Source organism: Sinorhizobium fredii (assembly GCF_002944405.1).
In the GTDB taxonomy this organism is placed as follows: domain Bacteria; phylum Pseudomonadota; class Alphaproteobacteria; order Rhizobiales; family Rhizobiaceae; genus Sinorhizobium; species Sinorhizobium fredii_C.
Map to the genome: position 1 here is coordinate 1 of NZ_CP024309.1, position 230,686 is coordinate 230,686.

Annotated in this window: 179 protein-coding genes and 23 pseudogenes (1 of these 202 cut by a window edge); 116 read left to right on the forward strand and 86 right to left on the reverse strand. The window is 59.1% G+C overall.

Annotated elements, in window-relative coordinates; all coding sequences use genetic code 11:
* Positions 1–99 precede the first annotated feature (99 nt).
* The 6 genes and pseudogenes from NXT3_RS33305 to NXT3_RS21245 all read left to right on the forward strand — a co-directional run.
* A pseudogene (locus NXT3_RS33305) lies at positions 100–589 on the forward strand (transposase); the annotation flags it as partial.
* 258 nt (positions 590–847) lie between these two features.
* Positions 848–955: pseudogene (locus NXT3_RS33310) on the forward strand (IS5/IS1182 family transposase); the annotation flags it as partial.
* A 5-nt stretch (positions 956–960) separates the two neighbouring features.
* Complete coding sequence (locus NXT3_RS33315) at positions 961–1,299, forward strand: hypothetical protein (RefSeq protein WP_104840351.1); 339 nt, start codon at positions 961–963, stop codon at positions 1,297–1,299.
* A 932-nt stretch (positions 1,300–2,231) separates the two neighbouring features.
* Positions 2,232–2,312 (forward strand): annotated as a pseudogene (locus NXT3_RS33320) (type II toxin-antitoxin system Phd/YefM family antitoxin); the annotation flags it as partial.
* A 59-nt stretch (positions 2,313–2,371) separates the two neighbouring features.
* Positions 2,372–2,495: pseudogene (locus tag NXT3_RS33325) on the forward strand (type II toxin-antitoxin system Phd/YefM family antitoxin); the annotation flags it as partial.
* 9 nt (positions 2,496–2,504) lie between these two features.
* Positions 2,505–2,931 (forward strand): annotated as a pseudogene (locus NXT3_RS21245) (hypothetical protein); the annotation flags it as partial.
* A 678-nt stretch (positions 2,932–3,609) separates the two neighbouring features.
* Here NXT3_RS21245 and NXT3_RS21250 read toward each other — a convergent pair.
* Positions 3,610–4,527, reverse strand: coding sequence for a recombinase family protein (locus NXT3_RS21250; protein WP_104840352.1), 918 nt, complete (start codon positions 4,525–4,527; stop codon positions 3,610–3,612).
* A gap of 422 nt (positions 4,528–4,949) precedes the next feature.
* Here NXT3_RS21250 and NXT3_RS31755 point away from each other — a divergent pair, with 422 nt between their 5' ends.
* Positions 4,950–5,306: a DUF6283 family protein gene (locus tag NXT3_RS31755; protein ID WP_158665382.1), complete on the forward strand. Its 357-nt coding sequence runs from the start codon at positions 4,950–4,952 to the stop codon at positions 5,304–5,306.
* Positions 5,307–5,379: 73 nt separating this feature from the next.
* On the opposite strand, the gene NXT3_RS32085 is transcribed toward NXT3_RS31755, so the two are convergent.
* Entirely contained in the window at positions 5,380–6,528 is a 1,149-nt protein-coding gene (locus tag NXT3_RS32085) for a site-specific integrase (protein ID WP_199773384.1), read from the reverse strand.
* Positions 6,529–6,653: 125 nt separating this feature from the next.
* Between NXT3_RS32085 and NXT3_RS21260 the strand changes: the two genes are divergently transcribed.
* The 4 genes from NXT3_RS21260 (at position 6,654) to NXT3_RS21275 (ending at position 10,527) form a co-directional block, all read left to right on the forward strand.
* Positions 6,654–7,607 carry a DUF1403 family protein gene (locus tag NXT3_RS21260; protein WP_104840353.1) on the forward strand — a complete coding sequence of 318 codons (954 nt, stop codon included), beginning with the start codon at positions 6,654–6,656 and terminating at the stop codon, positions 7,605–7,607.
* Positions 7,608–7,609: 2 nt separating this feature from the next.
* The gene (gene scpB / locus NXT3_RS21265; protein WP_104840354.1) at positions 7,610–8,302 is read left to right on the forward strand and encodes an SMC-Scp complex subunit ScpB; all 693 of its coding nucleotides are present in this window, start codon (positions 7,610–7,612) and stop codon (positions 8,300–8,302) included.
* Positions 8,303–8,629: 327 nt separating this feature from the next.
* Positions 8,630–9,766: an RHE_PE00001 family protein gene (locus NXT3_RS21270; protein ID WP_199773390.1), complete on the forward strand. Its 1,137-nt coding sequence runs from the start codon at positions 8,630–8,632 to the stop codon at positions 9,764–9,766.
* Between the two features lie 188 nt (positions 9,767–9,954).
* Entirely contained in the window at positions 9,955–10,527 is a 573-nt protein-coding gene (locus tag NXT3_RS21275) for a sce7726 family protein (protein ID WP_158665383.1), read from the forward strand.
* Here the strand turns inward: NXT3_RS21275 and NXT3_RS21280 are convergent.
* The 9 genes from NXT3_RS21280 to NXT3_RS21325 form a co-directional block, all read right to left on the reverse strand.
* Entirely contained in the window at positions 10,524–11,657 is a 1,134-nt protein-coding gene (locus NXT3_RS21280) for a beta family protein (RefSeq protein WP_158665384.1), read from the reverse strand. The two genes, NXT3_RS21275 and NXT3_RS21280, sit on opposite strands and share 4 nt — an antisense overlap.
* Before the next feature lie 130 nt (positions 11,658–11,787).
* Positions 11,788–12,813 (reverse strand): hypothetical protein, encoded by a 1,026-nt coding sequence (locus tag NXT3_RS21285; protein WP_158665385.1) that lies wholly within the window; start codon positions 12,811–12,813, stop codon positions 11,788–11,790.
* Between the two features lie 176 nt (positions 12,814–12,989).
* A complete protein-coding gene (locus NXT3_RS21295) occupies positions 12,990–13,469 on the reverse strand; it encodes a hypothetical protein (RefSeq protein WP_158665386.1) in 480 nt (159 codons plus the stop codon).
* 302 nt (positions 13,470–13,771) lie between these two features.
* A complete protein-coding gene (locus NXT3_RS21300) occupies positions 13,772–14,743 on the reverse strand; it encodes an aminotransferase (RefSeq protein WP_104840361.1) in 972 nt (323 codons plus the stop codon).
* A 124-nt stretch (positions 14,744–14,867) separates the two neighbouring features.
* Positions 14,868–16,076, reverse strand: coding sequence for a helix-turn-helix domain-containing protein (locus NXT3_RS21305; RefSeq protein ID WP_104840362.1), 1,209 nt, complete (start codon positions 16,074–16,076; stop codon positions 14,868–14,870).
* Between the two features lie 77 nt (positions 16,077–16,153).
* On the reverse strand, positions 16,154–16,864 hold the full coding sequence (locus NXT3_RS21310) for a hypothetical protein (RefSeq protein WP_158665387.1): 711 nt from the start codon (positions 16,862–16,864) through the stop codon (positions 16,154–16,156).
* Between the two features lie 241 nt (positions 16,865–17,105).
* Entirely contained in the window at positions 17,106–18,527 is a 1,422-nt protein-coding gene (locus NXT3_RS21315) for a hypothetical protein (protein WP_104840364.1), read from the reverse strand.
* 27 nt (positions 18,528–18,554) lie between these two features.
* The gene (locus NXT3_RS21320; protein ID WP_104840365.1) at positions 18,555–20,108 is read right to left on the reverse strand and encodes an amidohydrolase family protein; all 1,554 of its coding nucleotides are present in this window, start codon (positions 20,106–20,108) and stop codon (positions 18,555–18,557) included.
* 32 nt (positions 20,109–20,140) lie between these two features.
* Positions 20,141–20,923: a DUF5677 domain-containing protein gene (locus NXT3_RS21325; protein WP_104840366.1), complete on the reverse strand. Its 783-nt coding sequence runs from the start codon at positions 20,921–20,923 to the stop codon at positions 20,141–20,143.
* Between the two features lie 184 nt (positions 20,924–21,107).
* On the opposite strand from NXT3_RS21325, the gene NXT3_RS21330 reads away from it, so the two are divergent.
* The 3 genes from NXT3_RS21330 to NXT3_RS21340 all read left to right on the forward strand — a co-directional run bounded on the left by NXT3_RS21330 (position 21,108) and on the right by NXT3_RS21340 (position 23,261).
* Positions 21,108–21,635, forward strand: a complete 528-nt coding sequence (locus tag NXT3_RS21330; RefSeq protein WP_234828187.1) for a hypothetical protein — start codon at positions 21,108–21,110, stop codon at positions 21,633–21,635.
* Positions 21,636–21,789: 154 nt separating this feature from the next.
* Positions 21,790–22,305 carry a hypothetical protein gene (locus NXT3_RS21335; RefSeq protein ID WP_234828188.1) on the forward strand — a complete coding sequence of 172 codons (516 nt, stop codon included), beginning with the start codon at positions 21,790–21,792 and terminating at the stop codon, positions 22,303–22,305.
* A gap of 56 nt (positions 22,306–22,361) precedes the next feature.
* The gene (locus NXT3_RS21340) at positions 22,362–23,261 is read left to right on the forward strand and encodes a bacteriophage abortive infection AbiH family protein (RefSeq protein ID WP_104840369.1); all 900 of its coding nucleotides are present in this window, start codon (positions 22,362–22,364) and stop codon (positions 23,259–23,261) included.
* 275 nt (positions 23,262–23,536) lie between these two features.
* Here the strand turns inward: NXT3_RS21340 and NXT3_RS21345 are convergent, their stop codons facing one another.
* The 4 genes and pseudogenes from NXT3_RS21345 to dinB all read right to left on the reverse strand — a co-directional run bounded on the left by NXT3_RS21345 (position 23,537) and on the right by dinB (position 28,123).
* A complete protein-coding gene (locus tag NXT3_RS21345) occupies positions 23,537–24,433 on the reverse strand; it encodes a restriction endonuclease (RefSeq protein ID WP_104840370.1) in 897 nt (298 codons plus the stop codon).
* Between the two features lie 164 nt (positions 24,434–24,597).
* Positions 24,598–24,801, reverse strand: coding sequence for a cold-shock protein (locus tag NXT3_RS21350; RefSeq protein WP_104840661.1), 204 nt, complete (start codon positions 24,799–24,801; stop codon positions 24,598–24,600).
* A 359-nt stretch (positions 24,802–25,160) separates the two neighbouring features.
* Entirely contained in the window at positions 25,161–26,918 is a 1,758-nt protein-coding gene (locus NXT3_RS21360) for a phospholipase D-like domain-containing protein (protein ID WP_104840371.1), read from the reverse strand.
* A gap of 121 nt (positions 26,919–27,039) precedes the next feature.
* Positions 27,040–28,123 (reverse strand): annotated as a pseudogene (gene dinB, locus NXT3_RS21365) (DNA polymerase IV).
* 226 nt (positions 28,124–28,349) lie between these two features.
* Here dinB and ligD (NXT3_RS21370) point away from each other — a divergent pair.
* From ligD (NXT3_RS21370) to NXT3_RS21385, 4 genes are all read left to right on the forward strand, one after another.
* A complete protein-coding gene (gene ligD / locus NXT3_RS21370; RefSeq protein ID WP_104840372.1) occupies positions 28,350–30,986 on the forward strand; it encodes a DNA ligase D in 2,637 nt (878 codons plus the stop codon).
* A gap of 25 nt (positions 30,987–31,011) precedes the next feature.
* Positions 31,012–31,863, forward strand: a complete 852-nt coding sequence (locus NXT3_RS21375; RefSeq protein WP_104840662.1) for a hypothetical protein — start codon at positions 31,012–31,014, stop codon at positions 31,861–31,863.
* Entirely contained in the window at positions 31,829–32,347 is a 519-nt protein-coding gene (locus tag NXT3_RS21380; protein WP_104840373.1) for a DUF4334 domain-containing protein, read from the forward strand. The genes NXT3_RS21375 and NXT3_RS21380 overlap by 35 nt, the downstream gene beginning before the upstream one ends.
* Positions 32,348–32,567: 220 nt before the next feature.
* Positions 32,568–32,780 (forward strand): DUF768 domain-containing protein, encoded by a 213-nt coding sequence (locus NXT3_RS21385; RefSeq protein ID WP_037418696.1) that lies wholly within the window; start codon positions 32,568–32,570, stop codon positions 32,778–32,780.
* 34 nt (positions 32,781–32,814) lie between these two features.
* Here NXT3_RS21385 and ligD (NXT3_RS21390) read toward each other — a convergent pair whose 3' ends face one another.
* Genes ligD (NXT3_RS21390) through NXT3_RS21400 form a run of 3 tightly spaced genes read right to left on the reverse strand, consistent with a single transcriptional unit; the run spans position 32,815 to position 35,570 of the window.
* Entirely contained in the window at positions 32,815–33,858 is a 1,044-nt protein-coding gene (ligD, locus tag NXT3_RS21390; protein ID WP_104840374.1) for a non-homologous end-joining DNA ligase, read from the reverse strand.
* Positions 33,855–34,661 carry a non-homologous end joining protein Ku gene (locus tag NXT3_RS21395; RefSeq protein ID WP_104840375.1) on the reverse strand — a complete coding sequence of 269 codons (807 nt, stop codon included), beginning with the start codon at positions 34,659–34,661 and terminating at the stop codon, positions 33,855–33,857. The genes ligD (NXT3_RS21390) and NXT3_RS21395 overlap by 4 nt, the downstream gene beginning before the upstream one ends.
* Positions 34,662–34,673: 12 nt before the next feature.
* Entirely contained in the window at positions 34,674–35,570 is an 897-nt protein-coding gene (locus NXT3_RS21400) for a non-homologous end joining protein Ku (protein ID WP_104840663.1), read from the reverse strand.
* Between the two features lie 198 nt (positions 35,571–35,768).
* Here NXT3_RS21400 and NXT3_RS21405 point away from each other — a divergent pair, with 198 nt between their 5' ends.
* On the forward strand, positions 35,769–35,945 hold the full coding sequence (locus NXT3_RS21405) for a hypothetical protein (protein WP_104840376.1): 177 nt from the start codon (positions 35,769–35,771) through the stop codon (positions 35,943–35,945).
* Positions 35,946–35,976: 31 nt separating this feature from the next.
* On the opposite strand, the pseudogene NXT3_RS21410 reads toward NXT3_RS21405, so the two are convergent.
* A pseudogene (locus NXT3_RS21410) lies at positions 35,977–36,231 on the reverse strand (nucleotidyl transferase AbiEii/AbiGii toxin family protein); the annotation flags it as partial.
* Between the two features lie 78 nt (positions 36,232–36,309).
* Between NXT3_RS21410 and tnpA the strand changes: the two are divergent.
* Genes tnpA through NXT3_RS21430 form a run of 4 tightly spaced genes read left to right on the forward strand, consistent with a single transcriptional unit; the run spans position 36,310 to position 39,602 of the window.
* Positions 36,310–36,699: an IS66-like element accessory protein TnpA gene (tnpA, locus tag NXT3_RS21415; RefSeq protein WP_104840377.1), complete on the forward strand. Its 390-nt coding sequence runs from the start codon at positions 36,310–36,312 to the stop codon at positions 36,697–36,699.
* Positions 36,696–37,043 carry an IS66 family insertion sequence element accessory protein TnpB gene (gene tnpB / locus NXT3_RS21420; protein ID WP_104840378.1) on the forward strand — a complete coding sequence of 116 codons (348 nt, stop codon included), beginning with the start codon at positions 36,696–36,698 and terminating at the stop codon, positions 37,041–37,043. Before tnpA ends, tnpB begins: the two co-directional genes overlap by 4 nt.
* Before the next feature lie 44 nt (positions 37,044–37,087).
* Positions 37,088–38,731 carry an IS66 family transposase gene (gene tnpC / locus NXT3_RS21425; protein ID WP_104840379.1) on the forward strand — a complete coding sequence of 548 codons (1,644 nt, stop codon included), beginning with the start codon at positions 37,088–37,090 and terminating at the stop codon, positions 38,729–38,731.
* 19 nt (positions 38,732–38,750) lie between these two features.
* Positions 38,751–39,602, forward strand: coding sequence for a PhzF family protein (locus NXT3_RS21430; RefSeq protein ID WP_104840380.1), 852 nt, complete (start codon positions 38,751–38,753; stop codon positions 39,600–39,602).
* Between the two features lie 184 nt (positions 39,603–39,786).
* Here the strand turns inward: NXT3_RS21430 and NXT3_RS32090 are convergent.
* The 7 genes and pseudogenes from NXT3_RS32090 to NXT3_RS21460 all read right to left on the reverse strand — a co-directional run.
* Positions 39,787–39,958 (reverse strand): annotated as a pseudogene (locus tag NXT3_RS32090) (SOS response-associated peptidase); the annotation flags it as partial.
* Positions 39,959–40,211: 253 nt separating this feature from the next.
* Complete coding sequence (locus NXT3_RS21435; protein ID WP_104840381.1) at positions 40,212–41,891, reverse strand: caspase family protein; 1,680 nt, start codon at positions 41,889–41,891, stop codon at positions 40,212–40,214.
* Between the two features lie 21 nt (positions 41,892–41,912).
* Positions 41,913–42,476, reverse strand: coding sequence for a DUF1353 domain-containing protein (locus NXT3_RS21440; protein WP_104840382.1), 564 nt, complete (start codon positions 42,474–42,476; stop codon positions 41,913–41,915).
* Positions 42,477–42,761: 285 nt separating this feature from the next.
* Positions 42,762–44,492, reverse strand: coding sequence for a lysozyme (locus tag NXT3_RS21445; RefSeq protein WP_234828189.1), 1,731 nt, complete (start codon positions 44,490–44,492; stop codon positions 42,762–42,764).
* Positions 44,493–44,574: 82 nt separating this feature from the next.
* Complete coding sequence (locus NXT3_RS21450) at positions 44,575–46,707, reverse strand: hypothetical protein (protein WP_104840384.1); 2,133 nt, start codon at positions 46,705–46,707, stop codon at positions 44,575–44,577.
* 121 nt (positions 46,708–46,828) lie between these two features.
* A complete protein-coding gene (locus tag NXT3_RS21455) occupies positions 46,829–49,318 on the reverse strand; it encodes a T6SS phospholipase effector Tle1-like catalytic domain-containing protein (protein WP_104840385.1) in 2,490 nt (829 codons plus the stop codon).
* 624 nt (positions 49,319–49,942) lie between these two features.
* Complete coding sequence (locus NXT3_RS21460; protein ID WP_423828005.1) at positions 49,943–50,242, reverse strand: hypothetical protein; 300 nt, start codon at positions 50,240–50,242, stop codon at positions 49,943–49,945.
* Between the two features lie 410 nt (positions 50,243–50,652).
* Between NXT3_RS21460 and NXT3_RS32610 the strand changes: the two genes are divergently transcribed.
* Entirely contained in the window at positions 50,653–50,697 is a 45-nt protein-coding gene (locus tag NXT3_RS32610; protein ID WP_234828196.1) for a hypothetical protein, read from the forward strand.
* Between the two features lie 284 nt (positions 50,698–50,981).
* Here NXT3_RS32610 and NXT3_RS21470 read toward each other — a convergent pair whose 3' ends face one another.
* From NXT3_RS21470 to NXT3_RS21510, 8 genes are all read right to left on the reverse strand, one after another.
* Positions 50,982–51,197, reverse strand: coding sequence for a hypothetical protein (locus NXT3_RS21470; protein ID WP_104840386.1), 216 nt, complete (start codon positions 51,195–51,197; stop codon positions 50,982–50,984).
* Positions 51,197–53,212, reverse strand: a complete 2,016-nt coding sequence (locus tag NXT3_RS21475; RefSeq protein WP_104840387.1) for a HAMP domain-containing methyl-accepting chemotaxis protein — start codon at positions 53,210–53,212, stop codon at positions 51,197–51,199. The genes NXT3_RS21470 and NXT3_RS21475 overlap by 1 nt, the downstream gene beginning before the upstream one ends.
* A gap of 784 nt (positions 53,213–53,996) precedes the next feature.
* Entirely contained in the window at positions 53,997–54,509 is a 513-nt protein-coding gene (locus NXT3_RS21485) for a flavin reductase (protein WP_037381191.1), read from the reverse strand.
* Positions 54,510–54,781: 272 nt separating this feature from the next.
* Positions 54,782–55,639, reverse strand: a complete 858-nt coding sequence (locus tag NXT3_RS21490) for a sterol desaturase family protein (protein WP_104840388.1) — start codon at positions 55,637–55,639, stop codon at positions 54,782–54,784.
* Positions 55,640–56,291: 652 nt separating this feature from the next.
* The gene (locus NXT3_RS21495) at positions 56,292–57,689 is read right to left on the reverse strand and encodes a radical SAM family RiPP maturation amino acid epimerase (protein WP_234828197.1); all 1,398 of its coding nucleotides are present in this window, start codon (positions 57,687–57,689) and stop codon (positions 56,292–56,294) included.
* 205 nt (positions 57,690–57,894) lie between these two features.
* Positions 57,895–58,170 carry a hypothetical protein gene (locus NXT3_RS21500; protein ID WP_104840390.1) on the reverse strand — a complete coding sequence of 92 codons (276 nt, stop codon included), beginning with the start codon at positions 58,168–58,170 and terminating at the stop codon, positions 57,895–57,897.
* A gap of 663 nt (positions 58,171–58,833) precedes the next feature.
* Positions 58,834–59,037 carry a cold-shock protein gene (locus NXT3_RS21505; protein WP_018097662.1) on the reverse strand — a complete coding sequence of 68 codons (204 nt, stop codon included), beginning with the start codon at positions 59,035–59,037 and terminating at the stop codon, positions 58,834–58,836.
* A gap of 644 nt (positions 59,038–59,681) precedes the next feature.
* Positions 59,682–60,932, reverse strand: coding sequence for an ROK family transcriptional regulator (locus NXT3_RS21510; protein WP_104840391.1), 1,251 nt, complete (start codon positions 60,930–60,932; stop codon positions 59,682–59,684).
* Between the two features lie 272 nt (positions 60,933–61,204).
* Between NXT3_RS21510 and NXT3_RS21515 the strand changes: the two genes are divergently transcribed.
* The 6 genes from NXT3_RS21515 to NXT3_RS21540 all read left to right on the forward strand — a co-directional run bounded on the left by NXT3_RS21515 (position 61,205) and on the right by NXT3_RS21540 (position 67,293).
* Positions 61,205–62,665 (forward strand): ABC transporter substrate-binding protein, encoded by a 1,461-nt coding sequence (locus tag NXT3_RS21515; protein WP_104840392.1) that lies wholly within the window; start codon positions 61,205–61,207, stop codon positions 62,663–62,665.
* Positions 62,666–62,737: 72 nt separating this feature from the next.
* Positions 62,738–63,667 (forward strand): carbohydrate ABC transporter permease, encoded by a 930-nt coding sequence (locus NXT3_RS21520; protein ID WP_104840393.1) that lies wholly within the window; start codon positions 62,738–62,740, stop codon positions 63,665–63,667.
* Between the two features lies 1 nt (position 63,668).
* Positions 63,669–64,499: a carbohydrate ABC transporter permease gene (locus tag NXT3_RS21525; protein ID WP_104840394.1), complete on the forward strand. Its 831-nt coding sequence runs from the start codon at positions 63,669–63,671 to the stop codon at positions 64,497–64,499.
* 29 nt (positions 64,500–64,528) lie between these two features.
* On the forward strand, positions 64,529–65,554 hold the full coding sequence (locus NXT3_RS21530; RefSeq protein ID WP_104840395.1) for a Gfo/Idh/MocA family protein: 1,026 nt from the start codon (positions 64,529–64,531) through the stop codon (positions 65,552–65,554).
* 77 nt (positions 65,555–65,631) lie between these two features.
* Entirely contained in the window at positions 65,632–66,798 is a 1,167-nt protein-coding gene (locus NXT3_RS21535; RefSeq protein WP_104840396.1) for an ABC transporter ATP-binding protein, read from the forward strand.
* Between the two features lie 165 nt (positions 66,799–66,963).
* Complete coding sequence (locus NXT3_RS21540) at positions 66,964–67,293, forward strand: hypothetical protein (protein WP_158665388.1); 330 nt, start codon at positions 66,964–66,966, stop codon at positions 67,291–67,293.
* Between the two features lie 553 nt (positions 67,294–67,846).
* Here NXT3_RS21540 and NXT3_RS21550 read toward each other — a convergent pair.
* Positions 67,847–68,560: a GntR family transcriptional regulator gene (locus tag NXT3_RS21550; RefSeq protein WP_104840398.1), complete on the reverse strand. Its 714-nt coding sequence runs from the start codon at positions 68,558–68,560 to the stop codon at positions 67,847–67,849.
* A 646-nt stretch (positions 68,561–69,206) separates the two neighbouring features.
* Between NXT3_RS21550 and NXT3_RS21555 the strand changes: the two genes are divergently transcribed.
* From NXT3_RS21555 to NXT3_RS21565, 3 genes are all read left to right on the forward strand, one after another.
* A complete protein-coding gene (locus NXT3_RS21555) occupies positions 69,207–69,878 on the forward strand; it encodes an HAD family hydrolase (protein WP_104840664.1) in 672 nt (223 codons plus the stop codon).
* Between the two features lie 213 nt (positions 69,879–70,091).
* Positions 70,092–70,592, forward strand: a complete 501-nt coding sequence (locus tag NXT3_RS21560; RefSeq protein WP_037381219.1) for a GNAT family N-acetyltransferase — start codon at positions 70,092–70,094, stop codon at positions 70,590–70,592.
* A gap of 165 nt (positions 70,593–70,757) precedes the next feature.
* Entirely contained in the window at positions 70,758–71,141 is a 384-nt protein-coding gene (locus NXT3_RS21565) for an SDR family oxidoreductase (RefSeq protein ID WP_272939868.1), read from the forward strand.
* A gap of 73 nt (positions 71,142–71,214) precedes the next feature.
* Here NXT3_RS21565 and NXT3_RS21570 read toward each other — a convergent pair whose 3' ends face one another.
* Positions 71,215–72,492, reverse strand: a complete 1,278-nt coding sequence (locus NXT3_RS21570) for a DegT/DnrJ/EryC1/StrS family aminotransferase (RefSeq protein ID WP_104840399.1) — start codon at positions 72,490–72,492, stop codon at positions 71,215–71,217.
* Positions 72,493–73,091: 599 nt separating this feature from the next.
* On the opposite strand from NXT3_RS21570, the gene NXT3_RS21575 reads away from it, so the two are divergent.
* From NXT3_RS21575 to NXT3_RS32615, 4 genes and pseudogenes are all read left to right on the forward strand, one after another.
* On the forward strand, positions 73,092–74,396 hold the full coding sequence (locus NXT3_RS21575) for an ROK family protein (RefSeq protein ID WP_199773385.1): 1,305 nt from the start codon (positions 73,092–73,094) through the stop codon (positions 74,394–74,396).
* 159 nt (positions 74,397–74,555) lie between these two features.
* On the forward strand, positions 74,556–75,158 hold the full coding sequence (locus tag NXT3_RS21580) for a hypothetical protein (protein ID WP_104840401.1): 603 nt from the start codon (positions 74,556–74,558) through the stop codon (positions 75,156–75,158).
* Between the two features lie 436 nt (positions 75,159–75,594).
* A pseudogene (locus NXT3_RS33125) lies at positions 75,595–75,772 on the forward strand (IS66-like element accessory protein TnpA); the annotation flags it as partial.
* 585 nt (positions 75,773–76,357) lie between these two features.
* A pseudogene (locus NXT3_RS32615) lies at positions 76,358–76,498 on the forward strand (IS30 family transposase); the annotation flags it as partial.
* A 133-nt stretch (positions 76,499–76,631) separates the two neighbouring features.
* Here NXT3_RS32615 and NXT3_RS21605 read toward each other — a convergent pair.
* From NXT3_RS21605 to NXT3_RS31760, 6 genes and pseudogenes are all read right to left on the reverse strand, one after another.
* A pseudogene (locus tag NXT3_RS21605) lies at positions 76,632–76,922 on the reverse strand (ISNCY family transposase); the annotation flags it as partial.
* Between the two features lie 130 nt (positions 76,923–77,052).
* Positions 77,053–77,880: a calcium-binding protein gene (locus tag NXT3_RS21610; protein ID WP_104840403.1), complete on the reverse strand. Its 828-nt coding sequence runs from the start codon at positions 77,878–77,880 to the stop codon at positions 77,053–77,055.
* Between the two features lie 317 nt (positions 77,881–78,197).
* Entirely contained in the window at positions 78,198–80,357 is a 2,160-nt protein-coding gene (locus tag NXT3_RS21615) for a peptidase domain-containing ABC transporter (protein ID WP_104840404.1), read from the reverse strand.
* Between the two features lie 30 nt (positions 80,358–80,387).
* Positions 80,388–81,473 carry an HlyD family secretion protein gene (locus tag NXT3_RS21620; RefSeq protein WP_104840665.1) on the reverse strand — a complete coding sequence of 362 codons (1,086 nt, stop codon included), beginning with the start codon at positions 81,471–81,473 and terminating at the stop codon, positions 80,388–80,390.
* A 117-nt stretch (positions 81,474–81,590) separates the two neighbouring features.
* Positions 81,591–81,755, reverse strand: coding sequence for a class IIb bacteriocin, lactobin A/cerein 7B family (locus tag NXT3_RS21625; RefSeq protein ID WP_082912367.1), 165 nt, complete (start codon positions 81,753–81,755; stop codon positions 81,591–81,593).
* Between the two features lie 33 nt (positions 81,756–81,788).
* Positions 81,789–81,956, reverse strand: coding sequence for a hypothetical protein (locus NXT3_RS31760; RefSeq protein WP_156877995.1), 168 nt, complete (start codon positions 81,954–81,956; stop codon positions 81,789–81,791).
* Positions 81,957–82,624: 668 nt separating this feature from the next.
* On the opposite strand from NXT3_RS31760, the gene NXT3_RS21630 reads away from it, so the two are divergent.
* From NXT3_RS21630 to NXT3_RS21655, 5 genes are all read left to right on the forward strand, one after another.
* Positions 82,625–82,918 carry a DUF982 domain-containing protein gene (locus NXT3_RS21630; RefSeq protein ID WP_104840405.1) on the forward strand — a complete coding sequence of 98 codons (294 nt, stop codon included), beginning with the start codon at positions 82,625–82,627 and terminating at the stop codon, positions 82,916–82,918.
* 820 nt (positions 82,919–83,738) lie between these two features.
* Positions 83,739–84,764, forward strand: coding sequence for an L-histidine N(alpha)-methyltransferase (locus NXT3_RS21635; RefSeq protein WP_234828191.1), 1,026 nt, complete (start codon positions 83,739–83,741; stop codon positions 84,762–84,764).
* A gap of 843 nt (positions 84,765–85,607) precedes the next feature.
* The gene (locus tag NXT3_RS21640) at positions 85,608–87,944 is read left to right on the forward strand and encodes a S9 family peptidase (RefSeq protein WP_104840666.1); all 2,337 of its coding nucleotides are present in this window, start codon (positions 85,608–85,610) and stop codon (positions 87,942–87,944) included.
* A gap of 543 nt (positions 87,945–88,487) precedes the next feature.
* Positions 88,488–89,366: an aldose epimerase family protein gene (locus NXT3_RS21645; RefSeq protein ID WP_104840407.1), complete on the forward strand. Its 879-nt coding sequence runs from the start codon at positions 88,488–88,490 to the stop codon at positions 89,364–89,366.
* A 626-nt stretch (positions 89,367–89,992) separates the two neighbouring features.
* A complete protein-coding gene (locus NXT3_RS21655; RefSeq protein ID WP_104840409.1) occupies positions 89,993–91,963 on the forward strand; it encodes a flavin-containing monooxygenase in 1,971 nt (656 codons plus the stop codon).
* Between the two features lie 237 nt (positions 91,964–92,200).
* Here the strand turns inward: NXT3_RS21655 and NXT3_RS21660 are convergent, their stop codons facing one another.
* The 9 genes from NXT3_RS21660 to NXT3_RS21700 all read right to left on the reverse strand — a co-directional run bounded on the left by NXT3_RS21660 (position 92,201) and on the right by NXT3_RS21700 (position 106,356).
* Positions 92,201–95,338: an efflux RND transporter permease subunit gene (locus NXT3_RS21660; protein WP_104840410.1), complete on the reverse strand. Its 3,138-nt coding sequence runs from the start codon at positions 95,336–95,338 to the stop codon at positions 92,201–92,203.
* Between the two features lie 4 nt (positions 95,339–95,342).
* Positions 95,343–96,401, reverse strand: coding sequence for an efflux RND transporter periplasmic adaptor subunit (locus NXT3_RS21665; RefSeq protein WP_104840411.1), 1,059 nt, complete (start codon positions 96,399–96,401; stop codon positions 95,343–95,345).
* 897 nt (positions 96,402–97,298) lie between these two features.
* Positions 97,299–98,297, reverse strand: a complete 999-nt coding sequence (locus tag NXT3_RS21670) for a helix-turn-helix transcriptional regulator (protein WP_104840667.1) — start codon at positions 98,295–98,297, stop codon at positions 97,299–97,301.
* Between the two features lie 320 nt (positions 98,298–98,617).
* On the reverse strand, positions 98,618–100,030 hold the full coding sequence (locus NXT3_RS21675; RefSeq protein ID WP_104840412.1) for a glycosyltransferase: 1,413 nt from the start codon (positions 100,028–100,030) through the stop codon (positions 98,618–98,620).
* A gap of 33 nt (positions 100,031–100,063) precedes the next feature.
* On the reverse strand, positions 100,064–100,753 hold the full coding sequence (locus tag NXT3_RS21680; RefSeq protein WP_234828192.1) for an HAD-IA family hydrolase: 690 nt from the start codon (positions 100,751–100,753) through the stop codon (positions 100,064–100,066).
* Between the two features lie 16 nt (positions 100,754–100,769).
* On the reverse strand, positions 100,770–102,017 hold the full coding sequence (locus tag NXT3_RS21685; RefSeq protein WP_104840413.1) for an aminotransferase class III-fold pyridoxal phosphate-dependent enzyme: 1,248 nt from the start codon (positions 102,015–102,017) through the stop codon (positions 100,770–100,772).
* A 5-nt stretch (positions 102,018–102,022) separates the two neighbouring features.
* Positions 102,023–103,516 (reverse strand): GMC oxidoreductase, encoded by a 1,494-nt coding sequence (locus tag NXT3_RS21690; RefSeq protein WP_104840414.1) that lies wholly within the window; start codon positions 103,514–103,516, stop codon positions 102,023–102,025.
* Between the two features lie 2 nt (positions 103,517–103,518).
* A complete protein-coding gene (locus NXT3_RS21695) occupies positions 103,519–104,955 on the reverse strand; it encodes a condensation domain-containing protein (RefSeq protein WP_199773387.1) in 1,437 nt (478 codons plus the stop codon).
* Positions 104,956–105,399: 444 nt separating this feature from the next.
* The gene (locus NXT3_RS21700; RefSeq protein ID WP_104840415.1) at positions 105,400–106,356 is read right to left on the reverse strand and encodes a sulfotransferase family protein; all 957 of its coding nucleotides are present in this window, start codon (positions 106,354–106,356) and stop codon (positions 105,400–105,402) included.
* Positions 106,357–106,981: 625 nt separating this feature from the next.
* Here NXT3_RS21700 and NXT3_RS21705 point away from each other — a divergent pair.
* Both NXT3_RS21705 and NXT3_RS21710 read left to right on the forward strand, forming a co-directional pair.
* Positions 106,982–108,376, forward strand: coding sequence for a M16 family metallopeptidase (locus NXT3_RS21705; protein ID WP_104840416.1), 1,395 nt, complete (start codon positions 106,982–106,984; stop codon positions 108,374–108,376).
* Positions 108,373–109,716 (forward strand): M16 family metallopeptidase, encoded by a 1,344-nt coding sequence (locus tag NXT3_RS21710; RefSeq protein WP_104840417.1) that lies wholly within the window; start codon positions 108,373–108,375, stop codon positions 109,714–109,716. The genes NXT3_RS21705 and NXT3_RS21710 overlap by 4 nt, the downstream gene beginning before the upstream one ends.
* Before the next feature lie 248 nt (positions 109,717–109,964).
* On the opposite strand, the gene chrA is transcribed toward NXT3_RS21710, so the two are convergent.
* Positions 109,965–111,188, reverse strand: a complete 1,224-nt coding sequence (gene chrA, locus NXT3_RS21715; protein ID WP_104840418.1) for a chromate efflux transporter — start codon at positions 111,186–111,188, stop codon at positions 109,965–109,967.
* A gap of 144 nt (positions 111,189–111,332) precedes the next feature.
* Entirely contained in the window at positions 111,333–112,778 is a 1,446-nt protein-coding gene (gene hemN, locus NXT3_RS21720) for an oxygen-independent coproporphyrinogen III oxidase (protein ID WP_234828193.1), read from the reverse strand.
* Between the two features lie 565 nt (positions 112,779–113,343).
* On the opposite strand from hemN (NXT3_RS21720), the gene NXT3_RS21725 reads away from it, so the two are divergent.
* The 16 genes from NXT3_RS21725 (at position 113,344) to glmS (ending at position 129,533) form a co-directional block, all read left to right on the forward strand.
* The gene (locus NXT3_RS21725) at positions 113,344–114,450 is read left to right on the forward strand and encodes a hydrogenase small subunit (protein ID WP_104840419.1); all 1,107 of its coding nucleotides are present in this window, start codon (positions 113,344–113,346) and stop codon (positions 114,448–114,450) included.
* Complete coding sequence (locus tag NXT3_RS21730) at positions 114,447–116,237, forward strand: nickel-dependent hydrogenase large subunit (RefSeq protein ID WP_104840420.1); 1,791 nt, start codon at positions 114,447–114,449, stop codon at positions 116,235–116,237. Before NXT3_RS21725 ends, NXT3_RS21730 begins: the two co-directional genes overlap by 4 nt.
* A 12-nt stretch (positions 116,238–116,249) precedes the next feature.
* Positions 116,250–116,945 carry a Ni/Fe-hydrogenase, b-type cytochrome subunit gene (gene cybH / locus NXT3_RS21735; protein ID WP_104840421.1) on the forward strand — a complete coding sequence of 232 codons (696 nt, stop codon included), beginning with the start codon at positions 116,250–116,252 and terminating at the stop codon, positions 116,943–116,945.
* 25 nt (positions 116,946–116,970) lie between these two features.
* Positions 116,971–117,546 (forward strand): hydrogenase maturation protease HybD family protein, encoded by a 576-nt coding sequence (locus NXT3_RS21740; RefSeq protein WP_104840422.1) that lies wholly within the window; start codon positions 116,971–116,973, stop codon positions 117,544–117,546.
* 298 nt (positions 117,547–117,844) lie between these two features.
* Positions 117,845–118,141 carry a HypC/HybG/HupF family hydrogenase formation chaperone gene (hypC, locus tag NXT3_RS21745; RefSeq protein WP_104840423.1) on the forward strand — a complete coding sequence of 99 codons (297 nt, stop codon included), beginning with the start codon at positions 117,845–117,847 and terminating at the stop codon, positions 118,139–118,141.
* Between the two features lie 571 nt (positions 118,142–118,712).
* Complete coding sequence (locus NXT3_RS21755) at positions 118,713–119,549, forward strand: hydrogenase expression/formation protein (protein ID WP_104840424.1); 837 nt, start codon at positions 118,713–118,715, stop codon at positions 119,547–119,549.
* 51 nt (positions 119,550–119,600) lie between these two features.
* Complete coding sequence (locus NXT3_RS33135) at positions 119,601–119,876, forward strand: rubredoxin (RefSeq protein WP_337442181.1); 276 nt, start codon at positions 119,601–119,603, stop codon at positions 119,874–119,876.
* Positions 119,794–120,270: a [NiFe]-hydrogenase assembly chaperone HybE gene (hybE, locus tag NXT3_RS21765; RefSeq protein WP_337442185.1), complete on the forward strand. Its 477-nt coding sequence runs from the start codon at positions 119,794–119,796 to the stop codon at positions 120,268–120,270. The genes NXT3_RS33135 and hybE overlap by 83 nt, the downstream gene beginning before the upstream one ends.
* Positions 120,267–121,379, forward strand: coding sequence for a nickel-dependent hydrogenase large subunit (locus NXT3_RS21770; RefSeq protein ID WP_104840426.1), 1,113 nt, complete (start codon positions 120,267–120,269; stop codon positions 121,377–121,379). Before hybE ends, NXT3_RS21770 begins: the two co-directional genes overlap by 4 nt.
* Positions 121,372–121,713, forward strand: a complete 342-nt coding sequence (hypA, locus tag NXT3_RS21775) for a hydrogenase maturation nickel metallochaperone HypA (RefSeq protein ID WP_104840427.1) — start codon at positions 121,372–121,374, stop codon at positions 121,711–121,713. Before NXT3_RS21770 ends, hypA begins: the two co-directional genes overlap by 8 nt.
* Positions 121,713–122,597 carry a hydrogenase nickel incorporation protein HypB gene (gene hypB / locus NXT3_RS21780; RefSeq protein ID WP_104840428.1) on the forward strand — a complete coding sequence of 295 codons (885 nt, stop codon included), beginning with the start codon at positions 121,713–121,715 and terminating at the stop codon, positions 122,595–122,597. Before hypA ends, hypB begins: the two co-directional genes overlap by 1 nt.
* Positions 122,598–122,600: 3 nt before the next feature.
* Positions 122,601–124,880, forward strand: coding sequence for a carbamoyltransferase HypF (hypF, locus tag NXT3_RS21785; protein WP_104840429.1), 2,280 nt, complete (start codon positions 122,601–122,603; stop codon positions 124,878–124,880).
* Positions 124,871–125,098 carry a HypC/HybG/HupF family hydrogenase formation chaperone gene (locus NXT3_RS21790; RefSeq protein ID WP_104840430.1) on the forward strand — a complete coding sequence of 76 codons (228 nt, stop codon included), beginning with the start codon at positions 124,871–124,873 and terminating at the stop codon, positions 125,096–125,098. Before hypF ends, NXT3_RS21790 begins: the two co-directional genes overlap by 10 nt.
* Positions 125,095–126,252, forward strand: a complete 1,158-nt coding sequence (hypD, locus tag NXT3_RS21795) for a hydrogenase formation protein HypD (protein ID WP_104840431.1) — start codon at positions 125,095–125,097, stop codon at positions 126,250–126,252. Before NXT3_RS21790 ends, hypD begins: the two co-directional genes overlap by 4 nt.
* A complete protein-coding gene (gene hypE, locus NXT3_RS21800; protein ID WP_104840432.1) occupies positions 126,249–127,301 on the forward strand; it encodes a hydrogenase expression/formation protein HypE in 1,053 nt (350 codons plus the stop codon). The genes hypD and hypE overlap by 4 nt, the downstream gene beginning before the upstream one ends.
* A gap of 405 nt (positions 127,302–127,706) precedes the next feature.
* Positions 127,707–129,533, forward strand: a complete 1,827-nt coding sequence (gene glmS / locus NXT3_RS21805; RefSeq protein ID WP_104840433.1) for a glutamine--fructose-6-phosphate transaminase (isomerizing) — start codon at positions 127,707–127,709, stop codon at positions 129,531–129,533.
* A gap of 187 nt (positions 129,534–129,720) precedes the next feature.
* On the opposite strand, the pseudogene NXT3_RS33330 reads toward glmS, so the two are convergent.
* Positions 129,721–129,838 (reverse strand): annotated as a pseudogene (locus NXT3_RS33330) (NAD(P)-dependent alcohol dehydrogenase); the annotation flags it as partial.
* Positions 129,839–129,881: 43 nt separating this feature from the next.
* On the opposite strand from NXT3_RS33330, the pseudogene NXT3_RS32620 reads away from it, so the two are divergent.
* Positions 129,882–130,104 (forward strand): annotated as a pseudogene (locus tag NXT3_RS32620) (DUF2188 domain-containing protein); the annotation flags it as partial.
* A gap of 218 nt (positions 130,105–130,322) precedes the next feature.
* On the opposite strand, the gene NXT3_RS21815 reads toward NXT3_RS32620, so the two are convergent.
* Together NXT3_RS21815 and NXT3_RS21820 are read right to left on the reverse strand one after the other, a co-directional pair.
* Positions 130,323–131,636 carry a type I glutamate--ammonia ligase gene (locus tag NXT3_RS21815; RefSeq protein WP_104840434.1) on the reverse strand — a complete coding sequence of 438 codons (1,314 nt, stop codon included), beginning with the start codon at positions 131,634–131,636 and terminating at the stop codon, positions 130,323–130,325.
* The gene (locus NXT3_RS21820) at positions 131,626–132,531 is read right to left on the reverse strand and encodes a MurR/RpiR family transcriptional regulator (protein ID WP_104840435.1); all 906 of its coding nucleotides are present in this window, start codon (positions 132,529–132,531) and stop codon (positions 131,626–131,628) included. The genes NXT3_RS21815 and NXT3_RS21820 overlap by 11 nt, the downstream gene beginning before the upstream one ends.
* Positions 132,532–133,112: 581 nt before the next feature.
* On the opposite strand from NXT3_RS21820, the gene NXT3_RS21825 reads away from it, so the two are divergent.
* The 9 genes from NXT3_RS21825 (at position 133,113) to NXT3_RS21865 (ending at position 141,057) form a co-directional block, all read left to right on the forward strand.
* Positions 133,113–133,457, forward strand: coding sequence for a zinc-binding metallopeptidase family protein (locus tag NXT3_RS21825; RefSeq protein WP_158665389.1), 345 nt, complete (start codon positions 133,113–133,115; stop codon positions 133,455–133,457).
* 126 nt (positions 133,458–133,583) lie between these two features.
* Positions 133,584–134,387, forward strand: coding sequence for an N-formylglutamate amidohydrolase (locus NXT3_RS21830; RefSeq protein ID WP_104840437.1), 804 nt, complete (start codon positions 133,584–133,586; stop codon positions 134,385–134,387).
* On the forward strand, positions 134,377–135,042 hold the full coding sequence (locus NXT3_RS21835) for a cysteine hydrolase family protein (RefSeq protein WP_104840438.1): 666 nt from the start codon (positions 134,377–134,379) through the stop codon (positions 135,040–135,042). The genes NXT3_RS21830 and NXT3_RS21835 overlap by 11 nt, the downstream gene beginning before the upstream one ends.
* Positions 135,043–135,105: 63 nt before the next feature.
* Entirely contained in the window at positions 135,106–136,278 is a 1,173-nt protein-coding gene (locus NXT3_RS21840) for an ABC transporter substrate-binding protein (RefSeq protein ID WP_104840439.1), read from the forward strand.
* A gap of 52 nt (positions 136,279–136,330) precedes the next feature.
* Positions 136,331–137,074, forward strand: a complete 744-nt coding sequence (locus NXT3_RS21845; RefSeq protein WP_104840440.1) for an ABC transporter ATP-binding protein — start codon at positions 136,331–136,333, stop codon at positions 137,072–137,074.
* Entirely contained in the window at positions 137,061–137,768 is a 708-nt protein-coding gene (locus tag NXT3_RS21850) for an ABC transporter ATP-binding protein (protein ID WP_104840441.1), read from the forward strand. The genes NXT3_RS21845 and NXT3_RS21850 overlap by 14 nt, the downstream gene beginning before the upstream one ends.
* A 3-nt stretch (positions 137,769–137,771) precedes the next feature.
* Positions 137,772–138,662, forward strand: a complete 891-nt coding sequence (locus NXT3_RS21855; protein WP_104840442.1) for a branched-chain amino acid ABC transporter permease — start codon at positions 137,772–137,774, stop codon at positions 138,660–138,662.
* Between the two features lie 11 nt (positions 138,663–138,673).
* Positions 138,674–139,729 (forward strand): branched-chain amino acid ABC transporter permease, encoded by a 1,056-nt coding sequence (locus NXT3_RS21860; RefSeq protein WP_104840443.1) that lies wholly within the window; start codon positions 138,674–138,676, stop codon positions 139,727–139,729.
* A 14-nt stretch (positions 139,730–139,743) separates the two neighbouring features.
* Entirely contained in the window at positions 139,744–141,057 is a 1,314-nt protein-coding gene (locus NXT3_RS21865) for an aminotransferase class III-fold pyridoxal phosphate-dependent enzyme (protein WP_104840671.1), read from the forward strand.
* 345 nt (positions 141,058–141,402) lie between these two features.
* Here the strand turns inward: NXT3_RS21865 and NXT3_RS32095 are convergent, their stop codons facing one another.
* Positions 141,403–141,801 (reverse strand): hypothetical protein, encoded by a 399-nt coding sequence (locus tag NXT3_RS32095; protein ID WP_199773407.1) that lies wholly within the window; start codon positions 141,799–141,801, stop codon positions 141,403–141,405.
* On the opposite strand from NXT3_RS32095, the gene NXT3_RS21870 reads away from it, so the two are divergent.
* Positions 141,728–143,167 (forward strand): amidase, encoded by a 1,440-nt coding sequence (locus NXT3_RS21870; RefSeq protein ID WP_104840672.1) that lies wholly within the window; start codon positions 141,728–141,730, stop codon positions 143,165–143,167. The genes NXT3_RS32095 and NXT3_RS21870 overlap by 74 nt on opposite strands.
* A gap of 270 nt (positions 143,168–143,437) precedes the next feature.
* On the opposite strand, the gene NXT3_RS21875 is transcribed toward NXT3_RS21870, so the two are convergent.
* Positions 143,438–143,908: an Lrp/AsnC family transcriptional regulator gene (locus NXT3_RS21875; protein WP_037381455.1), complete on the reverse strand. Its 471-nt coding sequence runs from the start codon at positions 143,906–143,908 to the stop codon at positions 143,438–143,440.
* 177 nt (positions 143,909–144,085) lie between these two features.
* On the opposite strand from NXT3_RS21875, the gene NXT3_RS21880 reads away from it, so the two are divergent.
* The 3 genes from NXT3_RS21880 (at position 144,086) to NXT3_RS21890 (ending at position 148,452) form a co-directional block, all read left to right on the forward strand.
* A complete protein-coding gene (locus NXT3_RS21880; RefSeq protein WP_104840445.1) occupies positions 144,086–145,489 on the forward strand; it encodes an aspartate aminotransferase family protein in 1,404 nt (467 codons plus the stop codon).
* A gap of 148 nt (positions 145,490–145,637) precedes the next feature.
* A complete protein-coding gene (locus tag NXT3_RS21885) occupies positions 145,638–147,047 on the forward strand; it encodes an aldehyde dehydrogenase family protein (protein WP_104840446.1) in 1,410 nt (469 codons plus the stop codon).
* Positions 147,048–147,150: 103 nt separating this feature from the next.
* Positions 147,151–148,452: an aspartate ammonia-lyase gene (locus tag NXT3_RS21890; RefSeq protein ID WP_104840447.1), complete on the forward strand. Its 1,302-nt coding sequence runs from the start codon at positions 147,151–147,153 to the stop codon at positions 148,450–148,452.
* Positions 148,453–148,817: 365 nt separating this feature from the next.
* Here NXT3_RS21890 and NXT3_RS31765 read toward each other — a convergent pair.
* Both NXT3_RS31765 and NXT3_RS21895 read right to left on the reverse strand, forming a co-directional pair.
* A pseudogene (locus NXT3_RS31765) lies at positions 148,818–148,925 on the reverse strand (aldehyde dehydrogenase family protein); the annotation flags it as partial.
* Positions 148,926–149,137: 212 nt separating this feature from the next.
* A complete protein-coding gene (locus NXT3_RS21895; protein ID WP_234782321.1) occupies positions 149,138–149,554 on the reverse strand; it encodes an Lrp/AsnC family transcriptional regulator in 417 nt (138 codons plus the stop codon).
* A gap of 147 nt (positions 149,555–149,701) precedes the next feature.
* Between NXT3_RS21895 and NXT3_RS21900 the strand changes: the two genes are divergently transcribed.
* From NXT3_RS21900 to NXT3_RS32630, 6 genes and pseudogenes are all read left to right on the forward strand, one after another.
* Complete coding sequence (locus NXT3_RS21900) at positions 149,702–151,048, forward strand: ArgE/DapE family deacylase (protein ID WP_104840448.1); 1,347 nt, start codon at positions 149,702–149,704, stop codon at positions 151,046–151,048.
* 188 nt (positions 151,049–151,236) lie between these two features.
* Entirely contained in the window at positions 151,237–151,968 is a 732-nt protein-coding gene (gene glnH, locus NXT3_RS21905; protein ID WP_104840449.1) for a glutamine ABC transporter substrate-binding protein GlnH, read from the forward strand.
* 90 nt (positions 151,969–152,058) lie between these two features.
* A complete protein-coding gene (gene glnP / locus NXT3_RS21910) occupies positions 152,059–152,715 on the forward strand; it encodes a glutamine ABC transporter permease GlnP (protein ID WP_104840450.1) in 657 nt (218 codons plus the stop codon).
* Positions 152,712–153,440: a glutamine ABC transporter ATP-binding protein GlnQ gene (gene glnQ / locus NXT3_RS21915; RefSeq protein ID WP_104840451.1), complete on the forward strand. Its 729-nt coding sequence runs from the start codon at positions 152,712–152,714 to the stop codon at positions 153,438–153,440. Before glnP ends, glnQ begins: the two co-directional genes overlap by 4 nt.
* A 51-nt stretch (positions 153,441–153,491) precedes the next feature.
* Positions 153,492–155,441: an acetate--CoA ligase gene (acs, locus tag NXT3_RS21920; RefSeq protein ID WP_104840452.1), complete on the forward strand. Its 1,950-nt coding sequence runs from the start codon at positions 153,492–153,494 to the stop codon at positions 155,439–155,441.
* Positions 155,442–156,202: 761 nt separating this feature from the next.
* A pseudogene (locus NXT3_RS32630) lies at positions 156,203–156,500 on the forward strand (pyridoxal-phosphate dependent enzyme); the annotation flags it as partial.
* A gap of 113 nt (positions 156,501–156,613) precedes the next feature.
* On the opposite strand, the gene NXT3_RS21930 reads toward NXT3_RS32630, so the two are convergent.
* Together NXT3_RS21930 and NXT3_RS21935 are read right to left on the reverse strand one after the other, a co-directional pair.
* Positions 156,614–157,039: a Ros/MucR family transcriptional regulator gene (locus NXT3_RS21930; RefSeq protein ID WP_104840453.1), complete on the reverse strand. Its 426-nt coding sequence runs from the start codon at positions 157,037–157,039 to the stop codon at positions 156,614–156,616.
* A gap of 347 nt (positions 157,040–157,386) precedes the next feature.
* A complete protein-coding gene (locus NXT3_RS21935) occupies positions 157,387–157,596 on the reverse strand; it encodes a hypothetical protein (RefSeq protein WP_037381343.1) in 210 nt (69 codons plus the stop codon).
* 652 nt (positions 157,597–158,248) lie between these two features.
* Here NXT3_RS21935 and NXT3_RS21940 point away from each other — a divergent pair.
* Both NXT3_RS21940 and NXT3_RS21945 read left to right on the forward strand, forming a co-directional pair.
* A complete protein-coding gene (locus tag NXT3_RS21940) occupies positions 158,249–158,704 on the forward strand; it encodes a transposase (protein WP_104840454.1) in 456 nt (151 codons plus the stop codon).
* A gap of 194 nt (positions 158,705–158,898) precedes the next feature.
* Positions 158,899–159,498, forward strand: a complete 600-nt coding sequence (locus NXT3_RS21945) for a hypothetical protein (protein ID WP_104840455.1) — start codon at positions 158,899–158,901, stop codon at positions 159,496–159,498.
* Positions 159,499–159,739: 241 nt separating this feature from the next.
* Here the strand turns inward: NXT3_RS21945 and NXT3_RS32635 are convergent.
* The 4 genes and pseudogenes from NXT3_RS32635 to hemN (NXT3_RS21965) form a co-directional block, all read right to left on the reverse strand.
* Positions 159,740–159,943, reverse strand: a pseudogene (locus NXT3_RS32635) (ATP-binding protein); the annotation flags it as partial.
* An 84-nt stretch (positions 159,944–160,027) separates the two neighbouring features.
* Positions 160,028–160,471: pseudogene (locus NXT3_RS21955) on the reverse strand (EAL domain-containing protein); the annotation flags it as partial.
* Between the two features lie 345 nt (positions 160,472–160,816).
* Positions 160,817–161,110, reverse strand: a complete 294-nt coding sequence (locus tag NXT3_RS21960; protein WP_104840456.1) for a hypothetical protein — start codon at positions 161,108–161,110, stop codon at positions 160,817–160,819.
* Between the two features lie 531 nt (positions 161,111–161,641).
* Complete coding sequence (gene hemN / locus NXT3_RS21965; RefSeq protein ID WP_104840457.1) at positions 161,642–162,994, reverse strand: oxygen-independent coproporphyrinogen III oxidase; 1,353 nt, start codon at positions 162,992–162,994, stop codon at positions 161,642–161,644.
* 298 nt (positions 162,995–163,292) lie between these two features.
* Between hemN (NXT3_RS21965) and fixL the strand changes: the two genes are divergently transcribed.
* The 13 genes from fixL (at position 163,293) to NXT3_RS22030 (ending at position 175,799) form a co-directional block, all read left to right on the forward strand.
* Positions 163,293–164,765, forward strand: coding sequence for an oxygen sensor histidine kinase FixL (gene fixL, locus NXT3_RS21970; RefSeq protein WP_423828007.1), 1,473 nt, complete (start codon positions 163,293–163,295; stop codon positions 164,763–164,765).
* A complete protein-coding gene (gene fixJ / locus NXT3_RS21975; RefSeq protein WP_104840674.1) occupies positions 164,758–165,369 on the forward strand; it encodes a response regulator FixJ in 612 nt (203 codons plus the stop codon). The genes fixL and fixJ overlap by 8 nt, the downstream gene beginning before the upstream one ends.
* Before the next feature lie 189 nt (positions 165,370–165,558).
* Complete coding sequence (locus NXT3_RS21980; protein ID WP_272939867.1) at positions 165,559–165,831, forward strand: transcriptional regulator; 273 nt, start codon at positions 165,559–165,561, stop codon at positions 165,829–165,831.
* Between the two features lie 101 nt (positions 165,832–165,932).
* Positions 165,933–166,571: a helix-turn-helix domain-containing protein gene (locus NXT3_RS21985; RefSeq protein ID WP_104840458.1), complete on the forward strand. Its 639-nt coding sequence runs from the start codon at positions 165,933–165,935 to the stop codon at positions 166,569–166,571.
* Positions 166,572–166,876: 305 nt separating this feature from the next.
* Positions 166,877–168,502 carry a cytochrome-c oxidase, cbb3-type subunit I gene (gene ccoN, locus NXT3_RS21990; RefSeq protein WP_104840459.1) on the forward strand — a complete coding sequence of 542 codons (1,626 nt, stop codon included), beginning with the start codon at positions 166,877–166,879 and terminating at the stop codon, positions 168,500–168,502.
* Positions 168,499–169,230 (forward strand): cytochrome-c oxidase, cbb3-type subunit II, encoded by a 732-nt coding sequence (gene ccoO / locus NXT3_RS21995; protein WP_104840460.1) that lies wholly within the window; start codon positions 168,499–168,501, stop codon positions 169,228–169,230. Before ccoN ends, ccoO begins: the two co-directional genes overlap by 4 nt.
* Positions 169,231–169,243: 13 nt before the next feature.
* On the forward strand, positions 169,244–169,396 hold the full coding sequence (locus tag NXT3_RS22000; protein WP_104840461.1) for a cbb3-type cytochrome c oxidase subunit 3: 153 nt from the start codon (positions 169,244–169,246) through the stop codon (positions 169,394–169,396).
* 3 nt (positions 169,397–169,399) lie between these two features.
* Positions 169,400–170,269 carry a cytochrome-c oxidase, cbb3-type subunit III gene (ccoP, locus tag NXT3_RS22005; RefSeq protein ID WP_104840462.1) on the forward strand — a complete coding sequence of 290 codons (870 nt, stop codon included), beginning with the start codon at positions 169,400–169,402 and terminating at the stop codon, positions 170,267–170,269.
* A 217-nt stretch (positions 170,270–170,486) separates the two neighbouring features.
* Positions 170,487–172,058, forward strand: coding sequence for a cytochrome c oxidase accessory protein CcoG (gene ccoG, locus NXT3_RS22010; protein ID WP_104840463.1), 1,572 nt, complete (start codon positions 170,487–170,489; stop codon positions 172,056–172,058).
* Positions 172,055–172,561 (forward strand): FixH family protein, encoded by a 507-nt coding sequence (locus NXT3_RS22015; protein ID WP_104840464.1) that lies wholly within the window; start codon positions 172,055–172,057, stop codon positions 172,559–172,561. The genes ccoG and NXT3_RS22015 overlap by 4 nt, the downstream gene beginning before the upstream one ends.
* Entirely contained in the window at positions 172,558–174,828 is a 2,271-nt protein-coding gene (locus tag NXT3_RS22020) for a cation-translocating P-type ATPase (protein WP_104840465.1), read from the forward strand. Before NXT3_RS22015 ends, NXT3_RS22020 begins: the two co-directional genes overlap by 4 nt.
* Positions 174,825–175,025: a cbb3-type cytochrome oxidase assembly protein CcoS gene (gene ccoS, locus NXT3_RS22025; protein ID WP_104840466.1), complete on the forward strand. Its 201-nt coding sequence runs from the start codon at positions 174,825–174,827 to the stop codon at positions 175,023–175,025. Before NXT3_RS22020 ends, ccoS begins: the two co-directional genes overlap by 4 nt.
* Before the next feature lie 81 nt (positions 175,026–175,106).
* The gene (locus tag NXT3_RS22030; RefSeq protein WP_104840676.1) at positions 175,107–175,799 is read left to right on the forward strand and encodes a Crp/Fnr family transcriptional regulator; all 693 of its coding nucleotides are present in this window, start codon (positions 175,107–175,109) and stop codon (positions 175,797–175,799) included.
* Between the two features lie 503 nt (positions 175,800–176,302).
* On the opposite strand, the gene NXT3_RS22035 is transcribed toward NXT3_RS22030, so the two are convergent.
* On the reverse strand, positions 176,303–177,337 hold the full coding sequence (locus tag NXT3_RS22035; protein ID WP_199773388.1) for a leucine-rich repeat domain-containing protein: 1,035 nt from the start codon (positions 177,335–177,337) through the stop codon (positions 176,303–176,305).
* Positions 177,338–177,605: 268 nt separating this feature from the next.
* Here NXT3_RS22035 and NXT3_RS31775 point away from each other — a divergent pair, with 268 nt between their 5' ends.
* Positions 177,606–177,827 carry a hypothetical protein gene (locus NXT3_RS31775; protein WP_158665390.1) on the forward strand — a complete coding sequence of 74 codons (222 nt, stop codon included), beginning with the start codon at positions 177,606–177,608 and terminating at the stop codon, positions 177,825–177,827.
* A 14-nt stretch (positions 177,828–177,841) separates the two neighbouring features.
* Here NXT3_RS31775 and NXT3_RS22040 read toward each other — a convergent pair whose 3' ends face one another.
* The 5 genes from NXT3_RS22040 to NXT3_RS22060 form a co-directional block, all read right to left on the reverse strand.
* Positions 177,842–178,639: an AraC family transcriptional regulator gene (locus NXT3_RS22040; RefSeq protein ID WP_104840468.1), complete on the reverse strand. Its 798-nt coding sequence runs from the start codon at positions 178,637–178,639 to the stop codon at positions 177,842–177,844.
* A 141-nt stretch (positions 178,640–178,780) separates the two neighbouring features.
* Positions 178,781–179,029 carry a hypothetical protein gene (locus NXT3_RS22045; protein WP_104840469.1) on the reverse strand — a complete coding sequence of 83 codons (249 nt, stop codon included), beginning with the start codon at positions 179,027–179,029 and terminating at the stop codon, positions 178,781–178,783.
* A gap of 14 nt (positions 179,030–179,043) precedes the next feature.
* On the reverse strand, positions 179,044–180,363 hold the full coding sequence (locus NXT3_RS22050) for a tetratricopeptide repeat protein (RefSeq protein WP_104840470.1): 1,320 nt from the start codon (positions 180,361–180,363) through the stop codon (positions 179,044–179,046).
* Between the two features lie 134 nt (positions 180,364–180,497).
* A complete protein-coding gene (locus NXT3_RS22055; protein ID WP_064253538.1) occupies positions 180,498–180,944 on the reverse strand; it encodes a helix-turn-helix domain-containing protein in 447 nt (148 codons plus the stop codon).
* A gap of 218 nt (positions 180,945–181,162) precedes the next feature.
* Complete coding sequence (locus NXT3_RS22060; RefSeq protein WP_104840471.1) at positions 181,163–182,128, reverse strand: phytanoyl-CoA dioxygenase family protein; 966 nt, start codon at positions 182,126–182,128, stop codon at positions 181,163–181,165.
* 730 nt (positions 182,129–182,858) lie between these two features.
* On the opposite strand from NXT3_RS22060, the gene nodD2 reads away from it, so the two are divergent.
* Complete coding sequence (gene nodD2 / locus NXT3_RS22065; RefSeq protein ID WP_104840472.1) at positions 182,859–183,863, forward strand: transcriptional regulator NodD2; 1,005 nt, start codon at positions 182,859–182,861, stop codon at positions 183,861–183,863.
* A 931-nt stretch (positions 183,864–184,794) separates the two neighbouring features.
* Here the strand turns inward: nodD2 and NXT3_RS22075 are convergent.
* The 3 genes from NXT3_RS22075 to NXT3_RS31780 all read right to left on the reverse strand — a co-directional run bounded on the left by NXT3_RS22075 (position 184,795) and on the right by NXT3_RS31780 (position 187,047).
* A complete protein-coding gene (locus NXT3_RS22075; protein ID WP_037381379.1) occupies positions 184,795–185,184 on the reverse strand; it encodes a type II toxin-antitoxin system VapC family toxin in 390 nt (129 codons plus the stop codon).
* On the reverse strand, positions 185,181–185,414 hold the full coding sequence (locus tag NXT3_RS22080; RefSeq protein ID WP_104840474.1) for a type II toxin-antitoxin system Phd/YefM family antitoxin: 234 nt from the start codon (positions 185,412–185,414) through the stop codon (positions 185,181–185,183). The genes NXT3_RS22075 and NXT3_RS22080 overlap by 4 nt, the downstream gene beginning before the upstream one ends.
* 1,216 nt (positions 185,415–186,630) lie before the next feature.
* On the reverse strand, positions 186,631–187,047 hold the full coding sequence (locus NXT3_RS31780; protein WP_158665391.1) for a hypothetical protein: 417 nt from the start codon (positions 187,045–187,047) through the stop codon (positions 186,631–186,633).
* Positions 187,048–187,113: 66 nt separating this feature from the next.
* Here NXT3_RS31780 and NXT3_RS22090 point away from each other — a divergent pair, with 66 nt between their 5' ends.
* From NXT3_RS22090 to NXT3_RS22150, 13 genes and pseudogenes are all read left to right on the forward strand, one after another.
* The gene (locus NXT3_RS22090) at positions 187,114–189,042 is read left to right on the forward strand and encodes an acyltransferase family protein (RefSeq protein ID WP_104840475.1); all 1,929 of its coding nucleotides are present in this window, start codon (positions 187,114–187,116) and stop codon (positions 189,040–189,042) included.
* Between the two features lie 403 nt (positions 189,043–189,445).
* On the forward strand, positions 189,446–191,386 hold the full coding sequence (locus NXT3_RS22095) for an acyltransferase family protein (RefSeq protein ID WP_104840476.1): 1,941 nt from the start codon (positions 189,446–189,448) through the stop codon (positions 191,384–191,386).
* 1,507 nt (positions 191,387–192,893) lie between these two features.
* Positions 192,894–192,980, forward strand: a pseudogene (locus tag NXT3_RS32640) (cytochrome P450); the annotation flags it as partial.
* Positions 192,981–192,996: 16 nt separating this feature from the next.
* Complete coding sequence (locus NXT3_RS22105) at positions 192,997–194,199, forward strand: cytochrome P450 (RefSeq protein WP_104840477.1); 1,203 nt, start codon at positions 192,997–192,999, stop codon at positions 194,197–194,199.
* Between the two features lie 91 nt (positions 194,200–194,290).
* Positions 194,291–195,583 (forward strand): cytochrome P450, encoded by a 1,293-nt coding sequence (locus NXT3_RS22110; RefSeq protein WP_104840478.1) that lies wholly within the window; start codon positions 194,291–194,293, stop codon positions 195,581–195,583.
* Position 195,584: 1 nt separating this feature from the next.
* A pseudogene (locus NXT3_RS22115) lies at positions 195,585–195,891 on the forward strand (ferredoxin).
* Entirely contained in the window at positions 195,878–196,729 is an 852-nt protein-coding gene (locus NXT3_RS22120; protein ID WP_104840479.1) for an SDR family oxidoreductase, read from the forward strand. Before NXT3_RS22115 ends, NXT3_RS22120 begins: the two are co-directional and overlap by 14 nt.
* Complete coding sequence (locus NXT3_RS22125) at positions 196,729–198,072, forward strand: cytochrome P450 (RefSeq protein ID WP_104840480.1); 1,344 nt, start codon at positions 196,729–196,731, stop codon at positions 198,070–198,072. Before NXT3_RS22120 ends, NXT3_RS22125 begins: the two co-directional genes overlap by 1 nt.
* Before the next feature lie 142 nt (positions 198,073–198,214).
* Complete coding sequence (locus NXT3_RS22130) at positions 198,215–199,213, forward strand: polyprenyl synthetase family protein (RefSeq protein ID WP_104840481.1); 999 nt, start codon at positions 198,215–198,217, stop codon at positions 199,211–199,213.
* Between the two features lie 149 nt (positions 199,214–199,362).
* Positions 199,363–200,913, forward strand: a complete 1,551-nt coding sequence (locus tag NXT3_RS22135; protein WP_104840482.1) for a hypothetical protein — start codon at positions 199,363–199,365, stop codon at positions 200,911–200,913.
* The gene (locus NXT3_RS22140) at positions 200,910–201,812 is read left to right on the forward strand and encodes a terpene synthase family protein (RefSeq protein ID WP_104840483.1); all 903 of its coding nucleotides are present in this window, start codon (positions 200,910–200,912) and stop codon (positions 201,810–201,812) included. The genes NXT3_RS22135 and NXT3_RS22140 overlap by 4 nt, the downstream gene beginning before the upstream one ends.
* A gap of 86 nt (positions 201,813–201,898) precedes the next feature.
* A pseudogene (locus NXT3_RS22145) lies at positions 201,899–202,347 on the forward strand (type 2 isopentenyl-diphosphate Delta-isomerase); the annotation flags it as partial.
* Positions 202,271–202,794: pseudogene (locus tag NXT3_RS22150) on the forward strand (recombinase family protein). The pseudogenes NXT3_RS22145 and NXT3_RS22150, both read left to right, overlap by 77 nt.
* An 82-nt stretch (positions 202,795–202,876) precedes the next feature.
* Here NXT3_RS22150 and NXT3_RS22155 read toward each other — a convergent pair.
* The 6 genes from NXT3_RS22155 to NXT3_RS22180 form a co-directional block, all read right to left on the reverse strand.
* Positions 202,877–203,374 (reverse strand): Mov34/MPN/PAD-1 family protein, encoded by a 498-nt coding sequence (locus NXT3_RS22155; protein ID WP_337442182.1) that lies wholly within the window; start codon positions 203,372–203,374, stop codon positions 202,877–202,879.
* Positions 203,356–205,053: a ThiF family adenylyltransferase gene (locus NXT3_RS22160; protein WP_158665392.1), complete on the reverse strand. Its 1,698-nt coding sequence runs from the start codon at positions 205,051–205,053 to the stop codon at positions 203,356–203,358. Before NXT3_RS22160 ends, NXT3_RS22155 begins: the two co-directional genes overlap by 19 nt.
* An 838-nt stretch (positions 205,054–205,891) precedes the next feature.
* Complete coding sequence (locus tag NXT3_RS22165; RefSeq protein WP_104840678.1) at positions 205,892–206,605, reverse strand: 4'-phosphopantetheinyl transferase family protein; 714 nt, start codon at positions 206,603–206,605, stop codon at positions 205,892–205,894.
* A 188-nt stretch (positions 206,606–206,793) separates the two neighbouring features.
* Positions 206,794–208,185, reverse strand: a complete 1,392-nt coding sequence (locus NXT3_RS22170; RefSeq protein WP_104840485.1) for an MATE family efflux transporter — start codon at positions 208,183–208,185, stop codon at positions 206,794–206,796.
* Positions 208,186–208,202: 17 nt separating this feature from the next.
* Positions 208,203–214,667: a non-ribosomal peptide synthetase gene (locus NXT3_RS22175; protein ID WP_104840486.1), complete on the reverse strand. Its 6,465-nt coding sequence runs from the start codon at positions 214,665–214,667 to the stop codon at positions 208,203–208,205.
* Between the two features lie 458 nt (positions 214,668–215,125).
* Positions 215,126–216,451: a dicarboxylate/amino acid:cation symporter gene (locus NXT3_RS22180; protein WP_072597293.1), complete on the reverse strand. Its 1,326-nt coding sequence runs from the start codon at positions 216,449–216,451 to the stop codon at positions 215,126–215,128.
* A 339-nt stretch (positions 216,452–216,790) separates the two neighbouring features.
* Here NXT3_RS22180 and NXT3_RS31790 point away from each other — a divergent pair, with 339 nt between their 5' ends.
* On the forward strand, positions 216,791–217,042 hold the full coding sequence (locus NXT3_RS31790) for a hypothetical protein (protein ID WP_132078339.1): 252 nt from the start codon (positions 216,791–216,793) through the stop codon (positions 217,040–217,042).
* Positions 217,043–217,322: 280 nt separating this feature from the next.
* Positions 217,323–218,003 carry an OmpW/AlkL family protein gene (locus NXT3_RS22185; protein ID WP_104840487.1) on the forward strand — a complete coding sequence of 227 codons (681 nt, stop codon included), beginning with the start codon at positions 217,323–217,325 and terminating at the stop codon, positions 218,001–218,003.
* Positions 218,004–218,337: 334 nt separating this feature from the next.
* Here NXT3_RS22185 and NXT3_RS22190 read toward each other — a convergent pair.
* From NXT3_RS22190 to NXT3_RS22205, 4 genes and pseudogenes are all read right to left on the reverse strand, one after another.
* Positions 218,338–218,902, reverse strand: a pseudogene (locus NXT3_RS22190) (transposase); the annotation flags it as partial.
* A gap of 439 nt (positions 218,903–219,341) precedes the next feature.
* A pseudogene (locus NXT3_RS22195) lies at positions 219,342–220,075 on the reverse strand (SDR family NAD(P)-dependent oxidoreductase).
* A 920-nt stretch (positions 220,076–220,995) separates the two neighbouring features.
* Positions 220,996–222,195 (reverse strand): MFS transporter, encoded by a 1,200-nt coding sequence (locus tag NXT3_RS22200; protein ID WP_104840488.1) that lies wholly within the window; start codon positions 222,193–222,195, stop codon positions 220,996–220,998.
* A 1,110-nt stretch (positions 222,196–223,305) separates the two neighbouring features.
* Positions 223,306–224,415 (reverse strand): FAD-dependent monooxygenase, encoded by a 1,110-nt coding sequence (locus NXT3_RS22205; RefSeq protein ID WP_104840489.1) that lies wholly within the window; start codon positions 224,413–224,415, stop codon positions 223,306–223,308.
* 568 nt (positions 224,416–224,983) lie between these two features.
* Between NXT3_RS22205 and NXT3_RS22210 the strand changes: the two genes are divergently transcribed.
* Positions 224,984–225,331: a hypothetical protein gene (locus NXT3_RS22210; RefSeq protein ID WP_104840490.1), complete on the forward strand. Its 348-nt coding sequence runs from the start codon at positions 224,984–224,986 to the stop codon at positions 225,329–225,331.
* Between the two features lie 532 nt (positions 225,332–225,863).
* Entirely contained in the window at positions 225,864–227,798 is a 1,935-nt protein-coding gene (locus NXT3_RS22215) for a cytochrome P450 (RefSeq protein WP_104840491.1), read from the forward strand.
* Between the two features lie 253 nt (positions 227,799–228,051).
* Here NXT3_RS22215 and NXT3_RS22220 read toward each other — a convergent pair whose 3' ends face one another.
* Entirely contained in the window at positions 228,052–228,348 is a 297-nt protein-coding gene (locus NXT3_RS22220) for a hypothetical protein (RefSeq protein ID WP_104840492.1), read from the reverse strand.
* A gap of 968 nt (positions 228,349–229,316) precedes the next feature.
* Between NXT3_RS22220 and NXT3_RS22225 the strand changes: the two genes are divergently transcribed.
* Both NXT3_RS22225 and NXT3_RS31795 read left to right on the forward strand, forming a co-directional pair.
* Positions 229,317–230,117: an EAL domain-containing protein gene (locus NXT3_RS22225; protein WP_104840493.1), complete on the forward strand. Its 801-nt coding sequence runs from the start codon at positions 229,317–229,319 to the stop codon at positions 230,115–230,117.
* Positions 230,118–230,382: 265 nt separating this feature from the next.
* Positions 230,383–230,686: the 5' portion of a hypothetical protein gene (locus NXT3_RS31795; RefSeq protein ID WP_158665393.1), read on the forward strand. Its footprint extends 161 nt past the window's final position; only the first 304 of its 465 coding nucleotides appear in the window; it begins with the start codon at positions 230,383–230,385; its stop codon lies beyond the right edge, outside the window.

Here is a 230,686-nt window from a genome sequence, read left to right on the forward strand (position 1 = left end):
GCGCGAGCGGTAAGCCTGTTTGCGTCGCAAGAGTTACAGCTGTAACTTGAGGCCTCTAGCATGCTGTTGATAAAGGTCCCTGGTTGTTTGGAGTCGTGGATGCGCGGCGGCGACGTGAGGACGGGTCAACTCTTCAGCTATGTCGATCTGGAGGATCGTAGTCGACGTGATCATCCGCTGCGAGATCGGGCGGTCGTCGATCGCGCCTGAGAAGCTTATGCGCGCAATGCTTTTGCAAGCCTTCTTTTCGATCCGTTCTGAGCGCCTTTTCATGAAACGGCTGGAAAATGACCTTCAGTTCCGCGGGTTGTCGACACCGGCGTTGACGATCCGGCTTCGGACCGTTTTGTGTTTTCGAAGAACCGTGACCGTGGCTGGAAGGCGAAATTCTGAAAAGTTCCAGGGCGCGATCCTGGCGCAGCCCGAGGTTAAAGCACTGCAGTCAACGGACCACTTCTCTGCCGATGGCACGTTGATCAAAGCCTGCGCATTGATGAAGAGCTTCGATGCTGATGCGCCTTGGGCGAACTCCCGTCGGAACGCCGGTCGGAATGCGGGAAGCAGACTTCACGGCACAAGGCATTCCAACCCTAAACGACTGATCAACGTGCAAGTCTTTACTGGAAGGCACTGAAGGAAAACCGCCACAGTTGGCTGATCGAAGCGTCCCTGACGGAGCGCTAGCGGGTATGCCGCGCGGCTGCGGCGCTGCAGATGATCGAATCCTTTGCTGACCGGTCACAAGCGATCGCTGGGTGACGACAAGGCCCCCGACATAAGTCACTTCGTTTGAAAATTTGCGGTCGAGGAAAGGCGACGCCCCCAGGTGGCGCAGAACCTCCATGGTCGCCACTCGGCCGTTGACGAGTGCACGAGACGCCATGCCGGCTATAGGTTCACCTTGCGCGTCCGTAAGCGCATCGACGAGGCGTTCGGCTGGATCAGTCGGGGCGGGGCAAGATGAAGCTCCGTGTCCGCGACAGCGGCGGATGGGCCCTCACTTTGGTGACCGCCGCTTATAGTCCGTTGCGGGTACCGAAACTGATGGCGGTGCCGTCATGGGCGGGGCTTAAAACTCGACCGATTGGCCGCTGGCGGGTCGCGGAGGCCGACCATTGGGATCGGGACTATCTCTACCTGGTTGAGCCTGCCGCAATAGCTTTCGGCGGCGATGCAAGCGACTCGATCTCGGATCACAATGGTCTGGGTTTGACGAAATGGACGAGCTTCCGCGCGACGTTCATGCCGATTTGCTTCGACGATGACTCGATTGAGATGCTTCGCGTACGGCAATGGTAACGAGGCCGTGCGGCTAGACCAGCCTGCTGGGTCGCGCTGGAGAATATAGGAAGCTGCAGGAGTTACAGCTGTAACTCCGAAAGTCTCGTCTCCTCTGCCTAAAATAGGCTCGAGTACCTGCTCCCAGCAGCACGATGCGCTTTTGTAGTGCTTGCGATAACGACGGCAAACAGTTCACCGAGCTGTCGAAAGAATCGACGTCTGGCGTCGTGAATAGCCCATCGACAACTGACCCCAGAACCTGGGTGAAGCCCGCGGTAAGGAACGAAAAGGACATTACAGCAGCGGTCATATAACCTTCTATGCAGACCCCGACGGGGAGACGATGTTCGGGGCCAGATCGCCAGCAAAGGTCTGACGCCAAAGCTGCTAAAGTTCTTCTTTGCGCACCATATCAGCGGATCGCACTAGCTCTGACAATGGGATCCATCGCTCGAATGGCGATTACGACATGTGCAGGACGCCTGCTTCGAGGCGTAGCGTCAACGTGATTGCTTCATGACTTCGGGGACGGAAGATCTCAGAAATCGGCCATCCCGCAATGCTTCTATCTGGGCTGGCATGACGTGTTCCGGATCGGCTTCCCACCGGCGCGGGTCCCTGATGGACGACTAAGCGAACAGCAGCGGCCTTCGCACCAAGCCTCAAGATAGCTGAGGCCCGAGGCGAGCGCCCCAGCGTGTTTTCTCCCATGCCGCCCCCTAGGTGCTTGAGCGTCGCGACGTCACCGTCGACCGGCAGCGCGGCCAGCTAATCTAGTCGCCCCGTGCGAACGGCAGGATGTCGTCGAGCCGTCGAACTCTTCGGCGCGGCAATGCACCGCTTGGCTGTTCGGATCAACCGCCTTAAGGCTATTGATCCTCTCGTCCAGTTTCCGGTGTTCCTTCCGAGTTGCGGAAAATCCGTATATTCCGGACAATAGGAGTGTTGATATGACGTCGACTGTGACCGCTGCGGCTGTTTCCGAGAAATTCGGGGCTATCAGAATGCCGCCGTGCGCGAGCCGGTATTACCAAGAACGGCCGGCCACGGACCCTGCTGCCTCCGAGGACTATCTGCCGGCTGTCGCAGCGCGCCCGTCGAAGCGACCACGGAGCTGAGCGACGCCGAACTTGCCGCGGTCGAGAAGTCCGAAATGGAGTCGGGTCTCGATCATCAATGCCGAACTGTTGACGGGCAAGCATGCTGCCGACTGAAATCAAGATCTCTGGCACTGGCAACATCTCGAAGGTCGTGAGGAGGGAGATAAAACGGCCCTGCCTTGTGCTGGCGCTGCTCACGCCCCTCGAGGATGGCATGCCGATCGTGCGCGTGCTGCCGATTACCCATACGCCGCCGGCCCGATCCGACGAGCCGATCAGATTCCCGCAGGCCATCGAGCGCTGTCACGGCCTTGACGGCGAGCGCTCCCGGATTGTGCTTTCGGAAAGCAGTCGCTTTGCCTAGCCGGGACGGGACATCTGGCCGGCCGACAGCGGCTATTTCGGGCCGCGTCCCGCAGCGCTTGAAGCGGGCGAGGGCCTGCGGGGCGACAAAGAGATATTCGGTTATCTTGGGTTTTCCATAAATACGCTAATGTCCTGGGCGAACTCGTGGGACCCTTCGGCTTTTGGAATGAAGTTTGCGTGGTGAAAAAAGTTACGCCCGAGATGATCGAAGCGGCCTTGGGGCAACGGACTTTGCGGTCAACGCGACTTCGAGGCGCTGGATGAAGGCAGCACTTGTCGCTGCATTGAGCGCTTTGAAAGTCGAGCCGTTTGCTCGGGACTCGAAGCACGCGGACGACGACGAACAACCCTCTACCGGTTTTCGCAAGGTGAGCTGAAAGTAAGGTGACGAGCAAACCGCTATTTCGCCTGAGCCAGATCCGCAGTTGCGCGGCACCAGTCAATGTGACGATGCACCACGAAGGCGCGGGCTGGAGAGAAGTCGTCGCAGCGAACGGCGAGAGCAGGGTGTCCAAGGAACAGATCAAGCCACGCAATGACCGGTTTACCATGTGCATGCGACGACGCCATGGAGGGCCGAAAGGGCAGCTGAGACGCTGGAATGACGGCTGCGGTCCAAGTTGGGAGGTTTCGACCGCAGTCTCCACCAAGAATTTCCATTGAGGGTCGCTGCAAAGATGCCCTAGGTGCCATCGCCGCGTTTAAAAAAGCGGTTCATTTCCGCTAGGTGCCTCCCATCGAATTCCGGAAGAGGCGAGCTGCCCGTTTCCAAGCGCAGGCTTCTGCCGGGCGCGGAGGACCACCGTTTGGCCGGACGAAGGCCACACTCGGACGACAGCTTGGTCGCCTCATGACCAGGCACTCAGGACCGAACCAGCCCGAAGCGGCGCGCCTCGTCCAATAGCGCCCTGACGGAAGACGGCTGCCATTTCCTGCCGCCGCCTGGCGGCCGCTCCTGCATCCGGTCCAATTGGGCGGCAATGTCGCGCAGCGACAGATCGGGATCGGCGATCGCGATGCCAGCAACCAGCCGCATCAGATAATGCTCGGGTGGCCGACGCGGGGATCGGCTGAGTAGTTCCGGGTCCGCGAGCTTTTCGCGCACCATCCGATGAACCGCCCGACGCAAGCGCTCGACCGTCCAGTCGTGACCTCGACGATTGAGAATACGCACGACATCGTCCCAGCCGTGCCGCGGCCGCAGCTGCCGTACGATCGGCAACCATGTCTGTGCCGACGCAATCAGTTCATCGAGGTAGGCGCGCTCGCGCGCTGCGGAAACCGCGCGGATTGCCTCCGGTCGGCGTTCCCGAAGCCCCGGATTGCCGGCAAGCCTGCCGCGAGCCTTTGCGGCCTGCATGCCGGACTTGGTTCTCTCCGCAATCAACGCACGTTCGAACTGGGCGACAGCGCCGAGCACCTGCAGAGAAAACATGCCTTCCGGTGTCGAGGTATCAATCGGATCGTGCAGCGAGCGGAAATGCACCCCTCGCGTCACGAGGTCCTCGATGACCTCGAGCAAGTGGCTGACCGAAGGCGCCAGCCGGTGCAGACGAACGACGACGAGCATGTCGCCGGCGGCAAGATCCTTCAGCAGCTTCGCAAGAACCGGCCTTGCCCGCCAAGCGCCCGACCGGTGCTCCTGGTAAATCCGATCGCAGCCGGCGGCGCGCAGCTCGTCGACCTGGGCGTCGTTGAGCTGGTCGGCCTTCGAAACGCGGGCGTAACCGATAAGCCTTTTTGGCGGGGAAGGGGGAGCGAGATGCGAAACTTTCGTCATCGGTCTTTAGCGGCCGTTTCAAGGTCTGCCTGTACAGAAATGAATGCGTCAGAAAACGTACCTTTGCAAGCGTGTTTTATGACCTAAATGGAAGCCCGCCTGACTCGAAATGCCCGTGCGGATGACCCATGGACCATAAGCGGTCGCAAAATCGCGTCAGCGGGCGTCTGTGGCGGAAACGGCGCGAAATCAGCTGTTTTGGAGGGATCGGCCTTCCGCTCTGCCGTTTTGGATGGCCCATGTGGCTTTTACTTCCCGATCTCAATTGTAGCGCTAAGCTGAAAAACTGGCGCCGAACTTTGACCTAACGGATTCACACGGAGCAGGGGAGGGGAGTTCGAAATCGTTAGGCCCGATAGATGCGTGTTGGACGAATGCGCTCACAGTTATAAAACTGGCTGCCTACAACGATAGGATTCGGGATGAGCTGGAAGCTGAGGCGGGTTAGGCAGTGTGCCAAGTGCCCTTGGAAGGTGTCGACGAACCCTCATGATATTCCGGGTGGCTATAGCGAGGAACTGCATCAGGCTCTTGTCCGCACCATCGCCGAGCCGGGATCGCTAGACAGCAGAGGTCATGTCATGGCTTGCCATGAGCATCCCCCAGGGGAGGAAGCCCACTGTGTCGGCTGGCTGATGAATCAGATCGGGCCCGGGAACAACATCCCTTTGCGTCTTCAAGTTATGTCTTGCGAGAACATTGAAGCGGTTATGTTGGAAGGCCCGCAGCACGAACGGTTTGAAGATACGCTGCCGAAAGGCGACGCGGCAGTTGGATAGGTGTCACCTGCTGCGATCGCCGAAAGGCTAGATTGGCGGCCGCTGCACCTTGGCACAGCTCTGATTTTCGCCATTAGAGTCCCGACGCCTTGGTGAGGTTGACGCGAAAGCGGTCGCGCCGGCGCTGGTATTTGCGGGTCATCTCGGCGCTGGCATGGCCGAGCTGCTTCTGGACATAACGCTCGTCGACCTCGGCCGAGGAGGCAAGACCGGCGCGCAGCGAATGGCCGGAGAATTTTTCGGCTCGCTCACCCTCGCTGAGGTCGCCACGAATGCCGGCGGCCAATGCCGCCCTCTTGACGAGCCGCGCGACCTCGCGGTCATTCAATCGATCCGGTCCAACATCCCTCCCTTGGTCGCGGACGCGGCGGAAGAGAGGACCCTTTGCAACCCGGGCAAACTTGATCCAGCTTTCAACGGCGACGACCGGGCAGGTCGCATCCGATGAGCCGCGGCCAATCTCGACCTCGCGCCAGCCGGTCTTGCCGCGCAGGGTGACGAGCAGGCCCTTGTCGAGAATCTCGACCCAGCCGCGGCCGTCTTCGGTCTGGTCGCGACCGCAATCCAGTCCGACGATCTCCGAGCGGCGCAGGCCGCCCGCGAAACCGACCAACAACATTGCCCGATCCCGCATACCGCGCAGGGTTCCCCGGTCAAGCGTTTCGAGCATGGCGATCAGGTGCTCGGGCAGCACCGCCTCCTTCTGACGGGGAGGGGCGGCATGGGTGTTGCGAATGCCGGCCAGAACGGTGGCGATGTGGCGGTCCTTGCGGTCGAGTTTTTGGTCGCCGCGCTGGGCGCAGTTCCACGACAGTGATGAAAGGCGGCGTTCGATGGTCGAGACGGAATTGGCCTTGGCGCCGCGCTCCGCTGTCCCGGACGCGAGAGCCGTGATGTAAAGCCCGACAATCTGCGGATCCGGGGGGAGCGGCGAAAGGTTCTGCCGCCTGCACCAGGCTGCGAAGTGCTTCCAGTCGGAGGCATAGGCCTTGCGGGTGTTGGCGGAGCTGGAGGCCTCGACATAACCGCGGGCCCGATCGGCGAGGCGCCGGAGATGCGCCGGCAGCGCTGCGGTCGCCTCCGCAACAGGGGAGGGGAGTGACGCGCTGTTCTCGGCCGACGGCTCGGCCACGGAAACATCGTTGTCGCCGGCCGCGCTGTCAGACGGAGCAGAACTCTTCTCGACGTGCTTTTCGCTGTTTTGCTCGATGATTTGGCCCATTTCTCATATAGTGAGCAAAACGTCCGATAATGCAACATTATCAGACGTAAATCTTTGCCGACGAGCTGTGCGGTTATGGGCTAATTTTATGGCATAAACCGCACGCTTGCGATAAGGTTGCTGACATGGATTCGCTCGCTCCACAGCCGATATCGTCGTCCCTTCCACCCGCCCAGCTACCGTTCTGGGCCATGCCACGCGGCCGAGAGCCGAACGAGCTCGACGCCGCCTTCACCGCCGGCATCGCCCTGAAATCGCTCGACGATCTCGTCCGAAGCGAACCCGTCTGGGCCGGCTGCTGGCGCGCCAGGCAGGCGCTGAAATGCGCTGCGGCCGCCGTTCGGCTGATGGGTCGAAACGAGGACGAGGCGGCGCTTCGCGACGCCGTGCTTCTCACCGCGCCGGGAGGCGATCCCGGCCCCGCCGGAAGGGTGCTTTTGGCCTTCGAAAGGTTGTCCACACGCAAGGCCGCCATTTCCTCGAAGGCCGTGGCCGAGCTGGCTGATCTGCTCGCTCTCGCCTGGGACGACCGGCTGGCGGCGGCCGTCGATCATGTCGACAATGCCCTGCAGTCCGGCCGCGCCGGGCCGTTTGCCGCGGCGGACCTGGTGAGCGCCATCCACGCCGCCCGTCCGGATGCCGAGCCGCTCGCCTGGGCACTGGCCGATGCCCTGGTAGCCTCCATGCTGAAATGGCCGTTGCCCGTACCGCTGCTGATGGGCGAACGCTATGGATCGGCTTTCCGGACGCTTGGAGGCAGGGGTCGCGTGCGGCCGGGCGAGACGGCCTTCCCCCGCGCCGTATGCCTGGCCCTGGTCGAAGGTACAGGTGCTGCGCTGCGTGCGGCCGGCGAAATTGCCCGTCGCGCGGAAAAACTTCTTGCCATCACACCGAAGGTCCGCACCAAGGGCGCCGAGACCGTGATCCGCAAACTGCTCGACGAGGATGCCGCGCCGGGCGTCGCGCCCGGCGCCAATCTCTCCCGTTGGGCCAGCACACGGCTGTTCGAGCGGCTGGAAGGTTTCGGCGCGGTTCACGAACTGTCCGGGCGCTCATCCTTCCGGATTTATGGATTGTGAGCATGGCCGGAACCAGACCCGCAAACACATCCCGCAGCGAAAGAAGGAAGGCCGCGGATGAACGTCTGATTGATCGGGAGCTGGAGGACCTGCCGGCGGAGCTTCGCTGGCGTGAATGGATGTTGCGGGTCGAGGCCGTTATCTTCGCCTCGGCCGAACCAGTCGCCCGTGAGACCTTGGTGCGTGTGGTCGGTCGGTCCTGCAGCATCGATCTCTTGATTGAGGACCTGCGTGAGGAAATACGAACACGACCCTACGATATCGTCGCGGTCGCCGGCGGCTGGCAGCATCGCACCCGCGCCGCTTATGGACCGGTAATCCGAGCTTCCGCCGCCCCGACCCGTTCAGGGGCGGCAAGCCTCTCCGAATACGAGGCGGCCGTTCTGATGGCAATCGCCTATCTGCAGCCGGTAACGCGCGGGGAGTTGTTGAAAGTCTTCGGTAAGGACGTAAGCCGCGACACGATCGGATCGCTTCGCGACGCCGGGTTCATCGGCTCAGGGCCACGGAGCCCCACGCCTGGGGCGCCCTACACGTATGTGACGACTAAGCAATTTTTGTCGGTGTTCGGCCTCGAGACGCTGCGCGACCTGCCGGATCTCGAGCGGTTGGAAGATGCGGGGCTGCTCAGCCGGCAGGCGCTTGTACAGGACACCATCGCTGAGCCAGAGAGCCAAGCGTTGGAGGGTGAGTGAGTTTCCAGCTCTGGCAGCTTTCTCTAGGTCCCGATCGTCTTGCGTTGGTCGACCGATGTCGAGGACAACCATGGCTGTCATAGACTCTGAGCAGGTCGTGGAAGCATCTCAAAGTACGTTATAGGACTGCACTCGTTTAAGTCGGCCATAGAAGTAATAGAAGTAATAGAAGTATGTGTAATACGTTTCATGGTTCAGTGATATACCCATAGAATTACGATGACTATCGATACGAGGTACTTATCGCAAGTGAGACGCCGAACTAGCGGCCATATCCAGTGAGGAACACTAACTTTTAAATAGAGTTCGTGTAAGAAATCATTTACCATAATTTCAATGGCTTACGATTTTGCGAGATTGCCCATATCGAGCTTGATGGACCCGGCTTTTCGAGCCGGCATAGAGTTGACGCGTCTCGACGAGCGCATCGCCCGCTCGCCGGTCGGACAGGGGTGGATCGAACGATCGCACTTTGCCGACGCCTGCGCCTCGCTGTGGATCGACGGCGAACTTGTTCACCTCGAAGACCTCGTCCTCCACGACGACACCCGCGATATTCGCACACCCACCCATGAACTGACAATCGCCCGCGACGCGCTGCGCACCCGGCGGCGCATTGCGGCGCAACCACCGGTCTGGGCACTGTCGCCCGACGGCATTCGCACGCTCAGGCAAACCTCGGATGTGACATCGGTCAGCGCCGATGATGCTGCGCGGGGCGCCGCCGCCAAGCGGCCTGTCGCTGTCGAGCCGATAGGGGAGGGGGACGATGCTGACAGTGGCGAAGGCGTCCCCGGTGTCGACTATGCGGAAATCGATGCTGTACTGGCCCGGTCGGAAGCGGCGATCGAGAACGCACGGTCCGGACGGGCCGGCGCGCAAGAAAAAGATCCCGTGATCTACGATCTTGACTGGGACGAGGACGAGCGGCTCGACGAATGGCGCGGCGTCCTGCGTCAGGCTACTGATCTGCCGGCGGTGCTGCAGGCCATTGTCGCCCTCGATGCCTGGAACGAGATTGCGGTCCTGCAGCATGCGCCCTGGCTAGGCCGGCTGTTTGCCGCCGCAATCCTGCGCGAGGCCAGCATCACGTCAGGCGCCCATCTCGCCGCCATCAATCTCGGCCTGAAAACCATTCCCGTCGATCGGCGCCGGCATCGCGACCGGGAGACCCGGCTGCTCGCCATCGCCCACGGATTTTTGGCAGCCGCCGAGATCGGATTGAAAGAGCATGACCGGCTGGCGTTGGCGCGCACGATGTTTCAGCGAAAACTGGAGAAGCGTCGGACGTCGTCAAAGCTGCCGGAGCTGGTTGAGCTCGTCATGGCAAAGCCGCTGGTGTCGGCCGGGATGGTGTCCAAGACCCTCGAGGTGACGCCGCAGGCGGCGCGGCGGATTGTTTTGGAACTGGGCTTGCGGGAGATGACCGAGAGGGGGAGGTTTCGGGCATGGAGTATTCTTTAAGCACGTGCGGGCGGAATAGCTGTGGGGTCTCAGGTTCGGCTTTGCCACATCGAAGCCCTCAATGAGAGGGGCCAAAAAAGGCCAGTGTCGATAGTCCGAGGCGCGGAAGCCTCAGGTCTCAATCTTTTTTTCGTCCTTTCGGTGGTCGTTGAAGGTTTCTTTAAGGATTGATAACACGCTCATCGATGATGAAACAGGTTAAGATACTCACCAGTACGGACGCCAGCATACGGACGCCACTGCTTTCGTGGTTGCGGCAGCAGCACCCTGACCATTTGACAGCAAAGATGCTCGAAGAGTTTAAGATGCCGCGGCCGTCGGCCCGCATCGACGTCGCGCTTGTCAACGGTGAAATGGCTGGCTTCGAAATTAAAAGTGACCGAGATACCCTGAACCGGCTGACTGTCCAGATTCCAGCGTTCTCCAAATTCTTTGATAGAGTGTCACTCGTTACCACACCCCGGCATTTGAAAGATGCAAAATCCAAAATTCCGGCTTGGTGGGGGATTGTAGTGTTTGGTGACGACGGCCGATTTAGGGTCGTCCGTACATCAAGGCGCAACAAGAACGTCGATGTCCGAGCGCTACTCTTTGCTCTTTCAAAAAAGGAGCTGATTCAGGTGGCGCGAATGGCCGATGCGATTCTTGCGACGACTCTGAGAAAAGAGACGATGGTGGAAGTTCTCACCTCGACCATTGCGTCATCGGTAATCTGCAACCTCGCCCGAGAGGTGATTAAGATCAGAACGACGTGTTGCTAAAATTCGTCTGCGCTAATTGCCACGTCTCGCGCATACCGAATTTGCCGATGAATGTGCATGTTGATTTTCGCTCCATGCCAAAACCGCGCAGAGCCCGAAGCGTCCAGATTCCCGACGGCAGCGGACTTCATTATTGAGCTTCCCCAGCACGCAATCCCGTCATCAAAATAGGCGTGTGCCATGACCGCCTTTGAGCCGTCAATCCAGCCTTGTGTATCTTGAGCGTTTGCGTGCCGATATACGATCCAAGACTCGGGCAAGGCATATACTACCTGAGCTTTCCAATCGCCCGGCATGTACGTCGATTGCTTCTTAAGTCGTCGGTTGGCGGCATAGTCGCCGTATGAAAAAGGAAACCCGGTGCTGGCTTCTCTCCATAGTTCCCAAGAGTAGGACTCGTAAATTTTCGTTTCTGTCTGGCTGGGAAACGTGTCGTTCAAACATACGGCCGACAAGCTTAGTACCTGCGAAGCATCCAACTCTTCGACTACACGAGCGACGGCCTTCTTGGCGAATTCAGCTCGCTCCGCAATCTGCGTCCGACCCTGACCGCAATCGACGATAAGGAGCAGCTGATCCGCTGAGTCCAAGAATGCGATAATTTGTCCGATGATCGGAAAGATGTCGTCGCTACACTCCTGTGTGACGCGAATGGCTAGCCTTTCAAATCCGGCCTTCCACAGTTGGGCGGCTTGGCGAAGGATGCTTTTCCCCTGGGTTGCCGGGTCGGTGAACTGGAGAACAGGCACTGCGTGCGGGAAGGCGCTAACGCATGTCCTCCATGCCGCAAATCCATCGACGGGCGAGAGCAAGGCAAGGAGCTCGGAATTGTAGCTGTCTTGAGCGTCTTGAAGCTTTTTTATTTTGGCGTGATCCGCGTTCTGTTTCGGCACAAACGCAGTAGGAGCGCGGTCTTTCGACAAATCTAGGATGAATGGTCGCGAAGCGAGAAGTCCTTTGACCGCTTGAATCGTGTCTCCAAAAGACGCCTCATTTTTTGTCTGGCTGAGTTCGATAATAGGGAGGATTGCATCCTTGTCTTCGTCTGATAGTTCCCGATAACCGATATGCTCCGGCTCGGAGCACTGAAGGCAGGGGTAATACTGATACTGACTGAATTCGATTGTCACCATCAGCCTCATCGATTGCGAATCATCTTCCCGCACGAAGTTTACGCCGAAGTTCCATCATCGCGAGCCGAGGCATACGCAAGCACAACTAATAAATCCAACTCGGCTTGGGTGCGTAACGGTTAACGGTTCAGAACTGGTGCACAACAGATACATTTCGACCCTCGATGACGAGGTCGTAGTCGTCTGATTGCCGGGGAGACCGCGGATAGCCTTCCGGTGTCTCCGATACGGCAAGACGAAAACCGGAAGCGTCGAGCCAGCGGATCCGCTCTCCGGATCGCACCGGAATGACGGCATACCGTCCCGCTCTCCCGTCGGTTCCTGACAGAGCCGCCGCGATCGGAGCACGCCTGGGCGCATCAGCCTGTTGTATCGTTAGCGTTCTCGACCAAGCGAGAAGGTTGCTGGGGTCAATTTGATCCTCGCCGTCCCAAAGGATCAATTCGTCATTGAGCCATGCGATGTACCGGCCGCGCATCACCTCGGCCTCGGGGCGGGATTTTGCTATGCCGAGAGAAAGGGCAAAGGCCACAAACGGATCGAGCGTTCCCCATCGCAGAAGTTCCTTTGCCCAGAAGGCAAACCACGGCAGACCTGTCGTCGCTTTCCAAGTGTCGATCGTCGGGGTCGCGAGAGCATCACCGGCACCTTGCGTCCATGCTCGAGCAACAACTGCGCCTATGGCGACACCGAGTCGGAATTCGAAATTGTCCGATGTGAATATCTGCCAGGCGCGAAGGTCGCGCGGCTCAGGACCCTCAGCCCCCGGGACACCCATCCACCAGCGCAGGACCGCATGCCAATTGCCGTACAGGGTTCGGCCCATCTCGGTGTCGCGGACAGAAAATCCGTAACCGCCGTCGTCCGCAACCATCTCGCCAAGCGCGACGAACACGCCGAGCCGTTCTTCCGGTTGCATTGTACCGTAGCCTGCGGCCTCCTGGAGGAGGAGCAGCATGGCCGCTGCGATCTCTTCGAAGCGGCGGCCGACGTGCGGCGAATAGCCGTAGTCATAGAGGCGTTTGCGCTCCTCAGGATCGGGATAGATGGTCTCAACCATGCCCCGGCCGCGTTTCACGAAAGCCTGCTCCATCCAGTCTTCGGTTGCTTGCGCGACCACCGTGAAGGTTCGCTGCCACAGCTCGACGAGCATCGCCTCGGCACCCGCGGGCGTGGTCTCGGTCGCAGCGATCGCCGCGGTCTCTTCAATTGCCGCCAGGATCGTTGCATCGAGCTCATCAAGGCGGTCGGCCAGACGCGCAGGCGCCGACGCGTTTGCCTGACCGGCATAATCGGAAACATCCCCGGGCGCAGTCGCGGCGATCCAGTCTAGGAATCGTCGTTATCGATGATCCCGGGCAGGCGCATCACCTGTTCCTTTATCGCATTTAGCAAGACGGACAGCGGGCTTACTGTGTCGCCATCACCGACGGCGTCCGCTCGGAGCCTGGTCAAGAGGTCGTCATAGTCCTGGCGCCGGTCCCGCACCTGCCTCTGCTGCGTGGCTATTTGCTTGGGGGCTGTCGTTGAATGCGCGACCGGCAGGGCGATCAGGGTGAAACCTTCCATCCCCTTCGCCGCGCCTGGTCGACCAGCGCGGCCGGACAGATTACGGAATTCGGCGGCTGACATCGGGTATTCTTCCTGCCTTTCCGTCGCCACGTTGAAAATCGTGCGCTTCAAGAGGGGCAGGAAGATCATGTCGAACGGAAGATTCACCCCTTCGGTCAGCGTCGCGGTCGCGACCGTGATCGGGCAGATTGACCGATCGATCAACGCGACCATCAGCCGGCGAAGGCGCTGCGGCATCTGGCCATGCGACCTTGTCGCGTGCTCTTGATAGCCATTCGAGAAGCTCGCCTGCCCTTCGGAATGCAAAGGAAGCCTCCTCCGGATGTCCCTCTCCCACCGTCGACAAGACTTTGCCAGCACGGATCAGGTACCGTGCCTGCTGGAGGATTGTATCGGAGTCACGGTCGACCCACTGGATCGTCTCGACATTCCAGTCCGTTTGCAGGCAACGCACGAATGAACGTGCCTGCAGGGCGCTCAACGTCGTTTCCTGAGCGAGGTCGCTCTGTATGGCGCGAGCGAGGTCGACGCGTTCCTGGTCAAACTCCGGCAAGAACCTGCTCCCTCGCCCACAGACCTGCATAAATTGCGTTTATCAGGTCGTCACCATTCGAGAAAAGCAGCTCCACGATCTGCAAATCCCGGCCGGCCGTATATTCCTCCGGCACAGCTTCCCACGGTATGAGCGAATGTTTCGCCTTACGAGTGGGTGCGGAGCCACCCGCCAGAAGGATCAAATCTGTGCGCTCAACGGGATCCGGGTTGCGCCGTGCCAGGATGCGATCGAGCGAAGCGATCACCCGCGCGTACTTGTTCGGCTCACATTCTTCGAGGATCGCGTGCAGCTGCTCCAAGCCCAGCGGGACGGCAAGCGCTCGATTGACTTCGTACCAAACACCCCGGCCATTATGGATACGATTGTTTGGATCGGCCGGGTCGACGATTTTTTCCCCGAGCATGACGCTATCCACGACCGACTGTCGCCAGATGCTCCGCCATTTCGCCTCGCCGGCGATGAAGCGTGTGACCCTTCCCTCCTCATCGACCACGATCGCGATGAAGTCATCACCTTTGCGCCCGAGGACCTCGCGCGTGCGCGTGGGATCCCGGCTGAGGGTGTAGATGTATTGGCCGGCGTCCTCGTGATTGCGAAAGAGAGAGACGGGGATCAGGTATTCGTGTTTACCGATAAACTCATAGTTTTCCGAGACCATCCCTGACATCACTTCGCCAAAGAGACCCTTTCTGGCGATGAGAGGAAGTGATCCGGGATAGTGCGCGTCGCAGCCAGCATCACCTTCGTCCGGATGAATACTGATGCGAGCGAGCTTGTGGAAACACTGCCGCGCGTCAAGATGCGCGGATTCAAAATAGGGAACAAGATCAGCCCCGATCGCAGGATCGGTTTCCGCCTTCTCTTCAAGAAGCAAATGGCCAAAATTTTCGACCTCGCTCGGGTAGCCCGTTAACCAGTTGTCCAGCGCGTCTTTCGGAGGAGGGGCGGTATGCATTATGTCCGTTTCAGTTGCTCGTTGTGCAACTCTAGCGAAAGTCATGCTCGTGCGCTAGCGCGAGACCGCGTCGAGCAGACCCATTAACCCCGCGCATTTTGCGCCTTAGAATTAGAGGAACGTATCAGCGCCTTCTATACGGGAATGGAACGACTTCCCCCGGGCCGATCGAGCTTCGTGGCGAGTGATCACCACTAGCCTTCAGAGTGACAACTTCAGCAGCTTCCCTATCGAACCAGCCCCGGGGTAAGCCACACAATGTCTCAATATCTGTCGCTGAAACAGTAAATTCGGTGGCCAAGAGATCGGTTTTGCCTCTGACACCATTCTCGACGATCAGAGTTAAACTGTCCCGTAGCGCCTTTGGAGCTGTGACATGCCAATGCTGATCAAGGGGTTCGCCTTTTGCCCAGCCTTTTGCCGAATAGAGTTTATACAGTTGGCGAGAATAGTCATCGGGTATGATCTCGAGATCGGAGAGCCTCTTAATCTGAGCCTTAATAGATACTCTCCAACGCTCCTTAAGCCTGGTCAACATGGCAAGTGACGGATGCTTCACTTCATGAGGGTAAGTCGTCGATGGCAAAAGCAGAGCGCTCGCTAACCGGAAAGCCTGCTGCTCGATAATGCGAAGGTTCTCCTCGAACTCGGATTCAGAAACATTCTTGTGAAGGACCGCATGAGCCAGCTCATGGGCAGCATCCATTTGACGGCGAGGGAACGACATCTTGTCGGTGGCGAGCAAAACATGAGGACGATCATCGACCGGGGACCAGCTACACAGACCGTCGAGCTTCGTCGTATTCATAGGGATAGTCGCAACCACAATGCCCACGCGTTCCATCAATGCCACGACATCACCGCAGGGCCCTTCCCCCAAGTTCCAATGACGCCGGAGCTGCAGCGCAATGTTCTCAATGTCGTCATCGCGGAGGTCGGTATACCGACTGCCCGAAAGCACGTCAGGAATATCAACGTTAGGAAGATCGACGTAGTGACTTAAGACGTAGCTGACTTCTTGAAGCCAATGCATTTGGGCCTTTTGGTAGTTGAGATCCCGAACAAGGGTACTCGCTAGTGATCGCAAAAAAGTCGGCCGCTCGCTGGCGAACGGTGGGCGCAGAAAAAACTCCGGCCGCACGTCAAGCTCGTCGGCAAGGCGGATGAGAGTCGAGTAGTCTGGGCTCTGATCGGCAGTCTCGTCTTCCCAGCGCGAAACAGAGGTAGGACTTACGCCCAGGCGCCGTGCAAGAGCCGATTTGGTTGTGACGCGTCTTGCATCGCGAGCTTCCGTCAAACGGGCGGGAATAAACCCTGGTGTGCCAATTCTCATTTCCTTGAATCCAACAAGCTCCGTACTTGTTGGTACGGAGCATCACTCTTGTCGCAGGTTTTAACTAACAGGCGACTTTATTCACCTGTGCCGTCACCGGAGTCTTTATCTTTTCGGGTCTCCGGCGGAACGAACAGCTTCCGGGCCGGCCGGAGTTTGACCACGCTCCCACCGCCCGGCGAGTCTTGGGGATCGGCGGGAGGCATTTCCGGCTGCGACCCATACCCACCCAAAAACTTCTCCAGCGATTCATAAAATACGAAGTCCTTATAGTCCGAACCAATGACGCCGATTGCGATCTCCTCGATCATTCCGGCGCGTTCGCGATCACGAGCTGTTAGGAACAATGCGAAGATATCCGTCGGCTGTGGACTTTTGTCGTCCATGAAAAGGCTGGACTGAAGGCTGACATTCAGAGTTACGCCGGCCGCGCGTGACATATTTTTCGGGGGGATCTTTTTGCGTTCCGGCATGGAAGCGAACCCCAAAATAACGCCGGTCTGAGGTCCAACAAATCTGGCGAAAGGCTGAAAGACCTTGAGATTTGTTCCGACCATTACGCCGTCAGTAAGATACCCGCCGTGAAGCTGCACCACCTCTTCGTAGCCCTGCTCCTGCAAACGAAAGCGGATCTGCCCCTCGGCTTCCCGGCTGCGTTTCGGATTCAAAGCGAATTCTCGTTGCACGACGTTATTGGCCTTCAATGCTTCAGCGCGAAGCCGATCTTCAAGATCCAGCAAAAGATCTTTCGGCAACGCATCGAGAATGGTTTGGCGAACGTCGATCATGCGAATCCCTTTCGTGATGAGGGAAACGATATCCAAATTTTCGCGTTTTGCAAGACTGGGCAGAAATTTATCGCGGAAAGCAGGTTTTGCTTAATCCTGCACCGCGTGCTGCGCGAGATTGGACGGTTCGGGAGATGCAGGGCGTTTGCTCGGATGATCGATGACGCAGTGGTGAGGTTTTCTAAAGATTGCGACATTTCGAACTCCGCCCGGCAACTTCAGGGCATCACCACGCACGGTATCAGCTTTTTCCGAATGAAGACGCGTCAGTGCGATGCTTCTTCGCGTCTATAAAATCTTCCAGCGTTGGGGCCGGCTTTTCAGCGTCGGTGATCAATGTCTGCGACCACAAGATCGAAGCTTCGTAAACGGAAGTGCACTGCCACTCGCCATCTGCCTCAAACCAGTGTTGCCCTTCCGGCAGCAATTCGAACGGCACAGGATGGTGGGCAAAGGGGTTGTGAATCACCTCGATTTCGGCGGTCCAGGCTTCATACCGATGCGGCCAAAGGTTGCGATACTCGTCGCTCGTGATGTCGAGGCAGAAGGGGATGCCTTTCAGTGCGCCGGGGGCCCGGTCGAAGAATTCTCCCATCCTGGTATAACGGTAGCCGGCTGGCGCCCCCGCGGCGGAGATCGGAACCCGGTTGAGCTTGGCTATTGAGCAGGCGTTGGAAAAAATGACTGCTGAGAGTTCTGCATGCCGATCATTTGCGAACAGACCGGTCGGAAATCGGGCTGGGCCAAGAAGCGTTTCAGCTGGCATCGGCACAGCTTCCAGCCGGCCGCCGATCTCGGCCACGGTCGCGCCAGATCCCTGGAGATAGCCGATCAACCCTTCACGGCTCCACATCATCGATCCAGACGCGTGGAAATCGGCGACCGCCAGGATTAAGGGTTTTCCAATAACATGGGGAAGCTGATCATACCGTCTCGCGAGCTTATTGCCGATTGTCTTCGCAAAGCGCAAAGCGGCGCTGCCAAAGAAAATCTCCTCCCTGTCCGTCGGTATCTCCGCGAAAGGCGCATTGACGTGATTGTAGGGCAACGGCGCATTTGCCGTGACTGCCTCGACCCAAGCTTCGCCGCCAAGGCGGCTCTCGATGCGAAAATCGGGCGACTCGAACGGCTGCTCGACCAGCAGCCCTTGTTCTCGAAATGAGGCGAGGAGCTGAGCCTCCCAAATGCGCGTGTGAAAATTGGTGGTCTGGCAGTCGCTGACCCAATTGCGGTCGGGCCTTGGCAGGGCGAGATAGAGTTGGTTCAGCGCCCATGCGGCTGGCCGACGCGCGGCAGTTGCCAGCAGTCGAAATGAATCGCTTGGCTCACGATCCTTGAGATCAAAGAGTGGCGGGTGTGCGACGACGCCGGAGGGGACAGGTTCCGGCGGTATCCCCTCTGCCAGGGAGGGCTCTAAAGCTTCGACTGCCGCATCCATTGAGCCGAAGCCGCTCCCTCGCTCGGTGATCGTCCAGACCGAGTCCACGCGCCGGCGCATCACAATCGTGCCAAACGTCTTGGTGGCGACGTTCCGGGTGACAATCCCGCAGGCGAGGCCGTCCGACCCACCCCACGCTCCGACGGGAGACTCGTCGCCGAAACCGTGGCCGCGGGGGAGCGACAATGCGTTGAAATCGAACTCCCACTGCGGGATTTTGCGCATTACGTCGCCTTCGGCTGTTCGGGCCGGCTAGAGGGCTTGCTTCACATAGGTCGGGAGGTTGATGTTAGCTTTCAAAGCGGTGATGAAACCAGGATCGTCAACGGCCGTGATCGGCGACATAGGCAATGGTTTCAACACTGGCGCCGCCGCCTTCATAATGTCCTGCAATGTCGAGAATTGCTGATCGTCTTCCAATTCGAAATCGATTGTGATCGCATCTCGCTCGATCGCCTGAAATCCCATGATAGTAGGCGAGGGAGCGCTTGCGGCGAGCTCAGGCAGGTGCGCCAGGCCGAACGTCAACTTGGCGATTGCGGTACCAAGTGAAAGCCCGGCAAGCGGATCGTCGCCGGCTTCGGTCAAATCGAGGACGTAGTCCTTCCCGCCGATAACGATCCGTTCCTGTTCCTTGGCGTTGAAGTCAAGGAATCCAAGGCGACCGTGCCGGGGCGTTCCATTGATCAGAACGGCCAGGACCTCATTTTCTCGTGCGCCGATGAGCTGCGCGTAGGCATCGCCCGCGTCACCGTCCAGGATCAAGAGGTCGGCTTTCAGTCCGCGTTCTATGCTACCAACCTGGCCCTGCCAGCCAAGCATTTTCGCGGGCGTTGATGTCACCATCCGTGACAGATCTTCCAGAGAGAATAGGCCTCCCAGATGGTCGCTGACGATGCGTGCAATCTTGAGCTCGCCCAGGAGGTTCTTGCTTCCGCTTGGTGACCAGTCGGAGCCGAGCGCGATCGGGACGCCCGCAGCCTTTGCGGATGCGACGTCGGCTGTCTTTCCATAAAGGAGGAGGTTGGAAAGCGGTGACCAGACCATCCCGGCAGCAGCAGCGATGCGTTGAAAGTCCGCGGCCTGCAGCCCGGTGCAATGGATGGGGATCAGATCCGGATCGATGGCCCATGTGTTGGGAATGTATTCGAGATCGAGGAAGCGCTGGCGTGCGTCCTGATCGGTTCCTTCGCTGAGGTGATAGAAGAAGGGGCGATCCTTCTGAAGCGCCGGGACGAGGTCCGACGCGATCTGGGCTGCCGTATAGTCTAGTGTCTGGCCGCCGGCGGCTGGGAAGGCAGGGTCGCGCGGTGCTTCGACATTGCGGGTGAGACCCTGGTACCATTTCGAGCCGCCGCCTCGGCTTAGTCCTTGCGTTGTCGTCGTCCCGCCAAGCAGCGACCGGCATTCAACGAAGCGCGCGATACTGCGCGGGTAATCGACATCAACGTTGCCGCCGATGACATTAGCGGGGAGGGAGATCGAAACCTTGTAATCGGGTTCGTGCTCGCGCCACTGATTTCGGTTGGTGTAGGTCTTCGGGACGTTCCAGAGGGGCAGGAAATTGTAGCTCAAGTGGTTGTGGAGCTCGATGAGGCCTGGGTAGATCGTCCCGTGGGTGTCGATCGGCGTAATGCCAGCGAATTCATTGGGAACATGACCAGGGTCGGCGACGACGGCGGCAATGCGGTCGGCTTCGATGCAGATCGCGCCATGGGGGTAGATCGTGCCGTTCCCATCCATCGTGACGATGCGGCCGACGAGAATCTGTCGAACGCCGTGAACTGCTGCAATGAAATTTCCCATCTAAACTCCCCCCAGAGACTGAATTGAAATTTTTAGGCGTTCTCATCCTGCTGCGACGGTTGGTCGGCGCGGTGCCGTTCACTTGCCAAGGCCCGGTAGCGTCGAAGTAGCGTCTGAAATTCGACCCAAACGCCAGTTTTTGCTTTGATCTTCATGATGAGCAGAGTGGCGATTGTCATAGAAATGCCGAGCTCGGTCATCGTGCGGTGAAACTCGTCGTCATCGAGCGCCGGATGAAGGGTCAATGTTGCCGATCCGGTTTCGGGATGCTCGATATAGTGCCGGTTGAGGGCGGTGACACTCACGTGAGCCGCGTCCCCGGAAATATCGCGATAGCTGCGATAAAGCCGATCGAAGTCGCTGCCCTCCAGGAGCGTACCGAGTTGGATTGCCTTCGCGCCCTGAAGCCCTTGATCGACAAATTCCTGCAGCTGTTGCCTGACGTCGTCGGTGCCGCTGAACGTGTTCGCATCGAGATGAAGAGCAGCCCGCGAATGCCGGCTCTTGAAGTCATCGTCCTTCATTTTTGCGACGAAAGCGGGATTTCGGTCTAGCGCGATGAGGTACATCGTCGCCTCAAGGACGCCGCGGGAATGGATGCGAAAATCAAGCTGTCGGTCGTTTTCGAGCAGGAGCAAGGCGCCCTCGAACAGCGTCAGCGCTCGGGCGTACAGCGCCATTTTGAGCGCAATTAGCTCCCGCTCCTCGTCTGAGGCAACGTCGACTGGGTCTTCCGAAGTAAAGCGTCTGGCAGCGTCGACATAGTCATTCATCCAGGCAAGCCATTGCGATGAGCGCGATCGCTGTTCGGTCACGGATGATAGCTCCGAAAAAATTGGTATGGCTGAAGATTCCTGGCAGAATTTCGCGGGAGCGCGATGCCATCGGCAGGCATATAGGAAAGGCAAAGAGTGTTGGATTTCGTCTTCTTGTGGGCGAATTCAGTTTTCACGTCGCGGCCCCGATTCTCATTGAGGTATTTCATGGTAGATGAATGTTATGAGGGATGATTTGCAAGAAATACTTTCAGTATTAGCGGTGGCGGTGCGTGCACTTCTGCAGGACAAGGATCTTGCCTATGCGGATCCTGCCGAGCGCGCGCTTGTCGCGCGAATTCGGGATCTCCTGCATGGGGAATATGCCGGGTGGTCGATCGATTTGGAATGGAATCGCCGCGAGGACGTGATCAAACGCCTTCGCTATGACCTGAGCGATGATGAGTTGATTGGGAAGGACGCGATCGTCCCCGACCTGATCGTACATCGGGTCGGGAAGCGTGAAAATTTGCTCGTCGTTGAGGTCAAGAAGTCGACCAACAAGGACTTCGATGGGGACATCTGGAAACTCAAGGGAATGACGGAGCAGGCCGGGGCTTACGGGTATATGGTTGGGCTTCATCTGGTGATCGACGTAAAGGCAGGGATCGCGCCGCGTTGCGACGTCTATGTCGACGCTGCGTTGGACGAAGAGTTGACGGAGTGGATGCGCGCCGAGTTGGGGGAGCAGATTGACTGCAGATCCTGTTGAGATCGTAAGACTGCTCGGCCGCTTTACCGGGCCGGATTTGACGCGGACATTATCGCGCATCGAGGGTGCGGTGCGAGGCGTGTCAGCCGGCGACTGCAGGGGCTTCCTCGCAAATGCCGGGGCTGGCCGTGAGGTGCTGGCGGCCGCGGCCGGCATGAAGCGGCTTGCCGGACAGATCAATGTCACAATTCATGCGCTCGGCATCCTCATGTGCCTGCCACATATTCTCGAGCCGGACGAGCGCGTCGAATCTGTGTCTCTCGGTGCCGGAAATACGGGCCGCGATTTCGATCTGGAGACGAATGTTCGGGTTGCCGAGTTCAAATTTATTCAGTGGAGAGGCGGGCCGGAGACGATCCGCCAGAATTCGGTTTTCAAGGACTACCTGCTGCTTGCGGAACATCCGACGGCGAAGCGTAAGCACCTCTATTTGCTCGGAACGGAGCATGCGATCAGGTTTTTGCGAGGTGGTCGCGCCATGTCGAGCGTCTTGAGCAGAAACACCAAGCTGCAGAGGATGTTTACGGAGCGGTTCGGGAAGCGCTTCCGGACGGTCGGCGATTATTACGCGGCCCACGCTAGCGCGGTTCAGATCGATGATGTTTCGCCCTGGCTTTCTGAATTGGCGGAGGAGTTGATCGCGGAGCCGGATATGGATGTGAGTGATTGAAGAGCAGCGTAGATGAGCGAATGGGTTGGCGAACGGGAAAACGCTGAAGGGCTGGGATGGGGAAAACGCTTTACATCATCGGAAACGGCTTCGATCTCCACCACGGAATTCCGTCATCCTATAAGGCGTTCGGAGAGTATCTCCGGCGGTCGGATGCCAAGACCTATGAGGTCGTCGAGAAATACTTCGCGATGGATGCTCAGTTCTGGGCCGAATTCGAGGATCGGTTGGCCTATTTCGACAGCGATTCGCTGATCGAGGACGCGTCCAACTTTCTGGTCGGATACGGCGCCGACGATTGGAGCGACGCATACCACCACGATTACCAGTACGAGATTCAGCAGGCGGTCGAGGCGATCTCGACGACGTTGCAGTTGCGCTTTGCCGAATGGATACGCCAGCTTCCCGTTCCATCGGCTGCTGAGTTCAGCGGGCAGCGCGTTCCGGTGGATCCGTCGGCGGTCTTCCTGAACTTCAACTACACGCCGTCGCTACAACGCCTGTACGGGGTTCCCGGCATAAACGTGTTGCACATCCATGGAGCGGCGGCGAACCCAACGGAGACGTTGGTGCTGGGCCATGGATGGGAGCCCGATCCAAACCCGGATCCCTACCGTTTCGAGCAGGATCCGGAGGGTGCGGATATGCGTGTCGTCGAAGGGCAGGGGATTGTCGACGACTACTTCAGGGACACGTTCAAACCCACCGCCAAAGTCATTGAGAAAAACGCAGCCTTCTTCGCCGGGCTGTCGGATGTGGATCGGATTGTTGTGATGGGACATTCGGTGTCGGAGGTCGATCACCCGTATTTTGAGGAGGTCATCGCGAATATCGACGTCAACCGGGTGCGCTGGACGGTCAGCTATTACGGGGATCTTGCTGGGCTGCGCCAGCGCATGGAGTCGCTGGGCGTGCCAGATCATCTGACTGAGTATGCATTACTGAATGAGTTTTGAGCCAATTGAAATGATCCGAGAGGTCGGAGAGGAGAGAGATGGGAGAGCGATAAGTTTGGTGATGACCCCTTTAATACAAAAGCTGTTTGAGCTTCTCAGAGCGGAAGGTTCTATTTGAGAAACGGGACCCAACGGTGACGTATCCGACCGCGTCGAAACGGTGGTAGGGCAGTATCACCGTTCGCACGGACTCGACCTGGGCTTTCATCGCGAAGTTTGCAATAGGAATGCCCTCGGAGCTCAAACCCAGTGGTAAGCAATTTCATGTGTCAACGTTAAGCAGAGAACAGGTCCGTCACGCGGGCGAAGGGCTGGCGCCGCTCCGAGTGATGGCGGACTTTTTTCCGCACGACCTCTCCAAGATCGAGCCGGCGGTTCAGGGCGTGGTAGATGTCGGCACCATCCATCATGATCAAGCGGCGGGCGGTGAAAGCGTCAAAGCTTTCGCCGGAAAAGCTGCCGTACGAAACGTAAAGCCCTCGGGTCCAATCCGGGCGTTCTAGCAATTTTCCCTGGAAACTGTGAAGCATTGCGGCGTCAGTGGGCCGCGAATGCCACTTGGCTTCAACAAGGTAAGTGCTTCCTTCGTGCTGAAATGAACCGTCGATCTGTTCGCCTGAAGTACGGAACGACGCGTGTGCATCTAGGCCCCATACGTCGAACCAGCGCTTCAAGAAGCGTTCGAACGCGTATCCTCGCTGTTGGGGGGCTTCGTCCATCGCCGTTAGAGCAAGGAACTCCTGCTCCAGCGCAAGAAGGACGCCCTCACTCGGTCCTTTCGGTTCGGGTGCCGGCGGTGGCGGCGCAGGTGCGTCGTTGGGATCGGACGGAAGTGGCTTTCCGCCTAGCTTCTGTAGCATACTGCTAAGGCGCTGTCGTGCGTTGGGCACCGTTTCTTCTTCCCCACGATCAAGCATTCCGGTTTCGCGATATTCCCACAACGCAGTGAGCGTGCGAACTACGTCTGCGTTCGGTGAGATCTCAAGGAACGCACGGAAATGCTTCCCTTTGGAGGTGCCGTATATCGCATAGCGGTCGTGATAGATGTCGATCTTGAGATCGCGGTTGAAAAATGCCGCGAAACGGTCGTTGCTGAAGTCCAGGACATATCCGCCGTACATCCCGAAGATCTTGTCAATCAACGCCATGTCGGTAGTCGTTAGTTCCGCCATCGATTTGCTCGCGAAATTTCTTATGCTAGCCAATTTGGCGCAACACCGGACCGGTATGCAATCACGGAAACGGGAATCCCGGGCTTTTCGTTTTGAACCACAATGTCTATTGCCCGCCTTTCGGCGATGCACATTGCCGGAAGGCGAGCCGTGGCGACGCTACTTCAAAGAACGCTGACGTTCTCGGCCTTCGACTTGCCGGTCTTGCGGTCCTGTCCCATGTCGTAGCTGACCTTCTGACCATCCTGAAGAGAGCCGCCGAAACCGACCGCTGAGATGTGAACGAATACGTCTGGGCCGCCATTGTCAGGAGTAATGAAGCCAAAGCCTTTGTCTTGAGCGAAGAATTTTACAGTGCCAGTTGCCATCTTGTCCTCGTCGGTTGCTGAGCGTCCCTCAACGCAATACCGGTCAACGATCGGTACGGCAAGGATCTCCATGGCGAGCAAATCCGCCGCTTCGGACGATTTTACGCTAAGTATTTGTATATCATATCAATCGGCTACCGAAATGACCGGCCGATAGTTCGTATCCCTTCAAGGCGACGAGAGATCGCACGTCGGCTTTTGGCCTCACGAAGCTGTCACCGCTACGCTAAGCTTCGATGACCTGTTGGCACTACAGAAGCGGGTCTTTCCTGCCGAACTGATCGAGATCGACAGGACGAGCGAGCACTGGGTCAAGTCGGCAGAGCCGCAAAATGCCACTTTAAGGCTCGCCGGTTCGATCAGTCAGCCCGCGCAAAGAGCTGGCGATCGCGAGCGCGCACCGGATCGGTCCAGTCGCGCTCGAACCACGCCGCTTCGCCCGCCTCCGGTGGCAATTTCAATTCAAGAGGAGCGCCGGTTTCTTCTCCGTCTTCTGCCGCGACACGGAAACGATAATGGTCGTACATCCTGAGCGCCTCGATCATATAGCTGGTCGCAACTGTGCGGTCGCGGACGAGGACCAGATTTTCACCGTTCTCAAGGTCGGCCGGCTCCGAGAAATTATACGAGCCGAGATAGACCCGCGCCGTCGGCTTGTCGAAATCCAGGACCACGAATTTGTGGTGCATCCGCGTGCCGCGGTGATTGCCGTCGACACCGGCCAGGCCGGATGGTTCCGTCAGGAACGGAGGTGGGACGTTGCCCGTCAGGGCAGCGGCCCGGACAACGCGCCGACGATTGTCGGGACTAAATACGGTCAGTCCGAGATTCTCGGCCTGGACCCGCCCGTCAGCAATGCCCATGACATGCACGTCCGGCTTTCGCAGCGCTCGTCCCAACGCCGGTCCGATTGGTCCCCTGGTCGTCTGGCCAAGGAAAGCGAGCGAGAAGAAAACGCTCGAACCAGCTGCGTCAATGTCGGCGCCGATTTCATTTAGAAGACCATTGGCTTCGCTGTGAGGTGAAAAAGCAACCTTGGCGTCGACGCCGTCGAGTCCCAGGTCGTGCCAGCCTGCGGAACTACCAGTGGCTTTGAAAGCCGGCGCGCCAGCGGCAGAGAAGTAGTCCTCGAAGGCAGTAAAATAATCGCCGACCGCACTGGCGCTTTGAACAACGAGGCTGTTGTTCGACTGGACGTAGAAGCCTCGCCAACTGTGGTTCGTTGAACCATAGACGACTGTGTCGACGCCTCCTCCGCGGACCGCTATCGACTTGTGATGCTGGAGGTTCGCCATGTTCTGGCGCTTGACGTTTTCCGCACCGGCCGAGGCGATCAGCCGTTCGGCCGCACGGCTCTCCGGTGAGTGCGGGCGTCCATGTCCCTTGGTTCGCGCGCTGTCGTCAATGATGACCTTCAGGTTGGGTCCGAGTGCCTCCAATCGCTCCACCACTTCCGGAAGGTTGAGATCGTACGCAATGACGCGGACCTCTGCGCCTGTGTCGCGGGCGCGTTCGAGAAGCGAAAGCGTTTCCTTGCGCGCTTCGAACCCCATCCAGGCATAGGCGCGGTCAGCATCGGCATGAGTGGGCACGAAGTCCAGCCCCTGATCGCCATCCGGCGGGACAAGCGCGATCAAGGGCCCGCCCTCTGCGAAGTTGCGCACGAAGGATTGCGACGAGACATAACCGCGAGTGAAGGCGACGTTGAGCTTTCCGGGAATGGTCTCGCGCATCAGCGCGAGTTCCGCTTCTTGTGCCTCGCCAGGGCTGAGCGCGCGATCAGCACCCATGAACATCGGAATCACTCGATAAAGGAAGGCGCCCGGAAGATCGGCGTTGAAGGGAAAATGCACCCAGCGGAATTTCTGGATCGGGGCCTCGATTGTGCGAATGCCCTCACCCGGGACCTCCTGGCCAGGAAAGCCGATGCGATTGCGTACGTTCTTGAAGACGTCGGTTCCTGGCTCGCGGTATCGAATCGCAAAGCCAACGAAATTCTCCGGCGGCCGGCCATTCTTCCAGTCCATTGCGAGAAGCAGCATGCCGTCGCCGCGATGGATTGTGAGAGAAAACGGTGCCGCCGCGTTCTTTCCTGTGACCCGATAGTTCGTATCCATTAGCGTCCCCCCAGTTGACTGGCGGAAAACTATCACGGTTGTGCGACAGTATGGAGATGCCCGATAAAGTTTAAACGTAAAATCCGCACATAGGCGCGTAAGTGAGTTCGGGCAATATTTATCAGAGAGCAAGTACGAGCTGAGGTTTGTCTTCATCGTCTGCTTGATCAAGCGAGGAAAGCGTGACGCCCAGCAGCCGGATCCCCTTCGGAACAGGGAAGATCGGCGTGAGCAACTGCTCGATGATGCCGGAGATTTCAGCCGCGTTTGCTATGGGGTGTGCAGTGGTCTTGCTCCGAGTTATCTGCGTAAAATCCGCCCACTTCACTTTGAGTGTCACGGTCTTGCCGCGAATGCTGTTGGCTTCGCAATACCGCCAGACCTTGTCGACGAGCGGCCGCAGGCCGGTGCGGGCAGCCTCAAGCTCATGGAGATCTTCGCCGAATGTGTCCTCGGCGCCGATCGATTTGCGAATGCGATCAGGCTTCACCTGCCGCTCATCAATGCCGCGGGCGATCCAGTAGAACCACGGTCCCGATTTCCCGAAATGCTGCTGCAGGAAGGGGAGAGTCTTTTCTTTGAGGTCGGCGCCTGTTTCGATGCCAAGCCGGTGCATCTTTTCGGCCGTCGCAGGCCCGACGCCATGGAATTTCTTGACAGGGAGGGCCTCGACGAAGGCCGGTCCGTTCTTCGGCGTGATCACCGCCTGTCCATTGGGCTTGTTGAGGTCGCTTGCCATCTTGGCGAGAAACTTGTTGTAGGAAATTCCGGCGGACGCGTTAAGGCCAGTCACCTGCTTGATCTTCGCCTTCCAGCGCGATCTCAGTGGCGATCTCCATGCCCTTGAGGTTCTCGGTGACATCGAGATAGGCTTCATCGAGCGACAGCGGCTCGATCAGCGGCGTGTATTCGGCAAAGATCTCGCGGATTTGCTGGGACACCGCCTTGTAGACATCGAAGCGCGGCGGCACGAAAATCAGGTCCGGGCACTTTCGCTTGGCGGTGACCGACGGCATAGCCGAATGAACGCCGTAGGCGCGCGCCTCGTAACTCGCGGCCGCGACGACGCCCCGCGCGGCGGAGCCGCCAACCGCAACTGGTTTGCCGCGCAGGTCTGGATTGTCGCGCTGCTCCACCGACGCATAAAACGCATCCATGTCCACATGGATGATTTTGCGAATGGGGATCGAGCTCATGTCGTTCATGGCGGCTTTAGCGATGGCAAGGGAATCGGCGCATCACCGGAGGACCCGCGCCAAAACAAATAGGGAACATACCAGCCTTTACCGCGATATCAACTGTTCGACCGACCCGGACCCACCCGCCCCGCGAAACTACGGACCGCCGGCGGCGTTGTCATCCTGCGAGCATCGACGATCGGAAGGGACGCCGGCGCCGCTCCTCGTACGACTGGAAGGGTCCGCGAAACCAATGGCCGATAATCTCTCGAAATACCGTGCCAAGCGCGATTTCAAGAAGACCAGCGAACCGAGCGGTGAGGCGCAGGTCAAGCCATCGAACCGCCGGCGGTTCGTGATCCAGAAGCACGACGCCACACGGCTCCATTATGATCTGCGGCTTGAACTCGACGGCGTGTTCAAGTCATGGGCGGTGACCAAGGGACCCTCGCTCGATCCGCATGACAAGCATCTCGCGGTCGAGGTCGAAGATCACCCGCTCGACTATGGCGACTTCGAAGGCACGATTCCAAAGGGTCAATATGGCGGCGGCACGGTCATGCTGTGGGACCGCGGCTACTGGGAGCCGGAGGGTAGGAAATCACCGGAAGAGGCCCTGAAGAAGGGCGACTTCAAGTTCACGCTTCATGGCAAGCGGCTGCACGGCAGCTTCGTCCTGGTCCGGATGCGCAACGACCGCGATGGCGGCAAGCGGACGAATTGGCTGCTGATCAAACATCATGACGAACATTCGGTTGAGGAAAACGGTGCGGCGGTGCTGGAGGAGAACGCGACCTCGATCGCTTCCGGCCGCAGCATGGATGAGATCGCCGAAGGCAAGGGCCGCAAGCCGAGACCGTTCATGATGGCGAAGGCGGATGTCGAGGCGGACGCCGTCTGGGACAGTAAGCATGGTCTGGCGGCTGACGAGCGCAAGAAGAGATCACGCAAGGATATCGCGACTTCCACCACAGTCGACCTGCCGGATTTCATCGATCCGCAGCTTTGCGAGACGCTTTCGCGGCCGCCGGCTGGTGACGACTGGCTGCATGAGATCAAGTTCGACGGCTATCGGATCCAGATGCGGGTTGCCGACGGTAAGGTGACGCTGAAGACGCGCAAGGGGCTCGACTGGACCGCGAAATATCCAGAGATCGCCGACGCTGCATCCGAACTGCCCGATTGCATCATCGATGGCGAAATCTGCGCACTCGACGACAATGGCGCACCCGATTTCGCAGCACTCCAGGCCGCGCTCTCGGAAGGCAAGACGGGAAACCTTGTCTACTTCGCCTTCGACCTGCTCTTCGATGGCGGCGAGGACCTGCGGTCGATGCGATTGGTCGAGCGGAAGAAGCAGCTGCAAAAACTGCTTTCCGACGCGAGCGACGATCCCCGCATCCGCTACGTCGATCACTTCGAATCCGGCGGTGACGCGGTGCTCCGCTCCGCCTGCAAGCTGTCGCTCGAAGGTATCGTCTCCAAGCAGATGGATGCGCCCTACCAGTCGGGCCGCACCGATACCTGGGCAAAGTCGAAATGCCGGGCCGGCCACGAAGTGGTGATCGGTGGCTATGCCAGGACCAACGGTAAATTTCGATCGCTCCTTGCCGGCGTGCACCGCGGCGATCACTTCGTCTATGTCGGCCGTGTCGGAACCGGCTACGGCGCGAAAAAAGTCGAGACGCTGCTGCCGAGACTGAAGGCGCTGGAGACGGCCAGATCGCCGTTCACCGGTATTGGCGCTCCGAAGAAGCAGGCCGAGGTTGTCTGGGTGAAGCCCGAGCTTGTCGCCGAAATCGAATTCGAAGGTTGGACTGCTGACGGCCTTGTCCGTCAGGCCGCTTTCAAGGGGCTGCGCGAGGACAAGCCTGCGAAAGAGGTCGACGCTGAGAAGCCGGCGTCGCCCGCCAAGACAGATACCGCTGAACCTGTCGCAGCCGCCAGATACAAGCCTATCCGCAACAAAGGCGCGAAGGCAGAGGTCATGGGCGTCCTGATCTCCAGTCCCGACAAGCCACTCTGGCCGGACGCCGGCGATGGCGAGCCGGTCACAAAGGAGGACCTTGCCCGCTATCATGAATCTGTCGGCACCTGGCTCATCGATCATATCAGGGGTCGGCCCTGCTCGATCATTCGAGCGCCCGACGGTATTGGCGGCGAGCAGTTTTTCCAGCGCCATGCGATGCCCGGCACGTCGAACCTGCTCGACCTGGTGAAAGTTTTTGGCGACAAGAAGCCCTACCTTCAGATCGATCGGATCGAGGGGCTAGCGGCGATCGCCCAGATCGGCGGTATCGAATTGCATCCCTGGAACTGCGAACCCGGCAAGCCGGAAGTACCCGGCCGTCTGGTGTTCGACCTTGATCCTGGCCCCGACGTGCCTTTTGCTGCTGTGGTTTCGGCTGCCCGCGAGATGCGCGATCGGCTCGATGAGCTTGGCCTCGTCAGCTTCTGCAAGACAACCGGTGGCAAGGGCTTGCATGTCGTCACCCCGCTGGCCGTCAACAAGCGCAAGCCTCTTGCCTGGGCGGAGGCCAAGGGTTTCGCGCATGATGTTTGCCAGCAGATGGCGCGCGACAATCCCGACCTCTATTTGATCAAGATGAGCAAGAGCCTTCGCGGTGGCCGCATTTTCCTCGACTATCTCCGCAACGATCGGATGGCGACGGCGGTGGCGCCATTGTCGCCGCGCGCGCGGCCCGGCGCCACAGTCTCGATGCCGCTCAACTGGACACAGGTGAAATCCGATCTCGATCCGAAGCGATTTACCATCCGCACCGTGCCGGCCCTGCTTGCGAAAACCACTGCCTGGCAGGACTATTGTGACGGCGAGCGTCCGCTCGAACAGGCGATCAAGCGCCTCGGAAAATCAAGACGGGCCGCATGATCGCGACAAGGTGCTGGCTCGGACCATGACCGATGGACGAAGAAAGAAAGACGAACCTGCTTCTGCCGCGCGCGTGGGCGCGACGACCGACCTGCCGCATGACCGCATAACGCTCGCACGGTTTCGGGAGGCATTTCCACGGGCGCGCTGGAGCGACAGGCTGAATGCCGATAGATTCGCTGATGAGAAGGGCAGGGACGCGTTCGCCTTCGATCCGATCCAAAGCCGCTACCTCACGGCGGCACCGACGGGCTTTCAGATCCGGACGCCCTATTCCCGCACAGTCGTCAACCAGATCCGGGAAATTTCGCACGCACGCTGGGGCGCCGATCGCCGGCTATGGACCGTCCCTTACCGCTCGTTCGATGAACTCCGGAAGCGATGGCTCAGGATCGAGGCGGCGGTCGAGCGCAGTGAGCCGGAAGCACGGCGGGCCCGGCGCGAAGCGATCAAGGAGACGGACGAAGACGAGGCATCCAAGGCGAGGATGAGGGAGCGCCGTCGGAAACGCTATCCCATTCCTGCCGATGATGCTCCGCCCTCCGAGCGCGCCATCGGCACGCATGTCGGCGTCGTCTTCTTCATCGACACCGACGGCGAGCTGGCCGACCCGGCGACGGTCACCGCGTTCTACTTCCCCGCCGCGGATGGCGAGGAATATGTCTGGGCGTCCTGGCGACCGGGTTCACTGGAAGAATTGGTGACAACCTGGCCCGCACGCGGGCAACCGGAACAACGCGAGCGCGAGCGGGGCTGGTGGATGCCTGATCTGGAGGAGTTGCGGCTTGCGCGGCGCGACGCCAAGTCCAGGCGGCTGGCAAAAGAACGCAAGGACAAGAAGGATGTTTCCGGTGAAAGGCCAGCAGACAGCGCTTGAGGAGTTCCGCAGCCTGCCGCCGATCGCGCCGCGCGAAATGATCGGGCTTTGGAAAGGACACGGCATCCCGACGGGGCATCCGTTTGACGGTGTGCTCGAAAATCTTGGCTGGTTCGGCAAACGGTTCACGCCGGACATGCGCGCCGATGCCTTGCTGTTTCGATCGGGAAACCGGCGACTGGTCGCGATTGATCCGAAATGGATCCCGCTTCGGCTGGCTTTGCGTTTTCACGAGGTTGGCAGAATGCGCGTCGCGCGAAACCTGTTTTCCTATCTCCAGCGCCGGCTGCGGGCGAAGGGTCCGGTCGCTTCCTTGAAGACAATGGTGTTTGGCGGCGTCGAGAGTGCGGCCATGGTCTATGACCACCAGCCGATCGTCGACCACTTCCGGCGGATCGATGCGGACAGGATCATGGGCGCGATGACCATCAGGAATGACGACCGGATCTACTTCTTCGAACTCCAGCGCGTCGACGGACCTTGAAAACCGGGTAGCCGGTCATCATCTATCGGTGACCACCCGTATCGATGATCGCCTTGCCGAGCAGCTTGTCTGCCGCGCGGTCGTCCGGGTCCGACAGGGCGCTCCCCGCAAGGGTCGAGCGCCCTGTTTTTTTTGTCGGCCGGGTTCCCCAAATCTCGGTGGCGTCATACTGAGAACCATTTCCGTTCCTAAGGGTTCGCCACGTCAGGAGGTCCAAGCTATGAAGCCTGAACAATTCCTTGAACGCTGGAAATCGGAACATATCGACAGCGGCACGCAGCAGAGCGACGCATCAAGGCTGGTCGAGGATCTTCTCGCCGACGCGGAGAAGGAGGGCATCAGTCGCGACATGCTGGTGGAAGCGGCCGGCGGCGGGCTCGTCAACTATATCGTCGGCGCTATCAAAGAGGCGGTCGAGGAGGAGCTCTGGTAGCGGTCATTCGCGGCGCGGCTCGCCACCCTGCCTTTCAGAGGGTCGCCCGTTCGCTCATGTCAAACACCGCGGCGTTGTCCTGAACCTCGCGAAGGCCCTTGTAGGAGGCGGGGCGCAGGCTCCCGTCATGGGTCCAGCCGCGAAACTCGATCTCGGCGATCAAGGTCGGCTGGGCGAACACCAGGTTCTTGCCCTTGAGCGGCACGGCCGGCCGTTTGGTCTTGAGCTTGTCGAGAGTGGCGCGCAGGTATGCTGCGTCCTTCGTATTAAACCCGGTTCCGACCGAGCCGACGTATACCCAGTCATGACCTTTGCGGCCGGCGAGAAGCAGGCTGCCAAGCCCGCCGCGGGCAGTCAGCGACTGCTCGTAGCCGACGATCATGAAGCTTTCGCTCTGGACGCATTTGATCTTCAGCCAGTCGCCGGTGCGGCCGGAGCGATAGGGCCGATCCCGATGCTTGGCAATGATCCCCTCGAGCCCCATGGAGCAAGCCTTCTCGAGAAGTGCCGCGCCATCGCCATAGACTTCCTCGGACAACTGGATTGCGCCGGGGGCGCCATCGAGAAAGTCCTCGAGCAGGTGCCGGCGGACCGAAAGTTCGGTTTCCGTCAGGTCATGGCCGTCGAAATAAAGTAGGTCGAACGCGAAAAACACGGACTCCGTCGACGAACGCTTGCCGCCGCGTCCGCCGAGCGAGCGCTGCAGCGCCCCGAAATCAGAGCGCCCCTCTTCGTCGAGCACGACGGCCTCGCCATCGAGGATGGCAGTCCCGACGCCGAGCTCGCTGGCGGCCTCGGCGATTGCCGGGAAACGATGCGTCCAGTCGTGGCCGCCGCGGGTGATGATCCTGACACCCTTCGGCTCGATATGAATGGCCAGGCGATAGCCGTCCCACTTCACTTCGAACGCCCAATCTGGCCCATTCGGCGGGACCGGCTTCAGGAGCGCCAGGCACGGCTCGATGCGCTCGGGCATCGGGTCGAACGGAAGGTTGGGTTGTGCCGGATCGCGCGGCCGGGCCGGTTTGGACTTGGCGACGGAATCGTCCTGCAGCAAAGGTTTGGCACGACGGCTCATTTGGTCGCCCGTTTCTCAGCCGCTACTGACTTCCGCAAGGCGTCCATGATGTTGACGACATTGCTCGGCGACGACGAAGATGCTGTCTTGCCCTTGGCCTTCTGCGGCTTCAACGCCTTCTTCTTGGCCGCGATGATTTCGAGCAGGCGCTCCTGGACCGGGTCGGCGACCATTTTCGGGCTCCAGTCCTTCGTCTGCTTTTTGATCAGCTGCTGGACCAGCGGCATCATTTCGGAATCCGCCTTTTCGTCGCCGATCGACTCGAAATAGCTGTCTTCATCGCGGACTTCGTCCCCATAGCGCAGGGTCCAGAGGACGATACCTTTGCCGCGTGGCTCGAGCATGACGGCGCGCTCGCGTCGCGAGATCACCAGCCGGGATATGCCCACCATGCTCTGCGCCGCCATCGCATCGCGGATGACAGAAAATGCTTCCTGCCCGACAGGATCGTTCGGGGAAAGATAATAGGGCGTGTCGAGCCAGATCCATTCGATGCTGTCGCGGGGCGTGAACGTCGAAATATCGATTGTCCTGGTGCTTTCGAGCGCCACGTTCTCAAGCTCCTCGTCCTCAAGGATGACGTATTCGTTCTCACCGCGCTGATAGCCTTTGACCTCATCCTCTTCCTTGACCTCTTTCCCGGTCACGGAGTCGACATAGCGGCTGACGACGCGGTTCTGGGTCTGGCGATTGAGCGTGTGGAAGCGGACCTTCTCGCGCTCGGAGATCGCCGGCATCATCTGCACCGGACAGGTGACCAGCGAGAGTTTGAGATAGCCTTTCCAATAGGGACGCAGGGCCATGGCGACCTCCGATTAGCCGGCTCGCCGCGCCGGCGTCTGAGACTGCTTTGCTTTCGCCGCGGGCTTGGCTGCCTTCTGGCGGCCGGCGCCGCGGTTGGCATTGGCGGCAGTGCGCTTTGGTTTCGTCTCTTTCGCACCTATGCCGGCGCTCTCGCGCAGGGCCTGCAGGAGATCGCTGGGTTTGGAAGCGACCGGAGCCTTCTTCTTCGGCAGCGCGCGGCCTTCGATCTTGGCTTTCACCAATTCGGCGACGGCGGCCTCATAGCGGTCGTCGAAGGTACTGGCATCGAAACTGCCCTTCTTGGTGCCGATGATGTGCTCGGCGAGCTCAAGCATTTCCCCTTCAATCTTCATGTCCGGCATGTCGTCGAAAGCCTTCTCCGACGAGCGCACCTCGTAGTCGAAGTTCAGCGTCGAGGCGATCAGGCCCTTGCCGTGGGCGCGGATGAGCACGGTGCGCATCCGGCGGAACAGCACCGTCCGGGCAATGGCTGCGACACCTTGCTTTTTCATGCCGTCGCGCAGGAGCAGGAACGCGTCCCGGCCCATCTTGTCGGGCGCCAGGTAATAAGGCTTGTCGAAATATGTTGTGTCGATCTGCGAGCAGGGGATGAAGGCGTCGATGACAAGGGTCTTGTCGCTGTCGGGTATGGCGGCGGCGACCTCGTCGGCTTCGAGCACGACATATTGGCCGTTCTCGACCTCGTAGCCTTTGACCTGGTCCTCGCGCTCGACCGGATCACCGGTTTCGCTGTCGATGAACTCCCGCTTGACCCGATTGCCTGTCTTGCGATTGAGCGTATTGAAGGCGATGCGCTCTGAGGATGATGCGGCCGTATAAAGCGCCACCGGACAGGTCACTTCTTCGAACTTGATATAGCCTTTCCAATTCGCTCTTGGCCCAGCCATGACCCTGTACTCCCGACGCAACTCAAGCGATTCAAGCGAATCAGCGGCGAATCGTTCCGAGTCGAAACGAATCATTTTTCAATAACTTAGCTGCGATCGCGTGCTCGTTTTGCGAGTCCCTGCTAGAGTCCTGATTCGGTGCATCTTTTCGGGGCCGCGCGCGTTTTCTTGGAGGAACAACTGCAAGGGAGTCTCGTCATGAGCAAGCGCGAACTGATCGATACCGGGACCGACAAACGCTATGTCCGTCGCGACAAGGAGGGCAAGTTCAAGGAGAGCGACGACGTCTCGCGGTCGCTGTCGGCCGACGTCCGCCGCGACGCCAAACATGAAGCCAAACCCGGCCAGGGTGACAAAGGCGATCGCAAGCATTGAGAGCGGGTAAAGCCTGTCAGCTGGCCATCGGCTACTTTGTCGTGCCGTACTTGTTCGCGCGCTCCTGAATGAGCGCGCATCGCTCGATCAGTTGCTCAAACGGTTCAGAGTCTCCAAGCAGAAGGCCGTCATCGACCATTTTTGCATAGTCCTCACTGAGCGCGCGGAGACCATCTCCGGACGGTGTCAGAACCAGATTGCCATTGACGGCGGCCGCATAGTCGATCGGTGACCGGTCGGCCGCCTTTTCCGCAAAGAACATGGATTTGTGTTTCGCCACCGCATCGTACCCATCCGGTGACGGCCGCCTTGCTGAGGCAGGCTGAAGGCTGCAAGTCCTAGTGCAAACACTAGGAGTAGTCCTATGACAAAGCACCAGATTGAGGTGATCACATCGGTCGAGCGGCGTCGGCGCTGGTCTCGGGAGGAGAAGGAGCGGTTGGTCGCGGCGACATTTGAGCCAGGAGCCCGGGTTTCCGAGATCGCGCGATCGGCCGGTATTCATGTGAGCCAGCTTTTCCGCTGGCGCAAGGAGCTCTGCCAGGTATCCGCACCGTCCGTCCCGCAACTCGTTCCCGTGGAGATCGTCGAGACGCTGCCCGCGCCGGCATCACCGGAGCCGCCGGTCGCTCGATCACGCAAGAAAGCCAGCATGGTGACGATCGAGCTCGGCGGTGGCCGTCGCCTGCGAGTCGAGAGCGACGTCGATACCGAAGCCTTGGCCCGCATCCTCGATGTTCTGGAGCGACGATGATCCCGGTTCCGAGCGGTGTGAAGGTCTGGCTCGCCACGGGCTATACGGACATGCGGAGAGGCTTCCCCGGCCTGTCGCTGCTGGTGCAGGAGACGTTGAAGCGCGATCCAATGAGCGGCCATCTCTTCGTCTTCCGGGGGCGGAGCGGCGGCCTGATCAAGGTGATCTGGCACGACGGCCAGGGTGCCTGCCTGTTCACGAAGAAGCTCGAGCGCGGTCGCTTCATCTGGCCGTCGGCGGCCGATGGCACGGTGGTGATCACCCCGGCGCAGCTCGGCTATTTGCTCGAAGGCATCGACTGGCGAATGCCGCAAAAAACCTGGCGTCCGACGTCGGCGGGATGAGCAAAACGCTGGCGTGGCAGGGGCGAATATGATTCCATCCCGCCATGACCGATGCGGCCGATCAGCTTCCCGACGACCTCGCCAGTGCGCATGCGATGATCCTCGCAGAGCGTGCAGCCCGCCGCGAAGCCGAAGCGCTCGCCGCCCGCGCCCAGGCGGTGAACTCGCATTCGGATGCACTGATCGCCCGGCTCCGACTCGAGATTGAGAAGCTGAAGCGCGATATCCACGGCAGCCGCTCGGAGCGCAAGGCGCGGCTTCTCGAACAGATGGAGCTGCAGCTCGAGGAGCTAGAGGCCGACGCCGGCGAAGACGAACTGGCGGCGGAGATGGCGGCTCGCTCCTCGACGGCCGGGGCCTTCGAGCGCAGGCGTCCGTCGCGCAAGCCGTTTCCCGAGCATCTGCCGCGCGAGCGCGTTGTCGTCGCCGCACCATCAAACTGCCCGTGCTGCGGTTCAGCCAAGCTGGCAAAGCTTGGCGAGGACATCACCGAGACGCTGGAGGTGATCCCGCGCCAGTGGAAGGTGATCCAGACGGTGCGCGAGAAGTTCTCCTGCCGCGAATGCGAGAAGATCACACAGCCGCCGGCCCCCTTCCATGTGACGCCGCGCGGCTTTGCCGGGCCGAACCTCTTGGCAATGATCCTGTTCGAGAAGTTCGGTCAACATCAGCCGCTGAACCGGCAGAGCGAGCGCTATGCCCGCGAGGGCATTGATCTCAGCCTGTCGACGCTTGCCGACCAAGTGGGGGCCTGCGTCGCGGCGCTGAAGCCGGTGCATGGACTGATCGAGGCGCATGTGCTGGCCGCCGGGCGGCTGCATGGCGACGACACCACCGTGCCGATCCTGGCGAAGGGTAAGACCGACACCGGGCGCATCTGGACCTATGTCCGGGACGACCGGCCATTCGGTGGGCAATCGCCGCCGGCGGCGCTCTATTATGCCTCGCGCGACCGGCGGCAGGAGCATCCCGAGCGCCACTTGAAGAGCTTCACCGGCATCCTGCAGGCCGACGCCTATGGCGGCTATAACCCGCTGTTCAAGGTCGATCGCGATCCCGGTCCGCTGACCCAAGCGCTGTGCTGGGCACATTCACGTCGCAAGTTCTTCGTGCTTGCCGACATCGCCACCCACGCCAAGCGCGGAAGGAACGCCACGCCGATCTCGCCTGTCGCGCTCGAGGCGGTCAAGCGCATCGATGCGCTGTTCGACATCGAGCGCGAGATCAACGGACTTGCCGCCGACGAACGCCGGCAACGCCGCCAGCAGGAAAGCCAGTCGATCGTCGATGCGCTCGAGGAATGGCTGCGCGCCGAGCGGGCGAAGCTATCGCGCAGTTCCCCGGTCGCCGAGCCAATCGATTACATGCTGAAGCGCTGGGACGGCTTCACATCCTTCCTTGGCGACGGCCGGATATGCTTGACCAACAACGCCGCCGAACGGGCGCTGCGTGGCTTTGCCCTCGGCAGGCGGTCATGGCTCTTCGCCGGTTCCGATCGTGGTGCCGATCGCGCCGCCTTCATGGCGACGCTGATCATGACCGCCAAGCTCAACGACATCGATCCGCAGTCCTGGCTTGCCGACGTTCTCGCCCACATCGCCGACACGCCGATCACCAGGCTCGAGCAATTGCTCCCGTGGAACTGGGCCGTCAACCAAAACTGCACCGAATGCGGCAAAGCCGCGTAAATTGAGAACGTAGGACATCATGGTGAGACGCGGAAACACGAAATTTTCATTCCAGCAGGTTGACGTTTTCTCCTCCAAAGCTTTGTTAGGTAACCCGCTGGCGGTTGTCATCGGAGCAGATTCCTTGGCCGCATCTGAGATGGCTGCTTTCGCGCGCTGGACGAACCTTAGCGAAACGACTTTCCTTCTCCAGCCGAGGTCGGGGGATGCCGACTACCGCGTTCGCATCTTTACGCCTGTTGCTGAGTTGCCCTTCGCGGGCCACCCCACTTTGGGGAGTTGCCATGTATGGCTGTCTTCCGGCGGAAGTCCAAAGAGTGGCGACATTGTCCAGGAGTGCGAGGCAGGACTAATCCACATTCGGCGCGACAATGAACGACTTTGCTTCGAAGCCCCCGAACTGCGCCGCTCGGGCCCGGTGGAACTCGACATACTGACGCGAGCCATCAAAGGTCTGCGATTGACCTTTGATGACATCATCGACGCCAACTGGGTGGACAATGGCCCCGGCTGGCTCGCCGTTCTGCTACGCTCCAGGGCTGACGTCCTGGCGTTGCGCCCGGATTTCGCCGTTCTGGCCGGATTGCGGGTCGGTGTCGTTGCTCCCTGGGATCCTACGAATGATGGGCGGGATGCGGATTTCGAGGTGCGTGCCTTTACCGCGGCCGGTTTTGAAGATCCGGTAACCGGCAGCTTAAACGCTGGCATCGCTCAATGGTTAATTGGCAACGGCATCGCGCCTCCGTCATACATTGCCAGCCAGGGTACCGTCCTTGGACGGGAAGGACGTGTTCATGTGGAGCTGGTCGAAGATCAGATTTGGATCGGTGGCGACGTTACGACATGTATCGAGGGCGTTGCAGCTCTTTAATTTGAACGCCCCCTAGCGAAATCGAAGCCACCGCGGCCTCGGCCGTATGGTTACGAAAGGGGAGATCCTTCCGGCATTTGTTGGGCATGGCCCAGGATCTGAGACGTCAGGTTTTGCATGGCGGCGCCGGAAGGACCACGTCTATCCTGCAAGCATCTGATGACTGGGATTGATCAAAGACGCGTCAAAACAGCATCGGCTGGGTAACCGGCTCGCCTGCTTTGGTGACGATCGTGGCGCCATAGGGCTCACGCGACGTCACGATGATCGCATCGCCGGGAAGCGGCCGGGCGAGCGCCCTCGCTTCGTCCCCGCATCCAGACATCGGTCTCCTCCCTGGTTAGTCTAGAAGCAGGACCGGCATTGCTTAATGGGCGGGTCGGCGGTTCTAATCCTCTCAAGGCGGTTACAATGTTACAACGATCAGCGGCTTACGATTTGTCGTCTCCAAAGCAGTTTGCACCTGATCTTCTCAAGGCATGCGGCCTGGTCCAAAACTCCGTCAGTCCTTTGAACAAAGGACTGATTGCTGCCGCCCGCATGTGAGGAGGGCATCTGATCGCAATTTCGCCCCGCATCGCCCGGCTGCGACAACTGTTTGGGACGTGATCACGAGGCAACCATTTTTCCGGACAGTCGCTCCGTCAGGACGATGGCGCTTCCTATGACCGCTCCGAGGACCAAACCTGTCGGAAGCCCGTAAATGAATCCGCCTTTCATCATCCCCCAAGGATCGTTTACGCGCGCTTCAAGATACGCAATTACAGCGTGAACGATCCCCATAAGGTAGAGCGGCGCAAAAACGACTACTGCCATTGCCGCACCAAGTGCGATCGCAAGGAACGCACTGGCTATCGATGCCCAAACACGCCGGCGAGTTAGCCGTTCGAAATCGAAGTTGACTATCGAAAGAACGATGAACGCTGCACCCAATATGCTACCTGGTAAGAGTCGTTCAGGTGTCATCTGTGGGCGGTTCTCCATAATTCCGAAGTAGTAGGTCAGGAAAGGCGCAGTAAGGCCTCCTGCGACAGCTCCGCCAACGCAACTGCCCAGAAAAACGCGTGTTGCAACAGCAAACTTGGAAAACCGCAACTGCCTCCCGACGCCGGCGCAAAAAATAGTAGTGCCCCCCAACGGACACGCTGCAAATGCTGTTCCGTAGGTTATTTCAACCATCAGCTGCCCAAGTGAAATGTGAGGAAAATCCCACTCGTAGTAATATAACGCGCTCAATGTGGGGGCGGCGAGAAGCGACCCTAAGTAACCGCCTAACAGCCCCTTTTGAAGTGATCTGAGACTAAGCGCCCACCGTTCTGATGTGATTCGAGGCGCGTTACTGACATTTCCGCGGAGTCTTGAATAGACGCTCTGTACGCCGAAAAGGAGGATGCACAGCGCGACTAGGGGAAGCATAGTCGCGCCAACAACATAGATCATCTCGCGTGGGAAGAAACTCTCAGCGATCAGGCATGAATAAATGGCAAGCGAGAGAAATAGCCCTACGAGTGCCATGAAATTCCCGGCGAATAGGAGCAGTGAGCCCGGATTGAAATAGAATGGTGCCATCAGCGAGGACTGGTCCCAAGTTCGCTGCCTCCCTTCTGTGGACCTCAGAACGTCTGATCGAATTCTGCTCGTCAGATTCGAAATGGGCAAATCAACCGCATCAAGATTCTTCACAAACGAACTCGTGAAGGGACTGAGCTCTCCAGTCAGTTCGCCTTCGTAGGCGACATCGCCTGGTGCAGCGGCGAACGCAATAAACGTATTGCTCGTGGCTTTAATCTCGGCAAGCCCTGTTCCTATGACCGTGTTTCCACCGATTTTGAATTCTTTCTTTGAACTATGTAGGGACAGATCTTTTCCGCCAATGAACTGTCGAGCAGTGGCATTGCTTCGGCAAGCATCGAGGAGGACTATCCGTACAGCCGAGTCGCAGGTCATTCGATCCAAGATTTTCTGGACACTGATGAGGCGCGCGAGGTTTCCATCGGTGATTTGATCGAAATCCACCGGAATGATGTAATTCTCGCCATCGATTTGAATTCCATGGCCCGAGTAGTACAAAATGGACACAAGCGTCGAGGGTCGTGAAACCCGCTCCAGGAACGCATCGATCGTAGCTGTGATCTGTTCAAAATTGGCGTCGATCAGCAGGTCGACATCAATCTTCAGACTCCTAAAGCTCTTGGCCACTTCATCGGCATCTCTGCCAGGGCTATTGAGGCGAAGAGGCCCCGAATAGTTGCCGTTGCCAATCACCAGAGCCTGACTTTTGCTGGACATGCCACCCTCCCATGGCCATACCTATTGGAAAACGTTCGGATCCGCTTGAAACTTGTTTGGATCTGCCTTCCAAATCGCCCAAGTAATCTTGGGGTCGGGGGGGAAATCTACCAAAATCCGCCGTTCACCAGCCGCCCTTCTTTCTGCGTTTTCCCGCCACGAGGCAGCCCCACCCATTCGAACAGCACCATATATTGTAGATGAGGTGGCCGCCGGCACGTCAAGTTCTTCCATTGCCAGCCGGAGCACGTCGTCAGCTTCTTCACGCTCGCATGGTTGGAACCAATATAGAAAATCGTGAAGCACTGCGGGATACGTGTACCGAGCCTGTCGGGGTAGAATCGACCAAAGCGGCCGGGGTATGCTTGCCAGATCTGTGACGAATCCTCTCGGCACCTTCACATCTTTCACAGTCATCAGGGTTCTTGAAGTTGGCGTCCACTCAAGTAAACGTTCCACGTAGTAGTAGTCCCAATCAGCAAATGGAACGATTGGAACAGGCGGCCCAAAATACTTGGTCGGCTTCAAAACGAATTTCATATACGATACTAATTCGTCGGCGATATCCGCATTTGACTTCTTCATGTTTTTGCCCCTCGAAGGATTTATACTATGTTCAGTTCCCTGTCGTTCGTCAACTCCATCCCCCGAGATCCCGATATTAAAAAGTGCAGGCTTGTAGACGCTGGAGGTAGTTCGACTGGTTTGGCTCCCCAACGTGATCTTCAGTATCGAACGGCGTTGCGAGAAGCGGGCTAAGCAAAGGTCCCGGAAGTGACACCTAATTTTTACGGATGCGAACGAGGTGGACTTCTCCTCACCTCCAGTACACAGTCCGCCGCGCTTGAGATCTGGCTGGGAACGGCCACGCTAGTTCGTAGCGGTCGGAGCTACGAACCCATTTCTCAGTGCTCGGACCCACTTTTCTATCTTGCCCATTGCGCCCCAGCCAGTCATCGCAGCAAATACTGGGAAGGAAGCTGCCACAAGCTCTCGGCCAAGCCCACCTCCGGCCTGCGTTGCCGCGGCTGCGGCATTGCCGGCGTTGGCAGCGCCGTCTATGAGCGGCGCGGCAATCGCTGCTACCGGCGCCAGCTGCGGGAGGAAAATCGGCAAAATGGTTGTCGCGAGCATGCCGACCACACCGATTGCAGTTTTGCGACCGTCGAGAGCATGCCCAATCGCCTTGCCGAGCGCGCCGTTGACCGGAGTCAGTTCGGGGTCGCTCGTCGAAGCAAGGATATCCTGTTTCTTGCCATTCAAAATCTCACCATTGAATGTGGTCGGCTCGGCCATAATCATCCGCAGAAGGTCCTGTAGCCAGATCATGTCAGCCTGGTTCGGCGTCGTTCGTCCGCGCAATGTAGCGGCGAGCGTCAAAATCTGTTGCGCCAGTTGTGCGAGGTTGACCTCGGTCGTCATAGGCGTGGGCTGCGGAATGGCGGGCACGGTCGTTTCCTCCTGTGGAATATCTTCCTGATCGACGAGCAAGTAATAGAAAGTCTCCTGGCTGTGCTTTTTCAGCAGGCCATCCACTAGCGTCTTGAATTCATTCCATTGGTGCGGCGGAACTGTCTGGCAGCCGAGGCTGGAGGTCGTTGTGATGCCGCCGCGGTGGAGATTGATCCAGAAGCGGCCGCTAGGCGAATCCGTGTCCTCACCGGTCTCGTCGCGGATAACAGTACAGTTGCTATCCTGTCGAAAAGCGGGATAGGGTCCGTTCTTGCGCGAAAAACCGTGTGGGCCAGGGCGGTATCGGATAGCTTGGCGCGATTTCAACCTTGCAATGCCACGACCGAACCGTCCAGGGTCGGTATTGCTGTTAAAGTTGTGTACGCCTTCAGGCTCAACGACGAACATGGCATCGTCATAGACCCCGCGATCGTTGGCACCTTCCTTGCCCAACGTGTTCAGGTAATAGCCCCGAACAGCCACCACTGCCACCGAGTCGTTGTGCCCATCCGCGGGCATGAGGTCGTGGAATTTCTGGAGCACGGCCCGTGTGATCGCAGCCGTCTGTTTCGGGCGTTGGAGCGGCAGAAGCTGCGAGATCGGATTAGCCAGCAGTTCTTCGGTGGACTGCTCGTCCTCCGAGCTCACCGCACCGCCAAGGAGCGCTTCGATCTGGTCGGCGGTGAAGATCTCCTCCGGGCCGCCCTTGGTCTCCAGGACACGAACTTTTGGATTGCCATAATCGCCCTTTGAAAACATCGCCGTCTCACGCTCGCGGCGGGCGATAAGGCCCTCAAGGACCTTTCCCTTGCTCTTGTTCCAGCGTGCGAACTCGGCTGCAGCGCCAGCCACGTCTCCGGTGTTCAGCTTCCGCGTCAACGTGGCGCTTGAAATCGCACCTGTGTTGAAGTGCCAGGAGACGAGAGCATCGAACTGGTGTTGTGAGAGCACGGCTCTGACCGCAGACTGGACCTGACTTTCTGTCTTGGCGAGGTCGTTGCGGTATATATTTATGGCCTCGGTGAGCGAGATCGTCATTCCGGAGCGGGGGACCGGTGGACCGGCAGCCGCGGTGTGGCCGGCGCCGATCGTCATGGTGCCCGTACCGTCGTTGTAACCCGCCAAGACGATCGCCTCTTCGGCAAGCATTGCGCAAATGCCGCGTAGACTTGTCCTCACTTCAGCCTCCCATTACTTGAATGGCCTCTTCAAAGCTAAAAAAGCGACGCATTTACTTTTGGACCATGCTTTCCGCCACGACCTGCTCGGGCAAGAAAATCCCGTCTTTGCTGACCCGCGCCATCATCCTTGCGTTCGGAGGGCTACCCGCGCCGGGAAAGACCACTTCGAGCGTGTTGTCTCCATCCAAATCGTCAACAAGTGTCGGGGTCCGCCGTATGAGTTCGAGGCGCTTCTGCTTCAGGATTGGTTGCGGTGTGTTCTGGTCATCCTTGGTCGCGTTCGGTATCAGCGTCACCGCAGGGATCATCGGCCCGGTGAAAAGACTTTCGGAACAGCGTCCATCGGTTCTGATCTTGAGTGTGGCCAATTCCAACCCGTAGCCTCCGTTTTCGTCCTTCGTGCCGACGATGCGCGACAAAAGGACGATCGCTTCGTCCGATCCGACGGAAAAAACAATCGGTGGCCTGGCCAGCCATGTGCCTTCGAATTTCGGCTGGCACGCCGCGGTGTTCGCTTCGATCAACGGCGCCTCACCCGTGTCGTCGTCCCGTAGCCCCGGCAGGCGCCATTGGCGGATCTCCACGCGGCTCACGCCCGTATCGTCGGACTTCCGTATTGCAACCAAGGATTGGCGCTCGCCTGTCCGACCCAAGGCGAAAAGGGGTTCATCGCTTTCCTGTATGTCGGCGAGCCACACGGAACCGCGCGACCGACCGGTATCATTCTTGGGCCTTGCGGTCTTGCGCGCGATACCGATGCGTCGAACGAGGGCCTTCGATTCATAGTCCTTGTCCCGCCGCGCCCAGGTCATGAGAGGATCGCGTTCCATGGGTGACTGGAAGACCAGTGGAGCAGCGACGTAGTTGCGATAGACGTCGCTTTCTTCCTGTTCCTTTCCGGGGGTTTCTTTCGCAAGCTGGTCCGTCACCCGCAGGGGTTCTTGCACCTGGTGCTTGCGGCGTAGCGCCGTACTGATGAGAATGTCGCGAAAACAGGGAGCGTTGGCACCGTTTCCGAGGCAGCTGTTCGTTTGCAACGCCATTAAGTGAAGCGTATCTGGCGCAGGCTGCGCGCCGTGGGCCGCGACAACCTGGGAAAACCCGCCATCGTCGGGACTCCCGGCATTGCCCACTTCGACTACTGCTATGGTACTGCGCGCGCCGCACGGATCGTGGTCACCGAGCATCTCATCGGTCATGCCGGCGAGGTAGAGGCAGTTCCAATCCTCGTTGGTCGCCCGCCCCGGAGCAATCGCCAGGATGCGGCCGCCGGTTTCGCTGAGGCCGCGTCGCTGCCACCATACGAACCAGTCTTCCTTCTTGCCGCCATGTGTCGTGGCGACGACAACCGGGGCATTGACGATGTAGGACGGATCACCTGGCAGCTTTACGTGGAGCTTAAGCGCGCCAAACTTCGCATGTTTGCTTATTGGAGCTACGGAGACGAACATGCCGGAAGGCCGCATCGAGAACTTGTAAAGCGCCTTCAGTCCCTGGTGCTTCCTCTCCGGGTCGTAGGCATCCGCAATTCGGTAGACGGCGTAGGAAAGAGATCGAACGGGATAGGGATCGAACTCGAAATAGGTCGATGCTCTGCCATCAAGTCCTGCCTTGTTTTCGAGGCCCTGCGACAATGCATCGACACTCGGGTTCAGCGGCCGGAATGAATCACTCCCGCCGGCGCGAACGCCGAGGGTCACGAGCCTGGCATCACGAATGCATTTGCTTTGTTTGGCCTCCATGTCACTTCCCGGTTCCCGCCTCTCGATGAAATAGCAAAGCCGAAATGCGTGCTCCTGGAGCAGGAAGTCGCAATCGGCTTGGGTGTAGCCATAGGTGGCCGCACCGTGCCTGTAGCAGTAATCGTGCGTGGCACAGGCCTGCCGCATCTGGAGGCCGATTGCGTCGCGACCTTCTTTTTGGGGAAAGGCGAGGTCGGCCAAAAGTCTGGGCAGGCTGCAACTCAACCCTTCTCCCCGTCCGCCGATGATCTGGATATCCGCAGAGGAAAAGGGGATCTGCCCGGAAGTGGGTGGCATCTCCTTTTCCGTCGGCATGGCGGCGTTCGCCAGCACCTTGTCAGCCAGCAAGCGCCCGAAAAAGTCCATTCGTATGAAGACGGCCGAAACGGCGACGCAGACCAGAAATCCGATGGTTGCCATGAGCAGATAGACGCGGCGCATTGACCCGTACCTCCTCGATCGTTCTACCTACCATGACGTCGTCTCGTGCGCTGTTTCATTAGGAACAACTGAAAATTGCGAGCGAGCCGCAAGACGAGTTGCGCTGCCGATGATGCGACGCTCAATAGCCGCTGACATTCTCCACAGTGACCCGGGCGGCGCCGCTGTTGTTCCGATAGAAGAGATCGTAAAATCCCGGTAGGCCAACTGCAGCGTCGTTCAGGTAGAGGTAAAGCCGTCCGGTTTCGCGTGGCGTAAACAGGAAAGCGGCACGCGAAATGTCCTCTGGCTTGGGGGCTCGCAGCCTGATAGGCACTACCGCCTGCTCATCGGCGCCGCGGCTGCCGATACGGGCGATCAATTGAAAATAAGGCTGTCCCCACCACCTTCTGAGCGGAACTCCAACGGCTTGTCTGAAGGACCGGATTTTCATTCCCGCTGCGCCAGACCGGATGCTGTCGTCTTTCAACGACGATCCGGGCGGAATGTCGAGTGTGATCCGGTAGCGCTCTCCTTTAAGGAGAACCATCTGCGTGTCCCAGCACATTGAGGCCGGGTTGAAATCCCCCTGGTCCTTACCCAATATTTCGACTTTTTCATCAGACGGATTGTTGTCCCCGCAGAAGGCGCCGGCGGCGCTGGCCACATCGACCGACGCCTTGTTGATCAGGAATAGGGCAGCAAGGCCTGCAAGGCCGAGAGACAGTGCCGGGAAGATATGTTCACGAAGGGCGTTGTAGAGCGCGATCATTTTCGGGTTGGTCCGCACCGACCGCGCAAACCTCAGAAAAAGCGAACTCGTCAGTCTTTGGCGCTCCCTTTTCATACCGATCATGCCGAGGAAGCACAAAAGCCCAGCCGTCGCGAAAAATGCAGCCGCGATCTGCGTACCCGTTGCGGCAGCCGCTATCGCAGCAATGAGGGAGATCAGGGTGCCAGAGGCAGCAAGGCGCTTGTGGTGTTCGGCCCGCTCCTTTGCGAAATATGACTGGTCGCGCCGCCACCTGCCACTGCACCAAGCAATTCGGGCCCGATCGGCTATACGCGTACGAAGAAATGCGCTCAGCCACATCGTGGCCGCCACCAGGGCGGCAAGTATGGCAGCCGCGGCCGGATTGCGGGCGATTGCATTCAGCCATGGCATGGCAAAACCGGGTGTAAAGAACTCGATAATGCCCGTCAGGCGCCCGACGATAGGTACTGCCCCATCTTCCAGCCGGTCCAGCGGACCGGATGATACATATTCGGCGAATAGCGGGTAGCAGGCGACGAGCAGGACGAGGAACAGGAGCACGTAATAGACGGCGCGGCGCCACCAGATCGTATCGTGCATAACGGCGAAGCGTTCAAGCTGATCTGCCCCGTCTGCCGCTTGACGCTCCCGCAGCTCGGCGAGCACCATTTGGGCACGAGCCTGGAGAGCGGAGCAGTTTGGCGAAGGTGCATCCCCAGTCCGCGGCGTTAGGAAAGGCACGACAGTGCCGTTCGGCATTCGAATCCGAAAATCGAGCGGCAGGGCGAGAGGCGCGTAGCCGTCGGAACCGTCTGCCATGCGAAACAGAACGCTCCAATCTACCAGCGGGGCGAATTGGCCCAATAGAGTTTTGCTGTCACGCGGATGGTAGCGATAGAAAAAGCCGAGCTTCGCGCGGCTATCGTAGATCCGGCCGTTCTCCGAGGCGAGATCGGCGTATCTCGCGACCGTATCGGCCTTGAATCTCAGCCCGGTAATTTGAGCTTCCTCTATGAGCCAGCACAAAGGCACATAGGCCAGGCGGTCATCCGGATAGCCGCCGCCGATATTCGAGTGCACACCGGCGAACCATAGCTGGCATAGGCGGTCCGGACCTATTTCGTTGCCATCGGCACCCGTCGGGCTCCATGGAATGGGGAAAAACGTCCGACGCTCGTCATCGAGGCTGAGTGCTTGACGGGCCCGCTCGACACACGGCAGCAGGTGAGATTTCTCGAACGTCATCGGCCAGATCCACCGGTTGACCGCCCGGGTCAACTCATCGATCGGCAAACCATATGCCCCAACCGTGTCCCACACGCCGACAAACGCGATCTTCACCTCTTCGGCCGAGCGAGGGCCGGAGCGGGGCCGGACCTCATCGTACGAGCGGCTCCCCGTCAACCAGTTCCAGCGCTTGACGGCTGCGTCCCGCAAGCTCCGCCCCCATTGCGTCCAGGGCAGTCGTGACGGAAATGCTTTCTTGCGATACGCCCGGTAGGCCGCAAGCGCGTTGCGGTCAAGTTCCTCGTGCGATTGGAAATCGACCAGTCCCTCGCGAGCGACCAGCCCGACCAGCAGACGGATCGTGAAGGCGCCGCGGCTAAAACCGAAGACATGTATCCTGTCGCCAGGCTGGAAATTCAAGCAGAGGAACCTGTAGAGAGCGATGACACGTCGCTTCACCCCGAAGCCAAGCGCCAGGCCGATCACCTCGAAGGGTTTGAACGAGGAGGTTCCGACCCCGTCGCTGAAGCTTGCGATCTGATCCTGCTCACCGAGATCGAGCGCTTCGTAGAGCCGCCACACATTCGTCTTGAACAGTTTCGCAGCGCTATTGCCCGTTCCGTCTGCAAGAAGCACGATGTTCTTCTGCATGGCATGATGTCCCCAACGAAATGACCGATGCGACCATGTCTATGCGGCCCACTGTGCGCCGGATGTCCGATCTTGGTCTGAGGGCCTACTTGTTTGTTATCCATGCACCCCACACTTCGGCCGCCGCGGGCGTTGAAGTCACAAACCTCCCTTGGCGATTTTGCCGCGACAAAGCGGCTCCTATTGCGCGTCAACATCAGCTGCGCGCGTTGGCATTCGCTTGTTCAGATATGTCCTGCGATATCGGGTCTCGCGCCTGTAGCCTTCGCTGGAACGCAGAAACTGACGCATCTCTGTCTGCGCATTAGACTAGAAATTTCAGTATAAAATGAACTAGAAATATATACGCCTGAGATTGCGATATGGCAAGCTACGAAACTTTAAAGAGTGCAACGGGCGATAGCGGGCAGGCAACACCTCGCGGTACCGAACCGGAGGTGCGAAACATAATTGATTGCGTGGTTTTGCAGAGCCGCCTCCAAGAGGTCTGAAGAGAAGAGACGTCGGGCTTGCCTATGGTATGGTCATGTTCTGTGCTTCAAAAGTCGCATAATGTATCGACCGGAACCGGATGCGGTGCATGTAGCAGGGCCATTGGGGCGTGAAGCGATCCGCTGTGTTCTGCTAGCCGGTGGCGACGGCGGTTTCTGAGTGCCGAGATGAGACCGTCGTGATTTTTTGGCCGACCCACGCAGAAAGGTCGGCCCAAAGCTGCTGATCCAGGCCCACTTGGCGAGCAATGTCGATGATCTCCTGATAGGAGATCGGCGTGATTGCGGCCTGGCCGCCCAACCTGGCATCGAACAGGTCCAGTTTTGCCTTCCGAGCCGTCGGAAAACTTGGATGGTCGGCAAAGGTGGCAACCGCAGCGGCGTGGAGGTTGCGGTGCTTGCCAATTACGGCCGCCAAAACCGCTTTACGCATCCATTGATAGGCGTCGCCGGCGAAAGTGCAGGGTGCATGCTCAGCGGCCGGTTTAGCCGCGCATTGTCAAGCTTGGGGATCACGGTGAGGACGAGGCATTGTTCGCCGACTACCAGAGGGAAAACATGCTGCTCTGGTCAGGAGTTTGAGAAGGGTATGGTCCGAAAGGAGATTTTGAGATCGAGCGATTTCGGCGAGTTTTCGAGCAGCACGGCGTCGACGCCGATCCCGAAGCCGCAAGCGCACGCTATCTGCAGTTCCTACCGGAAACTGTCTTGCTGGTGGAGGGCGCGGCCGAAATCTGCGAGAGGTTAGCTGGCGTAGGCGAGGTCAGGATCATCACCAACGGGATTGAGGCGGTCCAGGCGAAGCGCCTTGAAATAATAGTCGGTGACCGACTGGATGCGGACATTCTTGGGGCAAACCAGTTCGGGCATCGAGAGCTGTTGGTTTAACCCGCTGCGCGCGGAGAACTGGAGCTCGGCGGTGCCAACGATTCAAGTAGCGCGGCTCAGCGAAATTGCTGTTCGACTTGCGGGCGGATGGCATCGTCAGCTGTCGCAAACTGATATTTGCGAAGCGTGTCGGCGAATGATTTCAACTCAGCCCGTTTCCGACGGAAAGTCAGGCTTGTCGCGATGAATGTCCTGAAAGAAATGCTGCCACCCTGTGGTGTACGTCCACCGCATGGTCGCGTATGCGATGGACAAAGGATGTTTCGGCTCCTGACGGTCTCGGCCTAGCTTTCAGATCCGAGAACGAATGAGATCGGTGTCGTGCCAAACCGGGCACGATAGAGTTCGGCGAAGCTTGCTTTCAGTTGATTGGTCACGTGCAGGGTGTTGTCGCGCATTTGTTTCAGACGGATCACCTCTTCGCGGCCGAGACCGGCTGCCGCTTCAAGGCTGTCGACCAGAGCGCCGGAACCGAATGGAAATTGCAACGGGTGTCCCATCAGAACTCCTCCCAGTTGGCTGTGGCTGCGACCGCCGCCGTGGCCGCGCGTCCGCCCAAGGCGCCGGCGAGCTTACGCGTGAGCGCGCGGGCTGGCGAGGTGACGGGACGGGTGTCCGCGGCGGCCGCCCGTGGGGCAGTGCCGACCTCAATCTTGAAGCGAGCGATGAGCCGGGCGAGGTTCGCCGCCTCGTCGGCGAGCCGGTTCGTGGCCGCCGTCGATTCCTCGACCATCGCCGCGTTCTGCTGCGTCACCTGGTCCATCTGGTTGACCGCCGTCGAGACCTCCGACAGGCCGGTCGACTGCTCGCGGGCGGCGGTCGCGATCGAATGGACATGCTCGTTGACTTTGATCACATGGCCCTCGATCAGGGTGAGCGCCGCGCCGGTCGCCGTCACCAGCTTCACCCCGGCCTCGACCTCGGTGCCCGAGCGCGAGATCAGCGCCTTGATGTCCTTGGCCGCATTGGCGGAGCGCTGCGCCAGCTCGCGCACCTCTTGCGCCACGACGGCGAAGCCCTTGCCGGCCTCGCCGGCGCGTGCCGCCTCGACGCCGGCATTGAGCGCCAGGAGGTTCGTCTGGAAAGCGATCTCGTCGATGACGTTGATGATCTGGCCGATCTCGCCGGAAGCCTCTTCGATCCGGCCCATCGCCGAGACCGCATCCTTGACGACGGCGCTCGACTGCTCCGTGCTTTTCCTCGCCTCGTCGACCATGTGGCTGGCCTCCGTCGCCCGCTCCGTAGAGCTCTTCACCGCGGCGGTGATTTCTTCCAGCGCCGAGGAGGTCTCTTCGAGCGAGGCGGCCTGCTGCTCGGTGCGCTTTGACAGGTCGCCCGAGGCAATCCGCATCTCGCCTGCGCCGCCATTGATCGTGTCGATCGCCGAACGCACCTCGCCGAGCACGGAGCGCAGGTTCGCCATAGTTTGATTGACGTTGGACTGAAGCTCGCCGAAGACGCCCTGGAACTCGCCGCGCATGGTTTCCGTGAGGTCGCCCTCCGCCAGTGCCGAGATCACCCGGCGGGTCTCGGCGACACCGCGCGCGACGGAAGTAACCAGTTCGTTCACCTGGGCGGCGAAGCGGTCGAGATCGGCATTGTCATAAGTCTTGGTGATGCGTTGCGTGAAATCGCCGGCAACCGCCGCCGACACCACCTCGCCGATGCTCGACTGAAGATCGGTGCTTTTCGCCTGCAGCGCCGCTTCCTGTGCGTTCAATTCGCGCACCTTGATGCCGTTCTGCTTGAACACCTCGACGGCCCGCGCCATCGCGCCGATCTCGTTCGCCCTGTCGGTAAAGGGAATTTCGAGCGACAGATCGCCATCCGCGAGGGTGCGCATGACCGCGGTCGTCCGATTGATCGGGCGCGAAATGCCGACGATCGCAAAGGTCATGGCGCCGAGACCGGCAAGGCAGGCGATAGCGAGCAGCATGAAGTTGGCGATGCGGGCGCTGGCGAAGCCGGCCGAGCTGTCCGCGTAGCTCTGCTTCGCGCCGGCAAGATTGATGTCACGGAACCCGTCAGCCAGCTTCTCCAGTTCGGTGTAGCTCTGACGCATGGCGCTTGTCAGGAAATCCCCCGCCTCGTCCTTCTTACCGGCGCGCGACATCGCGATCAGCTCGTCATGCTGCTTCAGATAGGTGGCGAGTACATCCTTGAATTGGGCGTAGAGCTCGCGCTCCTCCGGGGCGTAAACCAGCCCGTCATAGATTCTCATCCGCTCTTCCAGTTTCTTGAGATCGGCGGCGAGCGCGTCGTCGGCACGCTTCATGCCGGCTTCGGTGCGGTTCACGATATGCCGATTTTCCGAGCCACGGAGGTCGGAAATCGCAGTGTTGATCTTGTTGGTGATGTCGATGCTTGGAACCCATTTGGCCGCCATCGTTTCGACGTCGCCGAAGACCCGCCCGATTGACGAGAGCGCGAAGAGACCTTGGCCAGAGAGCAACAGAAGCAGCAGCGAAATCGCACCAATCAATGATGTTTTGAGAGAAAGCGACGATAGTTTCATTCGGGTTTTCCTGCAATTCGGACAGGGAGACCTCATGCTTCCGAGTCTAGGTACTAAGGAAATCAGCCGTTCGAATCATTCGATTAGCAAAGGGGCGCCCATCTACTCGCTTGGGCAATCGTAACTCGCCGCCGGGGTCTTGCGCCAACTCCATACGGTTATTGAGTCAGTGGCAATCCAGGGACTGGTTCCGTTATCCAGTTGTAAAGCTTAACAACACCTAAGCCTCGCAAGCCACGATGCTTAACAATGCGCAAATTGAACACTGCTTCTGAAAATGCATACGAGGCGAACTGGCTAAGTTAGTGCCGCTCGCCTTTTCGTATCGGACGGTTCTCTCCCTAGGCCTTCCGATAGACGGCGGAGAAGTGGCCGAAGTGAAGGAAGCCTTATTTCAGGTATATGTCTCTCACGGATTGGCGATTCGAGGGATCGAGAGGATCGGCGAGGCGGCGAGGCGAGCCCGCCGGCCATGTTGCTCGCTCGGCTTTCGGGTGCCTTTGAGATCAGCATATTTACGCTGATGGTTCGAGCGGAGTTGCAGGAGGGAATGCTGCTGCGGAAATGCCACCGGCTAATCTGCGGATCCGGTCACCGGTTAGCTGAGGTGACGGCTCTTGCTGCTTCATATTCGCGATCCCTGCGCTGGAAGAAAACCAGACGCTCATCGCCGACACCTTGGCGGGCGGGCAAGGATCAGTGTGCGAAGGAACGCCATTTGACATTGGCCAAATGCCTTCCATGGAGCGGCAAGCGAACGCAAATCATCCTCTTGCCATCTTCTTCAGGCCCGGATCTCGGCAAGACGCGCAGCACTGACGCCAACGCGGTGGAAGTCTCGCCCGAAATAGATGAGCCCATCGCAACCGGCCTCGTATCGAACGGCCGTCACTCCGCAATAGAAAACGGTGTGGGTGCCCACTTCCGAAGCAGAATCGACCTGACAATCGAAAGCACAGACAGCCCCATCGAGCACCGGAGCGCCCGTTTCAAGAGCACCCCATTTAGCACAGGCGAGCCGTTCGCGGACTGACAGCCCCTTCGTAGCAAACTGCATCGCCACGTCACGCTGATCGGCTGACAGAACGTTGACACAAAGATTTCCATTCTTGCGAATGATTTCGTTGGTGGCGCTCGAGCGATTGATGCAGACGAGGAGCGTCGGCGGCTCGTCCGTCACTGAGCAGGCTGCGGTGACTGTGCATCCTGCAAGGCCTGCGGCCCCGTTCGACGTAACGATATTAACTGCCGCAGCAAGACCTGCCATTGCGTCTCGGTACTGGGACCTATCAATCATGTGAAATCCTGCATCTCACAAGTGAAATCACTTTGGCAGCCGCATCGCCGCGACACTTCGCGGCCGAATGCGTTTCTTTGCTGCGCGACCCACCCAGATGATGGTAATCCGCCTACTTGATTCGGAGGCGAATATCAGTACACGTCCTGGTCACACTGCCGGTAGCATCTTCGCCAGAAATCGTTGACGCGAACATCCGTGCCCGCTTCAAGTCGATGCACATTCTTTATGGTTTTTGGGATCTCGACAGCCAGATTCGCGTAGATTTCCATTCAATCCCCAGCCCCTACATCACTTCCGACTTTAGCTCTACGCCAGCGACGTCGATCGAATGGGAACATAATGTAATCGCGCACGGTGAGCGGCTCGGGCTGGTCTCGGAGGCCAACTTCTGGCCACTCATTCTTTTTTGGCCAGTATGCCGTCAGAAAAATCGTGTCCCAGAGGGTTGTAAAGAACCCATAGTTTCGGTGCCGGTGATGCGGTTCCATCGAGTGGTGAATGCGGTGGAACTTATTGTCGCCAATGATGTACCGAAGCGGCCCAAGATTGATGCGGGTGCTAGAGTGTGAAAGATGGGCCTGGAACGTAATCAGGGTCATGGCAACAACGGGCACTACGCCAGATTCGAAGTGGATAAGCGCGAGAGGTAGGGCCACTAACGCTGCGTAAATGAGGGGCTCGGTAACGTGATGATTGCAATTCCATGCCGTCAATTCGCGGATCGAGTGGTGAGTAGCGTGCAGACGCCAGAGGAATGGAACAGCATGCTGAGCGCGGTGCATCCAGTAGTAAAAGAAGTCGCCGGCAATCGCGACCAAAACCCCTGAAAGGACGGCCAATCCAGTGTTAATGATTGCGTTTTCGGAGTGAAGCAACGTACCGAAGTCGATTGTTACGAGCGGCTTTACCCCTAACCAGTCCAAGCTCACGGCGTAGAGGTGCCAAACCAACGCACCCCATCCGAGGCGAATAATCCAATTCCGCACGCCGCGAACGTATGAGGCAAAACTGTAGCGATAAGCCGGAAGGGTTAGCTCCAGCGCGGCGCAAAAGGTAGCGAAAATCACAACCAGCTCTAGCGATTTCACAAAGGACTGGATCATCTGATCAACATCGAGAATGTGCATTTGTTTTGCTCCGGCGAATCTTTCTGATCAGCGCGGTCGCCTTCGTCACGAGGGCGAGTCCAACCGGATCGGTATCGGCGCAGAAAGAACGATGGCCACGTCATGCAAATTTCCTCGCACGAATCCAAACGGTGATCATGCCGCCGTACGGCGGGGCACCGCGAGGACGCTATGCGCTATTCTCGGTCATCGGTAAAATCCATTGTTTGGATAATACCCATCCGTGGCCCAAATGGTTGGAGGAGCCCAGCAGAGAAGGCTTACGGGAGACGTTTGGATTGGTAAGACTACGAATACTACCAGAGCGACGCAAGCCATCCCGGTCACGGCAGTACTCGTTCGTGTCTCCTGCGCGACTTTGCTAAGTATCGGCGACGGGACGCCCTCCGACTGATTACGGGGTCTACCGCAGACAGAGGTCGCGAACATCGCGATGCTGGTACCTTTGATGGTAGTTCGGCGGGTTGCAGGCGTAGCCAGCGATGCGGTGCTTGCGCTGAAACTGACTGCGATGGTGGTGGAAGCGCAAGGACACGACCATCACCACGAATCTCGCCGTGAAACGACGACTCTTTCACCTGGTCGGTGCGCATGCTCGGCCCCCCGGCAAATGAGGGACGCAATATACATCCCCGTCCCGAAGGCCTTCGCATCAGGCCCCTTCGACGCGGCTCGTCATCCCGTCGCCGTTCTGCCAAGCAAAGCGGTCATCGAGGTCCTCTTCGATCACCCCGGCCGCGTATAACTGTTCGAGCAGGTCCGCGACCGCAAGTATGCTCGACCCGTCCGTCGCGACCCGCCTGACGAGCTCCGAGGCTGTGCAGTTGCCGCACGCGATTAGTTGGCCAACGGAAATCGGAGCGACATCGTCAAGCACCCTGTGTTCCATGTTGCGTGAGCGGAGCTTGAAGTACCCGTTTCCTGGCCTGTATTGCAGGTCGCTGCGGAAGCGAATTGGCAGGCCTGGGGCTGGGCTCTCGAGCATATGCTGATCCATCATGCTCTGCAGCCCCTCCCGAAACTCGTCAGGCGTCCTGAAGCAACGTTGATCCACAATGCGATACCCGAGAGGCCACCGTTCGCTGCCCGGTACCGGCGTCACCAATTGTGAACGTCCCTGCGGCATATTTACGAGGAAGCCGGAAACACAGGCGATTGTCGTGTGATAGCCCTCCGGCAAGGCGATTGCATCACATTCGTTGGCCACTCTGAGCTTCTGCTTCCGCGCGCGTGCGCGCCCGGTGAAAGCCTTCGCGGTCGGTGCTTCCTTCCCCTGCAGGATGAGTTCGACCCCGAGCAGCTCCTCGGGCGAAAACGCCATGTGAATCTTATTGAGATGTGCTGTGCTCAGCACGGAGAAACGATTGGTAGTAGTGCCGTAACGGTCGAAGAGTCCGAGCACGCGCCTGGTGAGTGCCTCATCCTTGAGCGGGGCGGCTGTCGATGTTTGCGGCAATGCTCCCGTGATTTGGTAGTAGTCGTACAGAAACTGATCGTAGTGCGGGTTGTCCATAGGATCTGTGGCCCAGTAGCAGAAACCAGTGCGGGCTGCCGAACCAAACATGTCGCTTGCGACACCAACCACACCGCGCCAAAGCTCTGCATGCTCTTCGCTGTGGTCATAATAGCCTTTAAAGCGATCGGCCGAGAGGCCACAGAACCAGCAGCCGACGGTGCAGCCTTCGCTCAGCTCAAAGGCGATAATGGGGTGCGTGATCGAGGGCGCCGATCCGCCCAATTCGTCGTTGCAGCGCCGCATCTGGCGCTCACGCCAGGCATGAAATCGGGGGTTGGTCTTCGACATATCGCCTTCGACGCGCAGGCGGTCGCGATGGCGCAACATGTCGCGGATATGGTCATCCCACATCATCGCCAATGGCCAGGGGGCAGACTCCGGCTTGAAGCGGTAATTCAGGTGGTCACTGCGCCAGAGCGGCAGCATTTGCATTGGGTCAACTTCGATGCCGTAGCGCTCTGTTACCGCTCCAGGCGCGTCTACGTTCTCCGAAAGCGCCCTGCGGAACTTTACATCACCAGACAGCCGTTCCATGAAGCGCTTGACGTGTGACAACGTGCGCAGTTGCTCTGGTGTGCGCCGGTCAACATTCGGTCGGCAGTGTTCGCCCCGAGGGCACAGGTCGGCCCCTGAAGCCATACCTTGCAGGCTTGATGACATGTTTCTCTCTCAATTGGATGGCTTCCATGTTCTCTTGGCACGGCTCGGCCAAGTCGATGCCGGCAGAGCCAGAATCACGTCAAGTCGCCACCGCAACAACAACTACAATAAGTACAACGACCGCGGCGAAGCCAGGGAACTTTTCCTCGGCGTCGAGCCTCTTACTACTAGTCACCCTCTGTGGGTTGGCCAGCCGTACGTAACTTTTCACCTCGTCAGGCGTGATGTTGTAGTCGAGGCTCTTTCCGACCGCTGCGATCGTTGCAAGGCCTGTAGCAGTTGGTTTGACGTTTTCAAGCAGGCTCGCTTTTCCCCCTAAGTCGTTGACGAAGCGCTCTACATCAGTTTGCGGCATAGCTGATTTCCGCCTTTTCTCAATGTTGCCAAACTACCCATCTCGCTCTCGCAAACGCTCAAGTGATGATGCCGTGAACGAGGCAAGCGGCGTACCAATCTGAGATTTCTGGCCTTGCGCCTTGTCTGACCGTATACATTGTCAACTTGCCGACATTTGGCTCCCGAAACCGACAATTGGCCTGCTCCAAAATGTCGCCAACCGCGCATTCTTTCAGTCAGCGCTCTGCGGCCGCCAGCTCAGTTGTGGAGACGCCTGGTGGATCCCCCCGCGCGGCATCGATCGGGTGGCGGGGGCGACATTCATCTGACGCGCTCATTCCTTTGCGATGCTTGCCGTTCTGTCGACAAGCGTCACGACATCGCGAGATACTCTTGGAGTAGCGATTTCAAACTAGAGGCCACATTCAAGCCTCGAGGATTTCGAGCGCCTATGGGCAAGCCCTACACTGAATAAGTGGCTATCGAGCCGAGCGCCGTATGAGAAGCAAAAGGCAGAGCGGCGACTAAAAGAGGGCGCCGCCGCCCCCGCTATGGGTCGTCATCCCAACGGTCGTCGCGAAGGCTTCCACGGTTCGACGGTTCGATCACATCGCGGTCGAGATCTCGGCCTACCAGAACAGGATCGGCCTCCGCGGCCGATCCACGAATTGAACGATCTCAGTTAAAGTACGCGAACGTTTTCTGCCTTCGATTTTCCGGTCTTGCGATCCTGACCTAGGTCGTAGCTCACTTTCTGTCCTTCGCTCAGGGAACTGCCACCTTGCAAGGCAGACACATGCACAAACACGTCAGCCCCTCCATTTTCGGGTGTAATAAAGCCAAATCCCTTGTCTCCATTGAAAAACTTAATCGTGCCAGTGGCCATGAACAAATCCTCGACGCTTTCACGGCTGATTGCCGCTTGAAGGGCTTTAAGCCGGCAATTTGTCGCCCGCAATCTATTTGATCCTCATCTTGTCCCGAGCATCGGACCACTCACGCAAATGGAGGCGTCCAGAGGTTCATCATGTGTTGGCCGAAAGGATCAGTGGTCAAGCGGTTGCCGGTGACGACGCGGGGGCCATCGCTTGGTTTAGGAGCGACCAGGTTCCAACAGTGTCATCGGCACCTATTTGCTGCGATACCATGGCCGATATGGTGTTCATCCGTGTCGTGGTCTCGCCCGACAGTAACGACGCATAACGATAGTGCAGTGGCACGGTCCTCAACTTCCTTGTCCATCCGGATGAGCGCTTAAATGACCACCGGCCGATAAACCTGTTGAAGGCCGGCGACGTGAGGCCGGTCGAGGACGCAACAGGTGCGTGACGGCACCGCTCCCGCCGGCTGACCCCGCTGCGGTCGAGTCCCGAAGGGGCGCTCCTTCACTGGTGATCTCGTTGGAAGGGGAGGGTGGTTACCCAAGTCGACGGCGCGCCATTAAACCGGTGCCGCCTATCCGTGGAGCGGTGGGCCTGCTTGCTACTGCCCGTTCACGATGGCAACGCGGCCGTCGCCATCTTCTCCTGCCTAGATTACCAACTTGAGATGGCTGGACAAGACCAGGCCGGCGGCCCCGCGTAACGCGGTGTGACCTTCTCCGATCCCGTTCACCGTAATGGAAATCTCCTGGTTTGGCCGCTTCCTGACCAGGTGTTCGACATGCTGCTTGACGCGTTCCGCGGCGTCTGCACCGCCTCCTGCGATGTCGCCGTGGAGGACATAGGAGTTGAGCGACAGGGTCTGTTGCAGGTTCAGGATCCCGAATGCGACATTGCGGGTATAGCGATCGAGCAGAACATCGGCGGCCTCCGATCCTTCGGCGGCCTCTTTGACGAGGCGAGCGGAGGTGACACCTACGGGGTTCGCCAAACCGAGCCGAGCCGCTTCTCGCCGTAGCCAGGGCAGGGCCGCGACTGTCTCCCAACATCCATGTTTGCCGCAGTTGCAGAGCTCGCCATCAATTTGAACCACCGTATGGCCAAGTTCGCCTCCGGAGCCGGCAAGCCCCCGATAAACCCGTCCGTCGATGTAGAAGGCTCCGCCCAACACTTCACCGGTGTAGATGGCCGCGAACGTCTGCTGGCCTCTTCCCGGTCCAAACCACCGGTCGCCGACGAGGAGTGCGCGGGGGTGGTGATCGATGACCACGGGAAGCGAAAAATGCGTCTGCAGGATGTCGACCAGGGGAAGGCCGCTCAGAACCGGCGCGAGATTGACCGCAAGGATCACGCCGTTATCGCTGTCGATCATGCCGCCAGAGGCAATGCCGATCCCGAAGGGCGCCTGTTGGGCCTGGGAGAGCGTTGCAGACAAGGTGTCCTTGATGATCGCCAGGAACGCATCCCTGTCTCCATGCGGATCGAATTCTGCCTTGGTGAGTGCCTTGATCTCGCCGCTTAGCGTCACGAGACATGTCTGGGTTCTGCCCGGCAAGAGAAGCACGGCGCCGAGCATCGGGGCTTCCGGATTGAAATAGATCGGACGCGCCGGCTTGCCGCCCTTGAAGTCGGAGGGGACCGCTTCGCCTTCGACGAGCAGGCCCTCTTCGATCATCGGCTGGACGATGCCGGTTATCGTCGTACGGTTCACGCCTGCCAGACGGGCAAGCTCCGCGCGGCTCTTGGGGCCGTGGTCGTACAGGGCCTGCAGCACGCGGCCACGATTGATCTCGCCCAGCGTCGACTGTGAAACAAGCGTCACGTTGCCACCGTCGCCAGCGTCCTTTTGGGAAGGACTGCGCTGCCCGAGCGAATAAGGTGGTTGATTCTCGAATTTCAACTTGCATCTCCGATTTGGCAGCTGGTCTTTCTAGCCTGTGAACGCTTGCTCGACCAGACGGGGTCCGCGCGCACATCCAGGACCGGTCGCGAGCGGGTGAGGCCGCACCGCTGGAAACTCTGTGGCGACTTCTTGACAGTAGCATAAGTTTGTGCGAAGTACAAACAAACTGCTGCAAACGGCGGACGAGGGGTAACAACTAAGTCGAGCACGGCGCCAACCGGGGTCCGAATTCGATCGAGGTTGGATTACAGACAACTGAGGAGGCATTCATGACATTTGATATCGGAAACATGTCGCGCCGGAACATGCTGAAGTCGGCGTCCGCCGCAGCGCTCCTGGCGTCAGGGGTCAGCTCGCTGGTGGCGCCACGGCGTGCAGCCGCCGCCGACACGGTACGGGTACTATCCGTCGAAGACCCGTTCTTCTTCGCGATGAAAGCGATGATCCCGGAATACGAGAAGGAGACCGGCATCAAGGTCGAGTTGGAAAGCCTCTCCTATGATGCGCTGCAGACCCGCCTTGTTTCCGCCTTCGTCGCCAAGACCTCCGATGCCGATGTCATAGCCGTCGACCAGATGTGGCTGGGGCAGTATCTAGACAACGGCTGGATCATTTCGCTGAACGACTTCATTGCTGAGGACAGCGACATCGATCTCTCGGATTTTATTCCCGAGGTTCTCTATTCTTCGAACATGTGGCGCGGCCAGATCGGTACGCTGCCGGTCGCGGCCTATGCGCAGGGCGTCATGTACCGCAAGGACATCTTCGATGAGTTCGGCATCGCCGCACCGCCCTCCGAAAGCTCGGAAGACTGGACCTGGACGAAATACCTTGAGACGCTGAAGGCGCTCGAAGGCAAGTCGTTCGGCGGCAATCCGCTGTTCCCGACGGTGGTCTGCGGCTCGCAACCCTCGCCGATCACCCATATGTTCACGCAGCTTTCCGTCAGCCATGGCGCCAGCTGGTTCAAGTCCTTCCCTGGTGCTCCCTGGGATTTCTCGCCGGAACTGACCGGCCCTGCCTGGGTAAAGTCGGTCGAGATCTACCGCCAGCTCTACAAGCTCTCGCCGCCCGAGGCGATCAATTATGTCTGGTTCGATGCCGGCACCCGCTTTGCCAAGGGCGATATCGGCATGTTCTACTGGTGGACGCCGTATTTCTACCTGGTCAAGAATTCCGGCTACATGACCGGCAAGAAGTCGGATGTCATGGACAAATACGCAACCGCTGCCCTGCCCAAGGCCGAAGGCCTGCCGCAGACCGTCAGCCTCGGCGGCTACAGTCTCGGCGTTCCCTCGAGCTCCGATCGGCAGGAAGCGGGTTACGCCTTCATCAAATGGGCGACGTCGAAGGCGACCCAGAAGAAGATGGCGCTCTGGCCGGACCTCAATTACCAGTTCTCCGACTTCGCCCGCGCATCGCTCTACGAGGACGCGGAGGTGAAGGCGGCCTATCCTTACCTCGACGTCCAATACGCGATGATGAAGCAGGGCAACGGCAAGATCACCCGCCCGCCGGTCCCTGGCTATACGGCCGTCGAGAGCGTGCTCGGCCTCACATTGAACCAGCTCCTCACCGGCAGTGAGGATCCGAAGACTGCGCTCGAGCGCACCAACGGCCTGTTCGAAAGCATCCTCAAGGGCAATCTGATGATTCCTTATCAGAAGGAAAGCTTCGCGGACACGCTCGACGGGGCGAAGGCCCTGATCGGCACGCTCGGCAAGGCGTAATAGAGTTCTCCTCGTGCCGGCGCGGTACGCCCGCGCCGGCGGTCACGCGCGAAGAAGAACTGGACCCCCACCATGCACGCTACAACCATTCGCTCGCCGCAGGCGCTTGCGCCTGTCCGCAAGAGCTTTGTCAGGCGAAACCTGCCCTACCTGTTGATCGCGCCTTCGGTCGTCATGCTGCTGGCGCTGATCGCCTACCCGCTGCTCTTTGCGCTCAAATCGAGCTTCTATTTCTGGAACCTGCAGGTCGGGCCGCAGCCCTTGGCCTTCGTCGGCTTGGACAACTACGTTCAGGCGATCAATGCCTTCGATTTTCGCGCGGCACTGACCAATACGCTGATCCTCTCGGTCGTCGGCACCGCGACCGAGTTCTCGCTCGGCCTGGCGATTGCGCTCGTCCTGCTCAAGGCGCTGCCCGGCATGAATGTCGTGCGGGCGCTTCTGATCCTGCCGACCACGATTGCACCGATCGTCGTCGGCTTCCTGTTTCGCTATCTCTATGACCCCGGCGGCGGGTTGGTGACCTGGGTCCTGCAGTCTCTCTGGCTGCCCGTGCCGGCAGAAGGCATTCTCGGCTCGCCGTCGACGGCGCTTGCCGCCATCCTGTTCGTCGACATCTGGCAATGGACGCCATTCTTCGCCATCGTCCTCTATGCAAGCCTGCTCGCCGTCCCCGACGAGATCATTGAAGCAGCAAGGCTGGATCGCGCCTCGGCTTGGACGATCCTGATGCGCATCAAGCTGCCGCTCATCCGGCGCACCGCCATCATCATCGTCATGCTGCGCTTCATGCAGATATTCAACACCTTCGACACGGTGCTGGTGCTGACGCGCGGCGGACCGGGCACCTCGACGCGCACGCTCGGCTATTCGCTCTACGAGCAGGGCCTCGTCAACTTCAATGTCGGCCTTGTCAGCGCTCAGACGTGGATAGCGGTGCTGATCGTCAACATCATCGTCGCCCTCTACGTCTTCTTCGCCTTCCGGAATGAGGAGTGGTGATATGAAAAGCCGCACGACCTTCTACACGGCGCTCACCTATGCCGCCGGCCTGCTGTTCCTGGCCGTCTTCATTGGTCCGATCCTGTGGTTCCTGGCACTCGCTATCCGTTCGGCCGAAACGGCGTTCGAGATGCCGCCGCAGCTCACCTTCGAACCGACGCTCGACGCCTTTCGCCATATCCTTGTCGATCCCGGCACCAATGCGCCGCAGCTGGTGAACTCGCTCATCGTCGCGATCGGCGCGGTGCTTCTCAATCTGCCTTTCTCGGTGCCTGCGGCATACGCGCTCTCGCGCTTCAAGCTGCGCGGTAAGAAGAACATCATGCTCTGGTATCTCGGCTTGCTGATGGCGCCGCCGATCGCCTTCCTGATCCCGTATTTCGTGCTGATCACGCGGGTCGGCCTGCAAGGGTCATACTTGTCGATGGTGCTGGTTCTGCAGACCCTGACGATCCCGTTCTCCGTCTGGCTGATGAAGAGCTTTATCGATGAGGTGCCGGCGGAGCTCGAAGAGGCCGCCCGTGTCGATGGTGCGCGCTGGCATACGATCATGTGGCGGATCACGCTGCCGATCGTTCGCCCCGGCATCATCGTCACCTCGATGTTCGCCTTCGTCTTTGCCTGGAACAACGCGGCCTTTCCGCTGGTGCTGAGCTCGCGCTCGACCGCCACGCTTCCGATCGGGACGCTCGGATATTTCGCAACCAGCGGAGTGACCTGGAACTACATCGCCGCAGCCGCGGTGCTCGCGATGATCCCGCCGATGATCATCTTTTTGGTGTTCGACCGCTACGTCGTCAGAGGCCTCACCTTCGGTTCGGTGAAAGGCTGATCGCCCCCTTTTGAATGGAGTAGAATTGAATGAGCAAACTTCGCATGGGCGTTATCGGCGCCGGCCTTTGGGGCAACAACCACGCCCACACCTTCAATGTCCTGCCGGAAACTGAGCTTGTCGGCGTCTGTGACCTTGATGAGGGCAGGGCGGTGAAGATGAAGGAGAGTTTTGGAGCGGCTGAGGCGTTCACCGACTATCACAAGCTGATCGCCAGCGAGAACATCGACGCCGTATCGGTGGCGACGCCGGACTTCACCCACACGCCGATCATCCTGGCGGCGCTGAAGGCCGACAAGCATGTGCTCAGCGAAAAGCCTCTGGCGACGACAGTGAAAGAAGCTGAGGACATCGCCGAAGCTGCGGCGACGTCCAAAGGCAAGCTGATGATCGACTTCCACAACCGTGTGAACCCCATCCTGGCTCAGCTTCGCGACATGATTCAGGACGGTCAGATCGGCTTGGCAAAGCATGGCACCGCGCGGCTTTCGAACACGACGTTCGTGCCGTTCCAGATGCTGAGTTGGGCTGCGAAGTCTTCAGCGCTCTGGTTCCTGGGCAGTCATCTCGTCGACGTCCTGCGCTTCATCCTCGCAGACGAGGTTACCCGCGTCTACGCTGTTGCCCGTTCCGGCACATTGTCGGCCGGCGGCGTCGATACAAAAGACTTCCACGTGTCGATCCTGGAGTTTTCAAAGGGTACGGTGGTGACCATGGAGAACAGCTGGATCCTTGCGCGCGACAATCCGTCTCTCGTCGATTTCAAGGTCGAGTTCGTCGGCGAGAAGGGACAGATCCAGGCCGATCCTACCCATAGCGGTGGCCTTCGCCGCATCGTCGATGGCGGCATGAGGTTCAACGACTACATCGGCATGACCCCGACGGGCGCCACCCGCATCGGCGGCTTCGTGCAGGAGTCGATTGCTCGCTTCGTCGACAGCGTGGTGCGCGACGTGCCCCTGCTTGCCGACGCCAACGACGGCCTCGCCAATACCAGGGTCCTGGCAGCGATCGAGGAGTCCGTCGCGAGTGGTCAACCTGTGACCATCGGCTGACGTCGTGATTAATTCCCGAGGCAATCCGTCCATCGGGCGGCTTGCCTCGCCTCTTCATACTGGGAGTAGAACAAAATATGGCGTCCATGACCTTTGACGGGATCGGAAAAACCTTTCCGGACGGGACCGTCGCCGTCGGCAATGTGAGCTTGACCGTCGCCGACGGCGAGTTCGTCGTGCTGGTCGGACCGTCGGGTTGCGGCAAATCCACGCTTCTGCGGATGGCGGCCGGGCTCGAGCTGCTCAACAGCGGCCGGCTTCTGATGGACGATCAGGATGTCACCAATACCGAGCCGCAGGATCGCGACATCGCCATGGTGTTCCAGAACTACGCGCTCTATCCGCACATGACCGTCTACGAAAACATGGCCTTCGGCCTGCAGCAGCGCAAAATGCCGAAGGACAAGATCGAGAAACTTGTGCGCGATGCAGCCGAGATGCTCGATCTCACAAAATATCTGCATCGCAAGCCGGGTGCGCTCTCCGGCGGCCAGCGCCAGCGCGTGGCGATGGGGCGCGCCATCGTCCGCCATCCCATGGCCTTCCTGATGGACGAGCCGCTCTCCAATCTCGACGCCAAGCTCAGGGTCCAGATGCGCGCCGAGCTCAAGCTCCTGAACCAGCGCCTCGGGGTCACTACGCTCTATGTCACCCACGACCAGGTCGAGGCAATGACGATGGGTGACCGGGTCGCGGTGCTCAAACCCGTCGGCAACGCCGGCGAAAGCAATCTGCAGCAGATCGACACGCCGCAGCGGCTCTACGACAGGCCGGCAAATATCTTTGTCGCCGGCTTTATCGGTTCGCCGGCAATGAATTTCGTGCGGGCCGACCTTCGGGCGGACGGGGCAGGCCTGCGCGCGGCGATCGCGGGGACCGGGATCAGTTTTCCGGTTCCCGCGAGCGCTGCCTTGTCCGCCTATGCCGGACGCCAGGTCGTCGTCGGAATACGACCGGAGATGTTCTTAGTGTGTCCCGAAGCCGAGGCGCTGTTCAACGAGCCGGTCCCGGTCGCCGAGGCGCTCGGGGCCGACACCTATGTCTTCTTCGACATCGCGTCCCCGCCCGTCCACGTCAACGACGCCGAGGAGCCGGAGGAGTTCAAGCGCAAGGGCACCAATCGCCTGGTGGCGCGGATCCCGCCGGCAGCGACGCCGGCGCCCAATCAGCGACTGCCGCTGACAGTGGACCTGCAAAAGCTGCACTGGTTCGACCCATTGACAGGAACTGCTATTCGCGATTGATCCGGATGGAAGATCAAGCACCGACTCGCCTGTACAATCGTTTCCCGACCCTCCCAGGGCGCCTTGGCTGCCGTCGAACAGGTCCCGACGGCAGCCCTTTTTTTGGCTCAGCGATCGGGGACGAGCGGTTCCGGACCTCATCAGCAACATCATCGGGAGTAGCCTGTGAAACACGTGTCGATCTTCGGGAAGTTCTTCCTGCTTATGGCTACCTTCGGCCTGACGGCGCTTGCCCTCACGCTTTATCAGAGCAGACAGACGTTCGAGATCAGCAGGAGCTATGAGGCGCTGCTCGATAGAGACGCGTTTGCAGCACTCAATCTGAGCCAGTCCAATCGAAGCCTCGAGGCCGCGCGGGCAAGCATGGGGGACTTGTCGAATGATGCCGGCCCGCACACGTCTGGCACTGACAGCCCGCAAGGGTCGCCAGTCCGGCGTATAATGGCGAAGGTTGTAAATGCTTTTGGGATGCCCAACAACGTTGCTGAGTCTTGAGAATGAAAACCTGTTCTGAATCGGCGTGACGCGTCCTTTCAGCGCTTCTGTGCGCCGAGCGCTCGGCGGGAACCAAAAATTCGTTGGATCTCGAATTTTGAGCTTTCGTCGAAAAAGCCGAGAACCAGATTCCGATGACGAGGTAACAGACTGAATTTCTGCTAGGTGTTCATGACGACGTGGAAACTTTCGCCCTTTGAAAGATCGTGCCTTAGGTGGATATCGCTGGGCAGGAGCGTCTCCGAGATCGCCTTGCTCGAGGGCAAAAGCGAAGCAGAGATCAATCTGTGCTTGGAACGAGCCCTTGTCTTGCTTGGGGCGATCTCGATGGAGGATGCGCTCAAGAAGGCGGATCTCATCTAGATAGATCGCATCTGGCTCTACGCTGCCGTAATTGGCATGCGACGGATCGATTTTTTCTTCGGGTTAACTCACGTGCACACCTTTGCAGGTGCAATTACCACCTCGCGCGGAATCATCATCATACCCAATGCTGGCCAAACGTCTGCTGCCCAGGCAAAGGCATGGCATTTCGGCATAGCTCTGGCAAAAGTCATCGCTGCACGCTCATGAACTGCTCGCTATAGACGGATGCATTTAATGATCGACCGTTCACGACGTCCAAAACGTGTGTCAGGGCGCGTTGTTCGAAATCAAGGTGGCTCATCAATGCGGATTGCACGACGCTCGTTGCTTTGCCGAGTTGGGGCATCGCATTCGTCAGCGTTGCGAGGCTTTTCCTGAAAGATCGGGAATGCTCTGACGCAGTTATTTCCACGCGTAAGGGGTGCGTGCAAAAACAAAATTTGTCGATAATCTTGCACATCTCACAATTCGATGCCCTCTGGCCGATTTCGGTGAAGATCGCTTCCGCTCGACGCGCGGGTTCGGACCTTGATGATGCTTCACAAGGTGCCGGTTTGTAGTGAGCCTGAGGCTCTGCGCGGGCGAGTGCGAAGGCTAGGACTTCCCGTGCCACAGCATACGAGTCCGCTATGGCCCAATCGGTGAGGGGCCTCGTGAAGTAGCCCTTTTGGGGGATGGAAATGACCTTACCCTCAGCTGCAAGTCGGATAAGTGCTTCGCGTACCGGAGTTCTCCCAATGTTGAGTTTGGCCGACAACTCGACGTCACTCAGCTGTTGCCCCGGCATAAGCCCGTGACTGTAAAGCAAGTGAACGACTGCATCATAGGCCGCATCCGTTTTTCCGCGCGTTTTTGGTGGCTCAATTCCACGACATTGGGCGGCTTTATCACAGACCCACATCTTCCCACTCTCCTTTGTCGGATGTCGTTTGACCATCTCCTGCAGGATGCCAGAAACAAGTTTGTTGGGGGCACATTTCACATAATGGCGGGGAGAGCAACCGTGCCGTTGGCGCGAGTTGACTAGGTGTCGCGTGCTTTCAGATGTTCTGCGGCCACCAACGGCATTGTACTGCTTCGCTGGACCAGTGCATCGAGATCCGAGAGCGTGTTCCTCCAATCGCTGAGCCACGCGAGCTTATAGATGCCGGAAAAAATATATGGAGTGCAGATCGAGAGGACTGCGGTTGAGGCGAGACTAAATATCAGGTGGCTTAGCCGAGCAAAAGACCGCAGTCTGAGGAAATATACTGGAAAATATATTTTACATGTTACTTGATTATCGTGGCCTATGCCTTCACTTTCCGCCGCGGTAGTCTTGGGATGAGCAGAGCGAAACAGCGCCAAGGGTCTAATGGATGTGAACGATTTCGTGCACTAAATCCGTGTCGGCGTGATGTCATTTTGGACAAAAATAGGTGCCGATGGCCCTGGCGAAGCCAATAAGACTTCCAAAGTTCAAGCGGCTCTCCCCCGCTGGCCGGGAGGATCCGTAAATTTGTGGATTAGCTTGAATCGTGAGGAAAGCTTAACGGATGACTCAATGCATGCCCGCCTGCGAATCCCCAGGAGTTCTCATTTTCGATTGCGATGGGGTCCTCATCGACAGCGAAAGCATCGCCACCGAGGTACATGTCGAGGCTCTCGCAAAATCAGGGTACGCCATAACTGCAGAGGCTTATAATGGTCGTTTCATAGGCATGAGCGATCAGCAAAGCTACTCTATCATCGAAGCCGAGGCGGGCCTGCGCCTGCCAAATGACCACCATCAACGTGTGATGAAAGAGATCGCCAAGCGATATGCGTGCGAACTCAAGGCCATCGCGGGTATTCGACAGGCGTTGGACGCCATCAGCCTGGCAAAATGCGTGGCATCGAGCAGCGATCCGGAAAAGCTGCGTTTTGGACTTCAGATTACACATCTCTACGACTGTTTTTCGCCTCACGTCTTCAGCGCGTCCGAGGTTCCGCGCGGCAAGCCCGCACCCGATCTCTTTCTGTTCGCAGCGGAGAACATGAAAACACAGCCCGCCAACTGCCTGGTCATCGAAGACAGTGTTGCTGGAGTTCAAGCGGCGGTGGCAGCCCGGATGCGGGTGATAGGCTTTGTCGGCGGTTCTCATTGTGTCTCGGGCCTAGCAGAGAAATTGTTGGAAGCAGGTGCCACCAGAACCTTCAACCACATGGCAGTTTTACCGGAGATTCTTAGGCACCTCTAATCGGACAGTTTGTACGGTGGGGAGTTGCTCACGCAGTCTACCGGTGTATCAGGTGCGAAGACTCTGTCGGGCACTTCGGGCATTGTCTGGCAAGCAGAGCCCGCAGTTACCGTGACGTTTCTCAATCGGCGACCCCGACGCTAATTTGCCGCTCCGTGAGCTTTCCTTTCGCGCTGGACGCCGAAACACCTGAAAGAAAAAGAGGATTAGACGATGCACGGCGGTAGCAGAATCATAGTCGAGTACTTGGCGACATATCCGAATTTCATTCCTGTGTGTGCAAGCTGGGCTTTCGGGCAATGGGGTTGCCATTCGGATGGCTCATTCGCGCAGGCAGAACGTGAGTTCTTCGAAGGAGCACAGACACAATCAATTCCGTTAACTTTGATTGCGATCGAGGCTGGCAAACCTGCAGGAATGGTCAGTCTGTGGGAAAGCGACTTTCGAGGAAGGTTAGATCTGACTCCCTGGCTTAAGTCGCTGTACGTCCATCCATTCCACCGCAGAAAAGGAATAGCATTGTTGCTAATCAAGAGGCTGGAACAAGAGGCTCAGCGGCTCGGCTATCGAAGCCTTTACCTTACAACCGAGGACGCAAAAGACCTCTACGCAAAGGCCGATTGGCAGGAGATAGAGTATGTACGAACACCATATGGCGAAGCGGCATTAATGACCAAGGCGTTGACGCAGGCCGACGAAGACTGTGTAAAGTGATCACGGATGCAAATTGCGAGCTGCGTCACGCTTCGCGCTTCAAAGCCGTGAGAACGGCGGCCAAAAACCGGTTCCATACCCCCGGCGTTACGGCAGCGGACGAACCAGTCTTAGTCGTACGACGACCACAGTGCTCGGGAAACTCGGCCAGCGCGAGCCAGTCTCCTGCCGCTCATGACTTCCGGCGGCTCCGTAATCCTGAACACCTCGACGCTCAGCACACAAGGCCGTCCATATGTGAGCGTGTATTCGGCGACGAAGGCGGCCATTCGCTCGCTGGCGCGGTCGCTCACCGTGGAGCTGGCCGAGAAGGGAATCCGCGTGAATGCCATGGCACCTGGCTACATCGATACGGATCTCGCGCGCAAAGGGGGAATGAGCGAGGAGATGATCGAACAGACGAAGACGCAGGTGCACGCTCAAATCCCGATGCACCGCAGCGGCACAGTCGATGAGATCGCAAAGGCTGTGCTGTTTCTCGCCTCTGATGATTCGGCCTACGTGACAGGCTCCGAATTGTGCGTCGACGGTGGTTGGGCGCAGATCTGACAGCAAGCCGGCGCTCTTCGCGAGCGCCGGCTTGCATGCTGCAGATTTAGGAGTTTACGAGGGGCAGACATTACTAGACGGCTGTCGCAAGCCCTTTTCCGACCAGTCTCGGGAGAGCTTTCCAGACCTTGTGAAAGGCTGCAGCGTAAAGTTCCATCACCTCGGCATCGTTCGGCGGAGCGATCTCGGATATGTAGAACATCGTGTCCAAGAGTTTCATCGTATTTGGAAAATCGGCAGCCCTCCAACTGTCGTTAATGCCGGGGAGATATTCGAACACAGGTTTCCGAAGCCAGACCCAAACAGGCACACCTTCAGCCTTGAGCAAGTTGACGATGAAATCCCTTGCTGCGGGGCCCGAGCCGAAACCGAGGAAGTCCGGTTCGATGCGAAGAGGAAAGTTGAGCATCGATTGATGCTGATCCGACGGATTGAAGAGCGGAAAAAGTCCAGGAAGTTCCCCAATCATGCTCCATAGCAGCTGCCCGTTATTCCTTCGCTTCTGTAGTTGCGTGTCCAGATTAGTTATTCGCATGTTTGCTATAGATGAGGAGAAAACGTTAGGACGATAATTATACCCTTGTGCGCAAGGCGAGAATATGCGCTCACCGTTTCGAGCTGAGCTCGCCAGTGACACGCGATCAACATGCTCGATCAGATTATTGTTTTCCGTAAGGATGAATCCGAGCTCGCCTGCCCCCAAATGCTTGGCCCCGTTTCCAGATAAGGCGAGTACGTCGCTGTCGAGATGCGTTCCGTTGAAGATCGCTTTGGCGGCCGCGATTGTCTGGCAGACATCGTCGATCAGCGCGACGCCTTGAGTACGCGCAGCCGATCTTGCGTCGGGGACAAGAATGTTATTGCCAAAGAGATGAGTGGTGAGGAGTGCGGCGACGTTCGGTGCGAGCTTTTCGGCGGCGGACTTTTGATCGATACCAGCCAAATCCATGTCGACATCCACGAAGATCGGCCGCAGACCACAAATTGCTATCGGCCCCACCGCTCCCGGCCAATTCAGGGCTGCGGTAACCACGTGCTCGCCACGGCTTTTGAAATAGTCGAGTGCAACGTGGATCGCCGCCGTACCACTGCCGACGGCGCGCACCATCCACTTCCCGGTCCACCTGGAGAGATTCTGCTCCAACTCTGTCACAATCGGATGATTGACGCGATGATATTTCCCACTCTCCACTACTTCGCGGAGAGCATCTAAGTGCTTCTTCTGTGCGGCTGGCCAGGCAGTGATGCGCCCAGGGGGGAACACAGGATCGCCGCCAAAGAAAGCCAGCTTCATTTCCGGGTAGGCCATGGCCTGGTTGGCGTCGGTATCAATCTTAGCACGTCTATTCATCCATTTCTCCGGTAAATAAGGGAATGTATAAGTCGTTCTGTGGGCGACATAAAGTACGATAAAACACGTTCGGCTCATTTCAACAGAATGTGTAAAATATATTCTGGAATATATTTTGCATTTTATGCGGATGTTCCATAACTTGCCGTGGCGTAAGAGAAGAAATATGAAGATCCGGTGATCGGCTCGCAAAAGCCTCAGAGATGTCCTTCCGCAATGAAACCTGAACTGAACCATGGGCGGCAGATGCTGCAGCAATTTTCCGCTCCGCTCGTCGGTCGAGCGGCACTTTCCTCGATGGGCATCCGAGCGACCCTTGGTTACGGATCAACCGTCATCACGTCATGGAATTTGAACAAGGCTGTCCAATGGCGGGGAAACGGTCAAAGAGCTTGCTTGGTGTGTCTGGCGGGTAGAGCAGGCACAAAAACCTTAGACCGCGAAGGCAGTGGGCGACCTCGTTATGCACAGCACCATTATTCAGGCGCCACCGTGCTCTCGGCCAGCAATGATCCAGCAAACCGTTGCCTAAGTTGTCTTTTGTTTCGCGAATGACCTGAAATGCGGGCAACAAACTTTTGGCGCAAGAGGACTACGCGATGGATCTTCTGATAAGGCGACTAAGGCAACAAGACTTAGGCGAACATGCGACGGTTCCTGCTGATCGTGACAGGACCGGTTCCGTAGGGCTAGTTGAGGGAGGCCAAAATAGTCATCGATTAACGCCGGCTCAATCCCTGATTTCAGCAGGTACGTTAGGGCCCGCAAATCGGGGGCGTCTACTACAAGCTTTATATGACATGGGACCGTCTAGCAGAGCGGATCTCGCGCGCTCTACCGGCGTCAGTCGAGGAACCATCGGCGGGATTGTTCAACCTCTGCTCGATCAGCGTATTCTCGCAGAAGGAGAAGCGATTCCGCCTAACCAAGCCGGGGGAAAGCCGGCCACTAAATTGTGGTTCTCCAAAGAGGCCAAGCCTATATGTGCGGTTCTTCTGATGCATGATCGTGTGCATACGTGCTTGGTTTCGCTGGAGGGTGAGATCTATGCCAAGAATGTCGCGGACGTGCCGCAAGCCCTAACGAGCGCTTCCGACGTGTTCCAGATTGTCAGCGGCTGTGTCGAAAGAACCATCACATCCAGCAGTTATCCAATCTTGGGGATCGGCGCTGCAGTTGCAGGAATGATCGATACGGAAACCGGTTCGATGCTACGCACCGGCCCTGTGCCGTATCTCGACGGGTTTCCAATAAGAGCGGAGTTGACCAAAAAATTTGGGGTTCCGGTCGTCGTCGACGAAGATACTAGGGCCTTAATTGTTGGCGACCGATGGTTTGGGCAAGGGCGTGGCCGGAGAAACTTCGCTGTGGTTTACATCGGTGAAACTCTAAGAGGGGCACTGTTCCTGAACGGACATGTTCATCGGGGAGCCGCGGGGGCAGGCGGCGAAATCGGTCATACAATTGTGCAGCTCAATGGTCGGGCATGCCACTGTGGGCGACGCGGATGTTGGGAAACAGTCGCAACGCTGAAGTGGATAAGGGAAAAAGCGCGATCAAAAGGGCTGCCGCAGCCTCACGCGCTCAATGCTCGCCGTTTGGTGATGCTAGCGGACCAAGGCGTTAAAGAGGCCGTGGACCTACTGGACGAGTACGCGTTCAATGTTTCGGTCGGGTTGGCTAATCTTCAGCATTTGATAGCACCAAACTGCATTATTCTTCATGGAGATGTCGTGCATGGGGGAAGGCGGATGCTCAGTCTGATCGAAAGAAGCTTTCGGGATCAGCTACTCGACCGTCCTGGTGACGAGATTATGCTAGCCCTTGGGGACAGCGAAAATGTGGCTGCCCTGCGAGGTGCAGCTGGACTCATTCTCTCAGAACTGCTTAATTTCGTTATCTGACCAACGAGCAAAGGCATTGTCACGTCCTCGGGACCGGAGCCCGCCTTATCTTATTGGAACCGTCGGAACGTGCACTGCCCGATCCTCCTCTAGTCTCCCCGCTTAACCTCACATCCGCCTCTCAAACCGTTGTCCTCCCGAGCCGAAGCCTTTAATGCTATGAAAACACCATGGAAATTCCTTGTTAAGTTGACGTCGCGGCGATCCTCGGCGAAAGCGCTAGACAGTTCGGATGGCTATGACACCGATCCCGAGGCTCTCGAGCGCAATGTGGAGCACACGTCCACACTTCCGACCAATTCGACGCAAGCTGTCAGCCAACCTGGTCACGCTGAGGACGTATCGGTCGATCAAGTGTCGGTCGCATCGGACGAGGCGAAAGTCGATGATGATATCGAGGAGGCAGAAAAGCCGCCGTTAGATCTTGAAGAGGCGCAACCGGCAGCGCGTCTCGAAGCAGATCATTCGGGGGGCAAAACGAATTCGACCGCGCCAACAAGCACGGCGGGCACAAAGTTGCGAAGGAAACCGGCAACGAAGGGTCGAGAAGGTAGGAAGAAAGCCAGGGCCCACATGGCTGCGCGGAACACCGCTTCAAAGAATGATAAAAGTGTGAAACCCCCATCCTCAAGAGATTTGTTCTTCCATGATGTGGAAACACTCGACGAGGAAATCAAAATGCTTAGAACCCAGCTGGCTCGGAAGCTTTATCTGCAGAATGTTCAGCTTAAGAAGATGCTTGAGCGATTCGAAACTTCGTGAGCGTGTGTCATGCCCCACATACTTGCGTCATCTTTTGCCCGGCCGTTCGCCGCCTCATTGAATGATCTCCAGCCTGCTGGACACGATCCACTCCGGTCCAAACGCTACGACGCCGCCGTCACGCCAGGCTTACTCCTTCCCAATCGGGCAAGGACGCTCGAATAAGGGCACGATGGGCCTTGTGATGTTTGGTCAACCCATAAAGGCCAGTGAGGACAGTTGCGCTCGATTGTCGTCTTTCTGACACCGTCGGACATGATAGCACTGGTCCACAGAGTGGTCCCATCGTTTCAAAAGGCTTTATGGGTTGGCACGGCATTTGCTCGACTAAGCACAACTCCCCACGGAATGATCGTGAGCGCGACGAACAGCCCACCTTTCCTTTTGTAATTGAGGCCGCGAGATAAGCGCCTTCATCGATAGGAGCGGAAGGGGAATGGTTGGAGATCGCGCTGATCCCATCCTTGAAGTCATGGATGAAGCCAGGACATGAGGGAAAGTATCGTCGGATCGAGGTGATGACCGGTCGACGCCAGCGGCGGAATTGGACTGACGAGGAGAACGCGCGGAACCTTGCGGAAAGGGCGGAACCTGACGTGAACATCTCGGCCGTTATCGGGTGAGGTATGCCGGCGGGAAATCAAGAATGGCGACCTGATCGTACTCTTGGACATCTCGGTTCTCGCGGAGGGGAGCTACTTCCTCATCTGCAAGGCTTCGCGACAGGAGGGAGTAGCTGCCTTCTACGAGTGGTTCCAACAGGTCGTCGATCCTACGCCGGACTACCGCCACATTGTTCGGTGGTGCGGAGAGTAGCACTACTTTTCCTCAACCGAACACCGCAAACCGGTATGATGATCACGTCAAGCCCCCGTAAGCGCATCCATGAGCTGCTACCTGCCGCTGCAGCAGCGGCAGGCGCTGCCGTAGTGAGATCCGTCGCTTCCGCGGTGCAGGCTGCAACCAGTGCTGCGGCGGTGATGATGGCGCGGATGATGTTGCTGAACATCATTTTTCCCCTTCGATCCGAGATTAGTGACGGGCGAGGGATAGCACCGCTTGGCGCCTGGCGGTTTGATCCAGATCAAATGGAAAAACTTGACTGCTTGTCGCAGCCGCGGATTTGGCGTCGCCAGTGAGATCAGCGGCCGCAATGCTCTTGCGGTGCTGCTTGGCACTGTGCGATTCCGGTATGGACATCGTCCGAGCGGATCGCCGGCCGCCTGCTTGCTGACGTGTTGCGCCTTCGTGTCTGTACCGAGACGATCTACCGCTTCATCTCGCAGGGGAGATTATGCGCTGAGCTCTATCGGCACCTCACGGAAGGTCGTCGCAAGCGCTGCCGCCGCGGCTAGGATTGGCTTCGATTGCCGGTCGTTGTTGCGCAGGAAGACCGCAAAGCGGCTGACTGACAGTATTTACAGTACGCTGACGCAAGCCGCCGATCGGCTGGAGCTGGTCAGGGTTGCGCAGGCCGGTCGGCGTGTAACCATTCTTTTCGCTGTTGGTCCTGACCTTCGGCGACGGTAACTGATCCTGCCGCTCCTTGATATAGGCCAGCACATCGGAAAGCCGCTTGTTCTCAGTGATCGCCGCGTGGGTCACGCGCTGATCCTTGTCGAACGTCTTGTAGGGCATGGAGTGCCCCTTCCTGCGCACATCCAGCCTGCCGTCGGCGATAGCGTAGGTCTCGACATTGCGGCCGACCAGTCCGCGCGTCACCTCGTTCTCCTCGATCATGATCCGCTGGCGCTCGTAGGAGAAGAAGCCGCGGTTCCCCTCTCTAACTTGGACAGCCGGCGACGCTTGGCAAGATGTCCGAATTCGTAGATTGAGCGTGCGTTGCGAATCTGGAGCGTCCCGCCAAGGCGGCGCGCTTCCGTGGGGTTTCCGATCAGACGAATGTGAAGTCCGACGGGGTCAGGTGCAGATTGGCAAGGTTGGACACACTGTACACGCCAGACAGGTGAGCGAACACATCCACGTGATTTGCCGAGGTGACATAGGCAAGATCCGCAGTGTGGTTCTTGTAGTCGTGATAGACAATGATGTCGCCGGCGCTCTCGCCGGAAATCGCGCTCGCGGCGGCAGAGCCATCGGCGAAACTCCTGTCGGTGATAACCACGACGTGCTCGCCGTTCGCACCCGAGGCCTTGCCGCTATAGAAGGTGTCCACCGGGTAACCTGACTGCACGCTGGCGTGGTTGATGAAGTTTGCGCCAAAGCCATCGTTGTGGAGCCCCGCCGCATCGAAGGCGAAAGTGTCTTGCGCCGGGTCGAAATCCAGGATGGTGGATACGTCCGGTTCCGGCCCCTGTTTTGGGAAGACACCGGGCATCGGGTTGTGGAGCCCGGGCATTGGGTTGTAGAACTGGAACACGAACGTGTCGGAGCCTTCGCCTCCCTTCAGCCAATCCCTACCGTCACCGAGGAACAGAACATCATCGCCGGCTCCACCGGAGAGATAGTCATTGTCCTCACCAACGATTCGGGGCTTGTCGCGGCCGTCGTCGCCGGAGAGTTTGTCGCTGCCCTCTTCGCCATAGACCTGGTCATTGCCCGCGCCCCCTAAGACCCGGTCGTTTCCCGCGCCACCGAATGCCCGGTCAGTGCCTGAACGAGAGTCGATCCAATCATTGCCAGAAAAATCGATGATCACATCGTCACCATTGCTGCCTAAGATGCTGTCGGCAGCCTCGCTTCCCCGAAAAAACTTTTCCATCGCAAACGCTCCTTGTGATGCAGTGCCCTACCGCTGCGGGACGCCTTGATATCCTTCATCGAATAAGCCGAGTAATTCATTGTTTTGATCGAACGCATCGACGCTACGGATGGATGTGCGCCTTGGTGAAGGAGGCCCGCGGCAGGCGACGCTGGTCGCTACTAAACCGTCGTTGTCGGTAACGAGTTGCTGCCCTGTCGCCCTGGGTTTCACGATGGCGAAAGCGCGTCTATTGATCAGTAAAAAGCATCAAGGATGCCAGTTTGATGCCATTGGCAGCGCTGCAAGTCGCCAGCTAGGGCTTTGTCGGGGTCCCACTAGATGGAGGAAGACCTCTGAGCCCGCCACAGTCGAGCGTAAGGGCCATCAGTTTTCAGCAAGTCAGCGTGCCTTCCTTCCGTAACGACCCGCCCCTTGTCGAGGACCACGATCTTGTCGGCCCCACGAATGGTGCTCAGTCGATGAGCGATGACGATGATCGTCTTACCGGCCCGACGTAGATCCTCAACCACCCGCAAGACAAATGCCTCGGCGGCCGAGTCGAGAGAGGAGGTCGCTTCATCGAGGATCAGAATATCTGGATTCCGGTACAGGGCTCGAGCCAGTGCAAGGCGCTGTTTCTCGCCGCCGGAGAGGCGTACGCCGTTCTCGCCCAGATAGGCCTGGAAGCCGCCTGGCCAGCGCTCGATCAACTCCCGTAGCCCAATTTGATCGCATATCTGCAGGATCTTCTCGAACTCCGGTTCGAACTCCCCCAGGGCGATGTTATCGATCACCGAGCCGGAGAACACGTCGATCGATTGCGGTACTGCAGCCACGACCTTGTGCAGCGATGCGGTCGAGAGGTCCTGGAGGGCATAGGGGCCGATCCGTATGCATCCACCCTCAAGCGGGTAGACATTCTGCAGCAACGCCGCAAGGGTGCTCTTGCCCGAGCCGCTCTCCCCCACCACTGCCGTCACCTCGCCCCGACGAAAGGAGACGCTGAGATCCTGGAAAAGCTCCGGCTGCGCACCATGGCGGAACGTGACGTTCTCCAGGCGAATATCGCCGAGATCAGCCTTTGTCGCATCGATGCCGCCGCTGCTTACCGGCTCCAGGTCGAAGATTTCGAACAGGCGATCCGACGCGATAAGCGCGTCCTGAACGATCCGGTTAGTTTGGATCAGGCGAGCAATCGGCCGGGTGACATAGCCGAGCAACGTACAGCAGGACAGTAATTCGCCGGGGGTGATGGCCTGTTCGAGCGCAAGCGTCGTTCCGAACCACATCAGCACGATGGTGAAGAGGGTCGACACGAACGTCGAGGCGTTGTCGCCGAAGATGGAGATCAGGCCGGAGCTGTAGACGGAATGCAGCATCTTCACAAAGCGGGTCTCGATCTTGACGTTCGCGAAGCTCTCCACGCCGGAGGTCTTGATGGTGGAGATGGCTCCGAGTGATTCCACCAGCTGCGCCTCGAGATCGGCGGCATTCTCCATGATGGCACGCTGACGCTTTCCATTCATCCGATTGATGGTCCAATATACGAGGAGGTACAGAGGGATGGAGAGCGCCACGAGCAAGGCGATCTTCCAAGAATAGATGAACATCAGCCCGAACGAGAACAGTATCATGAGCACGTCAACGAACATGTTGATCGAGACGTCGTTTAGGAAGCTCCTGATCTTCACCGCGTCGTTCATGCGTGAGACGATTTCGCCCATGCGCATGTCGTCGAAGAACTTCTGCGGCAGTCCTAGAATGTGATTGTAGTAGCCGAGGATCAAGTAGACGTCTATCTTCTGCCCCGTCTGCAGGACGAGTCGGTTTCTAAGGAGATTGATGAGGATCTGCGCCACCAGGATCAGCAGCATTGCGATGCTCATCAAGTTGAGCAGGTTGCGGTTGCCCGCTGGGATCACATGATCGACGATCTTCTGAACGTAGATCGCTGTCGAGAGGCCGAGGATCGTCGTCACAAGCGCGCCGGCGAGAGCCTGCGCCATCACCCTTCTGTGTGGCGCAAGCAGACGGGCGAAGCGGGCGAGGGGCGAGGTGGTCTCGTCGCGGCGCTTGAAGGTGTCTGCGGGAACCAGCAGAACCAGGACGCCAGTCCATTGCGCCATGAATTCCTCATGCGACAGCTTGCGGATTTCACCGTAGGCGGGGTCCATTACGATGACGCACTTGGCGTCGATCGCCTGGATTACGACGAAGTGATGCAGGGCCTCCTTGACGATGACGTGCGCGATAGCGGGCTTGGGGATCTTGTACAGGCTGTCGAAGCCGCCCTTCACTCCCTTGGCAACGAAGCCCAGCTTCTGCGCCGCTTCCGTGAGGCCCAGCACGTTCGTGCCGGAGCGATCGGTCGAGGCATACTGGCGGATCCGCGACAATGGCAGCCTGTAGCCATAGAAGGCTGCGACAGAGGCGAGGCTGGCGGCTGCGCAATCTGTGATGTCGCGCTGCTTGAACTTAATGGCCTTGCTCGACATGGCGGCTCGATGGTTGTTTGAAAATGAAGATTAGTGGCTCGCCAGCAGCGGATTGAGCCACTCGTCGGCCTCATTGTAGAGGAGTTGCAGGAGAGTGCGATTGGCCAACAGGAAGCGGGCCCGCACAGTCATGCCTTTCTTCAAGTGACCGATGGCCCCGCTCTTGAGCGCGAGATGACTGCGAGAGAGCGCGCAGCGGACCTTGAAGATCGGCTTCCTGTCATGGAGCGTGAAGTCCTGCGCCACGTCGAGCACTGTCGCGTCGATAACTCCCCATTGATTGTAGTTGAAGGCATCCACTTGCAGCCGCACCGACTGGCCAGGCCATACAAAGCCGATGTCGGCGGGGGAGACGTAGATTTCCGCCACCAGTTTGCCGTTTGGCGAGATCCAGGCAACGGTTTGACCAGCCTGAACGTAGCTGCCGGGAGTAAGGCCGGAGAATTGCTCGAGAGCGCCTGACACCGGGGCACGAATGCGGTTCAGGTCTCGTTCGGTCTCGAGCTGATGCAAGGTGGCCGTGAGTTCCTTGAGGCGTAGGTTAGTGTCAAAGAGCTGCTGGTTCCACTCGGCGGTTTTGCGCCGCGTGAGGATTTCGCCCTCGACCTCGATGCTTTGGAGAGCGAAAGCCTTTTCGTCAACCGCCTTCGCCGGCGCTGCAGCAGCCGAGGCCAGTCGCTTTGCGCGGCCGAGTTCCGCTGCGGCGTTTCTGCGGGCATATTGGTTCTCCCGCAGCAGGTTGAGAAAATGCGCCCGTTCAGCCGTGGCGAATTTGGTTAGGAGGCGGGTCGGCTCCTTGGCCGGTGTGCCGGACGAGATCAGCGTTTCGAAGTCATGGGCAAGATCGCTTTTAGCGTTAAGGTCGGCTAAAACCGCGCTGAGCTTTTCTTCAACGACTTCATCATCGAGGGCGAGGACTTCCTGCCCCTTGATAACCTCATCGTTCTCAACGGCAAGGACGCGAGAGATGCGTCCGGAGACGGGCGCGACCAGGGGCGTCTTTTCGACGCTTGGGCGAATGGCACCGGCACTTTGGACCGAGACCGGTATGGTGATCAGTGGCAACGAGACTAATGCCGCAGCCACAGAGAGCAGAATCGCCTTATAGATGACCAGAGATCGTCCTGATCGTCGGGAGAGAATGCTCTCTGCGGTGTAGTTGGCCGTCTCAGGAGAAATGGGAACTGCTAGTCTGTATTCACTGTGAAGCATGGATAACAGCGCCACTCTGTTTTAATCGTGGTTCTTAGAGCGTATGGCCCCCTCCGCTATGGTTGCAGCTGCAAGAGCTATTAGCGCAGCAATTCCGAACACTATCGGCCAGAATCCTCCCGAAGTTACAGATGCTTCTTCGGGGGTTAATTCGGCTACACGATAAGCTGCCATGTCGCTCTTCATTGTTGTCTCCTTTCCAAGAGCTCAAAGAGAAGATCAGTAACCGAGGGCATCGTCGGCGGCCTTTCCTGCTATGGTTGCAGCTACAAAGCCTACGAACCCAATAACTACGAAAGCTATTGCCCAAAACATCCCTCCCGAAGTCCCGGATGCTTCTTCGGGCGTCAATTCGGTTACGCAATAGGCTGCCATGTCGCTCTTCATCGCTGTCTCCTTTCCGAGGACGCAAATGAGAAGATCAGTCAGGGTGCCAGTCGGCAGCTCCGGCCGGTACGCAATGAGAGATGCAAGAGCCGTGCCAACGCACCAAAAGCCAAAGAGCCTCAGAAAAACTGTTCTGCAGATTTTCAATGGCTCCCCAAGAGCGCCGGACCGAAGCTCACCGTGTCGCAAGCTCGACAAACCCGCCCGTGGACTCTGAATGAACGCCCTGCCCAAGACTCGACAGGTCCGCGGTTCGGCGAGGACGGTAGAGTCCCAAGAACCTCTGCGACTACCGAGCGGACCCGTCCGCGTAGCTAAGGTCACGCTGCTGGTTTTTGTTGCCCATGCAGCCTGACCTGGTGATGCTTATTTTATATGCCGCTGCCAGTATGCCCTTGGTCAACGAACCACGGAAAAGCCCCACGATAGCGGAGCCGAATGGCTGAAAAAAACCGGCAATTTGCCAGCGTTCGACTCCTGCGCATGGCTCGGTCTTTCTCGTAGAGGAGAGTGGGCACACCCGCTCACAGTACCGGTTAAACTTTGCCCTGCTGCGAGCAATCTGGCGTCTTGCGTGCGTGGTGACGAAGAGCCAAGAATCATTGTAGAGTTGGGAACGGATAAGGGGGGTTGTCTGTTCTCAATACGGCCTTTGAGGAGGTCCCAACATGAGAGAAGTGCCATGGCATACCCCGCTTTGGGTGACACTGCAAAATGGAATGAAGCGCCAGTTTTGCGGGCCGTACGACGCCCTTGATTTCCTGGAGAATGAATGGCCGAACCAGCGAGTGCAGCACGCACGGGCGGTACAAGCCTGCCGTGAAGCGTTGCATCACCCATCATACGCGAATTCCGCAAGAAACTGTTTCAAGGCCGCATGCATCGAAGCGGCATTCGCATGCAGTGAAGCTTTAGATCTGATCTCACGAACTGAAGCGAAGCCGGTGACCCGGCATAGATAAATTACTCGGAGTGGCTCATCCGCGCAGGTCAATGCGGCGCAGAAGAACGTCTAGCTTGGAGCATGGTTCGGACCTACTAGAGTGTCCGTTGCAAAGGGCAGGGCGTCGCTATAGTGCAGCACGTTTTGGGTCGACTTGATTGAGTAGCCCTGACGGACGAAAATAGGTCGTGGGTGTGATAGCCGCGATGATTTTTCCGCGTCAGGCGAGCCCGCTGCGGCATCAGGCGGCGTCTCCGATTTCTCGATCTCCTCATTGCTTATCCGTTCGCTCCCGGTTTTGATGGCCTAATGGCGCTGGGATGATGTGACGCCGTCGATGAGCTGTAGCGTCTACCGCAGCGATTTCGACGTTCAGCGCGGGGGCTGGCCGATGACGTGCTCCGTTGCGGCAAACACGGGACAAGTTTGCTGAACTCGTGGGTCGATTGTCGCCAACGACACATCTGTACATCATCGAGCAACCTCGGCATGCCGAAGCTCTCGCCAATCAGCGCCCGCCCATGAGGATTTCACAGCCCGGCCGGCGACCTCTTCAGGTGGCGGGTTGCCTGTCCTTGATCGACGTCAAGGATTGATCCTTCCGATCCTGTAGCCTCTCCTGCAGGTGCATGGGCATACGGTCGTGAACCCACAGACCGCGCTCGTCGGCGATGGGGCCGCACTTCTGGTCGCAGGCGCGGCCGCGGCTGTGTGGCGAAAGTCCGCGAAATGATGGCGGCTTACGCGTACTAGGTCTTCCAGCTTGGTTGAACGATAAGTGGAGCCATTTCAGCTGGAATACTTCGACGGGTGCTAAGAGTTGAGAGGAGAGAGCAGCGGTGAGCTTTCTTGAAACGAGTTTGGAGCTGTTTCGGCAACGATATTCGCCAGACCTAGGTCCTGAACAATACGCTAAACACACCGGAGTTGATCGAAACGGTAATTCGATGAGTGGCGCGTTGCTATGGGCTATGGCTGAAACTCAGAGGATCAGGAATGCGCTCGACACCGGGACCACCAATATGGTGGACGCTGAGATCAAGTTGGCACAAGACCTACGACAGAGAGTGCGAGACTATGTACAATGGTATCATCGAGACGAGCGATCCCGTAATGGCGTATCGGTTCTGGAATACGGTCCCGGAACAGTGCGAGCATTCCAACAAAAGACGCTTCCCCTTGTGATAGACTTGCGCGGCGAGGCCTCACGTTGCGTACTGGTCGATCGGTCGAACGAGTTCCTTGGTGACATCGCGGAATCAGCGTCAGCTTTCGGGTCAAGAATGGACTTTATACGCGATGATATATTCTCGGGGAGACGCTATTTTTTCGATGATGAAGCGGCCTTTGTTGTCATGTTTGGCCGGACATTTGGGAATCTTGCTGCTTGCATATGTGATACACCCCCGACCGAAGTGGTCGTCCAGGCGCTGAAGAAAATATCGAACTGCGCCAAGCGGTGCTGGGTTGCGATCTCAATTGGCTCAGATCTGAGAAAGGATGCTGCCAAAGCATATTATGAAGCGCATCCGGAATTTCAGCTCAACGTTTTCTACAGAATGAAAGCAGAGTTGCCTGTCGACGGCAACTTCGATCCAGAGGTCTTTGAGTATGAAGCGGATATTAGAGGTGATGATGAATTCATGCAGGTAGTACACACCGCCGTCGTAAAAAGGAATTTATCATTTTGCCTCAAGGGCGGCAACATCGGGTTATTACGCGGTGATCGGTTGCATCTAAAGAACTCGTTTTCGTTTTCCAGGGCATTTTTTGAACAATGTGCGCACCTGGCAGGGCTCGCGTCGATCGACGTGATCTCGGATAATGCCGGCTCAGACATTCACGTGCTCAATAAGGCGACCTGAAGCATCACAGAGGAGACCAGAGCGGACAGTTGTCGAGAGAAAATGTGACGCAGTTGGAACGGCGCCGTTAAATAGGAAACCAGCCCGCCTAATCATCTAATTAGGTTGATGGCATGCTGTTTGGCACGGCAGTAAACCAAGCTTGGGAGTAAGCACTCGTTGGTGGCTTGGGTAGTCCGCGGTCAGGGCAAGTGCGACGAGAAAGCAGGATGTCTTTGCGGACGTCACGGGGGAAAGAAGCGGCGCTCTCCCGAGAGGACCTGTCATCCCTGTCCGCCGGGTTCGTGAGGTGAAAGCGACCACTCCTGTGAATCATAGGGTGGAATGGACGTCCTCCTCCAGCCAAGCAATGTCCAGCGCGCTGCGAGAAGCTCCTTTATACACGCGTCCACCTGACGCGGTTGTGTTTATGTAGAACATGTTCGATGCCCGACGAATGTTAGGTATGCGACATATCGAATTCGACCAACCGCGTTGTATTTATAAGAGGTTCTTCATTGGCACGAAGAATGCTCGGCTCATGCAGAACCCCCCGTCAACCCGTCAATGACGCCGAATGAAAGTGATAGTTCAATCTTCCCCACTGATCATCGCCATGCCGGTTGAGATAACAATGCCCGGTCAGGCTGCGGCTGGGCCGGGAGGTCCATTCCAACTCCGCAATCGATGCAACCCCGTCAGGTTCTGGAGTGTCCGCAGACTTGTCAAGGCATTCCGGCGCCGCGGTCGCGCAACAAGGCGGCCGAAGCCTCCCCTGGGCCTGAACGCTGCTGCAAATCGGCTTTTGAGAGGCGTCGATCCAAGAAAGCGGTAAATGACAAAACTGAAGGAAGGCGAATGACCATGTGGAAGATCGGGGCTTTAATGCTCGTGCTGATCGTTGAAACCGGAGCAGCCGGCGCGCAGGCGCTGCCGAACGGTCCGGCTCCTGGGGATCCGCCGCTGGCGGTGACCGACTTCGAGCGGGCGCTCACGATCAACGACCGCTATCGCCGACTCTCCGTCGATCTCCCCAAGGTGCCTTTCTGGGTGAGCGAAGACAGTTTCGCCTACCGCCGCAGCAGTCACGGCGAGCACCAGTTCATATTGGTCAACGCCGCCACCGGTGAGAAGCGGCCGGCCTTCGATCAGGTCCGCCTCGCGGCGGCGCTGAACGAGGCGACCCACCAGAGCTTCAAGCCCGAAAACTTACCGTTTGACCGCTTCGAACTGACTGACAATGGTGGCAGGCTCAACTTCCCCAGCGGGAATGAACTGTGGAGCTGTGACCTTGCGAACGATGCCTGCACGCGCACCGCGCTGCATCCGAGCGACCCGGACTATCAGGAATTAAGATACGACTACACGCCGCCAGCAACGAATGATCCCGATAAGAGGAGCGTGTCCCCGGACGGTAAATGGAGCGCCTATATCAAGAACTACAATGTCTTCCTGCGGAGCAAGGACGGTGCGCCGGATGTCGCGCTGAGCTGGGACGGATCAGAAGGCAACTACTACGCCTTCTCGACGCTGAGCTGGTCCCCGGACTCGCGCCACCTCGCGGCCTACCGCGCCCGCCCCGGCTACGAGCGCACGGTGCACTATCTCAAATCGTCGCCGAAGGAGCAGCTTCAACCCGAATTTTCTTCCATCGCTTATCTCAAGGCGGGCGACGTGCTTCCGCTTCCCCAGCCCGTGCTGTTCGACATTGCCGGCCGGCACGAGATAACGATCGACAACGCCTTGTTTTCGAACCCCTTCCAGTTGTCGCCCATCCGGTGGTGGAAGGACTCGCGCGGGTTCACCTTCGAATACAACCAACGCGGCCATCAGCTCTATCGCCTGCTCGAGGTGGATGCCGCCACCGGCCGCACGCGCGCGCTGATCGATGAGGCCAGTAGGACCTTCGTTGATTACGTACCGCTGGCGAGGGACCAAAGCTGGACAGGGAAAACCTACCGGTATGATGTCGATGACGGCAAGGAGATCATCTGGGCTTCGGAACGCGACGGGCACGAGCATCTGTACCTGTTCGATGGCCGGACCGGCGCGCTCAAGAACCAGATCACCCGTGGCGATTGGGTGGTGCGGGCGGTCGACTATGTCGATCCGATAAAGCGTCAGATCTGGTTCGAGGCAAGCGGTATGAACCCGGACGAGGATCCCTATTTCGTCCATGCCTACCGCATCGGCTTCGATGGGACGGGGCTGACCGCGCTCACGCCCGAGCCGGCAAACCACCACATCGAGTTTTCGCCCGATGGCCGCTACTATGTCGATCTGTGGTCGCGCACCGATCTGCCCCCGCGCCTGGTGCTCTACCGCGCCAGTGACAATGCCAAACTGATGGACGTCGAGACGGCCGAGATTTGCGAGCTCACCGCCGCGGGCTGGCAACCGCCGCAAAGCTTTCGTGCCAAGGGGCGGGACGGCAGGACCGATATCTGGGGCGTCATTCACCTGCCAGCCAATTTCGACCCAAAGAAGAGATACCCGGTGGTGGAGGACATCTATGCCGGGCCGCAGGGCTCGTTCGTGCCGAAATCATTCTCGACCGACACTGAGCCGCTCACGCAATTAGGCTTCATCGTCGTGCAGATCGATGGCATGGGCACGAACAACCGCTCGCGCGCCTTTCATGACGTTATCTGGAAAAACCTGAAGGACGCGGGCTTTGCCGATCGCATCCTCTGGCACCAGGCGGCGGCTGCGAAGTTCCCTTGGTACGACATCTCCAATGTCGGGATTTTCGGCGGGTCAGCCGGCGGCCAAAATGCGGTAGGCGCGCTGCTCTTTCATCCCGAATTCTACAAGGTCGCGGCCGCCAACAGCGGTTCCTATGATAACCGGCTAAACGAGATCTGGTGGAACGAACAGTGGATGGGGTGGCCGGTCGGCATCGAATATTCGCAGTCCTCCGACATCGACAATGCCTATCGGTTGCAGGGCAAGCTGATGCTCATCGTCGGCGAAATGGACCGCAATGTCGATCCGTCCTCCACTTTTCAGCTTGCCGATCGGCTCATCAAGGCGGGAAAAGATTTCGAAATGGTCTATGTACCCGGTGCGGATCATGATGCGCCCGGCCCTTTCACGGAGCGCAAGCTCCTGGACTTCTTCGTTCGCAACATTCTCGGGCAGAACCCGCCGAACTGGAACGCCATGCCGTTCGAGTCGCTGAAGGGCAAAGAGAGGGGATGACGGGCCGGGGAGAGCGCTTTGTCACGTTCAGATGCGATGATTGCCGTCCTTTGCACCCGCGGCAGTGGAGGACACGCCCGTCGGCGCATGCCTGAAACAGCTTTGTGAAATGTCCGCCGCACTGACTGTGTGCTCTTTCGCTAGGACAGCAGCTATTTTCGGCTGCCACCTCCAAACCCGCACGCCATTGACGAATAATTTCCTCACCGTTATTTGCAAGTCGGCTCAAATCAAATCGCGCCGTCCATTAACGCAGCTGACATGAGGCGGTGAGCTTCAAGACCCTTCTGGAATTTCGCAAAGCTCTTCCCCCTCCAAATCGGGCGTGATACTCATCCCTTGAATGCGATGTCCATGCCGACAAGCAGCCAGTGCAAGTGCTCACTCGTCAGCGTCATCTCCGTAGCCTGACGCCGGGGCTAGTGGAACCTGTCGTGACCCAATCGATTCGACCGTCAAAGTAAAAACAGCAGACTCTGATCCGACCACGACGATTGTAGAAGAAAAAGACCACCTCACGAAGGTTCTAAGGTAACCACATTCATGTACGATACTGTCGTTATCCGCTCCGGTGCTGCACAGGCAGTTGTCAACCGCAAAGGAGCAGAGCTGATCGGGTGGCAGGTCGGTGCAAACGACCTCCTTTGGCCACGAGGCTCCCAGGGCTGGAACCGAACTTGTCCCCTGATGTTCCCTTCGTGCGGATCGAGTGAGTCGTCGCTTGTCGAAATAAAAGGGCAGTATTATCCGATGCCGGTTCACGGCTTCATCGGGATGCAGGAATTTGACGTGGTCTCCAGCTCAGAAGGTGAGGTGATATTAGAAGCATCTGACGATGAGTTCACGAAAACAATGTTTCCTTTTCATTTCCGTTGCACAGTTAAGTTCAAAGTTGTGGATAGCCAACTGAGCATTGATGTATCCGTGAAGAACACGTCACATACTGCACTCCTGCCCTATTCCATCGGAATACATCCCGGGTTTAGATGGCCATTGATGTCTTCGCGCAAGGATAGCTGGCAGCTGGAGTTCGAGAAATCGGAATCTCCCCTTGTTCCGTGCATATCTTCTCAAGGGCTAATTCGAGGTGAACAACGGAAAATTTCATTCCACGGGCGTTGCCTTCATCTAAATGAGAGCCTTTTCCAGAATGATGCCCTTTGTTTTTTGAATGCGAACAGTAGGAGGCTGTCGCTTGTTGGAGAGAAGGCCACAATCAGAGTTGACGCGCTAGATGCACGGCACTGGGTTGTATGGTCTCTTCCACAGCAGGATTTTCTGGCGTTAGAACCATGTACGGGGCACGGTGACATGGAGGGCAGACGCATTCCATTTGACGAGCGAGAATACAATGTCAATCTCGCCCCAGGAGATGAGCAACAATTCCGAGTACGATTCGAGTTCTTACAGCATGAAGATTAGTCCTGCACTATAGGGCAGGTCACAGGTCTAGCTGACTGACGTTGCCAGTCGTTATGTTCCAGCAGACAAATTCCTGCCCGGCAAGACCGGATTTCGCCGAAACCGCCGATGTTCCCTTGTCGAAGGAAGATGGGCCGTTCCTCCGACAACGAACCATGGCGGCGACAATAGCGAAGTGACAACACCGCCTTGAAGATGGCGCGCTTTGCAGGTTCTGGCTTTTTCATTTGGTAGTGTGGAGACTTAATTTTCCCCGCTGACGATGGCTGCGGGTCGGCTGGCTAGCTTGCCAGTGGCGCCGATATCGGGACGCTTTTGAGGATACGGGAGCACTGCGGGCTCGGCCGCAGATGCGGTAGTCCGATATGCGACAATCTTGAACATTTTGATTAGCCGGTTCGGTCGATCGTGTTGCATCCGAAGGAGTTTTTTCTTTGGCATGCATATTGCTCTCAGGCATTTGCACAAGTCACGGACCAACGATGATTGGGCGGAGATGTCGAATGCCAGCACAATGCTTTCCGCCGGGAGCTGGGTCGATCGTGCTGGGCGCATGTGCCCGCGCCGTCGGCAGAGCTATCGTTCGCCAGTTGGGTCGGATTCTTGCGGCTGTAGGAGCCTGAATTATGGCGGACTCTAGGGACCTTGAACTGTTCCGCCAACGCATCGCCGAGGCACTCCCTTCGGCCAACATTCCCACCCTGCTGCTCCTTCTGTACCAGTTCACAGGGCAAGAGCGTTGGCTGAGCCCTCCGTTTATTCCCGTGAAGAGTCGGTGGGATGAGAACGATTCCGGCGGCCTGGCAGTCGAATTGCAGATGGAGATTCGCGATGCAGCCCTGCCCGCCATCATGGCTTGGCGCCACGGCGCACACATCGCCAAGCCGGAGCTGTCGGCAAATGAGTTGACACGCATGCTCTCTATTTCAGAGGCCGAGCCTATTCCACCGGAATACGCTGACATGATGATCCACAAGCTGTGGAGGTATTCAGGCGCGGTTCCCGATCCAGTGTGCTTGCCGGATGGCTTTCGCGTGCTCATCATCGGGGCTGGCATGTCCGGTCTAGCGGCAGCAATTCGGCTGCGACAACTCGGCATTTCCTATATCCAGATCGAAAAGCAGGATCACACCGGCGGCGTATGGCACTCACATCACTACCCGGGCTGCGGGGTGGACACGCCCGGACATCTCTACGCCTACACTTTTGCCGGTGGCAACTGGAGCAAGTTCTTCCCGTTGCAGCGGGAAATCGACGACTATTTCAACCGCGTTGCTCGTGAATTCGGCATTGAGAGCTCTATCCGCTACTGCACCGAGTGCATTGTCTCTCGCTATGACGAAGAGAGCCGGTCCTGGCATTCCCGTTTACGCCTGCCCGACGGTACGCAAGAAACCCTCGTAACCAATGTGGTCATTTCCGCCGTGGGAGGCTTCACCACGCCGAAATGGCCGAACATCCCGGGCCTACGCGACTTCGAAGGTCCGGTGGTACACACCTCCGAATGGGACCCCGAGGTTGCCCTCGACGGCAAACGGGTGGCAGTGATTGGCAATGGGGCCTCGGCAATGCAGGTTGTTCCCGCCATTGCCGATAGGGTGGGCGCCCTGGCAATCTTCCAGCGTTCACGCCAATGGGCGGCGCCCTTCGCGAAATTTCGGATGCCGGTTCCGGAGCCGGTGCAGTTCTTGCTTCGCGAGGTGCCACACTATGAATGGCTGTACAGGCTGCGGTTGAGTTGGATTTTCGACAGTCAAGTGCATGAGGCCTTGCAGAAGGATCCGGCCTGGCCGCATCCAGATCGGTCTGTGAATGCGGTGAACGACGGCCAGCGCGAGACCTATACCCGGTATATCGAAGAACAGCTGGCCGGGCGCCCGGACCTTTTAGCAAAGGTCATCCCGCCCTACCCGCCATTTGGCAAGCGGATGCTCCTAGACAACGGCTGGTACAAGACCCTTCTCAAGCCGCATGTGACGCTCATAGACGCCGCCGCTGAGCGCGTGGAGGGCAGTTCAATCCATGGGATCAATGGTGAAAAGCACGAGGCAGACGTTCTCATCGTCGCTTCGGGCTACGATACCACACGCTTTTTACTTCCGGTTCAAGTGGTCGGACGCAAAGGCCTGACAGTACGTGAGGTCTGGAACGACGACGACTGCCAAGCTTATCTTGGCACCGTCGTGGCGGGCTTCCCGAACTTTTTCATGCTGTATGGCCCCAATACGGCGCTCGGCCATCGCGGCAACTTCATGTTCACGATCGAAAGTCAGATAGATTACGTGCTGAGTGTTCTGCGCCAGATGGGCGAGGAGAAGCTCGATGAAGTCGAGTGCCGTCACGAAGTGTATCAACGCTACAACGAGACGATCCAAGAGATGCACCAGCGGATGATCTGGAGCCATCCCGGGATGTCCACATATTTTCGCAATGACAGAGGGCGAATTGTAACGAACAGCCCGTGGCGCCTGATCGATTATTGGAACCTGACGAAGGAAGCGAATCTCGCCGACTACCATACGGTGCGCCACCTCGGCTCCCAACCAGATGTCCCGGCTGAGCCGGTTCGAGAGGGCGGTCAGCCCGCTCATCAGTAATACAATGTAACTCCTCGCCTAACAAAGGCCGTGTTGACGACGAGCGCTGGCTCTCTTTGCGACCAGGTTGAATTCGCGATTTGCGGCAGTCCACGAACTTCCCCGAGAATTGGCGCGTTCGTCTCCATGTTCAGGCACTCTGATGCGTCAGCAAGACCCCGCACAATCGCGCGTTCGAAATGGAATGGGCAACTTGCGCGGCTCGTTGATCTCCCAGGGTGTTATGGCCGAGCAATGTCATCTCTGGCCATGTCCCCGAGTGACAGGGCTACGATCAAACGCGATGGGCTCGCAATTGGGCGCATCCGTTTCCTGCTCAGATGTTTCGTGGCATAGCCCGGTACGGCATGCGAGCCGCGTCAGTGCCTCACGCAGGTCATCGAAGTACGTGAATATGACGGGGATAACAATAAGGCAAAGTAGCGTTGACGTGATCACACCGCCTATCACCACAATGGCCATAGGCTGTCGGAAACTTGAATCGCCTCCCGTCAGGCTAAGAGCAACCGGGAGCATGCCCGACGCCATGGCGATGGTCGTCATGACAATGGGACGCCCGCGCTTATGGCAGGCATCCGCGAGAGCATCGAACCGCTCCATTCCCTGGCGGCGCGACACGATCGCGTATTCGACGAGGAGAATCGAGTTCTTCGTCACGACGCCCATGAGCATCAGCAGACCGATGACGACTGGCGCGGAGAAGCTGGTCCCGGTTGCCACCAGCGGCAGCAGAGCCCCTCCGAGCGATAGGGGCAAGGCCATCAGGATAGTGAACGGTTGCAGGAAATCGTGAAATAGCAGAACGAGCACGGCATATATGCAAATTACACCGATTGCCATCGCAAAAGCGAAGCTTTGGAACAGTTCCGAGCTGCGCTGAAGTTCGCCTTGCTTCACGATCGTGACGCCCAGCGGCAGGTGCTCAAGAGCTGGCAGCGCCATTGCCTCGCGATAAACGTCGCCCAGAATGCGGCCGTTGAGCTCGACGGAAACAGTCGTATTGCGCATCCGATCGATCCGCTTGATCTCGGACGGACTTCCGCCAATACGGATGTCGGCGATTGATCCGAGATCGACACTGCCATGGGCTCCTGCCACCCTTATGTTCCGGATGTCGTCGAGGTTTGTGCGCGCCTCTGGCTTGAACCGGACGACGATGGGGATTTGCCGCTGAGGCAGATCGAGCTTTGGCAGGGCGGAAGTGTAATCGCCGTGTGTGGCAACCCGCACCGCTTCTGCGATGGCGCTTGAGGTTACTCCCAGTGCGGCTGCGCGTGAAAAGTCCGGCGTGATCTGAACCTCGGGCGCCTGCCTCGAGGCGGTCGAAGTCACCGCTCCAATACCGTTCAGCGTACGGAGTTGCTCCTCAAGCGCCTCGCTCGCCTGTTCAAGAACATCGGAGTCATCGCTGGCAAGGCTGAGGACGAGCTGCGTACCGTTGCCGCCGCTACCGACCGCAACCCGCACTCCGGGGAGCATGGAGAGGGCCGAGCGGATATCGTTTTCGATCTCTGACTGCCTACGGTCGCGCTCGTTCAGCGGCGTCAGCATGACGTCAAGCGTAGCCGTCTCGATACTGGCTCCGGGGCTATCACCCGACGATGCCGAGCCGACAGATGAGAAGACATGTGTCACATCGCGAAGCTTGCTCACGATGTCTGCAGCCTTCTTGGTTGTCCTGTCCATTTGGTCGATGGTCGCGCCGGGCTGTTGGACCAGCGTCACCTGGGTCCGCGAATCGTCGGCAGCAGGCAGAAAGCCTGATTTCAGGAAGGGGATGGTGGAAAGCGAGAGCGCTACAAAGATCGCGGTCACGAGAAGCGTTTTGTTTCTGTGGTACAAGGACGCCTTCACAACCGCCAAGTAGGCTCCCATGATTCGTCCATCCTTTACCTCGGTGGAATGCGGCTTCATGAAATAGGCAGCCATCATGGGTGTCAGCAGGCGCGCAACGACGAGAGAGGCGAGTACGGCGACTGCGGCGGTGATGCCGAACTGGCGGAAGAGCAGCCCTGGTATGCCGCCCATGAATGCCGTCGGAAGAAACACCGCCACGAGCGCGAGCGTAGTCGCAATAACGGCTAACCAGATCTCATTGGCGGCTTCGAGGGCGGCATCAATCGGCCGTTTGCCCATCTGGAGATGGCGAGCGATGTTCTCGATCTCCACGATGGCATCGTCGACAAGTATGCCGACCACCAGCGACAGTGCAAGCAAGGTAATGATATTAAGACTGAAGTTGGCGAAGTACATGGCGAGGAAGGTTGGTATGACGGACAACGGCAGTGCGACGGCCGATACGAGCGTCGCGCGCCAGTCCCGTAGGAAGAACCAGACGACCACGACGGCCAAGATCCCCCCCTCAAACAACATGTGCATCGAACCTTGATAGCTATCGAGGATCGCTACGTCTCTACTGTAGATTTCATCGATCTGCACGCCGGGATGTTCGGCGGCGAACTGCTGCATCGCCTTCGCGACGTCGGCGGCAACGCCCGTGTCCGAAAACCCGTTTGAGCGCTTGACCGCGACAGCGATCACGGGCTGTCCGTCGAGATAGGCCAGCGAGGATCGGTCCGCGAAGCTGTCATTGACGGATGCGACATCGTCGAGACGGACCTGTTGTCCGTTGGCTAACGGAATTTGCAATCCCTTCAGATTTTCGACGGATGCAACGGCACCGAGCGTCCGCAACGTCTGGCGTGTGCCGCCAATTTCGCCAATTCCACCCGACGTATCTGCCTGGACCGATTTCAACTGTTCTGAAACGGCGGCTGCCGTGACCCCGAGGGAAGCCATGGTCCCTGGATCGAGGTCGACATGAACCTCGCGATCAATACCGCCGAACCGGCTCACCTGTCCCACCCCCGCTACCGACAGAAGTGCCTTCGTCATATTGTTGTCGACGAACCAGGAAAGCTCAGTTTCGTTGAGACTGGACGAACGGACCGCGTAGGTGACCAGCGGGGCGCTCTGCATGGAGATTTTGGTGACGCTCGGCGTCTGCATCTGCGCCGGCAGCTCTGGCTTTACACTGTCAACGGCATTGCGGACTTCGTTCAAAACCTCGTCACTGTTCCTTTCCAGCTCGAAAGTGACATCGATCGATACCGTGCCATCGGCGATCGTCGTTGCGATGTGGTCGAGATTGCTCAGCGACGCGAGCCGGTCCTCGATAACGCGGGCCACCTCCGTCTCGAGCTGCGTCGGGGCCGTGCCCTCGAGTGTAGCGCTGATGCTGATCCTCGGAAGGTCCATATCGGGGAAGTATTGGACCGGCAACCGCTCGAAGGCCAAAAGCCCACCGAAGGTGAGCATTGCGAAGAGCAGTATCGCCGGTATGGGATTGAGAATCGACCAAGCAGAGAAATTCATCACCTTACTCAGCGATGTTCACGAGGTTGTTGTCCGACAGAAATGCACCGCCCGATGCCACGATCCTCGAGGACTGATCTATGCCGGAGACAATCTCGACCTGGCCATCCTTGCGTCGGCCAGTCTCCGCCCGGACCCGTTGCACCCGCCGGTCGGCGCCGACCGTAAAGACGTAGCTTATCCCGTCGCGGAACACGATCGCCGTCTCCGGAACGGTAAGGGCCGAAGTCGTCTTCAGCTCAATGCTGCCGGTGACATAAAGGCCGACACGCGGATGAACGTCGGCAGGAAGCGTGACATAGACCATCGCTCGGCCGGTTTCCGTGCTGACAGACGGTCCGACAAGCCTAACCCTGCCCTGGATGGGGCGCTCATCCGGCCCGTTGACCTCAACGCTCAGTCCCTCTGAAATGCGCGGCAGGTAGCGCGCGGAAACTTCAGCCTGCCACTCGACGCGCTGCTGACGGATCAGGCGGAATAGCTCGGTGCCAGTCGAAACGACTGCACCTAGATCGGCAGTGCGTGACGTTATCAGTCCGTCGTCAACGGCAGTGACGGTCGTCTGAGCGAGCTTGATCTTCTGGCTGTCGAGCGCGGCCTTTTGCGATTCAAGGCTTGCTACAGCCATCTGCTCGTCGGTTAATCGCTCGGCGATCTTCTCGTCTGAAATTGCTCCCGAGGGGCGAAGCTGTCGGGCTCTGTCCGCGTTCGCCTTGGCCTTTGCGAGATTTGCCTTTGCGGTCTCGACCGCAGCGGCTTGCTTTCGAAGGTCCGCCAGCACGCTCTCCTGCGAAAGCCGGACCAGTGTCTGCCCTTTGGTCACAACCGATCCGACATCGACCAGAACGTCGGTTACGCGCAGGCCGCTTGTCTCGGAGGCGATAACAGCTTCCTGCCAAGGTCTGAGCCATCCGCTTGCAGGAACTGTTTCCGGCCAGTCCCGTCGCGCCGGAACGGCCACTGAAACCGTGAGGGCGGGTGCTGCAGACTGATCCGCCATGGAACTCCCGAAGGGAAGCAGTGCCGAGCAAGCAATGGCGAGTGGTATAAACAGCCTTCTCAACTAAAATCCTCGTCGGTCACGGCAGCAGCACATTTCCAAGTCCGCATCAGCGCCATGGAGTTGTTCTTTCGATTGCTCGCACTCACTTGGGGCCGGGCCTCCATCCGATGACCGCCGTGTTCGGTAGCCGCCAAACATATCAGAGCGTGGCAGGATGGTTGTTCCGGGCAGGCTGGTCCGCTGGATGGATCTGGCTTCCCAGGAAGAGAAGGCGTTGGGCAGGTTGGACAGCCGGTTGGATCTGGCGTTGCGCGTCCGAAGCTCGACCGGAAGACCATCTGTCAGGGTTGGTAACGAGTCGTTGGCAGCGTCGTGCCACGGAAGCTTGGCCGGGTCGGTCTCGGGCAGTTGCGTCGGTGGCTTCATCGCGGCATCGAGCCACCGAAGCGAAATATTATCTTCACCAGACCGGACCTGACCTGTATTCACCGTTGCCGTCTCTTCGGTATAATCAGGAGAGTGCATGCTAGTGCCCGTTGACCGCTCCTCTCATGCATGCTGCTCCGCCCTCAGATCACGTCTATCTTCATGCAACACGCCGCGGCATAATCACAATCGATTGTTTGGATGGAAGTCATCGATCTTATGGATACATCGTAGTGAGATGCCCGCCAGCCGCCAGGCGCCCGTGCAGCTACAAGGGCCGGGGCAGGGCAGATCCGATGTCGCAAATGACGAGGCCTGGGATCGAAGGCATCTATCCGCTGTTCTCCACAGTGCATCCAAGGTTTTTTGGCGGACTGCGGCATGAAGGCCATTCCGGCCGAACTTTCCCGTTTCCGGCGGTTCACCTATAAAATACCCTGAGATGGCAACGCGCCCGCGCTGCGATCCATGCTGACTGCGCGTCTGGAGCTGCGCTAGACCAGGATGCGGCTCGACCCGCATCGCCTCGTCTTAAAATGGGGATCGGTTCACGCGCTTCCTAGTGTCAGATGGCTTTTCTCCGTAAGTTGCTTTGTACGCTATTGCAAACCTTCCAAAATGAGAGAAACCCCATTTCAGGCAAACTTTCCTCACAGATTGATTGCTGTCGGGATCGAGCAGGTCCTGCCGCGCCGCCCGCAAACGAAGCATCATTAGATAAGCAACAGGTGTTGTTTCCCTGAAAGCGCGGAAGCCCAGTTGTAACGCTCGACCGCTCACACCAGCCGCTTCTGCCACCATCGGCATCGTGATCGGCTGATCTATATTGGCCTGCATGTATTCGATCGCGCGACGGACATGCCGCGGGGCGATCGAGCAAGGAGTCTTGTCGAGCAAATGCGATAACCTGTGGGGAATTTGGCGCACCACCAGATCGGCCAGCGCCTGCGTCAGATATGTCATTGCGATTGGAGAGCGCAGCAGCGCACCGTTGTCCCGCAGGCCGCTCATCATCGTTGAAACCAGATCGCCGATCATCTGACCAGTTGGTGTGGCCAGCTCCAACTCAGGCAATAGATCCAGAGAGCCGCTGAGCGGCACCTCAAATGTTTGGCTGACAGCTTGCAGGATAACGGACCAATTCAGCAACAACTCGTCTATTACATTTGATTGACCATGCATGATAACTCTGTCCGGCTCAAAATTATTGTAGAGGAGTAGCTTCCCACCTCCGGCCTCGGCCGTGCGGTCCCCATATGTCACCGCCATGCCGCCACTTCGAGGGATGACAATCGACAAATACTGGGCTGTTTCGGAAGTCGGCTCGATGCTGAACTGGAATTCGTTCTGGTGATAACCACTGATTAAAACTGCATTGTCGCACGCAGCAAGATCGATTTCCCAATCAAAATCGCCAATCCTCCCGATTGGCTCGGCACGAAATGTACCGAAAGCCCCGCCGAGAGCTTCAATCATGCCGTCGAAGGACGAACCGCGAAATGAAAACTGTGAAGGGCTATTTTCCGGCATCATCGATTCCATTGCTTTTTTGCTTCACGCCGGATCAGGAGGTTGCGATCGGCCAACGTCCGGCGTCATAAATCTAAGGCTGGCCCTGATGGCCAGGGCTTATCGCCTCCGCTCCGCCCCTAAGCCTGGCGCGCGCATATACCAGCATGCTGTCGCCGTCGACTGTGACGGCTGTCAGCGGTGTACCGATCCGTCGACGAGCAGCCGAGTGTCACCTCCGCCCGTTGTAAACGGCATGGTTTCGCGGGAATGGGAGCCGATACATCCTCTGCGGCCTGGCCGCCTGGCTCGGCTGACGTTTGACTTGAACGGTCCCGGTCTTAAGGCGGTGAGCTGGATAGAGCCGATCGAATCGAGTCATACCATTTTGGAATTTGCGAAATTTGCGTACTGGAGCGCAGGCAGTTTTCGCGTGCCGTTCTCGCCATCTCCTCGAAATCACTACGATCGGCGGCTACAAGGCGATGCATCACGTCTGCAGCTTTGACCTCGATGTCCGGCTCGTCGAGGACAACTCCATTCAGCCCATTTACAACCTGCCTCTTCAGACCAAAGGCGGAAGACACTACGACGGGTTTGCCACGGAAAAGAGCCTCAGTTACTGTCAGGCCGAAGCCCTCCTCGCGAGAGAGCTGAAATATCCCATGAGCGTTCTGTTGCAGCCGACCGACAATTTCGGCATTTGCGTTGCTGTCCTTCATCGAGATACAGGTGAGATATACGCGCCGCCGCACTTCCTCGGATAATTGAGAGCATAGTCCTACGCATTTCTCGAAATACTCGCGTCCTTCAGGATCGTCAGACACACCTGAAGGATCCGGTCCCGCAATCACCAGGCAGGTATTATCGGAGACCTCGGCGCGGGCCGTTCCAACAAAGCGATCGAACGCAGCGATGATGCGGTCGATGCCCTTCAGTCCATCCCACCTCGAGACGTGCAGGAAATACTGCGAGCCGAGAATGTCCTGAAGGGTCGCGTTTGGCTCGAATTCATGACCCTTGAACGATACCAAATTCTCCAGTGCCTGGCTCGGTGGCCCTTCATGGTTGCAGTTCTTGGTCGAGAAAGGGCTGATCGATGGCTGGATGAAATCGATGGGGCGACCGGCATCAAAGGCATATGCCTCGTCACTTAGAACAACGCGCTGGAAGGGACGAAGGTATTCCTTCAGGAGGTCCCATGTTTTCTCGACTGTCGGAGTGCGCTTCGGATAGCCGATGTGGCATCGCCAGATAGCCGGGTGTGGGTGAGAATCCAGGAACTGTGCGGCTGCACAAAGTGGCTGCGGATCATGAATGACAAGGAAGTCATCCGGTCCGATGATCCTTTCCAGCTCCGAGGCGCCTTGCTGCGACGTCTGAAGATAATGCGGCAGCAGCTCATCCATTCCTGCTGCGATAGTGTCGTGAAGAGAATTGTGGAGCCCTTTGGTGAACTCAAAGAAGTGTTCGTCCTTCGGCTTGAAGATAAGCCAGCGAACATCGAAACCAAGTTCCCGAAGGAGGCGTATGTGATGGGGAAGCATTTCAGCCACCCCACCGCCGAATGCGGTGGAATTGATATGCCAGATACAACGGGCGCCAATCTTGTCACGAGTTGCGTTGGACGAACGAAAGAGTTCATCGAGAAGTTCCCCGTAGTCCGCCCGTTCCTCGGCGTAGCGCTCAAGGACCGACCCTTCCACCAGCACCTCGTCAAATAGAGGTGTGCACTGTTTCGTTGTTACCTTCAAATTCTGGTCCTCCTTTTGGTCTGGGAAGCAGGTTCAGTCCGGCCGGTAAGCAAGGAGCTCGCGAAAACTCTCGATCCAGCCCTTGGTGTCAGCGTGACCTTTGGCACCAGGGCCGACACCCACGCAGTCGCAGCCTGCAGCGGTTGCCGCTTCAATTCCGGTTTGGGTATCTTCAAACACCAAGCATCTTTCCGGGGCCATGCGCAGCATCAGCAATAGTCTTTGATAGGGTTGCGGATGCGGTTTTCCGTGACTGACGTCCTCAGCTGCAATCATGATTCTCGGGTAGGAGATTCCGGCCGCCTCGAGTCTGGCAATGGCCGAAGCCCTTGTCGAAGAGGTGACGATGGATCTCCTTTCGTCAGGGATCGAGCTATAGAACTCCGCGGCCCCCTGGATTGGCCGCAACAGGCTCATTGCTTGGATCTCGTAATCCGCAATGCGAGCTGCTTCGCGTTCCGGCGAGAGACCGGGCGCAATAGCCTTCACCAGCTCGATATCCCTGCGAGCGGCCGACATCCTCATTGCGTGATCTGGACAAATCCGTTCCTCCAGCGCCCACCGACGGAGTGCGCTTTCGACGACAGCCCGGGAATCTACAAGGGTTCCGTCCAGGTCGAAGGCCACGTGATCATAACCTTCAAGCTGAATTTCGATCGTGACTCCGTCCAGAGGATTCGAGTCATTGTGCGAATGGATTGTAGCTCTCGTTTGTTCGTTCACGGTTTGCCTCCGTGCATCAGGCCCAATGATGCCTATTGGAAAGACATGCCTTCTCGGTGGCGTGAAAGGCCTCGGCGCAGTAGTCGACCATCGATGCGTCGGTGACCTGAGCAGTCATGTCCTCGTCCTTGCGATAGTCTGCGAGTGCGAGCTCCAGTGCTGCCTGCAGAGCTCTGAAAAATGCGGCATTCATGAAAGCATTGCTCATGTATGTTCCCGGGTAGCCGGTGTAGATACCGTGTTGCAGGCACCTGTGAGCGAAGGCCCTTCCATGCTTTTGCGAAGGCAGAAGGATATCGAACATGGTATCGCTTCCGAGAACGCGCGCAGGTATTCCGCTGCGCTCGAAGGAGGTTTGGAATTGCCTCTTGAGCGCTGAGCCCCTTTCGGCGAGGCGCTCGACAATTTTTGCTTCCTCAAATATCTCCTGTGTCAGGTTGCCGGCCACAAAGGCGCGGTTCTCGCGCAGATACGTGTTGCCGAGATAAGCCCTGTCTGCTCCCGCCATGGCATCCGCGGTGCCGGCGACCGCGGAAAGGCCGACGCCTTGTGCGACTCCCTTGGCCAATGTGATGATGTCAGGTTTCACACCATGTTTTCGGCAGTAGCCACCCTTGGCATAACGAAGTCCGCACAGGACCTCATCCACAACCAGTAGGACCCCATGCAGTCTTGCCAAGCTGGAGATTTCTTGGAGCAATTCCGGGGGAAAGACCGAGGGCTCGGGCGTGAAGAAAATGCCTGCGACGCGGCCCTGGTTCCCGGCCAGTTGCTGTTTCAGAATACCGAGATCGTATTGATAATCCTGGATGTGTTGATCCTTAGCCGGAGGATTGTCCGACCAGGGAGGCTGTTGAAAGATGTCGTGCCAGCCGTGGAAGCCAGCCGTCAGGATAACCGGCCGACCAGTTCGGTAGCGAGCGATCCGAACGGCCGCTTCCGTTGCACAAGATCCGGTTCTCAGAAAGAACACTCTAGGAGTGTCTGGGAACATTACCGACATTTTCCCGGCAAGTAGCTGGCGTTGCTCGCTTACCGGCGATGGCAGAACGTCAGTTTCTTGCGCCATCGCCTGCGCAAGCCGGGTCGTGAATACCGGGTTATTGCTGCCCAACGGGGAAGCCCCGCTGCATGACGTCATATCCAGGTAGGTCTTGCCATGGATGTCCTCCGCTATTGCGCCATTTGCGGAGCGGAAGATGATGGAGGACGGAGTTTCACCCTCCCATTCAGCTAAATGTCCGGTAGGCCCAGGATTGAGCATCTAAATTACCCCTCTACTGTCAGTGACAGAGCCATTCTCCTCGCGTTGGCCATGATTGTGTGTGTCGGATTGCTGTTCCCCGCGAAATTCATAACGGAGCCGTCCATGACATGGATGTTGGTGAACCCATGGACCTTGCCGCACCTGTCTACGACGGAGCTCCTGGGGTCACATCCGGCGCGCATGGTTCCGTGCAGGTGGGAACTGCCTCTTGCATGCGAGGAAGGTTCTCGTTCGATGCGGAATGCGCCCAGGTGGAGCAGAATGTCGTCTGCGCGGTCGGCGAGAAAGTCCATTCGGGCTCGGTCGTTTTCCGAGTTCCTGTATACGAAACGGATGTAGGGGATACCATGCCGGTCAGCGACGTCGTCAAGCACTAGGCGATTGTGCGACCATGGCTCCTCCCCGGCTATATAGTGCAGGCGCACCCGGCCGATGTTCTCCCTCGGCAAGAGGAAATTCGCTTCATAAATGAGGCCACCAAATCTGCACGGTACGTCATTATGTTCATAGAACTCGTCTGTATAAACGGTCGCATGCGGTCCCCAGTGCGAAGCCAATGCATCGGAGCCGCAATCAGCCGCATCCACGTAGCCGACGGAGTAGCCGCTGATCTTGAAGGAGAGGCCTCGCCCAACAAGGTCCGATTCGTTTCCTATTCCCTGCGGGGCATGCCCACTCTTCGACCGAAGCATCAATGCGGCCGACTGTATCGCGTTTGCGCACACGACGACCGTTCCAACCGGGATCCGGATCAGTTCCGATGAGAGCGGCACATAGCACTCCAGGACTTCGGCCCGGCCGTCGCGGCCAATCTCGATCCGGTTGACGAAACAGCCGTAGAAAACCGAAATCGCTCCCGGCAGTCCGGAGTCATCCAAAATGTTCCTTGCAAGCACTGATGCCCTCGCATCCGTAGGGCATACCAGCTCATCGCAAGCTGAACACTTGATGCATCCACTGCTGTCGCCGGGCGCCCGGAGTGCCAGGGGGATCTTCTTTGGCCTTATGCCGAGTTCCTGCATCGCATCGGATAACATCACTCCACGGGGGCTGGCTGGGTACGATGCGTTCCCGTTTGTGCCACCGATCTCCAGCAGATGCTCGATCTCAGAATAGCAGGGTTCGAGATCCTGAAGGGTAATGGGCCAATCGATATCCATGTCGGTCGAAAGATATTGGGAAGCTGACAGATCCGATTGACGATATCTGAACGTGATTGCATTGTAGAATTGCATTCCGCCGCCGACGCAACACGCTGTCCACGGGTTACCGTCGGCGGCGCCAGTGGACGTGAACGCCTTGCTGTATGCCGCTTGATGGGGCTCGTGCATGGCACCAGGAGAAACCATGCCTCCATATTCCAGGACGGCCACGCGGCAGCCTTTTTCCGCAAGCGTTCGCGCGACTATCGATCCAGACGGCCCGGAGCCCACGATAACCGCGTCGAAGGTGGTGTAATCACAAGAGGCCGCGGCAATGTGTCTGATGTCCGTCACTATCAATGGTCTCCTGTCCGATGTGAAGTGGCGGGCCAGCAAGCGGTGGTCGCGACGGAGGCCAGGATGTGCTTTGTGCGGGTCACATAGTCGGGGACCGCGATGCCTGCGGGGCCGGTGGCGGGGTGGCGGTAGTTGGCGACGAGGCCGTCGAAGGTCCGCACGAACCAGAGGCATACCTCGTCCGGATCGGTGCTGCGGCTACGCAGGGTGACAACGTGCCAACTGTTCCAGTCCCGGGCGCCGGGGGTACGGCGAAGGTCCATGTACGAGACCATGAAGGGATCGCGGAGGGGCTGCCCGAGGAGATCCGCCACTCGCGGAAGAGGTATCCTGGCCAGGTTCTTCGACCATTCCAGGTTGGAGGCCGCCCGACGCACCGCCTCGCAAAAGGAGTCGGTTGCGTCGAGCGGGAAAGCAAGCGGGCCCATTCCTACGTACCAGCCAATGGAGGACCGGAAGGGAGCTGTCCGGGTATGAAAGGGGACCATGGTGCGAAATTCACCCGAACCGGTGATTTCATGGCCAGCTTTGGCGAGGCAGGCGAGCAGGCCGGAGAATGAGTCTCCCCCGGCCTTGCGGCAGACGGTGTCGAAGACGCGCGCCGCGGATGCGTCGAGAAGCTCGGTGTATCCGCTAGGCTGGGCGGCCGAGCTGCTTCTCATGTCGCCAACTGATACAGGGAACTCCGGTAGGCGACCGCCCGCCTCGGCGAGGAACTGCCGCCAATGGGCGATGGATTCGTCGTCCGGGGTCAGCGTGTCGGCCGCGGTTCGTTCGGCCTCCGCGAAATCGAGATAGCTGGATGTGGGGGGAAGAGGAGCCGGGACGGTCTTGCCGTCGCGAACCCTAAGTGCTTCGACGTAAAGAGTGCGAATCTCATGCGCCGTTGCGAGAATGGAGAAACCGTCCATCAGGATGTGGTCGGCGGCAAGACAGACGGTCGTGGCTTCCGGGCGGCTGATGGTGGCACAGATATATGCGGGCCACTCGAGTGGGCCGACTTCGGCGTCGAAGAGTTCCTCCAGGTACCGCGCCAGCTGCTGCCCGTCGCTGAAGTCCCCCGCCGCACTGTGGTGGATACTCACGGCTCCGGCCGGTAGCGTCCTGCGGCGGAGACGACTGCCTGGCGTGGAGCGAGGGGGGAGGCTGAGATGGCTCCGCAGGGTTTCGTGGCGGTCTGTCCACTCGCAAAGCGCCTTGGCAAAGACATTCGCATCGAGTTCGGCGGGCAGATTGAAGACAGAGCCCAGCCATGACGGTGGCTGGGAGGCCTCGTCGGCCGCCTCGAGTGCATATCCGATGTGTGCTTCCTGAACGTGAGACGCCCGCCGCTTATCTTCCGCCCAAATGGCCTCGGACATGCACGGTGCGCAAGCCCGCCAGACGGTGAGGCGGCCCGGAGAGAGACCGAGGGATGACATGTCAGTGAACTTCATGAAATGGCCGCCTGCCTGCGAGGAACGGAGATGGTGCTGAGGACGAGGGTCTCGGGCGTCGGTTGACCAAGCTCAACGCCCGCGCTGCCGCGCGTGAGAGGAACGCGCCGACGGTACATCTCATTAAAGCGCAGTCCCTAGCGGCGGCGGTCAGACTCAGCCTCTCGATCAGCTCCGAAAGGACAACCCGGAGCAGGCGCTGTAGCAAAAAACCAGCTTTCTGGTGGCGACGAGGATCCGGCAAGCAGACCCCTGTAGGAAGTGGGATCCCTCCGCGGACGCGCAGTGCCCAGTCTCGTTCGTGCTCGGGTAGAGAGGTTCGATTGCGGTCATGCGGGACGACGAGCATCACGCTGTACTCGAGGAGGGTGACCGTCTGCCCCGCGGGAAGAAGGTGGAAGCTTCGGGGCAGGCGGCGGCGGGGCGTTTCGTGTGGCTCTTGCGTCACCCCGCGCTCCCAGGATCCGGCGTCGACAGGTCATAGCCCAGGTGTTGCAGCTCCTTCCCGGCTATCCGCTCGAACTCCTCGATTTCCGCGGGCGTGAGGTCGTGTCGGTACCGTCCCCGACGCCCGGTATCGAGCGGTTTGGCCGCGGCTTCCGCTGCGGGATGCCCCCAGGGTTTGTCGAACAGCGCGTGCTTGTGCTCCGCGTGGTGCAGGACTGCCTCGTCCCATGGCAAGCCGAGGTGTTCCAGCATCCGCTCGATGGTCTGGCGGGGGCGGGCGACCAGATCCTCATACCTGACTTCCAGGTAACGGCCGTCAGGAGCAGTCTCGCGGGGCCGGGTGACGATCTCCAGCCAGCCGTTCGCGGCCTCCGCTATAGTCCGGTAGCCCCAGTCGGGGACGGTCTTGAGGTGTGAGGCAGCCAGGTCGCGGCCGTCGCGGATTATGTGAATGAAATGAGCTTGAGGCCAGATCGCCGCGTACGTGCCGATGTCCCGGATCCTCCGCTGAAGCTTCAGGCCCCATCGTCCGGCTCCCGTCTGTTCACGTCGCAATTCGCCAATGGAATCTATGAGCCGGCAACGGTCGTCGAGGGAAGAAAGATCGGTACCACGCTCCGCCATCAAGCCGATCACCAGGTTCCGCACGTCGTCACGATCGAGACCGAAACGCTCGCACTGCACAACAAAGTGCGCGCCGTCGAACCACTCAGGATCAACGGTCTCCTTCGTGGCACCGGCGAGTCGCGGGTCGCGGCGGTCGATCATGTCGCACGCCGCGAGAATGTGCGGGCCGAGGTTGACCGGATCAGTGAAATCGATCTCCGGACCGACGACCAAACCGGGGTACGAGTCAAGTACGATACTCAGCACAGTGGTGCCGGAGCGGTTCTCCCCGCCGAGCAGGACTGGATTGGAAGGCAGGATGAGAGGAGAAGAAACGAGACCGGACATGACTTTCCTGAGGGGCATGTGGCGTTCGGTCAAAGCTGTACTGGCAAAAATCAATTGTTGCTATTAATACAAATGCGCCTTGTAAGTTTATTTCGAAACGTGGATAGGTTTTTCGTCAAACGTACAGCTATTGCTTCTTTGCCGACGCAGTTGTTCGGTAGCGGCGACCGTTTAGTCGGTGAAAGATGATCGCGAATTGTTGAAAGAAGCGCACTATCGCGGCACTGTTCACTGGCGCGTTCAACAGTGCAGCTGCACATTACTCCGGCACTGGACCTGGGCAGCTGCCAGAGCATTTCTGCTGCACACATAAACGCCGGCACCCGAACAGCACTTGGACGGGGCAGTCCAGGGTTCGGAGCCCCCGGGCGTGCAACACGGGCAGATGTATATCGGAATTGTCCGATGTACGACGATTATCGAACATGCCTCATCGCTGGTTCGCCCGGCCCCGTTGCTTTTACAAGAATTTCCTCTTTGGCACGCTTCGTGCTTCATGTTTGTGGATGTGGTCACAGGCGTGAAGCGGTCGATCTTCGATCAGGGCGTACCTCGCTGCGGCTGCTAAACAAGACAAGTCAAACCAGCTCATAGGCCGACGATCGTGCCTTTGTGGGGGCAGATGATGTATGCTCGAATAGATCCGCGTATCCGTGCAATCGCCCTGAGCATGGTTGTGCTGCTAGCGTTTACGACCTCGGAAGCGGCGGCTGCCGAGATCCCGCGAGGCAACCCCGAGATCGGATATTTCGTACTGAGCAACGGCATGGAGGTGGTCGTCATACCCGATCACCGGACGCCGACGGTCACTCAGATGGTCTGGTACAAGGCCGGAAACGCCGATGAGCCACCCGGTAAATCCGGCATCGCGCACTTCCTGGAGCATCTCATGTTCAAGGGCACGAAGAAGCATCCGGCCGGCGAGTATAACGCAAGGATCGCCGAGATCGGCGGGGAGGAGAACGCCTTCACGTCGTCCGACTACACTGCCTACTACCAGACGGTCACGTCGGAGGCGCTCGGGACGATGATGGAATTCGAAGCTGACCGGATGCGCCATCTCGAACTTACCGACGCGGTCATCGTGCCCGAACGCGATGTCATTCTCCAGGAGCGGCGCTCGCGCGTAGAGGGCGACCCGGAGGCGCTTCTCGAGGAGGAGATGCGGGCGACCCTCTATCAGAACCATCCTTACCGCATCCCGGTCATCGGCTGGATGCACGAGATGAAAGAGCTCAATCGTTCTGACGCCATAGCGTTCTACAATCGCTACTATGCCCCGAACAACGCCATACTGGTCGTGGCAGGAGACGTGGACGTCGGGGAGGTGTGGTGGCTAGCGGACAAGACCTATGGGGCCGTGCCGCGTGGTCCGGATTTGCCGCAGCGCGTAAGGCCCCAGGAGCCGGAGCAGAACACCAAGCGAACCGTGGCGCTCACCGACGCGCGCGTGACCGTGCCGATCGTGCGAAAAGCGTGGGTCACGCCGTCCTACAGTACGGCCGAGCCGAATGAAGCGGAAGCCCTGGAGGTTCTTTCAGAAATTCTCGGTGGAGGATCGCGCAGCCGGATCCATCAGGAATTGGTCGTGAAACAGGCGATAGCCTCCTGGGGTGGCGCAAATTTCCATGGAAGATCGCTCGATCCGTCCAGCTTCACGATTTATGGCTCGCCGCGTGGCGCGGCGACAATCGAGGCGGTGGAACGCGCGCTCGACGCTGAAGTCCGCAAAATCATCGAGACCGGTGTTCCAGATGTCGAGCTGGAGAGGGCCAAAAACCGCTTGGTGCGCACGATGGTCTTCGCACGCGACAGCCAGGCGGGAATGGCCAACATCTACGGGAAGGCGCTTGTGACCGGCAGCACGGTCTACGACTTGGAGGTATGGCCGTTGAGGGTTCGCGCGGTGACCGCGGCGGAGGTGCAGGCGGTCGCGAGGAAATACCTTAATTCCGACCGTTCGGTGGCAGGATACCTGCTGCCGCGCGGGTGCGCGGTCTCAGGAGATAAGATCCGATGACATGGTGCAACCGACTGCCGATCAGAGCCGCCAGACCACTGCTGATCGTGTTTGTATTGCTGGGTCTTGCCGCCACGTCGGCCAGGCCGGCCATCTCCATACAGGAAGTCGAGACATCGAGTGGGATCAAGGCTTGGCTGGTGGAAGACTATTCGGTACCGATCGTCACGATTCGGTTCGCGTTCCGGGGCGGCACCACGCAGGATCCTTCCGGGAGGGAAGGCCTAGCCAATCTCATGACCGACTTGATCGAGGAAGGGGCCGGCGACCTTGACAGCGAAGCCTTCCAGGAGCGGCTCGACGATGCCGGCGCCGAGATGCGGTTCGGGGCCGGGCGAGATTCGGTCTACGGTTCCATGCGAGTGCTCGCCGATCAGAAGGATAAGGCGTTCGATCTTCTCCGCCTGGCCATCGAGCAGCCGCGCTTCGACGAGGCGTCGGTGGATCGCATTCGCGCCCAGATCGTCTCGGGCATTATCGCTGAGGCCAAGGATCCGGAGACGGCCGCAGAGGTCGCATGGAGGAAGGCGCTTTATGGGGATCATCCTTATTCCCGGAGCGCCGAAGGGACGGAGCAGACCCTTGCCATTGCCACAACCACCGATCTGAAGGCGCTCCATAAGCGGCTTTTCGCAAGGGGCAAGCTTGCCATAGCCGTAGCGGGAGCGATCGACGGCGGTGCACTCAAGCACGATCTGGATCGGATATTCGGCGGCTTGCCTGCCGAACCCTGCTTGCTGCCGGTTGCGGACACCGCCCCTAGGCTGGCGCAGGAAATTCGCATCCCGTATGACTTACCGCAGACTGGTCTGCGCCTCGCCTATCCGGGAGTTAGCCACAAAGACCCGCAGTTCTTTGCAGCCTATCTGATGAATGACATTCTCGGGGAGGGAGCGTTCACGTCCAGGCTCTGGAACGAGGTGCGCGAGAAGCGAGGGCTCGCTTACCACATCGGATCTGCCCTCGTGAACAACGACCATGCCGAGGCGCTCGTTATTGGCACTGAGACCCGCCCTGACCGGGCCGCAAAGACACTCTCTCTCATTCGCTCCGAGGTGCGGCGGATTGCGGAGGAGGGCGTCAGCAAGGAGGAGCTCGAAGCGGCGAAGAAAAAGATGATCGGCAGTTACGCGATCGACCATCTCAACTCCTCCGGCGCGATCGTCGACACTCTGGTAAGAATCCAAATGGAAGATCTCGGCATCGACCATATCGAGCGGCGGAAACAGCTGATCCAGGCCGTGACCGTCGAGGACGTCCGGTCGGCCGCAAAACGGCTTCTCTCCGCCGACCCCGCCGTAATGATTGTCGGACCGCCCCTTGAGAATAGGAAAGGATAAGACCGGTCGGCGGCGGACGAGCCATCTTCCCCACCGCCCTGAACCGGCTGTTGCAGGGCAGGCGTTCTCTGGCTGATCCGGTGGCGCTCGATCCTTTCCACAGATGCGACAAGTAATCCACCTGCTCAGATTGTTGATGCGTTCACCCGCGACATTCGCCTGTCTGGAGCGAGGTCAGCCAAGGCTTTTCGACCCCGTGGCGACGACATCAGGTGAAGATCTTGCGCGCCGCCATCCTGAAGTGGAGATCAGGCGAAGCCTATCAGCACGCCGCCGATGGCTGAGACGACCACCACGATCCACGGCGGGGACTTCCAGGACATGAGAAGGACAACGCAAATCAGGGCGAGCGCAAACTCGTGCGGGCCAACGATCGCGCTGGTCCAGACGGGCTGGTAGAGCGCGGCTCCTAGGACGCCCACCACCGCCGCGTTGGCTCCGCGCATCAGCGCCTGCGCCGCAGGCCTCGTGCGAAATGCATCCCAGAACGGAATGGTGCCGATCAGCAGCAGAAAGCCGGGCAGGAAAATCGCGATAACCGCGACGGCGGCTCCGATCAGGCCGTTGGGCTCGGGGCCAAGCGCCGCTCCGAGGTAGGCGGCGAAGGTGAACAGCGGCCCCGGCACCGCCTGGGCCGCGCCGTATCCAGCGAGGAAATGATCGGCCATCACCCAGCCGGGCTGGACGACCTCCGCCTGCAGGAGCGGCAGGACGACGTGCCCTCCGCCGAAGACAAGCGAGCCGGCGCGGTAGAAGGCGTCGAAGACCGCCAAGCCTTGCGACGAAGTTATCGCGGCCGCAATCGGCAAGCCGAAGAGCAGGCCGAAGAACAGGACGAGCGCGATCCCGCCGACGGAATTCGATACTGGAAAGCTGACATGGCCGGTGATTGCCTCGCCCTTCCTCCGGCATAACAACAGCCCTGCGAGACCGCCGACAACAATGGCCGCGAGCTGACCGACGGAGCCGGAAACGAGAACGACGATCAGCACGGCGGCGAGCGCGATGCTCGCGCGTTCCCTGTCCGGGCACAGGTTCCTGGCCATGCCCCATACTGCCTGCGCGACAATGGCGACGGCGACAACCTTCAGCCCGTGGATGACGCCGGATCCGATAGGCGCGCCAAAGGAGGCCGCCCCGAACGCGAAGAGGACAAGCAGGATCGCCGAAGGCAGCGTGACGGCGGCCCAGGCCGCCGCTGCTCCCAGCGGGCCGGCGCGAAGGAGGCCAAGCGCGAATCCTGTCTGGCTGGAGGCGGGGCCGGGGAGAAACTGGCACAGCGCCACGAGGTCCGCGTACCCCCTTTCGTCAATCCAGCGCCGCCGGACGACCAGTTCGTCACGAAAGTAGCCGAGGTGCGCGATCGGACCGCCAAAGGAGGTCAGTCCGAGCTTCAGAAAGGTCGCGAAGACCTCGCCGGCGCTGCCCCGGTGATCCGTACGTTGGGCCGCCTTGGTAACAGTGTCATCCATGGACCGTCATCTCTCGTGAATTTCCGCTTCCGTCTATCGCAGCCGGCTAGGCAGCTAAGCCAAAGGCCTTCTTTATCCTTGAAATGCAAAACTCTGAAGAAGGAGCAAGTGTATAGCTCATCAGCACGACGCGGCCGCACGGCGCTAGTACGGGGAGCGGTCGAGATAAGCGTCGAATGCGGCAGCGACAGATCTAAGCACAAAGCCATGCTCCTGCCGCACGCTGACGAAACCATTGTCAATATCTACGATCCCGTCCTCGGCCAACCGAGACAGGCGCTCAGCTCGATCCAGAAGGGGGACCGGATCAAATCCGTGAGCTGCGCAGACTGCGGGCACGTCCACCTCCAAATTGCACATGAGCCGTTCGATGATATCGGCTCGCACGCGATCTTCGACGCTGAGACTGCAGCCACGCGCTGTCGCCAAGTGGCCAGCTGCGATGCGCCGGCTATACGAACTCTGTGCGATCTCGTTCTGGACATATCCCTGGCCGAGACGACCAATAGCCGACGGGCCGAAGCCGATCACGGCTTGGCATGTGTCGGCCGAGTAGCCTAAGGAATTGCGCCGCAGACGACCGGCGCTCCGTGCGAGCGCGAGCTCGTCGTCCGGAAAGGCGAAATGGTCGAGCCCGATCTGGCGATACCCCGCGGCAATCAGCGTATCGGCAATGGCTGCTGCCTGTTCAGCGCGAGCAGCAACGTCGGGCAGTGCTGCCTCAGGGATCAGGCGCTGATTCTTTCTATAAGAAGGAACGTGCGCGTAGCCGAACACGGCAAGCCGGTCGGGGCGCATGGCAGCCGCTGTCGTTGCGCTCTGGACACAGGACTGCACTGTTTGATGCGGGAGACCGTACATGAGGTCGAAATTGATGCGGCTTACTTTATGCCGGCGCAAGTTTTGGACGGCAGCCGCTACTATTGCCTCACATTGGACCCGATTGATCTTTGTTTGGACAGTCAGATCGAAGCTCTGCACGCCGAGGCTCGCGCGGGTCACCTCGGCAACTTCCAAGGTTTCGGCCATTTTCGGCGTGAAAGTGCGAGGGTCGATCTCGACAGCAACGGTAGCCGCTTTCTTAAAGGCGAAGCGGCGGCGCAGAATCTGCATTAGGGCGAGAAACTCAGCGGGCGGCATGATGGTTGGCGTTCCACCGCCGAAATGAACGTCGCTTACCGGCAGCCCCTGCGGCGCTTGCTCCGCAACCAAACGGATTTCCTCACCTAACACCGAAAGGTACTCGACGATCGAGGCCTCCCTACGAGTGATCCTGGTAGGAAAGCCGCAATACCAGCACATTGTCCGACAGAACGGAATGTGGAGATAGAGCGACACGGCCTCGTCGGCTGGCAGCCCCTTCAGCCATTTCGCGCAAGCGTCGGCGCCAACCGCCGGGGTAAACTCCGAGACTGTCGGATAGATCGTGTACCAGGGCAGGCGCGCATCATAATGCTTTGCGTGAAGGGAAGTCGTCGGCGCGATGGTTTGTTTCGAGTCGGACCGCGAGGATGTCCAGGTCCCAGGCGTCCTCTTCCGTTGGATCGAATGCGATCCCGTCGTCCGGACGCTTTTATCAAGATCAGCCATCACGGTTCCCGCCATCCGAATGCCAGTCGGCAGTGCCCGCCGCATCAATACGGGCTTTCAAAACTCATGCCGACTCCGTGCTGCATCGGAAGAGATAGATTTTCCGTAGACTTCTCGGGTGAGCAATCTTCGACTGAATAAAAACCACGAAACAAACTCTTGTCGCGCATTCGACAAACACGGCAGTATCGTGCGCAATCGCCTTCGCCTTGCGTGAGAGGCGACTATCCCTCGACAGTGGGCATACACAGCCGATGGGTAATGGTTGGGCGGAAAGCATAATTTCCGGTTCGCTCGGAACAATGTTGAGGAAGATCGCTCGAAGGGACGAAGACGCGCCCACTTTGATAGATTACTCAATCGATGCTCCGCCATTCTCTCGCAGTCGATTGAGGACGATGATCACCCATCGTTGGCACGCCACCCCTTCGTTTCTCCTCTGAACAATGACCTAACGAAGAGGTGGCCGGCCAACGTGAACTGGTCCGCTTCTTGCACGATGCCCCTTATGACAAGCCGGTTGCCGATCCGCACGTGGTTCAGGACGGATTGCTCGAGGTGCACGATGGCAACTGCTGAGACATTCTACGATGTCATTCGCCGCCAGGGAATCACCCGGCGCAGCTTCACTAAGTTCTGCAGTCTGACGGCCGCGAGCCTTGGCTTCGGTCCGGGGGCGGCGAGCGCCATGGCCGAGGCGCTTCAGACCAGGGAACGTGTGCCTGTCATCTGGATGCATGGGCTCGAATGCACCTGCTGTTCGGAGAGCTTCATCCGTTCGGCCCATCCTTTGGTAAAGGATGTGGTGCTGTCGATGATCTCGCTCGACTACGATGAAATGATTATGGCCGCTGCCGGCCATCAGGCCGAAGCCATTCTCGGGGAAACCAGGGCGAAATATAAGGGCAAGTACATCCTGGCCGTCGAGGGCAATCCGCCGCTCAACGAGAACGGCATGTACTGCATCGCCGGTGGCCGGCCTTTCGTCGAGAAGCTGAGGTGGATGGCAGAGGATGCGATGGCGGTCATCGCGTGGGGCACCTGTGCCGCCTCCGGCTGCGTACAGGCAGCTAAGCCGAACCCGACCCGGGCAACGCCGGTTGACAAGGTGATCCACGGCAAGCCGATCATCAAAGTTCCGGGCTGTCCCCCGATTGCCGAGGTGATGACCGGCGTGCTCACCTTCATCATCACTTTCGACAAGCTGCCCGAGCTCGACCGTCAGGGGCGGCCGAAGATGTTCTATTCGCAGCGCGTTCACGACAAGTGTTATCGCCGCCCGCATTTCGACGCCGGCCAGTTCGTGGAGGAATGGGACGACGAGGGCGCGCGCAAGGGCTACTGTCTCTACAAGACCGGCTGCAAGGGCCCGACGACCTACAACGCCTGTTCCACAGTCCGTTGGAACGGGGGCGTTTCATTCCCGATCCAGTCCGGCCATGGGTGCATCGGCTGCTCCGAAGAAGGCTTCTGGGATCAGGGCAGCTTCTATGACCGGCTGACCAACGTCGAACAGTTCGGCATCGAGGCCAATGCCGACAAGATCGGCTTGACCGCGGCTGGTGTCGTTGGTGGCGCGATCACCGCGCATGCCGCTGCGACCGTCATCAAGCGCGTAACCACGAAGCGCGAAAAGACCGAAGCACAGCATGGCCAGGAAACACCGCGATGACGATCGATACTCCGACAGGCGACACGTTGGAAAATTCCGGCAAGCGCATAGTCGTCGATCCCGTCACCCGCATCGAGGGCCATATGCGGATCGAGGTCAATGTCGACGAGAACAATATCATCCGCAACGCCGTGTCGACCGGAACCATGTGGCGCGGCATCGAGGTGATCCTCAAGAACCGCGATCCGAGAGACGCCTGGGCCTTCACGGAGCGCATCTGTGGCGTCTGCACCGGCACGCATGCCCTGACGTCGGTGCGAGCGGTGGAAAACGCGCTCGGCATCACCATTCCCGAAAACGCCAATTCCATCCGCAACCTCATGCAGCTTGCCTTGCTGGTTCATGACCATGTCGTGCACTTCTATCACCTGCACGCGCTTGACTGGGTTGACGTGATCTCGTCGCTGTCGGCCGATCCGAAGGCCACCTCGGCGCTGGCACAATCGGTATCCGACTGGCCTCTTTCCTCGCCCGGTTATTTCAAGGACGTCCAGGCGCGGCTCAGGAAATTCATCGAGTCGGGCCAGCCCGGCCCGTTCAAGAACGGCTATTGGGGCAATGCCTCCTACAAGCTGCCGCCCGAGGCAAACCTGATGGTGTTGACGCACTATCTGGAGGCGCTCGACTTCCAGAAAGAGATCGTCAAAATTCACTCGATCTTCGGTGGGAAAAACCCGCATCCGAACTGGCTGGTCGGGGGCGTGCCCTGTCCGATCAATGTCGACGGAACCGGTGGCGTCGGCGCTATCAACATGGAACGGCTGAACATGGTCGCGTCCGTCATCGATCAGCTGATCGAGTTCAACGACAAAGTCTACATTCGCGACATCATGGCGATCGGCGCCTTTTACAAGGACTGGCTCTATGGCGGTGGTCTCTCCGGCAAAAATGTACTCGCCTATGGCGACGTGCCGGAGCATGCCAACGACTATTCGGAAGCGAACCTGAAGCTGCCGCGGGGCGCGATTATCAACGGCAATCTCGCGGAAGTGCATCCCGTCGACCATGCCGATCCCGAGCAGATCCAGGAATTCGTGACCCACTCCTGGTACAGATATCCCGACGAGACCAAGGGCCTGCATCCCTGGGACGGCGTCACGGAGCCTCATTACGAGCTCGGGCCAAACGCCAAGGGCAGCAAGACCAATATTGAACAGCTCGACGAAAACGCGAAATATTCCTGGATCAAAGCGCCACGCTGGCGCGGCCATGCCATGGAGGTCGGGCCGCTGGCGCGTTGGGTCCTCGGCTACGCCCAGAACAAGGCCGAGTTCAAGGAGCCGGTCGACAAGGTCCTCAAGGATCTCGGCCTGCCGTTATCAGCGCTCTTCTCGACGTTTGGCCGCACCGCCGCCCGCGCGCTCGAATCTACCTGGGCCGGCCACCAGATGCGCTACTTTCAGAACAAGCTGATTGCCAGCGTCAGAACCGGCGATTCCTACACTGCCAATGTCGACAAGTGGAAGCCGGAGACTTGGCCGAGGATGGTCAAGGGCGTAGGCTTTACGGAGGCGCCGCGCGGTGCGCTCGCGCACTGGATCAAGATCAAGGAGGGGAGAATCGATAACTACCAGTGCGTCGTTCCCACGACGTGGAACGGCAGTCCACGTGATCCTGCTGGAAACATCGGTGCCTTCGAGGCGGCGCTTTTAGATATGCCGATGTCCGACCCTGCTCAGCCACTTGAAATCCTGAGAACCATCCACTCGTTTGATCCCTGCCTGGCATGCTCGACTCATATCATGAGCCCGGACGGGCAGGAAAGGACGAGGGTTCAGATCCGGTGAGGAGGTTTGCTCATGGCTCTTCATGCTAAAAAGGCAGTCGGGCGCCTGAGCGTCCATGTTTACGATGCACCGGTGCGCATCTGGCATTGGGTAAACGCCTTCTCGATCCTGACACTCGCTCTGACCGGCTACTTCATAGGCTCGCCGCTGACTTCCGTGTCCGGGGAGGCGAGCGCCAACTATCTGATGGGCCATATCCGCTTCATCCACTTCGCGGCGGCACAGATCCTCACAGTGCTCCTGATCCTGCGGGTCTATTGGGTCTTTGTGGGTGGCGTGCATGCCCGGCAGATCTTCTACATGCCCATCTGGAGCGGCCGTTTCTGGAAGGAATGGTCGCATGAAGTTCGCTGGTACATGTTCATGGCACCCCAGCCAAGGAAGTATCCAGGCCACAATCCGTTGGCGCGGTTCACCATGTTCCTCATGTTCACCCTGCCGCTGCTCTTCATGGTGATCACCGGCTTTGCGCTCTACAGCGACGGCGCGGGCCGAGACAGTTGGGAATATGTGCTTTTTGGCTGGGTATTCTCGATCTGGCCGAATAGTCAGGATATCCACACCAACCATCATCTCGGAATGTGGGTCATTCTCATCTTTGCGATCGTCCACATCTATGTAGTGGTTCGCGAGGACATCATGAGTTCGCAAAGCATCATCTCATCGATGTTCTCGGGCGAGCGGCTGTCCAAGGACATGGAGGACTAGACGGCTGCTCCATCATCAAACCGCAATTCGCCCCGCACCCCGCATTCTCGTGCTCGGTATCGGCAATATCCTCTGGGCCGACGAGGGATTTGGCGTGCGCGCGGTCGAAGCCTTCCACAAGGCCTATGAAGTGCCTGCCAACGTCACCGTCCTCGACGGCGGCACACAGGGCCTCTACCTGGTGCAGTTCATAAACGAGCACGACCGGCTCATCGTCTTCGACGCGATCGACTACGGCCTCGTACCGGGGGCGATGAAGGTGGTGGAGGATGATGAAGTGCCGAAGTTCACCGGTGCCAAGAAAGTGAGTCTGCACCAGACCGGTTTCCAGGAAGTGCTGAGCGCGGCAGATCTCATGGGACAATACCCCGAGCGCCTGACCCTGATCGGTTGCCAGCCGCTTGATCTTGAAAACTGGGGTGGTCCGCTGACGGCGCCGGTCAAGGCTGTCATTCCGGCGGCCGTCGACACCGCCGTTCGAACGCTGCGGGACTGGGGCGTCGCCGTTGCCGTGAGGCCGGAGGGGGCAGTGGTTCCGCCGCTTCTCGAAAACGACATCGACGTGGAAAACTACGAGCGCCGCGCCTATCGGCCGCGTTGAACTGGTGAGGGGGATCCTCCGGAAACACGCTTCCATGGTTACGTCCATGGCACCAGCCTGCCGGAAATGACGCGTGGGCGGTAGGGCCGGCTGCAAGGCGGCCGAAATCCCTCGGCATCGGACTGGCTTTGATCCGGTTCGGCAAGGGCAGGGCGCCGCCGCAGATCGCCATCGCTGTGCTGACGCGGCTCTGCTCGCCTGCGCGTTTCAGAAAGGGCGGGGCTGTTGGGCTTCGCACGGCAACGCTGTTCCCGCGCCTGCGGATTCTGCAGCATCGGAAAGGTAGAGGAGAAGCGCCATGTGCATAGGCATTCCCATGCGGATCGTCACCGCCAATGAGTTCGTCGCGAATTGCGAGCGTCATGGCGCAATATCTACAATCTCCCTCTTGCTTGTCGGCCCCCAGCCGAACGGGACCCACGTCCTCACTCATCTCGGCTCCGCCATTCGCGTGCTCGAGGCCGATGAGGCCCGGGCGATCGACGACGCGCTCGCCGCCCTCGTTGAAGCCAGCGAAGGCCGCGCCTTCGAACCGCTCCTTGCCGATCTTGTTTCCCGCGAGCCCGAATTGCCGCTGCATCTTCGCACCGATTGAAAGCAACACGTCCCAGCCTGTCGATGATGCTTTTCCCCTTACAGCTCACCGTAGCTCGAATTCTTCAGTTTGGCACGGCGCTTGCCAACGACCCCTTAGGAACGTTCGGAGTGCTGATTTGTGGAGGAGACAATGCCATCTAACCTGGTCCGCGCCGCGAGCAAGCGGACACTATCCGTCGTCGAGGAGACGAATTGCGATGCGCGTGTCGTACGATCGGCGGGCGAGCCCAACAACCCCGTGCCGGTCGTCACGGGTACTCCCGCGCAGCGGCCAGAGGTCAAAGGCGTCGCGGTCGTTCCTCCCGGTCTACCGCAGGGGTGCCGCTGCCGACGGCGCGATGCTATCGTTTGCCGAACGGCCAATGGCAGGCTGAAGGGCCGCCCGAACGCCGTTTTTCCGAGCTTGACCTCTATCGGACGTGAGCGGCCGGCAGGAGTAGTCGGCAAGGTCTGCGACCGGACGGTGAATGTCGGAAAATTCGGGGCCGGTTCTTTTCCGGCGCGTCAATCAAGGTGCCCACTGGCGGGCCGAAGGTCGCGATCGCCCATGCCTCCAAGGCGATCCTGCGATGAGGCCTGCTATATGGGTCGCCCCAATGGGTGAGGCAAGCGTGATGCCCTCGGACGCCGAACCTCTCCGCGCGCCCAGACTCAATTTGCTCGCCACCAATAGCGCAGAGGAGCTGATGAGCCGATGTTGGAGGACGGCGCTGCTCCTGCCGGCGCTCGCGGATGCGCTGGCGGTTTTCAAGTCCGGCCGGCCGAGCCGGATGTTCGACATCACCGACTATCCAGAGGACGACAAAGAGTTGATCACCCAGATCCTCGGCGAGGGCGAGGTTGCCGGCGTCGCGGTGCTGGAGAACGGCATCATCGCCCAGATGCAGGAGGCTGTCATGGCCGGCGTCTGGCGTATCCGCTTCACCGTCGCTGATGGCCGGATCGTTGCCGACTATATCGAAGTGGGCAGCATTCCCGCTGCGGTCAGGCTGGCCTGCTCCCGGCTACCGGCATCGATCAGCTACGGCGCTGCGCCGGCTGGCGCCATGAATGTCATGCCCTTGCTCACCGAAATCGGTGACCGCATCACCCGCCATCGGGCCAGCGACCCTGCTCATGTCATCACCTTCTCGCTCTTCCCCATGAGCCCGGAAGACATGAGCTTCCTGCAACATACACTAGGGGTCGGGCCGGTGCGGCTGACCTCCCGCGGATATCGAACCTGCCGAATTGTCGCGACCGGGGCGCGCAAGGTCTGGTCGGTGCAGTTCTATGACGTCATGGACACGGCCATTCTCGATACGCTGGAAATCTGCGACATACCCTCGATCGCCATTGCCGCCGAAGAGGATTTCCATGACTCCATGATGCGGCTCCGGGAGATGGAGGAGGCGTATTTCAAATGAGCGGCTCGGAGTGTCCAGGCAAGTACGGGCCGTATTGGGCGAAAACATGGAGTGCGGCATCGCTGCCATGTCCATGGTCCTGCGATCGGCCACCCGGCGCCGCAGATCTCACCGAGGGTCCTTTTTGCCGATCTGCCGGAAAAACGGGTCTGTCCGAATTGCGCTGCGCCGCCATCGAAGTTCACGAGGCTGGGCGATGATCGCCGAGCTCACCGAAACTGCCAAGCTCGACCCGGCGCTGGCGCTGGGCGAACGGGTCGTGGCCTGCTATCGACACATCCTCGAGACCGCCATGACCGACGTCCCGATCTGCAATCCGGCGCTTAAGGTCGCGGCCACAGGTTTCCGGACCTATCGCGGCCGCGCCTTCGGCATTGTGACCACACCTTGGTTCATGAATCTAGTGGGCGTGGATCTGCCTGAAGGGGCACCTGGCGCGCCTGCCGCCATTGGCACGATCCTTCGTATCGGCTTTCCTGCGGGCAACGTCGAATTCATTGCCGGCGAGCTCGATGCGATCGGCCGCGTCGATTCCTGCGCGTTGCTCTCGCCGGTCTTCGAATTCGCTACGATGGAGGCGGCGCTCGAAATCCCGGAGGAGGCCGCCCGTGCGTTCTTTGATCCCGCTACGCTCGAGCCTACGCCGGCACCGGCGGCTGTCGTCAACCGGCGGGACCTGTTGCGCGGGCGGTTCCACAGGTGCGAGGAGCCCTCGGGATGACGGTTCTTCGCCGGCCAGGCACGATCAGTATTGAGGTGACGGTGTCAAGCGGAGTTGCTTCTTCCGTCGCAGTGAAGGCGAACCGGCCGCAAGGCCTAACCCGCATCTTCGTCGCCCGCCGGCCAGAGGAGGCGCCCACACTGGCACGGCAGGTGTTTTCGCTCTGTGGCTTCTCGCAATCGGTCGCCTCAAGGCTCGCTGTCCTCAATGCAGCTGATCTTTCCATGGGCGAAGGGGAGCGCGTCGCCGCCGCCACAGGTTTGTACGCCGAACGGATCTTCGAAACTCTGCGGGCATTGATTCTCCATTGGCCGTCGCCACTGCCGAACGAGCTCGCGCCAGTCGCCGGCAGATGTTTGCGGCGGGCACTGGCTGCCTCACAGGAGATCATCGGGCAGGCGAGTAGCGGCAAGATCAACCCCCAACAACTCGCTTCGGCGGTCGCTCGTCTCTGCTTTGCGGCCAGGTCGATCGGGATTTCCGATCCGGGCGACATGCCATTGCCGGGCTCCGCCTGTGCCGCAATGATGCAGGACATAGTCAACAATCGAGTTTTTGCCGACCGGCTGCCCGATGCGCTGACCGTCGAAGATGACCACGAGGTCATCTTCCGCCTTAGTGATGAACCCGATTACAGTAACCTGCCGCATCTTCCCGGCCGGGTCGTCGAGACGGGGGCCTACGCCCGGCGCCCCGCATGGGGAGCCGCTTCTGGCTCCCATCTCGCGCGGCGCTTCCTGGCCCGGATTGGCGATGTCGGGTACTGCCTCGGGCAACTGAAGGCTGTCGCCCGCGCAGGCGAACATGACTGGGTAACGCTCGCCTGCGGCGCACCGGCGCCGGGCGCCGGCGGCTATGGAGCCGTGGAATGCGCACGCGGGCGACTCTATCATCAGGCAGAGATTGGTGGCAACGGCAGGCTCTCGGCCTATCGCATCCTCGCCCCGACGGAATGGAACTTTCACCCGGCCGGCCCTTTCGTCGATACATTGCTGCGGTCGCGGATCGGCTCAGACGATTCCGCCCCCCGGTCCGTCTCCCTGCTCGCCGTTCTGTTCGACCCTTGCGTCGCTTTCGATGTCGGCATCCGTGAGGCCGACGATGCATGAGATGTCGCTGATGGAAAGCGTGATTGAGATTGTGTGTGAGACCGCGCGGCTGAATGGCGCAAGGCAGGTCAAGTCAATCCGTCTCGATGTCGGCGTGCTGAGCCACGTCGATCCTGACGCGTTGCTCTTCTGTTACGAAGCGGTGCGGCACGGCACGCTCGCCGGGCAGGCGAAGCTCGAGATCAATCGCATCGCCGGCGAGGGCTGGTGCCTCGATTGCGGCAAGACCGTAGCTTTGCAGAAGCGGTTCGGTCCCTGCTCCGACTGCGGGCGGCATCGAGTCCAGATGACGGCAGGCTACGAATTGAAGATCAGGGACATGGAGGTGATTTGATGTGCACGGTATGCGGTTGCGGAACCTCACCTATCGGAGGCTACAAGCACGAAGCGGGCAGAAAAGGGCTCGACCATGACCATCATCACCACCACGGTCACGATCACCATACTCACGATCATCGCCACCACGACGGCGCGGCTGATCACCACCATGCAAAGGAAGGCTCGGTCCACCGCAGCCACGGCATTGCCGGCGTGCATGTCCCTGGGATGAGTCAGGAACGGATCATTCAGGTCGAGAAGGAGATTCTTTCGAAGAACGACGCTTATGCAGCCGAAAATCGGAGGTATTTCGCAGGCCAGGGCATTTTCGCGCTCAACTTTGTCTCCAGCCCCGGCTCAGGCAAGACCAGCCTGCTTGTGCGGACGATCAGGGAGCTCAAGGATCGTATGACGATCAATGTCATCGAAGGCGATCAGCAGACTTCGAATGACGCGGCTCGCATTCGCGAGTCAGGCGCCCGCGCGATCCAGATCAACACTGGCAAGGGCTGCCATCTCGACGCCCATATGGTCGGTCATGCGGTCGGGGACCTTGCGCCTGAGCCGGGCTCTGCGCTCTTCATCGAGAATGTTGGCAATCTTATCTGTCCCGCCGCTTTCGATCTCGGCGAGGCTTACAAGGTCGTGGTGCTCTCGGTCACCGAGGGCGAGGACAAGCCGCTCAAATATCCCGACATGTTCGCCGCCGCCGACCTGATGATCCTCAATAAGGCGGACCTGCTGCCGCACCTGGATTTCAACATCGAGCTTTGCATTACCAACGCGCTCTGCGTGAATCCGCGGCTGCACAGCCTGATTGTCTCCGCCCGCACGGGCGAGGGGATGGAAGCCTTCTATGGCTGGCTCGAAGCATCCGCTGCCCGCTCGAAGGTGGTGTGATCAATGGCGCGGGTGCACGCACAACCGGCCGGAAGCGAGGTCCGCCGACGGTTTAGGCTGCGGGTGCGCGGCACTGTGCAGGGCGTCGGCTTTCGGCCTTTCGTCTACAGGCTCGCGCGAAAGATGCGGCTCTCCGGATACGTCCTTAATGACAGCGCGGGCGTGCTGATCGAGATCGAGGGCCTGGAGGCAGACGACTTCTCCAAGGAGATCCGAACTCAGGCGCCGCCGCTCGCCCGTATCGACGCCGTCGATCTGCTGGAGCTGGCACCAGTTGGCGACAATCGGTTCGAAATTCTCGACAGCCTCGCCGGCAGGAGTGCGACTCGTATCGGCGCCGACGCCGCGATTTGCGAGGAATGCCGGCGGGAGCTCAACGATCCAGGAAGCCGGTTTTTCGGCTATCCCTTCGTCAACTGTACCCAATGCGGCCCGCGCTTCACGATCACCTGCGCGCTTCCCTATGACCGCGCCCGGACCTCGATGGCCTCGTTTTCGATGTGCGGTGCTTGCGCGGCTGACTATGACGACCCGGAGAACCGGCGCTTCCATGCCGAGCCCATTGCCTGTCCCGATTGCGGTCCGAGGCTCAGCCATCCGGTCGCCGAGTTGTCGGCGCGGCTCGAAGGCGGCGCGATCATCGCACTTAAGGGGGTCGGCGGGTTCCACCTGCTCTGCGATGCCCGCAACGACGCGGCCATTGATCTCCTTAGGCTGCGCAAGGGTCGGGGCCAGAAACCCTTCGCCGTCATGGTGCGGGATATCCCCGCGGCGCGGCAAATCGCCCAGCTGACCGACGCAGAAGAGGAATTGCTGACCTCCGCGGCAAGCCCGATCGTTCTTGTCGAGGCACTTGCCGGCGAACTCTCCAATCGCATTGCGCCATCGCTCCGGCGGATAGGTCTCATTCTGGCCTACGCACCCGCGCACTTCCTCCTGTTCGATGAGCTCGATCGTTTTTCGCCGGTCTATCCCCCTGCGCTGGTTGCGACCAGTGCCAATCCCCGTGGTGAGCCGCTCATCGCAGACAATATGGATGCCGAGCTCCGCCTGTCCGCGGTCGCCGATCTTATCGTCACCCATGATCGCGATATCATCATGCGCGCTGACGACTCAGTCATGCAGGTGATTGACGGCGCTCCCGCCTTCATCCGCCGCGCCCGCGGTTTTGTGCCAGAGCCCATCGACCTCGGCGAGGACGGACCTTCCGTTATTGCTACCGGTGCAGACCTCAAGAACACCCTATGCGTCACACGGAGGAGCGAGGCCTTCCTGTCGCAACATATAGGCGGCCTCGACAATAGGGAGGCGATACGCTTCGAGCTTGAAGCGGCTGCCCATCTCTGTTCGATCCTTGATGTGAAGCCGGAGTTCGCGGCCTGCGACCTGCATCCAGATTTTCGCTCGGTGCGGATGGCGGAGAGCTTCGGTCTCCCGGTCGTGCGAGTCCAGCACCATCTCGCTCATATCGCCGCCGTCGCTGCGGAACATCGGCTTGCCGGGTCGGTTCTAGGGCTCGCGCTTGACGGCTACGGCTTTGGCACCGACGGCAGCAGTTGGGGCGGGGAGCTGCTTGCAGTCGAGCGACATGGCTGGCGGCGCTTGGGATCACTCATGCCGCTGCCGCTGCCGGGTGGCGACCGCGCGGCCCGTGAACCCTGGCGCATGGGGGTCGCGGCGCTTCAGGCCGCGGGCCGCATCGACCTGGCGCTGTCGCTCGTGCCGGCTCATTGCGGCATGGCGCAATTGACGGCGATGTTCAGCCACGGCATGCGGTCCCCGGTTACGAGCAGCCTGGGCCGGCTCTTCGATGCTGCCGCGGCGATATCGGGAACTCGCCTTGTCCAGACCTATGAGGGACAGGCGGCGATGGAATTCGAGGCGCTCGTTCGGGCGCCGCGCAGCCTTCCCGGCGGGTATGCCATAAAGAACGGGGTCCTCGACTTCCGGCCGCTCATTCTGCGTCTGACTGAGACAGGGAGCGGCGCCGCCGATGCCGCCGACCTCTTCCATGGCACGCTGATTGCCGGCCTTGCAGTTTGGGCGGCCAAGGGTGCGGCAAGCCTCGGCACGCAGCAGGTTGCGCTTAGCGGCGGATGTATGACAAACCGCGTCCTTGCGGCGGGTCTAGCGCAGGCGCTGCGGCAGCGCGGCCTTAAGCCATATTTGCCGCGAATGGCGCCGGCCAATGACGGGGGAGTTGCGCTGGGGCAAGCGGCCTATGCGCGGCAGGTTATCATGAACAAGCATGCATCTGAGCTGGAGAGCCCGACATGTGCCTAGCCATACCGGTCAAGGTCACCGAAGTGCTCCCCGGCGATATGGCGAAAGTCAAGCTTGAGGGCGTCTTGAAGGTCATATCGACGGCCCTGATAGACGATATCAGACCGGGCGACTACGTCATCCTCCATGTCGGCTATGCGCTGACGAAGATTAAACCTGAGGAGGCGCAACGGACGCTCACGCTGATCCAAGAGGCTTCGATGGGTGTTGCGCCATGAAGTATATCGACGAATATCGAGACGGAAGGCTCGCCAAGCTTATTGCGGATCGGATAGCGGCTCTTGCCGATGCGGCCCGCTCCTATTGCCTTATGGAGTTCTGCGGTGGGCACACTCATGCGATCTCTCGTTACGGACTTGAGGATCTGCTACCTGCCAATGTCCGGATGATCCACGGCCCGGGCTGTCCGGTTTGCGTGCTGCCGATCGGCCGGATCGACGCAGCGATCGCGCTTGCGGCCCGTCCCGAGATCACGCTCTGTACTTATGGCGACCTGATGCGAGTCCCGGGCACAAATCGTTCGAGCCTGCTTGAGGCCAAGGCGGCCGGTGCCGATGTCCGTGTAGTCTATTCGACGCTCGACGCGTTGAGGGTCGCGGAGACCGAGCCGGAGCGCGAGGTGGTGTTCTTCGCGATTGGTTTCGAGACTACGACGCCGCCAACTGCGCTTGCACTCAAGACGGCTATCGCCAAAGGCCTCGGCAATTTCTCGGTCTTCTGCAACCATGTAGTGACGCCGGCGGCGATGCACCACATTCTCGAAAGCCCGCCTGTCCGCAAGCTCGGCTCGATCAAGATCGATGGTTTCATCGGCCCAGCTCATGTCAGCGCCGTGATCGGCACAAAGCCCTATGAATTGTTCGCCGAGAAATATTGCAAGCCGGTCGTGGTGGCAGGCTTCGAGCCACTCGACGTCGTCCAGGCAATCCTGATGCTGGTGCGGCAGATCAACGACGGCAGGCATGTCGTGGAAAACCAATACATCCGCGCGGTGACCAGACACGGCAATGACAAGGCGCAGGCGGAGGTGGCGAATTTCTTCGAGCTGCGCGAGAGCTTCGAGTGGCGAGGCCTTGGCGAACTGCCTTTGAGCGGGCTGCGGCTGCGCCCGCAATATGCGGCCTATGATGCCGAGAAGCGTTTTTCGATGATGACCCCCAGGGGCAAGGACAATCCGGCCTGTGAATGCGGCGCCATTCTGCGCGGAGCCAAGCAACCTGCCGAATGCAAACTGTTTGGCGCGGTCTGTACGCCCGATACGCCGATGGGGTCCTGCATGGTGTCTTCGGAAGGCGCCTGCGCCGCACAATGGATCTATGGCCGCTTCCGCGAGAAGGCACCGCAGGCGAATGCCACCAGGGTGGTCACATGAACATGATGACCGACGCCTACAAACGAAAGCTCGATCTTGCGGAAGGCCGGGTGGACCTCTCGCATGGCGCCGGCGGACGTGCCATGAGACAACTCATCGAGGGCATCTTCCATGAGGCTTTCGACAACGAATGGCTGCGTGCCGCGAATGACCAGTCAGCCTTCGCCGTTTCGGGCGGCCGCATGGTGATGAGCACCGACGGCTATGTCGTCTCGCCGCTGTTTTTTCCCGGCGGGAATATCGGCTCGCTCGCCGTGCACGGCACGATCAACGACATCGCCATGGCCGCTGCTCGGCCGCTCTATCTCTCAGCGAGCTTCATTATCGAGGAGGGCTTTCCGCTCGCCGATCTCAAACGCATCGCAGACAGCATGGGCGTGGCTTCGCGCGAGGCCGCTGTGCCGATTATCACCGGCGATACCAAGGTGGTGGAGCGAGGCAACGCCGACGGTGTCTTCATCTCGACGGCTGGTGTCGGCAGGGTCCTGGACGGGCTCGATCTGCGCGCCGATGCCGCCCGGCCGCGCGATGCGGTCATCCTCTCCGGCTCAATCGGTGATCACGGCGTCGCCGTGATGTCGAACCGCGAGAACTTGCAATTCGATGCGGCGATCGTCTCCGATAGCGCTCCCCTGCACACGCTGGTGGCCATGATGGCAGAAGCCGGTGGGAGGCATATCCGGCTAATGCGCGATCCCACGCGCGGCGGCATCGCCGCCACTCTCAACGAAATCGCGAGCCAGTCGAAGGTCGGCTTTCATATCGATGAGGAAGCGATCCCGATCAAGCCGGAGGTGGCCGCGGTTTGCGAGTTGCTCGGGCTCGATCCGCTCAATGTCGCCAATGAGGGCAAGCTTGTCGCGGTCACCGCGCCGGAAGGCGCCGAAGCAATTCTGGCTGCGATGCGTGCACATCCCCTCGGGCGCGAGGCGGCCCTCATCGGACATGTCGTCGCTGACGATTACTGTTTCGTGCAGATGTCGACCTCCTTCGGCGGCCGCCGGATCGTCGACTGGCTTACGGGCGAGCAGTTGCCAAGAATCTGCTAGGGCAGATACCGTCCTGCTTCTCTGCTGCAGCTTCAATTCTCTGTTCCTGCATGTCGACTTGCGAGATGCTCCGTCATCATCCCGTCGAGCACAGCGAGCACTTTGAGGCCAGAGCCCTTGAAGCGTATCAGCGCAATGCATCCATGACGTAAATGGGTGTTATCCAAACAATCAATTTTCCCAATCCATCGAGCGCCATTAGAAAATGCTGAAACTAACGAAAATCAAGTCCACCAGTGCGTAGCTCTTACCTGCCGGCATTTCGCTCGGCAGATTGACAACAGCAGGTGACGCGAACGAAGACACGATCGCCCGTGCGAGGCAACCGGGAAGCTATCGGTATAACCCGCTCAGACGGGGTATTTGAGTATGCCGTTATCGGCGGAAGGAACGCGAAGAGGGGATATGTGCGGGATTGTGGGTATCGTCGGGCAGCAGCCGGTCTCGGAGCGGTTGGTGGATGCGTTGAAGCGGCTTGAATATCGCGGCTACGATTCGGCCGGCGTCGCGACCATCGACGGCGGAGCGCTGGATCGCCGGCGCGCCGAGGGCAAGATCGTCAATCTCGAGGCAAGGTTGAGAGAACGGCCTCTGGCCGGCGCCATCGGCATAGGCCATACGCGCTGGGCGACCCACGGCGCGCCGACCGAACGCAATGCGCACCCCCATTTCACCGACGGCGTCGCGGTCGTACACAACGGTATCATCGAGAATTTTGCCGAGCTGAAGGACGAGCTCTCCGAAGCGGGTGCCGAATTCGAGAGCGAGACCGACACCGAAGCCGTCGCGCAGCTGCTGGCAAGATTTCGCCGCGACGGCCTGGGACGGCGCGAGGCGATGTTTGCGACGCTGAGGCGTTTGAAGGGCGCCTATGCACTCGCTGTCCTTTACGAAGATGACCCGTTCACGATCATGGCGGCCCGCAACGGCCCACCGCTGGCGATCGGCCATGGCGAGGGCGAGATGTTCCTTGGCTCCGACGCCATCGCGCTCGCGCCGTTCACCAATGAAATCACCTATCTCGTCGATGGCGATTGGGCGATCATCGACAAGACCGGTGCCCAGATCTTTGATATCGACGGCAATGTAGCCGCCCGGCCGCGGGAGGTCTTCGCAAACGTCGCCTTTCCGGTCGACAAGGGCAACCATCGCCATTTCATGGAGAAGGAAATCTACGAGCAGCCGGAGGTCATCTCCCACGCGCTCAGCCACTATATCAACTTCATCGACCATCGGGTGCTGCCGGTTTCGAACGCGATCGACTTCGCCAAGGTGCCGAGCCTCGCGATCTCCGCCTGCGGCACCGCCTACCTGGCCGGGCTGATCGGCAAATATTGGTTCGAGCGCTATGCGCGCCTGCCGGTCGAAATCGATGTCGCTTCGGAATTCCGCTATCGCGAGATACCTCTGTCGCCGCAATCGGCCGCTCTCTTCATCTCGCAATCGGGCGAGACCGCCGATACGCTTGCCTCGCTGCGCTACTGCAAGGAACACGGCCTGAAGATCGGCGCGGTCGTCAACACGCGCGAATCGACGATCGCGCGCGAGTCCGACGCCGTCTTCCCGATCCTCGCGGGGCCGGAGATCGGCGTAGCGTCGACCAAGGCCTTCACCTGCCAGCTTGCGGTCCTGGCTGCGCTCGCCGTCGCTGCCGGCAGGGCGCGCGGCACTGTCAGCGAGCAGGAGGAGCAGGCGCTGGTGAGGAGCCTTGCCGAGATGCCGCGCCTCATGGGCCACGTGCTCAACAGCATCCAGCCGAAGATCGAGTTCCTGTCGCGTGAATTGTCGAAGTGCCGAGATGTGCTTTATCTCGGTCGCGGCACAAGCTTCCCGCTCGCCATGGAAGGCGCTCTGAAGCTCAAGGAGATTTCCTATATCCACGCGGAAGGCTATGCCGCGGGCGAACTGAAACATGGTCCGATCGCACTGATCGACGAAAACATGCCGGTGATCGTGATTGCGCCGCATGACCGCTTCTTCGACAAGACCGTCTCCAACATGCAGGAAGTGGCGGCGCGTGGCGGGCGGATCATCCTGATTACCGACGGGAAAGGGGCGACCGCTTCGAAGCTCGACACGATGCATACGATCGTGCTTCCAAACGTTGACGAAATCATCGCGCCGATGATCTTCTCGCTGCCGGTCCAACTGCTCGCTTATCACACGGCGGTCTTCATGGGCACCGACGTCGATCAGCCGCGCAACCTCGCAAAGTCGGTCACCGTCGAATGATCATCCGGCCGGAGAGGCGAGGGGTTGCGAATTCGTAGTTTCCTAGCGCCAGCAAACGATGACGCCCTTGGTCGCTCCGATGGATCCCTGCTTTTTGGTCGTTCACCTCCTCCATAACAGCGCTCGCTTGGGGCGCGGGCATAATTAATTAACGCAGCGACGATGTCTGCCTTTGCTCAAATCTCCGTTATGCAGATTGCAATTTCGCGTCGGACGGCCGCGCCTCACCCGCCCTCCCGAAAAGCGGCGACGCTTTCGTTGAAGGAACACGTGTACGTAATCAGCGGTTTCAAGTTGATCTTGCCACAAGTTCCAGTGCGCGATCGAAGACGTTGGCAAATCTACGCTGATGCACTTGCCGCCGCGGAAATTGCTGCCCGTCAGCATGAGCTTCCCGGTTCGACGGAGAACATCGAAATACAAGACTCCGCCGGTCGCTGGCAATGAACAAATCGCGTCCGATTTCGATCGCCCGCTTACCGAAGTCGTCGATAGACAGTAGGTCCGGAACGCGGCAGAACGCTGGGTTGCAGAGCCTCGCAACGCATTTGGCACTGTTCTGCAAACGGCGATTTCGCCTCGGGCGCAACTCCACCGCTGGCCGCCGCCTGGCGACGTGCATGCGATAGAGCGGATTGAAGTGGCCGCGAATAGCAGTTGCGCGGAACTTCGACGCGCTTGAGTAAAGGAAGACGCGCAGGTCAAGAAGAACTGCCCCAATCCCGTTCCGCCTTTCGCCGCAAGAGTTGCCGGTAGCGATCTGCTCGATCGCTACCGGGCTCGATCTCCTCAATAGGCTCGCTCGTAGGCGAGACAGGCGTCCTGTTCTGACAGCCCTTCGACGTGCTTGATCTCACGTTGCTTGTGCTTGACGTAGACGTCGGCGAAACCTTCCGGGAACCAGCCCTTGACGATGTCGTTGGCCGAGAATCGCTCGATCGCCTCTTGCAGGCTCTGCGGCAGCCGCACGAGCCCCTTTGCGGCCAGCTCGTCGCTGGAGAGCGCGGCCAGGTCTTCCGTGGTTGCGTCTGGAACGGGCAGGTTTTCCTTGATGCCTTGCGTGCCGGCATAGACAAGTGCCGCAAGCTGCAGATAGGGGCTTGCCGTCGCGTCTGCGGCGCGGAACTCGAAGTTGAATTGAGATGCCTTTGCGATGTCGCTGATGTCGGAGACGGGGCAGATACGGACCGAGGCCTCGCGATCGCGGAAGCCGAGATTGTTGAAGGCCGCGCTCCACCGGTGCGGGGTAAGGCGCAGATATGACACGACGCTCGGGGCTGTTATCGCAATGATGCTGTCGAGATACTTCAAGATCCCCGCCACGAATTTGGCTGCGACGGGCGAGAGTTCGTGCTTGCAGTTCCCGTCCCATGTCGCCGGGTTGCCTTCCTTGTCAAGGAAGCTCATGTGGATGTGCACGCCGTTGCCAACGCCCGCAGGGTCGCGAATGGGGGTAAAGGTCGGCTGCCGTCCGAGCGCATGCGCAACCGTGCCGACAACTTCACGCGTGATCACGGAATGATCGGCGACGGTGACCCCCTTTTGCGGGTTCATCGTGACTTCATATTGGTTGGCGCCGAATTCGCGCAGGATCGTGTCGGGCGATACGCCCGCCTGACGCATCGCGGCAATCACCGCTTCGCAAAATTCCCGCTCGGCGCGAAAGCCGGACAGTGTGAATGCCCCGTGCTCGTCATCACCCATGTTCCTGAACTGAAACTCGTGCTCGAATGCGCCAAACAGCGTCAGCCCGCTGACTTCCTCGAACTTTGCCAGTGCATCCTGGAGGATCGAGCGCGTGCAGAACTCCCAAGGGCGGCCGTCCGTGTAACGGATATTGCCGAGCACGAACTGCTCAGGAGGAGCGTTGTCGTCGGTTTCGATTGACACCTTCGTTTCCGCGTCGGGAATGAGAACCAGATCGCCGAGCGAGCCAAAAGGGCTTTCTGCGAGCACGTCGAAGCAGGTTATCTGGACATTGGTGGGCGTCCAGCCGACGCCTCGTCGAAGCCGCTTGTCGAACTGCTGCGCGGGGAATGCCTTGCCGCGTACCTTGCCGGCCAGATCGCTGCAGCATGCGATCATCATTTCTTCACGTTTCATTTGTTCCCTCGAGTACAATAGGTGAGTCGGAATCTTCTCCGGGCGTGGGCGAATCCAGTCGAACGTCGTCCCACGCCTTGATCCTTGCCTGGGTGGAGGTCCAGTCGGATTCGGACACTTTCACGATAAGCGCTTCGACGAAGGCGTTCGCCGCCGCCACGGTGTCCCAGGCGGTGCCGGCATCGATCGGAAGTGCGATGATCTCCGAACTGTGGCGTGCGATCGGCGACATCCATTTGTCGGTGATCAGGATGATCGTCGCCTGGCGCTTTCGCGAGATCATCTCGGCAAGCGCGGCCAGATTGGGTTGGTAACGACGGAAATCGAAGAGGACGACGATGTCCTTCTTGCGCATCCTGAGAATATGCTCTGGCCAGAACTCCGGATTGTCAGGAATATGGTAGATCTGGCTGCGTATCTGCCGCAGATGGATCGAAAGGAAGGCGGCCAATGTATTGGACACGCGCCCGCCGAGTAGAAAGACGTTGCGGCTGGTGTCGGCGATGAGGCGGCAAACCTGGTCGAACTGCTCCTGCGAAACAGTCTCCGTCATTTCCCTGAGGATGACGTTCAGGCGGTTGGCATAATCGACCAGGAACTCGGGCTCGGCCGGCGCCTGGCGGACCTTGAGATCGAGCGGAGACTGGTTGCCTTCCTTAAGTTCGCCAATCAGCTGGCGTTGGAAATCCTGATATCCGCCGCCACCGATCTTGCCGACAAACCGGGTGATCGAGGCGGAGCTGACGCCGGTTCTGTCCGCAAGCTCCTGGATGGGAAGCAAGCCGCTAAAAGGATAATCGGCTAAGATCGCTTGGGAGATCTTCCGCTCGCTTGCGGTCAACTGCTCCGTCATTTTGCGCAGGCGCGCCCTTATCGTCTGCATTTTTCTCTCCATGTCGCTACATAGCCGCAACGAAAGTTTTTTGTCAAATATTTTAATTAGCGATAAGAATGAATGAAAACATTCAATCATTTCGGTGCCATTGTGCTTTATAGCATGCCTTCGACAGCGCCTCCAGCCCGGCTATTTGGAGGTTCTGCGATGAAAAAAATGCATCAAATCATCATCAGCATGTTGACAATGACAGAAAACATTCGTTTGATGGCGCCAATGAAAGGCGAGCATCATGCGCCCCGGGGAGCCCGCAAGTCACCAAAAACGGAGGACAGCCAGATGCAATCAGCGACAGAGGCCGTATGGAAAATCCTCGACCGTGAAGAGGTCGATCTGACGCAGCGCATGGTCCGCGTTCCCTCGGTCAATCCGAAGTTCGTGGTCGTCGAAAGGCCAGAACAACGAAGCACGCGTTCAAGACGTTGTCCAAAACGAGCTCGTTGCTTGCGGCTTCGCATGCGATCGAGGGACGTATACGAAGGTCGGCCAAATGTCGTCGGCGACTGGACGGGGACGGAAGAAGAGAGCCTGCTCCTATGCGGCCACATTTGGCGGAGGTCAAAAAGGAATTCGAAAGTTTCGTGCATCACTTTTGCGCCCAGGATCGCTGGCTACGTGACAACCCGATCGAGATCAACTGGTCGCTCGGGGATCTCTACTTCCCACCGATGGACGCGCCCGTCGACCATCCGCTGGTTCGCTCCCTCGTAACCGACATGACAGTGTTAGGGAGAAAGCCGGATGTCCGCGGCGTCGAGTTCATGACCAATGCGGCGCCCTATGCCGGAGCAGGTGTGTCACCGGTCATCTTCGAACCAGGTGGCGACGGATTCCACGGCCACGATGAAAACGTCGAAATCCACTCGCTTCTCGAGACGACGAAAGTCATCGCAGCCTCCACTCTCGATTGGTGCGGCACGCGCTAACCGGACCAAAACTCAAATAGCACCCCCGCCCATCAGCGAGGAAAGCCCCTCCATGCCCATCGCACGGAGAGCCTGGTGCTCGACCAACAGAAACGAAAATAAGAATGTCAATCAACGGAGTTTCAAATGCGCGACCGCAACCGCTTTCATCTTGTTGAAAGCGATCCGCACCCACTGGAGGTCGTGGGAGAGCGCTACCCCGGCCATTTCTTCCTGACCTGCGAGCACGCGGGCAGGGCGATCCCCTCATGCCTTGGTGACCTCGGCATCGACAGCCAAGAAATGGATCGGCACATCGCCTATGATGTCGGTGCGGAAGCCGTCTCGCGCAATCTCTCCGAGTTGCTCGGTGCGCCACTTTACATTCAGCGCTACAGCCGACTGGTCATCGACTGCAATCGCCCCGCCCGTGCGAGCGACTCGATCCCGGAGGTGAGCGACGGGACGGTCATTCCAAAGAACATTGACTTGTGCCCTGACGATCGCGAAGAGCGGTATATGTTGATCCATCGCCCTTATCACGATGCCGTGCAGGAGGCGCTGGATCGACGCGCCATGCAAGACGGCGGGCCAATTCTTCTCGCCGTCCATAGCTTCACCCCGTTGATGCGAAGCACGGGTGAAACAAGGGAGTATGAGCTCGGGCTCCTCTATAACCGCGATGACCGGTTCGCCCGCGCGATGCTCGAAGAGGTGAATCTGAAATATCCGGACATCAAAGCCGCGTTGAACGTTCCTTACACAGTCGACGAGCTGTCGGACTACACAATTCCGGTTCATGGAGAGGCGCGGGGCATCCCGCATGTCCTTATCGAAATCAGAAACGATCTTATCTCAAATCAAGCCGGCCAGTCACGCTGGGCCGACGTCATCTCGCAAACCGCGCGCGCTGCTGCTGTCAGAATGGAGCTTATGAGCAATGGACTATAATCAATTGACGACCCGCCACGTGAAGCTTGACCCGGCAAGTTCGGCGATCCTCTTCATCGATGTCCAGAACTTCTGCGTTCGGCGTAACGGTGGTGAGTTCAAGGACATATCGCAGGACGAGATCGATACCAAATACGCCTACTACTTCGACCGCCTGGCAACAGCCGCCGTCCCGAACATGCAACGGCTGCTGGCAAAGTTCCGCGCGGCCGGCATAGAGGTCCTGCACACGACGATCGAAAGTCTCACGCTCGATGGGCGCGACCGCAGCCTGGATTACAAGATCACCGGGTTCAACGTCCCGAAGGGCTCGTGGGACGGAAAGGTGATTGACGAGCTAAAGCCGCTTGAAGACGAAATCGTTCTGCCGAAAAGCTCTTCAAGCGTGTTCGTCTCGACGCACATCGATTACCTGCTGCGCAACCTTGGTGTCCGGCAACTTGTCATCTGCGGCCTGTTGACCGACCAGTGCGTCGAATCGGCCGTCCGCGATGCCTGCGATCTCGGTTACCTGGTAACCTTGGTCCCCGACGCCTGTGCAAGCTACACGCCGGAGCGGGAGCGGTTCTCGCTCAGCGCCATCAAGGGTTACTGCCGCCAAGTTTCCACCGACGAACTGATCGCAGAAATCGAGCAGGTCGCCTCGAAAAAGTAGCTCCACCGGTCCAGCGGAGTGCCGGGCCACATCCATTGACCAACAACAAAGGGGAATGAAGACATGAAAGAACTCACACGCATCCTCGCCGCCACATCTGTTGCGGCGCTGTTGGCAGGCACTGCTGCCGCCGACGACAGCAAGATCGTCATCGGTGGCGCCCTTTCGCTTACCGGCGTCCAGGCTCCTCTTGACACGCCCGGCTACAAGGGCGCGCAGGTCGCCGTCAAATATCTGAACGACAATGGCGGCATTCTCGGCAAACAGGTCGAGTTCCTCAATATCGACGGCAAATCCGATCCGGTGACGGTCGGCAACGTCGCAGTCGAACTGATAGACAAGGGCGCACGGGTCATCGTCGCGCCATGCGACTTCGATTTCGGCAGCCCGGCAAGCCGTGAAGCGCAGAACTCCGGCCTCGTTGGAATTTCCACCTGCGCCTCTGATCCGCTTTACAGTTCATGGTCACTTGGCGACAAGCAGTTCACCCTGTCGATGTGGAACACGACGATGGGCGCGGTTGCTGCCGACTTCGCTGCCAAGGAGCGAGGTTGGAAGACGGCCTATGTCGTGACTGACCAATACATCGCCTACACCAAGTCGCTGTCGAAGTACTTCGTTGAGCAGTTCAAGAAGGATGGCGGCGAGATCATTCTCGAGGACACCTACACCAACGGCGACAATAACTTCTCCGCTCAGCTTGCCCGGCTCAAGGCGCTCGGCAAGAAGCCCGACGTCATCTTCGTGTCCTCCTATGGCACGGATATCGCTGTGATCGTTCGCGCTCTTCGCGAGATCGGATACGAGGCCCCCATTCTTGGCGGCGACGTCTATGATGATCCGGCTCTCCACCAGGCACTCGGCGAGAAAATGGGCAACAACATTTATTTCGTCACCCACACCTGGGCCGGCGACGGCGCAAGCGACGACATGAAAAAGTTCCAGGCCCTCTACAAGGACATGTTCAAGACCGAGCCTGACACAGCCTTCGTCGCCACCGGTTGGGACACGATCATGATGATCGCGCAAGCGGCCAAGGCGGCCGGCTCCGTCGAAGGTGCCGCTCTCGCCAAGGGCCTTGAAGACCAGCAGTTCAGGCTTCTGACGGGCGATCTCGACTATGGAACGGCAGACGAAGGTCATGTGCCCAACAAGGCGGCCGCGCTTGTCGAACTACAGGGCGGCAAGCCGAAGTTCCTCGGCTGGCGCAAACCCGAAAGCCTTCCGGCTCCCTGATCTTGACGTGCTGCCGGACTCGGTGTCCGGCAGCTTACCCATAGGATTGGACATGAACGCAACGCTCACTGTGGCGGGCGCGACGGTTGAGTTTTCGGGGCTGCGCGCACTGGACAACGTCTCGCTTTCCCTTGCCCCTTGCGAGATCGTCGGCCTGATCGGTCCGAACGGCTCCGGCAAGACTACGCTTATCAACGCAATCACCGGACAGGTTCCACTCGCCTCCGGCTCGATCACCCTCGGCGACAGGAGGATCTCTGGTCTGACGCCGCGGCAGATTGCGCTCGGAGGGATCAGCCGATCGTTCCAGATCGTTCGGCTGTTTAACAATATGACCGTCATCGAGAATGTCGAGACGGCGGCGATCGCCCGCGGCGACAGCTTGCGGGACGCACGCCGAAAGGCGGAGCGGCTGATCGAGGAGCTGAAGCTCGAGACGAAGGCGCACGATATTGCCGCAGCCTTGAACTACGGCGACAAGCGACGCGTCGAAATCGCAAGGGCGCTGGCAGCCGATCCGCAGTTTCTGCTGCTCGACGAGCCGGCCGCCGGGATGAACGACACCGAGACCGAGCTGTTGCTCCATACATTGACCATCCTGCCTGCGCAGCGGAGCCTCGGCATCATGATCATCGATCATGACATGGCGCTCATTATGCGGCTCTGTCATCGCCTGCACGTGCTGGCGTCCGGCAAAACCATTGCCGCGGGAAGTGGAGACGACATTCGTCGCCACCCGGAGGTCATAAGAGCCTATCTAGGCAGCGCGGGGGCCGAAGCACATGCTGCAGGTTAAAGATCTGGAAGTCCGGTATGGGGCCATTCGGGCGGTTCGTGGCGTCGACATCTCGGTCGCGAACGGCGAACTTGTCGCCCTCCTTGGAGCGAACGGCGCCGGCAAGTCCTCGACCCTCATGTGCATCGCCGGCGCCGTGAAGCCGGCGGCAGGCACCGTGCTTCTCGAGACGGTTGCGATCGGCGGCTCATCGCCGGAGCGCATTGTCCGACGCGGCCTGGCGACCGTGCCAGAAAACAGGGACGTGTTTCCTGATCTGACGGTTGCGGAGAATCTCCGGCTCGGCGCCTATATTCATCGCCGCGACATTCACGGTAACAACCAAAACCTCGAGAAGCTGCTCGACCTGTTCCCGAGGCTGGCGGAACGCGCCAATCAGCCGGCAGGAACCTTGTCCGGGGGCGAGCAGCAGATGCTCGTAATCGCGCGTGCCCTGATGGCGCGCCCGTCGGTGCTCCTCCTGGACGAGCCCTCGCTTGGGCTTGCTCCGGCGATTGTCGAGCGGATCTACGAGATGATCGCAGCCCTGAAGGCGACCGGCCTCACGATGCTCTTGGTCGAACAAAGCATGGCGACGGCACTGTCTGTCGCCGACCGCGCCTATGTGATGCGTCTGGGAAAGATCGAATTCGCCGGCACGGCCGCGGAAATCCGCTCGCACACCGATCTCGGTGCCATGTATCTGGGAGGCTGAGTAATGGCTTTTACGATTCAATTCGTCATTGATGTGCTCAGCTTGGGCGGCGCCTATGCGCTGATCGCGCTCGGCTTGGTCATCGTGTTCGGCATTTTGAAGCTCGTCAACTTCGCCTATGGCGAGCTGATCATGGTTACGGGTTACGGTCTTTATCTCGTCGGCGGCGCCGAGATCCCTTGGATCGGAATGGCGATCCTGGCAATTATCGTAGCGGTGATATTCGGGATCGCGACGGACTATATCGCCTTTCGACCTGTCCGGGCGAAATCGATGACGGCGGTGCTGATCACCTCTTTCGCGTTTTCGAACCTGCTCCAAAACCTGGCGCTTCTCTTGATCTCGCCAAGGCCGCGCAACGTTCCTCTTCCGGCGTTCTTTTCCGACACGGTCGAGATTTTCGGCGTGGTGACGCCGCTCAGGAACCTGATCACGATTGCAGCGGCTCTCGTGCTCCTGTCTCTCTTCGCCTGGCTCATGCAGAAGACGATCCTTGGTATTGCGATGCGTGCGGCGGCGACGAATTTCACGATGGCGCGCATGCTTGGCGTTCCGGCCAATCTCATCGTTTCCTCCGCCTTCGCCATGAGCGGCTTCATGGCGGGGGTCGCGGGTATCCTCTGGGTCGCCAGGATCGGGACAGTGGTGCCGGGCATTGGTGGTGAGCCCTTGCTAATAGCCTTCATCGCAACGGTGATAGGCGGCATGCGCAGCCTACCGGGCGCCGTCCTTGGCGGCTTCCTGCTGGCGTTCATCGACACGACGCTCAATTACACGCTGCCGCAGGACCTGTTGAAATTCCGGGACGCATTCACGTTCGGTCTGGTGATCATGATCCTTCTTTGGCGGCCGGAAGGGCTGCTGAAGGGCCCGGCGACCGGCGCGCGGACGTAGGAGGAGGAACAATGCAACGTCAACTTTACACGGCAGGCCTGCTCGCCCTTATCATCGTAGCTATCGCCACCGCGACCACTATTCTCGGCATGACGCTCTATGAGCGCATCGTCACCAACATGATGATCATGATGGTCCTGGTCGTCAGCCTTCAGTCCTTCATGGGAAATTCGGGGATTCTTTCCTTCGCCCATGTCGGCTTCATGGCGATCGGCGCCTATGTGTCCGCCATATTCACGATCCCGGGGCAGATGAAGGGAATGGCGCTCCCGGATCTCTATCCGTTCATGAAGGACATGCATCTGCCGATCTATGCTGCCATTCTGGTCGGCGGTATCGTTGCTGCAATCGTCGCAGCGGTGGTTTCCTTCCCGTTGATGCGGCTCTCCGATTCAGCAGCCGTCATCACATCCTTCGGCCTGCTTGTGGTGATCTATACCGTCACCAACAATTGGAGCGCGGTAACGAATGGCCCGCGCACTCTGTTCGGCCTGCCGAAAGCGACCGATCTCGGGATGACATCCTTGGCCGCAATCGGGGCCGTGATCGTCGCGGTCTGGTTCAAGGAGTCACGCACCGGCAAACTGTTGCGCGCAAGCCGCGATGACGAGCGCGCCGCAGCGGCGATCGGAGCCAATATCCCCGTGCTTCGGTGGCGGGCCTTCGTGCTCGCCGCATTGCTTGCCGGTATCGGCGGCGGATTGTGGGGACATTTCATAACTTCGTTTGCCCCCAAGGCTTTCTATCTGAAGGAGACATTCCTGATCATCTCGATGCTGGTGATCGGCGGGACGAACACGGTGACGGGGGCTGTGGTTGGAACACTGCTCGTCACTTTTGTCTACGAAGGCTTGAGAGCCTTCGAAGGACAGCTCAATGCCATCAACATCGCCGGTGGGCAGGTCGTCGGATTGACCGAGATCGTGCTTTCGCTGGGAATGATCGCTATTCTCGTGCTTCGACCAGGTGGACTGGTCGAGTACCGCGAAATCGGAAGTCTCTTTCACCGAGGGAAAACCCGGTCTGTTGCGAGGCCACATTATCGACGGACCGGGAGGGATATGTGAGACGCCGCCGACCAATCGCAACGACGACCGATGTCGCTGCGCCGAAAGAGACCCTCTATGAGCGTGAAGCGCGCTCAGTTTCCAAGCTCGCCCATCTTCGGTTCTTTCCTCTTGCCGTGACCGGCGGCAAAGGCGCAACGCTGCGCGGCGATGATGGACGGATATTGATCGACTTCTCCGCCTCCTGGGGCGCCGCGTCTCTCGGGCATTCGCATCCGGCAATCCGGTCCGCGGTAGACGCCGCGCTCCGCGACCAGGCGGGTGCGAGCTACCTTTCGAGCGCCAATCTGCCTGCGATCGAGCTTGCCGAAATGCTTCTCGATCTTGGACCAGCGCGGGCTACGGGCAGGGTTTGGCTCGGTCATTCCGGATCCGACGCCAATGAGACGACAAGTCGCGTCGTGCGAGCCGTCACGGGCCGCCCCGGCATTCTTGCTTTCGAGGGTGCCTATCACGGAGGAACAAGCGGATCGATGGCGTTTTCCGGGCACCCCTCGCAACAGGAAGCCCGGTCGCAACACCTGACACTTGTGCCATATCCGACGTCCTCTGCGGAAAGCACCCTCAGAGTTATCGACGACGCCATTGCTCGAAAGCCTGACTATTTCGGCGCTTTCTTTATCGAGCCGATCCAGTCCGACGGGGGCATGCTTGTTCCACCGCCCGGGTTTTTCGAAGCGGTGCAACGCCGCTGCCGCGATAATGGCATCCTGCTGGTCTCAGATGAAGTAAAGGTGGGCATTGGCCGTACCGGTGTCCTGCATGCTTTCCAGAATTTCGGTATCGAGCCGGACGTGCTGGTCCTCGGCAAGGGCCTTGGTGGCGGGCTTCCCATTTCCGCAGTGATCGGCCCGGAATGGCTGATGAATGATCGTGCCGGCTTCTCGTTTCAGACGCTGCATGGCAATCCCGTATGCGCGGCCGCGGCCGCTGCGGTGCTACGCACTATCGACCGCGAAAAATTGCTGAGCAACGCTTCAAAAGTCGGCTACTGCCTAAAGGAGTCACTTAATGAGCTTGCAGCACGGCAACCGGCAATCGCGGAGGTGCGTGGGGTCGGCTTGGCGCTCGGAATCGAGTTGCGGAATGAAGCCTTGCCTGGAGTGACCGCTCGCGAACTGACAGCGCGCGTCGTTTATCGTGCCTTCCAGCTTGGGCTGGTCGTTTACTATGTCGGCGTCAACTCGAACGTCATCGAGATCACACCGCCGCTCAACATCTCTCATGAGGAAGCAATGCGCGGGGTTGAAATCATCGAGCGGGCGATAGAAGAGGTTGTCTCACGCGAGATCGACCTGGACGGATATCAGCAATTTGACGGTTGGTGACAACTGCTGCGCACTGGTCGTGGCGTCCACGAGAAGCGTTTGGCTACCTACTCCAAACGAACGGTTCATCACGGGGCGGGTGCCAGACTCTTCTTGACGGTCAACCAATGTGAGAAGGGCCGGGTGGATCGTGAGCGATGCGAGGCAACTATGACCGGATGTGGGATTGGCGACTCTTATATATGGCGCCGATATATATATATATGGCGCCGATTCCCTTCCCGTAGGCTTGATTTAGCAAACTTCTTCTTCTATTCGCGATCAGCCGATCAACTGCGTGAACTCGTGTGGAGATCACGGGATCGCAGCAACTACGCCCACATCTTCGCAGGAGCAAAAATCTTGTCAAATTGGTGGATTGCTGCGCCAGCGCGTCGGAAGTCGCCCGAAATCGCGGGCTCTCCAGCGGTATTTTTCAGCTGTCCGGTCAAGCAACAAAAGATTGCCGTCGGAAAGGGGAACTTGGAGAAATATCGATGGGCTGCAATTCAAGGGGCGCATCACGCCCACGGCCCGCAACCGTGCTGAAGGCGTCGAGTACGCCACGCCCAAGAAGTGAGATATGGCTGCCTCGAGATCGACCGGTTTCCGGACAGCTTCATTTCCCAGTAAGTATGAGTAGTAAACCTGACCTTTCAATCTGGATTCTTGAAAGACCCACATGACACCTATGTCGTTCCACGCAGATGCGACAGATCTTTCGGAGCAGATCTCGTGCAGGCAGATCACATGCGAAGAGGTCATGCGAGCCTATCTCGATCAAATCGCGCGGCTCAATCCTGCGGTCAATGCGATTGTGTCGCTGCAGCCCGAAGACGAACTGCTGGCGCAAGCGCGAAACGCTGATATCGAGCTGTCGCGCGGCGATCGACGCGGCTGGATGCATGGGTTCCCGATCGCGATCAAGGACCTATCCGCTACGGCCGGTATCCGCACGACGTATGGATCGCCCCTGCAAGCAACTAACCTGCCGGCCGAAGATAGCCTCATGGTAAAGAGGATCCGCGAAGCTGGTGCGATTATCATAGGCAAGACCAACACGCCTGAGTTCGGTCTGGGATCTCACACCTATAATCCCATTTTCGGCGTTACTCGCAACGCCTACGATTCCAATCTCAGTGCTGGAGGCTCTTCTGGTGGCGCGGCCGTCGCCCTTGCCCTCGACATGGTTCCCATCGCTGATGGGAGCGACATGATGGGGAGCCTGCGCAACCCGGCTGGCTGGAATAATGTCTTTGGCTTCCGACCCTCGTTCGGACGGGTCCCGAGCGCTCCAAGTCCGGATGTCTTCCTGCATCAACTATCCACCAACGGACCGATGGCAAAGACTGCGCGTGATCTGGCGCGCTTCCTGGACGTCATTGCAGGCTACGCGCCGGAGGCTCCTCTGTCCTTGGCGACCGAACCGACGAGCTTTGCCGAAGGCTTGGATCGTGACGTCAAGGACTTGCGGATCGGTTGGATTGGGTCCTGGGGAGGTTACTACCCTACGGAGCATGGCGTACTGGAACTGACGCGGGCGGGACTTGGCGCTCTCGCCGATCAGGGCGCAACGGTCGAGGACCTGACGCCCGAGTTCGAAGCAAACCGTCTGTGGGACGCTTGGCTTGTCCTCCGCCAATGGGCCGTTTCACAACGGCTGCAGCCACTGCTTGTCAGTGACGGATCAATCGAGCTTTTGAAACCCGAAGCACGCTGGGAACTCGAGCAGGGCCTGCGACTGACCGCCGGTGACGTACATTGGGCAAGCGTGACCAGAAGCGATTGGGTGCGGTACCTCCAAAAGCTGTTCTCGCAGTTCGACGTCCTCGCCCTCCCGACAGCACAAATCTTCGCGTTTCCTGCTGAGCTCACCTGGCCCAGTTCAATCAACGACCGTCCGATGGACACATATCATCGATGGATGGAAATAGTCGTTCCGGGCAGCCTGTCCGGCCATCCCGTTGCCGCGGTTCCGGCAGGCTTCGATGGGAGCGGTCGAGCAATGGGTATCCAACTGCTTGGGCGAGCGCGCGCCGACCGTGAGCTCCTGCAGATCGTCTCGTGCTTCGAACGAAATGCACCATGGGTCCGTCAAGCCCCGGCGCTTTTGGCCCACGCGTCATTGTGAGGCAGCGGATGGCCAACTCGTGTCTGAGGTTACCGTCGGCAGTCGCTCATGCAGGTCGTTGAGCCATTCAGGGTCGATCGCCTCCTGTTGGGCGCTTTATTGTCGAGTTCGCGCTATGGCTCGGCTTACTTAGATGAGCGCGCAAAGCCATCACTTCTGGTGATCGTTCGGGCCCCATCCGCCAAGCGGAACGTGGTTTGCTCCGTTATTCAGGTGCACTCAGGCTGTGATCTCGGCAACTCAATTGGCCTGGCGGTGTCCGGAGCCTGACTAGACGTCGATCGGAAGGACAAAGCTCGCTTTGACGCGATCCATCACGACCATCGTCTTGAATCCCTTGATGTCGTGGTTTTCGTAGAAAAAACGTCGGGTGAATTCTTCGTAGCCTTCCATGTCCTTCGCAGTGACAACAAGAATGAAATCCGCGTCACCAGTCACGTAGTAGCCGATCATTACCTCTCGTGTGTTGCGGATCGCTGTCTTGAAGCGGTCAATGATATCGGCGCGTTCGCGCTCCAGTGAGACCAGAACGATCACCGTGACTTGGCGGCCCACAGCCTTTGGGGAGACGATCGAGACATCCGCTTCGATGACACCTTCCGCCCTCAGCCGCTTCAGCCTTCGGTGGCAAGCCGTGGGTGACAGGTTGACCAGCTCCGCAAGCTCATCGGATGTGAGCCGGTTATTTCGCTGGACAGCGTTGAGAAGAGCGGCGTCTATTCGATCGAGTTCCTGGCTCATGTAGAATCTTGCGTCACGCTTGTTCAGGATGCAAAATTCTTGCATAGGGGCGGCAACAATCGCCGTCAAGTGACTCCCGCTTGGCTCTACTCTCCGATCAGGCCAAAGCAAGCAGGCCGGCACACGATGTGTCGAAAGCCCGTTTGCTTGAGAAGTTTCCGCCAAGAGGATCATACCGTGACCATCAACATCAAAGACATCGCCGCGAAGGATCGCAACACGGTCCTGCATCCTTTCACGCAGCTTAAGGACTTTGCGACCGGCAAGCTCGGCGAGCCGACAATCGTAGAGACCGGGAAGGGCATCCGCATCCAGGATGCGCATGGCAACCAACTGATCGACGGCTTTGCTGGTCTCTACTGCGTCAATGTCGGCTATGGTCGCACCGAGGTTGCCGAAGCAATCTCGCGTCAGGCCTATCGCTTGGCCTACTATCATTCCTACGCGGCGCACACGACCGATGAGCTTGCGATCCTGTCGGATCGTCTGGTGAAGATGGCTCCAGGCAAGATGAGCAAGGTGTTCTACGGCATGTCCGGTTCGGACGCCAACGAGACCCAGGCGAAGCTCGTCTGGTACTACAACAACCTGCGCGGCAAGCCGACCAAGAAGAAGATCATCTCGCGCGAACGCGGCTATCACGGCTGCAGCGTCGTCTCCGGCTCGATGACCGGCATGAGCTTCTACCACGACCATATGGATCTGCCGCTGCCGCAGATCGACCATACCGGTGTCCCGCACCACTACTGGGGCGCCAACCCCGGCGAAACCGAACGCGAATTTTCAGCCCGCCGTGCTGCCGAGCTCGACGAAATGATCGAAACGCTTGGCCCGGATAATGTCGGCGCCTTCATCGCCGAGCCGGTGCTCGGGACCGGTGGCATCACGCCGCCGCCGGAAGGTTACTGGGAGGCAATCCAGACTGTGCTCAAGAAGCACGACGTGCTTCTGATCGCAGACGAAGTCATCACCGGTTTCGGCCGTACCGGCTCGATGTTCGGCTCGCAGCATTATGGCATCGAACCCGATCTGATCACCGTCGCCAAGGGTCTCACCTCGGCCTATTTCCCGCTTTCGGCCTCGATCGTCGGCGAGAAGGTCTACAAGGTTATGGAAGAGGGGGCTGACAAGGTCGGCGCCTTCTCGCACGGCTACACCTATTCCGGCCATCCGATCGGCGCGGCAGCCGCCAATGCGGTGCTCGACATCGTCGAAAAGGAAAACCTGCCGGGCAATGCCCGCGAGGTCGGCGCCTATTTCCAGGCGCAGCTGAAGGAAAAGTTCGCGCAGCTGCCGATCGTCGGCGAAGTGCGCGGCGTCGGCTTGATGGGCGCCATCGAGTTTGTCGGCGATCGGGAAAACAAGACGCGGTTCGATCCGTCCCTGAAGGTCGGCGCCCGTGTCTCCAAGGCTGCCCGCGACCGCGGCCTGATCGCCCGCGCCATGCCGCATGGAGACATCCTCGGCTTCGCACCGCCGTTGGTCATAACCAAGGAAGAAGTCGACGAGATCGTCTCTATCGGTGAGAAGGCAGTCCGCTCGGTAATGGACGACCTGGTGCGCGACGGCCAGAATATCTGAGTGAGCGCGGCCGACACTGGCCGCGACGCCGATCGGGCAGCAAAGATATCATTAGAAGCGAATTGGGGATGGGCTGGCTCATTCAGCCAGCCTTGATGGATGAACTCGTCCTCCGCATGGAGGCGTACCAAGGAATTGAGAGCCGGCCATGACCGCTGCCAAACTTCATGTGACGACAACCCTGGCGTCTATTACCGTCCAAAGCCCTTTCGACGGGTCCGTTGTGGGAACGGTCGAGGCCACGGACGCAAGTGAAGTCGACACTCTTCTTGCACGCGCCCGTCGCGGCGCCGAGCTGTCGCGCGGGCTCGCAAGGCATCAGCGCGCCAGCATTCTCGAAGGGACTGCGCAGATCGTAGAAGGCAGCCGCGATCGGTTTGCCGAAACCATCGTCCGCGAAGCCGGAAAAACGATTGTCCAGGCACGCAAGGAGGTTCTCCGCTGCGTTAACACTCTGAAGCTGTCGGCAGAAGAGGCCAAGCGCAACGCCGGCGAAATCGTACCCTTCGACGCCTATGCCGGATCGGAGCAGCGGCAGGGTTGGTTCAGCCGTGAGCCGCTTGGTATCATAACCGCCATCACACCCTACAACGACCCGCTGAACCTCGTCGCTCACAAGCTCGGTCCGGCAATCGCCGGCGGTAATGCCGTCCTGCTGAAGCCGTCGGAGCTGACGCCGCTTTCGGCGATCAACCTTGTTGGCGCGCTTCGCGAGGCGGGCTTGCCCGACGAGGTCATTACAGTGGCGGTAGGTGGAACCGATCTGGGCAGGGCCTTGGTCGCTGCGCGCGAGGTACGCATGGTGTCGTTCACCGGCGGCTTTGCCACTGGCGAAGCTATCAGCCGCACGGCGGGCTTGAAGAAGCTGGCGATGGAACTTGGCGGCAATGCGCCCGTGATCGTCATGGGCGATTGCGACTTCGACAAGGCCGTCGAGGCTTGCGTTTCCGGGGCCTTCTGGGCTGCAGGGCAGAACTGCATCGGTGCCCAGCGTGTACTCGTGCAGGCCGAAATCTATGATCGCTTCCGTGATGCGTTCATCACAACGACGGAGAAGCTGAAGGCGGGAGATCCGTTGCTCGAGGATACTGACGTGGGCCCGATGATCTCGAAACAAGCAGCCGAACGCACAGAAGCCGCAGTCAATGACGCGATCGCGGCCGGGGCAAAGCTGCTCTGCGGTCGCAAGCGCGAAGGGTCGCTTTTTCACCCGACGGTGCTCGAAGGCACGCCGACGACCTGCCGCCTATGGCACCAGGAAGTGTTTGCCCCTGTAGTCATGCTTGCTCCGTTTGAGACGCTCGATGAAGCGATCGAACTGGCGAATGAACCCGAATACAGCCTGCACGCCGGTATCTTCACCAGCAACCTGTCTGTCGCGCTGGGAGCCGCAAGCAGAATCGAGGCTGGCGGGGTGATGGTCAACGATTCCTCGGACTATCGCTTTGACGCCATGCCCTTCGGCGGCTCAAAATATGGCAGCATGGGCCGGGAGGGCGTTCGCTTTGCCTACGAGGAAATGACCCAGCCGAAGGTCGTTTGCATCAATCGCGGGTGAGCGATTGCGAATTGGTTTTTTCCATCAACCTGCAGCTCGCGATAGAACGCACGGGTTCTGAACTGACCCGGTGGACGGCGAGTGCAACCTCGTCGAGGATAGGATGTCTAGCGACAGTCGTATTGAATATGATCCCTTGGGTGCCGTAAGCGTGCCATTGGACCGATATTTCGGGGCACAGACAGCGAGAGCGATCGAGAATTTTCCGATCTCAGGGATTGCGATCAGAAGCTTGCCGTTCGTCATTCAAGCATTGGCCCACTTCAAGATGGCTGCCGCGCAGGCCAATTTCGACGAAGGTTTGCTATCAGAAGCAAAGCGCGACGCGATACTCCAGGCCTGCCACGAGGTGCTTGCCGGCAAATACGACGAGGAGTTCCTCGTCGATGTGTTTCAGGGCGGAGCCGGCACCTCCACAAACATGAACATGAATGAAGTGCTCGCCAATCGCGCGAGCGAGATTCTGGGCAGCGCACGAGGGCAGGGACGGCTCGTTCACCCCAATGACGACGTCAATAGGTCTCAGTCAACGAATGATGCCTATGCCACGGCCGTTCGCCTGTCGATGATCCCGGCGAGCCGCGCGCTACGGGATGCGCTTGCCGTTCTTGCATCGGCTCTGAATGACAAGGCGGAAGAATTTGGCGGTATTCGAAAGCTGGGTCGGACACAGTTGCAGGACGCCGTCCCGATGACGCTTGGTCAGGAATTTGCGGCATTCGCAACAACGCTTCTGGAAGACTGCGGCCGCCTGATCGAAACCGAGCGCCTGTTTCTGGAAGTCAATCTTGGCGGGACGGCCATCGGAACCGGGGTCGCGGCCTCCTCCTCCTATCGCACCCGCGCGCTCGGGCATCTTGCCAAAAACACCGGCCTTCCTGTCGTCGGTTGCAAGGATCTGCTGGAGGCGAGCTGGGATATGGGAGCCTTCATGCTCCATATGGGCCTTCTGAAGCGTACCGCAGCCAAGCTGTCCAAGATCGCGAACGACTTCCGGCTCCTGTCGAGCGGTCCGCGCGGCGGGATCGGCGAAATCATCCTGCCGGCCCTGCAGCCCGGTTCATCCTTGATGCCGGGTAAGATCAATCCCGTTGCCGCCGAAGCGCTGAACCAAGTCTGCTTCTACGTCTATGGCATGGACACGACCGTCGGTATCGCCGCCGAGGCCGGACAGCTGCAGCTCAATGCCATGGAGCCCGTCATCGTATTCAGTATCCACAACGCCATGAGCCTTCTCCGCAACGCGGTGCTGAGCTTCGCCCGGACGTGTGTTGAAGGTGTCCAAGCCGACGCGGCAAGATGCGAAGCGCACCTCGCGAGCAGTACGGCCTTTGCAACGGAACTCGTCGCAACGATCGGCTACGAAGCCGCGGCCGAGCTCGTTAAGGAGAAGCTGGCCGGCTAAATACCACAAGCAATTCGCGCACGCTACTCGAGCTCCGTATCCCGACATATAAAGCTGAAGGCTATGGTCGGCAGACACAAGGTCGAGGACCTATTCGCTCAAACGGAGATTGGAGGCGCATTGCGGCACGCTTTCGACGATGTGTCGACAGGTCTTGCTCATCGCAGCTTTCGTCTTCTCGGCAGCCATCGACGACTCCTGGCTCGTAGATCACGTCAGTGAACCGAAAGCGCCAATGTTTGACGAAACATTTGTATCGATTGCACCGATACACCTTTGAAGTCCTTGACCACACGCAGAATGACCGCCGATCCACTCATGCCATTTGGCGCATGACACCGCGGTCCCCACAGGGGTACAGCAGACTAAAGACCACCGATGCAGAGATATTTCATCTCAAGATAGTCCTCGAGCCCGTGGCGTGATCCCTCACGTCCGATGCCCGATTGCTTCACACCGCCAAACGGTACCGTACAGCTTTTCGGTCACGGGTCAGCGGGTGATGATTGTTCGTCCGCAAACGACGATCGGGAGTTAACCCTGCATCAGAGACGTGCCCGTTTGAGCACCATCAGAGCTTGGCGACGGGCAGGTCGTCCCCCTGCCGAATATCGGCGCCGCAATAGCCCGCCTTCATTTTCGCTTCTTATAGGTTATCGCAATCAGGTATTCGTTTCAAAACGCGTCAAACGGAACCAAGCAATATGCTCGTTTCGGTAGTCGCCACTCCATCGATGCTTCGGACTTCGCGTAATACCCGGTCAAAATCCGCCAGCGTTTCAGCGCGGAGTTCTGCTACATAATCCCATACACCATTTGTTGTGTAGAGAGCGACGACCTCCGGCAATCCATTCAGCGCCTTTATGATGGCTGCAGGCTTTTTGCCCGAAGTCTTGATGTTCATCATCGCACGCAAAACATTCGCGTCAATTTCCTCGCGTGTGCGGACCGTAAACCCCCGGATGGCATTCGAGCTAATGAGCTTGTCCAACCTCTTTTGAATGGTGCCTCTCGACACGTCGAGCTTGGCCGCCAGGATCGCTACTGGCATCCGCCCATCCAGCCGAAGCTGGGCGATAAGCTTCCTATCCAAATCATCCATTTCGAGCCTCATGCAGCAATTTGCGTTTCATGCTATAGCAAACTGATCAAAAAAAGAAGCTTTTAGCTAGCATATATGCGCTTTACGGTCAGCAAACCGCAAGGCTATTCTTGCTGTCAACGGAATGGAGGGGAGGTCTTGGTGACAATGCTGGCAAACGCGGTTTCGCTTACCGGTATGGACGGCTCCTCTCCCGCGCAGGCGTTGGGCTCAGCTCGAGTGCATAATATACTGCAGGCCGTGGAAGAGGGTTTCGAACGCCAAGTGGCCTTCCTTACGGAAATTGTCCAATCGCCCTCTCTTCGGGGAAACGAGGCGAGCGTGCAGAAGATCGTTGCAGATGCATTGTTCGAACGTGGCTACAAGGTCGACCGGTTCGCTATTGATGAAAGGCTGATTGGTGTGGATCCGGCGTTCTCGCCGATGAATACCCAGCTTAGGGATACGGGTATTGTTATTGGCACGCGCGAGGCGGAGCGGGGAGGCGGCAGGTCGCTGGCCCTGAACGCCCATGTCGACGTCGTGCCAACCGGTCCCGAGCAGCGCTGGAAGTATCCGCCATATTCCGCTAAGCGTGAAGGCGACTGGCTCTATGGTCGCGGTGCAGGTGATATGAAGGCTGGGCTCTGTGCCCATCTGTTTGCGTTGGACGCACTGGAGGCAGCCGGACTCAAGCTTAAAGGCCAGGTGCAAATCCAGTCCGTGATAGAAGAGGAAGTGACCGGCAACGGTGCCGCAATGGTGCTGGCCGCAGGCTACAAGGCCGATGCAGTTCTGATCTCTGAACCCACGGATGAAAAGCTGGTTGCGGCCAATACCGGCGTGATGAAATTCGCGATCACGGTACAGGGCGTGCCAGCGCATCCCTTCGAGGTTGCGCGGGGTAGAAGCGCGATCGATGTAGCTTATCGGACGATAAAACAGCTTCGTGTTCTGGAAAGCCGATGGAGAAGCCAGCATTCGGGAGCAGGCGAACTGTTCGATGCCGTCGACAATCCGATCGCATTGACCATCGGCACGATCTCGGGGGGCGAATGGCTTGCATCAGTGCCCAGCGAGTGCCGCTTCGAAGGCCGAATCGGTTTTTATCCTCATGAAGATGTCTCGGTGCGCGCGAAGGAGTTCGAGGAATTCGTCGAGGACGCATTTCAAACGGATACATTTCTCGCTGGATGTCCGCGTCCCCAGATCGAATGGGTAGGTGTCAAGCAAGGTGGATTCGTACTGGAGCCGGGTTCGCAGGCCGAAAGCTGCCTTGCGATGGCCCACCGCACGGCTGATGGCGAAGGCCGGTCTCTCGAAAGGTTCGTGATGCCCTGCTATCTCGATGCTTCCGTTTTTGCCCGACATGGCGGCATGACCAGTCTTGTCTACGGACCCGTTGCCGAGGCCATCCATGCCGTGGATGAGCGCGTCAGCCTGGCATCCCTCAAGCACGTAACCAAGACGATCGCCTTGTTTGCAGCGGCCTGGTGCGGCGTTGAGGACGCGTGATATCTGATGAACTAGGCAGTCCCGGACTGCTGTTGGTCAGATCCAACCGACATTCCTGATTATCGAACTCAGCCGCAATGCACTTGCGGCGAGGAGGGCTGTTTTGTCGGCGCTCCTCTTATGCCGGGCACTCTGGAGGGCGTGCTCACGTCACAACCCAACCTGACCTGAAATGGGAGGATTTGAAAATGAAGGGCTTCATTACTGCGCTATGCACCGGCGCGTTCGTTTCGTTGATGTCGTTGGCGGTGCCGGCGTTTGCCGAGGATGTAACCGTCGCCACCGTCGCCGACTTCGTACCGTTCGAATTCAAGGACGGCGACAAATATACTGGCTTCGATATCGAGCTTTGGGATGCCATCGCAAAGGATATCGGGATTACATACAAGCTGCAGCCGATGGACTTCAACGGGATCCTGCCTGCGCTTCAGACAAAGCAGGTCGATGTCGGGATTGCTGGCATCACCATCACCAAGGAACGGGGAAAGGTCATTGACTTTTCCGACGGTTATTACACCAGCGATCTGACGTTCATGGTGCCGGCCGATAGCAAGGTCAGCAGCCCGGCCGGCCTGGAAGGAAAGGTTCTTGCCGTCAAGACGGGAACGACCAGCGAGGCCTATGCCAAGAAAAACCTTCCGAAGACGGAGCTTCGGCAGTTCCCGAATGGTGACAACATGTTCCTGGAAGTCGTGGCCGGCAGGGCCGACGCCGCACTCCATGACAAGCCGAACATTCTCTACTTCATCAAGACCAATGGCCAGGGCAAGGTCAAAGCCATCGGTGATGCGAAGCAGTCCGAGGAATATGGGATCACCTTCCCCAAGGGTAGTGAACTTCGCGACAAGGTGAATGTTTCGCTCGCCAAGCTGAAGGCCAACGGAACCTACGACGCCATCTCCAAGAAGTGGTTCAACTGACGGCGAGCGGCTGTAGAGGCCGCACAATTTTCTGGAGCAAGGAAGAAGTCATGCGGAGCAGGCTCCGCATGACACTTCATAGGGGGAGAAATGGAACTTGATTGGTCTGTCGTGGCGACAGCGTTGCCAGAACTTCTGGCGGGCGCACGGATTACCATCGTCATCGCACTCATCGGCCTTTTCGGCGGATCAGCTGTCGGTGCCTTGGCGGGCCTCTGCCGCGTCTATGGCGGTATCATATTGAACGCGATCGCATTCGTATATGTCGAGGTGATCCGTGGCACGCCCATGTTGGTGCAGGTGATGTTCATCTATTTTGCCTTGCCGCTGCTGGTCGACATCCGGATTGATCCTTTCCTTGCTGCGGTCATCGCCGTCGTCATCAATTCGGGCGCTTACATTGCCGAGATTTTCAGGAGCGCCCTGCTTTCGATCAACAAGGGACTGACGGAGGCCGGGTTAGCGCTGGGCATGCCGGGTTGGAAGGTTCTCACGAATGTTGTCGGCCCGTTGGCATTACGGCGTGTCCTAGCACCGCTCGGGAACCAGTTCATCGTCAGCATCAAAGACACGTCACTCTTTATCGTGATCGGTGTGGCCGAGCTTACGAGGGCGGGCCAAGAAATCATGGCGACCAATTTCAGAGCGGTCGAAATCTGGAGCGCCGTGGCGGTCCTCTACCTCATCATGACCGGTGTGCTGTCATTTCTGTTGCGGGTCACGGAAAAAAGGATGCGCGTGCTATGAGTATCGTCCAGTTTAAGAATGTGACCAAGGAGTTCGGCAGCATAAAGGTGCTGACCAATGTGGATCTCGAAATCCACAAGGGTGAAGTTGTGGTTCTCATTGGCCCCTCGGGATCAGGAAAATCAACCCTCCTGAGGTGCATAAACTCCTTGGAGAGAATCAATGGCGGCGACCTCATTGTTGATGGGATCAGCGTCCATGACGGCAAGAACAAGGTACGGTTGATCAGGCAGGAAGCCGGAATGGTGTTCCAGCAATTCAATCTTTTTCCACAGTTGACGGCGCTGCAGAACGTTGCCTGCGGTCCCCGGTGGGTAAGACGTTTACAGAGGCGCGAAGCTGAGGAACTTGCCCGCGACCTGTTGAAAAAGGTTGGTCTTCTTGAGAGGGCTGATCATTTTCCAGCAGAACTGTCGGGCGGGCAACAGCAGCGCGTAGCCATTGCTCGCGCACTGGCCGTCAAGCCAAAGATCATGCTGTTTGATGAACCGACCTCAGCTCTTGATCCGGAACTTCGGCACGAAGTCCTTCGCGCGATGCAGTCACTGGCGGAGGAAGGCATGACGATGGTTGTCGTAACCCATGAAATCGGATTCGCACGAAAAGTTGGCACCCGACTGATTTTTATGGAGGGTGGCAAAATCTCCGTTGATGGCGACCCCAAGGTGCTGCTGGATAATCCGGAGAACCCGCGGCTCAAGGACTTCCTACAACATGTCCATTAAGCGACATCCGTTTTATCGGACGGCATAACACGCGTGCGAAGAGAGGAACTCATGGCAGAAACCTATCCGGTGCTGCAATCCGCAAAGAGCTATGCCCTGATCGACAAGGCGAAATACGAGAAGTGGTATAAGGAGAGCGTCGAGAATCCCGACAAGTTCTGGGGCAAGCACGGCAAGCGCGTCGACTGGTTCAAGCCCTATACCAAGGTCAAGAATACCTCCTTCACCGGCAAGGTTTCGATCAAGTGGTTCGAGGATGGCCAGACCAACGTTTCCTATAACTGCATCGACCGGCACCTGGAAAATCATGCCGACCAGGTCGCGATCATCTGGGAAGGCGACGATCCCTCGCTCGACAGGAAGATCACTTATCGCGAGCTCCACGAGCATGTCTGCCGCTTCGCCAACGTGCTGAAGAAGCATGGCGCCAAGAAGGGCGACCGCGTCACCATCTATATGCCGATGGTGCCGGAAGCGGCCTATGCGATGCTCGCCTGCACGCGCATCGGCGCCGTGCATTCGGTCGTCTTCGGCGGTTTTAGCCCGGACGCGCTGGGCGGCCGCATCGTCGATTGCGAATCGACCTTCGTCATCACCTGCGACGAGGGCCTGCGCGGCGGCAAATCCGTGCCGCTGAAGGCCAATGTCGACAAGGCGATCGACATCGCCGCGCGCCATCATGTCCATGTCAAGAACGTGCTGGTCGTCCGCCGCACCGGCACGGATGTCGGCTGGGCGCCGGGCCGCGACTTCTGGTATCACGACGAAGCCGGAACGGTCGCCGCCGACTGCGCGCCCGAGCCGATGAACGCGGAAGACCCGCTCTTCATCCTCTATACGTCAGGCTCGACAGGCAAGCCGAAGGGCGTGTTGCACACGACCGGCGGCTATCTCGTTTATGTCTCGATGACGCATCAATACGTCTTCGATTATCATGGCGGCGATATCTACTGGTGCACGGCCGATGTGGGCTGGGTGACCGGCCATTCCTACATCGTCTACGGTCCGCTTGCGAACCGCGCCACGACGCTGATGTTCGAGGGCGTGCCGAACTACCCCGACCAGGGCCGGTTCTGGGACGTGCTCGACAAGCACAAGGTCAACATCTTCTACACCGCCCCGACGGCGATTCGCGCCTTGATGGGTGCGGGCGACGATTTCGTCAAACGCTCGTCTCGTTCGTCGCTCAGGCTGCTTGGTTCGGTCGGCGAGCCGATCAATCCGGAGGCCTGGGAGTGGTATTACAACGTGGTTGGCGACGCGCTCTCGCCGATCGTCGATACATGGTGGCAGACCGAGACCGGCGGCCACATGATCACGCCGCTGCCCGGCGCCACCGACCTGAAACCCGGCTCGGCGACAACCCCGTTCTTCGGCATCAAACCGCAGCTGGTCGACAATGAAGGCAAGGTGCTGGAAGGCGCGGCCGACGGCAATCTCTGCATCACCGATAGTTGGCCGGGCCAGATGCGCACGGTCTATGGCGATCACGAGCGCTTCATCCAAACCTATTTCTCCACCTATAAGGGGAAATATTTCACCGGCGACGGCTGCCGCCGCGATGCGGACGGCTATTACTGGATCACCGGCCGCGTCGACGATGTGCTCAACGTTTCCGGCCACCGGCTCGGCACTGCGGAGGTCGAATCCGCACTTGTCTCGCACAGCCTTGTTTCGGAAGCGGCGGTCGTCGGCTTTCCGCATTCGCTCAAGGGCCAGGGCATTTATTGCTACGTGACGCTGATGGCCGGCCACGAGGGGACGGACACGCTTCGCCAGGAACTCGTGAAACACATCCGCGCCGAAATCGGGCCGATCGCCTCGCCAGACAAGATCCAGTTCGCGCCCGGCCTGCCGAAGACCCGCTCGGGCAAGATCATGCGCCGCATCCTGCGCAAGATCGCCGAGGACGATTTCGGTGCGCTTGGCGACACTTCGACACTTGCCGATCCTGCTGTTGTCGACGATCTGATCGCCAACCGCCAAAACAAGGAACGTTGAAGCGGCAACCTGGCGTTATGCCCGAAGCCAAATCTATCAAGCACTTAACCCATCAATGTAAGGAGTCGCCGGTTGAGATCCCTTCGAGGCGAGGGATACACAGCTGACAAACGGCGCAGGCGATCCGGTCTGCCGATCGTCTCATATGGGTGGGGACGGAAGTCCGACGCAATGCGCCGACAAGCCGCTTTGCGCGCGAGAAGCGGCCGTCTAGCGTTTTCGACGCTACTTATGGCCCTTTTGGACTACCTTAAGTGTAGATTGGGCTTGCTGCTGATTGAAAAATAACCAGTTAGCGAATGATCACTTCACCGCCAAACGCACGGGCAGCTCGCGCTGCCGCCACAAGCAAAGGGCGTTCGAACCGCGAGAGGCCTTCGTCTACCGGGGTGCGTGGGCCAGCGAGGGTCATTGCCCCCATGAACACGTGACGCGGTCCAAAAACAGGTGCGGATATACCGGCCGTATCCGGGCCCCGCTCACCAATCGAGCTGTAGAAACCTCGACGCCGAATAGTTTCTAAGGTTCTCCGTCTTCACCAGAAAACGACACGGCCGCCCGAACCCGTCGCCAGTGGAAGCAAGTCACCCTCGCGCACCATTTAACGGATCGGGTGCCTCGATTCGACGCGATATAGGCACGTGAGCTGGTCTCCCTACCGAACATAAAATGCCACGCTTTCAGAGGTGACATCGGCAAGCTCTCGCATGATAGGCAGCAGAACTTCCCCGGTAACCATCGGGGAATGCTTCTGCAATCGAATATCACGACGACCTTGTTCGCTTACGACGTCTCGGGCCTGCCCTACCGCGCAGGTACGCATTTACGGCGTTGCGCACCACGCGCCCGTATTGACATCGCGAACTGCGGACGCGCGAACCGGAGCGGCCGTTTTCTTCAAGGCGAGAACCTTCAGCGGGCCGGCGCATCAAATTGCGTGGCGCCTACAACGCCATCGCCGCGCTGGACGGTCTGTCACGGCTAAATGGTGTCGTCGCCTACTCATCCGGTCATCACGCTCAGGCACTTGCCTATGCCGCCAAGCTCCAGGGGTTGCGGAGACGCGATGCAGGAGAGGCAGTCCTGCATCTTGCGCAACGGGTGCAACAGCTGTCTCAGACAGAGTTCAACGACACCTCAGGCCGATGTCTTGCCGGTCGAAGCTGCAGGTCCTACTCGCGTACCTCCCGTCTCTTGCCAAAGCCGGCTGCACGCGCGAGCGCGGAGCGTTGTTCAGCATAGTTGGGAGCAACCATCGGGTAGTCAGCCGGAAGGTCCCACCTTGCACGATATTCCTCAGGTGTGAGCCCGTACTTTGCCATCAGGTGCCGCCTCAGCGATTTGAACTTTTGGCCATCCTCAAGGCAAATGATGAATTCGGACGTCACCGACTTCTTGATCGGAATGGCGGGGCGACGTTCTTCAACGGCAACGTCGGCCTTGTCTGACTGAGATGTGCTGCTCAGCGAGGAATACGTCTGCTCGATAAGATTAGGCAGATCCGCGGCTGGAACGACATTGCGGCTCAGATAAGCGGCGACAATACGGCTCGTCAGCTCGAGCCTCCGTTCCTCATTGCCCGAACTCCATTCGCTCAACGGTCTTCTCCTTTGTTTGCAAGTCGCTCAGATTCGCTCAGCGTGCAGGTATTTCGGTCGGAAGGAAGGCGGGGACAGGCCTAGGATGCCTTTTTTAACAGACTTTGGTGTCTTTGACTTGTCTTGGGCTGTCGATTCATTCGCATTTGCAGGGTCCGACGCTCCTCCCTCCCTGGTGTACTCGGAGCACGGGAGCCCGCCGAGGAATGGCATCACAACTTGATATGCTTCGCGCGTCGCGTGAGGCAACCGAAACCCGTCATGAAGCTTCAGCCGTCTTTGAAGTGACGATGCGAAACGACCCGACGTCGAAGACATGGCGCGACTTCTAAGGAGAGCGGAACCTATCACGTATCAGCTGTCAGGCTATCGAACACCTCCAACAACGCGTCACTTATGGCCTTTCCAAGCATCACTGCCGTATCCGTCAGCGCTTCCTCATTCATGTCATGAGCGGCCATGACAAACGCTGCGCCCTCCGTCGTCACAATTTCCTGCGCCCGTTGGATCGCCCACAGGGCAAACTCGCTACGGCTGCTGATTTCCACGGTTTCCATGAATTCTCCTGATTGCTGGACGGATGCTGTATAGCGAACCGAGGGGGATAACACAGTCCCGAAAAGTCGATTCTTGGCGGGTCACTATAATCATCCCAACTTTACCTTGGAATGGGCCAACTCTCGCGAGATCGAATGCGGGTATCACGTCGCCTTTCCTTGTAAGGCTGCGGGTCGCACACGGGTTTTGCGCAAGTCACTGGGCCGCTTGCATCCGGGGCAAAATGAATTGGATCAGCGGTCCAAAGCCCGACGACTGCGACGATGCCGCTGCCGGGGCACTCTAACGTTATGCCGGTTTCCTCTGCGAGGCGTTGCAGCGATTTTGTCGCTTACGAACTGTCATCCGAGTTGACGAGAATCCGCTGACCGCATGCAGCGCCGTTGCACAGACGCGGCGATGAGTTTCAGTTTGGGTTCCCGGCTCCCGACCCGCGCGTGGTACTAAGGCATCCCCACGCATATAGGTGATTACGCGTCGACGCGATAAAGATGAGGCACGAGGTCCCAATTGCGAAGCCGGAAGTCTTTCTTGCGACATCACTCGACAGCACAGACCCAAGATTAAGTATGCAAAAACTAGGAGTTTGACGGTCTGTTGACTCTGTAGTTCACTCAGACCAAAACAGGTTGTGCCTAAGGAGGGTTTAGGATGGCTGACGAGAGTAACACAGGACTGAATTCTGCAGTTGAGACGAATGCTGAAGTGAAAACACCAACGGGTAAGAAGCAGAAGTCGCCAAGACGCCAGAAGGCGGCTGCCGAACCAGCTCGCACCCAATCGAAGGCGCCGGCCGCAAAGTCAAGAAGGTATGGCGAACAAGAGAAAGCCGAGAAGCTCAAACTGATCGAGACGCAAGTCAATGAAGGCAAAGGCACGCTCAAAGACGCCATCAAGAGCGCCGGCATATCGGAGCAGACCTACTATCAGTGGAAACGGACCGCAAAGCCCGCTGAACAAAAGCCCGAGAAGGCTGTTCTGGCCGGTGACGACGAGTTGGCAGATTTCGTTCGACTGGAAGAGGAAAACCAGCGGCTCCGCAAGCTTCTGGCGGAAAAGTTGCGAGCGGAGAATGCCGAGCTGCGCAAAAGACTCGGACTAGACTAAGCCAGCTAGGACCGCGCAGGCCCGTAACCGCTGGCCTGATATCGTTCATGATGGGCGATCGGTCACGCGAATGTTCCCGCGGCTCGCGCGCTAGTGAGTTGAAGCGCGAGGTGAGGAGATATATGCGTCCGCAGCCAGGAGCGCAGCGGCGCTGGCTAGGAGTGGTTTTTTAGGATGCTTAAGGTTCATGGTATATGAAAATACCACAACGGAGCTTCATCGTTGAATTCAAGTCGGGGCGTCGACAGGCCAAGGCGAGGACAAACTCCATTTGGGGAGACACGGACCTCAAGGCTTTGGCTCGCGCGGTAGAAGAGGAGTCGTCCCACCTGTTCAATTCGACTGAAGTACCTGTCACGCCTGACGAAAGTGGAGATATGATATCTCAGCAGATCGATGTTGGTTCTGCCAGCGAACATTCGGGCGATATCGACGTTGCAGCAGAAGCGGTGCCGTTGGACCTTGCCGCAGGAACTGAAGAACAAAAGCAGCGTGAGGCCGAGCGCCTGCCCGACAAGCCTGTTGTAGAAGAGACCCAGCCGCCCCAAGCAACATCAAGGGGTCGTACTCGAAAGCGCGCCAGGCATGCACCCGCCTGGGCGATTGCGTCTAGGGCGACGAATTCGAACGAGCGCCAAAGCGGGCAATCCACGAACGCTGACGACCCGGCCTCCTTGGAGGAAGTGGCCGCCCTTGATGCAGAAAACAAGCGGCTAAAGAGACTGCTGGCTGAACAGCTTTATGCACAGAACTTGCAGCTCAAAAGGATGCTTGAGCGGTTCGATGTGACATGAAGACGCTGCGCCGCCACCGCCGCTAGGCTACGTGAAAAGTGCCTGCAATAGGAGCGGGCCAGCTCATTGTCCACCTGTCAAAGCGACGTCCTCAAAGGAACCGCCGTCCTCCTGAGTGCGCTAATCGCTCATCGGAACCGCTCGACCGAACATCTCCCGTGCTTACAACTGGAGCCACGCTGGAGTCCTGGTCGAAGGCGACAATACAGGGCTGCAGCATTTGGTTGCTGGCGAAAAAGCCGCCGATCTCATGGACGATGAGCAGGCTCGGCCAGCAGAAGAACCGCATACGCTCCTGCAGTTTGCCTCCCGTTCGGCGCGCGCGAGCGAAGCGATCAGATCGGTAAGCTTCGTGAAGTAGACACTCTTGCCGGCGTTGACGGCCTCTACGCCGAGTGCCGTTGCCAGGCGGCTTTTGCCCGGTTCCGGGTGGGCCCAGAAAGTGAGTTCGCCCGCTTCCATGTCATCTTCACGTGAGCCGACAACGCCGAGGATCGTCGGGCTGTTCTCCACAGCTCGCGCAACTCGGCTACGGCGAGGTTGTGTCCTGCCATGACTGCATAAGCTCGAGTAACTGTGCAGCGGGCAGGGGGCGTGAGAAAAGGTAACCTTGCGCCTCATCGAAGCCTTCAGCCTTGATAATCTCGAGTTGGTCTGGAGCCTCGACGCCTTCCACGGTTGTGGTGATTCCCAGCGTGCGTCCAATTCCGGCAACCGCCCTGAGGATCGCCAGCGATTCCTTCCCGGCCGGCAGATCGGAAACGAAGCTGCGGTCGATCTTGATTTTGTCGAACCGAAAGCTCCTCAGATAGCTGAGAGAAGAATAGCCGGTCCCGAAATCGTCGATCGCGACTTTGACTCCGAGTTGCCGAAACTCCTTCAGTATCTGAAAATTGCGGTCGCATTCATCGAGCAATACCGACTCGGTGATTTCGAGCTCCAGGCGCGAGGCATTCAGACCCGTCTCTTTCAATATATGCTCGGCAAGTAACTGAAATCGGGCCTAACCAGAGAAGGATACGCAACCGAATGGGGCTGGCGAACGCTTAGCACCCTTTCGGGTCACGCCTTTGAGCTCGTTCGGGGCCGCGAGCCTCGCTGGGCCTCCGCTTTTGTACAACGGCTTCGCCCCCGCGACGATCGGTCTCATGCTCAGGGCAGCTTTTGCCTACGACGGGGTCGCGGGTCGACCATCGGGCGTGGAAATCTTTCTGGCCGTTATTCTAGCGGCCAGCGGCGACGCAGCTTGTGCAATCTCGGACGTGTCGCGGCTTTCGCTACGTGACGTGAAATCGACTGGAGAATGTTAGAAAAGCGGTTAGAAATACGATCGTGCGAGTGGTCCAATATATTCGATTCTAAAGCCATCCATTCGCGCCTTTCGGATAAAGGCGTTCGCCCCGGCAAGACCAGTCTCGAACACGTGCCCGTCTCGAGTGCTCCTTGAAAAGTTAATCTCAAACCAGGGACTTGCCCTTAGCGAAAGAAGGCTGATGCGCCATTTTTGCGCTTCCTTTCTTTCAATGCGGAAATCCGCAGCCGGAGAGCCCTGGTCAGTCAGTTCCACCGTATCCGTCTTGCCAGGTGTAAAACCTTCATCTGCGTGGGCCATAATCACGCTCCTCCTCGTGTTGGCGTTGGAAACAAGCCAGATGCTTACCTTGCCGCGGGTATCCCAGAAATCCGGCTAGGCCTGCCCTCCCTTGCGCTATGTCACAAAATTACTTGCCGGCTGTGACAAAGCCTTGACTTTACAAGGCACCTTAATTGATGCCCATGCTTCGTCGCCGGTCTTTGAGCCAGATCAACGCTCCCAAAAAAATATGGGTCGTCGCAAGCGGTGACTGTCACTACCAGGGATCCCGGAATGACGGATACGCAAGAGCCATTCTGACAGGTGTGAGCGTTTTCAAATTGAGCTCTCTCGCGAGACTTCTAGCCTGGCGAACGAGATCGTCCAGTGGACGTCTAGCAAATGTTCGGCTGAACAGGTGAGCGAGCCCATGTGTCGTCGCCCTGTACAGTTCAATTTGTCGTCCGGTGGGGTGGTGGTCACGCGCTCGCGGTTTGCGCTTGCAGTCAGATCAGCGGCAGCGAGAGCTGTAGCCAGGACGAACAGCCGTCTTCGTCATCGAAAATAGCTTCAAGCCGCCTTGATGCAGCTTCGCGTCGATACGTCCAGATAGGCATCGAAAGCTGCAGCGACTGCACGGATCAGGAAACGCCCTTCCACCCGCAACCGTACGACCCCGCCCTCGGTCTCAAGGATTCCGTCGCTTTTCAGCATGGCGAGCCTGTCATTCCCGTCTAAAAGGGCGCTATGCTCGAATCCATGGGCGGCGGCGAGTGCCGGAATGTCAACCCGCAAGTCGCACATTAGCCGCTCGATAATGTTTGCCCGCAGCCGGTCCTCGGCCGACAAGCGGTAGCCTTTCACAATGGCAAGACGACCAGAGGCAATGCGTTTCGCGTAGTCACCAGGGAATACCTCATTCTGAACATAACCGCCTGCCAAGCGGCCAATGGCCGATGCTCCGAAGCCGATGAGCGTCTCGCAGGCGTCGGTGGTGTAACCCTGAAAGTTGCGGTGCAATTGCCCGTTTTTCTGTGCAGTAGCCAGATTGTCGTCAGGCCGGGCGAAATGGTCGAGCCCTATGCTGCAATACCCGGCTGCAAGGAGATTTTCCGCAATCGCCTGTGCCTGAGCAAGACGGTCTCCCGCACTGGCGAGCACGGCTTCATTAATCATTCGCTGATGCCTCTTGAGAGTAGGCACGTGGGCATAGCCGAAAACGGCGAAACGATCTGGCTGCATTTCGAGCGCCATCTTGATCGTCTCGATGCAGGATTCGACCGTCTGGTGTGGCAGGCCATAGATTAGATCGAAATTAATGCTGTCTACGCCCGCGCGGCGCAAGTAGGAGACCGCATTCATTGTCTGTTCGAGGCTCTGGTTTCGGTTTATCGCCTTCTGTACCACCGGATCGAAGCTCTGCACCCCGAGGCTTGCACGGCGGACCCCTGCTATGCCAAGAACCGCCGCCATCTCCTGCTCTAGTGTCCTAGGATCAATCTCAATGGCGATTTGGGTGGTACTTGCGAAATCGAAGTGCTCGTGCAGAAGCTCGATCAATGCCAACATTTCCTTCGCTCGCATGATTGTTGGAGTTCCTCCGCCGAAATGTACATGGTCGATTTTGAGGGGCGCTTTTGTCCTTGCCGATACGAGGCATATCTCCTTACGCAGCATATGAAGGTAGTTGCCGATCGGTAGGTCGCGTCGCGTGATCGTCGTGTGACAGGCGCAGTACGAACACATCGAGCGACAGAAGGGGATGTGCACGTATAGCGACGCCGGCTTCTCCCGCGGTATCTCGGCAAGCCAGTCATGATAGGCGGCGGCGTCCACGTCGGGTGAGAATTGTAGCGACGTCGGGTAACTCGTGTAGCGGGGCAGGCGCGCATCGCCGTATTTTGCAGCAAGAGCTGATTGCATAGGCAGATCCTTCTTTAGAGGGCGGTGCAAGTACCGCACTCTAGGGCCTCGTTTCGTGGAGCTCTTTGATCGAAAGCAAGGATTGCTTCCAATTCACGTGATTATGCGGGCGGTCGAAGTGCGGCAACATTGCCGCGGGATGGCTGATGACTGCGCGATAGCCTATGGAACAGGCGGCGTGCGCTTGACTAAGGCGTTTCCTCGTCGAAAGACTGGACACAGCAACAGTAACCTTGTCCTCTGGTGGATCTGGCAAATGCATTCACAAAACGTCTGTGGGACGATCCGCCTTGGGCAAATGCTTGCCAGATGGCGAGGGGAGGGGATGGGATCCTATGTAATCGTAACTGCGGCTCCAATAGCGATTCTCGCACTGAGACTAGCGCTGTCAACGTTCATCGGCGACAGCCTTATTCTGTCCTCGTTTATTCCCGGGATGCTGATCGCCGCGTTCGTCGGCGGGCTAAAGTCAGTCGTACTTGCAGCCGGAGTGTCGATTTTGGCAGCTATATTTCTTCACTGGCTCGAAGATGCGCCCTACCCGGAGCTTGTCGAGTTGATGGTTTTTGGTTTGGCAATGCTTCTCATCGCATGCCTGGGAGAGGTGCTGGAGGCAGGGAGGCGCGCCATGGACAAGATAAAGGCTGCCGTCAAAGCCCGCGACGCACATCTTAGGTCCATACTGGACACAGTACCAGATGCAACCGTGGTCAGCGCGGCCAATGGTACGATTGTTTCCTTCAACGCCGCCGCAGTGCGGCAGTTCGGCTATGCAGAAGAGGAGGTCATCGGCGAGAACCTTCGCATCCTGATGCCAGAACCCTATCGCCATGAACACGACGGATACATGCAGCGATACATGAGGACCGGAGAAAAGCGCATCATTGGTATTGACCGCGTCATCGTAGGGCGGAGGAAAGACGGATCAACATTTCCAATGAAGCTGGCTGTAGGCGAGATGCGGTCTGGAGGCGAGCGGTTCTTCACGGGCTTCATCAGAGACCTGACCGAGCGGGAGGAGTCGGCCGCAAGGCTTGAACAGATCCAGGCGGAATTGGCCAGGCTCGCCCGTCTCAAGGAGATGGGCGAGATGGCCACGACGCTTGCGCATGAGCTCAATCAACCCCTATCTGCGATCGCGAACTATGCTCATGGTTGTACGAGGCTGTTGCGCGATATGGACTCCTCCATGGAAATGAGGATGCGCGACGCGCTGGAGGAGGTGGCGAGCCAATCCCTGCGCGCAGGACAGATCATCAAGCATCTCCGGGAGTTCGTTACGAAAGGTGAGAAGGAAAGGGCACCCGAGGATATCCGTAAATTGGTGGAGGAAGCTGGCGCGCTGGCTCTTGTCGGTTCCCGTGAGAATAACGTTCGAACGGTATTCGAGTATATGCCGGGTGCCGACATGGTGATGGTCGATCGGATCCAGGTCCAACAAGTGCTGATCAACCTCATGCGCAATGCGGTCGAGGCGATGCGCGAGGTAGAGCACCGCGAGCTTATCGTTCGCACCATGCCGGCTGGTGCGGGCGAAATCGCTGTGACGGTAAGAGATACGGGCGTTGGAATCCCGGAGGAGGTCGCCGGAGAGCTTTTCAAGCCATTCGTTACGACGAAGCCGAGCGGAATGGGGGTCGGTCTTTCGATTTCCAAGCGCATCGTCGAAGCGCATGGCGGCGAGATGACCTTTTCGAAGAATGAAGCGGGAGGGGTAACCTTCCGGTTCACGCTTCCCGCCCATGTGGAGCGGATTGATGGAAATGACTGACTATACAGTTCACATTGTCGATGACGAAGAACCCATTCGCAAGTCGCTTGCCTTCATGCTGACGATGAATGGTTATGCCGTAAAGGTGCACGAGTCGGCTGCCTCCTTCCTTGACTTCGCCCCTAATATCCGCGACGGAATTCTCGTAACAGACCTCAGGATGCCTGATATTTCAGGGGTGGGTCTCATCCGCCAGCTCGGCTCAAAGAAAATAAAGATACCCGCCATCGTGATCACGGGACATGGCGACGTGCCAATGGCAGTCGAGGCGATGAGAGCGGGAGCGCTGGACTTTATTGAGAAGCCGTTTGAGGACTCGCTGATCGTGGAAGCTATTGAACGGGCATCAGGATATTTGACTGTTCCCACGGTGGCCGATGAGATCACAGACATTCAGGCGCGCCTGGACACACTCAGTCCCAGAGAACGGCAGGTGCTCTCAGCGGTGGTCTCTGGCCTCGCCAATAAAACGATTGCATACGATCTCGATATCAGTCCCCGAACCGTGGAGGTGCACCGCGCGAACGTGATGTCCAAAATGAGAGCCAAGAGCCTCCCGCATCTTGTTGGGATGGCTATCGCGGCCGGGTTCGTGCCTTCGTAATTTTCGGCCTTTTGATCTCGCGCAATGCGGCGGCTTGTCGCAAGCGTTCAAATGGCGCTTAACCGGCGGGCATATGCACGCCAGATTAAGCGGAACACTAAGTTGTCAGTTGCCAGGATCATCGTTCTCGTTGTACCGGACCGGGGCCTCCGGCGATCCCTTGCGTTCGCGCTGGAGGTTGAAGGTTACATGACGGAGTCCTACGACGCCTTATGGAAGGCGGAGGCTTCCACCGGGCGAGCGCTCTGCACCATCGTCGACGAAGAGATTTTGAAGTCCGAGCCGCAAACGCCAAGGTCTCTGGAGAGACCCGATGGTCGTGTAGTCCTCCTAGTTGATGGAATGACGGTGGTCAAAGAACAAGGCGACACGATTACCTTGACGAAACCGATCAACGGCTCCGATCTCGTGAGCGTGGTGAACGACCTGGAAACGATGGCGGTTCGGAGAGACCGAGCATGACGCGACTGGCGGGCTCTAAGTATTTTCACTTAGTGATATAACCGAGTTTATCGCCGAGGCGCGACTTGGCAATCTTGCCCTGAAAGATCAGGGGATATGAGATGAACGCCGCCTCCAGAGCTTTAGAGCGTAGCCATGTAGCGCCCAACAACATTGGAAGAGTAAAGATCCCGGGGCCGCACCTTGTTGCGACTTACAAGGCTGGCCGGGAAATTTATGGACAAGGTGATACCGTAACCAAGTACTACCAGGTTAAAACCGGGACTGTCCGCGTATACCGCCTCCTCGAAGAGGGGCGGCGGCAGATTGTATCCTTTCACTTTGCAGGGGAGGTGTTCGGCGTCGAAGCGGGTTCGACCCATCGGTTCTTTGCCGCGGCCATTACCGAGACGACGCTGGCTGTCTTCAGGCAACATACGGTGAAGGAGCATTCACGGGAACTCTTGGGGTTTGCCCTGGACGGTATGGCGCGGGCTCAGGAGCACCTTCTGGTCGTTGGCCGACAATGTGCGGTGGAGCGTATGGCCGCATTCCTATTAGATCTCTCACACCGGCTGGGACGCCTTCGGCAGCTAAGATTGCCGATGTCACGGCAGGACATTGCGGACTATCTCGGCCTGACAATCGAGACGGTATCCCGTGTCATGACCAAGCTAAAGGAACGAAGCATAATCGCACTGCAAGACACAAGGGCGATAGACATCATGAAACCGGGAGCTCTCCGTTCGCTCTGCCAATAAGCGTCTATCGCGGTGGTGGCCCGCGGTGCCGACCCTCTTGGTATCGTTGATTGTGAATCGCGTTGAGCGACACTGTAGGCGCTTCAGATTGGGCGCGATCCTCCCGCAGATGGACCCTTTAATGCTGGAAAACGCTTCTTCGGTCTTCGACTCGTTAACAACCACCGAGAGTTCACGGGCCGGCCCGACTCGATCTTGATTTGAATCAAGGTACGCAAGTCCCGCCTCTGACAAATTCTCCACGAGACTTCGGCAGATCTGCGTGTGGAGCCGCGACAGCGCTCCGACAAGTTGGAGATCCAACCATGACATACACAGTCGAGATGATCGCGCTCGCCATCGGCGCCTTTCTGGCACTGGTCGGCGCGGGCTTCGCGCAGGATCGTCTGTTTGAAGCACATATGTGGGTGTTATTCTTTGTGCTTCTCGGCGGCACCTTAGTGCTCATGCACCGCACGGATTTTCGTCGGGCGGTTGCTGCGCGTGTCACGGAATACTTCGACGAAGTTGTAAAATACGCCGTCGTCGCCACCATGTTCTGGGGCGTGGTCGGATTCCTCGTCGGCGTCGTCGCGGCGCTGCAGCTCGCCTTTCCCGATCTCAACGTCGAGCCGTGGTTCAACTTCGGGCGCGTGCGGCCGCTGCATACCTCAGCGGTCATTTTCGCCTTCGGCGGCAATGCCCTGATCGCGACGTCCTTCTACGTCGTGCAGCGCACCAGCCGCGCCCGGCTCTTCGGCGGCAATCTCGGCTGGTTCGTCTTCTGGGGCTACCAGCTCTTCATCGTGCTCGCCGCCACCGGCTACCTGCTCGGCATCACTCAGAGCCGCGAGTATGCGGAACCGGAATGGTATGTCGATCTCTGGCTGACGATCGTCTGGGTGGCTTACCTCATCGTCTTCCTGGGCACGATCCTCGTGCGTAAGGAGCCGCACATCTACGTGGCGAACTGGTTCTATCTCGCCTTCATCGTCACGATCGCCATGCTCCACATCGTCAATAACCTGGCGGTGCCGGTCTCCTTCCTCGGATCCAAGAGCTACTCGGCCTTTGCCGGCGTTCAGGACGCGCTGACCCAATGGTGGTACGGCCACAACGCCGTCGGCTTCTTCCTGACCGCCGGCTTCCTGGCGATGATGTACTACTTCATCCCCAAGCAGGTGAACCGCCCCGTCTATTCCTACCGGCTGTCGATCATTCACTTCTGGTCGCTGATCTTCATGTATATCTGGGCAGGTCCCCACCACCTCCATTACACGGCGCTGCCCGACTGGGCCCAGACGCTCGGCATGGTCTTCTCAATTATGCTCTGGATGCCTTCCTGGGGCGGCATGATCAACGGGCTGATGACCCTCTCCGGCGCCTGGGACAAGGTCCGCACCGACCCCATCGTCCGCATGATGGTCATGGCCGTCGCCTTCTACGGCATGGCGACCTTCGAGGGGCCGACGATGTCGATCAAGACGGTCAATTCGCTTAGCCACTATACCGACTGGACCATCGGCCACGTGCATTCCGGCGCGCTCGGCTGGAACGGCCTCATCACCTTCGGCTCCATCTACTATCTCGTGCCGAAGCTGTGGAATCGTGAGCGGCTTTACAGCCTGGGCATGGTCAACTGGCATTTCTGGCTCGCCACCGTCGGCATCATTGTGTACGCCGCCGCGATGTGGGTCGCCGGCATCCAGGAAGGTCTGATGTGGCGCGAATACGACGATCAGGGCTTCCTCGTCTATTCCTTCGCGGAATCTGTGGCTGCGATGTTCCCGTACTATGTCATGCGGGCCGTCGGTGGCGCCCTCTACCTCTCCGGCGCCGTGCTAATGGCCTTCAATGTAGCAATGACGATCCTGGGACGCGTCCGCGATGATGGTCCGGTCCTCGGTTCTGTGCCCCAAGCCGTGGCGGACTTAAGAGGGCATGGCCGATGACGATTTTCAATAAACATGCGATACTAGAACGCAACGCCACACTGCTGCTGGCCGGCTCGCTGCTGGTCGTCTCCATCGGCGGCATCGTCGAAATCGCGCCGCTCTTCTATCTCGAGAACACCATCGAGAAGGTCGAAGGGATGCGGCCCTATTCGCCCCTGGAGCTTGCCGGACGGGACATCTACATCCGCGAAGGCTGTTATGTCTGTCACAGCCAGATGATACGGCCGTTTCGGGACGAGGTCGAACGTTACGGCCATTATTCGCTTGCGGCCGAGTCGATGTACGATCATCCCTTCCAGTGGGGCTCGAAGCGCACCGGTCCCGACCTCGCCCGCGTCGGCGAGCGCTATTCCAACGAATGGCACGTCCAGCACATGACCGAACCGCGCTCCGTCGTGCCAGAATCGGTCATGCCGAGCTACGCTTTCCTCAAGGCAACGCCGCTTGAGGTAAAGAATATCGCCATGAACCTCAAAGCCAACCGAGCGGTCGGCGTGCCCTATACAGACGAAATGATCGATAATGCGGTCGCCGATCTCAAGGCCCAGGCAGATCCAGATGCGGACACATCCGGCGTCGAAGCCCGCTACCCCAAGGCTAAGTTCGGCGATCTCGACGGCGATCCGCAAAAGCTGACCGAAATGGATGCTCTGATCGCCTATCTCCAGATGCTCGGCGCGCTTGTCGACTTCTCCATCTATGACGACGCTGCGGGCTATCGCTGAGGAGGGAAAAGGCATGGAAACATACACGGTCCTGCGCCATTTCGCCGACACCTGGGGCCTTCTTGCGATGGTGCTCCTTTTCCTCGGCGTTACTACGTTCACTTTCCGGTCAGGCCGCAAGAAGTCTGCTCAAACGGCCGCCTCCATCCCGCTTAAGGAGGACTGATCGATGGCGGGCAAGCACAAGCATGTGGACGAGGTCAGCGGGGTTGAAACCACCGGGCACGAATGGGACGGCATCCGCGAACTGGACAACCCTATGCCGCGCTGGTGGGTCTACACCTTCTATACGACAATCATCTGGGCGATCGGTTACGCGATAGCCTACCCCTCCTGGCCACTGCTGACGGACACGACCAAAGGCGTACTCGGTTATTCGAGCCGCGCTCAGGTCGCCACTGATCTGGCTGACGCCAAAGCGGCGAAGGCCGGTTACAACGAGCGGATCGCCGCGAGCACGGTCGAGGAAATCATTGCGGATCCGCAATTGCAGCAGTTTGCGATTTCGGCCGGGGCGTCAGCATTCAAGGTGAACTGTGCGCAATGTCATGGTTCGGGTGCGGCCGGGGCAAAGGGCTTCCCGAACCTTAACGACGATGACTGGCTATGGGGTGGCAAACCTGAAGAGATTTATCAAACGATCGCCCACGGTATCCGCTATTCTCGCGACGCGGAGACGCGAGTTTCCGAGATGCCAGCATTCGCCGACATGTTGACGCCGGAGCAACTGCGCCAAACGGCGGCGTTTGTCGTGAGCCTTAGCGTGACGCCGCCGCAACGGGAGCTCGCCGACAAAGGCAAGAAAATTTTTACGGAAAACTGCGCCTCCTGTCACGGCGCTGATGCGAAGGGAAACCGGGAAATGGGGGCGCCGAATCTCGCCGACTCCATATGGTTGAAGGGCAAGGGTGAGCAAGCGATCATCAATCAAGTGAAGGCGCCGAAGAATGGCATCATGCCTGCCTGGGCGCCGCGCATTGGCGACACGACGGTCAAAGAGCTCGCGGTCTTCGTCCACTCGCTCGGTGGTGGCGAGTAGCAGGTTAGTCTCGATAAGCCTGAACGCCGGCGATCGCGCATATGGCCGCGCCAGCCATGCCTTCTCGCAGCGTTCAATCCGGCTCAAAGGCGAACAGGTACATCGCGTCGCGCCATAGCCCTGCGCGAATTGACGCGAAGTTGACTCAGATCAAGGATTGGGACTTGCGCATCGGGCAAAGGTCGGCTGGCAGGCGAAATTGCCCGGACTTGCTTAGATGCTCCAACCGCCCATGATAAAAGCCTTGGTCGAAAGGCTCGATGCCGAACCGGTGAATGCTGCGCGCGTTCGAAAGCCACTTTACCAGAAGCGACGGAAGATTTTTCCGAAGCGGGCGGAGGGGCGCTTCCGCCGGTTTAAGTGGCTCGTGATGCTGCTGACGCTCGGCATCTACTATTTGACACCTTCGATCCGCTGGGACCGCGGGGCGCATGCGCCCGATCAGGCGGTGCTCGTCGACCTTGCGGCGCGACGCTTCTACTTCTTTTTCGTCGAGATCTGGCCGCAGGAGTTCTTCTTCGTCGCGGGGCTGCTCGTCATGGCGGGTCTCGGCCTCTTCCTGGTGACCTCGGCGGTCGGGAGGGCCTGGTGCGGCTATGCCTGCCCGCAGACCGTCTGGGTCGATCTCTTTCTCATGGTCGAGCGCTTCATCGAAGGCGACCGAAATGCCCGAATGCGTCTCGATGCAAGTCTCTGGACCGTCGAGAAGATTCGTAAGCGTGTAGCCAAGCACGCGATCTGGCTCGTCATCGGCGTGGCGACCGGGGGCGCCTGGATCTTCTACTTCGCCGACGCGCCGTCGCTGCTGAAAAGTTTCGTAACTCTCGAGGCGCCGCCCGTCGCCTATTTCACCGTGGCGATTCTCACGGCGACGACCTATGTCTTCGGCGGGCTGATGCGCGAGCAGGTCTGTACCTATATGTGCCCCTGGCCGCGCATCCAGGCGACGATGCTGGACGAGAATTCGCTCGTCGTCACCTATAACGACTGGCGCGGCGAACCGCGCTCGCGCCACGCCAAGAAGGCGGCGGCAGCGGGCGAGGTCGTCGGCGATTGCGTCGATTGCAATGCCTGCGTCGCGGTCTGTCCGATGGGCATCGACATCCGCGACGGCCAGCAGCTCGAATGCATCACCTGCGCGCTCTGCATCGATGCCTGCGACGGCGTGATGGACAAGCTCGGACGCGAACAAGGACTGATTTCCTACGCGACGCTCAGCGACTATGCCGCCAATGTGGCGCTTGCGACCAATAACGGGACGGCGGCGATCGATCCGAGGCGCGTGCGAGGCGCGGACGGCGCCTTCGTGGACAAAGTCAGGCATTTCGACTGGCGCATCGTTTTCCGCACCCGCGTTATCGTCTATTTCGCCGCCTGGGCACTGATGGGGCTCGGCTTGGTCTTCGCGCTTGCATCGCGTGACCGCCTTGAGCTCAACGTGCTGCACGACCGAAACCCGCAATATGTCGTCGAGTCCGATGGTTCGGTGCGCAACGGCTACACGGTCAAGCTGCTCAACATGATCCCCGAGCCGCGCACCATCAGGTTGATGATGGAGGGCATGCCCTCTGCGACGATGCGCGTGGCAGGACGCGCTGCCGGAAGCGGCCGTAGCTTTGCGATCGCCGTCGAGCCGGACAAGGTCACGTCGGTCAAGCTCTTCGTCACTCTGCCAATGGGCAAAACTGCCGAGGCGGCACATGCCTTCGCTCTGGTAGCCGAGGATCCGCTCACGCACGAGCGCGGCGTCTATCAGGCCAATTTCAACCTCCCGGGAGCAGCACAATGAGCGGCATGATCACGAAACCGCGTAACCCGCCGCGCGGGTTCACCGGCTGGCACATGGTAGCCGTGATGTCCCTGTTCTTCGGAACCATCATCTCCGTCAACGTGGTGTTGGCTTGGAACGCCAGCCGAAGCTGGAGCGGCCTTGTCGTTCAGAACGCCTATATCGCAAGCCAGCAGTTCAACGGCAAAATAGCCGAGGCCCGGCATTTCGCCGAAAGCGGGATCGTAGGCAGGTTCAGCGCGACGGCCGGCGAACTCCGCTACGTCCTGGCCAGAGACGGCAAACCGCTGTCGGCAGCAGACCGCGTTCTCGCCGTGCTCAGGCGGCCCGTCGAAGAGCATGAGGACCTGGAGATGGAGCTCGCTCGCGAGGCTGATGGCGTATTCCTTGCGAGCCTCCAGCTGAACCCGGGTCAATGGATTGCGGACCTCAAGGTCATTGCGGGGGAGGCGACAATCTATCGCCAAGCCGTCCGGTTCGCCGTGGCGGGAGAGGGAAAATGAGCTGCTGCGCTGTGGGCCCCGAAATGGCGCCAAACGTCGACCGCTCAGGTTGCGCACTGCCGAGCGCCGAAGAGCTTTGGCTTGCGAGCCGAAGCCTCGGAGGCGGGCTGCGCCAGACGGATCTCAGCGTACCGGGCGTCCACTGCGGCGCCTGCATCACCATGATCGAAAGCGCGCTGCGCGCCAGAGCCGAGGTCGAGCGCGCCCGCGTCAATCTCTCGTCGCGCCGTGTATCGATCGTCTGGAAGGAGGAGGCCGGCGGTCGCCGGAGCGATCCCGCCGAGTTCATGCAGGCGATCACCGGCTGCGGCTACCAGGCGCATCTCTTCTCGTCCGGCGAGGAGGAGGGCGACGGGCTGCTCAAGCAATTGATCCGCGCGGTTGCCGTTTCCGGTTTCGCGGCAACGAACATCATGCTGCTCTCCGTTTCCGTCTGGTCGGGCGCCGATGCAGCCACACGCGATCTCTTCCACTGGATCTCGGCGCTGATCGCGGCGCCGACGCTGGTCTATGCCGGCCGCTTCTTCTACCAGTCGGCGTGGAACGCGATTCGTCATGGGCGGACCAACATGGATGTGCCGATCGCACTCGCCGTGACGCTGTCCTATGGCATGTCGCTCTACGAAACGATCCGCCACGGCGAGCATGCCTGGTTCGATGCATCCGTCACGCTGCTGTTCTTCCTTTTGATCGGCCGCACCCTCGATCACATGATGCGCGGGCGCGCAAGGTCGGCGATCAGCGGCCTGGCTCGGCTGTCGCCGCGCGGCGCAACAGTCGTCCACGCCGATGGCGCGCGCGAGTATCGCGCCGTCGACGAGATCAAGCCGGGCGAACGCCTGATGATCGCTGCCGGGGAGCGGATCCCGGTCGACGGGCGGGTGCTTTCCGGCAGTAGCGATCTCGACCGCTCCGTCGTCAACGGCGAGAGCGTGCCCATCGCGGTCGCTGCTGGCGATCTCGTCCAGGCCGGGACGCTCAACCTGACAGGTCCCCTTACGTTGGAGACGACCGCAGCGGCGCGCGATTCGTTTCTGGCCGAGATCATGGGGCTGATGGAGGCGGCCGAAGGGGGAAGGGCCCGCTATCGTCGCATCGCCGACCGGGCGGCACGCTACTATTCGCCGGCCGTCCATCTGCTTGCGCTCCTGACCTTCATCGGCTGGATGCTGGTGGAGGGCGACGTTCGCCACGCCATGCTGATCGCGGTCGCCGTCCTGATCATCACCTGCCCCTGCGCGCTCGGGCTGGCGGTGCCAGTCGTGCAGATCGTTGCCGCCGGGCGCCTCTTCCAGGGCGGGGTCATGGTCAAGGACGGCTCGGCCATGGAACGCCTCGCCGAGATCGATACGGTGCTTTTCGACAAGACCGGGACGCTCACGCTCGGCGAGCCGCGGCTCGTCAATGCGGATGAGATTGCACCCGGCCCGTTGGCGATCGCCGCGGCGCTCGCCGCGCATTCGCGCCATCCGCTCGCAGCCGCGCTCTCCGGCGCCGCCGGCGCGGTGGTACCTGTGGCCGGAGACATACGCGAGATACCTGGCGCCGGCATCGAGGCGAGAACCGGCAAAGGGGTCCTTCGGCTTGGCAGCCGCGACTTTGCGGGGGCAAAGGCCAGCACCGAGAGCGCTCGATCGGAGGTAGTTCTGTCGCTCGATGGACGGGAACTGGCCTGTTTCCGTTTCGAAGATCGGCTGCGACCGGACGCAGGTGAGGCGATCGCGAGACTGCACCGTTCCGGTCTTTCGACCGGAATCCTGTCCGGCGATCACGAGCCCGTGGTAGCGGCTCTTGCCGGCAGGCTGGAGATTGCTCGTTGGCGCGGCGGGCTTTCACCGCGCGGCAAGGTCGAGGCCTCCGCCGCTGCGGCCGGTGGCCATCGGGTGCTGATGGTCGGCGACGGCATCAACGATGCGCCCGCCTTGCGGGCGGCACATGTCTCGATGGCGCCGGCGACCGCCGCCGATGTCGGGCGGCAGGCGGCCGATTTCGTCTTCATGCACCAGCCATTGACCGCCGTCCCCTTCGCAATAGAGACCTCGCGTCGGGCCGGCCGGCTGATCCGGCAGAATTTCGCTCTAGCGATCGGCTACAACCTCATCGCCGTTCCAGTCGCGATTCTCGGCTATGCGACACCACTGGTGGCAGCAATCGCGATGTCGACCTCGTCGGTGATCGTCGTAGCAAATGCGCTGAGAGTGAAGGGCGCTGTTGGCGAGGCAAAAGTTCTCTATCCGTTGCTGGATCCGCCCGGAGCGACTTTATGACCACGCTGATCTATCTCATGCCAACTGCGCTTTTCCTGGAAGGACTCGGTCTCGCCGCGTTTCTGTGGGCGCTGAAGAACGGGCAGTACGACGATCTCGACGGTGCATCTTGGCGCGTGTTCGACGAGGGCCAGGGATTCTCCGATGACGACAGTGGCGCTGCTGAACGGTTGGAGAAGGCAAGCAATGCGAATTGAAATCGGGCTCCGTCGTACTGGCGTGGCTCGGAGCGACGCCAAGTCAACGACCACACTGCATACGATCTTGGGGCTCGCATGATGAGGGCGTTACCATTGACTGCCAACGACAGGACCATGCTCTTGGGTTCTCAGTTCTTTGTGCGGCTGCCGCGTTCCACGGGCGAGGCTATCTTGGAGGACGTGACCGTCTCTACTCATGAGGAGCACGATCTTGTGTTCCACCAGGGTGAGAACGTCGATGAGGTTTTTTGGGTTCTTTCGGGTTTGATCCGCCTTTATAGGGTGGGAAAGGATGGCCGGGAGGCCGATCTGGCCATCCTGCCGATGGGGGAAATGTTCGCCGAAAGCGCCATGTTCCTTGGGCACAGGGCAACTGCCAATGCGCAGGCCGCCGAAGCATCAATCATCGCGAGGCTGGACAGCCGCATGCTTCGCAACCTTGCAGTCTCGGATCCGGATGTGGCGCAAGCGTTCATAAACCTCCTCTGTCACCGCGCTCAGATGACGGAAGACATTCTTGCGCAAGATCGCTTGCTTACCGGAATACAACGCGTAGCAAATTACATACTCAGTCAGTGCCCGGAGGGTTCGAATAACTTTTCCTTTCGCCTGCCATTTCAAAAGAATGTGCTCGCAGGCAAGCTCGGCCTCGCCCCGGCAGGCTTATCGCGCGCGTTTTCGGCTCTGCGCCCAGTTGGCGTCACCGTAAGTGGCAGGACAATTGAAATCCGCGACCGACACGTGCTCGAACAGTTTCAATGTGGCGGCTGACTGTACGAGCATGAGGACCAAGCGATGGCGCCTAACCTAGCCGATTGGCAACCCGACGCGGATTTACAAGAAGATCGTCCTCCGACCTTACCACTGATCAAATTCAAATCGGCGGGAATGCCACCAATCTCTGCAACCAAGGGGAGTAGCCTGACCTTCTGTGGCGCAATCAGTTCAAGCACTTCCAAGCAAACCTGCCGCAGGCCTGCCAGTTCGCCGAGTTTGCCTCGCAAGGCCCTATCCTTCTAAGTCTCCGTCTGCACCTCCTTCTAAGCCAAGGTGATGTCCTCGCGCATCTGGCCCCAATCGATTGTCGCTGACGGACGCCTTAGATCCTCGGCCACCTGTGTGCCGTAACCTGTTGTCTTGCGACCGTTCACGGCTAGTGGAGTAATCGCGCATATCCTGGCGATTGGCTCTCCTGCAGCCTTCTGAAATAGGCCCGCTGCCGCCCAGTCCGCCGATACAGCATGTAACTATCTGCGCCTGATCTTGCTGGCCCATCAAAGAAAGATCAGCGGGCCTGTGTAGTTCGCCGCATGCAGGGCTGCAACTAGATTCGTTAGCGCCCCCTTGGGCAGCGGGTTAGATTCGAGGAAAACCAGGCACCCAGAGCCCAGCTTAGCGAACAATTTATCGGGCAGGCTAATCAACAGGTTGCACCTGGCGTTCAGCCTCCGGAGCCCTACGGGAAGGTCGTTGGGCAGACCGGTCAGCCGATTGTCGGCGGCGCCGAGCGTCTGCAGTGCGGCCGGGAGCTTGGCGGGAAGCTTGGTGAGTTGATTGCCGTTGGCGTTGAGCGTCTGAAGGCCGCTCGGGAGATTGTCTGGAAGGCTGGTCAGCCGATTGCCGTCGATGTTGAGCGTCTGGAGCCCGGCTGGGAGGCCAGCGGGAACGTAAGTCAGTTGATTGCTGTCGACGTTAATCGTCTGGAGAGCGATCGGAAGCTTATCTGGAAGGCTGGCCAACTGGTTTCCACCGGCGCCGAGCCACTGAAGCGTTGCCGGGAGCACATCGGGCAGGCTGATGAGCCGGTTGTAGCTGACCTCGAGGATCTGGAGTCCGGGCGGAAGGGTGCCGGGCAGGCTGGTCAATCGGTTGTATCTGGCGTTGAGCGCCTGAAGTTCGCCCGGGAGCTCGCCCGGCAGGTGGGCCAAATGGTTGCAGTCGACGTTGAGCCGCTGGAGTCCGGCCGGCAACTCGGCGGGAAGGGTACTCAGCCGCAGGAACGACAGATCGAGCACCGCACTGAGATCGCCGGCAACCATCCAAGCGCTGATTCGTTTCACCGCCTCCTGTCGGTCCTCATTTTCGCCTTGCCCCTTTTCGGCAGCCCAGTCGTCCAGACTAAAGTCCAGCGATGTTGTCCGGAGGTGTGGGAAAGGCTTAGGACAGCCGGCAAGAGCCTCGGATGATGCGCGTGCGCTCGAATTATCGATCGCACCTGTGGTGAGATCATCTTCGGCGGAAAAACATCGCCGGCTGTTTGCCTTTGGGGTATCGCCGTCGCATGGCTGAGCCGGTTTTGTTTTCATCATTGGCGTCACTCCAGTACTGCCCAAGAAAGTGTCGGAACGCTGGTGACCTACGATCGCTTCGCTTCCCTTCCACGGTTTCGCTGAATGCGGCCGCCGCATAAACATCGAACCGGGTTCAGCTAGATCCGCCCCGAAGAGCAGCCAGAGCCTCGGACCTGAGTTCATTCGGGACGAAAAAATGACTATCCCCGAAGTCTCAGTGTTTTAAGGTATTCGCCAGTCACCCTCCAACCGCCGTTGCCACCTCCAGTATCGTGTGAGTGCTTTCATGCGACATTATCTCGGATTGGCAAAATTCATTGTTTGGATGAAACTCATCGGCGCGCTGGATAGCAGAAGACATGCCTTTCGTGGCGTTGGAGAAGATCTGTCGAACTGCAAATTGGGTCCCGGAGAGGAATATTTACCCGCCTTCGCGCGAATACGCCTCAACAAAGCGGCCACGGTAGCCAAGGGGCCACCGCAAATTCTTCAACTCTGGGCCTTCTGAAGCGCAGAGTCCGTTTATGGGCTTGCGCTGGCCATGACATGGCGGCGCGTGTAGGCTTGGGGACTAATGCCCATTTCGATGCGAAACGCATACACGAAAGCCGATGTCGAGCCGTATCCAAGCTCCATGGCGACCTGTGTCACGCCCAGACCACCGCCGAGAAGCTCGATTGACCGGAAGAGCCGCAGGCGGCGTTTCCATGAGCGCAGGCTCATGCCCACCTCCGTGTTGAAGCGGCGCGCCAAAGTGCGAGGCGAGATATTCAGTGCCACCCCCCATTCCTCCGGGCTCCGGTCATCCGCGGGGTCAAGATAGAGTGCCTCGCAGAGCACGGTCAACGGCGCATTACGCGGCCACGGCAAAGCCGATCGCAGCGGCTGGACCCGCACAAGCTGATCGAGGATGAGGGCGGCTACACGGTCTGGATAGCCGTCCCCTTCCGGCTTGCCCTCGAGCTCTGTGGCCTCGACGATCAAGGCCTGCAGCAATGGCGACATCATAAAGAGCGTCGGTACCTTCGGCAGTTTTGCTCCGGCTTCATCCGCAATCCAGAGGCTTCGGAATGCCGCGCCGAGAAGCGAACCTACCCGGTGCACGACGCCGGTAGGCAGCCACACCGCCTGATCCGGCGTGATTACAAAGGATTCGGCTTCCGTGTAAACCGTCAGCACTCCGGAGATCGCATAGACCAACTGGTGCCAGGTATGGGAGTGCTCCGGAAAGTAATGGCGCGCCGGAATGGATTGCGCGCGCACCGTAATCGGCTGAGGAGGACGAAGACCGGGCGGTGCTGTGATCGGCTGCCAGAGCATGCCAATTCTCCATATTGGCAGATATCCTACATAGATTGTCGTTCCATTGAAATACAGCCGAATAGAAAAGCTCTAATATCGTCAAAACGCCAAGTGCATCCTACGGCGGACCCGACCACACCCCGCTCCCGATCGATCCTCTCATGCCTTGTGAAGGCGGATGTGAGAAATCACCGGACCCAGTGCCTGCGCGAAGGGCAACGTTGCGCGATTGACCATCGCGCGGTCGCTGGAAAATTGACCTGTCAGGCCAAAAAACGGCAAGGCGGTCTGGCATCCGTTTTTGCGCGCAGCCACGCCGATGGAGGAATCAGCGGGCTGGACTCGAAGCTTCAGGATCGTCGGACCGCCTTTCGGGCCCGAATTCGGTCGCAGCGTGGACATCAGCATTCGACATCGCAACTTCAGGCGCCGAGCAGGCCGTGCCAGTGCATTTCGCGGAGCGACGGGCGGCGGTGCAGGCGGTGGTCCAGCAGCGCGCGGGCCTTTACGGCGTCGCCGCTCCGCATAAGGGCGAGGAGGAGCATGTCCTCGATCAACTCGCGCTGCGCGCCACTGCCCCCGATGCGCACGACCTCCACAGCAACCGGCTCAAGAATACGGGCGCAGCGAGCGTAGTCCTGGTCTGCGAACGCCAAGGCGGCGCGGCAGATCGCCGGCACGACTGGCCCTGCGGCCAGCGCTCCTGCCTCGATCAGGCCCGTCAACGCCTGCGCCCGCTGCTCGACTGCGGCCCTGTCACCGATCGCCGCCGCGATAAGGGCCATGTGGACATCCGCGAAGGCAAAGCCGGCCTTCTGGAAGTATTCCCCCGCATAGGTTGCCGCGGCCGCCCACAGTCCCGCCGGCACAGTGTGGCCATAGGCCTGGAGCCGCCACAGGAAAGAAGCCGTGTCGCTGACCACGTTGACCGGCATCCCGGCCGTAACCGAAGGCTGGATGTAATCCGCGTACATCGCAAGCGCTCGCTCCGCATCACCCCGCTCCAGTGCGCCCAATGCCGAGTGCCAGGCGATATGGCCGTGGAGAATCCCTGTACGGTCGTAGCGAGGCAGCCAGTCCGCGATCAGCCTCTCGGCGTCTTCTCCCGCGCCGCTCTCGTACATGGCGTGCGACAGCGCATGCGCCGCGTTCGCATTGTTGGATCTGAGGTCGTAACCACGCTGCGTGAGGGCTCGGCCGAGTGTCGCGTTGCCGTTCTCGACATGGGCCCAGCCCCGGTAGGTGACGAACCACCAATCGTCGGCGTCGAAGTGCCTGGCGTGGCGCTCACAGAGATCCACGCGTGCCTGGTCGTGATCCGCCATCCCGGAGAAGGCGAAGAGCCCGAATGCGCCGAGCGGCAACGAGAAGATCAGGATATCCCGCGGCCAGGTATCGGCGTGCGCGAGCGCCCGTTCCAGCGCCTTTGCCGACTGGCCGTCGATTGCAAGCGATAGAATCTCCACGTGGCTCCGCTCCCGCTCCGTCCCGCGCCGGGCGACGATCTCCTCCGCCGTCGCAATGCGCGCCTTGGCCTTGGCCGGCTCAGCGCGGATGGCATGCAGGCGCGCGCGTGCCGCATGGGCGAGAGCGAAATCCGGGTCGGCCGCGAAAGCCTCTTCCAAGGTTTCCGCAGCGCCTGGCCAGGTGGAGAGGAGCAGATCAACCCCATTGCGGTAGCGTTCGGCCGCGAGGTCGGACGTCGTCGAGAGTGGCAGGCCGCGGCTGTCGAGGTGGGCCATTGCAGTTTCCTCATACCGGGTTCGGGCGCGGCAGCACTCATACGGCTGTTGTACGAGATTGCCCTCTGCCTGAATTTCGGCAACCTGCCAAGGGTTGAATTACCGCCAAACTGGGATTCCGGACGAGACACCTCTCAGATAGCCTGACCTTCATCGAACCCGTCCGCGACAGCCTTCAAGAGGCCAATGGCCCGGCTTCTAACCTTCGCATCGCCGATACGGGAGAAGGCCCTAATCAGTGCGAGACCCTCGTTGCTTGACGCGAAGTCGATAATTTCAGGTTGCAGTCCGGGTTTTACGGCGGTGCCGTCGACGCCGTTCGTGCCGGCGCCCGGCATATCTTCGAAGAAGTAGGATACCGGTACCTCCAGCGCCTCGGCAATCTGTTGCAGTCGACTCGCTCCGACTCGATTGATGCCCTTTTCGTATTTCTGCACCTGCTGAAACGTCACCCCGATCTGCTCGGCAAGACTCGTCTGTGGCATTTCCATCCAAACTCGCCGCATGCGAATTCGACGGCCGACATGAATGTCAACAGGCTCGGGTTTCGCTTTTTTCTGTTCAGGGTTCGGACTGAGCATGCATTTCTCCATGTTTACTTCGCGATGGGTATCTCCCCGACCTATCGCGCTCTGCTGTTGTTCCCGCCTTGATGCCGATGTGCGCCGGCATTTCTCATTAGATGGACTCGTTCTATTTATGGTCCAGTGGGCAGGGGTGGCTATTGCCGAGAAGCTGGCCCTGTATAGCGGGAAAAGTTCCGCTCTTGAAACCCCATAACTTGGAGCCACGCTATAAACTACCGAACGACTGGCTCGCCATGATAGCGTCGCTTCGACGGTTTCGAGACGCCAAATCCGACCTCCATCATCAGACGCGGCTTCTCCTTTGCCAACGTGCCCATATGGAAGCCAAATGGATCTTCGACGAAGCCTGAGCCCGCCTTGCCGGTCAAAGTGATGGCATTCTCCTCGCCGTAGGAGGCCAGCACTTCCTCGGCGGCATGGCCGACAAGGAGCGTCAGTTGATGCTTCAAACGCCTGCGATTGTGGCTGCCGCGCACGTAGACATGAGGACCGGAAGTGGCATCCACGTCTGACAGATAGAAGAAAAACTTCAACATTCGCCAGTCATCGAGGTCGAAGTGGAACTTGAAGGAAGCCCGGCTCAGATCCGCATCCGAGGCATTTCGCGTCGGGAAGCTCCACCACGTCCTTGTGGTGATCAACCTCGCTTCGCCGCCGAGATAGTGCCTTGCCACGTTGAGAAGCAGGGGGTCTTGCTGCACGGCTAAGGCGGCCGGGCATTGCATAATCTGCTCATAATGATGGCCGCTCAAAATAGTCCGGCCGAAACGGCGCTCAGCTTCGGCATGATCGCCGGCCAGGAACTCGAGCCTGCGGTCGAAATTGCCGAAGCAGGGTGTCTCGTGTCCAAAGCGCGCAATTTCCTCTTGAATGGGGCGTGGCAGGGTCAGGCCTGAAAAAATACCTGTTCTTCTCAGTTCCGCCGCGATCGCTTCTGCTTGGAGGTCGCCAAAAATGGAAGGCGTGGCAACCTTGTCCTGCACCACGCGTCTTGCGGTTAGCCAATGCGCCTTGCGGAACGGCATCAAGCGCGCCAATAGGAACATCGGCAGCCAAGCCGGGTTCTCCCGCACATCCGAAAGATACGTAGGAACTCGGGCAGCTATCCGGCGGATCGTCCCGCCGCTGCGGGCGATTGCTTCGAGGTCCTTCGGATCAGAGTGAGCGGGACTAATCATTCTATTGCCTTTCGTACTTTTATTTTTTCCCGCGTACCTCGCCAATGACGCACGGCAGATCCTGAAATCAGCGAGCCGCTCGAACAAGCATTCGAGGTCGGTGAAGTGACTGCGAAGATCGCGCATTCTTCGTTGCAGAGATCCCGATCGTCGGAGTTGAGCGTCTCAACATCGTTTTTCGCCTTGGTTTAACACGGGGCGGATCGTACCCGACGGCGCATGGCCGACGAACACCTCAGAAATGTTCGACCCGCTGCGCTCGCGGAGGGGTTGTTCTAATGCAACATCCCGTGCGGTCGGGAAAAATAGAATGTTTGGATGGAATGCATCCAGGCTATGGATAGTATCGCAAGGTTGCTTCTTCAACGCGTGAGTTTCATGCGAGCGGCGACTTTGCGCTTCGATAACCGACACGCAGCATCTGGTTGAAGAGCTTCTTGCATACAATCTCTTCGATCGTCGGGCAACAAGTTTTCGCGGGACGAATTAAGCCGGGCCGCTGATGTCTTCAGTTCGCCGTCCCCATCCACCAGCAAATTCAATATGTGTCTGCGGATGTGGATCATGTTGAACTGCGATGCCGCGCAGCTCCAGTGTCACGTTTTTGCTTGGTCCTTCGTTGAGGCCGACCGGGCCGGGCGGGCTGCCATGATTTCGAACAATTTGTATTACTAATTAAGAATGCTGGTAGTTTGGGATGGCAACCATCCACGTTTTGGATAGATGACGCATGCGGTTCAAGGGCCTTGATCTAAATCTCCTCGTCGCGCTCGACGCTTTGATGAGCGAGCGTAATCTTACGGCGGCGGCGCGCCGCATCAATCTCAGCCAGTCGGCGATGAGCGCGGCCGTTGCCCGGTTGCGCAGCTATTTTCGTGATGAGCTGTTCACAATGGCGGGGCGCGAATTTATCCCGACGCCGCGTGCGGAAGGGCTCGCCTCCGCAGTGCGCGAGGCTCTGCTGCAGATCCAGCACTCCATTGTTTCCTGGGAGGCGTTCAAACCGGCCGACTCAAATCGCCGCTTTAAAATCGTGCTCTCCGATTACGTCACGCTCGTGTTTTTCGAAAAGATCGTGGAGCGTGCGGCGCGGGAAGCTCCTGGCGTCAGCTTCGATTGTCGGCCTCCCGCGGACGACAATGAGGACCTTCTCCGGCGCGGCGACGTCGATGTGCTAATCCTGCCGGAAATGTTGATGTCGAGCACTAATCCTCGAACAAGGCTTTTCGGCGATAAATATGTTTGCGTCGGCTGCCGAACGAACGAGCAACTGTCGGAGCCACTTACATTCGAGAGATATATGTCGATGGGGCATGTTGCGGTCAAGTTCGGCAATAGCCGAAGGCCAGGCCTCGAGGAATGGTATCTGCTCGAGCACGGTCTGAAGAGACGGATCGACGTCGTCGTACAGGGTTTCAGCATGATTCCGCCTATGCTGTTCGGCACCGAGCGGATAGGAACCATGCCCTTAAGGCTGGCGCAGCTTTTCGCAAAAACAATACCGCTGCAGATTGTCGAGCTTCCCCTGCCACTCCCCCCAATTATCGAGGCGGCTCAATGGCCCGCGCTTCACGATAGTGATCCGGCCAGTCTTTGGCTGCGCGAGATGATAGTAGAGGAGGCGTCGCGTATGGCTTCGCCCCTTCCCACGACCGAGCCCCTCGTCGGACAGACCAGCACGAGTATTGACCTGCTCACCTCCGATCTGCGGACTTCTTCAGGGCCATGGCTCTAAAGGGAGGCATGCCATCCTTGCTGGTTCAGGCATGGAAAGGCCCGAGCGCGTTCAGTAAATTCGGCGGCAGGGCCCACAGGAGCGCTTGGAGTTCCGATCGCGTGCCCTCTTCGGGTGTAAGCGCTGTTCCAATCACACGTTGATAGATGTCAATAGCGCCAGCTCGGCATTTGGCTAGAGCTAAGAACGGTCGGCGATTTTTCACACCGGAGCTTTGCTGGACATTTCACCGCGTAGCGACGATAGTCCGCCGATAGCAGAGCACATCAGGTACCCGATGCCCTATTACCACGCTACATGGCGGCGTCACCTCCCTTCGATTTTGAAGCATGGCCTCGGCGGAGCGCCGCCAGATTCCCAGAACTTTCCGGTCGAAGCAGGTGTCTATCTTGCCCGAAATCCCGCGGTCTCAGTGGCGTTCATGATCGAAAGTTACCTTGAAAGCTCCGACACGATCGACATTACGCCTTCTCAGGTGGTCGAAGCCATCTGCGTCCTTGTCATAGATGACAGTCGAGTCACGGAACGCCTGATAAGTGCGGACCCCAACATTGATAGAACGGACATAACAGTCCTTTACCGAGGCATTGTGGATGTTACGGGTATGCCGATCTTGGGGGTGGACGACGTCATCGATTCTCCTATCACAGTCGACGAGGTCACTGCTCTTCCGTCTGGCTTGTCAGAGTAGGCCCATGGCAGCAGCACTGTTTGGTGGTGTTCAGGCAAACTTCTTTGTCAACCGCGCGATGGTGGCGCTTGGTTCTGCGTGATTCCCTTGCGGGTAACATGACGTTGGAAGATTCCAGTTCAGGCGCAAAACAGAGCCGTTGGTGGTGCGGCACCACCACCTTCGTGTAGGACGGTATCTATGGACAGGCGGTAGGCGGCCAGGGAGCTTTCAAGGTTTCTACGATGAGCGAATTGCAGTTCACCACAACCGTCTGACGGCTGGGAGTGTATCGAACACCTCGTCCGCTGAGATCAACGGGGCTCCAAAATCCAACGCACTTGCTGCGAGCAGACGGTCAAATGGGTCGCGATGCTCCCACTCAAGTGTGGCCCCCTTCAAACAGATCTCTGGCGCCAGCGCGGCAATTCTGCCACCCTGTTCCACCAGCAGGCTCGGCAGATCGTTGACGAATGGCTTCATCTCCGGCCACTTGCCGATACGAACCTTCTGCCCTATCTCAAAAAAGCTGATCGGACTGACGAAAACGCTGGCGGCCTCTGTGATGAGAGCGGTTGCCTTGGCAGATAGGCGTCCATCGCCGGTCAGCGACCATGCCCATGCATGGGTGTCGAGAAGGACAGTCGTCACGCTTGACCTTCCCAAAGCGCCAACTCATCCTCACTCATTGGCTCGAAGAAATCGGGCCCGTCTCCTGTAACCTTGCCTTTAAGCAGCCCGATCGTGAACTTGCTTTGCGGGATGGCAACAATCCGGGCTACAGGGGTTTTGCCCTTGGCGATGACAACTTCTTCGCCAGCCTTCGCCGCCTCTATAAGTTTGGACAAGTTCGTCTTGGCGTTGTGAATTGTCACCTGCATTGGAAACCCCGATTAGCTAACTTAGCCATAAATAGTGCTTTCTCATCTTGAAATCCAGCCCCACTTTGCCGCCGCAGAATCTCGCCAGCTGTGCGTAGCTTCTTCTTCGCTCTCGCCGGCGGCTGAACGTTCGGCTGTAGAAGGGACGGCCGTGCGGACCTGGATATCACATAGGCCTAGTCCCCTGCAGTCTTCAGCTTTTCCAAGAGCGTTAAAACATCAGCTTGGATATCGAGGCATAAATCCACGTATTCGACTATCAGCTCCTCACGGTGAGGAAAATCCCTCCGATGCCGCTCAAGCGTCTCGGCCGCTACAGCATAAGCTTCGAATAGGTCGTCCAATTCGCGGCTCTTAGCGTGGTAAAGGAGTTCTCGATGTCGAGGCAGGGCAAGCGCCAGACGGGCCCGGCCACTTCGTAACTGTGACATTCTTTCAATCCGATAGCATGGTCCTCGACCCGATGGACGTTTGAGTATCGGGCGCGGAGAGCCGTCTCGTGGTGCGAATATAGCGCGACAATCAGCATGATACCTTCATCGCGACCGCGACATAAGAATCTCATCTTGATTGACGCCGAGTCTCACCTTGATTGTCGCCGTGCATGCCAGCCCACCAGGACAATCCTGCAACTACGAGAGTCCAGCTGGAAAGTTCGCGGGAATTCAACCCACGCTAGGCGGAGGTATAACGTCAGGTGCGGTGCGACGTTCCCTTGATGAAGCCCAAAGCTACGCAGAACGGGCTGATGCCGCTCTGAGATCTCTCGTCTGGTCAGTTCGAAGTCGTGGCCATGGGTGGCCAGCGGACGACTGCCGGTCCATCCGGCGGGAGTGCCGCTCCTCGCCCGTACGACGGGCGAAGCCCGCTCTAAACATACAACGTTTTCGCACATGTCGGCAGTGCCTCTGACTACGACAACAATATCATTGCGCAGGGCCAACAGCTTCAGGAAGCGTCTATCCAGAACGCGGATTTGGGCCATCCAAATATTCGATTTTACGAATTGGGCGGCGCACCTCATTAGAAAGACATCGGTCGAAGGAAATCAATTACATGGGATCAACTGCGAGCGCAGGAGGGACGGGAATTGCTCGAAACCGCTCAGATCGAACGGGCTTGCCAAAGATTATGTCAGCGCAACCGGAGAGCACCTCGATGATGGCGGCCGCGCCTGACGCGCTCCTATCGGGCGCAGTTTCGATTGCGGCCTCCCTCAAGGGGGAGCAAGGAGGACGAGGAGGGCTTGCACGTGTTGCGGTGGAAGTGTGGATTGCAGCGGGCCGCTCACGCCGAACGCACCAAAACTTTTGCGATTCTCCAGGGCCACGGGGCACTCGACGTAAGGCGGTTCGAAAGTAGTCAGTTCGGCCGGAGCCAGACATGAGCTCCGCTCAATTTCGACCGGCTGCGTGGTTTCATCAGGGCACGCCGGAATGCATCGCGAGTGCGTAGACGGCACGCAGCATCCACTGCAATCGACGATGGTCCTCATCCGCTTTCTGCCCGATTCCTGGTTGCGGTGGCCGAGGGCCACGCCGACGTCTTTTTGTTTCCGGTGAAGATACTGAAGAATGGCAACCTGAGCGATGTAGCACTCCAGAGAGGCATGAACTTTGCCTTCTTGCAGCATGCAGCCACTGCCTGAGTGCTGCCTTTGCGAACCATCCACCTGAATTGAAAATCAACAGGTCCTCCAATGTCACGAGAATTCCGACCTGATATCCAGGCCTTGCGGGGTCTAGCCGTTCTGCTGGTTGTGCTCTATCACGCCCACGTCGGGCCGTTCGGCTATCTCGGCGTTGATATTTTCTTCGTGATTTCCGGCTTTCTCATCACTGGCCTCATCACGAGGCAGCTCGAGCAATCACAGTTCAGCTTTTGGGAATTCTATTATCGCCGTGCGAGGCGCCTCTTGCCTGCGGCCTACGTCGTCATTGCGCTTACGACGGTCGCTGCGCCTTTCTTCCTGTCAGATGTGGGTCTGCGGGAGCTCCGAAATCAGGTGTTCGGGGCGCTGACATTTACCGGCAATATTGTTCTCTGGTCTCAAGCGGACTATTTCGGCGGAGCGGCAGAAACGAAGCCTCTTCTGCACTTCTGGTCGCTCGCTGTCGAAGAACAGTGTTATCTGCTGCTTCCTGCCTTCTTTGCCTTGGCACCCAAAAAATGGTGGCTGTTGGGCGTTGGTTCGCTCCTGGTCACTAGTGTGATCCTTTGTTTCTACGTGGCATTTCGTCATCCATCCGCCGCGTTTTATCTTTTACCGACGCGCTTTTGGGAAATGGCGGTCGGTTCCATCGGGGCGTTGTTGCCCGCCAGCCCTCGCGTGGCTGCCGGGCTTGCGACACTGCGCTTGCCGGCGCTGGGGCTTCTCCTCCTGATTCCCATTGGACCTTCTGGTTTGCAGGACCCTGTCGTGGATGCCGCTTTAGTTTGCGTCGCAACCCTCATTCTCCTCCTGGCGCCCAGCAAGGAGAGTATGGCAGTCCGAGGCATGGCAAAACTCGGGGACATCTCGTACTCGCTCTATCTGATCCATTGGCCGGTGCTGGTCTATGTTCGGGCTGCTTGGCTGTCAGAGCCTCCTGCGGTGGCGATCTACGCGGCAGTTTTCTTATCAGTTGTCGCGAGCTTGGCTCTTCACCGCTTCGTCGAGAAACCCTTCCGACGGGGATCCGTCACGTCGCATGTGCGAATGACGTCAGGACTTGTTATCGCAACGGCTCTTCTCGCCATCGTACCGGCAGTGGACATTGGCGCAACCGAAAGTAGGGTTGGGGTTTCCGACGTAAGACGTATCAATTACGGCTTGGGAAGAGCATGTGATCTTACACCCGGATCGCTTCCTCAGATTATCCCGGAGGCGTGCCAGACGGCGGACAGGCCCGAATTGCTGGTCTGGGGCGATTCATTTGCTATGGCACTTGTTCCCGGTTTGGCCAAAACAGTCGGTAAAGCCGGACTGGCGCAACTCACCATGAGCGGGTGCCTCCCCGCGATCGGCGTTGCTGCCTTCTCGAGGCGGGCAGCCTCTCCATATCCCCGTGCCTTCGGCGTGGATTGTATTCGCTTCAATGACAGTGTTTTGAGCATCCTGAAGAATCAGCCGGAGATAACAACCGTTGCAATCTCAAGCCCGTTTGACGCACCTGTATCCAGCGACTTTATCCTGCTTAAGAGGACTGGTGATACCTTCACGGAGGTTGAAGCATCGGTAGATGGAGCCGCTGAGGGTATCAAATCTCTCGTCGAGGCCGTTCGTGCTCTGGGCAGGCGCGTGGTCGTTGTTGCTCCTCCGCCGGTCGCAAACTTCGATATCGGCGATTGCCTTGAGCGAAAGGCGAGGGGCAGCCTTATGCTCGGCGACTACAGGGATTGTAAAATACATGTCAGCGATTACCGCCGAATGCGATCCCGCACTCTAGAGCTCTTGAACCAAGTGGCCATGAAGGCTGACGTGGAGGTTGTCTCTTACCACGACTTTCTCTGCGACGGCACAACGTGCAAGACCGAGATCGACGGCAAATACCTTTACCGAGACAGCGGACACCTGTCCTATGAAGGGTCAGAGCTCATCGCTCGAAAGACGAGACTTGCTCAAAGGCTGATCAGGGCCGCCCGATAGAGCATTTCGGCATGGTTCCGCGTCGACTTTTCAAGACCGAGGTTCTTTGCTGCTGATCGCGATCACCGAGGTTTTTACCTTGGGCGTCGCGCATGGCCGAGTTCATGGGTGTCTAATCGATCTACAGCGTAAATGTATGCCATCTAAACAATCGATTTTACGAATTAGCGGGCATGCTTCATTAGAAGAAGTTGAATTGACAGAAAGAAAGTACACCGACGCCATGCTTCGACGACGTTCTTAGTTCTCAGAGAGCAAGGGGCGCGGATATTCGAAAGTATGGTCAGAAACATTCCCCAGAAGAAAGTTATCTCCGGATCCTTGGTGCGGATAATTGTCATTGGCCAACATTCTTTGCGTCCTCAGTTCATCCAGTTAGATCGGGAATTTCATCAGGGCTTCTATGCCGAGCGCGTTTCGAACTGATATCCAAGCCTTGCGGGGATTGGCTGTTTTGCTGGTCGTCCTTTATCATGCCGCTGTTGGGCCGTTCGCAGCCGGCTATCTCGGTGTTGACATTTTTTTCGTGATTTCGGGCTTTCTGATCACCAGTCTGATCAGGACGCAGCTTGAGCAATCACGGTTCAGCTTTTGGGAATTCTATTATCGTCGTGCCAAACGTCTGTTGCCGGCGGCCTATGTCGTCATTGCGCTCGCGACGATTGCTGCGCCTTTATTCCTGTCAGATGTGGGTCTGCGCGAGTTCCATACACAGGTAATCGGGGCGCTCACATTCACCGGCAACATCGTTTTCTGGTTTCAATCGGACTATTTCGGCGGGGCGGCAGAGACGAAGCCCCTCCTGCATTTCTGGTCACTCGCTGTCGAAGAGCAGTATTATCTGCTTCTTCCTGCTTTCTTGACTTTAACTCCCAGGAGATGGTGGCTCTTAGGAGTTAGCTCGCTCCTCGGTACGAGTTTGGCGCTCTGTCTATACGTGGCCTCTCGTGACCCATCCGCTGCATTTTATCTTTTGCCGACCCGCTTTTGGGAAGTGGCGATTGGTTCGCTCGGGGCTTTGCTTCCGGCCAGCCCTCGCGTGGCTGCCAAGCTTTCGCTGCTGCGCATCCCGGCGCTCCTGCTTCTTCTCGTTATTCCTATCGCTCCCGTTGGTTCCCAGCACCCGGGCGCAGATGCTGTACTGGTCTGTTTGGCAACCCTGATCCTCCTGCTTGTGCCGAGCAGGAGTAGTTTGGCGGTCCGAGGCATGGCACGGATCGGGGACATCTCGTACTCGCTCTATCTGCTCCATTGGCCGGTACTAGTGTATGTTCGGGCTGCTTGGCTGACAGAGCCTCCTGCGGCTGCGATCTACGCGGCAGTATTCTTCTCAGTTGTCGCGAGCTTGGCTCTTCACCGCTTCGTGGAGGAGCCGTGCCGCAAGGGGGGCGTCGCATCTCGTGGACGGATGGCCTCAGGACTTCTCGCCGCATCGGTTTTTCTTGGCTTCTCGCCAGCAGTGGCCATTGCCGCAACCAATAGCAAGGTTGACTTCAATCAGAGCCGCAGGATCAATTATGGCTTGGGAGGCGCATGTGTTTTTAGTCCCGGATCGCCTCCTGAGGCTATCCCGCGGGACTGCCAGACGACGGACAGACCACGGTTGCTCGTCTGGGGCGATTCGTTTGCGATGGCCCTGGTTCCGGGCTTGGCCAAAACAGTCGGCGAAGCCGGACTGGCCCAGGTCACCATGAACGCGTGCTTCCCCGCAATCGGCGTTGCTGCCTTCTCGAAGAGCTCAAAAACCGCGCCCTACTATCCCCCTGCCTTCGGCGAGGATTGTATTCGCTTCAATGACAGGGTCTTGAGCATCCTGAAGAATCAGCCGGAGATAACAACCGTTGCAATCTCAAGCCCATTTGCCACCGCCGTAGGGAAGGACTCTATGCTCCTTAAGAGGAACGGCGACACGTTCGCGGAGGTTGAAACTTCGGTAGATGGGGCGGCTGAGGGTATCAAATCTCTCGTGGAGGCCGTTCGAGCCCTTGGAAGGCGAGTGGTCATTGTTGCTCCCCCACCAGTCGCAAGCTTCGATATCGGCGATTGCCTTGAGCGGAAGGCGAGGGGAAGTGTTATGCTCGGGCGCTACAGCGATTGTAAAATACGTGTGAGCGATTACCGCCGGATGCGATCCCGCACTCTGGAGCTCTTGAACCAAGTGGCCGTGAAGGCTGACGTGGAGGTTGTCTCTTACCACGACTTTCTCTGCGACGACACGACGTGCAAGACCGAGATCGACGGCAAATTTCTTTACCGGGACAGCGGCCACCTGTCCTATGAAGGATCCGAGATCATCGCTCGAAAGACGAGACTTGCTGAGAGGTTGATCAGGGCTGCTCGATAGAGCATTTCGGCATGGTTCCGCATCGAATTTTCAAGACCGAGTGTCTTTCGTGGAGTGAACCGCGCCAACATAGCAAAGAACTTCGGTGTTGCGAGAATGCTCGCCGTGGCGCTTGCCCGAGGCAAGTCTCTAGCACCAGCGCGGCCGTTGGACTGCAACAGCCCGGACCTGACAGCGACCGAAACCGAGGGACTGGGCGGCGTTGCGATGATCCCTCGGCCAGGTGCACTGTGGAGGCAAGTCGGATCAGGCGCAGTTTTTAGCACTCGCAGGCGATGCGCCGCTTTGAAAGCAAACCTCACTCACTGAAACACCCAGTCAGTCCAGTAATGTCTCTCAAGCCGGAACGAAAGTGAGGTGAGGTCTGGTCCGGTTTATGAAGAGGCGGTGGGCCTGACCTTTTCGAGAGCCAAGATTCGCCTTTTACCTTTCGGCGAAGGCACTCACCTCCTCGAAAGGTGTGCGTCGTCCTTGACGATCGCCCTTGCTCTTGTTTGATCGTGCTTCGACTAAACCAGCTGAGCTCAAATGATTTTTATCTGGAAGCGAGTACCCAGGGACACGTCTGGGGAGCTGTCCTACACCGATGTTTGGGAGGCTCGGTGTGTAGGCACGTCTCCCTGGGCATATACACCTATGCAACTTCCCAAACGAACCGCAAAATCGATTATTTGGATGGGGCCGATCCACTCTACGGATGACTGAAGTTGCGTGGAACAGCGCGACAGACAGTCTTACAACGATGCCTGTGCAGCGACATTCGTTATCAACGTCCCAATAGGCCGTCGTCATCTCGGGGAGAATGCCGCCTGATCAGCTGCCTTGTTGTCCGCGTTAAGTGAGCTCATGTACACAATGTCTGGTGACGGATCTACGGCTCGCGCATTCTCAAATGGCAAGAAAGGCTTGCCGCCCAAGTGGTGGGTGACGAAACCGGGCAGGGGCGGGTTCTCCAGCCAAAGTTTTTTCGCCAGCGTCCCGTGAAGCCACGGACATATGTGCGACTTCCGCTATCCCTGCACGCCTCACTTGCGAAACGCAGCCGGTCCATACGTATGGGTCGATACGCTCAGGTGGCCGGCGTGGCGTCTGAGTACTATCCGACACTGTTCTGTCGCCTTTGTTGGTCCGCGACACGGCCTATTTCGCCGAGCTTTTGTCTGGCCTCAGGCTAAGCCGCTGAAAGGCAAACACAATTTTTTTCTTCTGCTGGGTCGGCCAATTTGGCACGAGTTTTGAAACTCCTTGGTTGCGAGCCGGGAGCCGCCGACCGACCTTCATTTCGTGGATGACACCGCGATCGTGAAGGGGGCCTCGGCGAAACCGCTTCCTACCAAACAGGCTCGCTGCCCTTGTCGACCCTTGCGCAGGAATTCTTGATGGCCGGCTGCGACTCAAAGGCCCAACATACTCGCCTTATCCTGAACTCGAAGGCGAAGGATAAAGCTCTGCATCTCGACGCCTAGACAGTTACACGCTGCCGATCTTGATAATCGAGTCGGGCTACTCCGCGGAGGGCGTCGTCTACATGCCGTCTCACGTCATTCGCTGCCCGCAGCGCCTGCCGGTCACCTTCCGCCCTTCTACCGCTTAGAGAGTGAAGTGCCACCATGTCCGAACAACCCGTGCCGACGCTGCCGATGTGGCGCGTCGATCACATCGAGCCCTCGCCCGAGATGTTGGCGCTACGCGCCAACGGTCCGATCCACCGCGTGCGCTTCCCGTCTGGGCACGAAGGCTGGTGGGTGACAGGCTACGACGAGGCCAAGGCGGCGCTGTCCGACGCGGCGTTCCGGCCCGCCGGGATGCCGCCGGCGGCATTTACTCCGGATTCGGTGATTCTCGGTTCCCCGGGGTGGCTGGTTTCGCACGAGGGGGGCGAGCATGGCCGCTTACGCACGATCGTGGCGCCGGCCTTCAGCGACCGCAGGGTGAAGCTGCTCGCGCAGCAGGTCGAGGCAATCGCCGCGCAGTTGTTCGAGACGCTGGCTGCCCAGCCGCAGCCCGCCGACCTGCGGCGCCACCTCTCCTTTCCGCTTCCGGCCATGGTCATCAGCGCGCTGATGGGCGTGCTCTACGAGGATCACGCCTTTTTCGCGGGGCTGTCCGACGAGGTGATGACGCACCAGCATGAAAGCGGCCCGCGCAGCGCGTCGCGCCTGGCCTGGCAAGAACTGCGCGCCTACATTCGGGGCAAGATGCGGGACAAGCGCCAGGATCCGGGCGACAACCTGCTGACGGATCTTCTCGCGGCGGTCGACCAGGGCAAGGCGACCGAGGAAGAGGCGATCGGCTTGGCGGCGGGCATGCTGGTGGCCGGGCACGAGAGCACCGTCGCGCAGATCGAATTCGGCCTGCTGGCCATGTTCCGCCATCCGCAACAGCGCGAACGCCTGGTTTGCGATCCATCCCTGGTGGACAAGGCGGTGGAGGAAATCCTGCGCATGTACCCGCCGGGCGCGGGCTGGGACGGCATCATGCGCTATCCGAGGATCGACGTTACCATTGCGGGCGTGCATATTCCTGCGGAGAGCAAGGTGCTGGTCGGCCTGCCGGCGACGTCGTTCGATCCGCGCCATTTCGCCCACCCGGAAATCTTTGACATCGGACGCGACGAACAGCCGCACCTGGCGTTCTCCCACGGGCCGCACTACTGCATCGGCGCGGCGCTGGCCAGGCTGGAACTCAGGGTGGTGTTCGGTTCGATCTTCCAGCGCTTTCCCGCGCTGCGCCTAGCCGTGGCGCCCGAAGAACTGAAGTTGCGCAAGGAGATCATCACTGGCGGGTTCGAGGAATTCCCGGTGCTCTGGTGATGCGCGGAGGCCGGCCGGGAATAGCGATCTTCTCCGAAATTTGCTGGCGTGCCTGGCGCCGGTCAGATCAGACAGCCAACAGGTAACCAAGATGGACGTGCAAGAAACCACGGCAGCATGCCGGGACGCCTTCGCCGCCCTGGCGTCGCCAGCGTGCATCCACGACCCGTATCCGTTCATGCGGTGGTTGCGCGAGCACGATCCGGTGCATCGCGCGGCGTCGGGCCTCTTTCTGTTGAGCCGCCACGCCGACATCTACTGGGCGCTCAAGGCCACGGGCGATGCGTTGCGGGGACCGGCGCCGGGCGAACTGGCGCGCTATTTCCCGCGTGCGGCGACCAGCCTGTCTCTCAATCTGCTGGCGTCCACGCTAGCGATGAAGGATCCACCGACGCATACGCGTCTGCGCCGGCTTATCTCGCGCGATTTCACCATGCCCCAGATCGACAACCTGCGGCCGAGCATCGCGCGCATCGTCGCAGCGCGCCTGGACGGTATGGCGCCCGCGCTGGAGCGTGGGGAAGCGGTGGACCTGCATCGGGAATTCGCGCTGGCCTTGCCCATGCTGGTATTCGCCGAACTGTTCGGCATGGCCCAGGACGACATGTTCGGGCTAGCCGCCGGCATCGGCGCAATTCTGGAAGGCCTGAGCCCGCACGCCAGCGATCCCCAGCTCGCCGCGGCGGACGCGGCCAGCGCCCGGGTGCAGGCCTACTTCGGCGACCTCATACAGCGCAAGCGCACCGATCCCCTCCACGACATCGTGTCGATGCTGGTCGGCGCACACGACGACGATGCCGACACGCTGTCGGATGCGGAGTTGATCAGCATGCTGTGGGGCATGCTGCTTGGCGGCTTCGCCACCACTGCTGCGACCATCGACCATGCGGTCCTGGCGATGCTGGCGTATCCCGAACAGCGGCACTGGCTGCAGGGAGACGCCGTGGGGATCGAGGCATTCGTCGAGGAAGTCCTGCGCTGCGACGCGCCCGCCATGTTCAGCTCCATTCCGCGCATCGCCCAGCGCGACATCGAACTGAGCGGCGTGGTGATCCCGAAGAACGCGGACGTGCGCGTGCTGATCGCGGCCGGCAATCGCGACCCGGACGCCTTCGCCGATCCCGACCGTTTCGATCCTGCGCGGTTCTACGGCACCAGTCCTGGCATGTCGACCGACGGGAAGATCATGCTGAGCTTTGGCCACGGCATCCACTTCTGCCTCGGGGCGCAACTGGCCCGGGTGCAGTTGGCCGAGAGCCTGCCGCGGATCGAGGCGCGCTTCCCCACGCTGGTACTGGCCGGGAAGCCGACCCGGGAGCCCTCCGCGTTCCTTAGGACGTTCCGCTCCCTGCCGGTGCGGCTGCACGCGAACGCGGGGGGCTGAGATGCGCGTCGTGGTCGACCAGGATCTGTGCGGAACCACGGGGCAGTGCGCGCTGACGCTCCCGGGCACCTTTCGCCAGCGCGAACCGGACGGCGTGGCCGAAGTGTGCGTGGCGACGGTCCCCGAGGCGCTGCACGCCGCCGTGCGGCTCGCGGCCAGCCAGTGCCCCGTCGCAGCCATTCGGGTCATCGAAAGCGACGCTCGCGATGACGAGCGCAGCGCCGACCCTCCCGCCTTCTCCGGCGGAGGCCGAGCGGCATGCCGCGAATGACCCGCACGACCCAGGAGGACACGATGGAACGTTTTGAAGGCAAGGTGGCCGTGGTGACCGGCGCCGGCGCCGGCATCGGCAAGGCATGCGCCCTCGCCATCGCGCGCGAGGGCGGCAGAGTGGTGGTGGCCGACATTGATGGCTCGGCGGCCATCGCCTGCACCGCGCAGATCGCGGCCGAAGCGGGCCACGCGCTGGCCCTGGCCCTGGCCATGGACATCGCCGATGCGCAGGCGGTGGCCGCGCTGTTCGACACGGCGGAGCGGCACTTTGGTGGGGTCGACCTTCTGGTGAACAACGCGAGCGCCATGCATCTGACCCCGCGCGACGGCGCGATCCTCGACCTGGACCTGGCGGTTTGGGATGAGACCATGGCGACTAATCTGCGTGGCACGCTGCTATGCTGCCGGCAGGCCATCCCACGGATGATAGCCCGTGGCGGTGGCGCGATCGTCAACATGTCGTCGTGCCAGGGGCTCAGCGGTGACACCGCGCTGACGTCCTACGCCGCGTCGAAGGCGGCGATGAACATGCTGTCGGCCTCGCTCGCCACCCAGTACGGTCACGCGCAGATCCGCTGCAACGCGGTTGCGCCGGGTCTTATCATGACCGAACGTCTCCTCGCCAAGCTGGACGAGTGCATGCAACGGCATCTGCGCCGGCACCAGCTCCTGCCGCGCGTCGGCCGCCCCGAGGACGTGGCCGCGCTGGTGGCTTTCCTGCTCTCCGACGATGCTGCGTTCATCACCGGCCAGGTCGTGTGCATCGACGGCGGCATGCTGACGCATGTGCCGACATACGCCGATGGTGGCAACAGCCGCGCCGCGCGGCCGGCCGGCGACACCGCCGAAGCGGCCGCTGCGCCAGGGAGGTGATGGACATGCTGCTCAACCCGCTGAACCATCGGCACCGGCTGCGGTACGACATCCCGGTCATGCCCGGCGCCTTCCCCGTGGTCGGGCATCTTCCCGCCATCATTTGTGACCTGCCGCGCCTGCTGCGGCGCGCGGAGCGGACGCTGGGCAGCCACTTCTGGCTGGACTTCGGCCCTGCCGGACACCTGATGACCTGCCTGGATCCGGATGCGTTCGCATTGCTCCGGCACAAGGATGTGTCCTCGGCGCTGATCGAAGAGATCGCGCCCGAAATCCTTGGCCGAACGTTGGTCACGTTGAACGGTAGTGCGCACCGGCAGGCGCGCGATGGGATCAAGGCGGCGTTCCTGCCCAGGGGGCTGACCGAGGCCGGCATTGGCGAGCTGTTCGAGCCCGCCATCTGGGCCCGGGTGCAGGCGTGGCGCGACCGCGGTGAAGTAACTATCCTGCGCGAAACCGCCGACCTGATGCTCAAGCTCACCTTCAGTCTCATGGGCATCCCCGCCCAAGACCTGCCGGAGTGGCACCGCAAGTACCGGCAACTGCTGCAGTTGATCGTCGCGCCCCCGGTCGACCTGCCCGGAACGCCCTTGCGACGCGGCCGCGCCGCCCGCGACTGGATCGACGCGCAGTCTCGCGAGTTCATCCGCGACGCGCGCGCGCATGCCGTGCGCACCGGGTTGATCAACGACATGGTAAGCGCCTTCGATCGCAGCGAAGACGCGCTCTCCGATGACGTCCTGGTCGCCAATATCCGCTTGCTGCTGCTTGCCGGTCACGAGACCACCGCCTCGACGATGGCCTGGATGGTGATCGAGCTGGCGCGGCGGCCTGAGCTGTGGGAAGCCCTGGTCGAGGAGGCGCAACGCGTGGGCGCAGTGCCGACCCGGCACGCGGACCTGGCGCAGTGTCCGGTCGCCGAGGCGCTGTTCCGCGAGACGCTGCGCATGCATCCGGCGTCCTCGCTCTTACCGCGTCGCGCGACCCAGGAATTGCAACTCGGCGAGCGGCGCATTCCCGCGGGCACTAGTCTATGCATCCCGCTGCTGCATTTCTCGACCTCGGCCCTGCTGCACGAGGCGCCTGATGAGTTCCGCCTGGCGCGATGGCTGCAACGCACGGGGCCGATCAGGCCGGTGGACATGCTGCAGTTCGGCAGCGGCCCACACGTCTGCATCGGCTACCACCTGGTATGGCTGGAACTGGTGCAGTTCAGCATCGCCTTGGCGCTGACCATGCACAAGGCCGGGGTGCGGCCGCGGTTGCTGGGCGACGCCGAAAAAGGCCGGCGCTATTACCCGACAGCACAACCCTCCATGAAAATCCGCATCGGATTCTCATGAGCTGGCATCGCATACCCGGTGTGGCGAGGCAGCGGCGCCGACGCGCGGTATTGCTGCACTCCGCGCGCTCGGTGCGACGCCGGCAACGCCGCGGCGGCTCGGCGCTCGCCGTCGCCGTGTCAGCTACAAGGACATGAACAACATGCAGACCGGTTCCCCGCTACACGTCGACCGAACTGGCGTCTCCGCGCTTGGCGGATTGGGCGCGCAGGCGCGCGGCGCATCCGGCAGGCTGCTGCCGGAGATCTGGATGCAGGACGGCGCAAAGCGGGTCGAACAGGCGCTGGCGCGTCTTCTCTGCGCCGAAGACGACGGTGAGACCGAGCTGATGGCGGCGATGCGCTACGCCACCTTGCATGGCGGGAAGCGCACCCGCGCCTTGCTCTGCCTGGCTGCCGGCGCACTGGCCGACACGCCGGCGCACATGCTCGACGACGTCGCCGCTGCCATCGAGATGATGCACGCCTGTACCCTGGTCCACGACGACCTGCCCGCGATGGACGACGACGTACTTCGCCGCGGCCTTCCGACCGTGCACGTCAAATTCGGCGAAGCCACTGCGATCCTGGTCGGCGATGCGCTGCAGGCGCACGCCTTCCTGACCCTGGCGAGCCTGGATGCGCCGGGCGACAACCGTATAGCGCTCGTGCGCGAACTGGCGCAGGCGGTGTCCGCCGAGGGTGCCGCAGGCGGGCAGGCCTTGGATCTGTCGCTGGTCGGAAAGCACGTCGAGCTGGACAGGGTCGTGGCGATGCACCGGATGAAGAGCGGAGCGCTAGTGCGCGCGTCCGTTCGCATGGGCGCGCTATCCGCCATCGCGGAGGATGCCGCGCACGCCGCGCTGTACTGTGCGCTCGATCGCTACTCCGCCTGTTTCGGCCTGGCGTTGCAGGTGGTCGACGACATTCTCGACGCGACAGCGGATATCGCGACGCTGGGCAAGACCCCCGGCAAGGACGCGGCGGCGCAGAAGCCGACCTGCGCGTCGATCATGGGGCTGCAGGCAGCGCGCCAGTTCGCGCTGGATCTGTTGCGCGACGCCGGGGAAGCCATCGCCCCGCTGGGGCCGCGTGCGGAACCGTTGGCGCAGATGCTGCAGCGGGCCAATGCGTACCTGTTCAAGCACGCGCCATGCGCATGAGCGCGCCCGTCCCCATGGAGTGGCCCCTCTGCCGCTGCGATCGGCCGGCGGCAGAGGTGCACGCTGCACTGTGTCCGAGTCCGCGGCGAGATGCGCGGCGCCTGCCCGTTCCTGGTTCTCGTCACCCGTCTGCAGAAGGAACATCCCGCGTGAACGCGCTGTCCGAACAGATTTTATCCGAATTGCGCCACCTGCTGAGCGAGATGAGCGACGGCGGCAGCGTCGGTCCGTCCGTCTACGACACGGCGCGAGCTCTGCAGTTCCACGGCAACGTCACCGGTCGGCAGGACGCATACGCGTGGCTCATCGCCCAGCAACAGGCGGATGGCGGATGGGGAAGCGCGGACTTCCCGCTGTTCCGCCATGCGCCCACGTGGGCGGCGTTGCTGGCATTGCAGCGTGCCGACCCTCTTCCCGGCGCTGCCGACGCAGTCCAGGCTGCAACCCGGTTCCTCGAGCGCCAGCCCGATCCCTATGCGCATGCGGTGCCCGAAGACGCGCCGATCGGCGCGGAGCTGATCCTGCCGCAGTTGTGCGGCGAGGCCGCATCCTTGCTGGGGGAAGTGGCGTTTCCGCGCCACCCGGCGCTGTTGCCGTTGCGGCAAGCACGCCTGGTCAAGCTGGGCGGCGGGGCGACGTTGCCGAGCGGCCATCCGTTGCTGCACTCCTGGGAAGCCTGGGGGACGTCCCCGACCACCGCATGCCCGGATGACGCCGGCAGCATCGGCATCAGTCCGGCGGCCACCGCCGCGTGGCGTGCGCACGCCGTGACACAGGGGAGCACGCCGCAGGTCGGGCGCGCCGACGCGTATCTGCAGGCGGCATCGCGGGCGACGCGCAGCGGCATCGAAGGTGTCGTTCCCAACGTATGGCCGATCAATGTGTTCGAGCCATGCTGGTCCCTGTACACTCTGCATCTGGCCGGGCTGTTCGCGCATCCCGCGCTCGCCGAGGCGGTGCGCGTGATCGTCGCGCAGCTCGACGCCCGCCTGGGACCGCGCGGTCTGGGCCCGGCCTTGCACTTCGCGGCTGATGCGGACGACACTGCCGTTGCGTTGTGCGTTCTGCGCCTTGCAGGCCACGACCCGGCGGTCGATGCGTTGCGCCATTTCGAAATCGGCGAGCAGTTTGTCACCTTCCCCGGCGAGCGCAATGCCTCGGTGTCGACCAACATCCATGCCCTGCATGCGTTGCGACTGTTGGGAAAGCCCGCCGCCGGCACCAGCGCCTATGTCGAGGCCAATCGCAACCCGCACGGTCTATGGAACAACGAAAAATGGCACGTTTCGTGGCTGTATCCCACCGCGCATGCGGTCGCTGCGCTGGCGCAAGGCAAGCCCCAGTGGCGCGACGAGCGCGCGCTTTCGGCGCTGCTGCAGGCGCAACGCGACGACGGCGGCTGGGGCGCCGCTCGCGCGTCCACATTCGAGGAAACCGCCTATGCGCTGTTCGCGTTGCGCGTGATGGACGGGAACGAAGAGCCGACAGGCCGCCGGCGCATCGCGCAGGCGGTGGCGCATGCGCTGGAGTGGATGCTCGCCCGCCATGCGGCGCATGCATTGCCGCGGACGCCGCTGTGGATCGGCAAGGAACTGTATTGCCCCACCCGGGTGGTGCGCGTCGCTGAACTCTCCGGGTTGTGGCTAGCGCTTCGTTGGGGGCGGCGCGTCCTGACCGAGGGAGCGGGAGCGGCGCCATGATCCAGACCGAACGTGCGCTGCAGCAGGTGCTGGAGTGGGGGCGCTCCCTGATCGGGTTCGCCGACGAGCATGCCGTGGAAGCGGTCAGGGGCGGCCAGTACATCCTGCAGCGCATCCAATCGAGCCTGCGCGACACCAGCGCCCGCACCGGCCGCGATCCGCAGGACGAAACGCTGATCGTGGCGTTCTATCGCGAACTGGCGCTGCTGTTCTGGCTCGACGATTGCAACGACCTTGGCCTGATCTCGCCGGAGCAGCTCGCCGCGGTGGAGCAGGCGCTGGGGCAGGGCGTGCCGTGCGCGCTCTCCGGATTCGAGGGCTGCGCTTCGCTGCGCGCTTCGCTGGCCGCGCTCGCCTACGATCGTCGCGACTATGCTCAGCTTCTCGACGATACCCGGTGCTACTGCACGGCGTTGCGCGCCGGGCACGCGCAGGCGGAAGCGGCGGAAGGCTGGTCCTACGCCGAGTACCTGCACAACGGCATCGATTCGATCGCCTACACGAACGTGTTCTGTTGCCTGTCCTTGCTGTGGGGGCTGGACATGGCGACCTTGCGCGCGCGTCCGGCGTTTCGCCAGGTCCTGCGGCTCATCTCCACGATAGGGCGGCTGCAGAACGATCTGCATGGGCTCGACAAGGACAGGTCGGCCGGCGAGGCCGACAACGCGGCGATCCTGCTGCTGCAGCGCTATCCGGCTATGCCTGTGGTGGAGTTCCTCAACGACGAGCTGGCCGGCCATACGCGCATGCTGCACCGGGTGATGGCGGACGAACGCTTTCCCGCGCCGTGGGGACCGTTGATCGAGGCCATGGCGGCCCTCCGCGCGCAGTACTACCAGACCTCGACCAGCCGCTACCGCAGCAACGCTGCGGGGGGAGGCCAGCGTGCGCCGGCCTGAACGCGCTCGGGAGGCGGTGGCGTGCGGGCGCTGCCATCGGTCCGATCCGACGCAACGCCGTCGGCCGATACGATGGAGGAGCGAGCATGAGCGACACCGCCCTGAGCCGGCGCAAGGACGACCAATCTGGATATCGTGCTGGATCGGCGAACGGCGCCGGCACGGTTGCCGCCAGCGGGAGTACATCCGGTTCGAACACTGCGCATTGACCGAGTTGGACCTGACGCAGATCGACCTGGCGCCTCGCTGCTGGGCAAGACCATGCGCGCGCCGCTGCTGATCAGCTCCATGAACGGGGGCACGCGACGCGCCGAGCCCAAAACCGGCATTCGAGCGAGGCAGTGCAAGCCTTGGGGATCGCCACGTGCGTCGGTTCGTAGCGCGTCCTGCAATCCCGCTACGCCCAGGGCTGACGCGCGCGCTGCGCCGCCTGGCTCCAGACATTCCCTTGCTGGCCGATACCGGAGCCGAGCAACTGCGCGAGGCCGACGGAACCGCAACTGCGCGCCCTCAAGGATGCCGGTTGCAAGCGGATCCATGAAGAAAGAGCCTCAGGCGGACGTTCGATCGGCCCGAAATGCACCGGCTGCTCAATGAAGGGGATGTCGTCGTCGTCTGGAAGCTTGACCGGCTGACGCGGTCACTCAAGGACATGCTTCTCATCCTCGAGAAGATCGAAGCTGCCGGCGCGGGGTTCCGCTCGTTGACCGAGGCAATTGACACGACGACGCCGGCGGGACGAATGATGATGCAGATGCTCGGCTCGTTCGCCGAATCGAGAGTGCTATCGTGCGGGAAGCACAACGGTGGGTCTACAGGAGCCCGCGGGCGAAAGGGGGGACGCCGTCCGAAACCAACGCCCGATCAGCGCCCTGAAATCATCGGCATGTTAAATGAAGGCCGTCCGGCAGCTGAAATCGCTCGTCTCTTTCGGGTTCATAGGGGCCACCGTCGATCGCATCGGCGCCGAGCGTCAAAATAGCCGTTAGGTGAAGGTTCTTTCAGTTGGCCGGTTTCACAGCGACGTACGCACCGGGCCTATTTGATATCGGAAGCATGTGCGGTCAGCCATAGAATTGCACGACTGCCTCATCCGCGATCAGCTGATCGTAAAAGATAAACGGTCTGCGCAGACGCGCCACCCACGCGTGCAGATTCCAGCTTTGGCGGTTGCCGCAAATGAGTATCATGATTGGAGTGACGTTCCGCGCGGACGGCGTATTGATAATCTTTTTTAGACAGGCTCGGTCCTTGCAGCTCAGGCTACCGCAGGCCGCATTCGGATGCGTGTGCCAATCACCCAGATAATTATCTAACCTGGCTGACTGAACATAATGGCGGCCTATTTCGGTCTGCTGCCACTCCTGGTCCGGAAGGAAACTATAGCGCGTCCGCTGCGCGTGCGGACCGCCCGGAATACTGGCTGTGACGACAGCAACATCACTGTCGGCCCAGTATCCCATGAAGGTTCCCCCAGTCTCGTCGTCATACCATTTATCGGCATCGAGGTGCATCTCGTGCATCACGGGCCTAGGTAGCCAGACTATTGGTTGCATCCGCATTCCGGTGCACAGTCGAGTTCGTCTATCCTCCAACTCGGCGGCCGTCTTCTGAAGCCATCGTGCAGAGCGAGCGTGTGGATGACGGATTGCTCGAAGTCCTCCGGTCGCGAAAGGACGTCCACCTCCAATCGCAGCGACTCCAGTGATAATTCTTGCAGGTCGAAGGAGGCGCCCGTGAACGTCAACTCCGAGCAGCCTGGCGGCTGCCGCAGACCGGAGCTCTCGCCGGACCCAGGCGGCTTGTCGATCAGCCTTCTGTCGTAAGCGAACTCGCGGCAGGTCGGGCAGCCGGAAGTCGGATGATAATAGGCGACTATGCCGCCTTTCAGAGATGATGTGCCGAAGACGGAGATGAGCGGCTTCGCAGCTTTCTTGCAAAATTCGGCGAGCAGGCGCGAAATTCCCGAGGACGCGGTCGCATCAATTACGAGGTCGGCTTTCGCGATGATCGGAGGCAGCACGCTGCTGTCGCCTTCCCCACCGGATGCACTCGGCATCCCGACGAAGTGCTGCACGCCTTCCACCGAGGTCCAGGGATACTCCGCCTCGACATGTTGTTTGATCGCAGCCGTTTTCCGCACGCCCCATGCTGTTGCGCCTAGCGGCCAGCGAATAGAGTTGCCCGGCTCGACGACGTCGTGGTCAACGACGACGAGTTGTCTGCAGCCATTTCGGGCAAGTTCGATGGCAACAGGAGCGCCAATGGCGCCCATGCCGAAGACGGCCACTGTCTTGTTCCTCAAGATACTGACCGAGGGTACCCGGCTCCCGATGTCGCCTTCCCCGGCACGATGCGTCGGGACGATAACCAGCGACGGATTAGAGACCCTTTGTCCACGCTTTGCCGGACGGAACGACTTCGCGGGTCCAAAGAATAATGGAAAGAGGTATGTGTCTCCCTTAGCCCCGGCGCTCAATTCGGTCGATTGCACAGTTACCGAGAGCGAAATCGACGGCGAGGAGTTGTCGATGGGGCGCTCGTTGAAGTCGATTTTTTCCCGGAGGCTCTCATTGCCATCAAGCCATTTCTCGCGCGGCGGAGGTGCGAAGCGGTCGACGCGCCGCCAAGGAAATGTCGCGTTCTTGCTGCTGGCTTGCAATTCGCGGGGGAGGGGGAAGCTCCTTGTGGCGAGGACGATTCCGTCTTCGTCTTTGATTTCATCCACGGCGCCGCGGAAGGAAATTCCTTCTCCCACTTTTTCCATGAGGTAGGTGAGACGCAAGGATCCACCTGCGGCATCTTCGAGGTCCCAGGCCGAGTCCACCAACATGTAACTTCCATCGACGAACCGCGTGAAGTCGAGTGCGAGGTGATTCCACCACACCTCCATCGGCTCTCCCTGCGGATCCTCCGGGCCCGTTCCATTGAGAGCATTTTCAAGCTGTCTCTCCAGCAAAGTCGCCAAGGTCCATTCCGCCGACCAGAGGCCGGTGTCTCGTCCAAGCAGGCAGAGTGTCCCGTCGGCAGGGGAGCAATGCTTTGCGGGGAAGGTTGACGGGTCGCCGCGCAGCGCCACTTGCGGGCGGACAAACGGAAAAGTGTCGGGGAATGCCGCCTGGAGCGAAAAAATGCGGCCGTCGGAGAGACGCCAGTCGAACTCGAGCCGAAGGACTCCCTCTGCGAGCAACTCTTCGTCGATTAGGAGGGTGTCCCCGACAAAGGCGGCAAGGTCCTGCAATTCGAACTCGAATCTCCCCTTCCAGGCGGGTTCCCAACAGGGAACCATGCCGGGCTTAAGCTCGCTGCATTTTATCATGACGTCAGCCTACGGGGCGATCTGGGGGCCTTGGGGGATCCTTGGGGCCGGGAGGAACGCCATCCGGACGCCCCGGCACCCCGGGCGGCGGCCCAGGAGGCGTGTGTCCCGGAATGCCTTGGTTTGGGGGTTTTGCCATGTAAATCTCCACAATTCGATTTTAATCAGAGAAGTCTTGGTGGCACTCACAGCGTCGTTCAAAAGCCATTTGCCAATGCCTGCTGGCCCGCGGACTTGGTTGGGAAGTATATGCGGGCAAATTGGTGAATTCCTGCGATCTGGTTGTATGGCCGCCGAACATCTGCTTTGTGTCGCGGTATATGCAGGTTTCCTGCGGACCACGATCTCGCTCTGACAAGCGCCTGGCTAAATCCGATTTTTGGGTCACCCGTTCTCATGGGGCCACCAAACCCCTTTCTGAGTAGAACCGGAATGCTGTCAAATCCTCCAGCTATGCCGATTTTCGGTGGCGCACTTCGAGTTCTACAGTGCAGAGGGGGCACAATCGGATCGCCGCGAGACGGTCCTGGTCGTCTGACCGTCATAGGTTCAATCTCCAGTCATCCGGCTCGCGCGCAACGACACGTCACATAGGAATGGTGACTACGGAGAAGTAGGCACTGAATTTTAACTGAATGGGTACGATATCTCGGTCGCCGTGCGGGTGTCGCAATGGCAGTTAAACAGTCAAAAGACGAGGTTCTTCTTCTGAATTGGTTCGAAGGCTATCGAAAGCTCCAGATTGCCTTGAGGGAGCCCCCTACAACCTACTGAATGTCTTACCTGACTCCGTCTGCGTGCCGGCAAGGGGAGAGTGGTTAGCCTTAGATGCCGCAAGGGACACTGCAGTCAGTATCAGTCCATCTGCAATAAGGAAGCGGCCGCGGAGCTCCGAAGGAAAATCGTTTGCCGGCACGATCGTGTGCGGAAGCTGAGCAACAAATGAGCGATCTTCCGGAAGGATAGTGACTACGGCATCCTCGAAGCCTAACCATTCACGTGTGAGCGGGAACCACGCCTTGAAGATGCTCTCCTTGGCACTGAAGAGCAGCCGTCCCCAATTGCGGCCCTGAGGTGCGTTTGCGATCCAATTTCGCTCCTCGTCACCCGAAATGAGCGGCAACACGCCTGAGGGGAGCTCCTCATCGACTTCGACATCGATCCCAAGCGCAACGCAGTCCTTCTGCAGGGCAACAGCCGCGGCATGGAATCCGGCGCAATGCGTTATGCTGCCCACGACGCCGGACGGCCAGAGCGGTTCTCGGTTAGGCCCAGTTGGGATCGCTGACGGCGGAAAGCCAAGCTTGGACAATGCCGCTCTGGCGCAGGCCCGCCCGATCGAAAATTCACGCCTTCTGCTTTTGACTGCGGTCGCGATTGCACTTTCCTCTTCGGCCATCACTCCAGTTCCGCTGCCTTCACTTGCCCGGCAGGTTTGCACGGCAACATTCGATGGCAGCAGCGTTCCTATCATCGAGATCTCCTCTCGCTTGAGCATGCATTTTTGCGGGGTCCCCGAGCAAAATCGAGTGGGTCGACAGCGCTTCCCCGCCAATGTCCTTTGACTCGGATCGAAAATCAGCAGCTGAGGGGAAGCGAAGCCTCCTTGCATCCGGCCGGTCAGCGACAATCCAGACAGAGTTGCCATGCTTGCATCAGCTCTCAGCCCTTGCGGCTCGCTCCTCGGCTAAGGAGCATTCCTTTGAGATCGCCGAACTGCCTGAATATCACGAGCACGGCCAGCAACCCTGCCAATAGCTCAGCAACTGCTTGGCTGATCAACAGGCCGTTAAAACCCCAAATGACAGGCAACAGCAGTATGGCCGGCACGAAGAGATATCCTTGCCTCGCGAAGGAAACGACGGCACTCAGACGGGCTCTCCCGAACGACTGAAGCATGGTTATTGCAACGTACTGCACACCAAAAAGCCCAAAAAACAGATGGAACATAATGCACGTCGGGACAGCGATTTCCGTCACGGCCTCGCTATCGCTCAAAAGCTGGACGATTGGCCGCGCAAAAACCACGACCACAGCAGAAAAGCTGGCTGAGAACCCGACGGCTACGGAAAGCATGAACTTCGCCGCTCTCTGTACCCGAGCGAAATCTTGTGCTCCCCAACTGAAACCTAGAACCGCCTGGGAACCGATGCACAGGCCCATAATCGGGAGTGCACCGATCGTTATCAATCGTGCCGCTATACCTACAGCGGCAATGGAATTGTCGCCGAACGGCGCGGCAGCCCTGTTCAAGAGCACGAATGAAGCAGCAGACAAAATACCGGTGAAGGTTGCGGGAGCTCCAATGGCGGCCATCTGCTTTACGCGGTCGCCCCTCCAACTTGCGAAGGAAGGTCGGACACGGACAATTCCACGTTGCTTCACGAAATAGAGGGCGTAGAGGCTGGTGGCGGAGATCTGAGACAGCAGTGTTGCGAGCGCCGCTCCGCGAACACCGAGATCCAGCGAAAAAATTAGGATTGGATCGAGCAGGGCATTCAGCGTGAAAGATGTAATCATGGTCCACATGCTGAAGCGTGTATTACCCTCAGCTCTCACGATAAACCCGTTGACCATGTTCAACAGCACGAGAGTGTACCCAAACAGGAGCAACCATGCGTAATCGAGCGCAGCTGGCATTATTGTCGGACTGGCACCCAGCACAGCGAGAACGTCGCGCAAATTGAGAAGCAGAGCGACGGTCATTCCGACTCCGATCGGAACCGCGAGGGCGAGTGCCGAGCTCGCCCCTCGACTGGCCTCCAGCGAATTGCCAGCCCCAAGATTGCGCGACACGAAGGATGCTGTGCCGACGCCGATTCCCTGCCCGACCGCGGTGAGCAGGACCACGATGGGCAAAGTTATGCTGACGGCAGCGATAGCCTGCGCACCGATTGTCCCGACAAACATCGCATTCACGAACTGCTGAAGTGCATTGAACGATAAGCCAATAATCGAGGGAATGGCGAGCCGTATTATGAGGCGGGAGACCTTGCCATCCAACAAACTGATATGCTCTGCCGGTGAGGCCATGCGCTCTTCTTCGCCCTTCATATGTTGCTCCGAGGGCCTCATCCGTTATCGTCCATAGCGCCAGGATCTGCAAACGCGTCCACCATCTGCAGGAGCTCCTCCTGCAAGATTGCGCAGACCTTGCGGGTCGTCTCGTAGCCAACGTGTCGTGGATCGTATCTCACTTCGATTCGTAGTTCGCCCGATTGGTACCCGACGCGAAACCAGAAGAGGTAGTTCAGAACGGACTGATCCATGTCGTCACCGATCCACAATGGATGTGGATCTCTGGACAGCAGACGGCGCGGATAATGATGTTGAAGCCTCGCCCGATAGTTCACTCCAATGCGAGGTAACGGCAGACGATCGATCCTCTCCCGGACAGCGGGGTTCCGATTTAAGAACTTCAAAGCTCGGAAACCTATGCCCTGGCGTGGCAACGAGCTGCGCTGCTGATAAATCGAACGGGCTCGGTTCGGACGAGACTCTGTACCGTCAAGGCATAACGGGAGCGGCACCAGTTCACCGATATAACCGATGATTTGAGAGGGGTCGATGTCGTCAAACAGCCGTCCCCTGGTCGAAGTGAGACTGTCAATCCAGAGTGAGTAATTGCCGAAAGCGCGGCCAAATGCCCCCGAAATAGCAGCAAGCAATAAATCGAAATCTTCGCAGTCGGCAGACGCCGCCGCAACGTTGAGAAGCTTCCTTGTTGCCTCCTCACTGATCCTTAGATGGAATGTTGCCTGGTCTTTCCAGAGCGGCCTGCAGAATTCTTCATCGATATGTTCCTCAGACCCTACATAGTGGAGCCACCTTGCAGTATCGGCTGAAAATCCCGCCGCGTCAGCCTCAGCGTCGCTCACACGCATGTCAAACTGGTCATACTGAAAGCTCTCCCAATGTTCGAGCTCTGTTGCCGCTTCGCCATTTGCGTAGTTATCCAATCGCTCCAGCCATCGAGACAGGGTCGACGTCTCGGGATCCGCAGCGTTTTGGCCTGAAGCAAACGAATTGTAAGCTGCCTCAAGTGCATTCAGGAACAGCCGGTATCCAACCCCGTCTGCTACGAAATGGTGTAGCAGGACAAGCAAATAGTAATCGTCGCACTCTGATGTCCGAAAGGCTGAGACTCTGATAAGCGGTGTCTCACCGTCAAATCGAAATGTGCGCTGACGCTCCGCGCAGGCGCGCTCGATGACCGTGAGTTGTTTTGCCGCGGCCATACCGGCAAGGTCTATTTCTTCGACCAGGGGATCTGGTATCAAACCGATTGCCTGAGACAGGCCGCTCTCCGTTTGGTCAATTCGGAGCCTCAGGCCTTCTTCCCGGCCGAGGACATGCGCAAGCGCATGTTCAAGAATGGAGAGATTCAAGTGGCCGGCGGGCATGAAGAACAGATCGCCAATGTTGTAGTGCTCGCCAATGCCAACGATACTATTCCAATGGGAGACTGCAGGGGTCACTGGCAGCGGTCCATCGGAAGTCGCTGAGGCACAGGTCGAAGCCGAGGTTTGGTGCTTTGCCAGTTCTCGGATCGTCGGTGTCCGATGCAGTTGGCTGACGGTAAAGCTCACTCCCGCTTTGCGCGCCAGCGTAACGCACCGCACGCTCAGAAGCGAATTCCCGCCGATATCAAAGAAGCTATCATCGATACCGACAGATTTGGTGCCCAACAGCTCTTGCCAAATATCGGCGAGCAGTCGCTCCCTCTTCGTCTGCGGCTTAGCGGATTTGGTCCTTCGCATGATGCTCGATGACACGGACGCCAGACGGGCACGGTCTATCTTCCCGCTCGCCGTGATCGGAATACGGCGCACGACCCGAACATCCGACGGAATCATGTAAGATGGCAGCGTTTGCCGCAGATGGTCCACAATGTCCCCTGAGGCCAGGCCGGCACGCGCCGGGACAACAAGGGCGACCAGTCGCCGATCATCCTCTTGGCCCCTTACAAACGCCGCGGCCTTCGCAACGCCAGGATGCGATGCAAGCGCCGTTTCGATCTCCTCCAGTTCAATTCGAAACCCCCGAAACTGGATTTGGTTGTCCGCACGACCGCAAATCTCCAGGCGGCCTTCGGCTGAGATGCGAGCGATATCACCACTGCGGTAAAGGACGCCGTAGTGACCTTCATCGTGCGGATTTGGAACGAACGAGTGATTTGTCCGCTCTGGATCCTTCCAATATCCCGCGCCCAGGCAGCGCCCTGCCACGCAGAGCTCGCCTGCAACGCCCACGGGCACCTGCTTCAACTGTGCGTCGAGAACGTAGATTTTTACATTGTCGATCGGGCGCCCGACCGGCACGGCTGAAGAGCCATCGTCGCCGTTCGATGTTCGGTATACCGCTGAATTAGACGCGCACTCCGTCGTTCCATAAAAATTCCATAGGGGTACGTCTGGAAAGCATTCTCGCCAACGATCGGGAAGTGATGGCGGCATCGGTTCAGCGCTGCTTGTAACCAGGCGCAAGTTGGTCCTTTTCGGGCCTCGCTGTTGAGAGGCGATCAAACCGGTGAGAATGGGAGGAGAGGCAAACAACCGCGTCACGTGATGCTTTGCCAATGCCTGCAACAACAGGTCGGGGTCGAGCAACTGCTCATGCGTCAGGATCAGCGTGGGCACTCCCTTCAGGAGCCCTCCGAAATACTCCCACTCCGCAGCAACAAGGGCTGCTGACTTCTGTACCACCATCACGTCGAAGTCGTCGAAGGGAAAGCATCGCCACATCCAGTTCAGTCGGTTGAGTATGGCAGATTCCGGTATGAGAACGCCCTTCGCCTTACCGGTCGAGGATGAGGTATAGATTAGACTGGCTGTGCTCTCATCGGGCAATTCGATAGTTCTGTGCGAGACCTGGCCAGCGTTGTATCTGGCCTGCAGGGTGGTCAGGCTGACGCTCGGCAGAGCGAAATCGACCTCTTCGTCACTGCCGGTGTGCACAAGGAGGTTCGCGCCGCTATCCTCCAGGATTTGGCCGACCCGCTGCTTCGGGTAATCTGGCGATATCGGCACAACAACTGCCTGCAGGTCCCGAATTGCCAAAGTTGTGGCCGCTACATCCGGGGACCTGTCAACCAGCATAGCAACGATGTCTCCCGGCCCCACCCCGGAAGCTCGCAGAACGGCCTTGATCGCAGCCATTCGTTCGCGCAGTTGGCCAAACGTGATTGCTCCGAATTCGCCGAAGTAGGCCACCCGATCGATATTCGAAGCGCTCACCTGATCGAACGCTTCCACCAGCAGAGGTTCGTTATCGTATAGCCGCTCCTCGCCCTTGAGCGAATTTAGACTGGCGACTTCCGACGGGCTGAGGCCCTCCAGGGCGAGGATCGGCTCGCCCGATCTCTCCACACAGGTAGCAATGAGATGACGAAGATTATCGGCCATGCGAGCGATCTCATCGCTCGAGAATATGTCTTCCGCGTAGGCCAGTTGCAGTGCAATTGCACTGCCTTCATCTTGCGCGTACAGCGTGAGGTCGAATTTCACGTAACCGGTGTCGTACTCGCGAAATGACACTTGGAGATCGCGGTTGCCAGGTGGCTCCGCGGGCTCAGAGTACATGTTGAACATGGCTTGGAAGATGGGCGATCGACCAGGCTCGCGGTGGAGTCGGGCATCCCGGACCATCCAGCTGAACGGATACGCCGAATTCGCGATGGCGTCCCCTATGAGGTCCTGTACGTGAGTTACGTGGCCAACGAAGGACCTGTTGACGTCGATCGTTGTGCGGATCGGCAGCATGTTGAGGAAGAAACCCACGATCTCCTCAGTGCCTGGCTCGCTGCGCACTACGTGCGGTATGCCAACGATAATATCGTCTTGGCCGCTATACATCCGCAATAGCAGCTTGAAGCATGCCAAAAGGACCGTGGAAGTCGTGCACCTGTGCCGGCGTGCAAAATCTCGCAACTGACCAGATAGCTCACCGCCAAGGAGAACCGCATGCGAATTCCCGCGGTAGGAGGTCACTTGCGGCCGCAGTCGAGGATTTCCAAGCGAAAGTACCGGAGGATTGTCGCCTATCTGCTGACGCCAATAGCGCCGCTGATCCTTCAGCGACTTCGGTGTGACATGTGCACTTTCCCACAGCGCATAGCTAGAGAGCGATGTGCGATCCGCCGGAGAAAATGCAGCCGCATGCGAGTATCTCGTTTGCAAGTCCCTGAGCAGGACAGAGATCGACCATGCATCTATGATGATTTCGTGCGCGGTGATCAATATGAGATGGTCGTCCGCGCCGAGACGAATTATGCGCGCACGAAACAGATTGCCCTGACTAAGATCAAAGGGCTTGTTGAGCTCCGTTCGCCTCAACTCCACCACAAGTGCCTCGGCCTCGTGGTTGGATAGGAGGGTGGCGTCCACCAACTCTAGATCGGAGTTCTTGGGATCATCGAAAATTTGAACCGGGCCGTCTTCGTCGATGAAACGTGCCGAAAGGGCGTCATGCGCCTGAACCACATCTTTCCAGGCCTTATTGAAAGCGGCCGGATCGATGTCACCTCGGATACGCACACCACCCTGGATAATGTAGTTTTTCGCAGTCGGGTCGAGCTGCCAGAGGAACCAAAGGTGTTCCTGTACTCGAGTGAGGGGTGATCGTCTGAGCTTGCCACAGGTGGGGAGCCCGAACTTTGTCGTCTCGGACTGGCTTGATATCGACGCCGCAAGCGACCTGATCGTCCCATTCAGAACAAGCCTGAAGTCCACCTTCGTCCCGAGCTGCCTGTGGATTTGAGCCAATATAAGCATCGCGCGGATCGAGTCTCCGCCAAGGTCCATAAATTGGTCGCCCACGCCGATACTTTCGATCCGAAGAATGCTGGACCAAATATCTCGTAGTCTGCTTTCGAGCTCGGTCGTTGGTTCCTCGAAGGGCTCCAGCAACTCCGGGCGAAGCGTCGTCGGATCAGGCAGTGACGCGAAGTCGACCTTCCCGTTCGGGGTGGTCGGTAGCCGGTCGACACGTATGATTCGTTCCGGCAGCATGTAGGCGGGCAACCTTTCGGCAACAAAGCTGCGGAGTTCACTCTCCGATAGCCCGGCAGGAGCCGACACATACGCCACTATCCGTCTGGGCCCGATTGCTCCGTCCGTATTTGCTATGTCCCTGGCCGTGAGCTTCACGTTCTCGTGGAGGGGTGCAACAGCCACGGCCGCACTTATCAAAGGATGGGCGCACAGGCGAGACTCGATCTCTCCGAGTTCGATTCGATGTCCGCGGATCTTGATCTGCCGATCTCGTCTACCAAGACACTCCAAGAGGCCGTCTGCCCTGATCCGTCCGAGATCGCCGGTCTTGTAGAGCTGCCGATATGATGGGTGGTCCGAGAACGGATTTGACAGAAAAGCATTTTCGGTACGCTCGCCATCGTTGATGTAACCGTCAGCGACACCGACACCGCTCACACAGATTTCGCCAATCTCTCCCGCCTCGCACAGACGTGTGCCGCTGGCGACATAAACCTTGAGATTGGCAATCGGCTTACCAATGGGAACATAGGTGTCAGCCGTAATGGGCGGGAGAGACATCAGATGATGCGTAACCCCATCCGCGCATTCTGTCGGGCCGTAGTGATTGAGGATCGGGACATGAGGATAGAGTGTCAGCCAGCTGCGCACCAAGGCAGGCGTCAGCGGCTCGCCGACCGTGGAGATCATGCGTAAGGCGCCGAGAAGCCGCTCCTGCGCCGACAGTGTCTGCAGATATTCAACGAACACTGAGAGCAACGATGGAACGAATTGGACGACAGTGACGCGATTTGTTTCAAGGGCCTCAAGAAGGGCCATCGGAGATCTCACTGCCGCATCATCGATGATCGTGACGCAACTGCCGACACACAGCCCTGCCAAAAGCTGCCACAGCGAGATGTCAAAGCTATGCGAGGCAGTTTGTGCGACACAGTCCTTCTGACCTAGCTGGAGTGCATCAATCTTCGCCATCAAGTGGTTGTTGAGGCCCGCCCGCTTGACCATCACTCCCTTTGGTCTTCCCTCCGAACCGGAGGTGAACAGGAGGTAGGCGAGACGGCCCTCTACCGAAGCTCGCATTGCAGGAGAGGTACAGACATCGAGTAGCGCCGCCTGCACCGTCAAGAATTGCAGGTCGCCGGTGCTGTCTTCCTGGAAGCGAGCAAGCGCTTCGGGTCTTTCTGACCCGATAATCAGATTGCATCCACTCTGCTCAATCATGCAGGAAATGCGCGATGCCGGTAAGGATGGATCGAGCGGCAAATAAGTTGAGCCGCTTTTCAAAATTGCGATTACCGTGGCCGCCCAATTGAGGTCTCTTGCGCCGTAATAGCCCACGATCGTACCCTCTGGACCACGCGCCCGCAGGGTGCTCGCAATTCTGTCCGACAGCAGTTGCAGCCCACCATATGTGAGCTCTTCCGCACCATGCTTGATCGCCACCTTGTCCCGGAACAATGCTGCGATTTCATCGATAGCCGCGACTACATCGATGAGCTGATTTCCCATAAATTCGGACTTCGCAGTCCGGCCTTCGTTGAGCATAAGGTTCCTCGCCCGGCGAGGCAGCCAGTGGGTCATAGTTGGTCGTTCCTGCCCCGTCGCGATCGACAATCAGCAAAAGTCATGCCAGCGACGCGGAGAAGCGCCTATGCGAAATGTCCCGGTGAGTTCAATGCTTTAAACGAGTGTGTTAGGAATTTTGTCGAACAGCAGCGTGTCGCGGAACTGACAAACACAACAATAGGGCCACCTCTGGCTCCTCGGAAACAGCGGGCAGGGACATCAGCTAACGACGGAGGGTGCAGTTTGCAGCATCGAGTTCCCGATCAGCGTTGCGGCCACACGTTGGTATGAACCGGTGACGCCGACGCGAGGGGTCCTTTGCAACATTTTGATCGCCGCGGATAAAGCAGTCTTCGGTGGATAAACAAAAATGGCGCGGGTCTGGCGTGCCAGCCCGCGCCAAGCCGCACGACTGTGCGGAGTTGCCCTGGGAGGCATTACTCGGCTGGCTGAACAATTTTCGGGTTGGTTCCCGCCGGCCCGTCATCTGCAAGCGCCCCGGAAAGCTGCGCCTGATCGAGCTCGCCTTCCCACTTCGCCACCACCAGCGTCGCTGCCGCATTGCCGATAGTATTCGTAATTGCCCGGCACTCCGACATGAAGCGATCGATGCCGAGGATAAGCGCCATACCGGCGACCGGCACGGAGGGGACGACGGAGAGCGTCGCGGCCAGCGTGATGAAGCCAGCGCCGGTGATGCCGGCCGCGCCCTTCGAGCTCAGCATAGCGACGAGCAGGAGCAGGATCTGGTCGCCATAGGAGAGCGGCGTGTCGGTCGCCTGGGCGATGAACAGCGCCGCCAGCGTCATGTAGATGTTGGTGCCGTCGAGATTGAAGGAATAGCCAGTCGGAATGACGAGGCCGACGACCGAGCGCTTGCAGCCGGCCTTCTCCATCTTGTTCATGAGGCCCGGCAGGGCCGCTTCCGAGGAGGACGTGCCGAGCACCAGCAAGAGTTCCTCCTTGATGTAGCGGATCAGCGCCACGATCGAGAAGCCGTTATAGCGGGCCACCGCGCCGAGCACGACGAAGACGAACAGGAACGAGGTCAGATAGAAGGTGCCGATCAGCATGGCGAGGTTGGCGATCGAGGCGACGCCGTATTTGCCGATGGTGAATGCCATGGCACCGAAGGCGCCGATCGGGGCGGCCTTCATCAGGATCGCCACCAGCCGGAAGATCGGCAGCGTCAGCGCCTGCAGGAAATCGACGACCGGCTCGGCCTTTTTGCCGACGATCGCCAGCGAGATGCCGAAGAGCACCGAGATGAACAGCACCTGCAGGATGTCGCCCTCGGCAAAGGCGCCGACGAGCGTCGTCGGGATGATGTTCATCAGGAAGCCGGTGATCGACTGCTCATGCGCCTTTGCGGCATAGGAGGCGACCGCCTTCGCATCAAGTGAGGCCGGGTCGATATGCATGCCCGCACCCGGCTGCACCACATTGGCCACGATCAGGCCGATGACGAGCGCAAGGGTGGAGAAGGTCAGGAAGTAGATCATCGCCTTGCCGGCGACGCGGCCGACCTTGGCGAGATCGGTCATTCCGGCAATGCCGGTCGCGACCGTCAGGAAGATCACCGGCGCGATGATCATCTTGACGAGCTTGATGAAGGCGTCGCCAAGCGGCTTCAGCTGCGTGCCGAGCTCGGGATAGAAATGCCCGAGTAGGATGCCGGCGGCGATTGCCACCAGAACCTGGACATAGAGATGGCGGTAAAAGGGTGTCTTGCCGCGGACCTCCGCGGAATGCTCGATGATCATGTGATATCCTCCACATGGGGTCCCCCGTCCGGCAAATGTGCCGGCCTTCCCAAGATCGACAGCCGCTGCTGCCTTCTCGTTTACGCAGCAAGCGACGTGCCAACCGGACCTCGAATCGAGCATCGTTTGAAATAGCTGCGCATTTTCGCCGGAGCGTGGCACGCGGTCCTGTCCGGAAACCTGCAATCATCGACGAGGAGAATGGGCGGAAACACGCCCGATCTTGCCATTTCCAAATAGCCTTCGGTCATCGACGGCTTTGATCATGGCGCCCCTGTGCGCCGCTTTTGATTGGCAGCTCTAGAAGTTCAGAATGACGGGCGAGGGGGACGGGCTGCGGTGATTGTCGGCGACACCTGGCATGTCACGACGAAGGCGCTCGTCAGCATTCTTGACTTTAATAGTTTGCGATACCGGCAGGAAATATCAGCCGGCGACAAGCCCGACGCCGTCCGAAAGCACTATGAGGCGATCATTCAGTGCGACTCCGAAGCCGCGGGCAATGCCGACGTCTGCGATGGCGTCGACGAAGAGCAACTCTTGAGCAGCTCCGATGAGCGGATTCAACCACAACCAACGTTTAAGGCATGATCAATTCCGACAGGGAATGGACATGAGGTTACAGGGCGCGCCGCGGCATCTGGCGCAGGCCAAGGTGCCCTCGATAGGATAGGGTCCTGTACCATGTGATGCCGGAATTGGATCACTGCCGAGCGGATCGCAAAGCGTTGCGGCCGCTCACCCGACGGGCAAGTCATATTTGGCTGCTGCGACAAACAGTCCAGTTCCAATTGATCTCGCTCAAACCGTGACCTCATAAACGGTGCTATTTCCGCCGACCTTCACCAAACTTGGATAGAAGGAGGCAAGAATGATATCCAGCAACATCGTCCGCGCCATTATCACCGGCGCAGCATTGGTTGCCACCTGTAGCGCGGAAGCGATGGATCTGACGACGGCACAAGCTGTTACGCCTGTCTATGCTGCATCGGCAGAGAGCCCGTGGCAGATACGCTTGCGGGGGCTTAATGTGATCACCAAGGACTCCGGCCGGGTTTACGGAGTGCCGGGATCGGATCTTTCCTTCTCGAATACGCTCATACCGGAATTCGATGTTTCGTACTTCTTCAACGAAAATATCGCTGCGGAGCTCATCCTCGGCACAACCTACGCCAATGTCTACGGCGGCGGCTCAGTTGCAACGCTCGGAGAAATCGGCAAGACTTGGCTGTTGCCGCCAACCCTGACCATTCAATACCATTTTACCGATTTCGGCACCTTCCAGCCCTATGTCGGCGCCGGTGTCAACTATACGGTGTTCTACAACCAGTCAGGCAAGAGCGCTCGTAGCCTTGATGTCAAGAACACTTTCGGCGTCGCCCTGCAGGCCGGCTTCGACTATATGGTCGACGACCATTGGGGCGTGAACTTCGACGTGAAGAAAATCTTCCTGAGACCAGAGTTCGATGCGAATGTCGGTGGCGCCGATGTCAGCGGCAAGGCCAAGCTCGATCCATGGCTGATTGGCGCCGGTATCACTTACCGCTTCTAGTCAGACGGAATTTCTCGCGGCCTGAGCATGGACTAAGTAACACCTGATCCAGATGCGTGCCGCCCGGCATTATGGCCGCGAGAAACTCGACGGCACTTGCGTTCGCGGCGTGACATCCCAGATAGCGGCGAACCACAAGCGCAGCGTTCCTTGCTCCGGCGTTCTATCAGTTCTTCTTTGCCAATGTCGGTCGAACCCGGTATGCTCGCGCAGAGGTCGAGCCTCAGGTTGCGGAAGCCCTCGGCGTCCTCTCAACGCTCATGGAACAGCCCTTCATAAATGAAGGCGCTGCAGATTGTTTCGCAGTCGGTCTCGCTGACGCCGGCGCGGCGCATAGGATGGCATGGACACGCCGATAGCCGTAGGTGGGCATGTCGGCGATGACGGCCTTGATATCCTCCACCAGTTCCCGATCCGGGAGTGGTGGGCGTCCTCTGGGTCTGGAAGGGGAGCCTGTGGCCCGCGCAGCGATATTCGACCGGGCGACACCTGAGTTTCGCAGACGGTCTTCATTCCAAAATTCCCTTCGGAAGAGAGATCGCGCGCAACATCCGTTTTTTTGGGCCACCGGCGATTTCGAGGGCTTCCTTGATGATTTCGCTCTCCATCGTCTTCTTGACCCAGCAGGCGCTGCAACTCCTTCACCTGGGCCTGAAGCGCCCGATATTCGGACGCCGGAACAACCTCCTCTTCGGCGGCCGTCGCCGTCAACGCGCCTTGAGACGCCAGCCTCCGCCAGGCGAACAACTGGTTCGGCTGAATGCCATCACGGGCGATGATGCTCACCGTCGCGTCCGCCTCATAGGTTCCTGGATGATGGCCAGCTTCTCCGCCGTGCTCCAGCGCCGCCGTCGTTCAGGCCCGGAGAGGACCTCTATCTTATGGTTGATGCTAGTCATAATGCCGACATTACACCTACACACTTAACTAAGTGGGGGAGCATGTCCGGGCCTTTCGGGGGCTAATTCAGTGGCTTTTATCTAACGTAGCTGCCGTAAAGTATTGTCAATGACTGGATCGGCTCGTGTTAGTTTAAAGCAACACGTTCCAAGATTGTGTAGGTTTGAACCAACCTGATGTTGGAGGCCGCAGCCTGTGACCAATCCGCGGGCGACCGCCTGTCATTCTTCTTCTTGTCATCAGCGGCGAAGGAGACAGGGCATGACGATCACCAGAGACGAAATTGCCTGGGCGGTCCTACGTCGAGCTCGACCGGGCGGCAGTGATCGCAAATCCAGCCGGAGATCTTACGTTTCTGCTCCCCGTCGATTTGGAGCACGTCACCCCGTGATGGTGGCGAAGGACGTACTGGACAAGCCAGTGCAAAGGCCTCAACACTCATACGTGTTGCCCACCGTTGATGTGGATTTCAGCACCATTGATATAGGACGAGGCCGGCGTGCAGAGGAAATAAATTGTCTCGGCGACTTCAGACGGGTCGCCGAGACGTCCCATTGGTACTTGGCTGGCAACGAGCTTGTCGGTGCCGGGCGACAGGATCGACGTCTCTATCTCGCCCGGGGCTATGGCATTAGCGCGAACTCCCCGGCCAGCAAACTCATGAGCAATTTCCCGGGTGAGTGCCGCGAGACCTGCTTTAGAGGCTGCATAAGCAGCGCCTGCGAAAGGATGAACGCGCGTGCCGGCGATCGAAGTTACGTTCACGATGGAGCCCTTGCCCAACTCGAGCTCGGGAAGCCACGGGCGAGCAACGCCGTGGAAACGAGATTAACGTTCAGCACTTGTGTCCAAGTGCGCGAATCAGTGCCGAGCACGCCCAGTCGGCTCTGGTTCGGACCTTTCGGCGAGATACCTGCATTGTTGACGAGTGCGTGAAGCTTGCCGGCGGGAAGTCGGCTCCGTACTTCTGCGGTCAGATCGTCGATCTTATCGATTTGCGCTAAATCAGCCTGGATGTGGCTCTCGCGTGCGGCTGGCGATGCGCAGTCCTCTGAAAAGGGCTGACGAGAAACCGTAAGGATTCTCCACCCACGCTCTTGAAACAGTTTCACTGTCGCGTGCCCGATACCTCGGCTCGCTCCTGTCAAAAGCATGATGAGCTGCTCTGTCATTATCGGGACCCTTCAGATTGTTGACGCACAAACTGCTACATTCGATGTATTGCAACAATGAGGAAGACAACCAGCGAAGCCGTTCGAGATTGTACCGCCTCGGCCAGCGGCCGAAGTTCTCGTCGAAATGCCGGCCGCGCAGGATCCTCCAGGACAAGCAGTCTAGATCTGTTCAACGCCGATGCCAGAACGTCAGTTTGCCTGGCCGTGAAACCGGTTAGCAACAAGCCCGAAAGTTGGCGAGATCCAGTCGGAGGAATTCTTCACGCTCATCGGGGGCCCATGCCCAACCATAAAGTTTGGTTTGCGAGCGCTCGAATAACCTCAATCCTAGGCCGCTGCTACCCGGCTTTAAAGACGGTGAAATGGGTGCGTACAAAGCACTTGCAAAAAATGACAATACACGCATTTATGGCCCGTCTGTGAATTCGAATCAGATGCGGGGCCTCTTCTTTCGTCGAGAGAGAAGCGGCCCTTTGCTTAAGTTCAAAACGGATGATCCTTGTCGGGTCGCGGATCAGCACCCGCGGTATGTTCACGAGGCGTGGATGCGGCGCGCCTTGAAGAAGGCTGCAGCGGTGCTCGAGACTGGATACCCGCTTCGTTGGTCACCGTAGAAGTGCGGCAGCCAGGAAAGCAGTCGCAGAGCCGACGAATACAACCACTGCGCATCCGCGCAACACTTTCATCCGGCGCGTTCGTTTGCCGGTCCAATCATAGCCCATCACTCAATTCCCTCAGCCTCATGCCGGATATGCAGATAATGGAACAAGTCTCCTAAGAAATGGAAAACTTTGGGTCTGGAGGGCCTTTCCGTCCCGCCCGAACTCACGTTCCGGGGGATCAGGTCGGCTATTTGTCCCTGAACGCTGTATCCTCATGCACGAGCCGGATCGTTTGCTGCGTGAAGCGGCCACTCGTCAGGTCTGCCAAGCTTGCGCTTCTCGCGACGTCAAGACGGCTAACGCGGCCGCGATCATAAGCAAAACCGCGCTGGCGCCGAAGGTCACCTGGTACCCACGCATGTCGAACAAGAAGCCACCAACGGTCCCGCCCGATGTGATAGCGAGGTGAATGGCTGCGACCATAAGTCCGCCTCCGGCTTCGGCATCCTTCGGCAGCGTTCTTGATAACCAGGTCCACCAGCCCACCGGCGCTGACGTGGCGAACAACCCCCAGATGCCCAGCAGCAGTGCCGCTGCGGCGACTCGGCCACCGACAGCCACAAGGGCCACGGCAATCGCCGCCATCAACATCGGAATCGCAATCAGCGTCCGATACATGCCATGCTTCAGAAAGGCGCCAATGAGCATGGTGCCGATGAACCCGGTCGCGCCCATCACCAGCAGCAGGAGCGACAGAGTTGAAACATCGGCATGTATAGCCGTTTCGAGGAACGGCCGCAGATAGGTGAACAGCGTAAACTGGCCCATGAAGAACACGCTGACCGCTGCCATGCCGAGAACCACCACTCGCCGGTTCAACAGTTTAAAAACGCTTCCGGATGCCGGCCGCTCCTCGACCTTCATGGGAGGAAGACTGAGGAACTGCCAGACGAACACAATCACTGCGACCGGGACCACGCAGAAGAACGCCCCGCGCCAGCCGATGAGGCTGCCGAGGAAGCTTCCCAGCGGGGCGGCAATGACCGTCGCCAGCGCATTCCCGCCGTTGAAGATCGCCAGCGCCCGCGGCACCTGATCGTCCGGAACAAGCCGCATGGCGGTCGCGGCGGAGATCGACCAAAATCCGCCGATAACGAGCCCGATGAGCGCGCGGCCAAGCATGAACGTCATATAATTCGGAGCGACTGCTACCATCATCCCCGAGACGATCATCACGGCGGTGAGCGCCAGCAGCAGGATCTTGCGGTCGAGTCTGCCGACCACGGACGAGATGAAGAGGCTTGTCATCACCGCAAAGGCGCCGGATACGGATATCGCCTGTCCGGCCTGGCCTTCGGTTATAGCCAGATCCGAGGCGATCGGGGTCAGCAGGCTGAGGGGCATGATTTCCGCCGCGATGAGCGCGAAAACGCAAAACGACATCGCGAATACCGCGCCCCATGCGGCGGGCCGCTCCTCGCCCCCGCTGCTGTCAGCAGAGAGTTGCACCAACATTGTTCTTTGCCTCGAGAATGTTCCGGCGGGGCCCGTCCTGCCTCTCATTGCCGGTCTATCCGGAGGGCAGAGTTTTCGTGGCGCCGTTGGTTGATCCGGGAGCTGAACCCCGACGGCGGTTCGCGCTGCTAAACGGTATCTTCCTATGATCGACGTTTATGAATTGAATGTAATCGGCGCGGAGCACCGGACCATTACAATGATAAGCGCAACTCCGCAGGCGCCGCCGGCGATGGCCAGTAATGCGGACAACGGATGTTTTGTTCGTCAATACCTGGGCTGTTCGCGGTTCCGATCTCCCGTGACGAACAGAGCGGGGGTAAAGCACCGACCTTGTTGCAGCAGCGTTGAACGTCTCTTCCGAAGGGCACCCGCACGCTGGTGCAGCCAAGAGGTTCGCCACGATGCGGTTGCGAAACTGGCGTCCGGAGAAAGACAATCGCGGCAAACGCGCGCGTGCGGCCTTCCAGTGCATCTGGAACGTTCTGAATAACCCGGGCGTCGCCCGCGGTACAAAGCACTGTCTTACCATTTCGACATCTCCGCACGATATCTTCAGTCGGTGACGCATTTTCAGATGCCTCATAGCAATGTGCGTGCCATCAGAAACCTTCTGGCATGAGCCACTAGAACGAACCGCCCGTGTCGCATGTCCAACATTGTCCTACATCGAACAATGCCAAGCGACATGGACCTGTTGCTCTTGGGCGCACAAAAAATGGACCGCTGTTCAATCTGCGATGACACCGACTTCCCGATAGGCAGGAAATGAGGATTATCCACTTCTGCGAAACGGAACAGTCGATCGCAAGCTGCGAACATGCCTAACTTGAAGCACGAGCACAGTGACAATCCGCCAGGGCAGATAGGTCGATGCCCCCCGAAGCGGGGGCACGGGCGTTTGAGCTAGATTGAAATCGATGAGGCGCACGGCAAACCTGTTCGCGTGTGCTCACATTCCATTGCCGTGGTCCAAAAGCGCTAACCCAACTTTCTCGAATTCAAATTTCCCGCTCGATCGTCAAGGCACGCTGACGACGGTCTCGCTTCCGTGCCAACGCGCAAGGTGTCGGGAAGGCGTCGGAGGCCAGCCAGCGCTGGCCCCGACCGTCAAGGCAGGAGCGGGCGTGTCAGCGGCTCATAGGTGCGCCGGTACAAGGCGTCGCCGAATAGCCGCAGGATAGCATTCCGGATCGTGCTCGAACCCGTTCTCAGCTTGTCGCGGGCGCGCGATTTCTTCTGCACCCACGCGACCCGACCAATGCGCGCCTCGTAAAATTCTTGGAGGATGCCTTCCATCGGATCGTCCTTGGCGACAAGCTCTGCGAGAACGACTGCGTCCTCGATCGCCATGCCCGCGCCCTGGGCCATGCTGGGGGATGAGGCGTGCGCGGCGTCACCGATCAGGACATGCCGATCGGCTATCCATCGTTGTGCAGGAACTTCCTGCAAAACGGCTCGATGGACTGCGGTGGCGGGATCCAGGGCGGCGACGATCGGGCCGAGCGGACCTGCGAAGCTGCTGAACAGCCGCTTCATAACGTTGACGGAGCCGTCGCCGAATTCGTTCGAGCGGCAGTCGGCGTATATGTACGTTTCCGTTTCGCTGATGGGGATGCCGAGCAGGGTGCGGCCGTTCCCAAGCATTGCCGTCCAGCCATCGATCTCTCCGTTGTTGCGGACGACCAGTCGCCAGCATGAAATGTCGATCTGGCGAGCCGCGCTCGGACCGAATACTGCGGTCCGCAGCGGCGTATTGACGCCTGCCGCGCCAACGACGAGATCGTATTCTTTTTCTTGTCCATTGGAGAAGCGAGCCGTGCCCTTGTCACCACGCGAAGCCGTCGAGACCACTTCCAGGCCATAGGTCACAGTGCTTGGCTCCAGCGAAGCATGGAGGATGTCCGTTAGAGATTGGCGCGATAAGGCAAGACAGGGCCCACAATCCTTCCAGATGTCTGCGGTCCTCACGTCGTTCAGAACGAAGCCTGAAGACGAAAGGATTCTCTGTCTGGCAATCGCATAGGCAACAGCTCTTACTTGTTCGAGCAGTCCCAGGTCGCCGAGCGCTCTTGCGGCGTTTCCCAGGAGAAAGATACCTGCTCCCTCGGTCGGTGGCCGTTCCCGGCGTTCGACAACCTCGCACTCGACGCCCTTCATTTTCAGTGCTCGTGCCGCAGAAAGTCCGGCTATTCCGGCCCCGGCAATCAGTATTTTCATGGATCATTCCTGTGTGAGCGACCTAGGTCGACGTTGTATTTCAGCTCCCGGGGCAAGGTATGACACAGCTTCGCGCAGAGTTCACGAGCCGGTCGGCACGCCGCATCACGCGTCGCCATGCACCTGATGCAAGAGAGCCACTGCGAGCCCTTCTTCATTGGTATTTCGCCTTATGGAGCCGTTTCTGTATCTGTCAGTAGCCGTCAGTAGCGAACTGTAGCTGTCCGCAAGTCTTCAGCCGCCGCCCGACGGCGTTTCTCCTCGTCGAGAACGACAAGGTCCGTGATCCAGTCGCGAGCACAGGCGCTTTGGCGACACAGCTCACGAGCGGCAAGGGCACAATTGGTCGACAGCGGCTCGAGACCTGCCATCTGCGCCCCGCGTCTGAGCGCCCTCTAGTGTGCCCGCAACCGCGGCCGGTGCAGGGCTCATGGAAGCAATGAAGTCGGAACAAGCGATTCAACACCACGAGGCTTAGATAGGCATTCCCATGCTCTGGCGATTCTGGATCCTTCTTGACGAGGACGCACGAAGCGGCGATGTTTCCATCCCGAGACGAGGAGCAGCCATGATGAATTACGAGTGGCAGGACACTCTCTTGCGCGAGGAGGACCTCGCAGAGCGCGCGGCGGCAATAGTGCCGAGGATGCTAGCGCATCCAAGGGTCACTCTCGACCAGATCTCGCGACTTAGAGGTCACATCAATGACTGCATTGACAGGCTCGGGACGCTGCTTGCCGAAATGGAGGATGCCGGTGTCGAGCAGGTCGTCCTCGGGGCTGCGCACAATGTTCGTGACACATGGGAGAGCCTTGCTGATAAAGCCGCTGAGAGGTCGCGATTGTTCGAGACTGACTTCGTCGACGTCCGTCCCACGCTGTCGGACAACAAAGATCAGGGCGTTGCCACGCATTAGTCGGTCAGCGAGTGATCTCTGCCAGCACGAGAACTTGGGGCTAGTGCAAGCCCTTGACTTTCAGTCTTCACCCGACGTCGGCAGGGCCGGGGCGAGGACTCATGGAGGGGTGGGGTGGCATCGTTGTTGCTCCCCGCGCTGCTCAACATAGCAGATTCACTAGCACCCATAAGAGTCTTTAAACTAAAGGAAAACTGTTTCGAGGCGCCGAAATCTTAGGCTTCGATGGGCTGGGAGTCTACCGGCCGTATATCGGCCCGGTACACGTGACGCCAAAGATGGCTCATACATGGAGCCTATGATCCGCAGTTCATGCCATGCGGAGCGACATAAAATCAGATCCGGAATAAATCGTTCTTGAGAAGAGAACCAGTGCGGAGCGCGCCGCCGTGCAGCGCTTCGAAGCTTCGAAGAGAGTGGCGTCACGGAGAGGCACAAATAATGCTGCCTCGTTTGCCCGAGGTTGGATGACCCCTCGCGGAGAGATATGAGGGCCGTGATCGATCGGCCAACTCATTGAGGAGGCGCTAACATGAGCAAGCTCGAAGAGATTCCGCAGCCGAAAGGCCTTCCTGTGCTTGGGCACATAACTTCAATCAATCCGCATGCACCCGTCCAGAGTCTAATACGCCTCTCGAAGGAGCTAGGTCCAATCTTCCGTCTGCAAACCTTCGGACGCAACGTGATCATCGTCGGAAACCAGGAACTGACCGCGGAGCTCTGCGACGAGACCAGATTCTGCAAGGCGCTGCACCCGCCCCTTGCTGAGCTCAGAACGATTGGCAATGACGGCCTTTTCACCGCGGACAACAATGAATCGAACTGGGGCAAGGCACACCGGCTGCTGACGCCAGCCTTTGGCCCGCTCGGTCTGAAGAGCATGTTCAGCAAAATGGTCGACGTGGTCGACCAAATGCTGGTGCGATGGGAACGCTTCGGCTCGGATGCCGAAATCGACGTAGCCGACAACATGACGCGCCTTGCGCTCGACACAATCGCGCTTTGTGCTTTCGACCACCGCTTCAACAGCTTCTACCGGAACGAGAGGCACTCCTTCGTAACGGCGATGGAAGGCGCCCTTAAGGAGGTGTCGCGCCGCGCCCTATTCCCGCCGGGCGCATCAAAGCTGATGTTTTTGCGTAACCGGCGTTTCAAGGCGCACACCCGGACGCTCCGCGCATTGGCGGATGACTTGATCGATAAACGGCGACTTGATGCCCGGCTTGGTGAGCGCTCCGATCTTCTGGATATCATGCTGACGACTAAGGACCAGGAGACGGGGGAGATGCTGAGCCGAGAAAACATCGGCTATCAGATGATCACTTTCCTGATCGCAGGCCATGAGACCACGAGCGGACTCCTCAGTTTCGCGACTTGGCTGCTGCTCAAGAACCCGGAGGAGCTATCGAGGTTGCAGGCCCATGTCGACGACGCTCTCGGCGGTGAGCCTCCGACAGCCCAGGATCTGGGCAAGCTCGATTGTGTCGAACAGGCGCTGATGGAGACCCTGCGGCTTTGGCCCACGGCTCCAGGTTTCGCGGTGCGTCCGACTGAGGATGCGATCCTCGCAGGCAGATACCGGCTGACGCCGAATGACATCCTGCTCATCCTTTTGCCTGTGCTTCACCGCGATCCAAGTGTTTGGGACGAGCCTGACGTATTTAGGCCGGCACGCTTCAAGTTCGATCATGCGAAAGAGGCGCTTCAACACGCCTGGAAACCCTTTGGCAACGGTCAGCGGGCCTGCCTCGGCCGAGGCTTCGCCATGCAAGAGGCAGTGCTGGTCATGGCGATGATGCTCCAGCGCTTCCACATCTCGTTGGTCGACGATAGCTATGAACTTGTTGTCGGCGAGACACTGACGATGAAGCCGATTGGTCTTCGCATAAGGGCGAAACGTCGACACTGGTCGGCGGGGATGCCGCGTCGCAGCGCTCCAGCCGCCTCCAAAGAGCAAGTGTTGAGAAGGGTGCCTCGTTCGATTGCCGACCGAGGGCCGGTGCTCATACTCTACGGCAGCAATACAGGCATGTCAGAATCGTGCGCGAAACGGATCGGAAGCGAGGCTGCGACACGGGGCTACACGCCGGTCGTCGCGCCGGCGGACGACTACTCCTTCGGAGTTCCAGTTGACATCCCCTTCGTCGTCGTTACGGCTTCCTACGAAGGGCTGCCGCCGAACAACGCGAGACGGTTCCTCGCCTGGGCTGAGAGCCTCCCGCCGGACACGCTCGCGGGCCGGCCTTTTGCGGTGTTCGGGTGCGGCAACCGTCATTGGACGCAAACTTGGCAGGCGGTTCCGAAGCGCCTCGAAGCCGCCCTTGCCAGGGCAGGGGCAGTTCCTGTCGCCAAACGTGGAGAGGCGGACGCCGGGGGCAACGTGTTTGCCAGTTTCGACGCTTGGTCCGCTGCGTTGTGGGAGGCTCTTGCGGCCACCCTTGGAGGGAAGCTCGACGGGAAATCCTGAAGGTTCGGGGGAGGGCGTGCGGCAGACTTAGGTAGGCGGTCGCCTGGCTTCACTACTCAACACAAGAAGCAGCTACTCTGGCTGCATCGGAAGGCGGGATGCCAGCTCGATCGGCGGCTACACGATTAGGAATTGGGATTTCAACGGCGATACCCCAAACGGCGATACCCCAAACCGCTCGACGCTCCATCACCTTCGATCGGGGCACCGTTCAAGCCGTCCACATTCCGATTTCGCATTCAACAAAGGTACTCTAGGTGAATACCGAGACAAAAACGGACAACCAGATCAAGACGACTCCCAACGCCAATGCTCGTCTGGCGGCTACAACCTTTTCCTCGCCATCGTCTGCAACGGGGGTCGTCACAATCCAGGGCACCGAGCCAAGCACTGCAAATCCGACGAGCGCCAAAATCACAATGACAAGATCAGCGCTCCGCCAACCGCCGGGTTCATACAGCCCCCAGTAGCCAAGGAACGCCATTCCCACTGAGAACATGGTGGCGGAGGCGGAGCAAAGTCCCGCAACAGCACCTGATGGCGCACGCATGTTGTATCCTTTCCGTGCAGTCAATCCAACGGCGGTATTCGTGATGGCGCAAACCGCATCTGCACATATGTCGCAGTGCGCCGTCTCGTCCTGATCGGGTGCTTCCACACACTTGATGCACGAGAGTCACGTACCCTGCGGACAAGTTCATTGATTCGGAATCGAAGTTCAACATCCTTGTAGGACGCAATCTTCCCGGCTGTCTAAAGGATGGGGACCCAGCGCCGCTGGCATGGTTGCATCGCTTGATGTTCCACGTTCTACCCCCACCACGGAGCTTAGCCAGGTGAAGGAACTTAGCCAGGTGAATTCGTGTTGGATCGAACGATGATCCGCTAAGATCAACAGCAATACCGCGGTCCCCTTTAGAGAACTGTGGCGAGGCGTGTACCGGTTCCGGCTCGATTACCGAGTTTTTCGCCTCGCACTCGCTCGGGCGGGGTAGCATGCTGGACTGCAGATGTGCTGGCTCGGCTGACACGGTCCCGAACCTTGGCTGTAGCAGATGCCGTCATGCTTCCATGTCCTCTACTGAGATCTTGGACATCCCTCGGCTTAGCTGTTTAAGCGAATGCACGGCGGTGGTCCGGTGTCTCAGCTGACGCAGCCTCTTTCATGTGCCGCCAGAAGCGCGGGGCAGTGCCGGTACGCGTTCTCGCGGGACGGCGTCATACGGCCGACGGAGCGGCGGCAACGCGCCATTCTCCTTGGCGGCCACCAACGCCGGAAAGATCAGCATATCTCGAAGGTGACAACGCGATGCGGTTAAGTTCTATCATGGTCGAATTGCCGTCGGAGTCGGCGATAAATGCAGGGTTTCGGCGTCGAAATGCCCGATTTTGCAATAAATCGATCAGGCGAATGTCGCAAAAAGGGGCTGATCGGATAACGTCTCGGGGTGTGGATCTGGCGAATTGCAGCTGAGGTTGGTTCGTGGGTCAGAAGGACGCAGTAGAGCAAGAGCGAACATGATCTGCAATGAACTCGACAATATCGTACGTGCCGTCCTACAGACGGGGCAACTTGGTTTTTCAGTACAGCAAGTGAATTCCGTCAATGCACACCATGACGTTCTTTATTCCGAATGTCTGGCGAGACTTGTGAAGGCCGATGGCACGGTGATTACGGCCAGCGAATTTGTGCCTGCCCTCGAAGCATCGGGGTATGCACCTAAATTGGATGGCCATATGTTGAATTTGGCGGTCGATTGGTTGTCCAACAATGCAAATGGATCGCTCGGATGCAACATATCGACGTTGAGCTTCTCAGATTCAGAACCTCGCGCGATGCTCTACGATCAGCTCAATCAACACCGTTCGCTTGCCCCCCGACTGGTGTTGGAGATTACTGAGCGCTCGCCCATCGCTAAGTTGTCCCATACGGCGGAGTTCGTACAAGACATCCGGAGGTTAGGTTACAGAGTTGCAGTTGACGATTTCGGCGCCGGCTTCTCAACTCCCGAAGCCATCTTTTCGATGGCTGTCGACATCGTCAAGGTTGACTCGTTTTTCGCACAATCGAGTAGTCGTCCAGATGCGGACCGATTGTTGCACCACATGGTGGGGTTAGCGTCCTGCGTGGCGCCGTCGATCGTCGTTGAAGGGGTCGAGACTTACAACCAGCTTACGCTAGCAAGAGCGGCTGGCGCCACTCACGTGCAGGGATATCTCCTTTCAGAGCCAACCCTGTCTCCCATACATCCGGGGTTGGCACGCTCCGCCGGTATGGACATTGGAGAATCTACACGAAACGCAACAACTACCTCGTAAAACGATACGGGATTGCCCGCAACTGACCGCTTCGGACTCTCAACGAGCGAGATCTGGGAGGGGCATCACGAACGGTCGGTCGCCTAGAATGTCTACAGCCTTCCCCAGAACGCTTGATATCGAGGCCCGTGGGATTCGGGCTGCTGCCCCTTCTCCGGGCGGTCTATAAGAACAGCCCTGGGTGTCGAAGCCGATGCGATCAAGAACCTTATCGTGCAAGAAGTCCTCGATAGGGACGAGTTTCCGGCAGCGGCTTCCGAGGACGATGACAGACTATTTCAGGCCACTTGGACCGATGAAAGCGGTAAAAAGCATGTTCGATTCCAATCGGCGCAAAGCGCTCACACTCGCCTTAAATGCGATCTGCGGTTTACAATGCCAATCAGGGATTGATTCGGGGCATCCGGTGACAGAGGTCGACAAGAAACGTGAAGCAACGGCTTCAATTAGGGGCTATTTCTATCAGCTTGATGCAGCTTTGTTGGATATCCTCAGCGCTGGCCTGGACGATAAGATCGTCATCGAAGGGATTGAGGACTTCGACCGATACACAGACGAAGGTGTTGTCT

Bases quoted from the DNA above. Each gene is read 5' to 3' on its own strand.
- NXT3_RS21525 (WP_104840394.1), top strand. From the start codon at position 63,669: ATGAAAAGCCGCACGACCTTCTACACGGCGCTCACCTATGCCGCCGGC.
- NXT3_RS21940 (WP_104840454.1), top strand. From the start codon at position 158,249: ATGGCTGACGAGAGTAACACAGGACTGAATTCTGCAGTTGAGACGAAT.
- NXT3_RS21520 (WP_104840393.1), top strand. From the start codon at position 62,738: ATGCACGCTACAACCATTCGCTCGCCGCAGGCGCTTGCGCCTGTCCGC.
- NXT3_RS21575 (WP_199773385.1), top strand. From the start codon at position 73,092: ATGGATCTTCTGATAAGGCGACTAAGGCAACAAGACTTAGGCGAACAT.
- nodD2 (WP_104840472.1), top strand. From the start codon at position 182,859: ATGCGGTTCAAGGGCCTTGATCTAAATCTCCTCGTCGCGCTCGACGCT.
- NXT3_RS21475 (WP_104840387.1), bottom strand. From the start codon at position 53,212: ATGAAACTATCGTCGCTTTCTCTCAAAACATCATTGATTGGTGCGATT.
- NXT3_RS22030 (WP_104840676.1), top strand. From the start codon at position 175,107: ATGAGGGCGTTACCATTGACTGCCAACGACAGGACCATGCTCTTGGGT.
- NXT3_RS22080 (WP_104840474.1), bottom strand. From the start codon at position 185,414: ATGCAGGTGACAATTCACAACGCCAAGACGAACTTGTCCAAACTTATA.
- NXT3_RS21895 (WP_234782321.1), bottom strand. From the start codon at position 149,554: ATGGATGATTTGGATAGGAAGCTTATCGCCCAGCTTCGGCTGGATGGG.
- NXT3_RS21870 (WP_104840672.1), top strand. From the start codon at position 141,728: ATGTCGTTCCACGCAGATGCGACAGATCTTTCGGAGCAGATCTCGTGC.
- NXT3_RS21335 (WP_234828188.1), top strand. From the start codon at position 21,790: ATGAAGCGGCTTGCCGGACAGATCAATGTCACAATTCATGCGCTCGGC.
- NXT3_RS21830 (WP_104840437.1), top strand. From the start codon at position 133,584: ATGCGCGACCGCAACCGCTTTCATCTTGTTGAAAGCGATCCGCACCCA.
- NXT3_RS21450 (WP_104840384.1), bottom strand. From the start codon at position 46,707: ATGCGCCGCGTCTATCTGCTCATGGCAACCATCGGATTTCTGGTCTGC.
- NXT3_RS22020 (WP_104840465.1), top strand. From the start codon at position 172,558: ATGAGCTGCTGCGCTGTGGGCCCCGAAATGGCGCCAAACGTCGACCGC.
- hemN (WP_104840457.1), bottom strand. From the start codon at position 162,994: ATGCAATCAGCTCTTGCTGCAAAATACGGCGATGCGCGCCTGCCCCGC.
- ccoN (WP_104840459.1), top strand. From the start codon at position 166,877: ATGACATACACAGTCGAGATGATCGCGCTCGCCATCGGCGCCTTTCTG.
- NXT3_RS33315 (WP_104840351.1), top strand. From the start codon at position 961: ATGAAGCTCCGTGTCCGCGACAGCGGCGGATGGGCCCTCACTTTGGTG.
- NXT3_RS21985 (WP_104840458.1), top strand. From the start codon at position 165,933: ATGAACGCCGCCTCCAGAGCTTTAGAGCGTAGCCATGTAGCGCCCAAC.
- NXT3_RS22140 (WP_104840483.1), top strand. From the start codon at position 200,910: ATGATCCAGACCGAACGTGCGCTGCAGCAGGTGCTGGAGTGGGGGCGC.
- NXT3_RS21625 (WP_082912367.1), bottom strand. From the start codon at position 81,755: ATGAAGAGCGACATGGCAGCTTATCGTGTAGCCGAATTAACCCCCGAA.
- NXT3_RS21320 (WP_104840365.1), bottom strand. From the start codon at position 20,108: ATGGGAAATTTCATTGCAGCAGTTCACGGCGTTCGACAGATTCTCGTC.
- NXT3_RS21275 (WP_158665383.1), top strand. From the start codon at position 9,955: ATGAAACAGGTTAAGATACTCACCAGTACGGACGCCAGCATACGGACG.
- NXT3_RS22200 (WP_104840488.1), bottom strand. From the start codon at position 222,195: ATGTTGGTGCAACTCTCTGCTGACAGCAGCGGGGGCGAGGAGCGGCCC.
- NXT3_RS21470 (WP_104840386.1), bottom strand. From the start codon at position 51,197: ATGGGACACCCGTTGCAATTTCCATTCGGTTCCGGCGCTCTGGTCGAC.
- NXT3_RS21730 (WP_104840420.1), top strand. From the start codon at position 114,447: ATGACGATCGATACTCCGACAGGCGACACGTTGGAAAATTCCGGCAAG.
- NXT3_RS21630 (WP_104840405.1), top strand. From the start codon at position 82,625: ATGAGAGAAGTGCCATGGCATACCCCGCTTTGGGTGACACTGCAAAAT.
- NXT3_RS21300 (WP_104840361.1), bottom strand. From the start codon at position 14,743: ATGCATACCGCCCCTCCTCCGAAAGACGCGCTGGACAACTGGTTAACG.
- NXT3_RS21645 (WP_104840407.1), top strand. From the start codon at position 88,488: ATGTACGATACTGTCGTTATCCGCTCCGGTGCTGCACAGGCAGTTGTC.
- cybH (WP_104840421.1), top strand. From the start codon at position 116,250: ATGGCTCTTCATGCTAAAAAGGCAGTCGGGCGCCTGAGCGTCCATGTT.
- NXT3_RS21580 (WP_104840401.1), top strand. From the start codon at position 74,556: ATGAAAACACCATGGAAATTCCTTGTTAAGTTGACGTCGCGGCGATCC.
- hypA (WP_104840427.1), top strand. From the start codon at position 121,372: ATGCATGAGATGTCGCTGATGGAAAGCGTGATTGAGATTGTGTGTGAG.
- NXT3_RS21260 (WP_104840353.1), top strand. From the start codon at position 6,654: ATGGATTCGCTCGCTCCACAGCCGATATCGTCGTCCCTTCCACCCGCC.
- NXT3_RS21385 (WP_037418696.1), top strand. From the start codon at position 32,568: ATGAAGCCTGAACAATTCCTTGAACGCTGGAAATCGGAACATATCGAC.
- ligD (WP_104840372.1), top strand. From the start codon at position 28,350: ATGGCCGATAATCTCTCGAAATACCGTGCCAAGCGCGATTTCAAGAAG.
- NXT3_RS21935 (WP_037381343.1), bottom strand. From the start codon at position 157,596: ATGGAAACCGTGGAAATCAGCAGCCGTAGCGAGTTTGCCCTGTGGGCG.
- NXT3_RS21455 (WP_104840385.1), bottom strand. From the start codon at position 49,318: ATGCAGAAGAACATCGTGCTTCTTGCAGACGGAACGGGCAATAGCGCT.
- ccoG (WP_104840463.1), top strand. From the start codon at position 170,487: ATGCTCCAACCGCCCATGATAAAAGCCTTGGTCGAAAGGCTCGATGCC.
- NXT3_RS21705 (WP_104840416.1), top strand. From the start codon at position 106,982: ATGTATGCTCGAATAGATCCGCGTATCCGTGCAATCGCCCTGAGCATG.
- NXT3_RS21845 (WP_104840440.1), top strand. From the start codon at position 136,331: ATGAACGCAACGCTCACTGTGGCGGGCGCGACGGTTGAGTTTTCGGGG.
- NXT3_RS21875 (WP_037381455.1), bottom strand. From the start codon at position 143,908: ATGAGCCAGGAACTCGATCGAATAGACGCCGCTCTTCTCAACGCTGTC.
- NXT3_RS21405 (WP_104840376.1), top strand. From the start codon at position 35,769: ATGAGCAAGCGCGAACTGATCGATACCGGGACCGACAAACGCTATGTC.
- NXT3_RS21700 (WP_104840415.1), bottom strand. From the start codon at position 106,356: ATGTCCGGTCTCGTTTCTTCTCCTCTCATCCTGCCTTCCAATCCAGTC.
- NXT3_RS21485 (WP_037381191.1), bottom strand. From the start codon at position 54,509: ATGATTGATAGGTCCCAGTACCGAGACGCAATGGCAGGTCTTGCTGCG.
- NXT3_RS22225 (WP_104840493.1), top strand. From the start codon at position 229,317: ATGATCTGCAATGAACTCGACAATATCGTACGTGCCGTCCTACAGACG.
- acs (WP_104840452.1), top strand. From the start codon at position 153,492: ATGGCAGAAACCTATCCGGTGCTGCAATCCGCAAAGAGCTATGCCCTG.
- NXT3_RS21615 (WP_104840404.1), bottom strand. From the start codon at position 80,357: ATGTCGAGCAAGGCCATTAAGTTCAAGCAGCGCGACATCACAGATTGC.
- NXT3_RS22165 (WP_104840678.1), bottom strand. From the start codon at position 206,605: ATGATAGGAACGCTGCTGCCATCGAATGTTGCCGTGCAAACCTGCCGG.
- NXT3_RS22220 (WP_104840492.1), bottom strand. From the start codon at position 228,348: ATGCGTGCGCCATCAGGTGCTGTTGCGGGACTTTGCTCCGCCTCCGCC.
- chrA (WP_104840418.1), bottom strand. From the start codon at position 111,188: ATGGATGACACTGTTACCAAGGCGGCCCAACGTACGGATCACCGGGGC.
- NXT3_RS21380 (WP_104840373.1), top strand. From the start codon at position 31,829: ATGTTTCCGGTGAAAGGCCAGCAGACAGCGCTTGAGGAGTTCCGCAGC.
- NXT3_RS21340 (WP_104840369.1), top strand. From the start codon at position 22,362: ATGGGGAAAACGCTTTACATCATCGGAAACGGCTTCGATCTCCACCAC.
- NXT3_RS21460 (WP_423828005.1), bottom strand. From the start codon at position 50,242: ATGCGTAAAGCGGTTTTGGCGGCCGTAATTGGCAAGCACCGCAACCTC.
- ccoP (WP_104840462.1), top strand. From the start codon at position 169,400: ATGGCGGGCAAGCACAAGCATGTGGACGAGGTCAGCGGGGTTGAAACC.
- tnpA (WP_104840377.1), top strand. From the start codon at position 36,310: ATGACAAAGCACCAGATTGAGGTGATCACATCGGTCGAGCGGCGTCGG.
- NXT3_RS21840 (WP_104840439.1), top strand. From the start codon at position 135,106: ATGAAAGAACTCACACGCATCCTCGCCGCCACATCTGTTGCGGCGCTG.
- NXT3_RS21890 (WP_104840447.1), top strand. From the start codon at position 147,151: ATGTCTAGCGACAGTCGTATTGAATATGATCCCTTGGGTGCCGTAAGC.
- NXT3_RS21295 (WP_158665386.1), bottom strand. From the start codon at position 13,469: ATGCCGCAGCGCCTTCGCCGGCTGATGGTCGCGTTGATCGATCGGTCA.
- NXT3_RS21310 (WP_158665387.1), bottom strand. From the start codon at position 16,864: ATGATCGACGTTCGCCAAACCATTCTCGATGCGTTGCCGAAAGATCTT.
- NXT3_RS21640 (WP_104840666.1), top strand. From the start codon at position 85,608: ATGTGGAAGATCGGGGCTTTAATGCTCGTGCTGATCGTTGAAACCGGA.
- ligD (WP_104840374.1), bottom strand. From the start codon at position 33,858: ATGAGCCGTCGTGCCAAACCTTTGCTGCAGGACGATTCCGTCGCCAAG.
- NXT3_RS22185 (WP_104840487.1), top strand. From the start codon at position 217,323: ATGATATCCAGCAACATCGTCCGCGCCATTATCACCGGCGCAGCATTG.
- NXT3_RS21550 (WP_104840398.1), bottom strand. From the start codon at position 68,560: ATGTGGGTCTGTGATAAAGCCGCCCAATGTCGTGGAATTGAGCCACCA.
- NXT3_RS22130 (WP_104840481.1), top strand. From the start codon at position 198,215: ATGCAGACCGGTTCCCCGCTACACGTCGACCGAACTGGCGTCTCCGCG.
- NXT3_RS21490 (WP_104840388.1), bottom strand. From the start codon at position 55,639: ATGCACATTCTCGATGTTGATCAGATGATCCAGTCCTTTGTGAAATCG.
- NXT3_RS21725 (WP_104840419.1), top strand. From the start codon at position 113,344: ATGGCAACTGCTGAGACATTCTACGATGTCATTCGCCGCCAGGGAATC.
- NXT3_RS21435 (WP_104840381.1), bottom strand. From the start codon at position 41,891: ATGTCCAGCAAAAGTCAGGCTCTGGTGATTGGCAACGGCAACTATTCG.
- NXT3_RS22175 (WP_104840486.1), bottom strand. From the start codon at position 214,667: ATGCTCAACGAAGGCCGGACTGCGAAGTCCGAATTTATGGGAAATCAG.
- NXT3_RS22215 (WP_104840491.1), top strand. From the start codon at position 225,864: ATGAGCAAGCTCGAAGAGATTCCGCAGCCGAAAGGCCTTCCTGTGCTT.
- NXT3_RS21530 (WP_104840395.1), top strand. From the start codon at position 64,529: ATGAGCAAACTTCGCATGGGCGTTATCGGCGCCGGCCTTTGGGGCAAC.
- NXT3_RS21250 (WP_104840352.1), bottom strand. From the start codon at position 4,527: ATGACGAAAGTTTCGCATCTCGCTCCCCCTTCCCCGCCAAAAAGGCTT.
- NXT3_RS21315 (WP_104840364.1), bottom strand. From the start codon at position 18,527: ATGCGCAAAATCCCGCAGTGGGAGTTCGATTTCAACGCATTGTCGCTC.
- NXT3_RS21560 (WP_037381219.1), top strand. From the start codon at position 70,092: ATGCACGGCGGTAGCAGAATCATAGTCGAGTACTTGGCGACATATCCG.
- NXT3_RS32085 (WP_199773384.1), bottom strand. From the start codon at position 6,528: ATGGGCCAAATCATCGAGCAAAACAGCGAAAAGCACGTCGAGAAGAGT.
- NXT3_RS21855 (WP_104840442.1), top strand. From the start codon at position 137,772: ATGGCTTTTACGATTCAATTCGTCATTGATGTGCTCAGCTTGGGCGGC.
- tnpB (WP_104840378.1), top strand. From the start codon at position 36,696: ATGATCCCGGTTCCGAGCGGTGTGAAGGTCTGGCTCGCCACGGGCTAT.
- NXT3_RS21430 (WP_104840380.1), top strand. From the start codon at position 38,751: ATGGTGAGACGCGGAAACACGAAATTTTCATTCCAGCAGGTTGACGTT.
- NXT3_RS32095 (WP_199773407.1), bottom strand. From the start codon at position 141,801: ATGACCTCTTCGCATGTGATCTGCCTGCACGAGATCTGCTCCGAAAGA.
- NXT3_RS22170 (WP_104840485.1), bottom strand. From the start codon at position 208,185: ATGAAGGGCGAAGAAGAGCGCATGGCCTCACCGGCAGAGCATATCAGT.
- glnH (WP_104840449.1), top strand. From the start codon at position 151,237: ATGAAGGGCTTCATTACTGCGCTATGCACCGGCGCGTTCGTTTCGTTG.
- NXT3_RS21305 (WP_104840362.1), bottom strand. From the start codon at position 16,076: ATGAGAATTGGCACACCAGGGTTTATTCCCGCCCGTTTGACGGAAGCT.
- NXT3_RS21350 (WP_104840661.1), bottom strand. From the start codon at position 24,801: ATGGCAACTGGCACTGTAAAATTCTTCGCTCAAGACAAAGGCTTTGGC.
- NXT3_RS21660 (WP_104840410.1), bottom strand. From the start codon at position 95,338: ATGAATTTCTCTGCTTGGTCGATTCTCAATCCCATACCGGCGATACTG.
- NXT3_RS22095 (WP_104840476.1), top strand. From the start codon at position 189,446: ATGCCGAGCGCGTTTCGAACTGATATCCAAGCCTTGCGGGGATTGGCT.
- NXT3_RS21815 (WP_104840434.1), bottom strand. From the start codon at position 131,636: ATGAAACGTGAAGAAATGATGATCGCATGCTGCAGCGATCTGGCCGGC.
- NXT3_RS21400 (WP_104840663.1), bottom strand. From the start codon at position 35,570: ATGGCTGGGCCAAGAGCGAATTGGAAAGGCTATATCAAGTTCGAAGAA.
- NXT3_RS22015 (WP_104840464.1), top strand. From the start codon at position 172,055: ATGAGCGGCATGATCACGAAACCGCGTAACCCGCCGCGCGGGTTCACC.
- NXT3_RS22050 (WP_104840470.1), bottom strand. From the start codon at position 180,363: ATGGCCCACCTCGACAGCCGCGGCCTGCCACTCTCGACGACGTCCGAC.
- NXT3_RS22090 (WP_104840475.1), top strand. From the start codon at position 187,114: ATGTCACGAGAATTCCGACCTGATATCCAGGCCTTGCGGGGTCTAGCC.
- hypF (WP_104840429.1), top strand. From the start codon at position 122,601: ATGGCGCGGGTGCACGCACAACCGGCCGGAAGCGAGGTCCGCCGACGG.
- NXT3_RS21860 (WP_104840443.1), top strand. From the start codon at position 138,674: ATGCAACGTCAACTTTACACGGCAGGCCTGCTCGCCCTTATCATCGTA.
- NXT3_RS21445 (WP_234828189.1), bottom strand. From the start codon at position 44,492: ATGCTTGCCGAAGAGGCGATCGTCTTGGCGGGTTACAACGACGGTACG.
- ccoS (WP_104840466.1), top strand. From the start codon at position 174,825: ATGACCACGCTGATCTATCTCATGCCAACTGCGCTTTTCCTGGAAGGA.
- NXT3_RS21395 (WP_104840375.1), bottom strand. From the start codon at position 34,661: ATGGCCCTGCGTCCCTATTGGAAAGGCTATCTCAAACTCTCGCTGGTC.
- NXT3_RS21960 (WP_104840456.1), bottom strand. From the start codon at position 161,110: ATGGCCCACGCAGATGAAGGTTTTACACCTGGCAAGACGGATACGGTG.
- NXT3_RS21790 (WP_104840430.1), top strand. From the start codon at position 124,871: ATGTGCCTAGCCATACCGGTCAAGGTCACCGAAGTGCTCCCCGGCGAT.
- NXT3_RS21655 (WP_104840409.1), top strand. From the start codon at position 89,993: ATGGCGGACTCTAGGGACCTTGAACTGTTCCGCCAACGCATCGCCGAG.
- NXT3_RS21610 (WP_104840403.1), bottom strand. From the start codon at position 77,880: ATGGAAAAGTTTTTTCGGGGAAGCGAGGCTGCCGACAGCATCTTAGGC.
- NXT3_RS21755 (WP_104840424.1), top strand. From the start codon at position 118,713: ATGAGGCCTGCTATATGGGTCGCCCCAATGGGTGAGGCAAGCGTGATG.
- ccoO (WP_104840460.1), top strand. From the start codon at position 168,499: ATGACGATTTTCAATAAACATGCGATACTAGAACGCAACGCCACACTG.
- glmS (WP_104840433.1), top strand. From the start codon at position 127,707: ATGTGCGGGATTGTGGGTATCGTCGGGCAGCAGCCGGTCTCGGAGCGG.
- NXT3_RS22210 (WP_104840490.1), top strand. From the start codon at position 224,984: ATGATGAATTACGAGTGGCAGGACACTCTCTTGCGCGAGGAGGACCTC.
- NXT3_RS22060 (WP_104840471.1), bottom strand. From the start codon at position 182,128: ATGATTAGTCCCGCTCACTCTGATCCGAAGGACCTCGAAGCAATCGCC.
- NXT3_RS21440 (WP_104840382.1), bottom strand. From the start codon at position 42,476: ATGAAGAAGTCAAATGCGGATATCGCCGACGAATTAGTATCGTATATG.
- NXT3_RS31755 (WP_158665382.1), top strand. From the start codon at position 4,950: ATGAGCTGGAAGCTGAGGCGGGTTAGGCAGTGTGCCAAGTGCCCTTGG.
- NXT3_RS21505 (WP_018097662.1), bottom strand. From the start codon at position 59,037: ATGGCCACTGGCACGATTAAGTTTTTCAATGGAGACAAGGGATTTGGC.
- NXT3_RS22000 (WP_104840461.1), top strand. From the start codon at position 169,244: ATGGAAACATACACGGTCCTGCGCCATTTCGCCGACACCTGGGGCCTT.
- tnpC (WP_104840379.1), top strand. From the start codon at position 37,088: ATGACCGATGCGGCCGATCAGCTTCCCGACGACCTCGCCAGTGCGCAT.
- NXT3_RS21535 (WP_104840396.1), top strand. From the start codon at position 65,632: ATGGCGTCCATGACCTTTGACGGGATCGGAAAAACCTTTCCGGACGGG.
- NXT3_RS21770 (WP_104840426.1), top strand. From the start codon at position 120,267: ATGACGGTTCTTCGCCGGCCAGGCACGATCAGTATTGAGGTGACGGTG.
- NXT3_RS31760 (WP_156877995.1), bottom strand. From the start codon at position 81,956: ATGAAGAGCGACATGGCAGCCTATTGCGTAACCGAATTGACGCCCGAA.
- NXT3_RS21900 (WP_104840448.1), top strand. From the start codon at position 149,702: ATGCTGGCAAACGCGGTTTCGCTTACCGGTATGGACGGCTCCTCTCCC.
- NXT3_RS21570 (WP_104840399.1), bottom strand. From the start codon at position 72,492: ATGAATAGACGTGCTAAGATTGATACCGACGCCAACCAGGCCATGGCC.
- NXT3_RS21375 (WP_104840662.1), top strand. From the start codon at position 31,012: ATGACCGATGGACGAAGAAAGAAAGACGAACCTGCTTCTGCCGCGCGC.
- NXT3_RS21515 (WP_104840392.1), top strand. From the start codon at position 61,205: ATGACATTTGATATCGGAAACATGTCGCGCCGGAACATGCTGAAGTCG.
- NXT3_RS31775 (WP_158665390.1), top strand. From the start codon at position 177,606: ATGCGACATTATCTCGGATTGGCAAAATTCATTGTTTGGATGAAACTC.
- NXT3_RS22045 (WP_104840469.1), bottom strand. From the start codon at position 179,029: ATGCTGATGTCCACGCTGCGACCGAATTCGGGCCCGAAAGGCGGTCCG.
- NXT3_RS21500 (WP_104840390.1), bottom strand. From the start codon at position 58,170: ATGCCGCAAACTGATGTAGAGCGCTTCGTCAACGACTTAGGGGGAAAA.
- NXT3_RS22035 (WP_199773388.1), bottom strand. From the start codon at position 177,337: ATGATGAAAACAAAACCGGCTCAGCCATGCGACGGCGATACCCCAAAG.
- NXT3_RS21360 (WP_104840371.1), bottom strand. From the start codon at position 26,918: ATGGATACGAACTATCGGGTCACAGGAAAGAACGCGGCGGCACCGTTT.
- NXT3_RS22155 (WP_337442182.1), bottom strand. From the start codon at position 203,374: ATGCGGATGCAACCAATAGTCTGGCTACCTAGGCCCGTGATGCACGAG.
- hypB (WP_104840428.1), top strand. From the start codon at position 121,713: ATGTGCACGGTATGCGGTTGCGGAACCTCACCTATCGGAGGCTACAAG.
- NXT3_RS31780 (WP_158665391.1), bottom strand. From the start codon at position 187,047: ATGCTGCAAGAAGGCAAAGTTCATGCCTCTCTGGAGTGCTACATCGCT.
- glnQ (WP_104840451.1), top strand. From the start codon at position 152,712: ATGAGTATCGTCCAGTTTAAGAATGTGACCAAGGAGTTCGGCAGCATA.
- NXT3_RS21850 (WP_104840441.1), top strand. From the start codon at position 137,061: ATGCTGCAGGTTAAAGATCTGGAAGTCCGGTATGGGGCCATTCGGGCG.
- hypD (WP_104840431.1), top strand. From the start codon at position 125,095: ATGAAGTATATCGACGAATATCGAGACGGAAGGCTCGCCAAGCTTATT.
- NXT3_RS22205 (WP_104840489.1), bottom strand. From the start codon at position 224,415: ATGAAAATACTGATTGCCGGGGCCGGAATAGCCGGACTTTCTGCGGCA.
- NXT3_RS21670 (WP_104840667.1), bottom strand. From the start codon at position 98,297: ATGCCGGAAAATAGCCCTTCACAGTTTTCATTTCGCGGTTCGTCCTTC.
- NXT3_RS22110 (WP_104840478.1), top strand. From the start codon at position 194,291: ATGGACGTGCAAGAAACCACGGCAGCATGCCGGGACGCCTTCGCCGCC.
- NXT3_RS21945 (WP_104840455.1), top strand. From the start codon at position 158,899: ATGAAAATACCACAACGGAGCTTCATCGTTGAATTCAAGTCGGGGCGT.
- NXT3_RS21885 (WP_104840446.1), top strand. From the start codon at position 145,638: ATGACCGCTGCCAAACTTCATGTGACGACAACCCTGGCGTCTATTACC.
- NXT3_RS22120 (WP_104840479.1), top strand. From the start codon at position 195,878: ATGGAACGTTTTGAAGGCAAGGTGGCCGTGGTGACCGGCGCCGGCGCC.
- NXT3_RS21345 (WP_104840370.1), bottom strand. From the start codon at position 24,433: ATGGCGGAACTAACGACTACCGACATGGCGTTGATTGACAAGATCTTC.
- hypC (WP_104840423.1), top strand. From the start codon at position 117,845: ATGTGCATAGGCATTCCCATGCGGATCGTCACCGCCAATGAGTTCGTC.
- NXT3_RS22180 (WP_072597293.1), bottom strand. From the start codon at position 216,451: ATGATCATCGAGCATTCCGCGGAGGTCCGCGGCAAGACACCCTTTTAC.
- NXT3_RS22105 (WP_104840477.1), top strand. From the start codon at position 192,997: ATGTCCGAACAACCCGTGCCGACGCTGCCGATGTGGCGCGTCGATCAC.
- hemN (WP_234828193.1), bottom strand. From the start codon at position 112,778: ATGGCTGATCTTGATAAAAGCGTCCGGACGACGGGATCGCATTCGATC.
- NXT3_RS22125 (WP_104840480.1), top strand. From the start codon at position 196,729: ATGGACATGCTGCTCAACCCGCTGAACCATCGGCACCGGCTGCGGTAC.
- NXT3_RS21330 (WP_234828187.1), top strand. From the start codon at position 21,108: ATGAGGGATGATTTGCAAGAAATACTTTCAGTATTAGCGGTGGCGGTG.
- NXT3_RS21685 (WP_104840413.1), bottom strand. From the start codon at position 102,017: ATGCTCAATCCTGGGCCTACCGGACATTTAGCTGAATGGGAGGGTGAA.
- fixJ (WP_104840674.1), top strand. From the start codon at position 164,758: ATGACTGACTATACAGTTCACATTGTCGATGACGAAGAACCCATTCGC.
- NXT3_RS21820 (WP_104840435.1), bottom strand. From the start codon at position 132,531: ATGGAGAGAAAAATGCAGACGATAAGGGCGCGCCTGCGCAAAATGACG.
- NXT3_RS21285 (WP_158665385.1), bottom strand. From the start codon at position 12,813: ATGCTCGTCGAGCTGTGGCAGCGAACCTTCACGGTGGTCGCGCAAGCA.
- NXT3_RS21710 (WP_104840417.1), top strand. From the start codon at position 108,373: ATGACATGGTGCAACCGACTGCCGATCAGAGCCGCCAGACCACTGCTG.
- scpB (WP_104840354.1), top strand. From the start codon at position 7,610: ATGGCCGGAACCAGACCCGCAAACACATCCCGCAGCGAAAGAAGGAAG.
- NXT3_RS21555 (WP_104840664.1), top strand. From the start codon at position 69,207: ATGCCCGCCTGCGAATCCCCAGGAGTTCTCATTTTCGATTGCGATGGG.
- NXT3_RS21835 (WP_104840438.1), top strand. From the start codon at position 134,377: ATGGACTATAATCAATTGACGACCCGCCACGTGAAGCTTGACCCGGCA.
- NXT3_RS21495 (WP_234828197.1), bottom strand. From the start codon at position 57,689: ATGGAACGGCTGTCTGGTGATGTAAAGTTCCGCAGGGCGCTTTCGGAG.
- NXT3_RS21695 (WP_199773387.1), bottom strand. From the start codon at position 104,955: ATGAAGTTCACTGACATGTCATCCCTCGGTCTCTCTCCGGGCCGCCTC.
- fixL (WP_423828007.1), top strand. From the start codon at position 163,293: ATGCTTGCCAGATGGCGAGGGGAGGGGATGGGATCCTATGTAATCGTA.
- NXT3_RS22055 (WP_064253538.1), bottom strand. From the start codon at position 180,944: ATGCTCAGTCCGAACCCTGAACAGAAAAAAGCGAAACCCGAGCCTGTT.
- hypE (WP_104840432.1), top strand. From the start codon at position 126,249: ATGAACATGATGACCGACGCCTACAAACGAAAGCTCGATCTTGCGGAA.
- glnP (WP_104840450.1), top strand. From the start codon at position 152,059: ATGGAACTTGATTGGTCTGTCGTGGCGACAGCGTTGCCAGAACTTCTG.
- NXT3_RS21980 (WP_272939867.1), top strand. From the start codon at position 165,559: ATGACGGAGTCCTACGACGCCTTATGGAAGGCGGAGGCTTCCACCGGG.
- NXT3_RS22040 (WP_104840468.1), bottom strand. From the start codon at position 178,639: ATGCTCTGGCAGCCGATCACAGCACCGCCCGGTCTTCGTCCTCCTCAG.